The 219,114-nt window shown below is 35.0% G+C and carries 211 protein-coding genes, 7 tRNA genes and 1 pseudogene (1 of these 219 cut by a window edge); 117 read left to right on the plus strand and 102 right to left on the minus strand.

The genetic code is table 11. The features are described from left to right. The 3 genes in view from AC5YGG_RS02095 to AC5YGG_RS02105 are tightly spaced (at most 58 nt apart) and all read left to right on the plus strand, a layout consistent with a single transcriptional unit that may run on beyond the window. A protein-coding gene (locus AC5YGG_RS02095; protein ID WP_496142757.1) for a 3'-5' exonuclease crosses the window boundary here: on the plus strand, positions 1-406 show its 3' portion. The gene continues 296 nt to the left of window position 1, outside the view; 406 of the gene's 702 nt are visible here — the last part of the coding sequence; the start codon falls outside the window, past its left edge; it ends in the stop codon at positions 404-406. Positions 407-409: 3 nt separating this feature from the next. After that, positions 410-736 carry an SUF system Fe-S cluster assembly protein gene (locus AC5YGG_RS02100; RefSeq protein WP_065395614.1) on the plus strand — a complete coding sequence of 109 codons (327 nt, stop codon included), beginning with the start codon at positions 410-412 and terminating at the stop codon, positions 734-736. Between the two features lie 58 nt (positions 737-794). Further along, positions 795-947 (plus strand): hypothetical protein, encoded by a 153-nt coding sequence (locus AC5YGG_RS02105; RefSeq protein ID WP_496142758.1) that lies wholly within the window; start codon positions 795-797, stop codon positions 945-947. A gap of 56 nt (positions 948-1,003) precedes the next feature. Here AC5YGG_RS02105 and AC5YGG_RS02110 read toward each other — a convergent pair whose 3' ends face one another. Both AC5YGG_RS02110 and AC5YGG_RS02115 read right to left on the minus strand, forming a co-directional pair. Further along, positions 1,004-1,840: a sulfurtransferase gene (locus tag AC5YGG_RS02110; RefSeq protein WP_496142759.1), complete on the minus strand. Its 837-nt coding sequence runs from the start codon at positions 1,838-1,840 to the stop codon at positions 1,004-1,006. A 167-nt stretch (positions 1,841-2,007) separates the two neighbouring features. Continuing rightward, on the minus strand, positions 2,008-2,856 hold the full coding sequence (locus AC5YGG_RS02115) for a hydroxymethylglutaryl-CoA lyase (RefSeq protein WP_065395612.1): 849 nt from the start codon (positions 2,854-2,856) through the stop codon (positions 2,008-2,010). Positions 2,857-3,045: 189 nt separating this feature from the next. Between AC5YGG_RS02115 and pepT the strand changes: the two genes are divergently transcribed. The 6 genes from pepT (at position 3,046) to AC5YGG_RS02145 (ending at position 8,470) form a co-directional block, all read left to right on the plus strand. After that, the gene (gene pepT / locus AC5YGG_RS02120) at positions 3,046-4,296 is read left to right on the plus strand and encodes a peptidase T (protein ID WP_496142760.1); all 1,251 of its coding nucleotides are present in this window, start codon (positions 3,046-3,048) and stop codon (positions 4,294-4,296) included. 1 nt (position 4,297) lies between these two features. Further along, a complete protein-coding gene (locus AC5YGG_RS02125) occupies positions 4,298-4,864 on the plus strand; it encodes an energy transducer TonB (RefSeq protein WP_496142761.1) in 567 nt (188 codons plus the stop codon). A gap of 202 nt (positions 4,865-5,066) precedes the next feature. Beyond that, positions 5,067-5,831: a T9SS type A sorting domain-containing protein gene (locus tag AC5YGG_RS02130; RefSeq protein ID WP_496142762.1), complete on the plus strand. Its 765-nt coding sequence runs from the start codon at positions 5,067-5,069 to the stop codon at positions 5,829-5,831. A 185-nt stretch (positions 5,832-6,016) separates the two neighbouring features. Next, entirely contained in the window at positions 6,017-6,613 is a 597-nt protein-coding gene (locus AC5YGG_RS02135) for a porin family protein (RefSeq protein ID WP_496142763.1), read from the plus strand. 80 nt (positions 6,614-6,693) lie between these two features. Then, the gene (locus tag AC5YGG_RS02140) at positions 6,694-7,746 is read left to right on the plus strand and encodes a sensor histidine kinase (protein WP_496142764.1); all 1,053 of its coding nucleotides are present in this window, start codon (positions 6,694-6,696) and stop codon (positions 7,744-7,746) included. Next, positions 7,736-8,470 (plus strand): LytR/AlgR family response regulator transcription factor, encoded by a 735-nt coding sequence (locus AC5YGG_RS02145; RefSeq protein WP_496142765.1) that lies wholly within the window; start codon positions 7,736-7,738, stop codon positions 8,468-8,470. The genes AC5YGG_RS02140 and AC5YGG_RS02145 overlap by 11 nt, the downstream gene beginning before the upstream one ends. 83 nt (positions 8,471-8,553) lie before the next feature. Here the strand turns inward: AC5YGG_RS02145 and AC5YGG_RS02150 are convergent, their stop codons facing one another. The 5 genes from AC5YGG_RS02150 to AC5YGG_RS02170 form a co-directional block, all read right to left on the minus strand. Then, positions 8,554-9,462 (minus strand): DUF6268 family outer membrane beta-barrel protein, encoded by a 909-nt coding sequence (locus AC5YGG_RS02150; protein WP_496142766.1) that lies wholly within the window; start codon positions 9,460-9,462, stop codon positions 8,554-8,556. A 124-nt stretch (positions 9,463-9,586) separates the two neighbouring features. Continuing rightward, the gene (locus AC5YGG_RS02155; RefSeq protein WP_496142767.1) at positions 9,587-10,780 is read right to left on the minus strand and encodes a multidrug effflux MFS transporter; all 1,194 of its coding nucleotides are present in this window, start codon (positions 10,778-10,780) and stop codon (positions 9,587-9,589) included. A gap of 167 nt (positions 10,781-10,947) precedes the next feature. Continuing rightward, positions 10,948-11,769 (minus strand): helix-turn-helix domain-containing protein, encoded by an 822-nt coding sequence (locus AC5YGG_RS02160; RefSeq protein WP_496142768.1) that lies wholly within the window; start codon positions 11,767-11,769, stop codon positions 10,948-10,950. A 97-nt stretch (positions 11,770-11,866) separates the two neighbouring features. Next, on the minus strand, positions 11,867-12,919 hold the full coding sequence (thiL, locus tag AC5YGG_RS02165) for a thiamine-phosphate kinase (protein WP_496142769.1): 1,053 nt from the start codon (positions 12,917-12,919) through the stop codon (positions 11,867-11,869). Between the two features lie 86 nt (positions 12,920-13,005). Next, positions 13,006-13,500 carry an acyl-CoA thioesterase gene (locus tag AC5YGG_RS02170; protein ID WP_066690256.1) on the minus strand — a complete coding sequence of 165 codons (495 nt, stop codon included), beginning with the start codon at positions 13,498-13,500 and terminating at the stop codon, positions 13,006-13,008. A 116-nt stretch (positions 13,501-13,616) separates the two neighbouring features. On the opposite strand from AC5YGG_RS02170, the gene AC5YGG_RS02175 reads away from it, so the two are divergent. Both AC5YGG_RS02175 and AC5YGG_RS02180 read left to right on the plus strand, forming a co-directional pair. Beyond that, a complete protein-coding gene (locus AC5YGG_RS02175; RefSeq protein ID WP_496142770.1) occupies positions 13,617-14,819 on the plus strand; it encodes a BaiN/RdsA family NAD(P)/FAD-dependent oxidoreductase in 1,203 nt (400 codons plus the stop codon). An 11-nt stretch (positions 14,820-14,830) separates the two neighbouring features. Then, positions 14,831-15,262, plus strand: coding sequence for an energy transducer TonB (locus AC5YGG_RS02180; RefSeq protein WP_496142771.1), 432 nt, complete (start codon positions 14,831-14,833; stop codon positions 15,260-15,262). Here the strand turns inward: AC5YGG_RS02180 and AC5YGG_RS02185 are convergent. From AC5YGG_RS02185 to AC5YGG_RS02200, 4 genes are all read right to left on the minus strand, one after another. Then, positions 15,259-15,636, minus strand: a complete 378-nt coding sequence (locus tag AC5YGG_RS02185; protein WP_496142772.1) for a ribosomal maturation YjgA family protein — start codon at positions 15,634-15,636, stop codon at positions 15,259-15,261. The genes AC5YGG_RS02180 and AC5YGG_RS02185 overlap by 4 nt on opposite strands. Positions 15,637-15,711: 75 nt before the next feature. Beyond that, positions 15,712-16,368, minus strand: a complete 657-nt coding sequence (locus AC5YGG_RS02190) for a thioredoxin family protein (RefSeq protein ID WP_496142773.1) — start codon at positions 16,366-16,368, stop codon at positions 15,712-15,714. A 7-nt stretch (positions 16,369-16,375) separates the two neighbouring features. Further along, on the minus strand, positions 16,376-16,864 hold the full coding sequence (locus tag AC5YGG_RS02195; RefSeq protein WP_496142774.1) for a TlpA family protein disulfide reductase: 489 nt from the start codon (positions 16,862-16,864) through the stop codon (positions 16,376-16,378). Between the two features lie 74 nt (positions 16,865-16,938). Continuing rightward, positions 16,939-17,223 (minus strand): hypothetical protein, encoded by a 285-nt coding sequence (locus AC5YGG_RS02200; protein WP_496142775.1) that lies wholly within the window; start codon positions 17,221-17,223, stop codon positions 16,939-16,941. Between the two features lie 266 nt (positions 17,224-17,489). Between AC5YGG_RS02200 and AC5YGG_RS02205 the strand changes: the two genes are divergently transcribed. The 4 genes from AC5YGG_RS02205 (at position 17,490) to AC5YGG_RS02220 (ending at position 18,306) form a co-directional block, all read left to right on the plus strand. Next, positions 17,490-17,645, plus strand: a complete 156-nt coding sequence (locus AC5YGG_RS02205) for a hypothetical protein (protein WP_496142776.1) — start codon at positions 17,490-17,492, stop codon at positions 17,643-17,645. Positions 17,646-17,673: 28 nt separating this feature from the next. Then, positions 17,674-17,829: a hypothetical protein gene (locus AC5YGG_RS02210; RefSeq protein WP_496142777.1), complete on the plus strand. Its 156-nt coding sequence runs from the start codon at positions 17,674-17,676 to the stop codon at positions 17,827-17,829. Between the two features lie 139 nt (positions 17,830-17,968). Continuing rightward, the gene (locus AC5YGG_RS02215; RefSeq protein WP_496142778.1) at positions 17,969-18,133 is read left to right on the plus strand and encodes a bacteriocin; all 165 of its coding nucleotides are present in this window, start codon (positions 17,969-17,971) and stop codon (positions 18,131-18,133) included. A gap of 17 nt (positions 18,134-18,150) precedes the next feature. Continuing rightward, the gene (locus tag AC5YGG_RS02220; RefSeq protein WP_496142779.1) at positions 18,151-18,306 is read left to right on the plus strand and encodes a hypothetical protein; all 156 of its coding nucleotides are present in this window, start codon (positions 18,151-18,153) and stop codon (positions 18,304-18,306) included. Positions 18,307-18,343: 37 nt separating this feature from the next. Here the strand turns inward: AC5YGG_RS02220 and mutS are convergent, their stop codons facing one another. Beyond that, entirely contained in the window at positions 18,344-20,932 is a 2,589-nt protein-coding gene (mutS, locus tag AC5YGG_RS02225; RefSeq protein ID WP_496142780.1) for a DNA mismatch repair protein MutS, read from the minus strand. Between the two features lie 124 nt (positions 20,933-21,056). Here mutS and AC5YGG_RS02230 point away from each other — a divergent pair, with 124 nt between their 5' ends. Then, positions 21,057-21,587, plus strand: coding sequence for a GNAT family N-acetyltransferase (locus AC5YGG_RS02230; protein WP_496142781.1), 531 nt, complete (start codon positions 21,057-21,059; stop codon positions 21,585-21,587). A 231-nt stretch (positions 21,588-21,818) separates the two neighbouring features. Here the strand turns inward: AC5YGG_RS02230 and AC5YGG_RS02235 are convergent, their stop codons facing one another. Further along, positions 21,819-22,697, minus strand: coding sequence for a cupin-like domain-containing protein (locus AC5YGG_RS02235; protein WP_496142782.1), 879 nt, complete (start codon positions 22,695-22,697; stop codon positions 21,819-21,821). A gap of 219 nt (positions 22,698-22,916) precedes the next feature. Between AC5YGG_RS02235 and AC5YGG_RS02240 the strand changes: the two genes are divergently transcribed. The 10 genes from AC5YGG_RS02240 (at position 22,917) to AC5YGG_RS02285 (ending at position 31,452) form a co-directional block, all read left to right on the plus strand. Further along, positions 22,917-23,813 (plus strand): bestrophin family protein, encoded by an 897-nt coding sequence (locus tag AC5YGG_RS02240; RefSeq protein ID WP_496142783.1) that lies wholly within the window; start codon positions 22,917-22,919, stop codon positions 23,811-23,813. Between the two features lie 237 nt (positions 23,814-24,050). Then, positions 24,051-24,581, plus strand: coding sequence for an RNA methyltransferase (locus AC5YGG_RS02245; protein ID WP_496142784.1), 531 nt, complete (start codon positions 24,051-24,053; stop codon positions 24,579-24,581). Positions 24,582-24,768: 187 nt separating this feature from the next. Continuing rightward, the gene (locus AC5YGG_RS02250; RefSeq protein ID WP_496142785.1) at positions 24,769-25,422 is read left to right on the plus strand and encodes a CBS domain-containing protein; all 654 of its coding nucleotides are present in this window, start codon (positions 24,769-24,771) and stop codon (positions 25,420-25,422) included. 1 nt (position 25,423) lies between these two features. Next, on the plus strand, positions 25,424-26,290 hold the full coding sequence (locus AC5YGG_RS02255; RefSeq protein WP_496142786.1) for an NAD kinase: 867 nt from the start codon (positions 25,424-25,426) through the stop codon (positions 26,288-26,290). 69 nt (positions 26,291-26,359) lie between these two features. Beyond that, a complete protein-coding gene (gene fbaA / locus AC5YGG_RS02260; protein WP_496142787.1) occupies positions 26,360-27,430 on the plus strand; it encodes a class II fructose-bisphosphate aldolase in 1,071 nt (356 codons plus the stop codon). Between the two features lie 90 nt (positions 27,431-27,520). After that, positions 27,521-28,375: an acetyl-CoA carboxylase, carboxyltransferase subunit beta gene (accD, locus tag AC5YGG_RS02265; protein WP_123944458.1), complete on the plus strand. Its 855-nt coding sequence runs from the start codon at positions 27,521-27,523 to the stop codon at positions 28,373-28,375. A 55-nt stretch (positions 28,376-28,430) separates the two neighbouring features. After that, a complete protein-coding gene (locus AC5YGG_RS02270; RefSeq protein ID WP_496142788.1) occupies positions 28,431-28,940 on the plus strand; it encodes a DUF6973 domain-containing protein in 510 nt (169 codons plus the stop codon). Between the two features lie 233 nt (positions 28,941-29,173). Beyond that, positions 29,174-30,577 (plus strand): nucleoside recognition domain-containing protein, encoded by a 1,404-nt coding sequence (locus AC5YGG_RS02275; RefSeq protein ID WP_496142789.1) that lies wholly within the window; start codon positions 29,174-29,176, stop codon positions 30,575-30,577. 52 nt (positions 30,578-30,629) lie between these two features. Then, entirely contained in the window at positions 30,630-30,995 is a 366-nt protein-coding gene (locus AC5YGG_RS02280; RefSeq protein ID WP_496142790.1) for a four helix bundle protein, read from the plus strand. 64 nt (positions 30,996-31,059) lie between these two features. Next, positions 31,060-31,452, plus strand: a complete 393-nt coding sequence (locus AC5YGG_RS02285; RefSeq protein ID WP_496142791.1) for a hypothetical protein — start codon at positions 31,060-31,062, stop codon at positions 31,450-31,452. A gap of 14 nt (positions 31,453-31,466) precedes the next feature. On the opposite strand, the gene AC5YGG_RS02290 is transcribed toward AC5YGG_RS02285, so the two are convergent. The 4 genes from AC5YGG_RS02290 to AC5YGG_RS02305 form a co-directional block, all read right to left on the minus strand. Then, positions 31,467-32,357 carry a ferric siderophore ABC transporter substrate-binding protein gene (locus tag AC5YGG_RS02290; protein WP_496142792.1) on the minus strand — a complete coding sequence of 297 codons (891 nt, stop codon included), beginning with the start codon at positions 32,355-32,357 and terminating at the stop codon, positions 31,467-31,469. Positions 32,358-32,380: 23 nt separating this feature from the next. Beyond that, a complete protein-coding gene (locus tag AC5YGG_RS02295; protein WP_065395584.1) occupies positions 32,381-32,779 on the minus strand; it encodes an ExbD/TolR family protein in 399 nt (132 codons plus the stop codon). A gap of 94 nt (positions 32,780-32,873) precedes the next feature. Then, a complete protein-coding gene (locus AC5YGG_RS02300) occupies positions 32,874-33,578 on the minus strand; it encodes a MotA/TolQ/ExbB proton channel family protein (protein ID WP_065395583.1) in 705 nt (234 codons plus the stop codon). Positions 33,579-33,754: 176 nt separating this feature from the next. After that, positions 33,755-34,216: a hypothetical protein gene (locus AC5YGG_RS02305; RefSeq protein WP_496142793.1), complete on the minus strand. Its 462-nt coding sequence runs from the start codon at positions 34,214-34,216 to the stop codon at positions 33,755-33,757. Positions 34,217-34,385: 169 nt separating this feature from the next. On the opposite strand from AC5YGG_RS02305, the gene AC5YGG_RS02310 reads away from it, so the two are divergent. Beyond that, positions 34,386-36,182 carry a DUF885 domain-containing protein gene (locus AC5YGG_RS02310; protein ID WP_496142794.1) on the plus strand — a complete coding sequence of 599 codons (1,797 nt, stop codon included), beginning with the start codon at positions 34,386-34,388 and terminating at the stop codon, positions 36,180-36,182. Between the two features lie 68 nt (positions 36,183-36,250). Beyond that, positions 36,251-36,697 carry a DinB family protein gene (locus AC5YGG_RS02315; protein WP_496142795.1) on the plus strand — a complete coding sequence of 149 codons (447 nt, stop codon included), beginning with the start codon at positions 36,251-36,253 and terminating at the stop codon, positions 36,695-36,697. Between the two features lie 53 nt (positions 36,698-36,750). On the opposite strand, the gene AC5YGG_RS02320 is transcribed toward AC5YGG_RS02315, so the two are convergent. Beyond that, positions 36,751-37,371, minus strand: a complete 621-nt coding sequence (locus AC5YGG_RS02320; RefSeq protein ID WP_496142796.1) for an endonuclease III domain-containing protein — start codon at positions 37,369-37,371, stop codon at positions 36,751-36,753. Between the two features lie 33 nt (positions 37,372-37,404). Here AC5YGG_RS02320 and bcp point away from each other — a divergent pair, with 33 nt between their 5' ends. Next, positions 37,405-37,854 carry a thioredoxin-dependent thiol peroxidase gene (gene bcp / locus AC5YGG_RS02325; protein WP_496142797.1) on the plus strand — a complete coding sequence of 150 codons (450 nt, stop codon included), beginning with the start codon at positions 37,405-37,407 and terminating at the stop codon, positions 37,852-37,854. Positions 37,855-37,910: 56 nt separating this feature from the next. On the opposite strand, the gene AC5YGG_RS02330 is transcribed toward bcp, so the two are convergent. From AC5YGG_RS02330 to AC5YGG_RS02350, 5 genes are all read right to left on the minus strand, one after another. Further along, a complete protein-coding gene (locus tag AC5YGG_RS02330; protein ID WP_496142798.1) occupies positions 37,911-38,444 on the minus strand; it encodes a GNAT family N-acetyltransferase in 534 nt (177 codons plus the stop codon). Continuing rightward, positions 38,413-39,033 (minus strand): hypothetical protein, encoded by a 621-nt coding sequence (locus tag AC5YGG_RS02335; RefSeq protein WP_496142799.1) that lies wholly within the window; start codon positions 39,031-39,033, stop codon positions 38,413-38,415. Before AC5YGG_RS02335 ends, AC5YGG_RS02330 begins: the two co-directional genes overlap by 32 nt. A 77-nt stretch (positions 39,034-39,110) precedes the next feature. Further along, positions 39,111-40,193, minus strand: a complete 1,083-nt coding sequence (locus tag AC5YGG_RS02340; RefSeq protein ID WP_496142800.1) for a mannose-1-phosphate guanylyltransferase — start codon at positions 40,191-40,193, stop codon at positions 39,111-39,113. 2 nt (positions 40,194-40,195) lie between these two features. After that, the gene (locus tag AC5YGG_RS02345; protein WP_496142801.1) at positions 40,196-40,786 is read right to left on the minus strand and encodes a SprT-like domain-containing protein; all 591 of its coding nucleotides are present in this window, start codon (positions 40,784-40,786) and stop codon (positions 40,196-40,198) included. A gap of 1 nt (position 40,787) precedes the next feature. Further along, a complete protein-coding gene (locus AC5YGG_RS02350; protein ID WP_496142802.1) occupies positions 40,788-42,113 on the minus strand; it encodes a TolC family protein in 1,326 nt (441 codons plus the stop codon). Positions 42,114-42,209: 96 nt separating this feature from the next. On the opposite strand from AC5YGG_RS02350, the gene AC5YGG_RS02355 reads away from it, so the two are divergent. The 3 genes from AC5YGG_RS02355 to AC5YGG_RS02365 all read left to right on the plus strand — a co-directional run bounded on the left by AC5YGG_RS02355 (position 42,210) and on the right by AC5YGG_RS02365 (position 43,679). Continuing rightward, positions 42,210-43,454, plus strand: a complete 1,245-nt coding sequence (locus tag AC5YGG_RS02355) for a bifunctional folylpolyglutamate synthase/dihydrofolate synthase (RefSeq protein ID WP_496142803.1) — start codon at positions 42,210-42,212, stop codon at positions 43,452-43,454. Positions 43,455-43,496: 42 nt separating this feature from the next. Continuing rightward, positions 43,497-43,571, plus strand: a tRNA-Val gene (locus tag AC5YGG_RS02360). A gap of 33 nt (positions 43,572-43,604) precedes the next feature. Continuing rightward, positions 43,605-43,679 (plus strand) — tRNA-Val (locus AC5YGG_RS02365). 539 nt (positions 43,680-44,218) lie between these two features. Here AC5YGG_RS02365 and AC5YGG_RS02370 read toward each other — a convergent pair. From AC5YGG_RS02370 to AC5YGG_RS02390, 5 genes are all read right to left on the minus strand, one after another. After that, complete coding sequence (locus AC5YGG_RS02370) at positions 44,219-45,118, minus strand: glycosyltransferase family 2 protein (protein WP_496142804.1); 900 nt, start codon at positions 45,116-45,118, stop codon at positions 44,219-44,221. Positions 45,119-45,122: 4 nt separating this feature from the next. Continuing rightward, positions 45,123-46,088 (minus strand): glycosyltransferase family 9 protein, encoded by a 966-nt coding sequence (locus AC5YGG_RS02375; RefSeq protein WP_496142805.1) that lies wholly within the window; start codon positions 46,086-46,088, stop codon positions 45,123-45,125. Positions 46,089-46,090: 2 nt separating this feature from the next. Beyond that, entirely contained in the window at positions 46,091-46,510 is a 420-nt protein-coding gene (locus tag AC5YGG_RS02380; protein ID WP_065395572.1) for a SufE family protein, read from the minus strand. A 103-nt stretch (positions 46,511-46,613) separates the two neighbouring features. Beyond that, the gene (locus AC5YGG_RS02385) at positions 46,614-47,714 is read right to left on the minus strand and encodes a glycosyltransferase family 4 protein (RefSeq protein WP_496142806.1); all 1,101 of its coding nucleotides are present in this window, start codon (positions 47,712-47,714) and stop codon (positions 46,614-46,616) included. Then, the gene (locus AC5YGG_RS02390; protein ID WP_496142807.1) at positions 47,714-47,938 is read right to left on the minus strand and encodes a uroporphyrinogen decarboxylase; all 225 of its coding nucleotides are present in this window, start codon (positions 47,936-47,938) and stop codon (positions 47,714-47,716) included. Before AC5YGG_RS02390 ends, AC5YGG_RS02385 begins: the two co-directional genes overlap by 1 nt. A 151-nt stretch (positions 47,939-48,089) precedes the next feature. Here AC5YGG_RS02390 and AC5YGG_RS02395 point away from each other — a divergent pair, with 151 nt between their 5' ends. Further along, the gene (locus tag AC5YGG_RS02395) at positions 48,090-50,624 is read left to right on the plus strand and encodes an ATP-dependent Clp protease ATP-binding subunit (RefSeq protein ID WP_496142808.1); all 2,535 of its coding nucleotides are present in this window, start codon (positions 48,090-48,092) and stop codon (positions 50,622-50,624) included. Positions 50,625-50,897: 273 nt separating this feature from the next. Here the strand turns inward: AC5YGG_RS02395 and AC5YGG_RS02400 are convergent, their stop codons facing one another. After that, the gene (locus AC5YGG_RS02400) at positions 50,898-51,425 is read right to left on the minus strand and encodes a hypothetical protein (RefSeq protein WP_496142809.1); all 528 of its coding nucleotides are present in this window, start codon (positions 51,423-51,425) and stop codon (positions 50,898-50,900) included. A 169-nt stretch (positions 51,426-51,594) separates the two neighbouring features. On the opposite strand from AC5YGG_RS02400, the gene mnmA reads away from it, so the two are divergent. From mnmA to AC5YGG_RS02420, 4 genes are all read left to right on the plus strand, one after another. Continuing rightward, positions 51,595-52,782, plus strand: a complete 1,188-nt coding sequence (gene mnmA / locus AC5YGG_RS02405) for a tRNA 2-thiouridine(34) synthase MnmA (protein ID WP_496142810.1) — start codon at positions 51,595-51,597, stop codon at positions 52,780-52,782. 237 nt (positions 52,783-53,019) lie between these two features. Beyond that, positions 53,020-53,232 carry a hypothetical protein gene (locus AC5YGG_RS02410; protein WP_496142811.1) on the plus strand — a complete coding sequence of 71 codons (213 nt, stop codon included), beginning with the start codon at positions 53,020-53,022 and terminating at the stop codon, positions 53,230-53,232. A 184-nt stretch (positions 53,233-53,416) separates the two neighbouring features. Continuing rightward, the gene (locus AC5YGG_RS02415) at positions 53,417-53,617 is read left to right on the plus strand and encodes a hypothetical protein (protein WP_496142812.1); all 201 of its coding nucleotides are present in this window, start codon (positions 53,417-53,419) and stop codon (positions 53,615-53,617) included. Positions 53,618-53,787: 170 nt separating this feature from the next. After that, entirely contained in the window at positions 53,788-55,014 is a 1,227-nt protein-coding gene (locus AC5YGG_RS02420; RefSeq protein WP_496142813.1) for a DUF6051 family protein, read from the plus strand. Between the two features lie 85 nt (positions 55,015-55,099). Here AC5YGG_RS02420 and AC5YGG_RS02425 read toward each other — a convergent pair whose 3' ends face one another. The 7 genes from AC5YGG_RS02425 to AC5YGG_RS02455 all read right to left on the minus strand — a co-directional run bounded on the left by AC5YGG_RS02425 (position 55,100) and on the right by AC5YGG_RS02455 (position 59,326). Further along, a complete protein-coding gene (locus AC5YGG_RS02425) occupies positions 55,100-55,843 on the minus strand; it encodes a LytR/AlgR family response regulator transcription factor (RefSeq protein WP_496142814.1) in 744 nt (247 codons plus the stop codon). A 62-nt stretch (positions 55,844-55,905) separates the two neighbouring features. After that, entirely contained in the window at positions 55,906-56,178 is a 273-nt protein-coding gene (locus AC5YGG_RS02430) for a 2TM domain-containing protein (protein WP_496142815.1), read from the minus strand. A 31-nt stretch (positions 56,179-56,209) separates the two neighbouring features. Continuing rightward, positions 56,210-56,464, minus strand: coding sequence for a 2TM domain-containing protein (locus AC5YGG_RS02435; RefSeq protein ID WP_496142816.1), 255 nt, complete (start codon positions 56,462-56,464; stop codon positions 56,210-56,212). Between the two features lie 28 nt (positions 56,465-56,492). Next, a complete protein-coding gene (locus AC5YGG_RS02440) occupies positions 56,493-56,783 on the minus strand; it encodes a 2TM domain-containing protein (RefSeq protein WP_496142817.1) in 291 nt (96 codons plus the stop codon). Positions 56,784-57,086: 303 nt separating this feature from the next. Next, entirely contained in the window at positions 57,087-57,656 is a 570-nt protein-coding gene (locus AC5YGG_RS02445) for a methyltransferase family protein (protein ID WP_496142818.1), read from the minus strand. A gap of 40 nt (positions 57,657-57,696) precedes the next feature. Next, the gene (locus tag AC5YGG_RS02450) at positions 57,697-58,011 is read right to left on the minus strand and encodes a 2TM domain-containing protein (protein WP_496142819.1); all 315 of its coding nucleotides are present in this window, start codon (positions 58,009-58,011) and stop codon (positions 57,697-57,699) included. Continuing rightward, entirely contained in the window at positions 57,995-59,326 is a 1,332-nt protein-coding gene (locus AC5YGG_RS02455; protein ID WP_496142820.1) for a 2TM domain-containing protein, read from the minus strand. The genes AC5YGG_RS02450 and AC5YGG_RS02455 overlap by 17 nt, the downstream gene beginning before the upstream one ends. A 288-nt stretch (positions 59,327-59,614) precedes the next feature. Here AC5YGG_RS02455 and AC5YGG_RS02460 point away from each other — a divergent pair, with 288 nt between their 5' ends. Beyond that, a complete protein-coding gene (locus AC5YGG_RS02460) occupies positions 59,615-59,788 on the plus strand; it encodes a hypothetical protein (RefSeq protein WP_496142821.1) in 174 nt (57 codons plus the stop codon). A gap of 85 nt (positions 59,789-59,873) precedes the next feature. Here the strand turns inward: AC5YGG_RS02460 and AC5YGG_RS02465 are convergent, their stop codons facing one another. The 3 genes from AC5YGG_RS02465 to AC5YGG_RS02475 all read right to left on the minus strand — a co-directional run bounded on the left by AC5YGG_RS02465 (position 59,874) and on the right by AC5YGG_RS02475 (position 63,829). Further along, a complete protein-coding gene (locus AC5YGG_RS02465; protein ID WP_496142822.1) occupies positions 59,874-60,533 on the minus strand; it encodes a hypothetical protein in 660 nt (219 codons plus the stop codon). 50 nt (positions 60,534-60,583) lie between these two features. After that, positions 60,584-62,833, minus strand: coding sequence for a TonB-dependent receptor (locus AC5YGG_RS02470; protein ID WP_496142823.1), 2,250 nt, complete (start codon positions 62,831-62,833; stop codon positions 60,584-60,586). Positions 62,834-62,926: 93 nt separating this feature from the next. After that, complete coding sequence (locus tag AC5YGG_RS02475; RefSeq protein WP_496142824.1) at positions 62,927-63,829, minus strand: AraC family transcriptional regulator; 903 nt, start codon at positions 63,827-63,829, stop codon at positions 62,927-62,929. A 229-nt stretch (positions 63,830-64,058) separates the two neighbouring features. Between AC5YGG_RS02475 and AC5YGG_RS02480 the strand changes: the two genes are divergently transcribed. Continuing rightward, positions 64,059-64,562: a superoxide dismutase family protein gene (locus AC5YGG_RS02480; protein WP_496142825.1), complete on the plus strand. Its 504-nt coding sequence runs from the start codon at positions 64,059-64,061 to the stop codon at positions 64,560-64,562. 52 nt (positions 64,563-64,614) lie between these two features. On the opposite strand, the pseudogene AC5YGG_RS02485 reads toward AC5YGG_RS02480, so the two are convergent. Next, positions 64,615-66,743 (minus strand): annotated as a pseudogene (locus tag AC5YGG_RS02485) (carboxy terminal-processing peptidase). 331 nt (positions 66,744-67,074) lie between these two features. Here AC5YGG_RS02485 and AC5YGG_RS02490 point away from each other — a divergent pair. Further along, entirely contained in the window at positions 67,075-67,245 is a 171-nt protein-coding gene (locus AC5YGG_RS02490; protein ID WP_496142826.1) for a lmo0937 family membrane protein, read from the plus strand. Between the two features lie 243 nt (positions 67,246-67,488). Beyond that, positions 67,489-68,277, plus strand: a complete 789-nt coding sequence (gene surE / locus AC5YGG_RS02495; protein ID WP_496142827.1) for a 5'/3'-nucleotidase SurE — start codon at positions 67,489-67,491, stop codon at positions 68,275-68,277. Positions 68,278-68,358: 81 nt separating this feature from the next. On the opposite strand, the gene AC5YGG_RS02500 is transcribed toward surE, so the two are convergent. Genes AC5YGG_RS02500 through AC5YGG_RS02510 form a run of 3 tightly spaced genes read right to left on the minus strand, consistent with a single transcriptional unit; the run spans position 68,359 to position 70,750 of the window. After that, positions 68,359-69,762: a radical SAM protein gene (locus tag AC5YGG_RS02500; RefSeq protein ID WP_496142828.1), complete on the minus strand. Its 1,404-nt coding sequence runs from the start codon at positions 69,760-69,762 to the stop codon at positions 68,359-68,361. A gap of 18 nt (positions 69,763-69,780) precedes the next feature. Continuing rightward, on the minus strand, positions 69,781-70,008 hold the full coding sequence (locus tag AC5YGG_RS02505; protein ID WP_496142829.1) for a hypothetical protein: 228 nt from the start codon (positions 70,006-70,008) through the stop codon (positions 69,781-69,783). 1 nt (position 70,009) lies between these two features. Beyond that, positions 70,010-70,750 carry a prolipoprotein diacylglyceryl transferase gene (locus AC5YGG_RS02510; RefSeq protein WP_496142830.1) on the minus strand — a complete coding sequence of 247 codons (741 nt, stop codon included), beginning with the start codon at positions 70,748-70,750 and terminating at the stop codon, positions 70,010-70,012. A gap of 61 nt (positions 70,751-70,811) precedes the next feature. On the opposite strand from AC5YGG_RS02510, the gene AC5YGG_RS02515 reads away from it, so the two are divergent. Further along, the gene (locus tag AC5YGG_RS02515; protein ID WP_496142831.1) at positions 70,812-71,849 is read left to right on the plus strand and encodes a GMP reductase; all 1,038 of its coding nucleotides are present in this window, start codon (positions 70,812-70,814) and stop codon (positions 71,847-71,849) included. Positions 71,850-71,908: 59 nt separating this feature from the next. On the opposite strand, the gene fabG is transcribed toward AC5YGG_RS02515, so the two are convergent. From fabG to AC5YGG_RS02535, 4 genes are all read right to left on the minus strand, one after another. Further along, a complete protein-coding gene (gene fabG / locus AC5YGG_RS02520; RefSeq protein WP_496142832.1) occupies positions 71,909-72,652 on the minus strand; it encodes a 3-oxoacyl-[acyl-carrier-protein] reductase in 744 nt (247 codons plus the stop codon). Between the two features lie 171 nt (positions 72,653-72,823). Next, positions 72,824-74,335 (minus strand): WG repeat-containing protein, encoded by a 1,512-nt coding sequence (locus tag AC5YGG_RS02525; RefSeq protein ID WP_496142833.1) that lies wholly within the window; start codon positions 74,333-74,335, stop codon positions 72,824-72,826. 6 nt (positions 74,336-74,341) lie between these two features. After that, positions 74,342-75,016 carry a 16S rRNA (cytidine(1402)-2'-O)-methyltransferase gene (gene rsmI, locus AC5YGG_RS02530; RefSeq protein WP_496142834.1) on the minus strand — a complete coding sequence of 225 codons (675 nt, stop codon included), beginning with the start codon at positions 75,014-75,016 and terminating at the stop codon, positions 74,342-74,344. Positions 75,017-75,018: 2 nt separating this feature from the next. Beyond that, entirely contained in the window at positions 75,019-76,488 is a 1,470-nt protein-coding gene (locus AC5YGG_RS02535) for a DUF8457 domain-containing protein (protein ID WP_496142835.1), read from the minus strand. A gap of 61 nt (positions 76,489-76,549) precedes the next feature. Between AC5YGG_RS02535 and AC5YGG_RS02540 the strand changes: the two genes are divergently transcribed. The 6 genes from AC5YGG_RS02540 (at position 76,550) to AC5YGG_RS02565 (ending at position 85,305) form a co-directional block, all read left to right on the plus strand. Beyond that, positions 76,550-77,137, plus strand: a complete 588-nt coding sequence (locus tag AC5YGG_RS02540; RefSeq protein ID WP_034734402.1) for a thymidine kinase — start codon at positions 76,550-76,552, stop codon at positions 77,135-77,137. A gap of 190 nt (positions 77,138-77,327) precedes the next feature. Further along, the gene (locus AC5YGG_RS02545; RefSeq protein WP_496142836.1) at positions 77,328-79,772 is read left to right on the plus strand and encodes a bifunctional UDP-N-acetylmuramoyl-tripeptide:D-alanyl-D-alanine ligase/alanine racemase; all 2,445 of its coding nucleotides are present in this window, start codon (positions 77,328-77,330) and stop codon (positions 79,770-79,772) included. Between the two features lie 2 nt (positions 79,773-79,774). Then, positions 79,775-81,931: a patatin-like phospholipase family protein gene (locus tag AC5YGG_RS02550; RefSeq protein WP_496142837.1), complete on the plus strand. Its 2,157-nt coding sequence runs from the start codon at positions 79,775-79,777 to the stop codon at positions 81,929-81,931. A 4-nt stretch (positions 81,932-81,935) separates the two neighbouring features. Beyond that, positions 81,936-82,355 carry an rRNA maturation RNase YbeY gene (gene ybeY, locus AC5YGG_RS02555; protein ID WP_496142838.1) on the plus strand — a complete coding sequence of 140 codons (420 nt, stop codon included), beginning with the start codon at positions 81,936-81,938 and terminating at the stop codon, positions 82,353-82,355. 146 nt (positions 82,356-82,501) lie between these two features. After that, the gene (gene mnmG / locus AC5YGG_RS02560; RefSeq protein ID WP_496142839.1) at positions 82,502-84,364 is read left to right on the plus strand and encodes a tRNA uridine-5-carboxymethylaminomethyl(34) synthesis enzyme MnmG; all 1,863 of its coding nucleotides are present in this window, start codon (positions 82,502-82,504) and stop codon (positions 84,362-84,364) included. A gap of 119 nt (positions 84,365-84,483) precedes the next feature. After that, positions 84,484-85,305, plus strand: a complete 822-nt coding sequence (locus tag AC5YGG_RS02565; protein ID WP_496142840.1) for a class I SAM-dependent methyltransferase — start codon at positions 84,484-84,486, stop codon at positions 85,303-85,305. Positions 85,306-86,891: 1,586 nt separating this feature from the next. On the opposite strand, the gene AC5YGG_RS02570 is transcribed toward AC5YGG_RS02565, so the two are convergent. Both AC5YGG_RS02570 and AC5YGG_RS02575 read right to left on the minus strand, forming a co-directional pair. Next, positions 86,892-87,854 (minus strand): hypothetical protein, encoded by a 963-nt coding sequence (locus AC5YGG_RS02570; RefSeq protein WP_496142841.1) that lies wholly within the window; start codon positions 87,852-87,854, stop codon positions 86,892-86,894. Positions 87,855-88,037: 183 nt separating this feature from the next. Then, positions 88,038-89,228 carry a phosphoglycerate kinase gene (locus AC5YGG_RS02575; RefSeq protein ID WP_496142842.1) on the minus strand — a complete coding sequence of 397 codons (1,191 nt, stop codon included), beginning with the start codon at positions 89,226-89,228 and terminating at the stop codon, positions 88,038-88,040. A 645-nt stretch (positions 89,229-89,873) separates the two neighbouring features. Here AC5YGG_RS02575 and rpiB point away from each other — a divergent pair. From rpiB to tsaB, 7 genes are all read left to right on the plus strand, one after another. After that, the gene (rpiB, locus tag AC5YGG_RS02580) at positions 89,874-90,308 is read left to right on the plus strand and encodes a ribose 5-phosphate isomerase B (protein WP_066695165.1); all 435 of its coding nucleotides are present in this window, start codon (positions 89,874-89,876) and stop codon (positions 90,306-90,308) included. A 681-nt stretch (positions 90,309-90,989) separates the two neighbouring features. Then, positions 90,990-93,143, plus strand: coding sequence for a ribonuclease R (rnr, locus tag AC5YGG_RS02585; RefSeq protein ID WP_496142843.1), 2,154 nt, complete (start codon positions 90,990-90,992; stop codon positions 93,141-93,143). A 272-nt stretch (positions 93,144-93,415) separates the two neighbouring features. After that, positions 93,416-94,102 (plus strand): LysE family translocator, encoded by a 687-nt coding sequence (locus AC5YGG_RS02590; RefSeq protein ID WP_496142845.1) that lies wholly within the window; start codon positions 93,416-93,418, stop codon positions 94,100-94,102. After that, a complete protein-coding gene (locus AC5YGG_RS02595) occupies positions 94,099-95,028 on the plus strand; it encodes a S66 peptidase family protein (protein WP_496142846.1) in 930 nt (309 codons plus the stop codon). Before AC5YGG_RS02590 ends, AC5YGG_RS02595 begins: the two co-directional genes overlap by 4 nt. 41 nt (positions 95,029-95,069) lie before the next feature. Continuing rightward, entirely contained in the window at positions 95,070-95,441 is a 372-nt protein-coding gene (locus tag AC5YGG_RS02600; RefSeq protein ID WP_496142847.1) for a YraN family protein, read from the plus strand. 121 nt (positions 95,442-95,562) lie between these two features. Beyond that, complete coding sequence (locus AC5YGG_RS02605; protein ID WP_496142848.1) at positions 95,563-96,312, plus strand: SDR family NAD(P)-dependent oxidoreductase; 750 nt, start codon at positions 95,563-95,565, stop codon at positions 96,310-96,312. Positions 96,313-96,393: 81 nt separating this feature from the next. Continuing rightward, positions 96,394-97,068, plus strand: a complete 675-nt coding sequence (gene tsaB / locus AC5YGG_RS02610; protein ID WP_496142849.1) for a tRNA (adenosine(37)-N6)-threonylcarbamoyltransferase complex dimerization subunit type 1 TsaB — start codon at positions 96,394-96,396, stop codon at positions 97,066-97,068. A gap of 60 nt (positions 97,069-97,128) precedes the next feature. Here the strand turns inward: tsaB and porW are convergent, their stop codons facing one another. The 4 genes from porW to AC5YGG_RS02630 form a co-directional block, all read right to left on the minus strand. Further along, positions 97,129-99,723 carry a type IX secretion system periplasmic lipoprotein PorW/SprE gene (porW, locus tag AC5YGG_RS02615; protein WP_496142850.1) on the minus strand — a complete coding sequence of 865 codons (2,595 nt, stop codon included), beginning with the start codon at positions 99,721-99,723 and terminating at the stop codon, positions 97,129-97,131. 149 nt (positions 99,724-99,872) lie between these two features. Next, positions 99,873-100,436 (minus strand): Maf family protein, encoded by a 564-nt coding sequence (locus AC5YGG_RS02620; RefSeq protein WP_496142851.1) that lies wholly within the window; start codon positions 100,434-100,436, stop codon positions 99,873-99,875. Between the two features lie 12 nt (positions 100,437-100,448). Next, positions 100,449-100,967, minus strand: coding sequence for a KdsC family phosphatase (locus AC5YGG_RS02625; RefSeq protein ID WP_496142852.1), 519 nt, complete (start codon positions 100,965-100,967; stop codon positions 100,449-100,451). Beyond that, entirely contained in the window at positions 100,957-101,709 is a 753-nt protein-coding gene (locus AC5YGG_RS02630) for a Rossmann-like and DUF2520 domain-containing protein (RefSeq protein WP_496142854.1), read from the minus strand. The genes AC5YGG_RS02625 and AC5YGG_RS02630 overlap by 11 nt, the downstream gene beginning before the upstream one ends. A gap of 181 nt (positions 101,710-101,890) precedes the next feature. Between AC5YGG_RS02630 and AC5YGG_RS02635 the strand changes: the two genes are divergently transcribed. From AC5YGG_RS02635 to AC5YGG_RS02740, 22 genes are all read left to right on the plus strand, one after another. Continuing rightward, complete coding sequence (locus AC5YGG_RS02635) at positions 101,891-102,442, plus strand: RNA polymerase sigma factor (RefSeq protein ID WP_496142855.1); 552 nt, start codon at positions 101,891-101,893, stop codon at positions 102,440-102,442. A 16-nt stretch (positions 102,443-102,458) separates the two neighbouring features. Next, positions 102,459-103,007: a hypothetical protein gene (locus tag AC5YGG_RS02640; RefSeq protein WP_496142856.1), complete on the plus strand. Its 549-nt coding sequence runs from the start codon at positions 102,459-102,461 to the stop codon at positions 103,005-103,007. A gap of 9 nt (positions 103,008-103,016) precedes the next feature. Continuing rightward, complete coding sequence (locus AC5YGG_RS02645) at positions 103,017-103,526, plus strand: hypothetical protein (protein ID WP_496142857.1); 510 nt, start codon at positions 103,017-103,019, stop codon at positions 103,524-103,526. 95 nt (positions 103,527-103,621) lie between these two features. After that, a complete protein-coding gene (locus AC5YGG_RS02650; protein ID WP_496142859.1) occupies positions 103,622-104,647 on the plus strand; it encodes a hypothetical protein in 1,026 nt (341 codons plus the stop codon). Between the two features lie 76 nt (positions 104,648-104,723). Next, entirely contained in the window at positions 104,724-105,746 is a 1,023-nt protein-coding gene (locus AC5YGG_RS02655; protein WP_496142860.1) for a hypothetical protein, read from the plus strand. A gap of 126 nt (positions 105,747-105,872) precedes the next feature. Continuing rightward, on the plus strand, positions 105,873-107,669 hold the full coding sequence (gene lepA / locus AC5YGG_RS02660) for a translation elongation factor 4 (protein ID WP_496142861.1): 1,797 nt from the start codon (positions 105,873-105,875) through the stop codon (positions 107,667-107,669). Positions 107,670-107,814: 145 nt separating this feature from the next. Further along, the gene (locus tag AC5YGG_RS02665) at positions 107,815-108,510 is read left to right on the plus strand and encodes an NUDIX hydrolase (RefSeq protein WP_496142862.1); all 696 of its coding nucleotides are present in this window, start codon (positions 107,815-107,817) and stop codon (positions 108,508-108,510) included. A gap of 331 nt (positions 108,511-108,841) precedes the next feature. Then, the gene (ybiA, locus tag AC5YGG_RS02670) at positions 108,842-109,384 is read left to right on the plus strand and encodes a riboflavin biosynthesis intermediates N-glycosidase (RefSeq protein WP_496142864.1); all 543 of its coding nucleotides are present in this window, start codon (positions 108,842-108,844) and stop codon (positions 109,382-109,384) included. 219 nt (positions 109,385-109,603) lie between these two features. Beyond that, positions 109,604-109,939, plus strand: a complete 336-nt coding sequence (locus tag AC5YGG_RS02675) for a hypothetical protein (RefSeq protein ID WP_496142866.1) — start codon at positions 109,604-109,606, stop codon at positions 109,937-109,939. 2 nt (positions 109,940-109,941) lie between these two features. Beyond that, positions 109,942-110,796, plus strand: a complete 855-nt coding sequence (locus AC5YGG_RS02680; protein WP_496142867.1) for a hypothetical protein — start codon at positions 109,942-109,944, stop codon at positions 110,794-110,796. 5 nt (positions 110,797-110,801) lie between these two features. Then, positions 110,802-111,872 carry an adenylosuccinate synthetase gene (locus AC5YGG_RS02685; RefSeq protein ID WP_496142868.1) on the plus strand — a complete coding sequence of 357 codons (1,071 nt, stop codon included), beginning with the start codon at positions 110,802-110,804 and terminating at the stop codon, positions 111,870-111,872. A gap of 60 nt (positions 111,873-111,932) precedes the next feature. Continuing rightward, the gene (locus AC5YGG_RS02690; protein ID WP_496142869.1) at positions 111,933-112,409 is read left to right on the plus strand and encodes a macro domain-containing protein; all 477 of its coding nucleotides are present in this window, start codon (positions 111,933-111,935) and stop codon (positions 112,407-112,409) included. A 6-nt stretch (positions 112,410-112,415) separates the two neighbouring features. Further along, positions 112,416-113,009 (plus strand): DUF4291 domain-containing protein, encoded by a 594-nt coding sequence (locus AC5YGG_RS02695; protein WP_496142870.1) that lies wholly within the window; start codon positions 112,416-112,418, stop codon positions 113,007-113,009. Between the two features lie 10 nt (positions 113,010-113,019). Beyond that, positions 113,020-113,445 carry an ADP-ribosylation/crystallin J1 gene (locus tag AC5YGG_RS02700; RefSeq protein WP_496142871.1) on the plus strand — a complete coding sequence of 142 codons (426 nt, stop codon included), beginning with the start codon at positions 113,020-113,022 and terminating at the stop codon, positions 113,443-113,445. Positions 113,446-113,572: 127 nt separating this feature from the next. Beyond that, entirely contained in the window at positions 113,573-114,388 is an 816-nt protein-coding gene (locus AC5YGG_RS02705) for a TIGR02452 family protein (protein ID WP_496142872.1), read from the plus strand. 32 nt (positions 114,389-114,420) lie between these two features. Next, entirely contained in the window at positions 114,421-115,461 is a 1,041-nt protein-coding gene (locus tag AC5YGG_RS02710) for a DUF2971 domain-containing protein (protein ID WP_496142873.1), read from the plus strand. Next, on the plus strand, positions 115,458-116,144 hold the full coding sequence (locus tag AC5YGG_RS02715; protein ID WP_496142874.1) for an SIR2 family NAD-dependent protein deacylase: 687 nt from the start codon (positions 115,458-115,460) through the stop codon (positions 116,142-116,144). Before AC5YGG_RS02710 ends, AC5YGG_RS02715 begins: the two co-directional genes overlap by 4 nt. A gap of 24 nt (positions 116,145-116,168) precedes the next feature. Continuing rightward, positions 116,169-116,651, plus strand: coding sequence for a hypothetical protein (locus AC5YGG_RS02720; RefSeq protein WP_496142875.1), 483 nt, complete (start codon positions 116,169-116,171; stop codon positions 116,649-116,651). Positions 116,652-116,664: 13 nt separating this feature from the next. Beyond that, positions 116,665-117,207: an RNA 2'-phosphotransferase gene (locus AC5YGG_RS02725; RefSeq protein WP_496142876.1), complete on the plus strand. Its 543-nt coding sequence runs from the start codon at positions 116,665-116,667 to the stop codon at positions 117,205-117,207. After that, the gene (locus AC5YGG_RS02730; protein WP_496142877.1) at positions 117,204-117,413 is read left to right on the plus strand and encodes a hypothetical protein; all 210 of its coding nucleotides are present in this window, start codon (positions 117,204-117,206) and stop codon (positions 117,411-117,413) included. The genes AC5YGG_RS02725 and AC5YGG_RS02730 overlap by 4 nt, the downstream gene beginning before the upstream one ends. Continuing rightward, positions 117,413-118,144 carry a metallophosphoesterase gene (locus AC5YGG_RS02735; RefSeq protein WP_496142878.1) on the plus strand — a complete coding sequence of 244 codons (732 nt, stop codon included), beginning with the start codon at positions 117,413-117,415 and terminating at the stop codon, positions 118,142-118,144. Before AC5YGG_RS02730 ends, AC5YGG_RS02735 begins: the two co-directional genes overlap by 1 nt. 168 nt (positions 118,145-118,312) lie before the next feature. After that, complete coding sequence (locus AC5YGG_RS02740) at positions 118,313-120,037, plus strand: M14 family metallopeptidase (protein WP_496142880.1); 1,725 nt, start codon at positions 118,313-118,315, stop codon at positions 120,035-120,037. A gap of 60 nt (positions 120,038-120,097) precedes the next feature. Here AC5YGG_RS02740 and AC5YGG_RS02745 read toward each other — a convergent pair whose 3' ends face one another. After that, positions 120,098-120,979: a cupin-like domain-containing protein gene (locus tag AC5YGG_RS02745; protein WP_496142881.1), complete on the minus strand. Its 882-nt coding sequence runs from the start codon at positions 120,977-120,979 to the stop codon at positions 120,098-120,100. A gap of 613 nt (positions 120,980-121,592) precedes the next feature. Here AC5YGG_RS02745 and AC5YGG_RS02750 point away from each other — a divergent pair. Continuing rightward, positions 121,593-124,292, plus strand: coding sequence for a carboxypeptidase regulatory-like domain-containing protein (locus AC5YGG_RS02750; RefSeq protein WP_496142882.1), 2,700 nt, complete (start codon positions 121,593-121,595; stop codon positions 124,290-124,292). 50 nt (positions 124,293-124,342) lie between these two features. Here the strand turns inward: AC5YGG_RS02750 and AC5YGG_RS02755 are convergent, their stop codons facing one another. Beyond that, the gene (locus AC5YGG_RS02755) at positions 124,343-124,840 is read right to left on the minus strand and encodes a DinB family protein (protein ID WP_496142883.1); all 498 of its coding nucleotides are present in this window, start codon (positions 124,838-124,840) and stop codon (positions 124,343-124,345) included. 216 nt (positions 124,841-125,056) lie between these two features. On the opposite strand from AC5YGG_RS02755, the gene AC5YGG_RS02760 reads away from it, so the two are divergent. The 8 genes from AC5YGG_RS02760 (at position 125,057) to AC5YGG_RS02795 (ending at position 134,592) form a co-directional block, all read left to right on the plus strand. After that, positions 125,057-125,959: a GLPGLI family protein gene (locus AC5YGG_RS02760; protein WP_496142884.1), complete on the plus strand. Its 903-nt coding sequence runs from the start codon at positions 125,057-125,059 to the stop codon at positions 125,957-125,959. Positions 125,960-126,096: 137 nt separating this feature from the next. Further along, positions 126,097-126,351, plus strand: a complete 255-nt coding sequence (locus AC5YGG_RS02765; RefSeq protein ID WP_309873468.1) for a FeoA family protein — start codon at positions 126,097-126,099, stop codon at positions 126,349-126,351. Further along, positions 126,351-128,384 (plus strand): ferrous iron transport protein B, encoded by a 2,034-nt coding sequence (feoB, locus tag AC5YGG_RS02770; protein WP_496142886.1) that lies wholly within the window; start codon positions 126,351-126,353, stop codon positions 128,382-128,384. Before AC5YGG_RS02765 ends, feoB begins: the two co-directional genes overlap by 1 nt. A gap of 218 nt (positions 128,385-128,602) precedes the next feature. Further along, the gene (locus AC5YGG_RS02775; protein ID WP_496142887.1) at positions 128,603-129,619 is read left to right on the plus strand and encodes a DUF4421 family protein; all 1,017 of its coding nucleotides are present in this window, start codon (positions 128,603-128,605) and stop codon (positions 129,617-129,619) included. A 67-nt stretch (positions 129,620-129,686) separates the two neighbouring features. Beyond that, positions 129,687-131,069: a phosphoglucosamine mutase gene (gene glmM, locus AC5YGG_RS02780; RefSeq protein WP_496142888.1), complete on the plus strand. Its 1,383-nt coding sequence runs from the start codon at positions 129,687-129,689 to the stop codon at positions 131,067-131,069. Between the two features lie 46 nt (positions 131,070-131,115). After that, on the plus strand, positions 131,116-131,697 hold the full coding sequence (locus AC5YGG_RS02785; RefSeq protein WP_496142890.1) for a Crp/Fnr family transcriptional regulator: 582 nt from the start codon (positions 131,116-131,118) through the stop codon (positions 131,695-131,697). Between the two features lie 332 nt (positions 131,698-132,029). After that, a complete protein-coding gene (locus tag AC5YGG_RS02790; RefSeq protein ID WP_496142892.1) occupies positions 132,030-133,001 on the plus strand; it encodes a quinone oxidoreductase family protein in 972 nt (323 codons plus the stop codon). 208 nt (positions 133,002-133,209) lie between these two features. Next, the gene (locus tag AC5YGG_RS02795; protein ID WP_496142894.1) at positions 133,210-134,592 is read left to right on the plus strand and encodes a tetratricopeptide repeat protein; all 1,383 of its coding nucleotides are present in this window, start codon (positions 133,210-133,212) and stop codon (positions 134,590-134,592) included. A 47-nt stretch (positions 134,593-134,639) separates the two neighbouring features. On the opposite strand, the gene AC5YGG_RS02800 is transcribed toward AC5YGG_RS02795, so the two are convergent. The 4 genes from AC5YGG_RS02800 to AC5YGG_RS02815 form a co-directional block, all read right to left on the minus strand. Continuing rightward, positions 134,640-135,506 (minus strand): hypothetical protein, encoded by an 867-nt coding sequence (locus AC5YGG_RS02800; RefSeq protein WP_496142896.1) that lies wholly within the window; start codon positions 135,504-135,506, stop codon positions 134,640-134,642. 47 nt (positions 135,507-135,553) lie between these two features. Next, entirely contained in the window at positions 135,554-136,432 is an 879-nt protein-coding gene (locus tag AC5YGG_RS02805; protein ID WP_496142897.1) for a DMT family transporter, read from the minus strand. Continuing rightward, positions 136,419-137,072, minus strand: a complete 654-nt coding sequence (aat, locus tag AC5YGG_RS02810; protein WP_496142898.1) for a leucyl/phenylalanyl-tRNA--protein transferase — start codon at positions 137,070-137,072, stop codon at positions 136,419-136,421. Before aat ends, AC5YGG_RS02805 begins: the two co-directional genes overlap by 14 nt. Before the next feature lie 62 nt (positions 137,073-137,134). Then, a complete protein-coding gene (locus AC5YGG_RS02815) occupies positions 137,135-137,512 on the minus strand; it encodes a DUF3127 domain-containing protein (protein WP_065395975.1) in 378 nt (125 codons plus the stop codon). 179 nt (positions 137,513-137,691) lie between these two features. Between AC5YGG_RS02815 and AC5YGG_RS02820 the strand changes: the two genes are divergently transcribed. The 5 genes from AC5YGG_RS02820 (at position 137,692) to AC5YGG_RS02840 (ending at position 138,296) form a co-directional block, all read left to right on the plus strand. Continuing rightward, positions 137,692-137,773, plus strand: a tRNA-Leu gene (locus tag AC5YGG_RS02820). Positions 137,774-137,777: 4 nt separating this feature from the next. Continuing rightward, a tRNA-Gly gene (locus tag AC5YGG_RS02825) sits at positions 137,778-137,853 on the plus strand. A gap of 6 nt (positions 137,854-137,859) precedes the next feature. Next, positions 137,860-137,943: transfer RNA gene (locus tag AC5YGG_RS02830), tRNA-Leu, on the plus strand. A 120-nt stretch (positions 137,944-138,063) separates the two neighbouring features. Beyond that, positions 138,064-138,145, plus strand: a tRNA-Leu gene (locus tag AC5YGG_RS02835). 67 nt (positions 138,146-138,212) lie between these two features. Next, positions 138,213-138,296, plus strand: a tRNA-Leu gene (locus tag AC5YGG_RS02840). Between the two features lie 467 nt (positions 138,297-138,763). Here AC5YGG_RS02840 and AC5YGG_RS02845 read toward each other — a convergent pair. Beyond that, entirely contained in the window at positions 138,764-139,369 is a 606-nt protein-coding gene (locus tag AC5YGG_RS02845) for a helix-turn-helix domain-containing protein (protein ID WP_496142899.1), read from the minus strand. A 126-nt stretch (positions 139,370-139,495) separates the two neighbouring features. On the opposite strand from AC5YGG_RS02845, the gene AC5YGG_RS02850 reads away from it, so the two are divergent. The 5 genes from AC5YGG_RS02850 (at position 139,496) to AC5YGG_RS02870 (ending at position 148,343) form a co-directional block, all read left to right on the plus strand. Beyond that, positions 139,496-139,891 carry a YbjN domain-containing protein gene (locus AC5YGG_RS02850; protein WP_496142900.1) on the plus strand — a complete coding sequence of 132 codons (396 nt, stop codon included), beginning with the start codon at positions 139,496-139,498 and terminating at the stop codon, positions 139,889-139,891. Positions 139,892-139,911: 20 nt separating this feature from the next. Continuing rightward, positions 139,912-140,613 carry a PspA/IM30 family protein gene (locus AC5YGG_RS02855; protein WP_496142902.1) on the plus strand — a complete coding sequence of 234 codons (702 nt, stop codon included), beginning with the start codon at positions 139,912-139,914 and terminating at the stop codon, positions 140,611-140,613. 1 nt (position 140,614) lies between these two features. Continuing rightward, on the plus strand, positions 140,615-141,271 hold the full coding sequence (locus AC5YGG_RS02860) for a hypothetical protein (protein WP_496142903.1): 657 nt from the start codon (positions 140,615-140,617) through the stop codon (positions 141,269-141,271). Positions 141,272-141,386: 115 nt separating this feature from the next. Next, positions 141,387-143,408, plus strand: coding sequence for a flotillin family protein (locus tag AC5YGG_RS02865; protein ID WP_496142904.1), 2,022 nt, complete (start codon positions 141,387-141,389; stop codon positions 143,406-143,408). A 132-nt stretch (positions 143,409-143,540) separates the two neighbouring features. Beyond that, positions 143,541-148,343: a DNA repair ATPase gene (locus AC5YGG_RS02870; protein WP_496142906.1), complete on the plus strand. Its 4,803-nt coding sequence runs from the start codon at positions 143,541-143,543 to the stop codon at positions 148,341-148,343. A gap of 361 nt (positions 148,344-148,704) precedes the next feature. Here the strand turns inward: AC5YGG_RS02870 and AC5YGG_RS02875 are convergent, their stop codons facing one another. Beyond that, positions 148,705-148,836: a hypothetical protein gene (locus tag AC5YGG_RS02875; protein WP_496142907.1), complete on the minus strand. Its 132-nt coding sequence runs from the start codon at positions 148,834-148,836 to the stop codon at positions 148,705-148,707. A gap of 26 nt (positions 148,837-148,862) precedes the next feature. On the opposite strand from AC5YGG_RS02875, the gene AC5YGG_RS02880 reads away from it, so the two are divergent. From AC5YGG_RS02880 to AC5YGG_RS02890, 3 genes are read left to right on the plus strand one after another with little or no spacing between them, the layout of a single operon-like run. Then, positions 148,863-149,228, plus strand: a complete 366-nt coding sequence (locus AC5YGG_RS02880; protein ID WP_496142908.1) for a hypothetical protein — start codon at positions 148,863-148,865, stop codon at positions 149,226-149,228. Between the two features lie 43 nt (positions 149,229-149,271). Beyond that, the gene (locus AC5YGG_RS02885; protein WP_496142910.1) at positions 149,272-150,687 is read left to right on the plus strand and encodes an aminotransferase-like domain-containing protein; all 1,416 of its coding nucleotides are present in this window, start codon (positions 149,272-149,274) and stop codon (positions 150,685-150,687) included. A gap of 10 nt (positions 150,688-150,697) precedes the next feature. Further along, on the plus strand, positions 150,698-151,183 hold the full coding sequence (locus AC5YGG_RS02890) for a GNAT family N-acetyltransferase (protein ID WP_496142911.1): 486 nt from the start codon (positions 150,698-150,700) through the stop codon (positions 151,181-151,183). A gap of 74 nt (positions 151,184-151,257) precedes the next feature. Here the strand turns inward: AC5YGG_RS02890 and AC5YGG_RS02895 are convergent, their stop codons facing one another. From AC5YGG_RS02895 to AC5YGG_RS02920, 6 genes are all read right to left on the minus strand, one after another. Further along, positions 151,258-153,111, minus strand: coding sequence for an alkaline phosphatase family protein (locus tag AC5YGG_RS02895; RefSeq protein ID WP_496142912.1), 1,854 nt, complete (start codon positions 153,109-153,111; stop codon positions 151,258-151,260). Between the two features lie 451 nt (positions 153,112-153,562). Continuing rightward, positions 153,563-154,231 (minus strand): HAD-IA family hydrolase, encoded by a 669-nt coding sequence (locus tag AC5YGG_RS02900; protein ID WP_496142913.1) that lies wholly within the window; start codon positions 154,229-154,231, stop codon positions 153,563-153,565. 6 nt (positions 154,232-154,237) lie between these two features. Beyond that, entirely contained in the window at positions 154,238-155,392 is a 1,155-nt protein-coding gene (locus AC5YGG_RS02905) for a TIGR03364 family FAD-dependent oxidoreductase (RefSeq protein ID WP_496142914.1), read from the minus strand. Between the two features lie 14 nt (positions 155,393-155,406). After that, a complete protein-coding gene (locus AC5YGG_RS02910; protein WP_496142915.1) occupies positions 155,407-156,702 on the minus strand; it encodes a DUF5690 family protein in 1,296 nt (431 codons plus the stop codon). A 9-nt stretch (positions 156,703-156,711) separates the two neighbouring features. After that, entirely contained in the window at positions 156,712-159,537 is a 2,826-nt protein-coding gene (locus tag AC5YGG_RS02915) for a TonB-dependent receptor (protein ID WP_496142917.1), read from the minus strand. 470 nt (positions 159,538-160,007) lie between these two features. Then, positions 160,008-160,577, minus strand: coding sequence for a helix-turn-helix domain-containing protein (locus tag AC5YGG_RS02920; protein ID WP_336964614.1), 570 nt, complete (start codon positions 160,575-160,577; stop codon positions 160,008-160,010). Between the two features lie 369 nt (positions 160,578-160,946). Here AC5YGG_RS02920 and AC5YGG_RS02925 point away from each other — a divergent pair, with 369 nt between their 5' ends. The 10 genes from AC5YGG_RS02925 to AC5YGG_RS02970 all read left to right on the plus strand — a co-directional run bounded on the left by AC5YGG_RS02925 (position 160,947) and on the right by AC5YGG_RS02970 (position 170,638). Continuing rightward, complete coding sequence (locus tag AC5YGG_RS02925; protein WP_496142919.1) at positions 160,947-161,654, plus strand: response regulator transcription factor; 708 nt, start codon at positions 160,947-160,949, stop codon at positions 161,652-161,654. 3 nt (positions 161,655-161,657) lie between these two features. Further along, positions 161,658-163,061 carry a HAMP domain-containing sensor histidine kinase gene (locus tag AC5YGG_RS02930; protein ID WP_496142921.1) on the plus strand — a complete coding sequence of 468 codons (1,404 nt, stop codon included), beginning with the start codon at positions 161,658-161,660 and terminating at the stop codon, positions 163,059-163,061. Between the two features lie 478 nt (positions 163,062-163,539). Continuing rightward, positions 163,540-164,034 (plus strand): hypothetical protein, encoded by a 495-nt coding sequence (locus AC5YGG_RS02935; protein WP_496142922.1) that lies wholly within the window; start codon positions 163,540-163,542, stop codon positions 164,032-164,034. Between the two features lie 29 nt (positions 164,035-164,063). Continuing rightward, entirely contained in the window at positions 164,064-164,891 is an 828-nt protein-coding gene (locus AC5YGG_RS02940) for a YoaK family protein (protein ID WP_496142924.1), read from the plus strand. 328 nt (positions 164,892-165,219) lie between these two features. Then, positions 165,220-167,010, plus strand: coding sequence for a DNA mismatch repair endonuclease MutL (mutL, locus tag AC5YGG_RS02945; protein ID WP_496142926.1), 1,791 nt, complete (start codon positions 165,220-165,222; stop codon positions 167,008-167,010). 5 nt (positions 167,011-167,015) lie between these two features. Beyond that, positions 167,016-167,744, plus strand: coding sequence for a rhomboid family intramembrane serine protease (locus tag AC5YGG_RS02950; protein ID WP_065395472.1), 729 nt, complete (start codon positions 167,016-167,018; stop codon positions 167,742-167,744). Between the two features lie 9 nt (positions 167,745-167,753). Next, a complete protein-coding gene (locus AC5YGG_RS02955) occupies positions 167,754-168,755 on the plus strand; it encodes an endonuclease/exonuclease/phosphatase family protein (RefSeq protein ID WP_496142928.1) in 1,002 nt (333 codons plus the stop codon). Between the two features lie 76 nt (positions 168,756-168,831). After that, entirely contained in the window at positions 168,832-169,803 is a 972-nt protein-coding gene (locus AC5YGG_RS02960) for an endonuclease/exonuclease/phosphatase family protein (RefSeq protein ID WP_496142929.1), read from the plus strand. 4 nt (positions 169,804-169,807) lie between these two features. Continuing rightward, a complete protein-coding gene (locus tag AC5YGG_RS02965) occupies positions 169,808-170,170 on the plus strand; it encodes a hypothetical protein (protein ID WP_496142931.1) in 363 nt (120 codons plus the stop codon). A 27-nt stretch (positions 170,171-170,197) separates the two neighbouring features. Next, positions 170,198-170,638 (plus strand): hypothetical protein, encoded by a 441-nt coding sequence (locus tag AC5YGG_RS02970; RefSeq protein WP_496142933.1) that lies wholly within the window; start codon positions 170,198-170,200, stop codon positions 170,636-170,638. A gap of 61 nt (positions 170,639-170,699) precedes the next feature. Here AC5YGG_RS02970 and AC5YGG_RS02975 read toward each other — a convergent pair whose 3' ends face one another. The 17 genes from AC5YGG_RS02975 to mraZ form a co-directional block, all read right to left on the minus strand. Further along, the gene (locus AC5YGG_RS02975; protein ID WP_496142935.1) at positions 170,700-172,232 is read right to left on the minus strand and encodes a GH3 auxin-responsive promoter family protein; all 1,533 of its coding nucleotides are present in this window, start codon (positions 172,230-172,232) and stop codon (positions 170,700-170,702) included. A gap of 105 nt (positions 172,233-172,337) precedes the next feature. After that, positions 172,338-172,748, minus strand: coding sequence for a BrxA/BrxB family bacilliredoxin (locus tag AC5YGG_RS02980; RefSeq protein ID WP_496142936.1), 411 nt, complete (start codon positions 172,746-172,748; stop codon positions 172,338-172,340). Between the two features lie 458 nt (positions 172,749-173,206). Beyond that, entirely contained in the window at positions 173,207-173,653 is a 447-nt protein-coding gene (locus AC5YGG_RS02985; protein WP_496142937.1) for a GatB/YqeY domain-containing protein, read from the minus strand. Between the two features lie 93 nt (positions 173,654-173,746). Next, the gene (ftsZ, locus tag AC5YGG_RS02990; RefSeq protein ID WP_496142939.1) at positions 173,747-175,639 is read right to left on the minus strand and encodes a cell division protein FtsZ; all 1,893 of its coding nucleotides are present in this window, start codon (positions 175,637-175,639) and stop codon (positions 173,747-173,749) included. 84 nt (positions 175,640-175,723) lie between these two features. Next, entirely contained in the window at positions 175,724-177,106 is a 1,383-nt protein-coding gene (gene ftsA, locus AC5YGG_RS02995) for a cell division protein FtsA (protein WP_496142941.1), read from the minus strand. A gap of 87 nt (positions 177,107-177,193) precedes the next feature. Beyond that, positions 177,194-178,171, minus strand: a complete 978-nt coding sequence (locus AC5YGG_RS03000; protein WP_496142943.1) for a cell division protein FtsQ/DivIB — start codon at positions 178,169-178,171, stop codon at positions 177,194-177,196. 65 nt (positions 178,172-178,236) lie between these two features. After that, on the minus strand, positions 178,237-179,595 hold the full coding sequence (gene murC / locus AC5YGG_RS03005) for a UDP-N-acetylmuramate--L-alanine ligase (RefSeq protein ID WP_496142944.1): 1,359 nt from the start codon (positions 179,593-179,595) through the stop codon (positions 178,237-178,239). 6 nt (positions 179,596-179,601) lie between these two features. Continuing rightward, entirely contained in the window at positions 179,602-180,705 is a 1,104-nt protein-coding gene (gene murG / locus AC5YGG_RS03010; RefSeq protein ID WP_496142945.1) for an undecaprenyldiphospho-muramoylpentapeptide beta-N-acetylglucosaminyltransferase, read from the minus strand. A gap of 59 nt (positions 180,706-180,764) precedes the next feature. Further along, on the minus strand, positions 180,765-182,018 hold the full coding sequence (locus AC5YGG_RS03015) for an FtsW/RodA/SpoVE family cell cycle protein (protein ID WP_496142946.1): 1,254 nt from the start codon (positions 182,016-182,018) through the stop codon (positions 180,765-180,767). A gap of 51 nt (positions 182,019-182,069) precedes the next feature. Further along, complete coding sequence (murD, locus tag AC5YGG_RS03020; protein ID WP_496142947.1) at positions 182,070-183,395, minus strand: UDP-N-acetylmuramoyl-L-alanine--D-glutamate ligase; 1,326 nt, start codon at positions 183,393-183,395, stop codon at positions 182,070-182,072. 84 nt (positions 183,396-183,479) lie between these two features. Next, the gene (gene mraY / locus AC5YGG_RS03025; RefSeq protein WP_065395458.1) at positions 183,480-184,721 is read right to left on the minus strand and encodes a phospho-N-acetylmuramoyl-pentapeptide-transferase; all 1,242 of its coding nucleotides are present in this window, start codon (positions 184,719-184,721) and stop codon (positions 183,480-183,482) included. Positions 184,722-184,813: 92 nt separating this feature from the next. Beyond that, positions 184,814-185,026, minus strand: a complete 213-nt coding sequence (locus AC5YGG_RS03030) for a four helix bundle protein (protein ID WP_496142984.1) — start codon at positions 185,024-185,026, stop codon at positions 184,814-184,816. A gap of 46 nt (positions 185,027-185,072) precedes the next feature. After that, the gene (locus AC5YGG_RS03035) at positions 185,073-186,533 is read right to left on the minus strand and encodes a UDP-N-acetylmuramoyl-L-alanyl-D-glutamate--2,6-diaminopimelate ligase (RefSeq protein WP_496142948.1); all 1,461 of its coding nucleotides are present in this window, start codon (positions 186,531-186,533) and stop codon (positions 185,073-185,075) included. Positions 186,534-186,594: 61 nt separating this feature from the next. Next, positions 186,595-188,586, minus strand: a complete 1,992-nt coding sequence (locus tag AC5YGG_RS03040; RefSeq protein WP_496142949.1) for a penicillin-binding transpeptidase domain-containing protein — start codon at positions 188,584-188,586, stop codon at positions 186,595-186,597. Then, positions 188,570-188,935: an FtsL-like putative cell division protein gene (locus AC5YGG_RS03045; protein WP_027372881.1), complete on the minus strand. Its 366-nt coding sequence runs from the start codon at positions 188,933-188,935 to the stop codon at positions 188,570-188,572. Before AC5YGG_RS03045 ends, AC5YGG_RS03040 begins: the two co-directional genes overlap by 17 nt. 90 nt (positions 188,936-189,025) lie before the next feature. Then, positions 189,026-189,919, minus strand: coding sequence for a 16S rRNA (cytosine(1402)-N(4))-methyltransferase RsmH (rsmH, locus tag AC5YGG_RS03050; protein ID WP_496142951.1), 894 nt, complete (start codon positions 189,917-189,919; stop codon positions 189,026-189,028). Between the two features lie 47 nt (positions 189,920-189,966). Next, the gene (gene mraZ, locus AC5YGG_RS03055) at positions 189,967-190,425 is read right to left on the minus strand and encodes a division/cell wall cluster transcriptional repressor MraZ (RefSeq protein WP_496142952.1); all 459 of its coding nucleotides are present in this window, start codon (positions 190,423-190,425) and stop codon (positions 189,967-189,969) included. A gap of 272 nt (positions 190,426-190,697) precedes the next feature. Between mraZ and AC5YGG_RS03060 the strand changes: the two genes are divergently transcribed. From AC5YGG_RS03060 to AC5YGG_RS03070, 3 genes are all read left to right on the plus strand, one after another. Beyond that, positions 190,698-191,459 carry an alpha/beta fold hydrolase gene (locus AC5YGG_RS03060; RefSeq protein ID WP_496142954.1) on the plus strand — a complete coding sequence of 254 codons (762 nt, stop codon included), beginning with the start codon at positions 190,698-190,700 and terminating at the stop codon, positions 191,457-191,459. Positions 191,460-191,522: 63 nt separating this feature from the next. Then, entirely contained in the window at positions 191,523-192,146 is a 624-nt protein-coding gene (gene yihA / locus AC5YGG_RS03065) for a ribosome biogenesis GTP-binding protein YihA/YsxC (RefSeq protein WP_496142955.1), read from the plus strand. Then, complete coding sequence (locus AC5YGG_RS03070; RefSeq protein ID WP_496142957.1) at positions 192,139-192,588, plus strand: GNAT family N-acetyltransferase; 450 nt, start codon at positions 192,139-192,141, stop codon at positions 192,586-192,588. Before yihA ends, AC5YGG_RS03070 begins: the two co-directional genes overlap by 8 nt. Positions 192,589-192,669: 81 nt before the next feature. On the opposite strand, the gene AC5YGG_RS03075 is transcribed toward AC5YGG_RS03070, so the two are convergent. The 8 genes from AC5YGG_RS03075 to AC5YGG_RS03110 all read right to left on the minus strand — a co-directional run bounded on the left by AC5YGG_RS03075 (position 192,670) and on the right by AC5YGG_RS03110 (position 198,235). Continuing rightward, positions 192,670-192,981, minus strand: a complete 312-nt coding sequence (locus AC5YGG_RS03075; protein ID WP_496142958.1) for a hypothetical protein — start codon at positions 192,979-192,981, stop codon at positions 192,670-192,672. A 37-nt stretch (positions 192,982-193,018) separates the two neighbouring features. Next, positions 193,019-193,309, minus strand: a complete 291-nt coding sequence (gene yidD / locus AC5YGG_RS03080; RefSeq protein ID WP_496142959.1) for a membrane protein insertion efficiency factor YidD — start codon at positions 193,307-193,309, stop codon at positions 193,019-193,021. Continuing rightward, positions 193,281-193,544 (minus strand): hypothetical protein, encoded by a 264-nt coding sequence (locus AC5YGG_RS03085; protein WP_496142960.1) that lies wholly within the window; start codon positions 193,542-193,544, stop codon positions 193,281-193,283. Before AC5YGG_RS03085 ends, yidD begins: the two co-directional genes overlap by 29 nt. 121 nt (positions 193,545-193,665) lie before the next feature. Continuing rightward, positions 193,666-193,797 (minus strand): hypothetical protein, encoded by a 132-nt coding sequence (locus AC5YGG_RS03090; protein ID WP_496142961.1) that lies wholly within the window; start codon positions 193,795-193,797, stop codon positions 193,666-193,668. An 18-nt stretch (positions 193,798-193,815) separates the two neighbouring features. Continuing rightward, a complete protein-coding gene (locus AC5YGG_RS03095; protein ID WP_496142962.1) occupies positions 193,816-195,537 on the minus strand; it encodes a hypothetical protein in 1,722 nt (573 codons plus the stop codon). 69 nt (positions 195,538-195,606) lie between these two features. Then, on the minus strand, positions 195,607-196,272 hold the full coding sequence (locus AC5YGG_RS03100) for a response regulator (RefSeq protein WP_065395447.1): 666 nt from the start codon (positions 196,270-196,272) through the stop codon (positions 195,607-195,609). Between the two features lie 11 nt (positions 196,273-196,283). Then, the gene (locus tag AC5YGG_RS03105) at positions 196,284-197,951 is read right to left on the minus strand and encodes a sensor histidine kinase (protein WP_496142963.1); all 1,668 of its coding nucleotides are present in this window, start codon (positions 197,949-197,951) and stop codon (positions 196,284-196,286) included. An 80-nt stretch (positions 197,952-198,031) separates the two neighbouring features. Further along, positions 198,032-198,235, minus strand: a complete 204-nt coding sequence (locus AC5YGG_RS03110; RefSeq protein WP_496142964.1) for a hypothetical protein — start codon at positions 198,233-198,235, stop codon at positions 198,032-198,034. Positions 198,236-198,615: 380 nt separating this feature from the next. On the opposite strand from AC5YGG_RS03110, the gene AC5YGG_RS03115 reads away from it, so the two are divergent. Then, complete coding sequence (locus tag AC5YGG_RS03115) at positions 198,616-199,473, plus strand: hypothetical protein (protein ID WP_496142965.1); 858 nt, start codon at positions 198,616-198,618, stop codon at positions 199,471-199,473. Between the two features lie 54 nt (positions 199,474-199,527). Here AC5YGG_RS03115 and msrA read toward each other — a convergent pair whose 3' ends face one another. The 9 genes from msrA to AC5YGG_RS03160 form a co-directional block, all read right to left on the minus strand. Next, complete coding sequence (gene msrA / locus AC5YGG_RS03120) at positions 199,528-200,082, minus strand: peptide-methionine (S)-S-oxide reductase MsrA (protein WP_496142966.1); 555 nt, start codon at positions 200,080-200,082, stop codon at positions 199,528-199,530. 516 nt (positions 200,083-200,598) lie between these two features. Beyond that, on the minus strand, positions 200,599-201,567 hold the full coding sequence (locus tag AC5YGG_RS03125) for an ROK family protein (RefSeq protein ID WP_496142968.1): 969 nt from the start codon (positions 201,565-201,567) through the stop codon (positions 200,599-200,601). Between the two features lie 79 nt (positions 201,568-201,646). After that, the gene (locus AC5YGG_RS03130) at positions 201,647-202,858 is read right to left on the minus strand and encodes a PepSY-associated TM helix domain-containing protein (RefSeq protein ID WP_496142969.1); all 1,212 of its coding nucleotides are present in this window, start codon (positions 202,856-202,858) and stop codon (positions 201,647-201,649) included. Positions 202,859-202,880: 22 nt separating this feature from the next. Next, positions 202,881-204,995 carry a TonB-dependent receptor gene (locus tag AC5YGG_RS03135; RefSeq protein ID WP_496142970.1) on the minus strand — a complete coding sequence of 705 codons (2,115 nt, stop codon included), beginning with the start codon at positions 204,993-204,995 and terminating at the stop codon, positions 202,881-202,883. Next, positions 204,995-206,197, minus strand: a complete 1,203-nt coding sequence (locus AC5YGG_RS03140) for a PepSY-associated TM helix domain-containing protein (protein ID WP_496142971.1) — start codon at positions 206,195-206,197, stop codon at positions 204,995-204,997. Before AC5YGG_RS03140 ends, AC5YGG_RS03135 begins: the two co-directional genes overlap by 1 nt. 38 nt (positions 206,198-206,235) lie before the next feature. Further along, positions 206,236-208,440, minus strand: coding sequence for a TonB-dependent siderophore receptor (locus AC5YGG_RS03145; RefSeq protein ID WP_496142972.1), 2,205 nt, complete (start codon positions 208,438-208,440; stop codon positions 206,236-206,238). A 148-nt stretch (positions 208,441-208,588) separates the two neighbouring features. Further along, entirely contained in the window at positions 208,589-211,663 is a 3,075-nt protein-coding gene (gene secA, locus AC5YGG_RS03150; RefSeq protein WP_496142974.1) for a preprotein translocase subunit SecA, read from the minus strand. A gap of 124 nt (positions 211,664-211,787) precedes the next feature. Continuing rightward, positions 211,788-212,009, minus strand: a complete 222-nt coding sequence (locus tag AC5YGG_RS03155) for a DUF2795 domain-containing protein (protein ID WP_002662059.1) — start codon at positions 212,007-212,009, stop codon at positions 211,788-211,790. Between the two features lie 136 nt (positions 212,010-212,145). Further along, the gene (locus AC5YGG_RS03160) at positions 212,146-213,174 is read right to left on the minus strand and encodes a GDP-mannose 4,6-dehydratase (protein ID WP_496142975.1); all 1,029 of its coding nucleotides are present in this window, start codon (positions 213,172-213,174) and stop codon (positions 212,146-212,148) included. A gap of 90 nt (positions 213,175-213,264) precedes the next feature. Between AC5YGG_RS03160 and AC5YGG_RS03165 the strand changes: the two genes are divergently transcribed. Further along, a complete protein-coding gene (locus AC5YGG_RS03165; RefSeq protein WP_496142976.1) occupies positions 213,265-214,062 on the plus strand; it encodes a DUF2797 domain-containing protein in 798 nt (265 codons plus the stop codon). A 22-nt stretch (positions 214,063-214,084) separates the two neighbouring features. Then, on the plus strand, positions 214,085-216,751 hold the full coding sequence (locus tag AC5YGG_RS03170; protein WP_496142985.1) for a DUF748 domain-containing protein: 2,667 nt from the start codon (positions 214,085-214,087) through the stop codon (positions 216,749-216,751). Positions 216,752-216,842: 91 nt separating this feature from the next. Here AC5YGG_RS03170 and AC5YGG_RS03175 read toward each other — a convergent pair whose 3' ends face one another. Beyond that, positions 216,843-217,193 (minus strand): hypothetical protein, encoded by a 351-nt coding sequence (locus tag AC5YGG_RS03175; protein ID WP_496142977.1) that lies wholly within the window; start codon positions 217,191-217,193, stop codon positions 216,843-216,845. A 174-nt stretch (positions 217,194-217,367) separates the two neighbouring features. On the opposite strand from AC5YGG_RS03175, the gene AC5YGG_RS03180 reads away from it, so the two are divergent. Beyond that, on the plus strand, positions 217,368-217,562 hold the full coding sequence (locus AC5YGG_RS03180; protein ID WP_496142978.1) for a hypothetical protein: 195 nt from the start codon (positions 217,368-217,370) through the stop codon (positions 217,560-217,562). A 122-nt stretch (positions 217,563-217,684) separates the two neighbouring features. Continuing rightward, positions 217,685-218,731 carry a PA0069 family radical SAM protein gene (locus AC5YGG_RS03185; RefSeq protein ID WP_496142979.1) on the plus strand — a complete coding sequence of 349 codons (1,047 nt, stop codon included), beginning with the start codon at positions 217,685-217,687 and terminating at the stop codon, positions 218,729-218,731. Positions 218,732-219,114 lie beyond the last annotated feature (383 nt).

The following is a 219,114-nucleotide window of genomic DNA, read 5'->3' on the forward strand; positions in this document are numbered from 1 at the left end:
ATTCAACAGTCCTCGACTTCATAATGTCATTCTCTGTGCTCACAACGGAAAAGAATTTGATTTTCCCTGGATTGCCAGACGATATCTGATCAATGGAATACAACCTCCGGCACCTTTTCAGATGTTCGGAAAAAAGCCTTGGGAAATCCCGCATATCGATACAATGGAACTGTGGAAATTCGGAGATTATAAAAGTTTTGTATCCCTGGAATTATTAGCTCATGTCTTTGGTATTCCCACTCCGAAGGATGATATTGACGGCTCAATGGTTTCATCAATTTACTACATAGAGAAAGACTTGCAGAGAATTGTTGATTATTGTGAAAAAGATGTCTTAACTTTGGCAAATATTTTCCGGCGTATGCGTCAGGAAGATTTGTTGAAAAGGAATATCAATCTAGATTAAAAAATGAAATTTACAGACGATCAAATTGCTGACATTGGTGAGGAAATCATCAGCGTACTAAAAACCGTATATGACCCCGAAATTCCGGTAGATATTTACGAGCTAGGGTTAATTTATGATGTACAGATCTCCGATGATGCTGACGTAAAAATTATAATGACACTTACAACTCCCAACTGTCCGGTTGCTGAAACGCTTCCTCAGGAAGTAAAAGATAAAGTAGGTGAAGTAGAGCATGTAAACAGTGTAGATTTAGAGCTTACCTTTGAACCTAGCTGGAATAAGGATATGATGAGTGAAGAGGCTAAGTTTGAATTAGGAATGCTGTAGAATCAGCCGGTTTTCTAAACCAGATAAATTGCCTATATTGCTCATAAATTTTTAACCCATGATTAAAAAAACCGGAGCAATATTGCTTGCTTTCTTAGGAGTATATATGTTGTATGTGGGAGCGCAGATGAAGGCTCAGCCCCCTTTTATTACAGGATTAGGATTTATCATAATTTCTTTACTTCATTTAAGCAATAAACAATTGAAATAAAAAGGATGTCAGCATGTGACATCCTTTTTCTATTTTAAACTAAAAATCAATTAATTTTAAATCTCTTTAGCAATTTCTTTTCCTTCTCTCCTGCTCCATTCACTCCATGAGCCTACATAGAGATTTGGGGTATCTAATCCTGCATGCGCTAATGCTAAAATCGTATGACAAGCCGTCACTCCTGAACCACAGTGAATGATCAGACGTTCAGGTTTATTTTTCAATAACTGGCTGTATTTTTCTTTTAAAGCCTCCGGACTCAGGAAGAACCCATTTTCATCCAGGTTTTCAGAAAAAGGAATATTAATAGCTCCCGGAATATGCCCGGCAACAAGATCGATAGGCTCAGATTCGCCTCTGTAACGGTAAGCATCTCTTACATCAATTATGGTAGAAGAATTGCTTTTCAACTCGTTTTCAACCTGTTCAAGGCTTGAAATGGGTAAAGACCAATCTGTTCTATTAATCAATGGTGCTTTTTCGAAGGTTTCTTCTCCCGATGAAAATTCTATATTCTCATTCTCAGCAGCCTGAATTCCTCCATCCAGAACCTGTACATTTTCAAACCCAAAAGACCTTAGCATCCACCAAGCCCTAGCAGCTGCATTGGATCCGTTTTTATCATCATAAATTACAATATGAGTACCTTCAGTTATTCCAAGATTGGAAAGTGTTTCAGCAAATATTTCTGGGCTCGGAAGCGGGTGTCTGCCTCCAAAAGCAGCATTTTCTCCTATATCAGCCAAATCCTTATCAAGATCAATGAATCTAGCTCCTTTGATGTGCTTATCAAGATAGTTTTGTTTTACATCTTTTCCTACTCTTGCATCAAGAATGATAAGATGTTCTTTGGAAATGTTTTTTAATTGGGATGATGTTATGATTGGAGACATTTTATGATTGTTTTAGGTTGAATTTAATTAGGTTTTGGCTAAAGCCAATGAATGATTTATATAATAAAGCGGGCTAAAGCCCGCTCCTATTAATTTTTATTTCAGACAAATTTTGAAGACAGAAAAATCTGTAAAATCTGTGAAAGACGTATTATCTTTTCATCAATTTAAAAATGAAAAATATCCTTCGCTTTATTGTAAGAACTTTCAAAGTTCAGCAGATTCAGTTTATGATCAGCTTTTTCAACGCTCATAAAATTGATTACCTGTTCTGTAGGCATATTTCCAACCAGATCATCTTTAGCCATCGGACATCCGCCGATACCTTTAATTGCACTGTCGAATCTTCTGCACCCCTGATCATAAGCCGCTTTCAATTTTGAATAAGATTCTTCATAACGGTTATGAAAATGCCCTCCGAAGTTGATTTCAGGATATTTTGAAGGTATTTTTTCAAATAAAAGGGCAATCGTTTCCGGTGTTGCCACTCCTGTTGTATCCGAAAGAAGAATATCCTTTACGCCAATATCAGAGAACCTTTGCGCCCACTGATCTACATCTTCCCATTTCCACATTTCACCGTAAGGGTTTCCAAATGCCATGGAAAAGTAAATATTCAGTTGTTTTCCTTCGCTTTTTACCAGCTCCAGCATTTTAATGATCTCCTCAAAAGCTTCGTCCTGACTCTTATTGGTATTTCTGTGCTGAAATGTTTCAGAAATAGAGAACGGGAACCCAAGGATATCTACAGATTCATGCTTCAATGCTTTTTCTGCTCCTCTGTAGTTTCCGATAATAGCCGAAACTTTAGTTTTGGAACGGGATTTATCTATATTTTCAGCCACCTCATCAGAGTCAGCCATCTGGGGAATTGCTTTTGGAGAAACAAAGCTCAGGCAATCCAATACATCAAAGCCAACATCCATTAAGGAGTTGATATAATCGATCTTTTTATTGGTGGGGATAAATTCTCCCCATCCCTGCATTGCATCTCTAGGACATTCGGTAAGAAACATTTTTACTTTTTGATTTTCTCAAATATAATAAAACTAAACTATTTAGTATCTACGACATACAAAGCTAACATTATTTTGATTTTCAAAGTTTTAGATGTGATTTAAAATTTCAATAACTGATATTCAGTCGCAAATAATATATTCGGAGCGTCAAATTTGCTAACTTTGTTAAAATTTATGATAAATCTGATGAGTACAATAGAATTCAATCCTTTATGGAAAGAGAAATTACTGAACCGTTTTCTTAGCTATGTAAAAATATATTCAACGAGTGATGCAGAAAGTGAGTCTACTCCTTCTACTGAACGTCAATGGAATATTGCGAATTATATTACGGAAGAGCTGAGAACAATCGGTTTGGAAGATGTTTCAATTGATGAGCACGGTTATATTATGGGCTATGTTCCTTCTAACCTTGAAAATGATGACAGACCTACAATTGGATTCATTTCACACTATGATACATCACCGGATTTCAGTGGGGAAAATGTAAAGCCTCAGGTTTGGGAAAATTATGATGGAAATGATCTGTTACTGAACCAGACTACAGGATTCACCTTGTCTCCTGCGAGATTTGAAAGTTTAAAAAAATATATCGGTCAGACGTTAATTACTACTGACGGAAATACACTTCTTGGAGCTGATGATAAAGCAGGTTGTGCAGAGATTGTAACTGCTGCTGAATACCTTATCGCTCATCCGGAAATTAAGCATGGAAGAATTGCTGTAGGATTTACGCCTGATGAAGAAATCGGAAGAGGAGCTCATAAGTTTGATGTAGCAAAATTTGGTGCAGAATGGGCTTATACGATGGATGGCGGAGAAGTTGGAGAATTGGAATACGAAAACTTCAATGCTGCCGGAGCAGTGGTAAAAATCCACGGGTTAAGTGTACACCCAGGTTATGCTTATGGTAAAATGATCAATGCAGCATTATTGGCTTCTGAATTTGCACAAATGTTACCCGCTAATGAAACTCCTGCAACAACTAAAGGATTTGATGGTTTCTATCATTTAATGGATATTAACGCCGATATTTCTGAAGCAAAACTTCAATATATCATCCGTGATCATGATGCTGATAAATTTGAAGCCAGAAAGAAATTCATGGAAGAAAAAGTTGCTGAATTCAACCAAAAGCATGGTGAAGGAACTGCTGAAGTAGAAATCAAGGAACAATACAGAAACATGAAACAGCAGTTTGAAGGCAAAATGCACATTGTAGATCTTGCTGCAAAAGCAATGACTGAAGCGGGTATTGAGCCGAAGATCAAAGCAATCAGAGGCGGTACAGATGGCGCTCAGCTTTCTTATATGGGTCTTCCTTGTCCTAATATCTTCGCGGGAGGAATCAATTTCCACGGTCCTTATGAATATGTAGCTTTAGAAAGCATGGAAAAAGCAACTGAAGTTATTATTAATATCGTAAAAGCATATTAAGATGAAAAAACTCTTAGCATTAGCATTCATAACTACATTTGCTTTCGCGGGCGCTCAGGTGTCTGCATTCCAGAAAGCGGATTCCAAATATGAAAGAAAGAAAAAGGCTCTGTATAATAAATATCCTAAGCCTAATGATTTAAGAACTAAGCTGGAGTGGCTTCTTACCGAGGACAAAATAACCTCTTATAAAAATGCTCTTGAGAAAATTGCTGAGGACGAAAAAAAAATAATAAACAATGATCCGCCTGTAACAACAAAAGTGACCAGGGAAGCAGAATACGAAACAGGTAAAGCGGCTTTTCAAAAATCATTATCACAGACCGTTGATCTTGCTTTCTTAAATTACTCTTCAGAATCTTATAAAGCGACATTAACTTTTGTAGTGGATTCTAAAGGAAATGCCCTTGATGCTCATGTAAAAGGAAATAATGAAGATGTAAATGCATTCATTGAAGCGGCATTCTACCGCATTAAAGAGAATGGCAAGTGGAAACCTGCCGAAAGTAATGGAAAACCGGTATCATCTTCGGTATCCATTCCTTTAGTACTTACATTTAAAAAATAAGGTACCTACCTACAATAAATACTATAAACCCGCTAATGAAGCGGGTTTATTTTTTTATCCCATTGCAATCTTACTTCCTGGTTCTTATTTTCACCTGAAAACGGATTCTTGTCATAGCATTTTTACCATTCATCAAATAAAATTTCACGTCATCTTTCAGATGTATTGTTTTGTGCCAAATTCATTTAAATAACAATCACTTATGAAAAAAATTCTTTTTTCAATGACCATTCTAGCAGCAAACTGTGCGTTTGGTCAAATAAACCTTGAACATTCTTATACCTCTGACAGCGGTCACTGGGATATTTATTCAGACAACAGTACATCCCATTATTTGATTGGCAGGGGCAATAATACTTTTGATATTTACAATGCCAATCATACATTGTACAAAACCCTGACGCCCACTATTCCTAATAACTATATGCATATTCCTGAATTACTCAGCGAAGGCTATACTATTTCTAAACATATTTTTAATACGGATGATAAATTAGAATTTATACTGACTTTTATCAACAATCAGGGAGGGCAGCGCCTAATGCTCATCATCAATGAAGACGGAAATATTATCAAGCAATTCGGGACAGATTATCATTCCCTATATCAGATTTTTCATGATGCAGTATCTAATCAGAACAAATTTGTTATTTCAAAAAATTCAGGAAGCAATACAATTACAGAAGTATATACATTGCCTACTTCTACCTTAACCACTTTGGAAATTCAGTCACAAAATAAAAATAAGCTTTCTGCTTTTCCTATTCCTGCAAACAAGCTTTTGAACATTATAAATCCCGGAAACGGAGGAAACAATGTTCAGATCTATGATGTCTCTGGGAAAATAGTGCTTCATAAAAGTTTTAATTCGGGAGAAAAGAACATTGCCATTGACGTGGAATCTCTTAAAGCGGGAGTTTACCTCTATAAAATCGGAGATCAAAGTTCCAAGTTCATCAAGAACTAATTTTTATATACTTTTATAAAATCCCACTTCAGCCGGAGTGGGGTTTTTCTTTTAATAAGCCCTATGAAAGATTAAATACCAATATCTACGGCTTGTCACTACCTGATTACCGTTCATCAAATAAACTTTTATACAGCCTTCAGGATTTGTTGTTTTGCATCAAATTTCTAACAATAATTAAAATTATGAAACAACAATTCTTAGCATTCTGCTCATTGTTATTATGCATTACATGTTCTGTAAAAACTCAGGCTCAACAAAGCCCGGCACTTCATATAGGAGTAAAGGGAGGAGCAAATTTTACAAAAACCTCAACGGAATCTTCTTCCTTGGAAGGGAAATACGGTTTCGGCTATCAGGCAGGTGTAATGACAAGAGTAGATATTGGAAGCCTGTATGTACAAGGAGAAGCGCTATTCAACAAAAGAAAAACATCGTACGACGAAAAATCTGGTGGTTCCGCAAAATTGACATGGAACTCCATTGATATTCCTGTAGTGGTAGGTTACAAGATCATTAAAACAGATGATTTCAATCTAAGAGCTTTTGCGGGAGGGGTTTACAGCTATGCCTTCAATAATAAGCTGTCAACGTCTGAATCTATACAGGAAGGTTTTAAGAAGTTTGACAAGTCTAATATCGGGATTACGGGAGGTATAGGAATAGATTATAAAAATTTCACTGTAGACCTTCGATACGAACACGGACTTTCGAATATCAGTAAGGAATTTAAATCCAAACCTCACAGCTTTAGTCTTGGGATAGGTTATTTCTTATTCTAAAAACTTGAATTATCTTTGAACCATTAGAAACTGTGAATCTGCAGTTTCTAATTTTTTGTAAACCCTCTTCAGACCACTCCATGACAAAACCTATTGTTTTCAAAGAATATATTTTTTACCTCAGCTTCTGGTGTATTTTTGCTGTTGTAATATGGATTAATTTTCAGGCAAACACAGATCGGGTTATTGCTGTACTTCAGACGATAGCTATTGTAATAACTTCTTTTATTTTCACCTATCATCTTGCCCAAAAGCTTCTTCCTAAGGCATTAAGGACAAAAAGAATGAAAATTTTCCTGGTACAGGCAACAGTGAATATTTTAATTCTAAGTGTTATTTACTCTATCATTTTCACGTATCTTCAGGTTGCTCCTACAGTGGATCTGCCGCCCAGTTTCTATGATCATTTGCCCATTTTATGGCAGGGATTTTACATGGCTATTCCTGCGGCTTTTATGATAAGTGTGGCTACCTGCGGTATTAAGTTTTACCTTGAGCATGAAAGAATAGAAAGAGATCATATCCTCCTTCAGCAAGCCCATCTGGAAAATCAGCTTAAGCTGCTTCAGGATCAGATGAACCCACACCTGGTATTTAATATTCTGAATCACATTCATATTCTCATAAAAACGGACCCTCAGCTTGCTGATTTTTTATTGATGAAGTTTTCAGATATTTTACGCTACCAGCTTTATCATTGCAATCAAAATCTGGTTCCTCTAGACAAAGAAACTGAATATCTTCAAAATCTGGTAGAGGTAGAAAAACTACGATGGGGGAATGAGCTTAATGTAAATGCTACCCTTAAAATCAGCAATACAAAGGCTTTAATTGCTCCTCTGCTACTGGTTCCTTTTATTGAAAATGCTTTTAAATATGTATGTAGGCTTCCGGGGCAGATCGGTTATGTAAAGATCTTATGTAAGGAAGAAAACAATAATCTCTTCTTTTATGTTGAAAATTCTTATTCAGATATAGCAGTTGATAAAAAGAAAGACGGAGGAATCGGTCTGCAAAATGTAAAAAAGCGTCTGAAGTTACAGTATCCTGATGCTTATGATTTGAAAATTGAGTCTGAAAACCTTGTCTATAAAGTTACTTTAACCTTAAAACTATCGGAAAATGAGCAGTAGTATCCCTAAAATGAAATGTCTGATCATAGATGATGAACCGTTAGCCAGATTCCATCTTAAAGAGCTTGCCGGTCAGATTGATTTTTTATCGGTGGAAGGAACGTGTGCCACGGCGCTGGAAGCTGATGCTATTGTAAAAGAGAAAGAAATAGATCTTCTTTTTCTGGATATCAATATGCCTTATCTCAATGGAATAGATTTTTTTGAACAGCTGGAAAATCCGCCTCTGTGTATTTTTACTACAGCTTATTCAGAGTATGCTTTGGAAGGATTTCGTCTTCAGGTGGTAGATTATCTTTTGAAACCTATTGCCTTCAATCGTTTTTATCAGGCTGTGAATAAAGCGCAGCAACAGTTTATTATCAGTGAGAAACTAAGAAAAAACACACCTTTGGATGATCCTTTTCTGTATGTAAGGCAATCTGATACATTTATTAAGGTTTCCTGGGTTGATATTTTATATATTGAGAGTATGCAGAACTATACCAAGCTGCATTTTAAGGATAAATCTCTGATTATACATCAGACAATGAAAGCCATTGAAGAATCATTGCCTTCTGAACATTTCTTCAGGATTCATAAGTCTTTTCTGATCAATATCACTCATATTGATATGATATCCGGAGGGCGTTTATACATTAATAAAACTGAGCTTCCTATTTCCCGTACCCGAAAAGAAGAACTATTAAATCAGGTAGTATATAAAAAACTGATCAGTAAATAAAAGAGGGAAGCCGGAGAATGGGCGGGGAAATTTCTGAAATTAAAAAATATCTCAAAAACACTCCAGCTTCTTTCCTCATTATATTATGGCAGGTTCCAACGTAAAGAAACTGCTAAGTAGAAAGTACTGGAAAACTTCGGATCTGCCATTTTTTGATCTTTAAAAATGCTTTTGATCTTTCTTTCACTTTCATTAAAGCTCCTGACCAGAGTTGAACCTCCTGTAACTCCTAAGCTCAGTTTATCTGAAAGCTTTATCTCCGGTCTGAGCCCAGCCGTAATCTGCTGATAACCAAACATGGTAGATTTTCCGTCCTTATTTCTCTCTACCACCATTCCACTAAGGTTGACTACCGCTTTTAAAGTAAGAACATCCGAGAATTCATATCCTGCTTCAGCTCCTTCCGGAAAATTAAGTTTAAATTTCACTTTTCCATTTGTTTTCCAGTCAAAATAAATCCAGGGTAAAACCATTGGCGGTCCAAACGCAGTAGTAAGCACCGGTCCTGCCCCTAAAGCAAGATTAGGATTAAAATGCCTGATAAATAAAACTCCTCCCTGTCCCAAAATATCATCAGAGCTTATCTTTTCAAGATCAGTATACAATCCCACAGACGCCATCATCATCATACTCCACTTTTTTCCCAACGGACGTATATGTTGTAAACCGACCTGGGCATTCAGCAATTGATCAGGAAACAACGGTGTTTCGTAGTTTTTGTGAGACATTTTTGCATAAGATCCACTAAGCAGCATAGACCATGCTTTTACCCTTCCGGCACTGTCTTTCTTTAAAGATAACGGGATACTCAAATTCAGCGTTGCTCTTTTAAAATCGCTTTTGGAATCTGTTTTAAGGCTATCTTCAGGACGTATATAATTGGATGAAGGAATATATTCGGTTTTAAGTTCCGCAGAGATTCCTGATTGTGCACTCACCCAGTAGCCCAACGGCAGCAGACAGCAAAAAGCCGTCAAAAGGTTTCTTTTCATATTCTAAATTTTATGCAAAGAGAGTCCTTTGACGGTTTTTCACAAAAATTACTTGATTAAGTGCAGATCTATGATGACCAACAGATAAAGTAAGAGGATAATGTTTTTAAGTATTTCTGAATATCTAAGCAAATGCTCTGATACTTCTCAGTGAACGGTAAGCAAACCATACCGCAAGGACGGCAATTAAAGCTCTTGTTGCTACCATCGGAATGATAGATTGAGCTTCCATTAATCCTACAATTCCGGAAATAATAAAGGTAACCATAAGCTGCATAAAGCCCATCAATGCTGCTGCAGTACCACGTCCTTCTTTAAATGATGATAAAGCGTGAGCAGACGTAATCGGGAACAAAATTCCTATTGCCAGCAATGAAATATGCAGCAGTATAATTTCCAATCCTACTGATAACTGATACATCGATACCAGAATATGCAGACAGCATGCAGAGAACAGGATAACCGTAGCTATAAATTTTAATCTGGTTTCTTCAATTCTTTTAATTAGTCTCGGAGTAATATAAGCCGCCAGAATCAATGCTACAGAATTGAAGGCAAATATAAGCCCGAAAACTTCACTGGAAAAACCGTGTAATTCCATAAAAAGAAATGGAGCATTGGAGATATAAATAATCAACGATGCAAAAGCAACACTTCCTACCATGGTATTGCTTATAAAGTCTTTATTGGCAATAATTACTTTAAGCTGCTCCATCAGGTTTGTTCTTTCTTCCGTGTTTTCATCTTTGGATAGTAATCTTGCATTGGTTTCAGGAACGCATTTATATACGAGAATAAATGTAATGATCCCTAGTATTACCAGAAAGGCAAAAGAACTGTTCCAGCCCCAGTATTTAAGAAACACACTCCCCAATAATGGAGCAATAATGGGTGCCACTCCACTGATCTGAGTCTGCTGAGAAAATATAGCCACTGATTTTTGTTTATCATAAAGATCTATGATAATTGCTCTACCGATAACGATTCCTGCACTTCCTCCGAATGCCTGAAGAAAACGCATTGCCCATAAAACATAAATATTTGAGGTAAAATAAATGGCTGCAGCTCCTACAATAAAAAGGAAAAGCCCGCAGTATAACATGGGTTTACGACCTGTTTTATCAGACAAAGGTCCCCACAATAATTGTCCGAATGCAAACCCGGCAAAGAAAACTGAAATAGATACCTGGATATGCCCTATATCGGTATTAAAAATTTCTGCCATACTTGGGAAAGCGGGGAGATAAAGATCTATACTTAACGATTCTAATGTGTTGAGCAGTGCCAGAATAAACACTACAATACCTAACTTCTTCATAAATTGTAAGCCTCTGCAGGCGATTTTTTTCAGGGTGCAAAATTGCCTTAAAAAGTAAATGCTTACAATAAAACAACTGAAGGAAGTATAGGACAAAGTGAAGATTAATACCTTAAAAAAGATGAAATTTATCAATTTTAAACCTTCAACAATGTAAATATTGAAGATTATCTTTTTTCATTATTCTTAAAATAATCCGGTGTTTGCCCTGTATGTTTTTTGAAAAATCTTGAAAAATATGAAGTATCGTTAAAACCTAGTTTGAAAGCAATTTCCTTCACAGTAAGCGCTCCAAAGCTGAGTTCTCTTTTAGCTTCTAGGATAAGACGTTGCGAAATCATTTTTTTGACCGTGGTTCCTCTTAAAAGGCGTAGAATATCATTAAGATGATGGGTGGTTATTTTTAATTTTTCAGCGTAGAAGCTGGTTTCTTTATGCACAATATAATGCTTCTCAATAAGCCCTACCAGTTCCTGAATACGTTGGCGGTCATTAAATAAAGGCTCTTTGGTCTTAATTTGTTCGCCAATGATGATACAGAATGCTTTCAAATATGCCTTTAAAAGTTCGGTTCTGGCTGCACCTTTATATTCCTGTTCTATTAATGATATGATTGTGCTGCAGGTTTTTTCATTGTCAGGATTTAAAAAAAATGGAAGTTCGCCTCCTGTAAGTACCGATTCTATATCACAGGCTTCTGTGAATATTTCACGGCTTATAGCCATTGCATATCCCTCTTCTCCTTCTATTTTCATATTGAAAGCCTGTCCCGGTGCAATGATGCAGATTTGATTGTTATCAAGCTTATAACTTTCAAAATCCAGTTCCAGATGGCTGTATTCATACACTTCCCTGAACCATATAATTTCAAAAAAATTATGCCTGTGAACGTCATGAAAGTTCTCTGGTCCTGCTGCACTCAGAGTACTCATCTGAAATTCTTCAGAGGTAAGATGGTGAACCGGAATTTCTTTTTCTGGAGTAATCATTACTATTTTATAAAATCGTTGGGCTATAAACAAAAACCACAGCAAAAAAAGTGCTGCGGTTTTCTACAATATTTAAAATTAAATATAATTTTTCGGTTTATTGGTTTAAAAAAGCATCCCAACCCTGAGCTGTAAGAGCCACTAGCTGATTGGATCCTCTTGCGACCATGAAGTTTCCTTCTTCTTTGTCTACCGCATGTCCAATGATGGTAAAATCCGGATGATTTTTAATTTTATCAAAATCATTTGGTGAAATCGTGAATAGCAATTCATAATCTTCACCACCACTTAATGCAGTCACTACAGGGTTTAAGTTCATTTCATCCGCTGTAGAGATGGTAAGACTATCTAATGGTACTTTTTCTTCATACAATCTGAATCCTACTTTCGACTGGTCAGAAAGGTGAAGAATTTCAGAAGCTAAACCATCTGAAATATCAATCATAGAAGTTGGTTTGATATCCAGCTCTTCCAGAATTTTTTTAACATCTGTTCTTGCTTCAGGTTTCAGCTGTCTCTCCAGAATATAATCGTAGCCTTCCATTTCCGGTTGCATATTCGGGTTGGCAAGATATACTGCATGTTCTCTTTCCAGTATCTGAAGTCCCATGTATGCTCCTCCTAAATCTCCTGTAACCACAAGAAGATCATTGGGTTTCGCACCACTTCTCTTCACAATATTTTCTTCAGCTTCAATTCCTACGGCGGTGATGCTCATTACCAATCCGGCATTGGAACTGGTAGTATCGCCTCCGATAAGATCTACTTTATATCTTGTACAAGCTGCCTGAATTCCTGCATAGATTTCTTCTAAAGCTTCCACCGGAAAACGGTTGGAAACGGCAAGAGAAACCAAAATCTGTGTAGGAACAGCATTCATTGCTGCGATATCACTCAGGTTTACCACTACGGCTTTATAGCCTAAATGCTTTAAAGGAACATAACCTAGGTTAAAATGTACCCCTTCTGCCAAAACATCAGTCGTAAGAACCACTTTTTTATTGCCAGGATTAATAACTGCCGCGTCATCTCCTACTCCAAGCACTGAAGAGTCATTGGATAATGGAAAATGTTCCGTCAAGTGTTTTATAAGACCGAATTCTCCTAATTTTGATATGGGCGTAAGCTCCTGCGATTTATCTTCAAACATATTTTTGTTGTATTAATGTACAATGTAAAACGTATTCATGACCTGAAGTCTTTCATAACATTGAACCCTGAACTTTAAACTCTGAATTACTTGGTAAATTCTGCCGGATCAATATTATGTGGGTGGAAAGGAAGTTTTTTAAAATCTTCTTTTGATAATACCACCGTTTCCGGGCTTTTATATTTATTCATTGCTTCCACTACATCATCCGGTGGAGTCGTCATTTTTCTAAGCATCATATCGATCCATACTCCTGTTGCTTCAGAAGTAGCACAATGTACTCCGTCCGGTGTATAGAACTTATGAACAAAACGATAAATAGATGAATCTTCCGAACATCCGTCTATCTCTACACTTACAATTACCGTCTGATCTGCATAGATCTCTTTAAAGAAAGAATACCTTTCGTGAAGAATAACAGGACCGATTCCCCATCTGCTCAACTGGGTAACTCCCATTTTCTCTTTAGTCATAAAAGCCATTCTGGCTTGTGCACAATATTGTACATATGATGAATTGGCTAAGTGCTTGTTAGCATCAAGGTCGCTCCATCGCACTTCAAATTTATGGTAGAAAATCATATGAAAATCGTTTTTGGTAATATTAAAATAATAATCTTCAAAAATACTCAAATAAGATGGTTTATAAAAATTGTACTTTTGAAAAAATAATCTTCAGCATAAGATTACCCCTATACATGAAACAGATCATTATTATCGGAGGTGGTGCTGCAGGCTTTTTCTGCGCATCCAACCTTGACGAAAAGAAATATACAATTACGATTTTAGAACAGAATTCTGATGTTCTTCAGAAAGTGAAAATTTCCGGAGGAGGACGATGCAATGTTACGCACGCCTGCTTCGATCCAAGGGAGCTGGTGCAGTTTTATCCGCGCGGAAACAAGGAGCTGCTAAGTGTTTTCACAAAGTTTCAGCCGGGAGATACCATGGAATGGTTTGATCAGCGAAATGTTCCGTTAAAAATAGAAAACGACAACAGAACTTTTCCGGAAAGCAATTCTTCGCAGACCATCATCAATACTTTTTTGAATGAAACCCAGAAGAAAAACGTAACCGTAAAAACAAAATGTACGGTAAAAGAGATTGAAAAACAGGATGAAAGATATATCGTAAGAACGAATTCCGGTGATTTTGAAGCAGACTATATCGTTTATACGACGGGAAGCTCTCCGAAATCGTTGAAAATCATTGAAAATCTGGGACATAAGATTGTAGATCTTGTTCCTTCTCTTTTTACATTCAATATTAAAGATGATTTGCTAAAAGACATTCCGGGAACAAGCTTTGAAAATGCGGGAATTTCTATTCCTAAGCTGAAAACTGACGAAAGCGGTCCGCTACTGATTACCCATTGGGGACTTTCCGGTCCTGCCGTTCTGAAGATTTCAGCATGGGAAGCTATAAGTCTTGCGAAACTTAAATACAACTTTGAAATAGAGGTTAATTTTATTTCTGTGGCAATGGATGATGCAGAAGAAACTTTTCAGAATTTTAAACAAAGTAATCCTAAAAAGACTATTGGACAGGCAAAAATATTTGAGGTAACAAACAGGTTCTGGCAGAAAATTCTTGAGATTTCAAAAGTGGACCTGAATAAACAGGTTGCCAATATCTCAGGAAAAGAAGCTCAGAAAATTCTTGAAAATCTTTGTAGGAAAAAATTCCAGGTTACAGGGAAATCTACTTTTAAAGATGAATTTGTCACTGCGGGAGGTGTTGATTTAAAAGAAATTAACTTCAAAAACATGTCTTCAAAACTTCTTCCTAATTTTTATATTGCCGGAGAGGTCTTAAATATAGATGCTGTAACCGGAGGTTTCAATTTCCAGGCATGCTGGAGTGAAGGATGGCTGATAGCACAGGATTTGAATAGTTTATAAAAAACCTGTTTATGAAAAAACACACTTCAATTCTATATCAAGGATTTCTTACCATAGTGTTTGCTGTTGCAATGCTCTGTTCTGCTTCTGTTTCAGCTCAAAAAACCACTTCAAATATTCCTGCATCTGATTCTGTAAAAACTTTTAAAAATCCTGAATTCCCTGGTGGACATGCAGCCTTCACGCTAGAGGTTCTCAGGTATTTCCGTACATCTGTTCCTGCCAGCTTAAACATCAAAAGAGCTGAAGCTACCGCTACTTTTATTGTAGATACAGACGGTGTAATGAAACAGTTTGCTATAGAATCCTCCCAAAATGATGTAGTTAAAGAAGAATTTTTGAGAGCATTGAAAAAGATTAATAAAAAATGGATCCCTGGGGAAAAGAATGGAGTTCCGGTAAGAACGGTAATGAGACAGCCTTTGGTTTTTCTGCTTAATTAAAACTTCGGATTAAGTTTTACAAAAAAATAAAGCAGCAGACATCCCGCAGCATAGCACAATATATCAATCCAGGAAAATGAATTTCCAATAACAATATACATCAGGCTTCCCTTTCGGAAGCCTAATTTTTCTGCAATATTAAAGTATTGGGCAAATTCCAAGAGGCAGGAAAAAATTAAAATTCCAAGGATAAGTTTTTCATTATTTGACCTGAAAAAACTTTTAATCAAAGTATAGAGAAGCATTACTACGATCACATCTCCAAGATAGGCACGCACAAAGAAGATATCCTTTAGTTTTGTGGCAATTAAAACCTCGATAAGGAAAATAAAAATCGAGATAAGGAAATATTTCAGGCTAAACTGGAGCTTCATGTTACTGTTTTATTAAAATTCAGGCATAAAAAATCGGCATTTATAAAAACACCGATCATTATGTGAACAAATATATTATTTCTTTACTTTGATTGTACATCCAATGGCAACACTTTTTGTAGTTTTCACCGGCTCTCCTTTTATCAAGGCATTTACAGCATCCTGAGCGTAGTATTCTGATACATCATTCGGATTGTCATAATTATTATCGATAGCCCCGATATATTTTACGATGTTTTTACCATTTTCTTTTTGTAGAATAAATACATGCGGTGTTTTGGTTGCTCCATACTGCGGATAAATTTTCTGTCCTTCATCTACTAAATACGGAAATGTAAACCCTTTCTGCTTAGCTCTTTCAATCATCTGCTTATAGCCGTCTTCTGGTTGTGCATTAGGATCATTAGGATTGATGGCAATTACAGGATAGCCCTGATTTTTATATTTTTTATCCAGCTCAATAATTCTGTCTTCGTATTTCTTGGCATACGGGCAGTGATTGCAGGTAAATATCACGATAAATCCCTTGGCTGTTTTAAAATCGCTCAGCGAAACCATTTTACCATCGATATTTTTAAGCTTAAAATCCGTGGCTTCATCTCCTACTTCGTAACCTTTAGCAACAGAAGTTTTCTCTTTCAGGGGTTTATTTCCATCGTGATTTACTGATGTAAAGCTTAACAAACTCAGCCCGGTAATAATCGCAGTTGCTAAAATTTTCAGATTTTTCATAATATTGTTATTGTAAATTTTCAGTAATTGTTTTTTCAAGCTCTTCCTTGCTCATTTCACCATCATTGAAGTATACTTTTTCTCCCTCTTTATAAAATAATGTGACCGGAATATTTCCATCCCAGTCTTTTTCAAAACGAGGAATCCATGTGTTCATCCTTTTAATATCATCCAGCAAAACAACCTCAGCGGTAAGATTTTTATTTTTAATGAATTTCAATACTCTTTCTTTATCTACAAGCCTGTCCAGAGAAACCAAAATCATTTTAAAATTGGAGTTTCCCATGTATTTATTATTGATTTCCATAAAATGAGGAAGTTCCTTTACACAGGGAGCACAGGTTGTAGCCCAAAAGTTAACCACAAGAACCTTGCCCTTTTCTTCCTGAATGCGTTTTTCCAGATCTTCATATTTCAAAACAGATACATCTGTCTGCTGTGCTTTACAAACCGAACAGAATACAAAAACGAGCAGTATTTTTAATAGATTCTTCATATTCAAATTTAATAAATAATTGTAAACCAGAAATCTGCCCAGTTATTCTCACACTGAAAATTTAGTAAGGATGTTTATTTATTTTTAGTTTTTGATTTAGACACAGGAGCTCTTCCAACATGAACCATTGTTCCATTTACACAATATCTTGATCCTGCTGGTCTGGGATGCTTTTTGTCAAACTCTTCCTGAACTTTTTTAATAGAATCATCCCGCCTTTTAACTATTGATAATGAATCCATATATGCTTGATATACTACTGCTACAGAATCATGAATTCTTTGTTCTGCTCTTTCTTTAGCGGCTTTATTACATGAGGATAGTGAAATTAATAAGAATGCTAAAAATATTTTTTTCATGATTGGTTTTTATGAATTCGAAAGATACAATTTTTGATTTATTCAGTATAAAATCCTATAAACTGAGTTTGGCAATACAAAAAAATAACGATTTGATTTTTTTTTTCAGTGACAAAATATAACCATTTACAAAACAAACACTTACTATAAAAGGAAAAGCGGACTTGTTTTTCACAAGTAAGAGAATAATTAACTGTTAAATTTATCACAGATTGTAGATTTATTAAAAAATTCCTGTATATTCGTGTAAACTAAATATAAAAACCATGAAAAATTCAGAAAACAAAAAAAGAAAATTAACAAACACAGAATTAAAAGAAATTAATGGAGGGGCTGGTATAAGATGCCGTGCAGGATTCTGTATCAGTGATTCAGGATTACTTGAGCCGGGTCTTATAGGGGAAGGTGGACGTTGCTGCTAATCTACATTTAATTTAAAAGAAAATTATCATGAGAACATCAAACATTCAAAAGAAAAAACTGACAAAAAAAGAGTTGAAAGAAGTCAACGGAAGCGGTAGACTTTGCTATGAAGGATTCTGTCGTACAGGCGAATTTGAAGAATGGCAACTTGGTGCCGGAGACAAAAACGGATATTGCTGTTAGTCAATAACGATATTGAAAATGGTTGAAGAGTGATCTTCAATCATTTTTGTTTTTACAGGAGTTCCTCTGACACAAAAAACACCTTAAGACAATAAATTACATTCACTAAACATACCTAATTCACCAAATTAAAATTATTATGAAAAAATCAGACAATCAAAAAAGAAAGCTTAGTAAAAATGAGCTGAAAGAGATCAGTGGCGGATTCAGACCTGTCTGCCCACGAGTAATAAGCTGTACAGACCGTTATACGGGAGAAGAACGTTCAGGGGTTCCTGGTATCCAGGATGGACTTTGCTGTTAATCAAAAATAAAACAAAAATGAAAAACAACATCTTAAAAAGAAAGCTCACAAAGACTGAGTTGAAAGAGATTAACGGTGGCGCCGCCAATTGTGCAGAAGGTTTATGCAAACTCAGAGGAGTAAGTCATTTCCTTATCATCGGACCGAGAGGCAATGATGGTTATTGCTGCTAATTAAATGTTTGATCTTATAAAAAGAAAAATGATTGGATTATCCTCCAATCATTTTTTTTATCGTATTTAGCTTCATTAAAGCTTCAATAGGCGTTAAAGTATTAATATCAATCTTCTTCAACTCTTCACGGATATTTTCTAAAACCGGATCATCCAGCTGAAAGAAAGAAAGCTGCATATTCTCTTCTGTCACTCTTTTGATGTTCTCTGACGTTCCTCCATCCTGCGTTCTGCTTGCTTCAAGGGTTTTCAGGATTTCATTCGCCCTGTTTACTACTTTTGAAGGCATTCCTGCCAGCTTTGCAACATGGATACCAAAACTGTGTTCACTTCCTCCCGGAATCAGTTTTCTCATGAAGATAATATTCCCTTTATTTTCCTGAATAGAAACATGGAAGTTTTTCACACGTTCAAAATTCACGGTCATTTCGTTCAGTTCATGGTAGTGCGTGGCAAATAAGGTTTTTGCCTGTGTTGCGTGCTGGTGAAGATATTCAGCAATAGCCCAGGCTATTGATACTCCGTCATAAGTAGAAGTTCCACGCCCTATTTCATCCAAAAGAATAAGACTTCGTTCTGAAATATTGTTCAAAATATTAGCAGCCTCATTCATTTCCACCATGAAGGTAGATTCTCCGGCTGAAATATTGTCGGTAGCCCCTACTCTTGTAAAAATTTTATCCAGCAGTCCGATCTCAGCGTGCTTTGCAGGTACAAAGCTTCCAATCTGAGCCAAAAGACATACAATTGCCGTCTGACGCAGGATTGCAGACTTACCCGCCATATTCGGTCCTGTAACCATGATGATCTGTTGAGAATCTTTATCCAGGAAGATATCATTCGGAATATACTTTTCTCCCAACGGAAGGGCATTTTCAATGATCGGGTGTCTTGCTTCTTTTAAATCAATCGCATACCCGTCATTCAGAATAGGTCTGGTATAACTTTCAGAAACTGCCAATTCAGACAGTCCGGCGGCTACATCAAGCTGTGCAATGATATTGGAGTTTCCCTGGATCTGATCAATATAGACCATCGTTTCCGAACATACATTTCTGTATAATTCGTTTTCCAGAACTCCGATTTTTTCTTCGGCGCCAAGAATCTGGTTTTCGTATTCTTTTAATTCCTCCGTGATATATCGTTCAGCATTTACAAGGGTTTGTTTTCTTACCCAGTCTGAAGGAACTTTATCTTTATGTGTATTTCGAACTTCAATATAGTATCCGAAAACATTATTAAAATCAATTTTAAGACTTGAAATGCCTGTTCTTTCAATCTCTCTCTGGCACATTTCATCCAGAAATCCGCGTCCTTTGCTCTGAAGGTTTCTCAGTCTGTCCAGTTCTTCCGAAACACCATCTTTGATAACATTTCCTTTAGCAATGCTTACCGGAAGTTCTTCATTAAGACGATTTTGTAATAAATTAATGAGTTCATCAAGATCAAATAACGGTTCAAGCCAAGCCAAAACATCAGCATGAGGATGCAATAATGCCTTGATTTTATGGATATTGATTAAACTTTGTCGTAAATACCCCAATTCTTTTGGTGATATTTTTTCTGCAGCAAGCTTACCCATCAAACGATCAAGATCGGAAATAGACTTCAGGAGTTGTCCTACTTCATATTTCAGATGATCATTTTCATTTAAAAAGTCAATCAGGGAAAGTCTTCTTGAAATTTCATCCACAGACTTTAAAGGAAGAATAATTCTTCTTCTCAATAGCCTTCCTCCCATTGGAGTAGATGTTTTATCGATGATATCTAATAAAGATTTTCCTTGTGGGTTGCTTGGGTAAACAATTTCAAGATTCCTTAGGGTAAAGTTATCCATCATCAGGTAATCTTCCTGAGGAATAACCTGAAGTTTTGTGATGTGAGACAACAGGTTATGATGGGTATCTTCTACCAGATAGGCAAAAATAGCCCCTGCTGCTGTAATCGCAAGAGGAAGATTTTCCACCCCAAAGCCTTTTAAAGAATTCGTTTTAAAATGACCGGTTAGTTTTTCGTAAGCAAAATTATATTGAAAAGCCCAATCTTCAAGCTTGAAGGCATTTTTATTCTTAATCTGTTCAGGAAGCTGTACACTTCTTTGGAAAATGATTTCGCTGGGATCAAAAGTATTTACAATATGCAGTAACTTCTCAATGTTTCCTTCACTTACCAGAAACTCTCCTGTTGAAATATCAACCAAGGCAATTCCGTATTTTTCCTTCTCTTTGTGTAAGGAAAGCAGGAAATTATTCTTCTTGGAATTTAAAACCTGATCATTGAATGTTACTCCCGGTGTTACCAGTTCTGTAACTCCTCTTTTCACAATTCCCTTCACCATTTTCGGGTCTTCGAGCTGATCACAGATTGCTACTCTCATCCCGGCTCTTACCAGTTTCGGAAGATAGGAATCTATGGAATGATGCGGAAAGCCGGCAAGCTCTACACTTCCTTCTCCATTATTTCTTTTGGTAAGAACAATACCCAAAACCTGAGATGTTCTCACTGCATCCTGCCCAAAAGTTTCATAAAAATCTCCTACTCTGAATAGTAAAAGCGCATCAGGATACTTTGCCTTGATGGTGTTGTACTGAGTCATTAACGGAGTTTCCTTCTTCGATTTTGCCATAGTAAAAAATGAGCCCCAAATTTAGAAAAATAAATTCAGGGTTAGAGAATTGTTTCATCGTTTATCCCCGAATAAACTTTTCTTTGTCAGTAATAAATCGTATTTTCACCATAAAATCACATCCATGGAATTTCCTGTTTTAGAAACCGAAAGGCTTATTTTACGACAGCTTACATTGAACGATACTGAAGATTTATTTGAGTATTTTTCTCAAGATCAGGTAATGGAATATTATGATCTTGAAGCTTTTAAAACAACTGATGATGCACAAAAAATCATTCAGCACTTCAACAGTCAGTTTGAAAAAGGAAAGGGATTCCGCTGGGCATTAGAATTAAAATCCAACCAAAAGGTGATTGGTACGTGTGGATATCACAATTGGTATCGGGAACATTTCAAGGCAGAAATAGGATATGAGCTTAATCCGCTTTTCTGGCGACAGTCTTATATGAAAGAAGCGATTCTTCCTATTCTCACATACGGTTTTGAAAGCATGAGATTACATCGTGTAGACGCCTTTATTGACCCTTCCAACATTTCCTCCGAAAAACTTTTAACTTCATTAAGCTTTCTGGAAGAAGGAACTCTCAGAGATTATTTTTTCGAAAAAGGCAAGTTTGTAGATGCCAAGATCTTCGGGTTGATTAATAAATAGAATGCTTTTTAAGGCTGGAAGCTGGAAGAATGAGGCTGGAAGTTTCTATTTGACGGAAAACTTCTACCTATCATATATACATCTGTTAAGTATATAAGAGATTCTTGCATCGCCAGAATGATAAGGATGCAACATTGGATATAAAAGTTAAAGATTTTCAATGAAAGGCTGGTACTTAATTATCGGCAAAAATAACCTCCATCTTCCCGCTTCCATCTTCCATCCTATAGATCACTTCCCTTTCTGTAAATGCTTTTCCAAAGCTTCTGAACTTTTCTTATATGCCCATTTTTGTTTGTAGTCTACCCATTTTGCTTTAAAAAGTTTACGCATAAGCTTATCTGTATATCTCATGATAAAAACATGGTACAGCATATTGGCAAATACATTGGGTTTATTGGGAAGAGCTCTTAATGATAAAGAGAAACCAGGCTCAAGATACCTGTTGAAATGCCAAAACGCCCCGGGAATAAAAAGCGCATCGCCATGTTCCATAAAAATTTCATATCCTTTTGCATATTTGAGTGCAGGAAATTTTTCATAATCCGGGTTTTCATAATCCAGATCGTAGATGGTATGAACGGATAACGGGACTTTATATAAAAACGGTGACTGCTTCTGATCAAATAATAAAATTCTCTTTTTACCCTCAAAATGAATGTGCATAAAATCCCCAAGATCCACATCATAATGCATCAGAACATGCGCCTCACTTCCTCCGAAGAATAAAGTAGGAAGCCTTTTGAAAAACTTCATTCCCAGATCAGGATACGTAAAGTTTTTAAGCAGTTCCGGAAGCCTATCTGTAATAATATAAAAGAAAATACGTAAATCTGAAGGCTTACTTTTGATGGTATCAATATAATCCCTCATCTTCATATTCGCAACGGGAGCATCAGAACTTTTAGCAGCATCAGCAGGTTTATTATCATACAGCGGAACATCCTGATCTCCTGCTTTTTCGCGGATATAAGCAAGATTCCATTGATCAAAAGCATCCCAACGGCTTGCAAAATTCTTAATCAGAAGAGGCTTCTGTTTTCTGAAATAATTTTTCTGAAAATCTTCTTTACTGATATCATTGACTACATCTACGTTTTCGAGGATCATGTAATTTGTATTTAATGCGAAATAAAAATAATATTTTTTTTGAAAATTGGAATAATTAAGATAAAAAAGGTTGGAAGCCGAAAGAAGGAGGCTGGAAGTTACTGTTTGCCTAAAACCTCTATTCATCATCTTAATAAAAGTTTTTCATGAAAACTTAAATCGTTTCTAGAACTTCAATAGCTTCGCACTTCCTTACTTTAATATGAAAAATTTATATTTGTGGTATTAAGTGAATTTATGAGAGTCTACAATACCAAGCATTTCCTTAAAATCCTTTTCAGTCTTCACAAAAGCGATACCCTGAAAATCCTTTTCCCAAGCATGATTCTTGTAGGATTATACTCTTGGGGAATACAATATCTGGAAGTAGAATACTTTCACCTTACTACAAAATCGGGGATCAGTAATGTGGGGATGATTCATTCCTTATTAGGATTTGTCCTTTCTTTATTATTGGTATTCCGCACCAATACTGCATATGACAGGTGGTGGGAAGGAAGAAAGCTTTGGGGCAAACTGGTAAACGACACCCGAAATTTTGCCATAAAAATCAATACAATTCTTGGAGAAAACCGTCAGGATGCAGAACAGATCTCAAGGTATCTGAAATATTTTCCTCATTTTTTAGCTAAGCATCTTTCTAAAGAATCAACCCGTCTGGCATTGGATGAAGACTATTCTGAGATTGAAAAAACATTAAAAAATCACGGTCCGAGTGAAATCATCATTCTTCTGACTCATAAGCTTAATCAATTAAAAAAAGACGGCAAAATCACAGAAATTGAAATGCTGTATCTGGATACCCAGCTTTCCGGCTTTCTTGAAGTCTGTGGAGGATGTGAAAGAATCAAAAATACACCAATTCCCTATTCTTACTCATCATTTATCAAGAAATTTATCATTCTGTATGTCTTTGCTTTACCTATCGCTTATGTAATTACAATTGGTCTTTTCATGATTCCTCTTACCGTTTTTGTTTACTATGTTTTAATGAGTCTTGAACTGATTGCTGAAGAAATAGAGGATCCATTTAATAATGATGAGAATGATATTCCAATGGAAACATTAGCCCAGAATATTGAGAAAAATGTTCATCAGATCATGAGCAAAAAATAAAATGCAATAGATTGAAAGGAATTACTTTTCTTAGAATATTTTAAGCTAAAGTATAAGTATTTTACTATTTTTGATATAACGTAACATAAAATCGACTTGTCATTAAAAAATGGAAGACATTTTATCCATCAGGCAGGTTACAGTGTGAACATAATTTGTCAATGGCAAATGAAATGGCAGCAGAATCCATAGAAAAGTCTTTAAAGGCAGAAAAATTAATCTCAACAAAATAATACATTGGTACAGAAACTAAAATTAGAAGAACTTAACAGAATAGATGTAGAAACATTTAAGAAAGTTGAAAAAATTCCGTTGGTCATCATTTTAGATAATATCAGAAGTATGCACAATGTAGGTGCAGCCTTCAGAACGGCAGATGCCTTTTTAATTGAAAAGATCATCCTATGCGGAATTACGCCACAACCTCCTCATAGAGAAATCCACAAAGCAGCTTTGGGAGCAACTGAAAGTGTAGACTGGTCCCACGAAACAGACACCAATAATGCGATTTCTGACCTGAAAAGTAAAGGATATGAAATTATAGGAATTGAACAGACTACGGACAGCCAGATGATTACCAATTTCGTCATCGACAGATCAAAAAAGTATGCTCTTATTTTAGGGAATGAAGTAGAAGGAATCAGTGATGAAGTACTGCCTAATATCGATGTATTTTTGGAAATTCCACAGCTTGGGACAAAGCATTCTCTTAATGTAAGCGTGTGCGGCGGAATAGTGATGTGGGAATTCGCAAAAGCCCTAAAATAAAAAAACTGCATATGTCCTTAGTAGACAGTGCAGTTTGAAATAAATCTAATAAAAAGTAAAAATGAAAGGCGACAAAGGTACTTTTTTTTTCTTTACAAACAAATTTTGACGGCACTTTTTTCGTTTTAACTTAAAAAAAATCGTGTTTTCAGAAACAGTTTCATTTAATTTTTTATAAATTAGCACAATGTTTATCAAGGACTATATCTCAAAAGATTTCCCATGTTTTAGCCTGTCGGATTCAATAGAGTCGGCAAGAAATACATTGGAGGACTTCGGATATTCTCATATTTTCATCAAAAAATCCCATCACTTTTACGGAGCCCTTGCCAAAGATTTCCTATACGAAGAAGATGGAGGAACTTTGAAGGAACTTGAGCATCAGATTGAGCGGTTTGCCATTCTGGAAGATAATAATATTATGGATAGTATCCGCCTGTTTTATACTTTCAGCTCCAATGTGATCCCTGTGATCAATAAGAATGAAAAATATCTGGGCTATATTACCTGTGAAGACATTTTCCAGGACCTTTCCCGTTATCCTTTATTTTCAGAATCCGGAGCTATTCTTACTGTAGAAACTCCTGCAAGAAAATATTCCATGACGGAAATCGCGAATATTGTTGAAGGTAACAATTCTAAGTTTTATGGCGGTTTTATAAGCTTTATGTCTGATGAAGTTATCCATGTTACCATAAAGATCGGCAATGAAAATCTAGCCTCGATAGACGCAACTTTTGAACGGTATGATTACAGAATTGTAGAAAAATACTATTCTGATGAGAGAACCGATCTGTTCAAGGACCGATTCGGTTTTTTCCAAAAATTCATAGAAATATAACATGAAGGCAGCTATCTATTCTCAGAAAAAAGATCTTGATACTTTTTTATATTTAAGCAAGTTTATCTCTGAACTTGAAACCAGAGGTGTAAAATCTGTTCTGTACGATGAAATGGCTGAAGCACTTCAGTTTTCAAAAATTTTCGAAACATTCAACAATAAACAGGACCTTTTGGACAAGGAAGTAGATCTGTTCTTTACTTTTGGTGGAGACGGAACTATTGTAAATTCTTTAACTTTCATTGAAGATCTTGAGATTCCCGTAGTTGGTGTCAATACCGGAAGACTTGGATTCTTAGCCTTTTTTACGAAAGAAGAAGCTTTTAAAGAACTCGATTCTATTTTAAAAGGTGACGTAAAAACCAGCCGACGTTCGGTAATTGAAGTCGTTTCTCCAAATCTGGAGGGATCCTTTCCTTACGCATTGAATGATATAACGATTTCCAGAAAAGAAACAACATCTATGATTACGGTAGATTCCTATATTAATGATGAGTTTCTGAATGTATTCTGGGGAGACGGGGTTATTATCTCAACGCCAACAGGATCTACAGCCTACTCTTTAAGCTGTGGCGGTCCTATTATTTCTCCAAACAACGAAAACTTCGTCATCACCCCTATTGCACCTCACAATCTGAATGTGAGACCTTTAGTTGTAAATGATAAAGTTGAAATAAAGTTCAGAGTCGAAAGCCGTGTACCACAATACTCTCTTTCTTTAGACTCCAGACTGATCCATATTGAAACCGATAAGGAAATCATCATCCGAAAAGCCGATTTTCAGCTTCTTCTGGTACAGCCCAACAATTTGAGTTTCTACGAAACCATCCGTCAGAAGCTACTTTGGGGACGAGACAAAAGAAATTAATGATTTCTTAAAAATGATTACCTTTACACGAAATTAAACACCTAATAAATTTATAATAAAAAGTAAAACATGAGCAGAATTTTTCCGGCAGGAGTTGCCACAGGTCAGTTAGTTACTGATATTTTTCAGTATGCTAAAGAAAACAAATTTGCATTACCGGCAGTAAACGTAATTGGATCAAGCAACGTAAATGCTACGATGGAAACTGCAGCGAAATTAAACTCACCCGTAATTATTCAGTTTTCAAACGGAGGTGCTGCTTTCAATGCAGGGAAAGGATTAAGCAATGACGGACAAAAGTCTGCAATCTTAGGAGCTATTGCCGGAGCAAAACATATTCATACTCTTGCAGAAGCTTACGGAGCAACAGTAATTCTTCACACAGACCACTGTGCAAAGAAATTACTTCCTTGGATCGATGGATTAATGGATGCTAACGAAGAATTCTTCAAGCAAACAGGAAAATCCCTTTACTCTTCTCACATGCTGGATCTTTCTGAAGAATCTTTAGAAGAAAACCTTGAGATTTCAGCTCAATATTTCGAAAGAATGGCTAAACTTCAGATGACTCTTGAAGTAGAAATCGGAGTTACAGGTGGTGAAGAAGATGGTGTTGACAACTCAGACGTTGATAACTCTAAACTATATACTCAGCCTGAAGATGTAGCTTATACTTATGAAAAATTAAAAGCTATTTCTGACAACTTTACTATTGCTGCGGCATTCGGTAACGTACACGGAGTTTATAAGCCAGGAAATGTGGTTCTTACCCCAAAAATCCTTGACAACTCTCAGAAATATGTTCAGGAAAAATTCGGAACTGCTGATAAGCCAATTAACTTTGTATTCCACGGAGGTTCTGGATCTACTCTGGAAGAAATCAGAGAGGCAATTGACTATGGAGTAATCAAAATGAATATCGATACAGACCTTCAGTTTGCATACACAGAAGGGGTAAGAGATTATATGGTAAACAATATTGATTATTTAAGAGCTCAAATCGGAAACCCTGAAGGAGAAGAAAAACCTAACAAGAAATTCTATGACCCAAGAGTTTGGGTAAGAAAAGGTGAAGATACTTTCTCTACAAGATTGGTACAAGCATTTGAAGATTTAAATAACGTAAATACTTTAAAATAAGAACTGTACATTTGTATCAATGTAAAAAGTATTCCTAAAGAGTGCATTTACATTGATACATTTTACATTTATACATTAATACAATTAAAAATGGCATTCGACTGGTTTAAAAGAAAAGCAAAAAACATTACCACTTCTACTGATGAGAAAAAGGACGTTCCCAAAGGACTTTGGCATCAGACTCCATCCGGAAAAGTTGTGGAACATGATGAATTAAAGAGAAATAACTACGTTTCTCCTGAAGACGGGTTTCATGTGAGAATAGGAAGTGCGGAATTTTTTGACATCCTTTTTGACGGTGGTAAATTTACCGAACTGGATGCCAATGTTGAAAGTATTGATATTTTAAACTTTAAGGATACAAAACCTTATAAAGATCGTTTAAAAGAAGTAAAAGCAAAAACTAAGCTTACAGATTCCATCAGAAATGCTGTAGGAACTGTAAAAGGAACTGAAATGGTAGTTTCTTGTATGGACTTTGCTTTTATTGGCGGATCTTTAGGCTCTGTTATGGGTGAAAAAATCAGAAGAGCAGTAGATTATTGTATCAAGCACAAACTTCCGTACATGATTATCTGTCAGTCCGGAGGAGCAAGAATGCAGGAAGCTACGTATTCTTTGATGCAATTAGCTAAGGTACAGGCTAAATTGGCTCAGCTTTCAGAAGCTGGTCTTTTATATATCGCTTATCTTTGTGACCCTACTTTTGGAGGAATCACAGCTTCTTTCGCGATGACTGCCGATATCATCATGGCTGAACCGAAAGCTCTTATTGGGTTTGCAGGACCAAGAGTAATTCGTGAAACCATTGGTAGAGACTTACCTGAAGGATTCCAGACTTCTGAATTCTTACAGGAAAAAGGATTTGTTGACTTTATTGTAAAGAGAACAGAAATTCAGGATACTGTTGCTAAAACGGTTAATTTATTAGCTGTAAAAGCATAATCCCTGTAATTAAAACGATACAATCTCTCTCTAATTGGGGAGAGATTTTTTATTTATGAGAACTTTTAAGATTTTTTTCAATACCATCAGAAGTATGAGCTTTAAGAAGATCATGCGTCTTATGTCGCTGGTTCTTCCCCACCCCCTTTTTGCTCTACTCAGTTTTCATGCCACCGTGAAAGCATTTACGATTGCACAGACAAAATTTCCTGCTACAGCATCCAATAACGGAATAGGAAATGCCTTCAGACACGCGCTTTGGTGCTGTTTTATTATGATGTACTGCTGCAAAGTTTCTTCGCCGGAAAAAGCATTAGATTTTTGCAAAAGAATGACAGATCTCCACGAAGAACTGTTTCCCAATAAACCGCTGGAAACTAAAATGGATCTTCACAATAATAAGTTGGGAATGGATTATTTCATGGAGCTTTTGCCTGGAATTCATCGCCAATTCTTTGAAAAAAGCTTTTTTGTAGACGGATTGGTCAAAAAAATGGATGATGCTAAAGTGTTAAAAAATCTGGATGATGATTTTGAAGGACACCTTGTTTATCTTGAAGAGTAAGTTCCTCTTTATTTCAACCACAAAGCAACAAAAGAATTAAACACTTAAGCTTTATAAAGTAGATAAAATGCCGTTGAGAAGAGCACTTAAGCTTTTAAAATCTTTGAATTTTATCGTATGTGAACTTTTTATGTTATATTATTTTAAACTTATTTAAGTGGATAAAATAAAATCTTTTGTGACTTTTGCAGTTTAAAGTATTTTTGATAAGTTTAAACAATTAAATCAATCGAATGGTTCTCAGCAGAATTTGGTCGGCTTTCATTATCATTGCCATTGCCATTGCCAGTATAAAATACATTTCTTCAAGCAATTACAAAACAATTTTCAATGACATGGTTGTTGGGAAAGGTGGTGATACGGTGAAAATTGCGTCTCAGCCAATGAACACCCTTACTCCTGTTGTGAAAGACAGCCTGATGAAGAAAAACGACTTTGCAGACAGCAGAATTCATTATAAAACAGATTCTTTAAAACAAAATGTAGCTGTTTACCGTGTTCAGGAAGCAGACGGAGTAATCGGAACCTCAGAAACTGCAGTAAAAATATGCCTTGGATTAATTGGAATCATGACTTTATTCATGGGATTCATGAGTATTGCTGAAAAAGCTGGCGGAATAAACCTTTTGAGTCGCTTGATACAACCTTTTTTCTCAAAGCTATTTCCTGACATTCCTAAAAATCACCCCGCTTTCGGGCATATGCTGATGAACTTCAGTGCTAATCTTTTGGGACTGGACAATGCCGCGACTCCATTCGGGCTAAAAGCAATGGAAAGCCTTCAGACTTTAAACCCTAATAAAGATACTGCCAGCAATTCACAGATCATGTTCCTCTGTCTCCATGCAGGCGGAATGACTCTTATTCCTGTATCCATCATTGCTATCAGAGCATCAATGGGGTCCAAAACGCCTACTGACATTTTCCTGCCTTGTATGATTGCTACTTTTGCAGCAACACTTGCAGCAATGATCATTGTTTCTTTATATCAGAAGATCAACCTGCTTCGCCCTGTTGTTATCGCTTACGTGGGTGGTATTTCAGCTATTATTGCCTTATTGGTTGTTTATCTTGTACAATTAAGTAAAGATGAACTTGATGATTTCAGTAAGGTGCTAAGTAACGGGCTTATTCTCTTTATTTTTCTTGCCATTGTACTTGGAGCGGTATATAAAAAGATAAACGTTTTTGATGCCTTTATTGAAGGAGCTAAGGAAGGTTTCACTACCTGTGTTAAGATTATCCCTTATCTGGTTGGAATGCTGATCGCTATTTCTCTATTGAGAACGTCCGGTGTTTTTGATGTGATTATTGACGGAATGAAATGGGTTGCGAATGTTGCTAGTATGGACCCAAGATTTGTTGATGGTTTACCAACTGCTTTAATCAAGCCTTTATCCGGCTCAGGAGCCAGAGGAATGATGGTAGATACTATGGCAACTTTCGGAGCAGATAGTTTCCAGGGTAAACTTGCTGCGGTCCTTCAAGGAAGTTCAGATACGACGTTTTATGTTATTGCCGTTTATTTTGGAGCTGTAGCTATTAAAAACACGAGATATACGGTAATTGCTATGCTTCTTGCCGATTTGGTAGGTATTATAACTTCTATTGCTTTGGCTTATCTTTTTTTTGCTTAATTTAGTTGTGAGTTGTCTGTTTCTAGTTCTTACCGCTAATAAAAAATGATAGATGAGTTATCATAAACTTGATATTTATAATATTGCTTTTGAATTGTTTATAGAAACACATCAACTGTCAATACAACTACCAAAGTATGAACTTTACGAGCTTGGCAGTCAATTAAGACGTTCAGCAGATTCAGTTGTTACAAATATTGCGGAAGGCTATGGAAGAAATAATTATAAAGGAGATTTTATCAGATTCCTCACGTACTCGCAGGCAAGTTGTGATGAAACTGTATGCCACTTATCAATAATCACAAGACTTTACCCGGAATTAAGCTCAAAATTTAAAGAAAAATCTGAACAATATAACCTATTAGGAGGAAAAATAAATAATTTTATAAAATACGTCCAGTTAAATTGGCGCACATAACCCAACAACTAGCAACTAGCAACTAGCAACTAGCAACTAGCAACTAGCAACAAAATTACCCATTATGATTACCGATAAAGAATTCACCCTAAGACTTATCCGCCAGCTAAGCCAAGCATTAGAGAAACTTATCTTGGATAAACCGGAAGAGAGTTTAATGCAGAAAGAACTTGATTTTGATACCTTAATGAGAGATATTTTCAAAATGAATTTCACGGAAGTATCCTCAATGTCTAAAGAAGATATGATTACTCTGGTAAATGAAAGACAGGAAAGAGACCGTAAAGACTATTATGAAATGCTTGGTAACCTTTTCTACTTTAAAAGCCGAGAAGCTCAGAATAAAGACTTTCAGGATAAGGCAAAAACGTTTTATGAACTGTATCTCCAGACCAGCGGAATATTTGCTCTCCCTGTTATCAACAGAATAAATGAATTAAAAAAAGCACTTGAATAAAGTGCTTTTGTATTTTAGAATGTGATCTTATAAGTTCCGGTGGAAGATACGTTGGCTTTCTCTGCCTTTACATATTTCTTCACCCATGCTACAGAGGTAGATGCTACACAAGGATCTGAAACTCCTCCTGCTCTTCTGGCTGATACTACATTTCCTGCTTTGTCTACGGTATAAGCAACAGTAATAGATCCGCTTGCTGTACAGCTATGAGAAGGTTGTGCTCCCCCTCTGCCCATTGTACCAGGAATATACCCCACCAGCTTTCTGTCGATTCCGACTTTACTGTCACCATTTCCATCTCCTCCTAAAGGATCTCCAGCATTACCAATTCCATCTCCTGTTCCCTGACTTCCGGCTTTGGTTCCTCTTCCTTTAATCAGGTTTCCAATGGCAGCATTTCCTTTGCCATCACCGTTTCCTGTTTTGGAATTAGCTGTAGTTGCACCAGCTTTTTTAGTATTTTTAGAGGCACTTGTACTTGTAGCTTCTTTCTTTTCAGCTTTTTTAGCTTCTTCTTTCTTAGGAACTGTATTTTTGGAGTTATTTCCTGTAATAACCTTTTCCTTCACTTCAACTTTCTTTGGTTCAGGTAGGGGAGCCGGTTCCGGTTTTACAACAGTTTTTGTTTCTGGCGTAGCTACTTCCACAGGTTCAGGTGTTACCTCTTCTGTAGCCGCAGCTAAGCTTCCCGATTGTTCAGCAGGCTCTTCTACACCGTTTCCATTCCTGTTATCTCCGAAGTTCACTAGCATTGTGGTAACAACTTCGGGTTCTTTATCCAGTTCGGGTTTTAATTTATAATAAAAAACAAAAAGCAAAATAGCACACCAGATCAGAATAGAAAGTAAGGCACTCTTTATTCTGTCTTTGTTTTCTTCGTTTTTGTTTGCAGTATAGCTTCTCATCTAAAAATGATTCTTACTATTTATTATTTATCCTTAACGGTTGCTATCGCAATGTTAAACTTATGCTTTTCCGCGATTTCCATTGCGAAAACTACATCTTTGTGCATGGTATTCTCGTCAGCTCTGATCGTGAAAGATTTATTGGTCTGATTGGTCAATTTATCTACAATAATCTGTTCCAATTCTCCTTTATTCACAGGATTATCATCTACAAAGTAAGATCCGTCCGGCTTAATACTTACGATGACAGGATTGGGAATATTATCATCCACAGCTCCGGCTTTCGGCAGATTCACGTCAATAGCACTCTGATTGGCAGCTGAAGATGTGATCATGAAGAAGATCAGCATCAACAGGATAACGTCCGTCATCGCTGCTAAACTGAATTCTGGATTTGCTTTATTTCTTCTTTGAATTTTCATCTGTTTATTCTATTATTTTTAGTGGTCAGATGGAATCGCTCCAATAATAACTCCCTACGAAGAACTTTTCTAAAAGCGATTTCATACCAAAGATTTATAAAGGTTTATTGATAAGATCTAAAAATTCTCCTGACATATTCTGTGCCTTCAATACAAACTTGTCAATTCTTGTTAAAAGAATATTGTAACAGAAATTCGCAGGAATTGCCACTGCAAGACCTACCGCCGTTTGTCCTAATGCAGTATAAATACCTTCAGAAAGTGTTTTTGGAGAGAAAGAGCCTGTAGCATGAGATAGATTAAAGAATGCAATAATCATCCCGATTACGGTTCCTAAAAGTCCTAACATTGGTGCAATACTTGGAACTACCGCCAAAAGGTTCAGGTTTTTCTCCATATTAGCAACTTCTACCTGTGCCTGAGATTCCATAGCGCTTACAATATCAGAAACGGGACGCCCAAGTCGTGAAATTCCTTTTTCCAGGATTCTTCCTTCCGGAGAGTTTTGTGTTTTACAATAGTCAGCCGCAGCTTCTATCTTCCCTTCTTTGATAAAGTCTTCAATATTATTCATGAAGTTTGAATCTGTCTTTGAGGTAAGTCTTTTAATAAAGAAAAACCTTTCAAAAAACAAATACAGTGAAAATACACCAAGTAATAATACGGTCACCATCACTATTTTAGCGAAAGCTCCTCCGTGGAACATGATTTTCCAAAATGAAAATTCTAAATTGTCTGCGGCAACTGCAGGTGTAGTAATTTGTGCAAATAAAATCTGAGAAAGTTCCGTTAACAGCATTAAATGTGAATTTTATTAAAGTTTCAACGACAAATGTAGTGGAATATTATGAATTGCTCTCTTAAAAATTGCTTAAAAACAACTTAAATTTTGTTAGAATTACCAAACAGCAAATATCTTTCCAAAAAGAATTTTGAAAAGATATTCGATTTTATAAAAAAGGTGGGAGACTGTTCTTAGTCTTCGTCTACCTCAATATCATCCTGTCTGAATTCACACTTTAACCTAAAAGGAATCGGCGTATCTGATCCTGTGTAGAAATCGTCAATGGTTCCCTTCCAGATGACCTGAAGCTCGCCTTCTTCGTTTTTCTCAAAAAGGAGCTCATTATCATAGATGTAAGCATCTTCGTCATCGAAAAGGTCTACTTCCGTATAGGTTTCTTCGTCAGAGTCATTGATTTTGATTGTTTTCCCTTCTATTTCCGTAGATTCAATAGGGAAATCGAAAACTTCAAGTGAAAGCTGAGGAAAGTTGTACTGTAATGAATCATCATCCACGTGATCCAAACTGTCATCCGTGATAATTTCAACCTCTAAAAAATGTTGCTGGTTGCTGTAAACTGCTTTACAATAAGTATTTCTAATATTGTATTTTAGCGTTTCGTCCGGATGGTAAATTTTTAAAATCCCTTTCATTTTTCCTTAAAAAAGAACTGTAATAATATGATTGTTAAACGTTTTAGACAAAGATAAAAAATTGATTTAATGTGAAAAGGATTTTGAAAATTATTTTTTAAAATCAATACTTTCAATGGGTATGAATCATTCAATAATACTTACTTTTGTTATCATAAAGATTCTGAAAATGAAAAGTATTATATCGAAAAGTATTCTGGGAATAGGATTAATGATCGGTCTTGCCTCATGCAAAAAATCCGATTCTCCCCTTACCAAGGTTACTCCTACCAACCTGGATTCTATTGCATCTAATTATTATGAGCAGTACCTTAAACTTTATCCTTTAGATGCTACAGCTCAGGGAGATCTAAGATACAATGATCAATTACCCATCAATATTGACAAAGATTTCATATCAGGAGAGATTGCTTTTTATAATTCTGTACAAAAGCAATTGGAAAATGTAGACTATAAAACTCTTTCTGATGAAGATAAAGTGGTATATGACGTGCTTGATTATACTTTAAAAGATAAAATTGAAGCTTATGCCTATCATCCGGAATACATTCCTTTCACGCAGTTCGGAGGTCTGCCTTTAAATTTCCCATTATATGGAAGCGGACAGGGAAGCCAGCCTTTCAAAACTGAAAAAGACTACAATGATTGGCTGAAAAGAATGGAGAAGTTTCCGGAATGGATGGATGCGGCTATAGAAAATTTCCGTGAAGGAATTAACAATAAAATAGTTCTTCCTAAGAAACTGGTTGTGAAAATGATTCCTCAAATGAAAGCTGAGGAGATCACAACTTCGGATATGGAAAAAAATATTTTCTACGGACCTATTAAGAGCTTTCCAAAAAGTTTTACCCAGGCTCAAAAGGATAAATTTTCAGCGCTTTACAAAGACGCTATCACGAAAAAAATCATTCCGGCATATACTAAAATGGGTGCTTTCCTGGAAAAAGAATATTTACCAAAAGGGCGCGATACCGATGGATACAACAGCCTTCCCAATGGAAATGAAATCTACAGCTATTATGTAAAAAGCTGGACATCTACAAAGAAATCTCCTGACGAAATCAATAAAATTGGATTGCAGCAAGTAGCAATGCTTCGTGCAGAGATGGAAAAAGTAAAGCAGCAGGTAGGTTTCAAAGGAACGCTGGAAGAGTTTATCACATTTGTAAAAACTGATCCAAAGGCGATGACTTATAAGTCTTCTCAGGAAGTTTTAGCTGGATTCAACAGGATTCTTACCAAGATCACGCCGAAGTTGAAAACGATGTTTAATGTTACTCCAAAAACAAAATTCGAGATCAGACAGACAGAGAAATTCAGAGAAGCGAGTGCTAGTGCGGAATATATTCCCGGAACACCTGATGGGAAAAGAGCCGGAATTTTCTATGTTCCTCTTCCTGACCCTACTAAATTTAATGTAACTTCAGGAATGGAGTCGCTTTTCTTACATGAAGCAATTCCTGGGCATCATTATCAGGTTTCTTTACAACAGGAAAATACAAAGCTTCCAAAGTTCATGAGATTCGGATGGTTTGGCGCTTATGGTGAAGGATGGGCGCATTATTGTGAGACTTTAGGACCTGAATTTGGATTATATACCGATCCTTATCAAAACATGGGGTATTTGAGTGATCAGATGCTGAGAGCGGTAAGATTGGTTGTAGATACAGGTCTACATACCGGAAAAATGACAAGAGAGGAAGCCATCAAGTATTTCCTAAGCAATATTTCTTATGATGAAGGAGCTGCTGTAGCTGAAGTAGAACGATATATGGCAATGCCGGGACAGGCTTTAGGATATAAAATAGGTTCTCTAAGAATCCGGGAACTAAGAGAAAAGTATCAGAAAGAACTTGGAAATAAATTCAACCTGGCAAGCTTCCATGATGAAGTATTAAGCCAAGGATGTCTGCCATTGGATGTTTTGAACAGAAAGATGGAGCTTTGGGCAAAAAAACAAAAATAGTATATAATTAAAATGGGGCATTTTGTCCCATTTTTTATTGAATAAACCTACCACAAAAAACAAACCACATGATAATAGACTCATTGAAAGCTCTTTATAGCAGAGATTTAAATAAATTAAAAATGGAAATCGAAGCTTACCAGAACGAAGAACATCTTTGGAAGACCGATAAAAATATATCCAATTCCGCAGGAAATCTATGCCTACATCTGGTTGGGAATCTCAATCATTTCATAGGGGCACAGCTGGGAAATACCGGTTATATTAGAGATCGTGAGCTGGAATTCTCATTAAAAAATGTTTCAAGAGCTGAACTGATTACAAAAGTGGAAGCTACCGCAGCCATGATTGATTCTGTTCTTTCTCAATTATCTGAACAAGATCTGAAAAACGAATATCCTCTCGTGGTTTTTGAAAGCAAAATGACCACAGATTATTTCCTGATTCACCTGATTGCGCATCTAGATTATCATCTGGGGCAGATTAATTATCACAGAAGGTTATTGGATTGCTAAATAAGAAAAGCACCATGTCAAGGTTTAAAATTTTGACATGGTGCTTTTTTTTATCATTTCTCAAACATCATTTTGGTAATAAAGTCTTTCTCTCCCTTTCCTCTCGCCGGAGAATACTCTCTTCCATAGAAAATAATCTGAAGGTGAAGCTTGTTCCAAACATCTTCCGGAAATAATTTCTTTGCATCCTTTTCTGTTTCCACTACATTTTTTCCTGAAGTAAGCTTCCACTGTGTCATCAGACGATGAATATGGGTATCTACAGGAAAAGCAGGAAACCCGAATCCCTGGCTCATCACTACCGAAGCTGTCTTATGCCCCACACCCGGAAGCGCCTCTAATTCTTCATAAGTCTGAGGAACGATGCCATTATGCCTTTCCAATAACAGTTCAGCCATTCTCTTTAGGTTTTTGGCTTTCGTATTGGACAATCCTATTTCTTTAATCAGTTCTTTAATCTGAAATTCCTCAAGCTTTGCCATTCTCTGCGGCGTTCCTGCTACTTCGAAAAGATTTGGGGTAACTTCATTTACTTTTTTATCCGTGGTTTGTGCGGAAAGCGCTACAGCAACCATTAATGTATATGGATCAGTATGATCCAACGGAATAGGTGTAGTGGGATACAATTTATCCAATTCTCTCTGAACGAGTTCGGCTCTTTGCTTTTTTGTCATTTTACCCTTAAATTTGAACAAAAATAAATCATTATGCTGAAAGTTGGAGATAAATTACCTGAATTTGAAGGTCACAATCAAGACGGAGAAACAGTAACCTCATCACAATTAATCGGGAAAAAGCTGGTTGTTTTCTTTTATCCGCAAGCCAGTACTCCGACATGTACGGTGGAAGCATGCAATTTGAGTGATAACTATTCAATGCTTGAAAAAGAAGGATTTCAACTATTGGGAGTGAGTGGAGATTCTATAAAAAAACAGAAAAATTTCCACAGTAAATTTGCTTTTCCTTATGACCTTATCGCTGATGAAAGCAAGGATATTATTGAAAAATTCGGTGTTTGGAAAGAGAAAAAAACATTCGGTAAAACCTATATGGGAATTGTAAGAACTACTTTTATCTTTGATGAAAACGGTATCTGTACTAGAGTTATTGAAAAAGTGACTTCTAAAACAGCTGCTGAACAGATTCTTGAAGGATAGTTTTAAGGATAAAGAAAAATCCACAAATAGTCTTTGTGGATTTTTTTATTGTAATATTATTCTGTTTCGTAATAATTAAGCTCTTCATCTTCACCAGGAAGAGTTACATGCTTTTTAAACTTTAAGCCTAACTTTTCAATCAATTTTTGCGAACCAATATTATCTTTTGAAATAATAGCTGAAATTTTAGACAATCCAAACTCGTCCATACCAATAGATTTCACTTTTTGAGCAGCTTCAAAGGCATAGCCTTTTCCTTCAAACTCCTCCAATAAAGAGTACCCGATATCTACGACATCAAGACCTTCTCTTTCAAAGATTCCCACAGCTCCTATTTTTTCGTTGCCTTCCTTCGTTATCAAAAGATAGTTTCCGTATCCAATTCTTTCAATCTGTGGAGCAAATCTGTTCAGAATATATTTTTCTGCATCTTCAATGCTATTCACATTTCTGTTACCAATATGTTGAATAAATTTCGGTCTGTTATAGAGATCAAAAAGAAATTCTCGGTCTTCAGCAGACATGGGACGAAGTATTAAGCGTTCAGTTTCATATGTATTATCTGCGTTTTGGTGTTTTTTTAGGCTCATCTTTTTTAGGTTCTTCTTTTTTCTCGACTTTTAGAAGTCTTGGGTTATTAGCACATTTTTTATTATAAAGCTCAATATATGTTCCATTATCCTTTACATTAGTTACAAGCCCTACCGATTTATTTACCGTCAGCGTGTAATGTGTTTTTTGATAAGGGCATTCTTTTGAAGTTACTTTTCCAAGATCCAGATAGTAATTCGACTGATCTTCGTGGTAATTTCCGGCAAGATCCTTGAATTCTTCATCCACCATATATCCGTCTGCTGCTAATATTATCGCTGCTTCCTGAGGATTATCAATCTTTCCTACGAATTTCTTAAGCGCTTCTACATCTATAATATAATTGATTTTTCCACCTAAAGAATAAGCGATATAATAAAAGCTATCCTCGCTTGGAAACAAATTGAATCCAGAGAACTGCGGGGTATAATTTAATTTACTGCCTGAAGTTTTTATCTCCTCTCCTTTTCCGTAATTATTGTATACTAAAACCCATGAATCTACTCTGTCATCAGGGTTTATTTTTTGTAAAATATTCGGAATACTTGAAAATTTCTTTTTCTCCTGAGCATTGCCCAGAGTTGACAAAAATAAAAGTATAAGAGTTGTTATTCGGAGTGTAGTTTTAACCATAGCCTAAAAATAAGCATAAAAGATACCAAATATTACATAAACTTATCTCCTTTCTTAAAATTCTTTAGATCAAGAACATAGTCTTTGATAAGTTGATCATTATCTCTAGGACAGATCAAAAGAGCCTTATCCGTATCTACTACAATAAAGTTTTCAAGACCGTCAATGATAACAGCCTTATTGTTGTTTTTTAGACGAATAATATTACCTTTTGAGTGATAAGCAAGCAGATGTTTCAGCTTTACAGCATTTCCATCTTTATCTTTTTCTGTATTCTCATAAACAGATGTCCATGTTCCTAAATCGCTCCATCCAAGATCTGCTGGGATGACATAAACATTTTTAGCTTTTTCTAAAATTCCGTTATCAATAGAAATTTTCTGAACTTTAGGGTAAATAAGTTCAATACAGTTATTTTCTTTTTCGGAATTATATTCACATGCCATGAAGTGCTGCATCATTTCAGGCAGATACATTTCAAATGCATGGTGAATACTTTTTACGCTCCATATAAAAATACCTGCATTCCAAAGAAAATCACCACTTTCTAAAAAGCTTTGAGCAATTTCAAGAATCGGTTTTTCTGTAAAAGTTTTTACTTTGAAGTATTCTGAATTCTTCTTTTCTACAAACTGGATATATCCATACCCTGTATCAGGTCTTGTAGGAGTAATTCCCAGAGTTACTAAATATTCATGTTTTGAGGCTAGGTCAAAAGCGACCTCTACTTTTTCTAAGAATACATCTTCTTTTAGAATCAAATGATCTGCAGGAAGAACAATCATTGTAGCGTTCGGATCAATTTCAGCAATTTTATTTGCCATATACAGGTTACATGCAGCTGTATTTTTCATCAGAGGTTCACCAACAATATTTTCTTCAGGAATTTCCGGAAGCTGCTGATGAGACAGCGCTACGTATTCTTTATTCGTAATTACAAATATCTGTTCTTTAGGAATAACTTTACTGATTCTGTCATAGGTTTGCTGAATCATAGTACGTCCGGTTCCTAAAATATCCTGAAACTGCTTTGGAAATTTCTGTGTACTCATTGGCCAGAACCGGCTTCCGATTCCTCCCGCCATTATAACGCAGTATCTATCTGATTTTAACATTCTTAGCTACATTTTTCTACCCTTGCTAAAGGCTTGAAAGAATACTTCCTTCCAGTAGCCAGGTTCTTACAAAGATAGTTTTTTTTAATCAGACCCTCCAATAAATACTTTTCGTTGCAATATATAAAAAATTCTCCCTTCTGAAGCTCTTCAATAAACCGAAGCCTATCATCTTGTTTTTCAGTATGAAAATATCTTACGAGATCAGGGCTAGCCATAAAATTTGCCTTGGGTGATTTTGAGAATTTTACAATGATCGGTTTTAAATCTTCATCGTAAATTTCAAGGCTTTCAATGAGCATATTTCTAAAGGTTTCCTTCCACTCATTGCCATGAGGAGAGATTTTCCTTCCATATTTTTCAAAAGCAATCAAATGTGCCAGCTCATGAGTAAGCACAAAGAAAAAAAGTTGTGGGGTAAGCGTAGAGTTTACCGTAATTTCATGCGAGTTATCCGGAAGTTTCCTGTAATCTCCCAGCTTAGAATTTCTGTTTCTTGTGACTTTTATATGAATATAGTAGTCTGAAAACCAAATTCTTAAATATTTAAGTGTATTTTGAGGTAAATATTTTTCTAATGATTGAATAGACATCTTACAAACTTAGTGGAATTCCTGCATAGAAATTCAATAGTTTAAGACTAAAAAGATAATTATATTTTGCCTGTGCTACTGATCCCTGTGCATTTGCATAATTATTTCTTGCAACATTTACGTCATAAATAGTTGTTTTTCCTGCAGCATAGCTTTTATCTGCAAAATCAAGTGCCAGTTTTGAGCTTTTTTCTGCCTCTACTGCTGCCAGATATGACTCATAATTAGCATCAGCATCAAACTGTGCTTTCTGAATATTTTGTCTTACGGATTGCTTCTGCTGTTCAAGGGTAATTTTACTTACACTTTCATTCAGCCTGGATTGCTCTACCTGTAATTTTGTTTTTCCTTTATTGAAAATAGGAATATTAAGAGATAGTCCTACATTTTGTCCAAACTGATCTTTATATTGTTTAAAAAATCCATCCTGATTACTACTTATAGGACCTCCATTTAATATATTATTATAGAATGTGGAGAGACCTGCACTTGCCGATAATGTAGGCCAGAATGCTGTTTTGCTTACCTCTGTTTGTGCTTCAGCAGATCTTATTCTGCTTTCTGCTGCTTTTATCTGAGGCTGTAAATCATAAGCTTTTGTAAGAACTTCGTCTGTGGTTACCAACTGTGAATCCAGTTGTTCGGGAACATCCACATTTTCTACATCAAAATCTTTGTAGTCCGGAAGTTGTAAAAGCTGAACAATAGCAAATAATGCTCTTCCTACATTAACTTCTGCTGTTTTAAGATTCTGTTTTTCTCTGGCTAACGCTGCTTCAGCTTCTGCCAAAACAGTCTGGGCAGTTGTTCCAACCTGTGTAGTGATCTTTGCTCTGTCATATTGCTTTTTAGCATTTTCCACAGCACTTTGCGAAATCTTAACAATTTCTTTGTTCAATAAAGCAGTAAGATATTGCTGGGCAATCTGTACAGAAATATCATTTTTAATTGCTTCAATGTCATATTGGCTAGCTTCTACATCAAACTGGAGTTTTCGTACATTTTTTTCCAGTCTTCCGTTATTATAAATTAAAATATCTGCGCCTACCCCTACACTGTTATTAAATCTATCATTTCTAAAACTTCCGGCTCCCAATGATGCCTGCCCAAAGCTTACTCCGTTTGAAACACTTCCTGATACAGAAGGAAGATATTCTTTTCTGGCAGCTTTAAGGTTATAGTCTTGATTCTGCTTGGTATATTGATTTTGGATAACCTGGAGATTATGCTCCACCGCATAGCTTACACATTCTTTTAAGGACCATTTCTTTTGAGCATGTATGCTCAAGCAAGTTAATCCGAAAACGATAATCCAAGTTTTTTTCATGTTAAGATTTTTCCCTATTAGACGAAGTAAATATAAAAAAGTTACAGATTGAAAAAAATTGTTTTTTTTTCATAAAACTTTTGAGAATTTTGTATCATGACAAATGAACAATATCAGGAAGCTATCGACTGGCTTTTCGTACAGATGCCCAACTATCAGATAGATGGACAAAAAGCCTACAAACCGGGGCTGGACAATATTACTAAGCTTTGTGCATATTTTGGAAATCCTCAGGAAAAAATAAAATGTATTCATATCGGAGGGACAAACGGAAAGGGGTCTTCAAGTAATATGCTGGCTTCTGTGCTTCAGGAAGCAGGTTATAAGGTCGGATTATACAATTCGCCCCATCTTATAGACTTTACAGAACGAATTAAAGTCAATGGTAAAAATTGTAATCAAGAATTTGTCTTTGATTTTATTCAGAAACTTAAAGAGATCCCTGAAGATATTCGTCCGTCATTCTTTGAGTTTACCACAATTATGGCATTTGAATATTTTTATCAGCAGCAGGTGGATTTTGCTATTATTGAAGTCGGTTTGGGAGGAAGACTGGATTCAACCAATATTATAAAACCTTTAGTTTCGGCAATTACAAACGTCCAACTTGACCATCAGAATATTTTAGGTGACACCATTGAAGAAATAGCACGGGAAAAAGCCGGAATCATTAAAAAGAATGTTCCTATTATTTCCGGAGATGAAAATGAAAGAGTAAAAAACATTATCCGAGAAAAAGCCGCTACCGAAAATGCTCCTTTTATTGATGCTACTCTTCTTCACACAGATTTGTCTTCCGATTTAAAAGGAAATTACCAAAAGAAAAATATCCGAGTGGTTCTTGCCATTGCTGAAGAATTGAAGAAACTTCAGATCAATATAACAAATAAGCATCTTGAGCAGGGATTATTAAATGTACATCAAAATACAGGATTTATCGGGCGTTGGTTCGAGTTTTCAAAAGATCCGCTTACGATTTGTGATACGGGGCATAATCAGGCAGGTCTTGAGTATGTTTTTTCTCAATTAAATTCAATTGATAAGCACAAGCACATTGTTTTGGGGTTTGTAAATGATAAAAAAATAGATGAAGTGATGGAATTGCTTCCAGAAAATTCTGAGTTTTATTTTGCCAAACCATCCATCAACAGGGGAAGGCACCCCGAAGATTACGAAAATCTACTTAAGGAGACGAAAATTTTTTATAAAATTTTTAATTCAGTACAGGAAGCGTATCTATCTGCAAAAGAGCACTGTACAAGCGATGAAATGATTTTTATTGGCGGAAGTAATTTTGTTGTTGGAGATTTTTTAGAAAAAAATTTAGAGTTTAAAGAATAAGTTGTATATTTGCACCACTCTAAACGAGAAAACAAGTCTAGAGGGTTCTTAGCTCAGTTGGTTCAGAGCATCTGGTTTACACCCAGAGGGTCGGGGGTTCGAATCCCTCAGGACCCACAGAAAAGGAAACGAAACCTTTCAAAAAAATTCGGGTTCTTAGCTCAGTTGGTTCAGAGCATCTGGTTTACACCCAGAGGGTCGGGGGTTCGAATCCCTCAGGACCCACAGAAATCTCTCTTTTTTAAGGGAGATTTTTTTTGTTATATACTATTAGGATCAGTTTAAAAGTAGGATCAGGTGCAAAAGTTGGGGACTAAGCAAAAAGTTTGATTAATCTGAAGAGAAAAATAAATTATCTTTTTACTCCTCTAAGCTTTATACTTAAATTTTATTTAAACGCAAAGACATGATGGAATTGATTATTGATAAGGGAGCTAAGAAAGCGACAAAAGTCGCTGATGAAGCGATGTAGATACGCGTATGCTTAGAAAGAATCAATACAATTCAACCTTTGCTTCCTAAAATACAACACCAGATAATAGAAATCCTTTGCGTTAAATTTTAAAATTAAACTGATCTAAATATTCTAAGCCCCACAAATTTTGCGCTTGATCCAGAGCTAAAGAAAGAAACTTCTTTATATTGAGATAAACTCACTTTTTGATTATCCTCCACTTTCATGTCTGGACCCACTAATCATTCTTAGGTCTTTCCTCTAATAATTTATTTTAAAAATATATTCTCAAGATTAAGATAACTCTGATTTACCTCATCCTTCTGAACAGAAGTCCAAGTTTATATATATCCAGATAACGAAGGCTCACATTTCCTCTGGAAAGCTTTCTTTTTATACTTCCCTCTACCATAGTAAAGGAAATATTTAAAATGAATTTCAGAGGAGAATTTGTGAGTTTATTGTATAACTTCACCAATCTTACTTCTGATAACTTTGACCTCAACATTTCATCTTTAAGCATATGGGATAAACTTTCCACCGACTCTTCTACTTTTCCAAGGTATGTTATATTACTCTCCAGATCATTATTAAAAATCGGGTTATCGATATGATCAATCTTTATATGATCAGACTTTAAATCCATGGCAAAAAGAAGGTCTTCATATCCATATTTTTGAAAATCAGGATTAAAACCAATCTTTTCCAATATAGCTTTACGGATCACAAAATTATTGGTCTGAAAACTTAAGTAAGGTCTTATTATACGTGACTCAATGAGAAGATTCTCTCTTTCTACAGCAAATTTCCATCTTAAATAATGATCAGCATCGGGAACGTAACCGGAAACTGTTCTGCCGCCGTAAATAACATCTGTTTGAGGATTATTATGTATAAATTGAATATATTTTTTCAGGAAGTTTTCACTGATAACCTTTCCGTCACAATCTAAGAATAATAGATATTCTCCAGTTGAAAAATTTAGAAAAAGGTTACGGATACGGGAACGTCCCACATTTTTTTCAAGAAAAATAAAATGGTCAACCTGGTCTTCCAGACTTTGATTCGTCTTTTTAAAACTTTCTTTTGAAGCATCATCAATCAAAATAATTTCTGAATCCATCTCTTCAGTTTCAATTTCTTTTTTTAAATCAAAAACCAATTCACGAACATCAAAATTATAGACAGGAATGCAAATGGAAAGCTTCATATCATCAGATTTTATCTATGACTTTCTGGATGGTAAACTCTTCCAGACATGCCCAGTCTCCTCTATAGCATTCCTTATCACCAAATACAGAACACGGTCTGCAGGAAAGATCCTTTACCTGAACTACATCTTCTTCTTTTTGTCCGAATCCTAAAAATCCGGCATAAGGATGTGTAGCACACCATATAGAAACACATCTGGTCCCGACAATACTGGCAAGATGCATATTGGCGGAATCCATAGAGATCATTACCTCCAGTTCTGCAATCTTATGAAGTTCTTCCGTAAGGCTTAGTTTCCCTGAAAGGCTTTTAGTATTGGGAATCATACTTTCCCATTTTTCAAGAGTTTCCGTTTCTTTTTTTCCGCCTCCAAAGAAATATATTGTATGTTTTTGAGCTAAGATACGAGCTAATTCAAAAGATTTTTCCAGGGGAAGCATTTTTCCTTTATGCTGGGCAAAGGGAGCAAAACCAATACCTGATTTATGGTTTGAGATTGGTCTAAGCTGATGAGATAATTCCACCTTAAAACCCATTTCTCTGAAAACATCCGCATAACGCTCAACTGTTTTTTTCAATTGAACCTTATCCAGATTCCATATATCGGTAAGATGTTCTTTCTCTTCTTTTCCTTTATTTATTTTAAAAACTTTTAACCCTTTTCTTCGATATATCCTATCCAAAATTTTGGTTCTGATCACATCATGAAGATTAGCAATATAATCCGGATTAAACTCCTTCATCAGTTCATTGCTCAATCTTCTCAGCCCAAAGACCCCTTTATAATCATCAAGATTAATTCCTTTAAATATAACATTGGGAATTCCTGCAAATAAAGCCTCAAAATTTTTTCTGGATACCATGACAATCTCCACATCTGGATTTTGCTCAAGAAATTCCTTAAAAACAGGAACTGTCATTGCAACATCTCCAAATGCAGAAAAACGATATGCTAAAATTCTGGTCACAGTTATGATTTCAGTTGATATGCTACTGCGTAAAATTTGATTTGTTTAGTCATTGCCATCAGACCATTTGCTCTGGATGGCGAAAGGAACTCCTGTAATCCGATCTCTGAGATAAATTCAAAGTCAGAATCAAGAATTTCCTGAGTAGAATGCCCACTGTAAATGCTTACCAAAAGAGAAACAATACCTTTAGGTAAAATTCCGTCAGAGTCAGCATTAAAGAAAAGTTTACCGTCCTTAAATTCAGCATCGATCCACACTTTACTTTGGCAGCCTTTAATCAAATTATCATCTGTTTTCTTATCTTCAGAAAGTCCTTTCAGTTCTTTTCCGAGATCAATGATGTATTCATATTTCTGCTCCCAGTCGTCAAGAAACGCAAATTCGTCGATTATTTCCTGCTGTTTTTCTTTAATGGTCATTTTAAATCAAATTTCTTTCTGCAAAGATAATAAATTATGCTTTAGGCGTTCAGCGATAAGCCATAAGTCTACTTGAGCAACATCATTATTCTGTAGAGTACAGCTATAAGGCTTCTGAGGCTTTTTGAAAAATCCGGATTAATTTTATTTCTTCATTTTCCCAACAAAGAAACTGAGAGGCTTTTTCCAGCTCAGGCTTATAATTAATTCTTCCCTTCACTAAAACCTGCTTTACTGCCGCCGCAATATTTTCCGGTTCATGATTCTTAATGATCTCCCCTACATCAAATTGTCTTTTAATATTCTGCATTTCAGGAAGGTTCGACAAGATTAAAGGAACACGAGCCTGAATACAGTCCAGAACCTTATTGGGTAATGAATAGAGGTAACTATCTCCCCCATTCTCTTCAATGCTCATTCCACAATCTGCCATTAGGGTAATCTTTCTAAGATCTTCAGGCATTAGCTTTCCAAGAAACTGAACTTTATGCTGAAGATTTTCTTTGATAACAAGATTTTCGTATTCCTGTTTTCTGGGACCATCACCCGCTATCCTTAAAATAACACCCTCCAGATGATGCATAGCCATAATCACTTTATCAATCCCTCTAAAAGGATTGATCGCACCTTGATACAAAAGTATTTTAGGGTTATTTTCAGGTATATCAATAGAAATATCTAGTCTTCTTGGTGCATTTTGAACAACTACAGGATTGATACCATATTTTTTCTGAAACCATTTTGCATAGCTTCCACTCGCTGTCATCATCCATTTCAGCTCCGGAATGACAGTCTTTTCAACATAGCGCCACAGTTTTTGTGACATTTTGCCCTGAACTGCAGGCATTTCCGAAAAAATTTCATGACTATCAAAAACTAATGGAATATTTAGCTTTTTGGCTATAAGATAGTTTGGGTATAAAGCATCGATATCATTTGCATGAAGAATAGTATTACGATCTGCTTTTTTGATCAGCTCATGGTACAGTTTCCAGTTAAATTCAAAGTAAGCTGTTTTTAAACTTTTTGAAACTAAGCGGATGCGTGAGAATGGATAAGGACGTTGCATTTCTTTTGCTCCCCCCCAGTCATTACCAATAAGTTCTATATCATATCCATTTTCATGCAGAGTACGACAAACTTTTTCAATACGCTGGTCTGTATATAAATTACTGAAGGCAGATGTAATTATTTTTTTCTTCATTAAGCCTTTTTGCCAAACAGTAAATGATAGATTTGGATAAAGCAGATAAGTCCGTTCGGAATGATCACAGGCCAAAGCATCCCATTGAAGATACCATAAATGACAAAACAGATACAACCGATCATATTAACGACTCTGATTTTTCTTACATCTTTCAATATGAAACTCAATACGATAAAAACCGAGGCTGAGTATCCGACATAAGTAGTAATTTCAGGATTCATGAGAAAATTTTATGAATAACAAACTTAATCATTTTCAATAAGATAATAAAATTTTTTGTGACATAAAGTCATTAATTGGTTTTTGGTAAAATATTTGTAATTTAGATAATGAATAAATGGTAATGTTGCCTTTATTCTAATGAGATATATTATGGATTATAAGTTTTCACAAGGTTTGAGCCAGGTGTTCAAACAAAGCAAAAGCGAAGCTAAAAGGCTGAAAAGTGAATTTCTCAATACAGAACATCTACTTTTAGGTATTATAAAAACGGAAAACTCTGCAAAAGAAATCCTTCAAAACCTTAATGCGGATTTAACACAAATCAGAAGAAAAATTGAAACTTTAAATACAGCAAGTCTTAATCCTATTTCTGAAGAGGTTACCAATATTTCTTTCACTAAGATGGCAGATCATGCCATTAAACGTGCAGAGCTGGAATGTCGTCAATATAAAAGCAATGAAATTAATACCGTTCACCTGCTTTTAGGTATTCTATATAAATATGAAGATCCTACTTCTAATATTCTGGGAGCTTATGACATCGATTATGAAGGAGTTTCAAGAGAATATCAGACTATGCTTAAAAATTCCGGGCAATCTCCACAGATGAGTGCCTACGATGATGATGATGAAAGAGAGGATTTTGAGCAAATGAGAAAGCCTACAGGAAATTTAGGCTCTGCAAAAAGTAAAACTCCGACATTGGATAACTTTGGTAGAGACTTAACTTCTTTGGCTAGAGACGGAAAATTAGACCCTGTAATCGGACGTGAAAAAGAAATTGAGAGAGTTTCTCAGATCTTATCCCGTAGAAAGAAAAACAATCCGCTTCTTATTGGAGAACCGGGAGTGGGTAAATCTGCGATTGCGGAAGGTCTTGCTTTAAGAATTCAACAGAAAAAGGTATCGAGAGTTCTTTATGGAAAACGTGTAATCACTTTAGATCTGGCAAGTTTAGTAGCCGGAACCAAATATCGTGGTCAGTTTGAAGAAAGAATGAAAGCGATCATGACCGAGCTGGAAAAAAACAGAGATGTCATCTTATTCATTGATGAGCTTCACACTATTGTAGGTGCAGGAAGTTCTACAGGAAGTTTAGATGCATCCAATATGTTTAAACCGGCTTTGGCAAGAGGTGAAATTCAATGCATCGGGGCTACAACTCTGGATGAATACCGCCAGTATATTGAGAAAGACGGAGCTTTAGAAAGAAGATTCCAGAAAGTAATGGTGGAACCTACTTCTATTGATGAAACCATTCAGATTTTGAACCAGATTAAGGATAAGTATGAAGAGCACCACAATGTAATTTATACTCCTGAAGCGATTGCAGCGTGTGTCAATTTGACATCAAGATATATTACAGACCGTTTCTTACCGGACAAGGCGATTGATGCAATGGATGAAGCGGGATCAAGAGTTTATATCAAAAACATGAAAGTTCCTACTGAAATCATTGATTTTGAAAAGAAAATTGAGGAAATCAAAGAACTGAAACAAAAAGCGGTAAAAGCACAGGATTATCTTGAGGCAAGAAAGCTAAAAGATGAAGAAGAACGTCTTCAGATGGAACTGAATGCTGCTCAGGAAAAGTGGGATAAAGATGTAAAAGAGAAAAAAGAAACCGTAACTGAGGAAAATGTAGCGGAAGTGGTTTCTATGATGAGCGGAGTTCCTGTAACCAAAGTAGGCAAAAATGAGCTTGATAAACTAGCTCAGATGGATGAGAAACTGAATGGAAAAGTAATCGGACAGGAAGATGCTGTGAAAAAAGTTGTTAAGGCAATTCAAAGAAACAGAGCTGGTCTTAAAGATCCTAACCGTCCAATTGGTACATTTATCTTCCTTGGAACAACAGGGGTTGGTAAAACTGAACTTGCCAAAGTAATGGCGAGAGAGCTTTTTGAATCCGATGAGTCTCTTATCCGAATTGACATGAGTGAATACATGGAGAAATTCGCTGTTTCAAGATTGGTAGGAGCGCCTCCGGGATATGTAGGATACGAAGAAGGTGGTCAGTTGACTGAAGCGGTAAGAAGAAAACCTTATGCTGTGGTTCTTTTAGATGAGATTGAAAAAGCTCACCCTGATGTATTCAATATTCTGTTACAGATTCTTGATGAAGGGCACGTTACGGATAGTTTAGGCAGAAAGATTGATTTTAGAAATACTATCATAATCCTTACTTCCAATATCGGAACTAGAGATCTTAAAGATTTCGGAGATGGTGTAGGATTTGGCACTTCAGCGAAGAAAACGACTTCAGACTCAAGAGCAAGAAGCACCATTGAAAATGCTCTTAAAAAAGCATTTGCTCCTGAATTCCTAAACAGAATTGATGATATTGTGATCTTCAACTCTCTTGTACAGGATGATATCAAGAAAATCATTGATATTGAACTGAACAAGCTTTATGGCAGACTTGAAAAATTAGGATATAAAGTAGAGTTAACAGAAGATGCTAAAAACTTTATTTCTGAAAAAGGATGGGATAAAGATTTCGGTGCAAGACCATTGAAGAGAGCAATTCAGAAGTATATTGAAGATTTATTAGCAGAAATGCTTGTCAATAAGCAACTGAACGAAGGAGAAACTGTAGTTCTTGATCTTAATGAAGCAAAAGACGCATTGGTTGGAAAAACTTCAAAACCTAAAAAGTCTTCAGCTGCAGAAAAGTCTTCTTAATTGTAAATAAATAATTTAATTTCAATAGAAAAGCACCGGGAATTTTCCTGGTGCTTTTTGCTTTTTATAAGTTTTTGCTAACGTCTAGTCCTATTTTATGTTGTTAAATGATCTGCTTAGTCTTTATAATCTGTAAGATTATGTTTAAATACAACAATTTTTGTTGGAAAACGCTAAGGCGCAAAATATTTTATATGCGATGTATTTTTAAGGCGCAAGGATTTTATCTTCGATAAAATTTAATGCTGGTGAGTTATTCAATAAATATAACGATTAAAGTCCTACCACAAATCCTATATTTGGAACCAGCCCGTTTGCGAATACACTTGAATTTTCTTTCCAGAGTACATTATACATCAGACCAATCTGCATAAAAGAATTGTTTCCAATCCTTTGCATATATCCTCCACCCAGATACAAAGCATTTTCTTCTCTGTTATATTTATAATCGTAGTATTTATCTTTGTAATCAATAAAATAATGTTGAAAATTTCCGCTTAGATAAAAGGAACGCGCAATATAGTAATTGACAAAAGGTCCTATTCCAAACATGGTGGATCTGTAATAATCGGATGTCTGCCATGAAACACTTCCTACTACTCCACCTTCAAGATCTTCGGTAATTCTGTATCCTACTCTTGGTGAAGCCTGTAAATAAAAGGAACTGTTACTTCCAAATCCTAATCCGATCCCACCACCGAAAGTCCATTTATTGTTTTCCTGTACGGGAGCACCTATTGAAACTTGGGAAAAAACTGATCCTGAGATCATCAGCATCATGGAAATAATAAACTTTTTCATATGTAAATACTTTATTTTGGTAATAATTTATGTTGTCGATAAGATGATAATAATTAATATCGTTTTTATCGATGTTTAAAATTATGGTTTTTTTACGAATATTTTTAGTTGTATTTTTGCCGGGTCAAACTAAGAACTCCCGTTAAGAGTTTCGTAAAATTGAAATATAATGAAAATAGTAGTAGGTCTTTCTGGAGGCGTAGATTCCAGTGTTACAGCATATTTGCTACAACAGCAAGGTCATGAAGTAGTGGCTTTGTTTATGAGAAACTGGAACGATGCTTCCGTAACATTAGAAGATGAGTGTCCTTGGATTGAGGATAGTAATGATGCCCTGATGGTGGCACAGAAGCTAGGAATTCCTTTCCAGGTCATCGATATGAGTGAACTTTATAAGGAACGTATTGTAGATTATATGTTTGCTGAATATGAAAAAGGAAGAACACCAAATCCGGATGTTTTATGTAACAGAGAAGTAAAATTCGATGTTTTTATGAAAACAGCCATGTCTTTAGGTGCTGATAAAGTAGCTACAGGACATTATGCAAGGGTAAATTCAACTTTTGATGAGAATGGTAAGGAAATATTCCATTTGATTGCCGGAAAAGACAACAATAAAGATCAATCTTACTTTCTTTGCCAATTGAGCCAGGATCAGCTGTCAAAAGCGTTGTTTCCTATCGGAGAATTAACAAAGCCTCAGGTAAGAGAAATTGCAAAAGAAATCGGATTAGTAACGGCTGATAAAAAAGATTCTCAGGGATTATGTTTTATCGGAAAAGTAAGTCTTCCGCAATTCTTACAGCAGCAATTAAAGCCAAATGAAGGAGAAATTGTAGAAATTTTTAAAGATTCACCATTATTTGCTGAAGAAAAGCATTCTTTCTCATCTAAAGAAGAAGAACTTGAATTTCTTTCGAGAAAAATTAATTATAAAAAAGCCGATGGAAAAGTAATCGGAAAGCACCAAGGAGCTCAGTTTTTCACTATCGGACAAAGTAAAGGCTTAGGAATAGGGGGACACAAAGAAAGCTGTTTTATTGTCTCCAGAGATATGGAAAACAATATTCTTTTTGTAGGGGAAGGAAATCATTTCCCGGGACTCTACAAGAAAGCTTTAAAGATTGATAATTCTGAACTTCATTGGGTTCGTGAGGATCTTAAACTTCAGAATGGAGAATTTATGGAGGTAATGGCAAGATTCAGATACAGACAGCCTTTACAAAAAGCAACACTTTATCAGTTTGAAAATGCCTTTTATGTTGAATTTGAAGAAGCTCAGTCGGCTATTGCTGAAGGACAGTTTGCTTCATGGTATCTTGATGAGGAGCTTATCGGAAGTGGTGTGATTTCGTAGGAAACTCGAGATATGGGTTATAGGATTCCGTGTTTCCAGATACGGGATGTTACTCTTAAACGGGATTTAGAAATATTTTTCGTTAAACTAATTAAAAGTCATATTTAATGATATTATAAAGCCCGAAGCAACTTTTGTTTCGGGTTTATTTTTTAAAAGAAAATATTTTTGAAGTTTTTGTGTAACGTATTTCAAATTGTCATACTTACTTGATAAATAATAATTAAAAATACCATTATGAAAGCTTCATCATCCAACAATCAGTATGCATTTGCCAACAATATTCTGATCGCTTTAGTATCTGCCGTTTTTGGTTACAATTTCTATCAGGCAATTGTACATCCCGAAAAATCCAATATTGCTATAAGCCTTATTTTAGTGGTTTTGACCTCCGTTATGATCCGAAAATATGGTTATAATAAACCAAAAGACCAATCAAAGAATAATTAAGTATAATAATATATTTATATAAGCCCGAAGCATTTTGTTTCGGATTAGTTTTTGTTGATTCTCTAACTCATTTCTTTAAGTTCAAGACTATAAATAATTGTCTTCAGGAACTAAAAAAATAAAATTTTCCTGTAACGTATTCTCAATTATCATACTCACTGTATAAACAACAAAAAATATCAATATGAAAACTTCAACTTCAAACAATCAGGATGCATCAGGCAATAATGTATTGATCTTCTTAGTTTCGGTGCTTTTAGGCTATAATATTTATCAGGAAATTTATCATCCTGATAAATCAGATTTCCTTTTATGTGTCGTTTTACTGGCTCTCATTTCTGTCACTGCTAAGAAATACGGAACTAAAACTGATCAAAAAAAGTGAAAAATAAACATCAACATCTAATTATCATATGAACCCGAGACGAATTTGTTTTGGGTTTTTGCTTTAATAATTCTTATGCCTGGAATATATTTAGACACTTTAAATCAATACTTTACAGCAATATTTGCATAAATTGATTGTTCTAAATATGAACCCTCAATTATCTTGTTATGGAATATTATGAATTGTATGAAGTTTTGAAAAGTCATTTTGATTCCGGAAAAAGTGTTGTAGAGATCGAAGCACTGAATTTAACTATTGAATCTGTTTCTTTTGAATCTAAGGTTTCTGATCTTCTTCATGGTTCCAACAACCTTGATTGCCAAAAGCATCACCAGCAATTGGAAATTAATGAAAATTCATATTTAGTATATCATCAGCCTTCCGTAGATATTAAGGATGCTGATATCGAGTGCAATAAGAATTTTGAATATCATATTCTTAAAAGAGCTGATATAGAAACAGCAAAGGGCTGTATTATCTTTTTTCACGGGCTGAATGAAAAGAAATGGGACAAATATCTTCCCTGGGCTTATGAATTGGCTCAGAAAACGCATAAAGCGGTCATTCTCTTTCCTATTGCATTTCATATGGATCGGGCGAAGGCAATGTGGAGTGATCGTCATCATATGATGGAAATTGTAAAATTCAGGAAAGGAAAATATCCTGAAAACACCCATCTTTCTTATGTAAATGCAGCAATAAGCTCAAGACTGGAGGCTCACCCCCAAAGAATATTTTGGTCCGGATTACAGACCTATTCCGACATTATTGAAGTCGTAAAGGAAATCAGAGAGGATAAGATCAAAAGTATTTCTTCTGATGCACGTCTGGATCTGTTTGGATATTCCATAGGTTCATTTTTGTCTATGATCATTAAAATGGCAGATCCACATGGCTATTTCACCCAATCCAGGGTTTTTTGTTTCTGTGGAGGAATGACTATTGATCGTATGTTTCCTATTTCCAAATATATTATGGATTCTCAGGCTACCATTAAAATGCAGTCGGTTTTCACAGAGTTATTAAGCTCAGACTTTAAATTTGATAAAAGATTAAAGCATTATCAGGATGATGATCTGCATCCACAGGAAAGCTGGTTCAAAAAAATGCTTCGTTACAATTATTTTCAGCATGAAAGAGAAAAAAGAATTAAAGAGATCGAATCTCAGATAAAAGCTTATGTTTTGGAAAAAGATGCTGTTGCGCCTCCCATGGAAGCCTTGAATACTCTTCAGGGAGGGTACAGAAACATCAATGTGGAAATTGAAATAAGGGATTTTCCATACGATTATTCACATATGGTTCCCTTTCCTCTCACTCATAAATATAAATCAGAAGTTTCGGAGGCTTTTCGACATTTCACGAAGTCTGCCAGTGATTTTTATACCCGATAATGCTCAGGAAAAGATGGAGAGGAAGATCTTAAAAAGAAATAATAAAAGGTCCATGGTTGTGATTTTTAGTTTTAAATAGTTTAATTTAACTTACCAGCCAGTCTTTAAAATCTTTGACGCGGTCTCTGCTAACTGTAATTTCTTCTTCCGGCTGAAAGTTAAGTTCTACTTTATAATAAGGTGAAGTGTGGATGTTTTTAATATAACCCGAATTGATGATAAACTGTCTGTTCACCCGGAAAAACTTTTTTTCATCCAGCGTCTCCACCAATTCATCCAATGTAAAATCTGACGGATAAGTTCGATCTTCAGTTTGAAGATAAACGATCTTATTTTCACTGAAAAAACAACTTATTTCGTGGGTCTGGACGATCTTCAGATTATATCCGATTTTTACCAATACCCTCGACAAAATAGATTTTTCTTTTCTGATCAGCTGCTTGATATCCTGTGATCCTCTCATATCACCGGAAGGAAGGAATGATTTAAATTTTTCTACAGCTCCGGAAAGATCTTCTTCAAGTATTGGTTTCAGAAGATAATCAATACTATTTAATTTAAAGGCTTTTAAAGTATACTGATCAAATGCAGTTGTGTAAATGATAAAGCCCTTCGTAGGTACTTTCTCAAAAATATCGAATGAAAGCCCATCCCCGAGAACAATATCGGAAAAAATAAGCTGAGGATGTTCATTTTCAGAAAACCAGGCAATTCCCTCTTCTACGGATTCTATTTTCCCAACCAATTCAATATCAGGAAAGTTACTTAGCATTCTCTCTAGTTTTCTTGAAGCAGGTTTTTCGTCTTCGATAATGACTGTCTTAATCATTTTTGGCTGTGGTTTATAGTTTTTATATTCAGAAAATAAAATTAGATAAAAACAGGCAGATTTTATAAATCAATCATTTTTTTATTTTTACCCTCTTCTTTTTCTATCGTTTTTCTTTCCCATTCGTCATTAAAAATAAACAGAGATATTGCTTTTACAACAAGAATCAATGCCCAGACTGTCAATATGAAATGTCCGCTCAGTACGTTATAGTGAAATCCATCTCTTATCAAATCATTTCCAATAACGATTCCTGCAATGATTCCAAACCACATAAGGTTTTTATAAAATTTCTTTAATTGTTGAGTTCTGTTGTGTGCGTTGTTGTAATTCATGATATTTTGTTTTTAAGTTGTTATGCTGTTTTTAGTTTTTGTTTCCTTTTTTTTCTATCATTGTATGTTCAGATTCTTCATTAAAGGTGAATAATGAAATAGCCTTGATTCCCAGATATACGGTCCAAATTGCCAATATCAGGTGTCCTCCAAACATTTTATCCTGTAATTCATCTTTAAGCCAGTCATTTCCAAGGATAATTACTGTAATGATCCCAAACCACATCAGGTTTTTATAGAATTTTCTCAATTGTGTTGCTCTGTTATAAGTTGTGTAGTTATTCATGATATTTTGTTTTTGTAGTTTATGATTATTAAAGTGTTTTTATTTTTCTTTTTTCCTCCTCCATCAGTTCTTTGATCTTATTTTCTTCCCATCTTTTTCCTATTCCGAAAATATTCACTGCATGAAAAGCGATTCCTATTCCCCATCCAAGCATTGGCCATAAAAACCATAAATATCCAGGAGCAGTCATCAGGTTTAATATTGCTAAAAAAGGGATGACAATACAAAAAGAAGTAAGGTTTCCATAAAATTCTTTCAGTTCTTTTACTCTTTTTGATGCTTTTTCGTAAGCTGTAGTTTCTTTAGTATAAGTTTCCATAATTTTTATTTTAAGAGTTATTTTGTTTTTCTTGAGTCAAAGGTATGGCAGCAACATTCCTCAAATCAATTTTATATGACTGAACCGTATATAATGATGACCGAATGGTAAAAAATACAGCTTAATGAATTTTATGGAAATAAATTCTCGTTGTTAGAAGAAGTAAAGGTTTGTAATAAACACTATTTTGAGGCGTAATAAATCCAAAATTTTCAGTTAATTAATGGTGTTTGCCACGAATGCACAAATAAAATAATTCGTGCATTCATGGCAATTTAAAACAGATTTTATAAATAAGGAAATCTAGTAAATAAACGGAATAAGCTTTTTCGTTGTTTTTCTATACTGGATGTATTCTTCACCAAATTGTTCTATAAGCGCCTGTTCTTCGATTTTAATTCTGTAAGCAAAGGCTAAAAATGGTGGTACAAAAGCAAAAATCAGTGACAGCCAATTGTTTGAATACAGCCCAAGACCTAGTGACGTTAATAGTGAAAATGCATAAGAAGGATGTCTCAGATACTTGTAAAATCCTTCTTTTTTGATCTTATGATCCTGCTTAATGGTAACATCCACTGTGAAGTATTTTCCAAGTGATCTGATAATAATAAATCTGAAAATAATACCGATAAGAATAAATGCTTCTCCTACATAATAAATCCAGATATGATTAACGATCAGCAGTGAAGATATATTGGAAATCGTAACTGCAGCTGCAATTGAGAAAGGAATTGCCAGCCAAAGAATATTCAATGTAGATTTATCTTTGTCTTTTTTATCTTCTTTGCCTGATTTCAGCATATTTTTATAAAGAAATTCACTGACGAACCATGCCACCATAGAGATTAAAAACAGCGTATGTAAAGCATTCATTGGATTGATATTTAGTGTTAGATTTATTGGTGAAAATCTTTTACAATTTTTCAGATTTTTCTTTTTCCATCAGTTCACGGATTTTTTTCTCTTCCCATCTCTGCAAATAACCGTTTTTGGATAGAAAAACTACTGCTGCGTGCGCAAGAAGACCAATTCCCCAAAATGTTGCCGTGAAAAAATTTTTGAACTGAAAATAGCTTTCCCCAGGTTTCAGATGGGTATAATTATAATAAACAATCATCAGGTTTACTGCCACATAAACAAATAAGTGGGCATAGAAACTTCTCAATCTTTCTACCTGTTTTTTTGCTTTCTGATATTCAATATCGTTTTCATCAAATGTTTCCATCATTTCTATTTTTTTGTTTGTTCATAATTTCACGAATCTTCTTTTCCTGCCATGATTCTCCGACTCCAAAAACCTGAAAAGCATGTGAAGCTAATCCTATTCCCCAGCCAAATACCGGAAACCAAAACCAATGAAAAGAACTTCTCGTAAAAAGGTTAATAAAGATCAGAAACGGAATTACTATGCAATAAGAAATCAGATTGATATAGAAATCTTTTAATTCTTTCACCCGCTTTTGTGCTTTTTTATAGCTCTTATGATTTTCATCTGTTTCAGAACTGACAATATTAGGCTTAGCAATAAGCATCGGAAGTTTTACTTTAAAATAATCCTCAGATTTTTCAATAAATACATTTCTCTTTGTAAGTAAAGAATAACGTTGTACGATGTTGGAAAGCCCTATTCCAGAGCTTTCTTTAATCTGTTCTCTTATCTGCAGATTATTTTCAATACAGAGAATATCATTCTCAGAAAATATTCTGATCGTTAAAGGCTTCGAGGAAGTAGCAAAATTATGCTTGATACAATTTTCCAGGAGAAGCTGTAATGACAATGGAACTACATATTTCCTATAGTCTTCTTTATTAACATCAAAAATAAAATCCACACTGTCTTCAAATCTTGTTTTTAAAAGATCGCAATAGGTTTTGGCAAATTCCATTTCATCTTCTACGGTTACCAGCTCTTTATCTTTCTGTTCAAGTACATAACGATAAATCTTTGACATTGAAGCGGTAAACTTTTGTGCCTGGTTTGGATTTTCATCAATCAATGAACTTAAAACGTTCAGAGAATTAAAAAGAAAATGCGGGTCCAGCTGATTTTTTAAACTTTCAAATTGAGCATTCGCAGATTTGGCAATAAGCTTCTGTTCTACTACTTCTTTTTTGGATGCCTTTTTCAGTTCCTGCATAAATCCTTTCGCATGTAGAAAAGCTGAAATGAGCAATGCGATATTGATGGTAAACCAATTTGTAATATTATATTTTCCTGCCAGAAACTCTTCTGTAGTACTAGCTTTCTGAATCAGTACAAAATTGATATAATTACAGAAATACACCAGTATAATATTTGCGATAACAATAGAAATGATACTGATAACAGCTCTTTTAGAGGTTTCCTCAGCCCAGGGAAATCTCTTATTGAGAAAGCTGTTTATACTCCAGTTTCCTCCTCCCAATACAATGGTATAGACGAGAGAAATTAGTATTGTATATATAAAATTTTCAAGGCTCTTTTCTGATGTAAATGCAAAAAAGAAAAACATAGAGACTATGAATGAGATGACTAACAGCGTTATAATATCCTTACGTTTCATGATTCGTTTTCTTGAGTCAAAATTAGTTTTTATTAAAGGTATCAAAAATTATTTCTTACTGAAGGGTTGCTTTTCTTCCCCGAATGGTATTAATCTTTTTAATTACCAGATGACGATTTCAAATTATCATATTTAATAATAATTCAAATTTTATGTGAAAAAATAATCTAAAAAATAATCAATTAATTAAAAATAATTTGATTAATTTCAAGATTATCAGTAGATTAGTAAAACAAATAGCGCGATCCGAAAAGCTTAAAGAGTAGGAACAACCAAAAACTAACTAAAATGAAAACATCTAAAAAAATGACGGGCTTAAAAAGCTTATCCAGAGAAGAGCAAAAGAAAATCGGGGGTGGTAAATTACCGGTAAAAGATCCTTGGAATGATGATGGATGTGGATGGACCATGTGCAGAAACCAGTTTGGAAGATGTACAGCATTCATTGAACAATGTGTATAAGCCATCTTTATAAAATTAAAAAAAGTACCATTACTGGTACTTTTTTTTAATCATATAAAACCTTCATTTTCTGAAGGTTTTACTATTATTTTGATGTTTCCGTTGCCAGACTCAGAAAGTATTCTGCTTCTCCTTTACCCCAGTTCGGATCTAATGTTGTTTTAGGTTTGTAGGCATTAAATTTAGCTAATGCGTCTTTGAACATTTCTAATCCTTTTGCTTTACTTCCTCCAAACTGTTCAGGAGTAAAGTATATATCTTCCGCTTTGATTAAAGCAATTCTCGGATTTGCTGGGTCTAGTTTCTGTGCAACATTCAATTCCTCATTGGCTCTCATCCCGTCTGTCATGTATCTCTGTTGAGGATTTACCATCATTCTTAGAGAATAAGCCATTTTTCTCAACAGATGAATTTCAGCATTATCAGCACCAGCAAGATTCTGAGCCATTGCTAAATGTTTTTCTGCCTGCGATGCCACTCCATCCAAATCCTGCATTTTCCCGTCTCTCATCATTACTCTTCCCTTCTGAATATAAGAGAAAGCAGCATAATATGCCGGAAGCCATTGTGAACTTTCCTTACTTCCTATTCTCTGAAAATCATTTGCTAAAGTCTGAAAATCTTCTGCTGTTTTACAGGTTTCAATTTTAGCAATCTTTTCAGACATAATTTTTTCATAATCTGACTGAGCAAAAGAAGTTAAGCTCATCAGAACTAAAGCAAAGCTTAAAAGGTATTTTTTCATAATAATTGATTTTAAAAATTAGTTTTTATCGTTTCCCGAAGGTAAGTTTTTTATAAATTGTTATTAATGGCATCATCCGTTTTGTCTACTCCAAAACTTATAAATGCTCCTATGAAGACAAAAGTATTGACTGGTGGGACAATTGCTGAACTTCTGGAACCATCCGCAGAGAAATTATATCCATATATATTCTTTGATCCCAAAATATTACTGATGCTCAATACAAACACCGGAAAGGCTTTAGCGTCTTTCTTACCGATATTCGGAAGATAATTGATACTGAAATTCAATGCATTGTAATCTTTTAATTTTCCTTCATTTCGGGTATAATTAATTGCCTTTCCATTCTCAAATGTAGAAGCAATATCATAATAAGGACGTCCTTTTATATAACTATAAGATAAGTTTACTCCAAGTTTCCATTCGGGAATAAATCTTTTTGCGACTGCTGAAATAGTATGTTCAGCAGCAAAACCCGGTTGCAGACTCACAGGATAATTCAGGAAATCTCTCTTTGAATCCAGATATGAGTAACTGATCCAATAGTCAATATTTTTAAATGTTTTTTTATTATCTCTCCAGAAAAGCTCCGCTCCTTTTGCATAACCATATCCTTCATTGTCTAAAGCTGTCTGGGTCTGCTGATTTTGTTCTTTATTCGGCGTTATATTAAATGTTTTAATCAAATGGTCATATTTCTTGTAAAACGCCTCAAAACGTAAAGTTCTACCTTCTGAAGCCCTCTGAACCTGAAAAATATAATGCTGTGATTTCTGGAAGCCAAGTTGTGCAGGACCATTGATATATTTACTTTCCGGATTCTGGTAAAAAAGTCCGTATGCTAGTGAAGTTGTCCAGTCTTTTGCAAGTCGGTAGGCAATAGCAAAACGAGGAGCAATATTGTTTTTTTCTAAAAAAGAAGAATGTTCTGCTCTCACTCCTATTTTAGCAGACAAAGCATTACTGAAGCCGAGATCAGTTTCCATAAAAGCAGAAGAGATTAAGTCTTTATAATGTTTCTGCACTGATTCAAAATTAAGGTTTTCATCGGTATTATTTAATTCAATTCCTCCTCTAACAGCACTTATTTTGTTTATTTTTCTTTCAATTACTGCTTTGAAATTCAGATAATTTCCATCTGTCAGAAGCTTACTTTGGCTAGATTCAATATCATTGGTTTCTGTAGAAAAATGAAGATCTGATCTGTTGTAAGAATAAGAACATCCTACATTCAGAAGATATTTCCCAAATTTCTGCTTAAAAGAAAGGTTATGAAAAGTAGTTTTACCATTAAGTTTTACCAGACTGAAATCATATCCGGGCTCAAGACTTTCTGATTTTACTCCCATTTTATTGGAATTGAACATACCATAATATTTGAAAAAGCCTCCAGACTTTGTTTTGAATCTGAAATTCATATCTCCGTTCAATCCTTGTGGAGCTTCGGTAAAATCTGTGTTAAAATTAAATACTTTTTGCATCAGACTTAAAAGAGAATACCCTGCTGTAGCGCCATACGAGTAATTCTTATTATCTCCTAACTTTTGAAATCCAGCGCTCAGAAAAATTGGTGAAATTCCAAAATTATAAGATGTTTCATCCGGAAGATCAACACTTTCCAACATCAATGCCCCGGAAAGAGCCTGCCCGTACAATGCAGAATAACCACCACTCGAAAATATATTTCCTTTAAAAAGAGAAGTATTGAATTGATCTCTTCCCGCAATCCCAGGAACAGAATTGGAAAAATAATTGTTGATAAGACTTCCGTCCATAAAGATCTTAGATTCCGTACCGCTACCTCCACGGATAAACAATCCTTCCGTTCCTCCTACTTTCTGTACTCCAGGGAGATATGTTAATGCTGAAGAAATCTGTCCATCCGCACCCGCCGTTGTATAAATATCAATGGGAGTAAGCAAAGCTGTTGCTCTTTTTTTATCGCTTGCCTCAATAGATCCTGCAGAAACCACAATTGCATCAATCTCACTGATCTGTTCTTTCAAATCTATATTCCCTAATGAAACATCCTGATTTTCAACGACAATTGATTTTTGAATCTCTTCGTATTTTTGATGTGTAAAAATTATAATACGGTTTCCTTTTTCTGAAGTTTCAAAAAAGAAATTACCTTGTGAATCCGTAGTTGCTCCGTCATAAGAATCCTTTAAAGTGATATTTACTTCACTTATCCCTTTATTCTTAAAGACTACCCTTCCTGAAACTTTTATTTGAGCATTTCCTATCACAAAGACTGTCAATGCAATAAGAAAGAATATTTTATGGACCTGAGTTTTCATGGATGTTATTTTATGATTCAAAAGTAATACGTCTAATACCCTTCTGTAAAAAAATAATTACTGAAGGGTATAGTTTTGATACTGAATGGGAAATTAATGGACCGGTATGCAGAAATCTACCATCATTTTGCCTTCCGGATGTTCCTTAAAGTTGGAATGATAGATCTCAAACGGAAATGTTCTCCTTACGGAATAATTATGTTCATTCATCCATAGAAATAATGATACCCAGCATTGCTCAAAATCCTGAAGGGTAACCTCACCACTTCCGACAATAAACTTTCCGGCATCTATGGTCTCGGAGAAAACTTCTCCTTGGGGTTCTTTCAGTTTTTCATCCAATAGCATACACGCATGGATTCTGACCTTATCCGCGGGTGTTACCTTGAAACTGTCATGATATACGGAGATCATTTTTACATTTTCCCGGGGAAACAAGTGTTTCTTTTTCGCCCAATCGATCAACAGGTTATAAGATGGCTCTACCTGAGCAATCCCAAGGCTCATTACTGCAGCCAGATTCATTTCCGGCATTTCTTTTACTTCGATTTTTAAATTCATTGCAGTCCAATTTAATAGGTTTTCAATACTGCAAATGTATTGGCTGAAAACCGGATCAATTTGTCCTTTCTTGCTTTGTATTTGTAAAATCTTGTGAAAAGTTTCAGGTGCGGTTTTGCGAAAATCTGAAGGTGGTAATCCGTAATATTTCTTAAAAGTTTTACTGAAAACAGAATGGTTTGAAAACCCAAGATCAAGATAAATTTCTTTAATCTCGACATGCTTGTGAACAGCCAGAAAAAGAGCACTTTTTTCTATTTTCTTTCGGATAATGTAATTCTGAAGCGTTTCACCGGTAATCAGTTTGAATATTCTGTGAAAATGAAATGGAGAATAAGCACTGATCTCTGCAATTTTTTCCAGAGAAAGATCAGCATCAAGGTTTGCGTTGATATATTGAATTGTTTTTACAATCCTTTTTTTATATTCTGCCAATTCGGACATTTTTACTGACAAAAGTATTGATTGATTTTAAATTTTTGTTGTTCTTTCTTGCTGTTTTTCAGTTCGGAACCTTTCTATCATATGCTAAAATCCGTAAGATAAAATATAACAAATGATCGTTTCTCTCTGATTACGCTTATTAAAAAAAGACTGGAATCATAAAGCGCTTTGGAAAAACTTTTTTAAATTTATCCTAAATATCACTATAAATCATTTAAAAATGAAAGTACAAACTCTAGCATTATTGGCAGGATGTGCATTTTTAGCTGCTTCATGCGGAACAACAAAAACGTACGCTGTAAATGCCAAAAGCGACACGCAGACAGGTGGAACGGCACAGTTTACCCAAAAGGGGAATGATGTCATCATGAAACTGAATGTTACCAACCTTACACCTGGGATCCATGCAGTACACATTCATGAAAAAGGAGACTGCTCTGCGGCAGACGGAACCTCTACAGGAGGACACTGGAACCCATCCAAGAACGACCATGGTAAATGGGGCGCTGAGCACTTCCATATGGGAGATATAGGAAATTTAGTGGCAGATCAGAGCGGAACAGCAACCCTTACATTCAAGACGGATAAATGGTGCCTTGGATGCACAGATGAATCCAAAAATATTATCGGCAAAGGACTTATTGTACATGCTGCTGCCGATGACTTCCATACTCAGCCTACAGGAAACGCAGGCGGAAGAGTGGGATGTGTAGAAATTAAGTAATCTATTTATTGCATAAAAAAACCGATAATTTTCATTATCGGTTTTTTTATGTTTATGATTTTACTCCCATGTCTGATACAATATTCATTGCTTCCTGTAGGTAAAGATCTTTTTTCAGATTCTTGATCCACATTTCAGATTTCTTTTTGAAAGCTTCATCTTTTTTCTCTCTTTCTACTTCCTCCGGATACATCATAAACTGAAGTCCGTTTTCAAATTTCGTCAGTACTTTGAATTTTTCGATCTGAGATTTTCTGTGTTTCATCAGCTCATTAAACTTATTAATATTCAAAGTAATGTTTTCTTCTTTATCCAGTTTCTCTCTCCATTGTGCGGATTCCAGTAAAAGCTGATAATTGCTGTTCTTCGCCATTCTGTCTGCACTTGCTTTTTCAAGAGCCTGAATATTGAAGTAATTCAGTTTTTCAAACTTTGTAGCAGGTATTTTATCCCATGCTAATGCATAATCATCATATCTCTCTCCTACTTCAGCATATGTAAAGAAGTCTTTCATCTGAATATCTGAAACAATTCCTTTTCTTTGAGTAGATTCTCCTGTGATTCTATAGAACTTCTGAATCGTTAGTTTTAAAGATCCAAAGTCATCTTCAGTATTCAGAAATCTGTTCAGATCAACGAAAGTCTGTACAGTTCCTTTTCCGAATGATTGCGGAGATCCGATGATCATTGCTCTTCCATAATCCTGCATTACTCCGGCAAGGATCTCTGAAGCTGAAGCAGAAAGTTCATTCTGCATAATTACTAACGGACCTGTCCAGATAGGAGCTTCATATTTGTTCTTTAGAGTCTGAATTTTTCCATTTCCGTCTTTTACCTGTACATAAGGTCCTGCATCCATGAAAAGCCCCATAATATCCCCAACTTCCGTTAGAGAACCTCCTCCGTTATTTCTTAGGTCAAGAACGATTCCCTCAATATTCTGAGATTTAAGCTTAACGATTTCATTTTTAATATCATCAGAAGCATTTCTTCCTTTTGAATTTTCAAAATCTGCGTTAAAGCTTGGAAGGTTGATAAATCCGTATTTTTTTCCGTTCGGTGCGTTTACAACAATACTTCTTGCAAAAGTATCTTCAATTGCTACCTCTTCACGAACCATTGTTACATCTTTGATACTACCGTCTTTTTTCTGAACAGTTAATGTAACAGGTGTCCCTTTTTCTCCTCTGATCAATCTTACAGCTTCATCAGAAAGCATTCCTACCACATTTACGGCATCATCTTTCGGTTTTGATCTTACTTTTAAGATCTTATCTCCTTCTGAAAGCTGCTTAGATTTCCATGCCGGCGCTCCGATAGTTAATGCTCCAAGGTAAAGATTTCCTTTTTTCTCCTGAATGATTGCTCCGATACCGATTACTTTTCCTGTAAACTGAGTGTCAAAATCTTCTTTATCTTTAGGAGAATAATAGTTGGTATGCGGATCAAATACTTCTGTATATGCATTCATATAGACTGTAAACCAATCCATTTTCTTTCTCTTCTTGAATCTGGTAAAGGTATCTTTACAAGATCTTTTACTTCATCGGTAGCTTTTTTGATCTTCTCATCTTGAGTAAGAACTTTCAGCTTAATGGTATCTTTAAGTTTGTATTTCTGAACAGAATCTTTCTTCTCTTTTTGAAATTCTTCTTTGCTGTTCATCGATTCAATTTCCTGAAGGATATTGTACTTGATGAATTTTTTCCATTCGTTATACTGCTCCTGCTTATTGGCAGGCACTTTCTTTAATTTTGGCTCCAGGGTAAGGGTCTCATCCTCCTGAAGGTTGATTGGCTTGCTGAAAATATCCTGAGTAATCTTGTCAATCTCATCTACTCTTTGGTAAAGTCTGTCGATTGTTAACTTATAAAATGTAAGATCTCCCTGATTGATATAATCATCAAGTTTTGTTTCATGCTTACTGAATTCATCCATATCAGTTTGCAGAAAATATCTTTTAGCAGGATCTACCAACTCGAAATAATGCTTATAAACGTCCTTAGAATAAGCATCATTGATAGACTTCGGACTATAATGCAGGTAAGAAAGTGTGTTTTTTACACTCACCATTATCGTCTGCATTTTTTCATCATCGTTCTTTGGCGAGTTGAAGCAAAACATTAGACTGGTTAATGGAATAAGAAGTAAAAATTTATTCAGTTTGAAATTTTTCCACATAAACTGTCTTTATTTATTAATTTTTTGAAAATAAGTATTGTAATAAGTAGCAATAATTTGCAGACTGTTACAAACGATCAAATTTAATACCTTATTTACAAATATCGCATAGTTTTAATGATTTTTATTAAAACTAATGATGGACATTAATTTTTGGAATTGTTTTAAACCATAGGATATCAAGATTGCAGGCAATTTTTATCTTTTTTACACCTTATTATTAATTGTAAAATTTTCATAAAAACTCATAAAAAGTACCACAAAAATACATTTTAACTATCGAAGGCATAAAATATGCTAATATTTAATCAAATCACTAAAATTTATTATTATGAAAAGCTTATTATGGTTAGTTGCAGCCATTTGCATTGTTGTATGGCTACTAGGAATGTTAGGAATTGTACCAGGAATCAGTACAGGTTACTTAATTCACGTATTGCTTGTTATAGCAATTGTTGTTATTCTTTATAATATCATTACAGGAAGAAAACCTCTGGAATAATAGAATTTAGGAAGAGGTTGAATTTATACTGATATTTAATTTGAATAGATCTTCCTCTTCCATCATATCGTTTCTTTCTTATTAAATTCCAGATTGTTTACTACCGAATTAAATCATTGAATGATCAACCTGTTGTTTTATTGCGTCTTATTTTTGAGTACATTTGATGTGTTGAAAAATCATTTTGTTATATTCTCAAAGAACAGATTGTACTGCATTTGTATAAAAAAATTAAGATAATATATGGAAAGACCGCTTATTCTGGTTACTAATGATGATGGAATTACAGCTCCTGGAATCAGAAACCTTATCAGTTTTATGAATGAAATCGGAGATGTAGTTGTTGTAGCACCAAACTCTCCTCAAAGTGGTAAAGGTCACGCTATCACAATTAACTCTACGCTAAGCTATGAAGAAGTAAATCTTGATGGTCCACAAAAAGATTTTTCTTGTAGCGGAACTCCGGTAGACTGTGTGAAAATGGCATTGGATAAAATCCTTACAAGAAGACCTGATATTGTAGTTTCAGGGATCAATCATGGGGCAAATTCTTCTATTAATGTAATTTATTCTGGAACAATGTCTGCGGCTGTAGAAGCTGGCGTAGAAGGTATTCCTGCTATTGGATTCTCATTATTGGATTTCAGTTGGGAAGCAGATTTTACTCAGGCAAAAGAATACATTCAGAATATTGTAAGAAGAACTCTTGAAAACCCGATGCCGAAAGGAATCGTTTTGAATGTAAACATCCCGAAATTACCTGCTGAAGAAATAAAAGGGGTAAAAGTTTGTAAGCAGGCTCATGCTAAATGGGAAGAAAGCTTCGACGAAAGAATTAACCCTCACGGTAAAAAATATTACTGGCTAACGGGTTACTTCAACAATATGGATGATTCTGAAGATGCTGATGAAACTGCATTGGCAAACGGATATATTTCGATTGTTCCTGTGAAGTTTGATCTTACAGCGTATGAATACATGAAAACATTAGAAGAAGTAATGGTTTTTGATGCCGTAAAAGAAACTAAATAACAGCATTATTTAAGATAAAAAAGCGTGAAATGATTTATTTCACGCTTTTATTTTTTAAAGGTTACAAATCTTATTCTATCTCTAAAAAAGGACTTTATCATCTTTTCTCAATTCTTCAAGATAGCTTTTCTTGTCATCTCGATAGAAAAGATTCATTGTTTCAAAAGGAATTAACTTCAGGTCTTTATTGACAATGTGAACACAGGATTTTTTTACGGCTCTGACATCAAAATCATGAGCATCCATAAAGTTCATAATAATGATTCTGAACAGATTATCATAATCCAGATCCGGAGCACACACTTCCGGAAGGCAGCAAAGTAACTGATTAACCTTAGGCTTTACTTTATCTACAGAAATTCCGGTACTGAAAATATCCAGCAGCTGCATATGAAGTCCCTGATCCTGTTCGTAAACAATGGTATTTCTTGATTCATTGTTCAGAAGATCGGCAGGATTGATATAACGGGTTAAAGGAATAGTTTCTCCTTCAAGTTTTAAAATATACCCCATTGCCAAAGCATCAGGATTACACGGAACCGGAATAATATCATCAGAATTTAATAAGGGAAATTGATTAATAATTTCCTGTCTTACCTCTGTTAAAGTAATCTTTTCATGAGCAGAATCTTCTCTGTTTCTTCCTGCAATTTCTACAGGCTGGAAAGTAATTCCTCTTACACACTTCTGCTTTAGAGCAAACTCAATTATTTTTCCTATTTCATCTATATTTTTGCCCTTTTGGAGCACGATCACTAAAGTAGTGGAAAGATTAAGCTCATTCAGTTTCTCCAGGGCTTTCATCCTTACCGCAGTAAGATCTTTTCCTCTGAAATCTTCCAACACTTCCGGCTTAAAAGAATCGAACTGTAAATAGACTTCAAACTCAGGAGCATAAGTAGCGAGCTTTTCTGCAAAACCTGGATCATTGGCAATTCTTATTCCATTGGTATTCAACATTAAATGTTTAATAGGCTTTGACTTGGCAATATCCATAATCTTAAAAAACTCAGGATGAATGGTAGGTTCTCCTCCACTGATTTGCACCACATCCGGTTCACCTTCATTTTTAACAATGACATCAAACATGGCTTCAATTTCTTCGAGGCTTCTATGGCTTCCATAATGGGGTGATGACATGGCATAGCAGGTAGGACACGTCAGATTACAACGATCCGTCACTTCCACAATGGAAAGACAGCTATGCTGCTCATGATCTACACAAAGCCCACAATCATACGGACATCCATATTCTACATCAGTCCCGAAGTGAAGGGGCATTTCAGAAGCTTTGTTATAGTTTCTAATGTTTTTATAATAATGAACATCTGAAGCAATTTTCGTTTTAAAAAAACCATGATCAGGACATCTTTTGGTCATGAAAACAGCTTCATCCTCTATAATAATCTTTGCGCCTACTCTTTTCAGGCATTCCGGACAAAGGCTGATCGTATAGTCGTAATAGGTATAATTTCTTATTGGCATAATTGATTTTTAAAATGCTTATCCACAGATGTATCCGCTAATCAGACCAAAGACAAGCAAGCAAATAACAAAAGTCTGGATAAATTGTTTTCTACTGAATTTTCTGTTGTCCTTACTTTCATAGATCAGTTTTACAATAAAAGTAATCACCATAGAAAAGAACAACGCTCCCAAAATCATAATACCAACGATCATGATTACCAATCCGGTAAGATCACCCACTTCTAAAATTGTTAAAGGTTTCATTTTAAATATTTGATTTGGTGTTTTTAATAATATAAATGTAGTAAATAATTACACAAATGCATACAATTTGAATTGTGCCCAGATTTCCTATTACTTCCATTCTCGGTTTGATAAAATCTAGGAAAAATCTAAATGTAAAATAACTCAGCATAAAGATTTGAAAAAGAAAACCTGACGGATATTTATGAAGCTTCCGGATATATTTCAAAACAATCCAAAGGATAATGAGAAAGCCTATTTCATACAAAGCAACCGGATGTCTAAGGTGCTGATCTCCCAAATACATTCCAAAAACTGAGTTAGTGGGAATACCATATGTTTCTTCATAAATTCCAGTGAGAAAACAGCCTATTCTTCCAATAATGATAGCTAACATTAAAGGAAAAACAATGAGATCTCCTGTACTTTCTTTGTGATTCACTACCTTTTTAGCCAATTCTACTCCCAATAAACCCAGTGCCAGCCCTCCAACAATCGTATTGCTGGACCAGAATTTCTGAAAGCTAGGATTTTCAAAGATTGTAAAAGGGTTTTCAAGATTTCCTATCAATTTGGAACCCAGCAATGCTCCGGCAGTTGCTCCGATGAGAACAGCAGCAGAAGTATTGAATGAAAGTTTTTCTTTTGATTTTCTTTTAAGATAGAAATAGTATCTCATACCCAGGAACATTCCTACGGCTTCGAAAAGTGGATGTGCAAGAATTGTTTTGCCAAAAATGTGAAAGGTTACGGGAAAATCCATTGCTTCAAAAGTAAGCCATTTAAGATTATTTACTACCTTTATTCTGACAAATAATTACAAAATGCGTATAGAATATGACATAAAACTGGGGTTTAAGGATGTAATGTTCCGCCCTAAGCGTTCTACATTGAAATCCCGTTCAGAAGTAGATCTGGAAAGGGAATTTATTTTTAAACATACTCAGAAAAAATGGAGTGGCGTTCCCGTAATTGCAGCCAATATGGATACGGTGGGAACTTTTGAAATGGCAGTAGAGCTAGCTAAAGAAAAGATTATCACAGCTGTTCATAAACATTATACTCCTGAGGAATGGGATCAGTTTCTGCAAAGTCAGCCGGAAAGTATTCATCAATATATTGCTTTAAGTACCGGAACGGGAAAATCTGATGAGGAGAAAATCAGACTGATCTTAGAAAAGCACCCAAAAATTGAGTTTCTGTGTATTGATGTTGCCAATGGTTATTCCGAGCATTTCGTGGAATTTGTGAAGACGGCAAGGACTAATTTCCCTGATAAAATTATTATTGCAGGGAATGTAGTTACCGGAGAAATGGTAGAAGAGCTTCTTTTGGTAGGTGCTGATATCATAAAGGTAGGAATAGGTCCTGGTTCTGTATGCACTACCCGTGTGAAAACCGGTGTTGGATACCCACAATTATCTGCTATTATTGAGTGTGCTGATGCTGCTCACGGGCTGGGTGGTCATATTATTGCTGATGGCGGCTGTAAAGTTTCGGGAGATGTGGCTAAGGCTTTTGGTGGGGGTGCCGATTTCGTTATGCTCGGCGGAATGTTTGCCGGACATGATGAAAGTGGCGGTGAAATGATAGAGGAAAACGGCAAAAAATATCGTTTATTCTACGGAATGAGTTCAAAAACGGCTATGGATAAACATTCTGGCGGTGTTGCTGAATATCGTGCCTCAGAAGGAAAAACAGTGAAAGTAGCTTATAAAGGTCCCGTTGCCGAAACAGTGAAAGACATTTTAGGAGGTGTACGTTCTACCTGTACTTATGTAGGGGCTTCCAAGCTGAAGGAACTTTCAAAAAGAACTACTTTTATCAGAGTTCAGGAACAGGAAAATCAGGTTTTTAACTGATAACCTTAAAAGTTTATAAAAAAAGAGGCTACACGTTTTGTATAGCCTCTTTGTATTTTTTACATTAACATTCCACCATCTACATTTAGCGTCTGTCCTGTAATGTATGATGACATATCACTTCCGAAGAATACACAAGCATTAGCGATATCTTCCGGCTGTCCTCCTCTTTTCAAAGGAACTCCGTCTCTCCATCCCTGAACTGTTTTTTCATCCAGTACAGCAGTCATTTCAGTTTCAATGAAACCTGGAGCAATAGCATTACATCTGATGTTTCTTGAACCTAATTCAGCAGCAACAGATTTTGTAAATCCGATTACACCAGCTTTAGAAGCAGCATAGTTTGCCTGTCCTGCGTTACCTTTTACTCCAACTACTGAAGTCATATTAATGATAGATCCTGATTTTGCCTTCATCATTGGCTTAATCACCGCTTTTGTAAGGTTGAATACTGAATCTAAATTTACTTTGATTACTTTATCCCAATCTTCTTTGGACATTCTCAACAACAGGTTATCTTTTGTAATTCCTGCGTTGTTTACCAAAATATCAATCTGCCCAAATTCCGCCATTACATCTTCTACTAATTTTTGAGCTGCATCATAATCTGATGCGTCAGACTGATATCCCTTAATTTGGGTTACAGAACTTAAAGCTGCCTCTAATTCTTTAGCTTTGTCTACAGAGCCGGCGTAGGTAAATGCTACTTTTGCCCCTTGCTGAGCAAACATTTCAGCAATTCCCTTACCGATCCCTCTTGTAGCTCCGGTAATTAGTGCTACTTTTCCTTCTAATACTTTCATATATATGACAATTATTTTCTTTATAACTCATTCAGCTTGTGTTCGCTGACTCATTCAATCTTTATAATTCCCTTCCGGAATTAAACGGTTTGCAAAGATATTATAAATTGTTATTCAACACATTGAAATCGTTAAAATACTTAGTCTTTTTGTTGATTTTCCGCTGTTTCTTTATATTCCCGGCATATCATTTCTAAATCTGGTGAAATAAATAAAGTCTGTTTTTTTATCTTTAGTTATTTTCAAAACTTCTTTCATCCAGAAAAATTTATCGTAAATAATATCTGTCAAAGGCTCATGTTGGAAATTCGAAACACCATATTTTCCATCCTTCTTTACAACAATTTCATTTTCAAAATTGTCAAAAGCAATAATATCTTCGTACACGAACGGTACAATTTCCGTACCTTTCGCACTAAGAATACCATAAAGATTATCAGTATTCATACATACAAGAGGTTTGGAATACTCATTAAGAATATTAAAGTATCCAACAGACTGGTTTTTAACAAGCTTTATCCCTTTAAGCTCGTTAACTGATTGATTACCAACAGAAAACACATAATATTTATCTTTTCTTTTAATCAAAATATTATCAGGATAAAAACCTACAATCTGGTCTTCTTCATTCAGAATATTTTTAAAAGTCTTGTCAAAAAGCTTTTCTTCGTTTTCTTTTTTAAGGTAAATAAAATCTTTTCCTGCTATCGTAAAGTTTTTGATATAATCATAATCTTGAGGGATAATTAAGTTTCCTTGTAAATCTACAATACCAGCTCTATCGTTCTTATCATTATAAACACTGAAAAGATCATTCAGTAAAGGGGTTAAATATTTAAAAGGATTAGGATAAAGTTTCTGGTCTTTTTTATTAAAAACAGTGGTTTTTCCATTTTTTCTGAGATAAACGTATTCCTTTTTACCGAAGTATTCGGGAGTAATATCACTGTAGATTTCATCGGCAAGTATATTTTCATTGGTATCAATCAACCCGTACTTTCCGGTGGCTTTATTTTGAGTAATTAAATATGGATAAGCATTGATGTCTGTTACATTTTTTGAAAATTTATGTAATGTCTGCCCATTTTTTCCAATAATCTCAGACTGATTTTCTTCATTCAGGATAAGCGCCCTGTCATTTTCGAAGTTGTAATCGTTCTTGAATTCTCTGTCATTAATTTGCTTTCCATTAAAGTCATATAGAAACCATTTTTTATCTCTCAGAACAAAAAAAGTTTCTTTTCCTGCAAATCTTATTCTGTCCGAATCCGAAATGATCAGTTTACCATTATAATCATATAAGGCTTCTTTGTCCTTTTTAGATGCGATGATGCGTTCTTTGCTCCACCAGGACGTATTAAAATCCTGATCTTCCAGAGGAATCAATTCATTTCCTTTTTCATTGATAATAGCAGCCTTTCTTTTGTTCCCTTCTGTAGAATAAAGGATAAATCTGTCTTTGAAAATATGAGAAATTCCGCCTTTATATTGAGATTCAAAAGTAATATTTCCTTTCGCATCTACAATACCTTCTTTTTTAGAAACGGGATCATAAGCGATTCCAAAACCATCAGAGTAAGAGCTTACCTCTCTCCCTGTTTTTTTGGAAAGAAGAACCTTAGTGTATTGATTAGTTTGCGCCATACAAACTGTAGAACACAATACAAAAACTAATTTTTTCAATTAAAATTAAATAGAATTGTTGACAATAAGGACTATTTCTCCTTTTAAAGTTTTACTCTTGGAAAATTCAATTAACTCTGTGATTGTTCCGCGTTTAGTTTCTTCAAATTTTTTGGAAATTTCACGACTTAAACTTGCTTTGGTATGCTCTCCAAAAAATTCTTTGATCTGTTCTAATGTAGTATTGATCTTATGCGGACTTTCGTAAAGAACAATGGTTTTTTTCTCTTCAGCAAGCTGCTTTAGTTTCGTTTGTCTTCCTTTTTTCTGTGGTAAAAATCCTGCAAACAGAAATTCATTATTGGGCAGTCCGGAAACTACTAATGCCGGAATCAAGGCTGTTGCTCCCGGAAGGCATATCATTTCTATATTGTTATCCGCTCCTGCTTTTGCCAATAAATATCCAGGGTCTGAAATTCCAGGAGTTCCCGCATCAGTAATGATTGCTATATTCTGACCGTTTTTAAGGTCTGTAATAACTTTCTCCGTAGCCTGATGTTCATTGTGTAAATGATAGGATTTCAAAGGTTTGGAAATTTCAAAATGTTTTAAAAGTATTCCAGAAGTTCTGGTGTCTTCACATAAAATATAATCAACTTCCTTAAGAACATTTACTGCTCTGAAGGTCATATCTTCAAGGTTCCCAACGGGTGTAGGAACAAAATATAAGATTCCGCTCAAAATTATAAGAATTTATTTTCCACCAATATCCAAAGTCGCTGTGCATATTCATCCACATTACTCCATTTTCTTTCATAATAAAGGTCGCTCAGATATTCTTTGGCTTCCTCCAGTGTTTTGAAATGATTCAGCTGGGCTACTGTATCATTCAGATCTGCCTGACTTCCTTCAAACAACATTTTTGAAAAGGCAATTCTGTCATTCAAATCCAGCCTAAATTCAGGTTTTGACTTCTCCACCTCCATTAAATTGGTAGGAATGTTAGATTTAAGAATACTTCCTGTATCTTCCTTTATTATAGGTGCCGATTGATTTTCTTTTGGAAATTCTCTTTCCAGCGGATCATCATCAAAAAGTGTTTGAACAGCTTTTAATCCTTTGATATTGGCTAATTTTATTTTTTTCTCCTGATTGTATTCATCCAAGTTTTCAAAACTTTCATCAGAAGGATGTTTTTCTGTTTCTTCGGGAACAGGTTTGTCTATCTCAACAATTTTTCTTCGGTCATAAACTTCTTCAAGAACTTGCTCTTCTTGTTTTTCTTCTTCGGAATGGTCATTTTTAATCTCATTCAGAATATTATCAACATTGGAAGTTTCCGATACAAATTCTCCCTGTTCTAAAGAGATATTGGAATTGACAAACTCTTCTTCCATTAATATTTCATCATCAAGCATTTCCGTATCAAAAATACTTGGAATAATTTCAGTAACTTTATTTTCCCTTGTATCACTTACCGCAGCATAGTCTATCTCATGCTTTTCAGATTCTTCATTATCATCTATTTCATTCAGCTGATTGTTAAAGATAGCCTCTTCTTCCGTCTCTTCGTAAGTAAACATTTCTTCCTGGATATCTTCATCCGAATCTGGTTGAGCATCAGCAAGAATTTTCTCTTCATCTACAAAGTTCAAAACTTCTTCATCAGCAATAGATTGCTCATTTTCATCAATTTCATTCAGCTGATTATTAAAGATAGCCTCTTCTTCTGTAACCTCATAGGGAGAAAGCTCATTCTTTTCTGCTGTTTGGTCATCTTTATTTTCCTCTACGAAACTGACAATATTTTCATGGAATTCATTTTCAACAATATCATGTAACTGATTATTGAAAACCGCTTCTTCTTCGTCAGAACCCAAGATAAAACTATCATTTTCATGCTCATCAATTTCATTGAGTTCATTATTAAAAATAGCTTCCTCCTCAGTCACTTCATTCCCGGAATCATGATGTTCCTGATCTCCTGAAATAAAAGAGGCAGTATGCATTTCGGAATGATGAACAGGCGATTCTGTGACAAAGTATTCAATATTTTTTTCCAGTAGTTTCAAAAAAGAAATCCTGTTAGCAAGCTCATCTACAAGATCTTGCTTGGAAAGTAATTCATCTACGTTATTTATTTTGTCCAGATTATCGATGATATTCATGGATTCAAAAAAAATCTTTTCCTTTAAATCTTGGATATTCTGCATAATAAGATTCTTATTAAAATTGCTTACTTTTGATGTTGAAAATATACGGCTAATTTAACAAATGTTTTTAGAAAATACAATTAATCATTCCAAACAAAGTGGTTGGATGGAAGTGATTTGTGGCTCTATGTTTTCGGGTAAAACCGAGGAGTTGATCCGAAGATTGCGTAGAGCAGAAATGGCAGGACAGAATGTGGAAATTTTTAAACCGAAACTGGATATCCGGTATTCTGAAGAGGATGTTGTTTCTCATAATCAGAATAAAATTCGTAGTACTGCAGTAGAAAATCCGAACGAGATTCTTCTGCTTGCTTCCAATTGTGATGTAGTGGCAATAGATGAAGCACAGTTCTTTGACGAAAGCATTGTAGATGTTGCCAACCAATTAGCCAATAGCGGAATAAGAGTAGTGATTGCAGGGTTAGACATGGATTTTCTGGGACGCCCTTTCGGACCGATGCCCAATTTGATGGCTACCGCAGAATACGTTACAAAAGTGCATGCTATTTGCAAGAGAACAGGTAATCTTGCCAACTACTCGATGAGAACTTCCCAGGGAGATAATCTGGTAGAACTGGGAGAAACTGAAAGCTATGAAGCCGTAAGCCGACGCGTATTTATTGATGAAGTGCTTTCAAAAAGAAGATAATTAATAAATAGAACGCACAGCAAATGCTGCAGCAAACATAAAATATATTCACTTACTATAAATGAAAAACGTGAAAGCAATATTCTAAAATTTCAAGATGAAAAAATTAGCTGAACAATAAGAGCTATTATTCTTTTGGCAATTTTACCCTATTGCTTTTTCGCCTTAAAATAAAGCAGAAAGGGCACCAATGAACTATACAGTACAACAAATTGCAGAAATCACCAATGCACAGGTTATTGGAGACAAAAATCTAGTGGTTAAAAACATAGCTTATGACAGCAGGATAATTTATTCAATCAAAAACACTGCTTTTATAGCTATTAATACGCATAAAAATTCTGGTGAAAAGTTCATTGAATCTGCCATTGACAGGGGAATCAATATTATTATTTCTGAACATGAATATCCGCAGTTTGAAAATATAACGTGGATCATTGTTCAAAACTCTGTAGATTTTCTGCAACAATTAGCAAAATACCATTTCGAAAATTCTCATTTACGATCCATCGGAATTACAGGAAGTAACGGAAAAACCATTTTAAAGGAATGGCTGTATCAATGTCTGTGGAATGAATTTCCAACGGTAAAAAGCCCTAAGAGCTTTAATTCTCAGATAGGACTTCCTCTTTCTCTTCTTCAAATCAACGATTCTCATGAACTGGGGATTTTTGAAGTTGGAATTTCCCATCCAAATGAAATGGAAAAGCTTGAAAATATTTTCCACCCACAAATTGGGCTGTTAACACATATCGGAACGGCTCATGCTGCCAACTTCTCTTCTGAAGAAGAATTGATTGATGAAAAAATTAAACTTTTCAAAGATTCTGAAATAATCATTTATAATGGTGACCATTCTTTGGTAGACGAAAAAATAAAAAAATTATATTCTGATAAAAAACTGATCTCTTACGGGCTTAAAAATAAAAATCAGGTCTTCATTAAAAAAAATATCAAAGATGAAAATATCATTGTTGATTATTTTGGAGAAGAAATCAGTTTTCCGGCTCATCAGAGAGACGAATCGACATTAACCAATGCTACGGCGCTTATCACCGTGCTTAATGTGTTACAGGTCGAAAATAAAAAGATCGTCGAAAAAATCAACCTTTTAAAAGCCGTCGAAATGAGACTTGAAGCAATCGAAGGAATTAAAGGCAATATTATCATCAACGATTCTTTCAATCTTGATCTCGATTCTTTGAAAACTGCACTTCAATTTTTGAATGAGTACAATAAGCCTAAAAAATCGTTAGTCTTAACAGACATCGTAGGAGTGAGTACCAATTCTCAGGAATTATATGAAGAAGTATCAGAGCTTGTGAATGAACAACATTTCGATTCTGTATTTCTGATTGGCGATGAAATTTCAAAATATAGTGAATTATTTAAATCTAAAACATATACTTTCATAGATACCAAAGAACTTATTGAAAGTAAACATTTGTCTGAAATAGAAAATCAGATCATTCTTTTAAAAGGTGCCAGAAAATTTGAAATTGAAAAACTGAAAGACATTCTGGAACTCAGAAAGCATGATACGGTTTTGGAAATTAACCTGAATGCTATTCTTCATAATATCAATTACCATAAATCTCTTTTAAAGCCACAGACAAAAATGATGGCTATGGTAAAAGCCAATGCTTATGGTTTGGGCAGCTATGAAATTTCAGAGTTTTTACAGCATCACCATATCGACTATCTTGGAGTGGCGTTTGCAGATGAAGGTGTTGAACTTCGTAAAAAAGGAATCACTACTCCTATTGTAGTAATGAATCCTGAGCAGCACAGTTATCAGACTATTATAGAATACAATCTTGAGCCAGAAATTTATAGTTTCAGGGTTCTGGAATTATTCTATGAAGCAGTTCAGAAGTCAGGATATGATAAAAAATTTCCTATTCATATTAAATTAGAGACTGGAATGCACCGTCTTGGATTTAAAGGTTTTGAATTGGATCAGCTAAGTGAAACTTTAAGTAATAAAAATCTTAAAGTCCAAAGTTTGTTCAGCCATTTATCATCATCCGATGTTCCGGAAGAAAGGCAATTTACACTGGATCAATTAAAGACATTTGATAAAAACTCAAGCGATCTGATTGAAAAATTAGGCTATGCTCCTATCCGACATATTTTAAATTCCTCAGGCATTACAAGCTATACAGATCATCAATATGACATGGTAAGAATAGGTATCGGAATGCTTGGAGAGTCACCAAATTCTCAAATACAGAAACAATTACAGTCTGTGGTAAGTTTTAAAACCGTAATTTCACAGATATCAATGGTTGAAGGCGGAGAATCTGTAGGATACAGCAGAAGGTTTAAAACAGACCACCTGACAAAGATTGCTACCATCCCTGTAGGATATGCGGATGGAATCCCAAGACTGATCGGAAATCAGGTAGGAAGCCTCGGAGTGAATAAAACCCTGGCTCCGATTGTTGGAAATATCTGTATGGATATGATGATGATCAACGTAGAAAATATTCCGAATGTAAAGGAAGGTGATATGGTAACCGTCTTTAATGCAAAACCAAGTTTAAAAGAATTCGCAGATTACTGCAAAACTATAACCTATGAAGTATTAACCTCCATTTCACCTCGGGTGAAACGGATCTATATAAAAGATTAACTATGAGAAAACTCCTGATTCTTCTTTTCGTATTCCAGTTACTGTGGTTTCAATCACAGGTAAAAAAAGATTTAGTGATTCCCAAAAACCCTAAAATAGGACTATCGCTCGCCGGTGGTGGTGCTAAAGGTTTTTCACATGTCGGAGTACTTAAAGTATTAGATTCTTTGGGGGTAAAAGTGGATTATATTGCCGGAACCAGTATGGGAGCCATTGTTGGCGGTCTGTATGCTTCCGGATATTCCGGTAAAGAAATAGAAAAGATTGTGATGGATACGGATTTCTATTCTTTAATTATGGATCCAAAATCCAGACAGGAGGCAAGCTTTTTCAACAAATCTGTTGACAAATATCTTTTATCTATTCCCTTAAAAAACGGAAAAATTACACTTCCCTCTTCCATCAGTACAGGACAGAGAAATGTTTATCTTCTTAAGGAATTATTTAAAAACGTTTCGAATATTGATGACTTTTCTAAGATGCCTATACCCTTTTTGTGTGTTGCCACCAACCTTGAAAGTGGAAATATGCAGATTTTCGAAAAAGGTGATCTTGTACAATCTATCATGGCAAGTTCAGCATTTCCTTCTTTAATGGATCCGGTTAAAATTGGAGACAGTATTTATATTGACGGAGCTATGACAGTAAATTACCCTTCAAAACCTTTAAAAGATAAAGGAATTGATATTGTCATCGGTGTAGACCTTAACCAGGACCTTTCGAAAAGAGAAGATTTAAATAATATTATTTCTATTCTTAATCAGGTTATTGATTTTGGAATTAAGAGAGATACCAGAAAGCAATATAAATACACAGATATTAATATTAAGCCTAATCTTAAAGGAATGTCTGCTACCAGCTATGATGACAAGAAAAAAATTCTAGACAGCGGCTATGTAGAAGGATTAAAATATTCTCAGGTTCTCGATCAGTTACCTAAACGTCCTTTTGACCGTCTCCGACAACGTGTAAACCCCATATATTCCAATGTATATAAGATTGACAGTATTTCCATTGAAGGAAGCAAAATTTATGGTAAAAACTATACTTTAGGTAAAATGGGGCTCCGTCTGCCCTCTTTACAGACGTATGGAAGCATTAATAAAATGATTGATAAACTTGTTGCTACCAACAACTATAAATTTATCAATTATGATATCGTTCAGGAGAATGATGCTAATTATTTAAAGCTTTATGTAACTGAAGATGATGCCCGACATTTCTTAAAATTCGGATTACATTATGATGAAATTTTCAAAACGGGACTACTTTTAAATTATTCGGCGAAGAGACTTTTATTTAAAAATTCCAACCTTTCTGTAGATGTAATCGTAGGTGATAAGCTTCGGTATTATTTAAACTATTTTATTGATAACGGATACATTCCTGGGTTTGGTATTTATTCTTCAGGAATGAGTTTTGATCTCAAAAATGCAGATAATAACATTATTGATAAATGGGAATGGCTCAGAAATGAAGCTTATATACAGTCCGTATGGAAGGATAAATACGCAATCGGTGGTGGTATAAGCCATGATTACTTTAAAGCGGAAATTAATGGTGATAACAGACGTTACAGCCGGTTTTTAAATCCATATGTATTTCTGAAAACAGATACTCAGGACGATAAGGAATTCCCGACTAAAGGCGTTTATTTTGCAGCTGAAGGAAAGGTTGTAGATCTTTTAAAATCCGAAGTTGAAAAACGAATTGTTCAGATCAAAGCAGATTTAAAGATCAATATTCCTCTTGGCAAACAATTTACTTACCGCTTAAACTTATTTGGCGGAGTAACTCTTGGAGAGAACCTTCCACCCTATTATCAATTCAGATTAGGTGGAGTATTTGAACAGAATATTATTAATTTTAAAAGTTTTGCAGGATTTTATTTTGCACAACTTCATACTAATAATGTGATTTTGGCATCCAATGATCTTCAATTTAGGTTTAATAAAAACTATTTTATCAGCGGAAACTTTAGCTTTGCAAACCTTTCGAATGATATTAAATTTGAAGATGCAGTTAAAGTTAATTTTAGCTCGCTTGGACTTACGGCTGGTTACAAATCTCCTTTCGGGCAGATAAAAGTAAACTTCAGCCACTCACTAAAAAACAATCAAAAAGGCATATTCAGTGTTATTTTAGGACACTGGTTTTAATACAATGATACAATTCTTTTACGAAAATTTACCGGAATCGGTAGATACAGATTACAAACAATGGCTGGAAGATCTTATACTTTCAGAAGGAAAAAAACTAGGAGAAATCAACTACATTTTCTGTGATGATGAATATCTTTTAAAGATCAATCAGGATTATTTACAGCATGATTATTATACTGATATTATCACTTTTGATTATGTAAAAGGGAAGACAATAAGCGCCGAGATTTTTGTATCTTTGCAGCGCATTTCTGATAACGCCTCCACCCTTTCCCGAGAATATGAAGATGAATTAAGAAGAGTTTTAGCCCATGGAATTTTACATCTTATAGGCTATAAAGATAAGACGGAAGAAGAGGAAAAAGAGATGCGAAGAATGGAAGATTTGTACTTAGCGAAGTATAAGGATTTAAAGAATTAAAATTAAATAATCACTTAAAGTCCGATATGTAAAGTACTCTATTCTAGCAACAATACAAAGTTACCTAGAGTGCATTCTTCAAAAATGTTTCACGTGAAACATCAAGGTTAAAGTTAAGGTTTAAGGCTTAAATAAGCGAGATAAAAATGATTTCAGAAATATATGACGTGATCGTAGTAGGTGCAGGACACGCAGGATGTGAAGCAGCAGCAGCAGCAGCCAACCTGGGTTCAAAAACGCTATTGGTTACAATGAATATGCAGACCATCGGACAGATGAGTTGCAACCCCGCAATGGGTGGAATCGCAAAAGGACAAATCGTAAGAGAGATTGACGCGATGGGTGGATACTCCGGAATCGTAGCAGACAAATCTGCCATCCAATTCAAAATGCTGAATCTTTCAAAAGGTCCTGCAATGTGGTCCCCAAGAACCCAAAATGACAGAATGCTTTTTGCCGAAGAATGGCGACTTGCATTAGAGAACACTCCCAATCTTGATTTCTTTCAGGATATGGTAAAACAACTGGTTATTGAAAATAATAAAGTAACCGGAGTTATTACATCTTTAGGAATTGAGATTAAAGCAAAATCTGTAGTTCTTACCAACGGAACTTTTTTGAACGGATTAATTCACGTTGGAGATAAACAACTAGGTGGTGGAAGAATGGGTGAACCAAGAGCATTTGGTATCACAGAACAATTGGTAACTTTAGGCTTCGAAGCCGGAAGAATGAAAACAGGTACTCCACCAAGAGTTGACGGAAGAAGTTTGGATTATTCAAAAATGGAAGAACAAAAAGGTGATGAAAATCCTCAGAAGTTCAGCTATCTTGATACTCCAAAACTAACAAAACAATTAAGCTGTCATATTGTATATACTAACGAGACAGTTCACGATATTCTTCGTGAAGGTTTCGATAGAAGTCCAATGTTCAATGGAACAATTCAAAGTTTAGGTCCAAGATACTGTCCAAGTATTGAAGATAAAATTAATCGTTTCGCAGAAAGAAACAGACACCAGCTTTTCGTAGAACCGGAAGGATGGAAAACTGTTGAAATCTATGTAAACGGATTCAGTTCTTCTCTTCCCGAGGATGTACAGATCAAAGCGATGAAACATATTCCAGGATTTGAGAACGTAAAAGTCTTCCGTCCGGGGTACGCTATTGAATATGATTACTTCCCTCCTACCCAATTAAAGCATACCCTGGAAACAAAATTGATTGACAATTTATATTTCGCAGGACAAATCAATGGAACAACTGGATATGAAGAAGCAGCAGGTCAAGGTTTAATCGCCGGAATTAATGCTCACAATAAAGTTCACGAAAAAGGTGATTTCATCCTAAACAGAGATGAAGCTTATATCGGAGTATTAATTGACGATCTTATCACAAAGGGAACCGAAGAACCCTACAGAATGTTTACTTCACGTGCTGAGTACAGACTTTTACTAAGACAAGATAATGCCGACATCAGATTAACTGAGAGAGCATACCATCTTGGACTGGCAAAAGAGGAAAGATTAAGAAAAGTAGAAGCTAAAGTAACTGAAAGCCAGAAACTTGAAGACTTTTTACGTGAAACTTCTTTAAAACCTAAAGTGATTAATCCAATTCTGGAGTCTATAGAAAGCAGTCCGGTAGATCAGGCTTACAGAGCTGCTCAGATTCTTACCAGACCAAATATGACTTTAGAAAAACTAGATGAAATTGATTTTATTAAAGAAGCTTCCTCTCAATATAACGATGAAGTAAGAGAGCAAGCTGAAATCAATATTAAATATAAAGGATATATTGAAAAAGAAAAGGAGAATGTAGCGAAGCTAAACCGTCTTGAAAACATTAAAATCCCTGAAGATTTTGATTACACAAAGCTTTCAAGTCTATCCGCAGAAGCAAAACAGAAGATGTCTAACGTACGCCCTAAGACTATTGCACAGGCAGGTAGGATAAGCGGTGTATCTCCGGCTGATATTAACGTTCTGTTGGTGTATTTAGGACGTTAAAAGAAAAATGTTTCACGTGAAACATTTTTAACAATAAAAAACGAAAATTAAGGTATTTACTAAGCTTATAAAAGTTTATGAATATCTTAATTTTTTTAATATAACAGATATTAACTTCAATGAAAATAAAAGATCATTTTCTTTCACAGGAAATATTTGAAATTAAAGAAACAGCAACAAAAGGAGTATATAAAACAACCCCTATTCCATCTAATATTTCTAAATATTACGAAAGCGAAGATTACATTTCCCATCACCAGGATTCTGGAAGTATTAAAGAAAAATTATATAAATTTCTTCAATCATTTAATCTGCAGTACAAAAAGAATATCCTCGTTGATAGAATTCAAAAAGGATCTAAAGTATTGGATTATGGATGTGGTGCCGGAGAATTTGTAAAGTTTATAGAAAATGATTTTGAAACTTTCGGTTTCGAACCGGATGCAGATGCCAGAAAAGCAGCACAAGGAAAAATTATAAAAGCAAAAATCCTGGATGATATTCAAAAAATTGAAGATAAGAGTTTAGATGCAATTACCTTATGGCATGTATTTGAACATATCGAAAACCAGGATGAGATGTTAAATATTTTTAATTCAAAATTAAAAGATAAAGGGCTTCTTATCATCGCTGTTCCCAACCCTACTTCTTATGATGCAAAACATTATAAAGAATATTGGGCGGCATATGATGTACCAAGACACATCTATCATTTTTCAAAAAATGGAATGGAAAATTTGATTTCAAGAAAATCAGATTGGAAAATGAGAAAAATCAAACCTTTGGTCCTTGACTCCTACTACATCTCCATGTTGAGCGAAAAATATAAGAAATCACCACTATTTTGGCTAAAAGCAACAATCTTTGGAACGATTTCGAACATAAAAGCCCTTTTTTCGAACGAATTTTCAAGTTTGATATATATTATCGAAAAAAGATAGAGAATCGATTTTTGACCTATTTCTGAAGGTCAATTTTCAGCATTTTCAACTAAAAAGTTTAAAAACTCAGGGAATTTCACTCTGAGTTTTTTATTTGTATACAAAACCAATATTTGAAATTTGAATTTCCTAAAAAAACAAGAAAATAAAATTTCATAAAATCCTGGATTTAGATTACTGAAGAAAATTGATTGGATTGGATTAAATTCAATAAAATATAAAAACAACATTTATTATAAATTCCTAATTGACCTAAAAATGAATCGATTTTTTATCGATAAAGAAAAAGCAAATAATCAACAATGATTTCGTACTACAGAAATTATGATACTGCTCTACAATTTCTAGTATCAAAAAATAAATTTCTTTCTCCCCTACCCCATCTGATTTAAAATCACAAAAAATGGAAAACGACAGCGAAAGTTGAAGAAATAAAATAAAAATTATCTCATAAACATAGCATTTAAAGCCTTAATTTCATTTTACATACAAATACATACTATTTTAAAGTTTTTCGATTTTTAATATATTTCTGCGTTCCAATTTTCAGAAGATTTAAAAAAATTAATTCAAGATAATTAACATGAAAAAAAAGGAAGCCGAAAAGTAAAACGTGTCCAGTCAAGATCCACACTGGCTCTATAAATTGAAAAATTCATTTCTATCAAAATTCTAAAGTATGTTATTGATAAGTATAAATTAGAATAATCAACTTTTATTATAGGAAAATAAAACTTTTTCAGATAATCTTCTTCAGCTAGTCAAAATATTGAAACCATTCTTTTTCTTTAAAATCAAAATTCCAAGAAGATATCACATATAAAACATACTTAGTTTACTGAAAATCAATAAGTAATTTAACCAAAACAGACCTTAGCACAATTTTTAAATAAAAAAATAAATCAATAAGGTTAAAGCAATAAAATTAAATAAATAAAAATTAGTTTAAATACTAATATACAAGTAATTACAAAGCCTAAATAACAACATGAAATAAACAAAATATACTTTTATAACAATGAAATATTAGTTTCCAAAATTATATGATCTATTGTAAAGAATATCATTCGGATAAAATGTAAAACAAAAATTATAAAATATTAGAAAGATATCCATTTGTTATTTTTAAAATCTTAATTAGTATTGATAGAGATTTTTCTAAATTTCAAAAAGATTAAGTAAAAAATTGTCTGGACACATTTAATCCTACTGAACTCCATTAGTACTTTCTAACTAATGCAAGAAACTATAAAATTTTATGAGTTCTTTGTTTTAATACACACCATACAGCAACTACCATATCCAAAAATAACAACCATTTTTTACTCTAATTTCTTACCCTAAAGACAGGCATCAAATGTGAAAATTTAACTAAAATTGAATACTAAAATTGATGTCAGAGGAGACTAACCAGAGTCTAATTAAGTCTAAAAAAAGCAAGAAATATTTTATAAAATAAGTACACAATTTATATAACAAAATTTAAAATATTGTAAGTAATTGGAAAAGAACAGATATAACCATAAGTTATATCTAAAAATTATAAAACCTTTGATAAATTTCAATCTCAGGACTTGTACCTAAAATTAGTTTTTCTTGAAAACGTATAGATTTTTTAATCCATCAATTGCAACAATATAGTCACCAATTACTTTAGGGCTGCTAAAAAAATAATTATTTTCAATATCTTTTTCCAACTTATACTTCCAATTAAACGATCGTGATTTTAAATCAAAACTTCCAATAAGATTTGAAGCATTATCTCCAAATTTACCGAAGAAATAAATGCTATTATTTCCTTTTGAAAAGAAGCATTTCTTAATAAAGATATGCTCTTCGGAAAAGTCTATTCTATACAAGATTGTAAAATCGGTTGAAGAAATTTCCATATAAGAACCGTTACCAAGAAACAGAATAATACCTTCATCATTGATAAAATAATTATTATAAAAATCTCCCATTTCTTCATTTTGAAATGATCTTAAGATTTTCCCGGAATTTTTGTCAATCTTTATAACTTTACCCTCGTTAGCAATAATAAAAATATAATCCTGATAATCAAAACAATCTGTAACTTCTTGAATGTATAATTTATCAAAAGATAAATCCCATATTTTATTGAATTTAAAATCTAAAAATTCTATTGTATTTCTCTTTAGAAATATGATTTGATCTTTTGAAGCCCAGATAATTCTGCCATTATCATACTGCTCCTTAAGAATAATAAATTCGTCTTCTGAGGGTGAAAAATAGCCTATATCCATACAAAAATCATCACCTTTAAAGTTTGTATTTATATATCCAAAAATATAATCCTTCTCAATATGAGAATCAAACTGAACTTCATAAGCCTGGAACTCTTCTATAGCAAGAATTTCACCATTTATGTCGTCTATAAATAAGGTACGATCATCTTCAATGCTTAAAATACAGTTATTTCCATTCGAAATAATATTCCCTTTAATAGAAGGATTCTCCCAAATAATATTTTCGAAATCTACAGTTTTAAAAGTAGCATTATTTTTCAAAATTATAAATATAAGCTCCATTGAAAAATATATCCTTAACTGCTACATTCTCAATAATTTTATCTAATACTAAATCCATTATTCTACTTTTATTATTTATAAATAAAATGAATGATTAAAATAATTAATAATTTTGATCTGACCTAAATTAAAAAACCTGCTAATAATATTAGCAGGCTTAAAAATATTGAATTCTTTTCTTTATTAATTATTGATAGCAGCTACTCCAGGAAGCTCAAGTCCCTCAAGACTTTCAAGCATTGCTCCACCTCCTGTAGAAACATAACTTACTTTGTCAGCATATCCGAATTGCTTAACGAACGCCACACTGTCTCCTCCACCTACTAAAGAAAATGCTCCAAGTCTGGTTGCTTCAGCAATGCTCTCACCTAACGCTACAGTACCTCCTGCAAAATGTGACATTTCAAAAACTCCGATAGGACCGTTCCAAAGAATTGTTCTTGAATTTAATAAAACATCATTAAACTGATCTCTTGATTTGTGACCAGCATCAAGCCCCATCCATCCTTCCGGAATTTCGTAGATATCTGCTTCTTTTCTTTCAACATCATTACTGAAACTCTCAGCAATAATTGCGTCTGAAGGAAGATAAACTTTTACTTTATGTTCTTTAGCCTTAGCTAGAATCTCAAGAGCTAATGGAATCTTATCCTCTTCTACTAATGAATTTCCAATTTTTCCTCCAAGTGCCTTGATAAATGTAAATGCCATACCGCCACCAATGATCAAATTATCTACAGCTGGAAGAATGTTTTCTATAATAGTTATTTTCGTTGAAACTTTAGATCCACCTAAGATTGCAGTAATAGGTTTCTCACCACTTTTCAAAACTTTATCGATTGCCTGAAGCTCTTTAGCCATTAGTAAACCGAAGAATTTAGTTGAATTAAAAAATTTAGCAATTACAGCAGTAGATGCATGAGCTCTGTGCGCTGTACCGAATGCATCATTTACGTAAGCATCTCCTAATTTAGATAATTGCTCTGCAAAAGCTTCGTCTCCTTTCTCCTCTTCGTTGTGAAAACGTACATTTTCCAGTAATAAAATTTCTCCTGGCTGTAATTCTGCAGCAGCTTTTTCAGCTTTCTCTCCAATACATTCATCAACGAATTTCACTTCTTGCCCTAAAACATTGGAAACCTCTCCAAGGATATGCTTCAGAGAAAATTCATCCTTAACTTCTCCTTTTGGTCTTCCTAGATGCGTCATTAAAATAACTGAACCGCCATCCTTAAGGATTTTTTCAACGGTAGGTTTCACTGCAACAATTCTCGTATTGTCTGTCACCTTTAATTGATCATCCTGTGGAACATTGAAGTCAACTCTTACAAGAGCTTTCTTATCTTTAAAATTGAAGTCGTTGATTGTTTTCATTTTGATATTTAGATTTACTTTTTGACATTTTTAAGAAATCCTCAGACCGCCAGGTTTGGTTTTCATCAAATTCCGGCAGAGGCAATTCCCTAAATTTCTTTGATTTTTCGTTTCACAAATGTAAGGTTTTAAACTTTTTCAACAGATTGAATAAAATAAAAGTTTTCAAAAACTTTCCCCGAACCCAATCACCCATTAATCAACAATTCTTCTCTCTTTAAAAAAAAGAATAATGTAGTTGTTGTTATGTATTGTTAGTAACGGGGATAAGTTTTTAGCTTAAAGTTTATAATACTCAACTGGTACTCAATTCATATTTAACTCACAATATAAACCTCTGTAAACCTGCATATTCACATACTTATTCACAATTGTTGATAACTTTGAGAATAAGCCATTATTAGTTATTTTATTATGGAAAAGCCTGGGGATAGCTGAAGAAAACATCTGGAAAGTTGTGGGATAAACTTTCGGAAAGATTTTCTATTACGAAATAAATTCAGGTTGAAAAATAGAAAGTTGAAAAAAGTTTTCCACAGTTATTAACATACCTTTTCACAATTAACTCACGGTTTACTAACACGAATTGTTATTATTCTTACCTTTGTAAGGAAATAAAATCTAAAAAAGCTTAATAAGAGTATTATGAAAAGAAAAATTGCTATCGCAGCGGACCATGCAGGCTATGAATATAAGGAGATTGTTAAGAACTATCTTTCTGAAAAGTTTGAAGTTCAGGATTTTGGAACGTTTTCCACAAACAGTGTGGATTATCCAGACTTTGTTCACCCTGCTGCAACATCTGTGGAAAACGGAGAAAATGAGCTGGGAATTTTGATCTGTGGAAGCGGAAATGGGGTTCAGATTACTGCGAACAAACATCAGAAGATCAGATGTGCACTTTGCTGGATGCCGGAGATTGCAACACTGGCAAGACAACATAATGATGCGAATATGATTTCAATGCCGGCAAGATTTATATCAAAAGAACTGGCGATTGAAATTGTTGACAAATTTCTTTCAACAGAATTCGAAGGTGGAAGACATCAGAACAGAGTTGATAAAATTGCTGTTTGCTAAATATATTAAGGTCTGTAATTTCAATTGCAGACCTTATTTATTTTTTATTCGTACATTTGCAGTGTCCAATAGAAATTACCACTCTCTTTTACTCAAGAGCCTTTAGATATTATTCGTAATATTAGCAAAAGGTATCCTTCTTTTCTTCTCCATATTTTTATTAAATAAGTTAAACTAAAATTTACGTTTCATTGATTTAAACTAATTATATAGTTTAATGTGATGCCAAATTTTAATAATAATAAGAACTGTTGGTTTTATTAAATACTTGTTTTATTTTTATTTCAATGTTAAGGAAGATGCCTAGGAATAATACATGAAAAATTCCAATAAAAACTTATTTGTCCGATAAGGATTTGGATAGGATTTTGTTGTATTGAAATCGTCACTTTCATATCATTAAGTCTGATAAAAAATTGAGAATAATAAATAAGCTAAATTGAATAGAATAAAATTTCAGTTTCAAAATATAAATAAGTAATAACTATGGAATGTTAATGCGTAGATTTACCAATTAATAGAAGTATTTTTAATATAGAAACTGAAAGCTATATATAATATAAGGATGGGATCCGGAAAAAAGATAAATATTATCTATTAATATTTAGATAATATTTGATTAAAAAAACTAGTACTGTAATCTTCAAAAGAAAGATTATTTTTAATTAAAAGAACATTAAAATGCCAAAAAAAAGAAAATATATAAGTCATAAAAATGATTTAAAGCTGATGGAAATCGGAAGATTGATCCTTCGCTTTATGAATGCAAATGCATCAAAAATTTATAATTATAAGCAGATTGCTGATGGTATAGATTACAAAAATCCGAGACAAAGAGAACTTGTAATACAGGCGCTGCATAAACTTCAGGGATCTGAAAAGATCAAAGAAGTAGAAAGAGGAAAGTATATCGTAAACCTGAAAATTGCAGGAACTCTTACCGGAATTATTGATTTCAACCAAAGCGGAAATGCTTATGTAAGTGTGGAAGGAATGGAAGATGATATCTTCATTCATGCTAAAAATGTAAAGGATGCTTTACAGGGAGATAAGGTTCTTATTATAACTTATCATTATAAAGGAAAGAAGCTGGAAGGATCAGTTTTAGAGGTTTTGGAAAGAACAAGAACGGAGTTTGTAGGAACATTTCAGAAGGTTGCTCATAAGGATTTCGGGTTTGTGGTTTGTGATAAAAAATCAATCAATACAGATATTTTTATACCTAAGGCAAAATTCAATAATGCAGAGGATGGCGATAAGGTAATTGTAAAAATGACGGAATGGAAACCTGGGGATAAAAATCCTGAAGGAGAGATCACACAAGTATTGGGTGCTCCGGGCGAACATGAAACTGAGATCCACTCTATTCTTGCCGAATATGGGTTACCTTACGAGTTTCCGCAGGAAGTAGAATTAGATGCTGATAAAATAGATAGAAGAATCACAGATGAAGAAGTAGCAAAACGCTGGGATATGCGTAAAATTTGTACGTTTACCATTGACCCTAAAGATGCGAAAGATTTTGATGATGCTTTATCCATGAGAAAATTGGAGAACGGAAATTGGGAAATAGGTGTTCACATTGCGGATGTATCTCATTATGTAGTTCCGGAAACAATCCTTGATGATGAAGCTTATCAGAGAGCAACTTCAGTGTATTTGGTAGACAGAGTTGTGCCTATGCTTCCGGAAGTATTGAGTAATGATGTTTGTTCACTTCGTCCTCATGAAGATAAATATACTTTCTCTGCTGTTTTTGAACTGAATGATCAGGCAGAAATTCAGAAACAATGGTTTGGAAGAACAGTGATTCATTCAGACAGAAGGTTTACCTACGAAGAAGCTCAGGAACGTATTGAAACTGGTGAAGGAGATTTGGCTGAGGAAATCAATGTTCTCGACAGGTTAGCTAAGATTATGCGTAATGATCGTATCAGAAAAGGTGCAATTACCTTTGACAGAAGTGAAGTAAGATTCAATTTGGATGAAAATAATGAGCCAATCGGGGTTTATTTTAAAATCAGTAAAGATTCCAACCATCTGATCGAAGAATTTATGCTTTTAGCGAATAAAAAAGTATCAGAATTTGTATCATTGACAAGAAAAGGAGAAATTACTAATAATACATTTATTTACAGGGTTCACGATGATCCGGATCCTGCAAAATTAGAATCATTAAGAGATTTTGTCTCTACTTTTGGATACAAAATGGATCTTGCGAATACCAAAAAGGTTGCAGAATCTCTGAACAAGCTTCTTCATGATGTAAAAGGAAAAGGAGAAGAAAATATGATTGAAACTCTTGCGATGAGAAGTATGAGTAAGGCGGTATATTCTACAGAACCAATAGGTCACTACGGACTTGGATTCGATTATTACAGTCACTTTACCTCTCCTATCCGTCGTTATCCGGATTTACTTGCGCACCGCCTTCTTCAGCATTATCTGGATGGAGGAAAATCTCCAAGCAGACCAGAACTTGAAGAGAAAGCAAAACATTGCAGTGCCATGGAAAGACTGGCAGCGGATGCAGAAAGAGATTCCATCAAGTATATGCAGGTGAAATTTATGGAGAAACATCTTGGAGAAACTTTCACAGGAGTTATTTCAGGAGTTGCAGAATTTGGTTTCTGGGTTGAAATTCCTGAAAACGGAGCTGAAGGTCTTATCAAATTAAGAGATCTTGTGGATGATTCCTATATGTATGATGCCAAAACTCACGCAGTATATGGAGTGAGACATGGTAATAAATACCAATTGGGAGATCAGGTTCAAATTAAAGTAGTGAAAGCTAATTTAATTCAAAAGCAATTAGATTTCAAGATTGTTGATTAATAGAGACAAAATAGCATCGTGATAAACAGAGGTTGTTCCCAAGTTGGAATAACCTCTTTGTTTTTATAAATTTTAAACCTGATAAAAAACATCTTTATCATTTCTGTTACTTTCTATACATCGATTCCCTTACTAAGCTTCCTCAAAAAAACCTCACCTTAAAGTCTTATTAAAATATAGTTGATATATCACATCTTTATTGAATAATTAAATCATAAAGTATAACTTTGTATAAAACGGAATGAATTTTATTTCATTTTAAAACTTATTAAATGCTTGAACTTGTACTATCTGCTGTCATATTAGGATTCATGTTGAGTCTGGTTTTTATAGGACCTATATTTTTCCTGTTAATTGAGACAAGTTTCTCCAGAGGTCCAAAACATGCTTTGTCATTGGATCTTGGAGTAATCACTGCAGATTTACTGTGTATTGTAGCAGCTTACTATGCCAGTGCAGATATCGTTACTTTAATTGATAAACACCCGGGTTTTTACAGAATCACTTCTATCCTGATTTTTATTTATGGGATTGTAATGATGGTCACAAAGACTAAGATGCATTTGCCTGGAGAAGAAAAGATCATTAGTCAAAATTATATCAAGACTTTTTTTAATGGTTTTTTCTTTAATCTTTTAAATGTTGGAGTTATTCTTTTCTGGTTGGTAACAGTGATTTCCGTAAGAAATCAATACCCGGATACCAGCAGCTTTATTTTATACATAGGCATTGTGATAGCCACCTACCTTTGTATTGATCTTGCTAAGATTTTTCTTGCCAAACAGTTTCATGATAAACTTACTCAAAAATTAGCCAACCAGATCAGAAGAGTTGTTGGTGTAATTCTTATTATATTCAGTTTCTTTATTTTCCTACAAAGCTTTAAAAAGTTCAATCAGTTTGAAAGACAGCTGGAGGAAGCCGAGAAAAAAGAAGTAAAATACCAAAAAACAAAATGAAAAAAATTATCTTTCCAAAACCCCTGAAGAAAGGGGCTAAAATTGCCGTTATTTCCCCAGCTGGAGCTGTAGATTCAACTCAGCTTGAGAAGGGAATAAAACTAATAAAAAGTAAAGGATTTGAGCCTGTTTTAGGAGAACATCTTTACACCAAATTTTCAAACGGGTACAATTATGCCGGAACAGAAAAGGAAAGAATAAAAGATATCAATTGGGCTTTAAATGATAAGGAAATTGGAGCAATCTGGGCTTCAAGGGGCGGTTACGGCTGCCAACACCTGATCCAGCATCTGAACCTTAAAAAGTTTATAGAAAATCCGAAATGGTACATAGGATATTCTGATAATACAGTTATACAAAGCTATCTGTTGAAAAAAGGATTTGCTTCCATTCATGGGCAGACGATTAAAACTTCCAGTTTCGGAGTTACAGAAGAAAGCTATGATCTTATCTTTGATATTTTAAAAGGAAAAACGCCTAAATATAGCTTACAATCTCACAAATTAAATAAAAGAGGGAATATTGAAGGAGAACTGGTTGGAGGTAATTTAGCCCTTATTTATGCCCTACTCGGAACCAAATATTCTTTCGATTTTAAAGATAAAATTTTATTCATTGAAGATATCGGAGAAAACTTCTATGCTCTTGACCGAATGATTATGAGCCTGGAGCTTGCCGGCGTTTTCAATAAAATCAAAGGTCTGATTGTTGGTGGAATGACGAATATGGGTGATGAAAAAGACAATAAAGATTACGAATCAAGCTTTGACGGATTTGCTTATAAATTGATTGCTGAAAGAATTTCAAAATATAAATTCCCGGTAGTATTCGGCTTTCCTAATGGGCATATCAAAGATAATAGACCTCTTTTAATTGGTGGTACAGCTAAGGTAAAGATTGGAGATAAAGTAAAGATCGACTTTTAAGTAATACTATACTTCGGTTATCCTATACTCAAGCGAATAATATGGCGAATCATAACGACTTTGGAAAAATAGCAGAAGACCTCGCAGCCGATTATCTTCAGAAAAACGGATACAAAATATTGTCCAGAAACTTCCGGTTTCAAAAGGCTGAAGTAGACATCATCGCTGAAAAAGATGACTATATAATTATTGTAGAGGTAAAAGCCAGATCTACCGATGCATTTATGCTGCCACAGGAAGCTGTAACCAAAACAAAGATTAAGTCTATTGTTTCTGCAGCTAATCATTATTTGGAAGAATTTAACCGTCATAATGAGGTGAGATTTGATATTATATCAGTTCTTCCAGACGAAAAAAAGAATTTAATAATTGATCACATTATCGATGCTTTCGAAGCATTGGATGCAAATTAACCACATAAAAATAATACCAAATAATGTATCAGTCTAATGGAATCTCAATGTAACAATAAATATCACACATTGGTATACTGCTAGACTGATACATTGTTATCTTAAAATAATATTCAATTTTATGAAGACAATATTAATCACAGGAGCTACTTCCGGAATTGGTAAATCTACAGCAGAGCTTTTAGCAAAACAAGGTAACAGAATCATTATTTGCGGAAGAAGAAGTGAAATACTGGAAACTTTAAAGACTGAATTATCTCGGTATACCGATGTTTTTAGTTTAATATTTGATGTGAGGAATCTGGAAGAAGTAGAAACAGCAATAAATTCACTCCCTGAGCAATGGAAAGATATTGATATTCTGATTAATAATGCCGGTAATGCCCATGGGCTTGATCCTCTTTCATCGGGTAAGACAGACGACTGGGATTCTATGATAGACGGAAATGTAAAAGGACTTTTGTATGTTTCCAAAATGATCATTCCAACGATGAAAACTAAAACTTCAGGTCATATTGTAAATATCAGTTCCGTTGCTGCAAGACAAACCTATGTAAACGGCGTGGTATATTGTGCCACCAAAAAAGCTGTAGATGTGATTTCTGAAGGAATGAGGCTGGAGCTTACTGAATTCGGGATCAAAGTTACAAACATCCAGCCGGGAGCCGTTGAAACAGATTTCTCTTTGATAAGATTCAAAGGAGACAGCGATAAGGCTGCCACTGTATATGCAGGTTATGAGGCTTTGAAAGCGGAAGATATCGCAGATGCCATTGCATATTGTATCAATGCCCCAAAACATGTTACTATTGCGGATATGTGCATCTACCCGAGCGCCCAGGCTGAGCCAAGAACGATTTATAGAAAATAGTCCAAAATAATGGAGTAAATTTGCAGAATATTAAAGTGATTTTGCCTTTAGCAATTTTGACGTTTAGCTTAAAATAAGAAAATGAAAATCCTATATCTTGAAACATCTTCTAAAAACTGTTCAGTAGCCGTATCAGACAATGAAAAATTATTGTGTCTGTGTGAAGAAGTTTCCGAAAACTATAAGCAGTCTGAAAGCCTTCATACCTATGTTGAATGGGCGTTGGAAGGTGCTGGAATTTTACTTAGCGACATTGAAGCGGTTTCTTTAGGAAAAGGACCAGGTTCTTATACCGGTTTAAGAATTGGTGCCGCCTCTGCAAAAGGGTTCTGTTATGGTTTGAAAGTTCCGTTCATTGCCGTAAATTCTCTTGAAAGCATGATAGAGCCTTTTTTAGGCGCTAACTATGATTTGATAGTTCCATTGATCGATGCAAGAAGAATGGAGGTTTATACAGCCGTTTATGACGGTTCTACGGGAAGAGAGCTATCACCGACTGAAGCCAAAATTCTTGATGAAACTTCTTTTGAAGATTTTAAAGATAAAAAAGTAATTTTTGTAGGTGACGGCGCGAAGAAAGCAAAAGATATATTAAACCTTCCCAATGCGGAGTTTAGAGATGATATCTACCCTTCTGCACAATATCTGATTACAAAGACTCTTGAAAAAATAGAAAATAAAGACTTTGAGGATATGGCTTATTTTGAACCTTTTTATCTGAAGGATTTCCATGGTGTAAAGAAAAAGAGTTCATAAGATTCTGACTGAAAAATAATTACATAAAAAAAGCGAAGATTTATTCTTCGCTTTTTTATTTTATTTAGAATCGCCCGGACCACCCTCCGGAACATTTGATTTTGGTTTTTGTCCTATTCCTGTTCCCATTTGTTGTCCCGCATTGTTAATAGGACTCTGGGGCTTGTTCATTTCCAAAGTTTGATTATTATTTAAACTGCCGGTTTTTTTAGGAATACCATTATTATTCATCACTGGTTGATTATTATTTTGATTTGCAGACTGAATTGGAGAAGCCGGTTGAGGCATAACAGGATTTCCTTTATTATCCGTTGCCTGGAAGCTCAGATCACTTTTCAGGTAATTCAGCATTTCTTTTGCCCGTATACCTTCAGGTGTTTTAGCATAGTTTAAGGCGATCTGCTCAAGCTGAAGGATCATTACCTCTTTCCCACTCGATTTTCCGGTATTAAAGGCATTTAAAAGGTTTAATTTAGGAACTAATGCATCCTTTGGATATTTTTGAAGTGCCTGGTCAATAACAGCTTTACTTTCAGCAAATTTTTCCGATTCATATAGTGCATAGGCTCTTTTGTATTCGCTTTCTACATCTTCTGAGGATTTTACAAATGAAGTGTTTTTAGGATTTCTTGCAAATTCAGCATATGAAGTATAAGGATAATCCGTAATAAGAATCTGTTTTGCTCTTTCTGATGCCTGAGGATTTTTTTCATAATTCATTGCAAAGATCTCATACAGAGCCTGTAGCATTACTTTTTCTTCAGGTTTTACATCTACCAGGTCATAAAGAGTTTTCGTAGCCAAAGGAGTATTGGTAAAGTAGTTCTGATACATAATACCCAAACCAAGAGAAGCTGTATCTCTGTCTTTTTTAAGCTGTGACAGTTTTCCTTGATCTGTAGGGATCTGCTCAATATAGAAGGCAGGTTCAAAACGTCTTGGGTTAGGTGCCGAAGTTACTCCCAAAGCCTCATTTTTCATATCATCAAGCGACGCCATTTTCTTGGAAAAACGCCAGTTATCTGAAAGTGCTCTGTCACCCCAGATCTGCTTAAATGATGCTGTTCCTTTGCTTACGGTACCCGTATTACTGAAGTAAAACCCTTTTGTAGTCACTCCAAAGTCTTCGAATGCATTACCGCTTTTTGCAAAAATTGAATTGGCATTATAATCACCGGTATCAAAACCTTTGCTCCTTTCTGCCCTTCTTCTCTCCTGCTCTTCTTTTTCCTCCTTGATCTTTAGCTTAGCAATATATTTTGAAAAGAAATCCTGTCTCTGTCCGTCATTCATCTTTGCTAGTGAAAGAATACTATCGTTCTTTTTGATCAGATAATAATTTTTAGAGATCTTCTTAATGTATGCAGACTGATCCTGTAATAAGATTTTTGAAGGCTGATATGTCATTACGGCTAGTGCAGAATCATAATAACTTCCTGCCCCGATGTAATCATTTTTTTCAAGATAGCTCTTCCCTATTTCATAGTAAGCTAACCCACGAATTTGAGGATCAGATACTTTCTCAAATAAAGACCTTTTGAAAAATTGCTGTGCTTCATCTTTCTTTCCTGCCTTATTCGCCATTAAACCTAAAGCATAGTAGAACTCATTCTTTCTGGAGCCATAAGTTCCTTTTTTACTGATACCTTCCAGATAGTTTTTTGCCCCGTTGTAATCACCTTTTCCGTTAAAGGTTTTTGCAATGGCAATCTGTGATTTTACTTCAAATTCGAAATCATTAGAGTACTTATAAGCTGATGCATAACTTTCTCTCGCTCTATCATTTTGTCCTAAATTTTCATACACCTGACCTCTCAGATAAGCAATTCTACTCTTTAATTTCCTGTTGGAATTCAACTCAAAAGCCAGATCAAGTTCCTTTGCTGCATCTTCAGTTTTTCCCGCATCTAAAAGAGATTCAGCATAATAAATGCTTAAAAGCTTAGCATAGGTCTTATTGATTTTTTCACCTCTCAGTTTAGCAAAAGTTTCATGCGCTCTGTGGTAATCCTTGATCTTATCATAAGCAACACCCTGATATATCCTTGCCAGCGGAACTCTTTTGTCATCCTTCATGTATGTAAAAACATAATTAAGCGCATCTAAAGCTTCCAAAGATTTATTCTGATAAATTCTTGATTGCACAAGAATGATATAAGCGTCAAAAATCTGTTTGTTTTTCTCCTCACCTTTTCTGGTTACAGAATATTTATTAATTGCTTTTAGAGCCTTAGCTTCAGCTATTTCCAGTGTTGTAGCTCCCTTACCTGATGAATTGCCATCAGAATTAGCCTCACTATTTCCTGAAGGTCCCTGCATATTCGGAATTCCGGAGTTACTTCTGGAAGACGGTCTATTCACTACTTCAGCCATTTTCATAGAATTTTCAGCAAAAGCAGCAGATTGTCCCAAATCACTTCCTAAAGGCTGATCTTCAAAAGTAAGAATAGAAATATAAGGAGCATAAAAATTATCCTTATGTCCTTTATCTCTTGCTGTAAACTCACTGTTTAACGCATCTTTTGCATTAAAAAGAGTGTTGTAATATGTGGAAAACCCTTTCAGAAGCTTTGATCGCTGTTCCGGCTTTTTTGTTTTGGTAGCACAGGAAGCAATCAGACAGATCACTAAAAGGAATAAAATATTCTTTTTCATTATTCAATATAACTCTCTAATCTGCTTTTTATTATCAGCAGTTTGATGATTTTGTAAAAATAATAAAATTTTATAATGAATAATATTTATATTTCCTGAAGAAATATTTTATTTCTATTTAAATTGGCATAAGGAAATTTCATAATTCCTTAAATTAAAGAAGTTTCTTTCAGAATTTTATAAACAATATGAGTAGGAAGCCCCATTATGGTATAAAAACTTCCTGTCAGCTTAGTGATTTTCGCCATTCCGAGCCATTCCTGAATACCGTAGCTTCCAGCTTTATCGAAAGGCTTATAATTTTGAATATAATACTGGATTTCTTCATCACTGATCTCATCCAGTGTTACATCTGCAACATCTGTTTCTGTAATAATTTTATCAGCAGTTTTAATAGTAATTCCTGTATACACCTGATGCGTTCTCCCGGAAAGATTACGAAGCATATTTTGAGCGTCAGTTTCATCCTTAGGTTTTCCCAGAATCTGATCATCAATCGCAACCACTGTATCAGCGGTCAGTAACACTTCATCAGCCGATAAATCTTTAAACGCATCTGCTTTTAATTCAGATAAATAAGCAGCAGCCTCTTCTATTTTAATATTTTCAGGAAGAATTTCTTCGCAGTCAATTTTTACAACGTCAAATTCAAAACCAAGGCTTGAAAGAAGTTCTTTTCTCCTTGGTGATTGTGAAGCTAAAAGTAATTTCATGATTTTTACAGATTATATAGATTGAGTGTTATCATCATGCCAGTTTCCCTGTACTTTCATTACTTGCTCAATAACATCACGAACAGCTCCGCTTCCACCCTTTTTCGGTGAAATATAATCTGAGATTCCTTTCACTTCTGGTACTGCATTCTCTGGACATGTAGCAATTGCTGAATTTTCCAAAATATGAATATCAGGAAGATCATCACCCATCGTCAGAATTTCTTCATTCTTAAGATTATACTTCTTTTTAAAATCTTCAAAATCCTCAATTTTATTGTGAGATTTCGGATAATAATCCTGGATTCCAAGATAATTGATCCTATGTTTTACCATTTCATCATTCCCACCGGTAATAACACCGATCAGATAATTGTTTTTTAATGCTTTAACGACTGCATAGCCGTCCAGAACATTCATTACCCTGGACATATTTCCTCCCGGCATCAGATAAACACTTCCGTCTGTGAAAACTCCGTCTACATCAAATACAAATGCTTTAATATCTTTTAATTTCTCTTTATAGCTCATACATTTTTTGAATTGAATGATTCATTGTCTTATAAATTTCAAGACTTTCTTTGTCTTTTAACAGCTGCTCATGTAATTGTAAAACCCTAAGGTCATTTCTTACTGCCGGTCCGGTCTGTGCCAGCTTAGGCTCTATCTCATGAATTTTCTGAACCGTTTCATCAATCAGAGGTAAAAAATAATCAAAAGGAATTTCCTGCGAATCAGATATCTCCTTTGCCTTTGAGAAAAGATGGTTTACAAAATTACAAGCAAAAACTGCCGTCACATGAATATACTTTCTTTTTTCATGAGTGCTTTCCATCACATTCGTAGAAACATTGGAAGCGAGATCAAAGAGTATCTTTTTGTCCTTTTCATTTTCTGTTTCAATAAAAAAAGGAATTTTTTCATAGTTCAGTTCCTTTGATTTCGAAAATGTCTGTAATGGATAAAAACTTGCCTTTCTGTATTCTCCACTAAGAATTTCTTTGGGAAGAGAACCCGAAGTATGGGCTACCAGACAATCTTTTTTAGTGATTATCTTAGACACTTCCTCTACAGAATTATCACTCACACAGATGATATATAAATCTGCGTCTTCCAGATGATCTGTGGAGTAAGGAATGCTGAGTTCTTCAGAAATTTTACTTAATTCTTTTTCGTTCCTGCCAAAAATCTGGGCTAGGGAAGTGCCTTTCAATGTGAAAGCTTTTGCGATGTGATACGCAACATTTCCGGAACCGATAATTACAATTTGCATATAACAAATATAAGATTTTACGCCGAGTAAGGAAAGGAAGCTAAATACAGAAACCCAAAACTTCAGTATAGGCACGTTTATTGCGTAAGTGTCTCATATTATTTAAAATATTTACGCTGAAAGTGAAGAATTAATTTAACTTTCAGTTATTTTTGTAATCCAAAACAATGAAAGGCATCTTATGAAGATTAAGGACGCGGAAATTATTTCGTTGATGCAGAATCCACGGACACAGGATAAAGGTGTTCGTGCCTTGATGGATGCCTATCAAAGCAGATTGTACTGGCATATACGACGAATTATTGTAGACGGAGATCTTGCTCAGGATACTTTGCAGGAAACTTTTATTAAAGCTTATCAGAATTTTCATCAGTTCAAAAATGATAGCCAGTTGTATACCTGGCTGTACAGAATCGCTACCAACGAAGCACTACAGCAGGTCAACAAATTGAAGAAAATGCAAAAAACGGATGAAGATCCGGAGTATCACCTGCAAAACCTTGTTGCTGATAATGTGGAAGGAGATGCCGAGGAAGTACAGATTTTATTACAGAACGCTATACAAAGCCTGCCGGAAAAGCAGAAACTTGTATTTATGATGCGGTATTATGATGATTTGCCTTATGAAGAAATATCTAAAATTGTAGATATGTCGGTAGGGACCTTAAAAACAAATTATCATTATGCCAAGCAGAAAATAGAAGATTATATTAAGGAAAATTACGAAAGATAATTTTGACCAAACAAAGATGAAAGAGTTCGATATTGAAAAACTAGAACGTAAAAACATTTACACAGTCCCTGATAATTTGTTTGAAAATATTCAGGAGAGGGTTATGAATGATATAAAGACAGAGGTGAAAGCACCTGCGCCTGTCTTTAAATTAAACTGGATGTATGCCGTGGCTGCATCGGTAGCTCTGATCTTTGGAGTAATTTTTGTGTTCAATTCCAATAATGATTCTGTTCAAAACGGATTGAATTCCAAAGAAACATATGCAATCAATAAAGGTGTACCTAAGACAGAAGGAGAGCTTGCATACGAAACATTGAAGGCTGATTTAACTTCTGTTGAAAATAATAATCAAACATTTGTAAATCAGAAAAATAACACTAAAAATACTTTCGTAGATAATAACGACGGTGAAAAGGAAATAGTTCCTCAAAGTGTTGTAAAACCTGTAAAGAAAAAAGAAGAAAACCGGATGAATGAATATCTGGATTCGTTTTCTAATTCTGAAATTGCAGAATTGGCAAGCAACTCAACTCAGGATGTTTATTTGGATTTATATAATTAATAAAGAAAGATGAAAAAGATAATATTGACGTTTTTTATTATTTATGGCTTTGGCTTAAATGCACAGAGAACGGATTATGACTGGAAAAAGATGGATCCTAAACAAAGAAAGGAAGTCATCAATAATCTTTCTCCTGAAGAAAGAAAAGAACTGCTTAAGAAATTCAGGAATAATATGATTATGGATAATCTGAATGTAGATCCAGGAGATAAAGCTGAATTTACACAGCTTTATAATGAATATCTTGACAGCCAGAAGCAGATAAAAAGTCAATTTGATCCAGGCTTTAATCCTGAAACGTTATCAGACGATGAAGCGAAGGCTAAATTGCAGCAAAGCTTCGAAATAGGGCAGAAGCTTCTGGATAATAGAAAAAAATACGCAGAAAAAATGCAGCAGGTAATTCCCTGCCAGAAAGTTCTGAAGCTGTTTCAGTCTGAGGGTATGATGAGAGATAAAATGAATGAAAGAAAACCTCACGGAAACAATAATGCTACGGGACCTAAACAAAACCCATAATAGTTTATTTTTTTAATGTTGGACGGCTCTTACAAATCTTTTTGTGAGAGCCGTTTAATTATTTATAAGATTTTTTAATTTTGTAAAAAACAACTATGAAAATAAAACTGTTATTTCTTTTATTCCCCCTATTTATTTCTGCCCAAAAATATCAATTTATCGAACTCAGAAAAAGTATAAAGGATAAAAATCATTATGCTAAATCTCTTACTTTACTTGACAGAAGAGAAGATAAGTTTATAGGAATTGTATCTCACAGAAAAGACCCTTATGAAGTAAAATTTGAAAAAGATGACCTTGAAAAGTTATTTTCAGACTGGTTTATAGAATATAATAAAGAGGGTGGACATAATCAATATTTCTTTATGCTAGAGTATCTAAAAGTTGAAGATCTACCAACCGAAAGATCCGTTAAAGGGCATTTGGAGATGCGGGCATCAACTTTTCTTAAAAAAAATAATCAATACTATTTTCTTAAAAAGAGTAGAATTTCAAAAGATTATTATCTGAAAGATCACGCTTATATTACAAGGGCAATAGCCGCCAATATATCATCAGAAATATCTAGTATTATAAAGGATTCTTACGATATAAAAGAATTTAATATTCCAATTTCTGAGATGCAAATGGAAAATTATGAAAAGGTAATATCTGAACAGTTGCCCATTTTTAGTTTAGCGTCTTTTAAAGATGGTGTTTATAGAGATTATAAATCATTTGCAGAACAAAATCCCGATAAGGAGCTTATCATAAAAAAGAATAAAGATGGGGTAATTAAAGGGGTGAAAAGAGTTGATGAATATGATAATTTAAACAAAGAAGTTTTTGCAGTTGTTGATAATGGAGTTGCCTATAAAAAAATCCCAACAAGTATTATTGAAATTGAAAAAGATAATAATGGTTTCTTTATAATGACATCTGAAGAGGAGTTATTTCCACAGAATAATACAATGGCGATTACGGGAGCGGTATCTTTTGGTATAATAGGCGGTTTAATAGGTGCTGTAATAGATGTTGCTTCCTCAAATGCCCGTAAGCAGAATGCAAAGTACTATAGAGTAGGAATTGATGCACTCACTGGGGAGTATATTTTACCGGAAAGTTTTGGTAAATTAAAGTAATAATCATTCTGTTTAAGTCCATAGCATTGTTTTTTAATAATAGCTTTAAATGTATATTTTTGCGAAAAAATAATCAATGAAAAAAATATTTTTCTTTCTGATGATGAGTATTTCATTATCAGCTCAAAGAGCAGAGTTAGTAGAACTTAAGCAAAACATTAAAGACAAAAAAGGAACTACAAAATCATTAATATTCATAGATAACAGACCGGATAAAGAAATAGGAAATATAATTTATAATAAGGAAACGGTTGATATCAAGTTTGCCAATGACGACCTTAAAAACCATATTGAAAACTGGTTCCTGGATGATAATAAAACAAAAGGGAATAATGATATTGTAATATTATTGGAAGAACTTAAGGTTAAAAATATAGAACAGGAAGGAAAAAATTCCATTGGAAAAACCCAAATCAAGCTTTCAAGTTTTATTAAAAGAAATGATAAATATTATTTTCTAAACCGAATTAACAATACTTTTACTTCTGAGCCAAAATTTACACCCAATGTGCCCAAAAATATAACCAATAATATTTCAGGTGCAATTTCAGGTCTTATCAAAGAATCCTATACAAGTTTACCGATAGGAGAGGCAATTCCTGAAAGCGACTTAATGAATTATGAGAATTATCTTAATAAAAATTTTCAAGCTTATAATACTACAGAATTAAAAGAAGGAGTATATAAAGATTTTAAATCGTTTTATGCCCAGAAACCGGAATTTGGATATTATACAGAAAAGAATAAAAAAGGATTTGTTTTAAGAGTTAAATACAGAGATGAAATTGTTTCAAATGAAAATGTATTTGGGTATGTAGAAGGAGGGAAGGCTTACAAGCTAACTCCTGTAGGATATTTAGAAATGACAAAAGATGATAAAGGATTTTTTGTAGTGGCAACAAAAGGAGAGCTTTACGGAGCAAATGCGTCTGCCGGAAACGGTGTAATGATTGGAGCTATGGCAGGAGGACTTGTAGGTGCGCTTATCGGAGCTGCTATTGATTCCGGTTCCCCAGCCAGAAGACCTGGTAATACGGATACTTCAGAGATGCCGAATGTATATCTGGATTCTTTGACAGGGAAGTATATTTTTGATTAAAAAATAAAATCGATACTTAATGTATCCTAAATTATAAGAGGTATTTTAAATAAATTCATACATTAAGATTATGAAAGACAATAATCTCTCGCTTTTTTTTATCTTTGCAAATTACAAGATTCTTAAATGAAAAACATACGAAATTTTTGCATAATCGCTCATATCGACCACGGTAAAAGTACCCTGGCAGACCGTCTTTTGGAGTATACAAATACCGTTACCCAAAGAGAACTACAGTCTCAGACGCTTGATGATATGGATTTGGAGAAAGAACGTGGGATTACTATTAAATCTCACGCGATCCAAATGGATTATGAGTATAAAGGAGAAAAATATATTCTAAACCTGATTGATACACCGGGACACGTAGACTTCTCTTATGAAGTATCACGTTCCATTGCAGCTTGTGAAGGAGCGCTTCTTATTGTAGACGCGGCTCAAAGTATTCAGGCACAAACGATCAGTAATTTATATTTAGCTCTTGAAAATGACTTAACGATCATCCCGATTCTGAATAAAATTGACCTTCCGTCTGCAAACCCTGAAGAGGTAACTGATGAGATAATGAATCTAATCGGCTGTGAATATGAAGATGTACTAAGAGTTTCAGGAAAAACCGGGGAAGGTGTTCACCACCTATTGGAGCAGATCGTAGAAAGAATTCCTGCGCCTGTAGGAGATCCTGACGGTCCGCTTCAAGCGTTGATCTTTGACTCTGTATACAACCCGTTCAGAGGAATTGAGGCTTATTTCAAAGTGGTAAACGGAAGCATCACAAAAAATGAAAAGATTAAATTCTTTGCAACAGGAAAAGAATATGGAGCAGATGAGGTTGGTACATTGAAATTGAAACAGGTTCCAAAGAAAACCATTCAGTGTGGAGATGTAGGTTACCTTGTTTCGGGGATTAAAGATGCCCGTGAAGTAAAAGTGGGAGATACAATCACTTCTTTTGACAAACCTGCCGACAGTCCGATTGATGGATTTGAAGAGGTAAAACCAATGGTATTTGCAGGTATTTATCCTATTGATTCTGAAGATTTTGAAGAGTTGAGATTCTCTCTTGAAAAATTAAGGCTGAATGATGCATCTTTGGTTTTCGAACCGGAAAGTTCAGCAGCTCTTGGATTCGGTTTCCGTTGCGGATTCTTAGGAATGCTTCACATGGAAATCGTTCAGGAACGTCTTGATAGAGAGTTTAATATGAACGTTATCACAACGGTGCCGAACGTTTCTTATTTTGGATATACTAAAAAAGAACCTGAAGTTCCGATTTTGATCAACAACCCATCTGAAATGATGGATCCTTCCACGATGGATAGAGTAGAGGAACCTTTCATTAAAGCTTCTATCATTACAAAATCTGACTTCGTTGGTGCAGTAATGACTCTATGTATTGAGAAAAGAGGAGAGATCGTAAATCAAAGTTATTTGACATCAGAAAGAGTAGAATTGATTTTCAATATGCCTTTGGCTGAGGTTGTTTTCGACTTCTATGATAGGCTGAAATCAATCTCTAAAGGATATGCATCGTTCGATTATCACCCAATCGGATTCAGAGCTTCTAAGCTTGTAAAAATGGATATCCTGATCAACGGTGATATGGTAGATGCTCTTTCATCATTGATTCATGACAGTAACGCTTACTATATTGGTAAAAGAATGTGTGAAAAACTTCGTGAGCTGATCCCTAGACAACAGTTTGATATTGCTGTTCAGGCAGCATTAGGAACGAAGGTTATTGCCAGAGAAACCATCAAAGCCTTAAGAAAAGACGTTACCGCAAAATGTTACGGTGGGGATATTTCCAGAAAGCGTAAGCTATTGGAAAAACAGAAAGAAGGTAAGAAGAAAATGAAGCAGATCGGTAGAGTAGAAGTACCACAATCTGCGTTCATGGCTGTATTAAAGCTGAATGACTAATTCATTATAAAAGGAACCGCTTCAATTAGGAGCGGTTTTTTATTTAAATTTAATAGATTGGAAAATTGGTAAACAAAAAACATAAGTTTATAGACTTATAAAATTTTTATTCCTAATTTTGTGTATTCATAACGCAAACTAATTTATGGAGTCTCCAAAAAAATTACAGGATATCAAAGTAGCGGTAGATGCCGTTATTTTTGGATATTTCGATAAAAAAGATCTTCAAATCCTTTTGATTAAGAGAAATATTGAACCTTTTAAAGGGGGCTGGGCTCTTCCCGGTGGTTTAGTTCTTGATGATGAAAACCTTGATGATGCCGTAAAAAGAGAACTTCACGAAGAAGCAGGCATAAAACCTGATTTTTTAGAGCAGCTCTATACATTTGGTAACGTAGGTCGCGATCCAAGAAACAGGGTGGTTTCCGTAGCTTATTTGGGGCTTGTAAACCCTTCTTATCATGAACTCTTTGCAGACTCTGATGCTGATGATGCGCAATGGTTCAGTATTAATAAGCTTCCCACCTTAGCTTTTGATCATAAGAAGATTATTGATATTGCCTTAAAAAGACTTCGCACTAAGATTCAATATCAGCCAATTGGTTTCAACCTTCTGAATGAAGAGTTTCCTTTCTCAGACCTTGAGAATCTTTATAAAACTATTGTAGGACAAGAAATTGACCGAAGAAATTTCCGAAAAAAAATCATGAGCTACGGATTGCTAAATGAAACCAATAACGTTAAAAAAGAAGGAAGCGGAAGACCTGGTAAACTATTTACCTTCAATCAGGAAAAATATAAAGAACTGGAAGAACAGGGATTTTATTTCGAAATCAAATAATTTTTTAAAGATAAATTACATAATTACTTAACACTCACGATTACAATATTATATCTACAGTGTGATTGTGTACAGATCCAAATAGATTAAAGAAAAGTTATCCAGAAAATAATTCAATAGAAACGGGCTTAGCCCGTTTTTTTATGAAAAAAATTCCATTGGCTTTAGCCAAAACCAAATAAGTTCGTATAAGCTGTACAAAACATTTGTCTTCAATAATTAAATTTTAGTTCTGAAAATCAGATATTTATAATTATTAGTGTAAAAATAACACAAATAAATTTGGAGGATGAAATGATATTGCATTACATTTGCGTATAAATAACACAATATGAAATACACCTTACAAAATACTAAAGACAGATTTCAGAAGAAGCAAAGAGTAAAATTTTTGTTTTTCTGGGGACATACTGTAAAAGATGAAATTACCAAATCATGTTTTAGTCAGTGGTTTTCAGGAAGTTTTGAAGAGAATGGCATTGTGTATAAAACAGCAGAACATTACATGATGGCTGGGAAAGCAAGATTATTTAATGATCCCGAAACACTGGAAAAGATATTACAGTCAGCCAGTCCGAACCAGGCAAAAACTCTTGGAAGAAAAGTGAAAAACTTTGATGCGAAAGTTTGGGATACCCATAAATATCAGATTGTAAAACAGGGTAATCTTTTAAAATTTTCTCAGAATAAAAAGTTTAAAGACTTTCTTTTATCTACAAATGATAAGATTCTGGTAGAGGCAAGCCCTTACGATACAATCTGGGGAATTGGTATGCTGGAATCAGATTCAAGGGCAGAAAATCCTTTATTATGGAATGGAGAAAACCTTTTAGGATTTGCATTGATGGAAGTAAGAGATGAATTAAGAGGGTAAAAACACACAAGCCAACCACAAAATATTAATTATGAAAACAAAACCTTACCCACAGATTTTTTTGATTGAGGATTCCTTTTTAAAGACTGAGTGCTAAGCATAGATCGTTTTATTACAAATTGAAGAATGTAAAGAACAAATAAATTTCCTGTTAAATATAGGATTAGTGTATCTATGCCTGTTTTAATTAGCGTAATAATAACACAAAAAAAGATCAAAATGGAAGATGAATTAAAACCAAGATTTATAGAATCATTACAGAGAAATAATGATCAGATCAGAGAGGATCGTGCACGAACGATTGGAGAAGATTCAGAATTGATCTACAGGCGTAAAGTAGAAGACATTGAACTTAAGATAAAAAGACTTGAGCGTGAGCAGGAAGGACTTATTGATATAAGCCCTTTGGATAGAAATAGTTTGACTTTTGTGGATTTTAACCCCGAGTCATTCGTTCAGAAAGACATGGAATTATCATTAACAATCAGAAATCTGAATATTCAGCTCGAAGTTACCCAAAAGAGATATGAATATTTATTTGGAAAAACATTTTAATTATGGGAAGCACAAGATACGATATAGATGCTCGCTATAACAGAGCAAACAGAGCAGGTTACGGAACAAAATCCGCAAGTGAAATTTTCACTCAGAATGTCGAAAGAAAAGCGCACCAATCAATGATGCCTTACGGGATTTCTTTCAGAGAATCCAGAGATTCTGAAGTACATCCAAACACGGTCCCTATTATCTTAGGGCTTGATGTGACAGGAAGTATGGGACATATTCCTCATGAGCTAATCAGAGAAGGATTGCCTAAACTAATGGGAGGTATCATCCAAGGTGGAGTACCAGATCCGGCATTACTTTTCCTTGGAATCGGAGATCATGAATATGACAGCTATCCATTACAGATAGGGCAGTTTGAATCAGGTGATGAAGAACTCGATATGTGGCTTACGCGGACCTATATTGAATCCGGAGGTGGAGGAAATGGTGGAGAAAGTTATTTGTTGGCTTGGTATTTTGCAGCTTTTCATACCAGAATTGATGCCTTTGAAAAAAGAAATCAGAAAGGAATTCTGTTCACCGTAGGAGATGAACCTTGCTTAAAAGTACTTCCGGCATCTGCAATCAGGGAAATTATGGGTTCAGGACAACAAACCTATACACATTATGATCTTCTGGAAGAAGCAAAGAAACGATATGAAATATACCATATCAATGTTCTTCACTCAGATCAGGCAATAAGAGCAAACAGGGATTGGAAAGAACTATTGGGAGAAAATTGCATATCTATAGAAGATCATAGGGAAATACCAGATGTTATTAAGAAAATTATCTGTGAAAAGTTTAAAAACAAAACATACACAAATAAAGATTCAGAAGGGTTAGATAAGGTACAAATGCTTTAAAGATTATGAAAAAGGCGCAAATAGTTATAGGATTAGGTTTTGGTGATGAGGGAAAAGGAATTACAACAGATTTTCTTGCCCGTCAGAATCCAGAATCTGTGGTTATAAGATTTTCAGGAGGACAGCAGGCAGCTCATACGGTAATGATTGATAGTAGAAAACACGTTCATTCCAGCTTTGCAAGCGGTGCGCTGCGTGGCTTACCATCTTATTTTACCGAGCATTGTACTATTCATCCGGAATTTTTACTAAATGAAAGAGAAGAATTAAAGTCTCAGAATGGTAATATTGAACTTCATATCCATCCATTTGCAAAGGTAACAACTCCATTTGATGTCCGGGAAAACAGAACAAATTCAAAAAATCTGGAACATGGAACCTGTGGAAAAGGAGTAGGAGCTACGATGAAGCGAAATGAAAGTCCCTATAAACTATTTGCAATTGACCTTATTGCCCCTAAAGAAATGTTGCTGGAAAAACTGAAGGGAATTGCTTATTACTACGGTTTCTTGGATGAATATCAGGTTAAAGAACAATTGAAATCTTTTTTAGACGCAATTGATCAGATAGATTGGAAAATAGACGATTATGAGTACCTGAAATCATTTAATAACCTCATTTTTGAAGGAAGTCAGGGAATTTTGCTGGATATGGATCACGGAGTTTTTCCTAATGTAACTTATGCGCATACCACTTCCAGAAATGCATCTGAAATCTGTAAACTGCTTAATATTGAAGATATAGAAATGTATTATGTGACAAGAAGCTATGCAACCCGTCACGGAAATGGCTGGATGAGTAATGAAAAGGAAATTATTTTAGAAAACAATGAAGAAGAAACTTGTATCTTTAATGAGTATCAGAAAGAGCTGAGATTAGGAGATTTGGATGATAAACTGTTGAATTATGCCTTAAAACTGGATGCGGCTTATACCCATTCAGCAAAGAAGAATCTTGTAGTCACTTGTCTGGATCAGATTGATAAAGAAATCAACGTAAATAAACTGGATATAGCATTTGAGAATATGTACGGATCATTTTCTCCCTACTCAGAAGATTTTAAAAAGCTCTTTTAAACCTGCCTTTATTGTGGATGGAAAACGCTGATATTGAACATGATTAAGAATAAAAAAATAATGAAAACGATACAATATATAAAAGGAGATGCTACCGTTCCACAGGCAAAAGGAATAACGATTATTGCTCATATCTGTAATGATATCGGTGGCTGGGGAAAAGGCTTTGTACTGGCTGTTTCCAAGAGATGGGAAGCACCAGAAAAAGAATACCGCAACTGGCATCGTTCCAGAAGTAAAAATAATTTTGCTTTAGGAGAAACTCAGATCGTACAGGTAGAAAAATACATTTACGTAGCCAATATGATCGGTCAAAAAGGAATAAAAACAGGCAGTAACGATATTCCCGTTCGATATGAAGCGATTGAAAAATGTCTGAAAACTTTAGCAAATGAAGCTTTAACACTCAATGCAAGCGTTCATATGCCGAGAATCGGATGTGGATTAGCAGGCGGAAAATGGACAGAGATAGAACCTATCATCGAAAGAACATTACTGAACAACAATGTTGAAGTTTTTATATATGATTTTGAATAATAAGTAATGAAACAGTTTGAAATAAGAGCAGATTATACCCAAAATACAATTGTTGTATATCAGTCTTACAACAAAATAATTGCAAAATCTGCGGTAGAAAATCAGAAGTTTAGTACTCCTTTTTCATTCAACAGAATGACCTGGATCAAACCTTCTTTTCTTTGGATGATGGAACGAAGCAATTACGGGCAAAAATCTAATCAGGAATGTACACTTGCCATTCATATTAAAAGAGAAGCGTGGGAAAAAGCTTTAAGGTTGGCTGTTTTAACCTCTCCTGAAAAAAGAGTATACCCTAATTCTCAAAACTGGGAAGAGCAATTTGAAAAAGCACATATTTATGTACAATGGGATCCGGAAAGGAATATAAAAGGTAACAAATTAGAATACCGCTCCATTCAGGTAGGAATCAGCCGCCATTTGATTGAAGAATTTAATGAAGAATGGATTGTAAAAATAGAAGACTATTCGCCTTTAGTAAAAAAGATTTTATCGCTTACTAAACAAGGAGAATATAATAAAGCAAAGAAGCTCCTACCCATAGAAAAAATATATCCTTTACCTCATGAAATAGCCCATAAGATAGGATCAGAAATTTAAAATTAAAAGCATGAAAACAATAAAATTATACAGACCAATAGGAGAAAAAGAATTGGTTCTGATCATTGAGAGTGGATATCAAAAATTTCCTCCCAGATTAGAATGGCAACCCATATTTTATCCTGTTTTGGATGAAGCTTATGCATCAGAAATTGCAGAAAAGTGGAATACAAGAGATGAATTTGGAAATTATCTAGGTTTTGTAACTCAGTTTGATGTTTTGAAAGAAATAGCAGATCAATATCCCGCTCAGAATGTAGGTGCCAGAAATCATAACGAACTATGGGTGCCTTCAGAAGAACTTGAAACATTTAATCAGGCAATTGTAGGAAAAATAGAAGTTATAAAAGTATTTATAGGCAACGATTTTAAAAAGGCTGTAAACGAAGAGATTGAAAGCCTTATAAATACTTTAAACACCACCATGAATCCATAAGATTGAAAAAACATTCGTGCATCCGTGGTAAAACAAATATGCATAAATAAAATACAACCATTACGCATTTGAATTAATAAATAAACCTCATAAAATTCGCGCATTGGTGGGCTAAAAAACAAAAATTATGACAAATAAAGAAATGGCAAAAGATACACTAGACATCCTCGCCAAAAAATATTATATAAATACAGAAAACGAAAGAATAGATATAGAAAAAGAGCTGGAAACCAGTAAACAAGGAACAGTTCTTTTCACTCCGGAACAACTTTCTGAGCTCATGGCTGCTCCAATGCCGGAAACTCATTTTGAAACTCAATTTGAAACCTGGCGTTGCAGCTCTCTAAAAGCTATTTTACAATTAGCAGAACAAGAAGAACAGGAAAAAATAATGTGTTTGAACTTTGCCTCTGCAAAAAACCCGGGAGGAGGATTTATCAATGGAGCAGAAGCACAGGAGGAAAGCCTTGCCAGAACTTCAGGATTATATGAAAGCCTCTTAATGGGAGATGATTATTACACATTACACCGTAGTATGACCTCTTGTTTTTACACAGATACTATGATTTACAGTCCGAAAGTTCCCGTTTTCAGGAAGGATAAAGGAGAATTACTGTCAAAACCGGTATTATGTAACTTTATTACTTCTCCGGCAGTAAATGCAGGCGTAGTAAAAAGACAGGAACCTCAAAGAGAAAAAGAAATCCTGGGCGCGATGGATATTCGGACAGATAAAATGCTCTCACTAGCCTTACATCAGGGAAATGAAACCTTAATTTTAGGAGCATGGGGCTGTGGCGTATTCAAAAACGACCCGAAAGAAATTGCTGGTCTTTTCAAAAAATATCTTCTAGGGAAATATAAGAATAAATTTAAAAGAGTGGTTTTTGCCGTACTTACAAAGAAAGAAGAGATGCTGAAACCGTTTGAAGAAATAATATAAAACTGATTAATAGTAAATAAAAAAATAGATTTATGAAAGTATATAAATATCGATCAATAGAAAAGGGCATTCTTGATAGAGATACTAAAACTCTTAAAGAGAATTCCTTTTATTCATCAAATTATAGTGCTTTGAACGATCCTTTTGATATTTACTTTAATGAAAAAATATCTCAATCAGTAGATCTTTTAAAGGTATTATTTCCTTTTACGGAATTGAATAATTTTAAAAAATGTCTTAGGGAAGTTTTAGATTTTAAAGAGAAAATTGGAATCTATTGTTTGAGTACGGATTTTTTAAATGAACAATTATGGGCTTATTATGCGAGTTCTTATTCAGGATATTGTATAGAGTATGATTTAGACATATTAATTGATAAAGGACAAAATTTTGATTTTCAATATAAATTTAAAGTTGATTACAAAGAAAGTGTACCTACATTGGGTATTGAAGATATGTCAAATCTAAGCAGTAGCTTTATTCAAAAAATGTTTGCAACAAAGAAATCTGCGTGGAAGCATGAGAAGGAAGTTCGATTGATTTTTGATAAGTATGGGATGAAAAAATTTCACCCATCAGCAATTATTGGAATCTATTTTGGAATAAAGACACCAGAAATAGTCAAAGAGACATTTTATAGGCTATTTGAAAATAATGATGTAAAATTTTATGAGGTTTTTCCATCAAATTTTGAACTAGATTTTGAATTAATTTATGAGACAAAAAGGAAATTGAAGAATGATATCAATAAATTTGATTTTGAAATTCTGAAACATCGATTAGATTTAGCTCATGAATCATATTATGTTTTTTATAAAAGTAAAAAAACAGAGTCTGAAATAAAAGAATTTATTTCAGCATTTAGAGAAGCTTATTTTATTAAAGAGAATAATAGTCTTTATATTTTTGATAATCGAGAAGTAAAGCAACTAATAGATATTTATCCTAAAAAAGATAAGGAGTACATTGATTATGCTAATTCAATAATTACAGTTTGTGATAATTGGCAAGAAGCAGGAATTTATAATCCCTGTAAGGATACAGAATACTATGAAATATTAAATAACCAATGAAAAAACTAACCATATTAAGCGGTGCAGGAATCAGTGCAGAAAGCGGAATACAAACCTTCAGAGACGGAGACGGACTTTGGGAAAATCATAACGTAGCAGATGTGGCAAGCCCTGAAGGCTGGAGAAAAGACAGAGCCTTGGTATTAGAATTCTATAATCAGAGAAGGCGCCAGCTTCACGAAGTACAACCTAATGAAGCACATCAGTTATTAGCAAAACTTGAAAAACATTTTGATGTTCAGATTATTACCCAAAATATTGATGATCTTCACGAAAGAGCAGGTTCTACCAATATTCTTCACATTCATGGAGAATTGTTCAAATCCTGCTCATGTAACAATAAAAAACTTATTTACGAACAAAAAGAAGACATCAATATTGGTGACAAAGCAGAAGATGGGGCTCAATTAAGACCTTTTATCGTTTGGTTTGGAGAAGATGTTCCATTACTACACGACGCAAGAAAAATGGTACAGGAAGCAGATATATTATTGGTAATCGGAACTTCCTTACAGGTTTATCCGGCGGCAGGTTTGATTCACGATATTAAAGATGATTGCCTTTTAATAGTTATTAATCCTAATGAAACAGGCTTTGGTTACGGACAGAGGGCTGTAGTTATGAAAGAGACAGCAACGCAGGGAATGAAACTTTTATTTGATAAGCTGGTAAATCTTGCCTGATAGAAAATCAATTATCTGCTGAAGATGAAAAGTTTGATTAAAATAATTACAACCCTTTTCTCTCCAAAAGAAAAGAAGAAACAAGAGAAGGTTCCTGAAGAAAAATTACCCATATACAATGGCAAAATTGAAGTCGATAAGTATATGGAATTTAAATATATTGGAGTAGAAAAATCAGAATATTTTCAATTTAAAACTCCGGATGAAATATTGAAAATTTTAAACAAAAGGAACCTATTTTGGATAGATAAAAAAAATGATTTGCTTGGCTACTCAAATGAACAAAGAAGCAAATTATTTATCCTAAGTGAAGTCACAGGATTTGAAATACAAAATATGTTACCGGCAAAAGGAGGCGGAGGTTCCTGGATTTTAGTATGCCTTGCCAATGGAAAGTTTTGTGAAATAGCAGAAGCAGGCGAATATAGCTTTGATGAATATGCAGATGAAATCTCAAAAATGACAGGCTTACCTGTTACCTTCCTTCCGGAATATTATAATTGTTAATACAACACACATCATGAACGAAATAGAAACAAAAAGAATAAGTAAATTTTTGAGCCTTATTTTAAGGCATCAACCCGAAATTATTGGGCTCAAACTGGATGAAAACGGTTGGGCAGATGTAGAAGAGCTGATTGCAAAATCTGCCAGAAAAAGAACGCACTTCACCATGAAAGAGCTGGATGAAGTGGTAGAAACCAATAATAAAAAAAGATTTGCCTTTAACGAAGATAAAACCAGGATCAGAGCAAGCCAGGGACATTCTATTGATATAAATTTAGCTTTGGAAGCATTGCAGCCCCCTGATTTTCTTTATCATGGAACCGCAGAAGCCAATATCCATTCTATTTTAGAGAAGGGAATCGAAAAGAGAACACGTCAGCATGTACACTTAAGTTCTGATAAAGAGACCGCTACAAAGGTGGGAATGAGACACGGCAAGCCTATAATTCTGACGATAAGAACAGGAAAAATGTATGAGGATGGAATTGCTTTCTTCCAGTCTGCCAATGGCGTATGGCTGACAGAATTTGTAGATCCGAAATACATTTCAAAATGACATTTCAAGAATTTCAAAAAGAAGTAATAACTTTTGCTCCTGAAAAAGACAACTTAAAAGATAAAGTAAATGACTTATTTGCAAAAGGAGCCAGTCTTGTTCACATATTGTATTTTATAATTGAAGATAAACGCTGCGGGCTGACAGAAGCAAAAGAAATTGTGGATGCCTCCCCAAATTACTATAAAAGATTTGAAAGAAATTAATGAGCAGAACATTAGCAATAGGAGACATTCACGGTGGGTTTAAAGCATTACAGCAAGCCTTTGAACGTGCTGAGGTTACCAAGAACGACAGATTGATTTTCCTGGGAGATTACGTAGACGGATGGAGCGAGTCTTCACAGATCATCGAGTTTTTAATAGAAATTTCCGGAAAACAGGAATGTATTTTTATTAAAGGAAATCATGATGTCTGGTGTGAAGATTGGTTGTCTTTTGAGCAGGGACCTGATATCTGGCTTTCCAATGGCGGGAGAAGTACTGTAGAAAGCTATAAAGATTACTCTTCGGAAGATCTGGAAACTCATCTTGTATTTTTTCAAAGGATGAAACCTTATCATATTGATGATCAGAACCGTCTGTTTATTCATGCAGGATATTCGTCTATGCATGGTCCTGAAAAAGAAGTTTATTCCAGCAATTACCGTTGGGACAGAACCCTTTGGGAAACTGCAGTAGCAATGGACCGTAAATTGCAAAAAAACTCAGAATTGTATCCTAAGAGACTGCTGCTGTATAATGAAATATTTATCGGGCATACTCCAACCCTGGATATAGGAATCACTACGCCCGTAAATAAAGCCAATATCTGGAATCTGGATACCGGAGCAGCCTTTACAGGAGCTTTATCCGTGATGGATATCGATACCAAAGAATTCTGGCAAAGCGACCCTCTTCCCTCTCTGTATCCTGATGAAAAAGGAAGAAACAAATAAATATTAATAATAATTGATAAATAATGATGAGCAAATATTTGCTGTCAGGCACACAACCTCATAGGTTTTCAAAACCTATGAGGTTTTATTTTATACACTAAAGATTAAAATTTCGTTTTTCTGCCCCAATCATATTAGCTAATTTTAAACCCGAAAAATATGACCTCCATGAAACTGAAATATCTGTTCCTTACCTTATGCTCGTCTTTAATTTCGGCGCAAAAAACATTTCAGACCCCTTTTGAAAAAGGTAATGGTAACCAAACCGTTACTTATGATGAAATGAATGCCTATTATCAGGATCTTGCAAAGAATTTTAATACCATTCAATACCTTAAAAAAGGAGAAGATGATAACGGCAAACCTATTTACGTCGTTGTATACAACCCCTTTCCTGAAAAAAACATTGAAAAACTAAGAAAAGATAAAGCAATCCTCTTTGTCAATAACGGAATTCATCCGGGAGAACCAGACGGAATTGACGCCACCATGATGCTGATGAGAGATTTGGCAGCCAAAAAAATTAAAACCCCGCAAAACTTTATCATAGCAGCCATTTCTGCTTACAATATCAGTGGAATGCTGAACAGAGGTTCTCATTCAAGAGCCAATCAAAATGGTCCTGAGCAATATGGTTTCAGAGGAAATGCAAGAAACTACGACTTAAACAGAGACTTCATTAAAGCAGATTCTAAAAACGCCCGAAGCTTTCAGGAAATCTATCAATGGCTGAAGCCCGATGTTTTTATTGATAACCATGTCAGCAACGGAGCAGATTATCAATATACATTTACTTATATCTCAACTTTTAAAGAACGCCTGGGAAATGTCTTAGGATCATATTTCTATAATGATTATCAGGCTAAAAATCTTGATGATATGAAAAAACTAGGTTATGAAAGCACTCCTTATGTAAACATTCATGGAGATATTCCGGAAGTAGGATTTGCCTCTTTTGAAGACTCTCCAAGATATTCAACCGGATATACGACATTGTTCAATTCGCTGGGAACAGTTCCGGAAACCCATATGCTGAAACCCTATGATAAAAGAGTAGATGCTACCTATAAATATATGCTGGTGAACCTTCAGAACCTTGATAAAGATTACCAGAAAATAAAGCAGCTCCGCATTGAAAATTTAAAACAATATCAGGCAGGAAAACAATACGGAATCCGATGGAAAATAGATTCCACAAAGTATACAACCATGGATTTCAAAGGTTACGAAGGTCAATACAAACCAAGTGAAATTTCCGGAAAGCCAAGACTGTATTATGACAGAAATAAGCCATTTACAAAAAACATAAAACTATTTACTACAGCCGTTCCTACAGGATATATCACGATTCCGAAATATTATGTAATTCCACAGGCACAATGTAAAGTGATTGAAGAATTCAAAAGAAACGGTATTCAGATGAAACCGATTCAAAAGGATAGCACAATAGCAGTTGAATCTTATAAGATTAAAGACTTTAAAACTGTAAAAAATCCTTACGAAGGACATTATGTACATTACGAAACAACCGTAGAGAGTACAAATAAAAACCAAACGTTTGCCGCTGGAGATTATGTTGTGTCTACCAGTCAGCAAGGCGTAAAATATATTATTGAAACCCTTGAACCTGAGGCATTAGACTCTTTCTTCAACTGGAACTTTTTTGATGGAATTCTGGCGCAAAAAGAATATTATTCAGCTTATATTTTTGAAGATACCGCTGCAGAACTTTTGAAAACAGATAAGAAACTTAAAGAAGCTTTTGAGACAGCAAAAAAATCAGACAAAAAACTTTCAGAAGACGGTGAAGCACAATTGGATTGGGTTTATAATCATTCTCCTTATTTTGAAGAGAAAACATTCAGACAGTATCCGGTGTACAGGGTGTTGTAAGTAATTGAAAAACAAAAATTAAACTAAAAAAAGACGTTTCAAGTGAAACGTCTTTTTTATTTATCTTGGTAAGCCTCTTTTTAATGCGACTTCAGCTCTTTTAATAGCCATTTTTTCTTTCCAGTCCATATATTTCTTCTTGAAATTAGACTTCATGATATCGTCAAATTTACGCTGTACGGTAAGATTCCAAAGAGAATGAGCCTTTACCGCCCATGATTTATCCCAAGCTCTTAATGAAATAGAAAACGAACCGTCAAGGTACTTCATCCAGTGCCACCATCCGGTAGGCATAAACAAAGTGTCACCATGCTCAAGATAACACTCAATTCCTTCTACACCATCCAGCGCAGGGAATTTTGTAAAATCCGGATTTTCAATGTCATAATCCTCCAAAGCATACGTTGCATAAGGAATCTGATATAATCTCTCTCTCCATTTATAGTCAAAAAGAAGAATGTGCTTTCTTCCGTTAAAATGAGTATGGAAAATATGAGCCATATCAATATCAAAGTGAAGGAATGTTACCGATCCTTTTCCACCAAAGAACATATTAGGATACTTATCAAGGAATCCACCCATCAATTCCTTTGGAGAAATATAATCTTCAAGAAGTTTCGGAGCATATTTTATAGGATCAAAGAGGAAAATTCTAAGATCAGTAGGCTCTTTTTGAATAAGATCAATATAATCACCGAATTTCATTTTGGCTGCAGAAGCATTGATGGGAGCCGAAGGATCTGCCTTTGAACTGTCATATAGCGGAACTTCCACATCTCCTACGACCTCCTTCATATATTCCATCGTCCATTTTTGGTAAGCAGGCCATTTTTTTGCCATATTTTTGATGACAACGGGCCTTCTTGGCTTTAGATATTTTTCGTAGAATTCTTCTTTAGAAATGTCATCTACAACATCTATAGGCTTTAAAATAATTCCCATTTTATAAATTTTATGTTACAAAATTATTAAATAAATAGTTATGTGCCGGGTTTTAATTTTTTTTTAATCCATAATTTAAATCATTTTTTTCTATTTAGACTAATTAAATAATTAACTGTTTATTGTTATTAATAAAGCTTTTCCGTTTTTTATTATAAAATGAAAATAAAATCAGTTATTACTTTGTTTCAGGGCAAAGGCGCAATAAAAGAAAAGGAAAATCGATTTTATCATTAGTAATTATTTTATTTTAGAAAGAAAATACTTTACGAGGTTGTAGAATAAAGATACAAAAATACTTATGTTAATTTAATTCAAATTGAAGAGAGATATTTTTTATATTTTAAACAAAAATTAATAATTGAAAAACTTTTTAAATTCAGAAATAAAAAACCAGATTTATTATCTATATTATAAGAATGTTCTGATGCGATCTTCATAATTATTTTCCTGATGTAATCATTTTATCATTGTTAGTAATAAATTTAGGAGAAAGCTGTATTTATTCTTATAACGGTTTTTATAGTGATAAATTTAACTTTTAAGTTTAAATCATATCTTTAAAAATGTAACGAAAGAATAGAATGATGAACTAATTAATCAAATAATAAACATGAAAAAAAATATTTCCTTATTTCTGATGCTTTTTTTTACGGTTCTTACCTTTGCTCAGAAAACAGTATCAGGAAAAATCACGGATACTGATGGGATAGCGATACCAAGTGCCAGCGTGACGATTGAGGAACCTGGTAAAGATGCTATTCTTGCATATGGGATCACCAATTCAAAAGGAGAATATAAAGTAACTTTTACCTCTCCCGAATCTAATGTTGACCTTAAAGTAAAGGCATTCAATCAGAAACCCCTTACGAAACAGATCAGCAATAGTGATCAGACCCAAAACTTTACCATGCAGTCTGAAGCTACAGAAATTAAGGAAGTACAGCTGAAAACGAAAATGATCACCGCAAGAGGAGACACCATTTCGTATGATCTGAAAGCTTTCAACAGTAAAAATGACAGAACCCTAGCCGATGTAATGAAAAAAATTCCCGGAATTGAAGTCAGTACAGACGGAACTATAAAATATCAGGGAAATGCAATCAATAAATTCTACGTTAATGGAAAAGACCTAATGGAAGGAGGTTATGGAACAATCAATAACTCACTTCCCAAAGATGCTGTTCAGAAAGTAGAAGTACTTGAAAATCACCAGCCGGTAAAGATTCTTCAGGATAAAGTTCCTTCAGATCAGGCAGCGATTAATATTAAACTTAAGAACGCTGTAACCATGACAGGTCGTGGTGAAGTAGGATCAGGTTTTGGCGATCCTTGGCTTTGGAATGTAAAATTAACACCCATGTTTTTCGGACAGAAAAGTCAGTGGGTCGTTAATTACAAAACCAATAATATGGGTGAACAGGTAGAAAGCGAGGGAAATATTTTGGCATTTGGAAGCTCATGGGAAGGAAGAAGAGGAAATGTTTCCCAAAATAACTGGCTGAGTGTTGAAAATGCAGAAGTTCCTAATCTTCCTGTAAAACGATATTTGCTGAATAATGTTCACTATTTATCCGCCAATTATCTGACAAATATTGATAAGAAAAAGGAATGGGAACTGAAAGCCAACGCCAATTATACCAATAATGCTGTTGAAAGAGAATCTAATACAGTTACCAGAGATATCCAGCAGGGAACACAGTATAATACAAGATTCCTGAATAATTTTTATACGGATAAACTAAAAGGAGAATTGATTTTTACTAAAAATGCTAAAAAAGGATTTTTCAAAAATACAACCACATTCTCTCAATTCTGGAATGCAGACAGAGCATTTGCGGAAAGAGCAGGATCAATCGGGAATGAAGCTTTGGAATCACCTACTTCATCGTTTCAGAACTCTTTAAGTACCATTATTCCGTGGAAAGAAAAAATGGTTAATTTTAAATCATATATAAGCTACCAAAATGATAAGCAGGTCTTGGAAATTTCTCCGGCAAATTATTTAAAGTTTCCTTATAAGAACCCGAATGATACTGTTTTTACAACTATTAAATTTACACCCGGCACTACCGCTTTACAGAGTTTAAGAATTAAAAGCTTAGAAACTTCACATTCTGCAAATATCAGCTTCTCTACAAAAGGCTGGACCTTCACCCCGCAAGTTGGAATCGATTTTTCAACTGATAGATTAATAACTAATTTTGACGGAATTACGGATGACAACAAGCCTGATTTCAGTAGTTCAGCATATGAAAATGATTTGAAATTCACGAAAGTGAATCCATCAGCTTCTGTAGGAATTAATTATAAATCAGAAGCGTGGAGCATATTTTCAAGCTTTCCAGTGAATTTTAACAGCATGAAAGCTGAAGATGCATTCAGGAACGTTTCAAAATCTCTAAACAAAGTTACATTTACCCCTAATATTTTTGCACAATATTCTTTTGCTTCTTTCTTTAAAGCAAGTGTAAGCGGAGGAATCAGCAATAATTTCGGTGATATACAGACTGCCTATGCAGGATCTATTTTAACAAGCCCAGGAGGATTCAGTGTAATGGACCCGAAAAACCCAATTCCTGAAACCACTACAAAAAACGGAGGCGTAAGGTTGGAATACAGAAACCCATTGAACAACCTTTTCTTCAATGTAGGATATAGATTAAGCGATGCTAAAAATAATCTGTTGGCTTCAAGTTTAGTCAATTCTTCGGGTTTCAGTGTTATTCAATACATTGAGCTTGAAAATAAAAGAACTAATAACAGCTATTATGCAGAAATCGGAAAATATTTTCCAACGTTTAAAACGAATGCATCATTTTCTTACAATAATACAGTATCAAAATCTCAAATGAAGAGAAACAATGATTTATTTGATACCAAGACAGATGGAAATACATTAGGATTTAAATTTAATAACACTTATTTCTCATGGATGAGTGTAGATTTCAATGTGACAAAATCCTGGAATAAACAGTCTAATATTTATACAACAGGAAATCTAGGGAAGAGCGAAAGCTATAATCATAATCTGAATGTATTCTTCTATCCATTGGAAAACCATACTATTGGTTTTTACTGGGATCAAATCAATTCCAAACTGGGAGACACAAAATTTAATAATGGATTCTTTGATGTGTCTTATCAATTCAGTTGGACCAAGAAAAAAGTAGACTTTGAATTAAAATGGATGAATATTTCCAACAGAAAAGTATTCGAAAGGATTAACGTAAAAGATGCAACGATTGAACAAACTACAATGCAGCTCCGTCCCAGTCAGGTCATGTTAACAGTAAAATTCAACTTTAAATAAAAGCAAAACCAATCCCTCGGGATTGGTTTTTTGTTGAGATATATAGTGATTTAAAAGCTTTGTTGATCGGCAGAAGGACCATAACTTCCCGGGAGAGGAATATCATTGATCCTGTAATATACTCCCAATTGTGCCCTGTGATGAGTGATCTGATTCAGTGCATGGCGTATAGATTCATATTTGGACCATTTTGCCAATTCCTGACCCTGATTTTTCAATGCCCAAGTTGCAGTAAGGTCATTTTCCTGTGCATTTTCAAGCGCTTCTTTACCGGATTTGAAATTTTGATCAAGTGTCTGAAGAAGATCTTCGCGGGTTGATATCTGCTTAGGAAGGTGATCTCCGCTTGCAAAATCCAATTCAGAAGTTGTAAGCATCGTATTCGGCCATTCAAAGATTTCAGCAATGTGAGTGGCAAGTGGTAACATTTTCATGCTTTTTTCGTGCGGAGCATAATCATTTTTTCCTTCAGGATAAGCTTCAAAAAACTTTCTGGTGGTTTGATACTCGGCTTCCAGCTCATTTTTAAATTGGGATAAGGTGTCCATAATATTTTGTTTTTAAGAAGATTAAAATTAAGAAAATCATACATGAAAATGTTTTAAGAAAATCATAATTTTTTATATGTCGTGTAGTGAAGTAAGTGTTTGAATAATAGCCTGTTTTAGCTTTGTTAATGAAACGTGCATCATCTATTAAAAAATAAATTGAAAAAAGCTGTAACAAATCTGTTCATATGATTACTAATTAATAAAACTTGAGAAATGAAAAAGCTATTTTCTATATTTCTTATTACGCTTTTTGCCTTTGCTAATGCACAGGATACAAAGGAAACGGCAAACCGCTTCTTTTATGAACTGACTTTTAAGCCTAAAAAAGATTCTGTAAGGCTGGATAAGCTTATCACTATTTTGGATATTACTCCAAAAAAATCAATTTATCAGGATTTTACAATTCCGGCTCAGGATTCCATCATAAAAGTGGCTGTTGAGGAAATGGAAAAGAAAAAAGTTTGGAGAGATGTATCTAAAATGATTAAAATGCCTAAGTTTTCTTATAAGATTGTAAAAGCTTATCCGGAAATGAAAGAGCAGTACATCGACAGAGTAAGCATGAATTTATTTGGTTATGATGATGCAGTTAAATTTAACTGGAATATTCTGCCGGAAAAACAAAAAATAGGAGCATATAATACTCAAAAAGCGACAACTGAATTTGGAGGAAGAAAGTGGACAGCATGGTTTAGTTCAGATATTCCTTTTCAGGACGGACCTTATAAATTCTATGGGCTTCCGGGTTTGATCGTCAAAATTGAAGATGATGAGAAAAACTATTCATGGATGTTGAGTGGAAACAAAAAAATAGAGAACTATGATGAATTGTCGTATTCAGATAAAATTAATGCTAAATACGGGATTTCAAATACGGTAACTCCTACTACAAAAGAAAAGTTTGAAAAAGCATATGCGAGCTTTAAACAAGATCCAATGGCTGAAATTCGCCAACGAGTTACTCCCGAAATGATGAACATGAAAATGCCTGGATCAGATGTAACCATTGGAGAAGCTCTTAAAACACAGGAGAAAGTAACGAAGGATTTCTTTAATGCAACGGATAATTCTATCGAGAAAGAACAAGCATCATCTTCAGGTAAAAAGAAAAAATAATAAGCATTCATATCAACTAAATTATATTCCGAATCACCCCAGATACAGCAATGTATTTGGGGTGGTTTCTTTTATGCCGGAAGTGTTATTTAGATTAAATTTAAATAGCGTATATTTGCATCACAAAAATTTAGGCTTTGAAAGAGAAAGAATTACATAAATTAAGTGGATTTCCTAAAAACAAAATGGGAAAGATATTGGGATATGATAATGATCATCTGAAAATGCCCAATAAAATCATTGAAATGGGACTCCTTCCAGAGACCGCTTTCAGGATTTTGTACCAGGCTCCGTTCAATGGACCTATGTACGTGGAATTTGGAGCAGAGAAAAGCCGAATTGCTCTTCGTGAAGAAGAAGGAGATTATATCATTGTTGAAGAATTGAATTAATGCAGGCAAACAAGAAAAAACAGATACTTTTAGTAGGGAATCCTAATGTAGGGAAGTCAACGGTTTTTAATGCACTTTGCAACAAAAAGCAGAAAACAGGAAACTATGCTGGTGTTACCGTTGCAAGCCATTCGGGGAACTATGAATACAAAAATGAGGACGTTGAAGTAATTGATCTTCCTGGATCATACAGCGTTTACCCAAGTTCAGAGGATGAAGCTATTTTCTCAAAATACCTTATCGATGAACAAAAAAACTACGCAGGCGTTGTTTATATTCTTGAAGCATTAAGTTTAAAAAGAGGACTTCTTCTGTTTCAGCAGATTCAGGATCTTGGTATTCCCATGATTTTGATTGTCAATCAGATTGACCAGGCGGAAAGAAGAGGGATTACAATAGATATTCAAAAATTCTCAGAAGCACTGGGAATTAAAATTATTCAGACCAATGCCAAAGAGCAGATCGGTATCAATGAAGTGAGGGAAGCTGTCTTCAATAATGAATTTGTAAAAACAGATACAGCCTCATTCGAAACTCCAGCAGAACATAAAGATTTCATTCAAAAGCTGATCTCTCAAAAAGGGTTCGACAATGAATACAAAGCTTGGATGAGCCTTTCTATGGGAACGGATCTGGGCAAGTTGGAATCTGTAATGGATCAGATTAATGATTCACAAGCTAAAAGTATAGTACCGAAGAGATTACAGGTTCAGGAAACCGTTAGAAGATATCAGAATGTAGATAAAATATTGGAGAATGTGATCTCCAAGAAACCTCAGTTCAAAGAATTGTTAACAGAAAAACTAGATAAAGTTTTAGTTCATAAATTCTGGGGATATGTGGTTTTTATGTTGATCTTATTAGTGATCTTCCAAAGTGTTTTCTTCCTGGCAGAATATCCTATGAACTGGATAGAAGAATTCTTTTCATGGCTGTCTGCCTTTACCAATGAGCATCTTCCTGAAGGTCCTATCAACTCACTAGTTTCAAACGGTATTGTTCCTGGGATCGGAGGAATTGTAGTTTTTGCCCCACAGATCGGAATTCTTTTATACTTCCTGTATCTTTTGGAAGATTCAGGATATATGGCAAGAGTTGTTTTTCTGATGGACAGACTTCTTCGTCCATTCGGGCTTAATGGGAAAAGTATTGTTCCGCTTGTTTCAGGAACCGCATGTGCTATTCCGGCAGTGATCTCCACAAGAAATATTGAAAACGTTAAAGAAAGATTACTTACGATATTGGTAACTCCGTTTATGACCTGCTCAGCAAGGCTTCCGGTATACAGTATCATCATCGGGCTGATCATTTCAGAAGGATCATTTTTAGGAATAAAATATAAGGCTCTTGTATTAATGGGAATGTACCTGCTAGGATTTTTAGTGGCACTATTTTCAGCAGCTATTCTTAAGAGATTTATTAAAGATAAAGGAAAAACATATTTGGTAATGGATCTTCCAGCCTATAAAAAACCACTTTTCGGATATGATTTCAAAATGGTTTTAGGTAAAGTATGGGATTTCATTACCGGAGCAGGAAAAATTATTTTCATCGTAAGTATCATCATTTGGGTTTTAAGCTATTTCGGTCCGAAACAACAGCCGAATGAATTGGTAGCTTCCAATGTAGAACTTGATCATTCTTATCTGGCTAAAATGGGTAAAGGAATAGAACCCGTAATTGCTCCTTTAGGCTATGATTGGAAAATGGGAGTGGGAATTCTTACCAGCTTCGTAGCGAGAGAGGTGTTCGTTGGAACAATGTCTACACTTTACAGCCTTGAAGATGATGCTCCTGAAGTAAAAGTGATTGATAAAATGAGAAGAGATGTAAAACCGAACGGAGAAAAAGTCTTCAGTTTTGCAACAGGAATCTCAGTGCTTTTATTCTATGCATTTGCAATGCAGTGTGTTTCTACACTTGCAGTAGTCTACAGAGAAACCAAAAGCTGGAAATGGACTGGCTTTCAGGTGGCAATGATGACAGGTTTGGCATATTTTGTGTCGATGATAGTATATCAAATTTTAAAGTAATGGATTCTTCATTAATTTTCCAGTATGTACTTGTTGTGTTAATTGTAGCATTTGCCTGCTATTCTTTATTCAAAGTACTTAAAAAGAATTTTGCACCTAATAAGTTCAGTTCAAAAAGATCAAGCTGCGATAAGGATTGTGGCTGTTCTTAATATGATTTACGGAGGGTAATTGAAAAAAATGTAGTATTTTCATTTTTTTAATTTAAATTATTCGTTTTGAACTTCTTTAAAGCAGGATCAGTTCTTTTATTCTCTTTAATTGCTACTTGTGGCAAGGCTCAGTCTGATACGCTCAATACCAAATCTTATGCAGATCAGGTAATGATCCGTGTGAATCTGGATACCAATATCGAGAGCTATGTCTTTACACAAGGCGAAGAAGAAAATGCAGAACAGACTATCCTTTCCATCAATAACAAAACGAAAACCTCGGTTTCCATCGATTATAAAATCATAAGTGCTACATTATCATTTGCACCTAAGTTTTTTAATGGTAATAATGATGATGCATTGAAAGGAAGCAGTTCTTATACTGATTTTAGTTTTAGATTTTTCCCCAAAAGATTCATTCAGAATGTTTATTACAAGAATGTAAGAGGCTTTTATATTGAAAATATGAAAGACCTTTTTCCAAACTGGAAGGAAGGTATAGATCCTCATGTCCAGTTTCCCGATCTTCGGGTACAAAGTTTTGGAGGAACAACTTCTTATATTCTTAATAAAAATTTCTCCGCAAGAACCATTTATACCCAGGGAGAATGGCAGAGAAAAAGCAGCGGAAGCTGGGTCCCATTTCTGGATTATGACCTTACCATTTTCAGAAATAGGATTAATGATATAAAAACCAAGGAGTTTCAATATAAGATCGGCGGGAATATAGGCTATTTCTACAATTGGGTTATTGGGAAAAATGTAAATATTTCACCTTACCTGGCTTTAGGGGTCGGAGGAAAATTTTCAAGCTATCGCAATATCCAGAACGGGAACTCCAGAGAAATAGCTCAATATCTTACAATCCGAATGGAAGGCGGGCTGCATGTGGGATATAATACAGATCGTTTTCTGTTTGGCGGAAGATTGAATTTTAATGCTTACGGCTATGAACAGACAAAGAATCAAACGGTAGAAAATAATAATCTCTATGGCTTATTATACATAGGTTATCGTTTTGCTCCCCCAAAAGTGGTAAAAGAGACCTATGATAAAGTTCAAAAAAAGATCCCTGTTTTATAACGTAAAGTCTTTTTAAGTATCTTTGTTTCGACAATTTATTATACTAACAAAGAAATATAAAAACATAATGTCGTTAATAAAATCTATTTCAGGAATTCGCGGAACCATTGGCGGAAAGGTAAATGATAATTTAACACCGCTGGATGTTGTAAAATTTGCTTCCGCATTCGGAACCTGGCTTCAGAACAATAAAAATAAAAAAGATTTAACTCTGATCATCGGAAGAGATGCAAGAATCTCCGGACAAATGGTTTCTTCCCTTGTTACCGCAACACTACAGGGATTAGGTATAAATGTGGTAGATTTAGGGCTTTCTACAACCCCTACCGTAGAAATCATGGTACCTGAACTGAACGCAGACGGAGGAATCATTCTTACCGCATCTCATAACCCAAAACAATGGAACGCTCTTAAGCTTTTAAATGATAAAGGAGAGTTTATCAGCGGTGAAAACGGAGCAGAAGTTCTTGCTTTAGCAGAAAATGAAGATTTCAACTATGCCGAAGTAGATGATCTTGGAAAGTATGAAACAAGAGATGACGCTTTTGACATTCATATCCAGCAGATCCTTGATTTACCAATGGTAGATGCAGAAGCTATTAAAGCTAAAAATTTCAAAGTAGTATTAGACGCTGTAAACTCAACGGGAGGAATCGCTATTCCAATGCTGTTAGATAAATTAGGCTGTGAAACCATCAAATTATATTGCGAACCGACAGGTCATTTCCCTCACAATCCTGAACCGTTGAAAGAACATTTAGGAGATATTTGTGAACTGGTAAAAAAAGAAAATGCAGACTTCGGTATTGTAGTAGATCCGGATGTAGACAGATTAGCCTTAATTGATGAAAAAGGAGAAATGTTCGGAGAAGAATATACGTTGGTAGCAGTTGCAGATTACCTGTTGAAGAATAAAAATGGTGTGGCAATTTCTAACCTTTCTTCAAGCCGTGCATTGAGAGATGTAGCAGAAACTCACAATTCAGAATACTTTGCAAGTGCTGTAGGAGAAGTGAACGTAGTGACCTTAATGAAAGAGAAAAATGCTGTAATCGGCGGAGAAGGAAATGGAGGAATCATTTATCCTGATCTTCACTACGGAAGAGATTCTTTGGTGGGAGTTGCATTATTCCTAACCCATCTGGCAAAAGAAAATAAAACAGTTTCCGAAATGAGAGCAGGATATCCAAGCTATTTCATGGGGAAAAAGAAAATAGAACTGACACCAGAAATAGACGTAGATGCTATCTTAAGCAAAATGGAGAAAGAGTATGAAAACGAAGAAGTTTCTACTGTAGATGGTGTTAAAATCGACTTTGAAAACAATTGGGTTCACCTTAGAAAATCCAATACAGAACCTATCATCAGAATTTATACAGAAGCTAAATCTCAGGAAGAAGCTGATAAATTAGGAGATGATATCATTGCCAAAATTAAAAGTTTAATTTAAAATAAATATAAGAACGGACCAAGCTCCGTTCTTTTTTTATATCAATATGTTTGAACACATAAAAGACAGATTCCCCTTTCCAAAAGAAAAGTGGCGAAAGTTTGTAAGCAGCTTTGAAAAAATGGAAGTGCCGGCAAAAACATTGCTTTTAAAAGAAGGCGACATATCAAATAATGCGTTCTATTTAGAAAAAGGACTTGTCAGAGCCTGGTATAATAATGACGGAAAAGATGCTACATTTCAGTTTTTCCTGGAAAATACCATGTTTTCTTCACTGGAAAGCTTCAAAAAAGGATTACCAAGTATGGTTTCATTTGAAACCGTAGAACCTTGTGTTTTATACAAAATTAAAAAAAACGATGCAGAAATATTTCTGGAAGAAGTATATGAAAATCCGGAACTTAGAACTCTGTTTATGGATGCTCTTTTTGAAAGAATGTTTGACTATATGAAACATTTCTTTTCATTTATAAAAGATACACCACAACAACGATATATCAATCTTTCAAAAGCCAATCCGGAAATAATAAAAAGAGTTCCACAACATTATATTGCATCCTATTTAGGAATTACAACTGTACATCTCAGTAGAATCAAAAGCAAAATACTGAAAGAAAATCTTTCTTGAGCTGGAAGCTGGAAGTTTCTGGCAGTCGAGATACGGCTGCTGCCCAAACTAATTATATTTATCGTACAGACGCAAGGAATTTTCAAAATAATGCTTTAAAAAAACATTTGCAAAGACGTTTCACCCAGCAATGAACCTATTCTTAGCTGAACGAATTACCCTTGCGCCTGAAAAATAAGACGACATGGAACCTTGTGTTTTTAATTCTTTCATTAGTATTAACGGCTTTCAATAACTTCCATCCTCCCGCTTCCATCTTCCTTCCTAATTGATAACAAATGTTATCGCTCCGCTATTTTCCACCTCATAATTTTGTATAAAAATATAAAACAATGAAAGCAGCAGTCGTTTTTGAAAAAGGAAATGTTCCTCAATATGCAGATTTCAAGGAATCGGAAGTAACGAATGAAAATGAAATCTTAGTCTCTGTAAAAGCAGCATCTATTAAAAACCTTGACAAAGTAAGAGCAAGCGGAAAACACTATTCTACCGAAAATGAAGTTCATCAGCCTACAATTGTCGGTTCAGACGGAGTAGGGTTTTTAGAAGACGGAACGAAAGTCTATTTCTTCAGTAAAAAAGGAACAGTTGCGGAAAAGGCAGTTGCAGATAAAAAAATGATGGTTAAGGTTCCTGATCAACTTGATTTTACCACAGCATCAGCATTACCCAACGCAGTTATGGGATCTGCAATGGCATTAAAATTCAAAGCTGGGATACAGCAGGGAAATGTTGTATTGGTGAATGGAGCAACAGGAATTACCGGAAGAATAGCTGTTCAGATTGCGAAAGTGTATGGAGCAAAGAAAATCATTGTCACAGGAAGAAACGAAGAATCTTTACAGGAGCTTCTTAAATTGGGTGCTGATGAGGTTATTTCCCTGCATCTGAATGATGAGGATTTTAAAAAGAAAATAAAAGAAATTCATAATGAAACTCCTATTGATATTATCCTGGATTATATTTGGGGGCATTCTGTGGAAATGATTTTGTCAGCATTTAAAGGAGACGGAACATTCTCTCACAAAACAAAGCTGATTACCATAGGCGCAATGAGCGGAGATACCATTCAGTTGTCTTCACAGATCCTCAGGGCAACAGATATACAAATTTCAGGGTCTGGATTAGGAAGCTGGACAAAAGAAGAATCTGCACTTTTATTCTCAGAAATTATTCCTGAAATGTTTCAGGCTGCTGTTGAAGGAAAGATTAAAATTGAGACACAAGAGGTTGATATTAAAAATATCGAATCCGTATGGAATGCAGAGATACAAACCGGGAAAAGGCTTGTAGTAAGAATTTAACCCCAATTTCCGTTTTTTTATCCACAATCCTTTTATCGGTTTTCTTTTTTTACTATTTTTATAATAGAAATTTATGAAATGGATATTTCAAAAAAAAGTTGCAACTTTGCATAAATATTTGAATATCAGTTTCAGATATATTAATTAATTAGATGTTTGCCGAGGTCTGTAAGCAAATTCAGACATCAGGTTGACAAAGAGGAGACTATTGGAAGAGTATTTTGGAAATGAACTTGTAAAAAAGTTCGAGGAAATGATGGAAAACAATGACGAATTCTACTTCGATACAGAAGAATTAGAAGATATCATTGTTTATTATTTGGAGCTTGGTGATTTTAATTATGCCGATATGGCTGTTAATTATGCACTGAAGCTTCATCCTAATTCATTAGATATCAAGATTAAAAAACTTGAAATTCTTTTGGAATGGGAAGAATATAATACGGCGAAGGATCTTATCAATGAGCTGAAAGGTTCCTCTATGGAAAATACAGACTTTTTGGTTTGTTACGCCAAGTATTATTCGAACCTGGGAAATCCTAGAAAATCAATTGAAATTTGTAAAAAAGCCCTTACTCTGGAGGAAGAAGAAAATTTCCTTCACAACTTTATTGCAGATGAATATGTGAATCTCGGAGATCCTTTTAACGCTCTTAAACATTACAAAAAAGCACTTAAAGAAGATCCTAGTGACGAATATTCATTAGAAAATGCGATGGTGTGCTTTAGTGATTTGAATAAGAGTGAGGAGGCTATTGCCTTTCTTAATGAATATTTAGATGAATTCCCTTATTCTGAGATCGCTTGGTCGGAATACGGACAATTCTACTTCAACAGAAAGAACTATGAAGAAGCAATAAAAGGATATGATTATTTATTGGCAATCAATTCAAATTCTGTAGGAGTATATGCCAATAAAGCAGCTTGTTATGAAGCTTTAGGACAATACCAAAAAGCAATCAATACCTATGAAGAAATGCTTGAGTTGGAATACACCAAAGCATTTACCTTCTATAAAATCGGATTGTGTAATAAAGCATTGAAACAGCCTATCTTAGCATTAAATTCTTTTCAGAAATCACTGAGAGAAGATCCTCAGTTTTACCTTGCTATGATGGAGCAGTCATACCTATATGAAGAAATGGGTGGAATGTCTGAAGCATTATACTTTGCTAAAGAAGCGACTCAGTTGAACGAGAATAATCTTGATTATCAGAAAAGATTAGCATTCTTATTCATTGATTCCGGGAAATTTGAAGAAAGTCTTTCCTGTTTGAAAAAGCTGGTAGATGCCGAACCTTCAAGGTTTTACAATTGGTATGCCTATTCAGAAGTATTGATGCTTGTAGGAGAATATGAAGAAGCGATAACTGTTTTGAATGCAGCTGTTAAGAAACATCACAGAGCAGAGCTGTTTTATCAGTTAAGCAATTGTTTCTTCAATCTTAAAGATCAGGACAAAGGAATAGATTCGCTTCAGAAAGCTTTAGAATTGGATCCGTCTTTAGTGAAGGATATGCAGAAAAAATATCCGTTCATTAAGGATGAAGTAAAAAAGGTAAAAGCGAGTAAAGTAAAGAAAAAGAACTAGAATAGTACTTAAAATAATAAAAAGCCTGCATTTTGCAGGCTTTTTTATTATTGATAATTGTATTCGTAGATGAATTGGTCCGGTTGGGTAGTTGTAGGGTTTCCACTGGCATCCAGCTCCTGTCTGGTTTCTACAGAAGGATATCCACTAGAATTAAATGTAGTGTTATACTTATAATTTAAAAACACATTACCCGTTCCTCCGGCAGTGGTAGAAACAAGTGAGCTTTTAAAAGTTCCTAAACTGTTTTTGATGTTTGAAAATAATATGGATACATTATCATCAGTATCTCCGTTGAAGATGATTTTATCAAGACCCTTTACATTTTTAAAGGCATAATTTTGATTCGTATGAACATAGGTTCCGGTTTGGGTATAATTTACTGAATTTCCATTGGTAATTCCGGTTCCGGTTCCCGTAGAACTTACCATATTCCCATTACTGTTGTACGTATATACATTGTTCATGGTATAGTTTGTATTAGGGCCTAAAATTGCCTGTTTCTTTACATTGATCTGTGTTGTGCTTACATGAGTATAGGTATATGTCATCGTAGCCTGGATCGCGCCTGAATCAGAATACTCTTTGTTTACCGCCGTTGCCAGACGTCCATTAGAATAGGTATAGTCAATGGATGTATCAAGAATATTATAATAATAGTTTTTTATATTAGTGATATAATCACCTGTATAAGTGAATTCAATCCTGAATCCTGGACTGGTAGTATTGGTTAAACTAATGATTTTTGTGCCGTTATAATTCACTTTCATGGTAACCCCATCATTCGTTACCTTCACAGGAAGTATTACATTTTGAGTGGTTGGGTCACTATTATCTACAGGGTTTTCATCATTAGATGACGAGCAGGAAAGAGAAAGTAAAGAAATTGCTCCGAATAGTAAAATTTTGTTCATGATTATAAATTAATTTCATCAAATATAAATTAATTTATAATGCAAATTTATTTTTTTTGATTTGTTCGTAAAAATATTAATCCGCCAATAATAATTCCGGCACCAATGAATTGAATATATGTAAGCTTCTCACCATCAATGATTCCCCAGACAATAGCTACAATAGGCATCACTAAAGTAACTGTTGACGCAAAAAGAGGAGAAGATACTTTCAATAACCGGTAATTCATCATCATTGCAAGCCCGGTTCCGAAAATAGATAAAATGCTCACAAACATCAGCCCCAGAAGGTTATCTTTAGAAAAACTGAATTCAGAGAAAAAGCCAGTACTCGTTAACGCAATTAGAGAAGGAAAAAATAAAACAAAAGAGAAGATAAATGCAGATAAAACAGTAGATGAAACCTCCATAAGCTTCGATTTTACTGTTGTGGTACTCAGGGCATAACATAAAGTGGCAAGTAGAAGCAATAAAATGGGAATCAACTTAAATGCCCCACTGTCTCTACCTCCAAAAGCAAGAATACAAACGCCGGAAAAACTTACTAATGTTCCTATGATCTGCTTCTTTGTGGTTTCAAACTTCCAGACCAATGCTCCTACAATAATAACAAAAATCGGCATCATTGAATTGATAATTCCCGCAATACTACTGCTTACCTCCGTTTCTGCAATAGGAAACAGAAACATCGGAATAAAATTTCCTGTAAAAGCTGCTAAAATAAGCCACTTTAAATGTTTTTTAGGGAAAAGTTTATAGTTTGAAATAGCAATAGGCATTAGAATAATCCCTGCAATAAGTACTCTTAAAGAACCTACCTGAAATGGATTGAAATGTTCCAGTGATTTTTTGATCAAAATAAAAGAAGATCCCCAAATAATGCTCAGGATAATCAGAAGAAGCCATTTTTCTTTATCTGCGTTCATTGTTTTCGTGTAGTATTTTTAAAAATTCTTTTTTAGGAATCATCTTCGCTCCCAGACTTTCCAAATGTTCCGTATGAGACTGGCAGTCAATTAATTTAAGTTGATCTTTATTGCTTTCTACAAAATGAATAAATCCTGCCTTTGAAGCATTGCTTACTTTAGCAAACATACTTTCACCACAAAAAACATTTCCGATCTGCAAACCGTAAAAACCACCCACCAGTTCTTCTCCCTGCCATACTTCAATACTTTTTGCTAAACCATATTCATGAAGCTGGATGAAAGAATCCATGAGTTCATCAGAAAGCCACGTTCCAGATTGTCCTTTTCGCTCAGATTGTTGACAGTTTTTGATCACTCCCCTGAAATCTTTGTTCACGGAAAAAGTAAAAACATTCCTGTTTAAAATCTTTCTCATAGATTTTGAAACCTTTATTTCGTCAGGAAGTAACACAAATCTTGGGTCCGGACACCACCATAATATTTCTTCTCCCGGATTGTACCAGGGGAAAATCCCCAATTGATAAGCAAACCAGATCCGTTCTACAGACAGATCTCCACCAAAGGCGATAAGCCCATCGTGTCCGTCATATACTTCAGGATCGGGAAATGATATCTCGTTTTCGTCTAATCGGACCATTTTTTAGAAAAAAAATCCCACTTTTAAGAAAGCAGGATTTATATTTGATCTTAATTCTTTAATTAGAAAGGTAAATCATCATCGTCGTCTCCGGCAAACGGATTCTCGTTGGAAACTGGAGAAGCTGACTGCTGAGGCATAGCCTGAGTAGGTTCTGAACCATTGTCGAAAACTTTTTCCACTCTCCATCCTGTAATAGAGTTGAAATATTTAGTTTCACCTTGTGGAGAAACCCATTCTCTACCTCTGATGTTGATTCCTATCTTTACGTTTTCTCCTTCTTTAAGATTATCCAATAAACTAATTTTATCAGACAAAAACTCTATGTTTATCGGCTGTGGATACTGTTCCTGGGTTAAAATAACCAATTCTCTTTTTTGAAATCCACTTGCAAATGTTTGAGTTTCAAAAAGTTTCTTTACCGTTCCTTGTAATTCCATATCGTAATTATTAACGTTGTAAAAGTAAGAAAATGAAATGTAATAATAGGTGCCACAGAAAAAAAAACTGGAAATTTTAATTTTTTTCGAGAAAAAGTTTGGAGGTAACGGAAATTGTCCTATATTTGCACTCACAAAAACGAAGCAAGCTCTTTAAAACTTACAATACAAAAAAACCAGCGGATGTGGTGTAATTGGTAGCCACGCCAGACTTAGGATCTGGTGCCGTGAGGCGTGGGGGTTCGAGTCCCTTCATCCGCACTATGCGAAAATAGCTCAGCTGGTAGAGCACAACCTTGCCAAGGTTGGGGTCGCGGGTTCGAATCCCGTTTTTCGCTCCACACCATGCCCTGGTGGTGGAACTGGTAGACACGCAGGACTTAAAATCCTGTGTCCGCAAGGACGTACGGGTTCAAGTCCCGTCTGGGGTACAAAGCCCTCTGTATTTCGTTACGGAGGGTTTTTTGTTTTTATAGAGAGTGTTCTTTAAATAAAGATTCTTATATTTGTAGGAATTATCGACAAAATCTGCGAAAGCAGAATATATATCAGCGGATGTGGTGTAATTGGTAGCCACGCCAGACTTAGGATCTGGTGCCGCGAGGCGTGGGGGTTCGAGTCCCTTCATCCGCACAATACGAAAATAGCTCAGCTGATAGAGCTTAAGATTGATTTAAATCTATTTTCGTATCCACACCATGCCCTGGTGGTGGAACTGGTAGACACGCAGGACTTAAAATCCTGTGTCCGCAAGGACGTACGGGTTCAAGTCCCGTCTGGGGTACAAGACCCTCTGTAATTTATTACGGAGGGTTTTTTGTTTTAATTAATGAAATTTACCCATTCTTGGGATCAGGAGCAAAAGTGGATCAGGCACAAAAGTTGAGTGCTACGCAAAAAGTTTCGTTAATCTGAAGAAAAAATAAATTATCTTTTTACTCCTTTAAGCTTTATACTTAAATTTTATTTAAGCGCAAAGATATGATGGAATTGATTATTGATAAGGGAGCTAAGAAAGCGACAAAAGTCGCTGATGAAGCGATATAGATATGCGTACGCTTAGAAAGAATCAATACAATTGATTCAAGCTTTGCTTCCTAAAATACAACACCAGATAATAGAAATCCTTTGCGTTAAATTTTAAAATTAAACAGATCTAAATATTCTAAGCTCCACAGCTTTTGCGCTTGATCCATCTTTAACAGAGATATTTCCCGAAATGATATAATAAAAGTAATGTATTGCTGTTGATTATATTTTGTTTTCCAATCTTTCCAGTCTTTCAAAAATATCCGTAAAAATGTTTTTATCTGAAGTGGAAACATTTCCTACAATTTTATAAAGATTTTGATTATCTGAGGCTGCTGCGTACCTTAAAACGCCATCTGTAAGTACTAATAAATGTTGATGAGAATCTTTTCTAAGATCAGCTTTATTTAAAAATAAAATATCATCATAATGATAAGGAGAAAGCAACGGTTTTTCCGGGGTGAATTCATAGACAAAATCAACGGATGCTAATATTTTTTGCAGTATCGGGCTGTTTTGTAGTTCATGCTCCTTTAAAGTTGATTTTTCATTTTTTTCACTGATTGCCAGTTCCGGGAACAGCATCAGTTGGTCTATATCTGAGACACTTACCAATTGATTTACCTGCAAGGTTTCAGTTAATAATTTATCAATAGTAAGGTTAAAATGGTTAGCAACCTTCAATATAGTCTCAATCTTCGGCTCTGCACGCCCTTCTTCATAAGAGCTGATAACTCCTCTGTTTAAGTCAAATAAATCAGCAAAAGCCTTTTGGCTCAATCCTTTAACCTGTCTTATTTTCTTAATATTAGTTCCAAAGAAGCTCATTGTTTGTCTAATCTTTTTTGCAAATATAGAGAATCTTAAATAATTAAATGCTAATAATATTTGCAATCTGGAAAAATTATGCTATATTTGTGTAATAACGAAATAGAAAACACTAAACCAGGAATCATGAAAAATCAAATTTTTAGAACAGTCAAAGAGTGGTTGTTAGATTATGAGTTTAATATTATCCTGGAAGATGAAGCGCAAAGAATCTTAATCATAGAAAAAGAATCTAACGGGATAAAAAATATGATCCTTATTATATCAGATTCTATTCTGATCATGGAACAGTTTCTTTTTGAAATCAAAAATCCTTCTGAACAAACCTTTAGAAAACTTCTCCAGAAAAACAGAGATATTGTACATGGAGCTTTTGTTTTAGACAGTACAGGAAAACGCGTCATCTTCAGGGATACTCTTCCCACAGATCATATGGCACAGAATGAAGTAATGGCTTCTATCAATTCTTTGGGGATTTTGGTAGGCGAATTTACCAGCGAGATGCTTGAAATGAGTAAGTAATTCAACAAAAGATATTTAAAATGAACATTTTTAAAAGACTATTAACAATAGGAAAAGCAGAGATCCATTCTGTGATTGAAAGTTTTGAAGACCCTATAAATATGACAGAAGAGGGAATTCGTGATATGAAAGAACAGCTTGGAAAAAGCATAGAAGCACTTGCTCAGTTAAAGGCTTTGGCAATCCGTAAAAAGAACGAAGCTGAAAAAGAAGAGCAAACTGCCAATGATTATTACAATAAAGCCATTGTCATTATTCAGAAAGCTGAAAAAGGTGAAGTGGAACATTCAGAAGCAGACCGTCTTGCCAAGGAAGCTTTGAAAAGACAGGCATCTTATCAGGAAAATGCAGAAAAATTGCAGCAGGAGCATCAAAAGCTTCATTCCGATTGTGAAAAAATGAAAACCACAATCAATCATCTGAAATCAAGTATTGCCAAGTGGGAAAATGAGCTGAAAACCCTGAAAGCAAGAGTTCAGGTAAGTGAAGCCACAAAAGATATCAATCAGAAAATGACTCAGATGGATACCGGAAGTGCAGTAAGCATGCTGGAAAAGCTGAAAGATAGAGTTGTACAGCAGGAAACCATTGCTGAAGCATATTCCGATATTTCAAAATCAGGAAAAACAATTGATGAGGAAATAGACGCCATTGTAAACAACAATGATATGGAAGCTGAGGAAGCATTAAACAGATTGAAAGAAACACTTAAAAAAGGCTAATATGACCTTTCAGGAATTTTTAAACATAGCATTTTCGCCGGTAAACACTGTTTTAAGTGTATTGCTTGGATTATCGGTGATTTATTGGTTATTCACCATCATTACCGGGCTGGATATCGATGTGGGAATACATTCCGATGTCGATGTTGGCGTAGACACTCACGTTCCGGACGGTCATATTCATGCTCCCGATCATGATGCTTCTGCGTGGATGCATTTCCTGAAGTTTCTCAATCTCGATATTGTCCCGATAACGTACTTTCTTACTTTATCGTTGTTGATCACATGGCTGGGTTCATTTTATCTGGGCTATTTTATTCCGATGCCCACATGGCTGGGGATAGTGATGATATTTCCGCTGATGATTGTGGGAATGCTGCTTACTAAATTCATATTGAAGCCTTTAAATCCTTTTTTCAAGGAAATTAATCATAAAGGTGAAGCGTCATATGCTTTTCTTGGAAGAGAAGGAAGATTAAAGTCAAGTATTCAGGATGATAAAATAGGAATGATGGAAGTATTCATCGGGAGTGATCCTATGACCCTGATGGTGAGAAGTCAGGACGGAAAAAAACTGGAACACGGAACTTACGTAATGATTGTAGACGAAGACCTCGAAAAACGTCTTTATTATGTTCAGAAATCAATGAGATATTAAAATCAACAATTATGTTCAAACTATTTTTAATCATGTTGAATTATATTTTAGAGATTTTTTCTCAATATTTTTAAAATAAACACAATTTATATATAAACTATAAACTTATAAAACTATGAACTTACCTTTAATTGCTGGAATTATTATTGTTGCGGTAGCATCAATCGGATTGATTTTCTGGATTTTATCGATGTATAAAAAAACCGTGCAGGGAATCGTTATTTTGAGAACTGGTTATGGAGGTACAAAAGTCTTCTTTAATGCAGGCATTGTTATTCCAATTATCCATCGTATGGAATCTATGGACATCTCAGTAAAAAAACTGGAAATATCAAGAGAAGGAAAAGCCGGATTGATCTGTAAAGACAATATGAGAGCAGATATTCAGGTGGCATTCTTTATCCGTGTCAATAAATCAGTAGATGATATTGTGAATGTAGGACAAACGATTGGATGTCAGAGAGCTTCCGATGCTCAGACTTTAAGAGAACTTTTTGAAGCAAAATTTTCAGAAGCATTAAAGACTGTCGGAAAGAAATTTGATTTTACAGAACTGTATGAAGCCAGAAGTGAATTCCGTCAGGAAATCCTTGATATTATTGGTACAGATTTAAATGGCTATGTTTTGGATGACTGTGCGATTGATTATCTTGAACAAACTTCCATCGATAAGCTGGATAAAGATAATATCCTTGATTCTGAAGGGATTAAAAAGATCACAGAACTTACGGCTACTCAAAATATTAAGGCAAACCAGGTGCGCCGTGATGAAGAAAAAACAATTACCAAGCAAAATGTAGAAGCCAGAGAAGCTATTCTTGAACTTGAAAAACAGCTGGCAGAGAAAGAAGAATCTCAGAAAAGAGAAGTGGCAAACATTAAGGCACGCGAAAATGCTGAAATCTTAAAAGTAGAAGAAGAAGAACGTCTAAGATATGAAACTGTACGCATTGCTACAGAAGAAAAACTACAGATTGCAGAAGAAAATAAACTTCGCCAGGTAGTTATTGCCGCTAAAAATAAAGAACGTGCAGATCTTGTAGAAACCGAAAGAGTACTGAAAGACAAAGCTTTAGAAGCTACCGAAAGAGAAAGAATTGTTTCCCTTGCACAGATCGAAAAAGATAAAGCAATAGAACTTGAGAAGAAAAGTATTCAGGATGCGATCCGTGAACGATTGACAATGGAGAAAACCGTTGTAGAAGAGCAGCAGGGAATCAAAGATCTGGAAGCATTCAAAACGGCAGAAAGAAACAAGCAGGTAGAAATTACTGTAGCAACTCAGGAAGCAGAGAAAAAATTGATTGAAGAAACCAGAGCAGCGGAAGCACGTAAGCTGGCAGCTGAAAAAGATGCTCAGAAATACGTAATCGAAGCACAAGCGAAGAGAGACGCAGCAGAAAAAGAAGCAGAAGCACGTAAGATTATTGCTGACGCTAAAGCTAAAGAAGAAGCAACGGTAGGATTATCTGAAGCTCAGGTAATGCATGCAAAAGCAGATGCCGCAGAAAGACAGGGTATTGTAGAAGCTGTAGTTATCGAGAAAAAAGCAGATGCCGTGAAGAAAGAAGGAATTGCACAGGCAGAAGTAATCAAAGAAAAAGCATTGGCAGAAGCTGCAGGTATTACTGAAAAAGCAGAAGCAATGAAAAAACTGAACGATGCAGGAAAAGATCACGAAGAATTCCGTCTGAAACTGAATAAAGAGAAAGAAGTAGAGCTAGCTGAAATTGCCATCCAGAAAGACATTGCAGATGCACAATCGTTAGTATTGGCAGAAGCATTCAAAACTGCGAAAATAGACATTGTCGGAGGTGATAACACATTCTTTGATAACGTAATCCGTCAGGTTTCTGCAGGAAAAGGACTGGATAAATTTGTCAGCCACAGTGAAAATGCCCAGATGGTAAGGGAAAATTTATTAGGAGATGGTGAAAATATCATTGCTAAAGTGATGGGAATGGTAGACAAATACAATATTTCTTCAGACGACATCAAAAATATGAGCATTGCTTCCCTGATCTTTAAACTGAACGGAGTAGCAAACCAGCAGGAAAGAGGAATTCTGGAAAGAGCTCTTGACATGGCAAAACATATGGGAGTAGACAATAAACCGGTGAACGGTAATCATATATAATATTTGATATTATCAACCTTTACCAACCTTATAGGTTTCAAAAATCTATAAGGTTTAGATGAAAATAAAGTATCATAAGTTCTACACAAAGACCTGCCGTAAAAAGCAGTCAGGACAACTTAACCCAATACTATGTCAGAACAACTTAATTCCGGAACCTACGAAATTATCCAGAACCGTCTGAACGAGCAGAAGAATGATCTCATCCAGAGGCTTCATCAGCTTAATGATGATCGTAAAAATATCTTTGGCGGAATAGATTTCTCACTCATTGCCAATGAAAGAATTTCCACGGAGCATAGCTGTATTGCCAAGGATATTTATTCTTTGGGTAATCAATTGATATTCGGTTCCAATGCTCATTTAGGATTACAGACTGAGATTAATATTTCGGATGTTTTCTCAATATATACCATCAATAATAACAGATTTGAACCCCAGGATTATACCCTGATCAATGATGAGATTTTTATTGATGAATTTAAAAATTTATACAAATATTACAGGAATACATTTTTCGCCAGATTTACCTTTACGGAGAATTATCTCTATATGGTTTTCCAGCTTTCGGAAAGTACCACGGATATTAAGGCATTCAAATGGCTGATTAAAGAAAACCAGCTTATTTATGTAGACTCAAGAAGCGCTTCAGAAACAGCTTATCCGCAGCAGCACGGCTTTGCATGGACCAAGGCAACAAGAGATATGCAGCGATCTGGAAAACATCCGCATATTTCCCTTGCAGATAAGGTTTTCGTGGAAAGTATCGGTGGAGATATTACCATTAAAGTTGAAGATAATACCGATACAGGAAAAGGTATTTATTCCGAAGATGTTATTCATAAAGATCAGAATCTTGATGATGCTGAAATTCATTTCTGTGATCTGGATAATCTTGTATTGTTCAAAATAAAGCCCTACCAGGAAACAGAACGTTATTTTATTTATAATCATAAAGAAAAGACGGTTTCAAGGGCGGACGCTCTTAAATATTCAGCGCTTTTGCTTCCCGAAAATCAAGGAGTATTATTCTCTAATGGATATGCGCTGCAAACCGGAGGGTTGAAAGTAATTTCTCAGGATCAAAACAGACTCTATTATCTGAAAACAGTTCTGGAGCCTAATGGAGAAAACTTTCTATATGTTTTTTATGATGATAAAACGAACAACTACCAGTTGATTTCCTATAATATCATCACCCAAACCATTGAAACACCGATTCGTTGTAGTGGATTTACATTCTTAAGCGATGGCAGGCTGATCTATCTGAGAGAAAGCATTGAAACCACAAAAAATCACCTTGCTCAGATCTGGCAGACCCCATTTTCTAAAGAATTGCTTCCGAATGCTGAAAAAGCAGACAGCTTATTGTACAAGATCGGGAATAAAGACATCGTAAGAGTAATGGCGGAAAGCCAAGAATTAATTACCCTCTTAAATAAAAAAGACTCTTACAGCGGACTTTATAACGACATTGTAAAGCTTTCTACCTTTATTCTGGATACCTATTACTTTTTGGGAGAAGAAGAAGTTCAGAAGCTTGACCAGCCATTGAGAGAGATTAGAGGGATTGCCCATTCTGCCATAAATGAATATGAAAAAGTAGTTGAGCAAAGGAAAAATACAGAAGAAGCTTTAGAAAAAATACAGCAATCCTGCAATAAGATCCTTGATGATACTAAAAGACTTCACTATTCACAACTTACAGAATATATTGATGCACTATCTCAGATCAGGGCGCTACGAGGAGAAGTAACAGGAGCAAGAGAGCTGAAATATGCAGACCCCAACCTTTTGGATGCTCTTGAAAAAGCTCTTTCAGACCGGTATACAGAATTGTCTAATGCCTGTGTAGAATTTTTACTGCAGGAAGGAGCATTATTGCCTTATGAAGACAAAGCGCAGAAGATTTCAGAGGATATTGTGTCATTACAAAAAGCGATTGATGCTAAAACCATTGATGAGAATATCAATACATTATCCGGGCAGTTGGAGCTTCTGGTAGATATTGTCAATAACCTGAAGATTGAAGATACTTCCCAGTCTACCCAGATCATTGAAAATATATCATTGATCTTTGCCCGTCTGAATCAGGAAAGGCTTGAGCTCAGCAAAAGGAAAAGAGAAATTTCAGGAAAAGAACTCGCTTCAGATTTTCAGGCACAGATTACTTTGTTTGACCAGTCTGTGATCAATTTTCTGGAACTTTCCCAAACCCCTGAAAAATGTGATGAATATCTTACCAAACTTTCTATCCAATTGGAAGAAATGGAAACAAAATTCATTGATTTTGATGAATTTATCCAACAGATAGGAACCAAAAGAGAAGAAGTCTACGGACATTTCCAAAACAAAAGAGTACAGCTTACAGAATCAAGAAACAAAAGGACCCAAAGCCTTTTTGATGCAGCACAAAGAATTCTGAAATCGGTTCAGACCAAAGCCGAATCTTTTGATGCTGAAAATGAAATCAATGGATACTTTGCTTCCGATCTGATGGTGGAAAAGGTGAGAGATTTTGCCAGACAACTTGCAGAGCTGGAAGATTCTGCAAAATCCGAAGAAATTCAAACCCTTTTAAAAACCTGTCAGCAGGAATCAGTAAGAAAGCTTAAAGATAAAAAAGAAATTTATGTAGACGGAGAAAGCGTTATAGCACTTGGTAATTATAAATTTGCTGTCAATCAGCAGAAACTTGATCTTACACTGGTTCTGAAAAATGCGCAATATTACTATCACCTTACCGGAACAAGCTTTTATGAACCTTTACATTTCAATACCGCAGATGAGTTCAAAGAAGTTTGGAATCAGGAATTTATTTCAGAAAATACAAAGGTTAAAAGATTTGAGTACTTAGCCTGGAATGTATTTTCAAACCATAAAGAAATTGCGACGGAGGAACAGAATGAGCAGGCTGTTCAGCAGTTTACAGCAGATCATTTCGGAGATGGATTGGTAAAAGGAATTCACGATAAGGATGCACAGATTATCGTATCTAAACTTCAGCAAATGTACAATGAATTGGGGCTGATGAGGTTTACAACTCAGGAAAGAGCATTGGCACAACTTTTCTGGTTCTTGTTAGCTCCCGGAAGAAAAGAATATTATACAAAACAGTTTGAGGCTACTGCTATTATTTCCCAGTCTTTTGCTGTACAACAAGGATTTGAATACTTAAGTAGGGAACTTGCCGAAGAGATGAGATCTTTTGCATCAGCAAATAATATCTTTACAGAAACAGATTGTATCAATGCTGCCATATACCTGAAACAAGAGGATAAAGAAAACTTTCTGATCTCTGAAAAAGGAGGTGCTTTATACAGTTTGTTTTTAAAAGAGCTTAAAGAAAAAGGCAAAGATCTTGAGTTTATTACTCAGTTACAAGCTATGTATCAGTATCCTTCGGCATGTTATTATATTGCGGAAGGAGCCCTAAAAGCTTTTGATGCAAACGCTGAGAATGATATTATCCAGGAAGTGATTGCATTTATCATTACTCAAAAATTTGATCCGAAAAATATCAGACATGTTTCTTATGAAATCGCCATAAAAGAACTGAAATCACTTGAGAAAGATACAGAATACGCTCTTAATTACTTTGAATTTGTATCCAGATTGAATCATTTCAATACTGTTACCGTTCCAAAGTACAAGAAACTTCAGGAATTGAAATACACTTGGGTGGATGAGAAGAAAAAAGCGTTGAAACTAGAGACTTTCCAACCGCAGATATTGAGTTCATTCGTAAGAAACAAGCTGATCAATGACGTTTATTTCCCTTTAATCGGTGCCAATCTTGCGAAACAACTGGGAACAGCAGGCTCAGATAAAAGAACAGACAGAATGGGGATGTTACTTCTGGTATCACCTCCGGGATATGGAAAAACAACGCTGATGGAATATATGGCGGAACGTATGGGGCTCGTTTTTATGAAGATCAACGGACCTTCCCTGGGATATGATATTGTTTCTACAGATCCGAATGAAGCTAAAAACGCAGGGGCAAGACAGGAGCTTGAGAAACTGAATCTTGCCTTGGAAATGGGAGATAACGTGATGCTTTACCTTGATGATATCCAGCATTGTAATCCGGAATTCTTACAGAAATTTATTTCCCTTGCCGATGGACAAAGAAAGATTGAAGGAATTTACAATGGAGAAAGTAAAACCTATGACCTTCGTTCAAAAAGATTTTGTCTGGTAATGGCAGGAAATCCATACACGGAAAGTGGTGAGAAATTCAAAATTCCTGATATGCTTGCCAACCGTTCGGATACCTATAACCTTGGAGAAATATCAGGATCAAAAACAGACCTGTTTGATCTGAGTCTTATTGAAAATGCTCTGATGTCCAACGAATATCTGACCAGACTGACTCAGCCAGGAATGGAAAATCTTTACGAATTGTATAATTGTGTAGTAACTGATAACCCTGCAGATAACCTGAAAGGAAACTTCAGTTCTAATGAGATATCCGACTTCAGATCAGTCCTGAAAAATACGATTATGGTTAGAAATATGATTTTAAAGGTCAATAAAGAATATATTGCCTCCGCTGCAATGTCTGATGATTACAGAAATGAACCATCATTCAAACTTCAGGGATCTTATCGTAATATGAATAAGCTTATTACACAGATTCAGCCTATTTTAAAGAAAAATGAAGTCATTCAGATTGTATTGGAGCATTATCAGAATGAATCCCAAACATTAACAACAGGTGCTGAAGCAAATATGCTGAAACTAAAAGAACTGATTGGAACAATTTCCAAAGAAGAAACCGAACGCTGGGATGAAATCAAGAAAACTTTTGTTAAAAATAAAACACTCAAAGGATTAGGTGAAAATGATAGAATGTCTCAGATTGTAGCATTACTTTCCCAGTTCGGAGATGGATTAGAAGGTATTAAAGAAGCTTTGAAAAAAGTAGAATAGTTCTTTATATTTTCTGTTTCTAAAGATAAAAACGGTTATTTCTTTGAAGTTACCGTTTTTTTATTCTCGCTGATTATGAAGATAATTCTGATTTTTGCCTTAATCGGTGATGGGAAAATTAATATTTCTGTTGGAAAAACGCTAAGGCGCAAAGCTTTTAAATAATATGCTGCTTTTAAGACGCAAAAAGATCGAAGATCTTTAGCAAGGGCATATTTTAGTTGCAATATTTATTTATGTGGTAAAAAATAAAAAAATATAAGCTTGTGTGCTAGTATAAAATTATTTTGATAGTGAATGGGTTACCTGTAAACATAGCTTTAGCAGTATTCCATTTTATCGTAGATAAAATCTTTGCGCCTTAAAAGCAGTATGGGAGATAAATCTTTTGCGCCTTCGCGATATCCAACAAAATCCCTTCATTCCAAAGTATTAAATCTGTACCCATAATATTCAATACTTCTGTATCTGTATCCAGGGTTAAAGACTCCATAATTTTGTTTTGTAAAGCAGAATACTATGGAAACCAACATTCAATATCAGGAACAGCTTCAGTATGCAGAAGTCTATATTTCAGATATGTCAGTGCTCAAAAATTTATTTCTACAGACACAGAATATCAAAAAGATCAATCCAGAGTTTGGTATTCCTTTTCTTTTAGCAAAAAAGAAAAATGAAGTGTCTGGATTTGCAAGTCTCATTATAAAAGAAAAAGATAGAATTGCTTTTAAAATTTATGAAAAACCCGGAATGTCCGAATCCGAAAAGAAAAATTTTGTGTCCCGAGCAGACAGTTATTTCAAAAAAAGTACAGCATCCAATTTCCGAAATTCTGAGCAGTTGAAAAGCAGTATTCAGAAGATGATTCATTGGCTGAATCAATAATCAAACAGGGATAAAATCGTACTTTTACTTAAAACAGTGATCCATGTCGAAAGATGTACTTTACCTTAAAATAGCCAATGCAGTTACAGAGCAGATCAAAAGTGAAACATTGCAATTCGGAGACAGACTGCCTTCGCTGAGGAGTGCACAAAAGCTATATAATGTAAGCTTAAATACTGTTAAGCAGGCGTATATGGAGCTTGAGAGCCGTTCTCTTGTAGAATCGCGTCCTAAATACGGATACTATGTAAGTCAGACCTCTCAGCGAAAGCTTGCCTTACCTTCCGTTGCAAAAATGAAGGTTTCGGAAGGAGAAAATACCCCTGAAGATCTTATTGGGAAAGTATTTGGAACCATTGCAGGGACAGATATGACTCAATTTGCCCTGGGGATCCCTGGAAAAAGCCTTCTTCCTGTTGCTCAGATGAAGAAATGCATGATTAATGTAATGAAAGGGAAGCATGATAGTGGAACCAATTATGAACCTGTACAGGGAAGCGAAAAACTCCGTCGTGAAATAGCCAAGTGGTCTATAGTGATGGAAGGAAAAATTGCAGAAGATGATCTGGTAATTACTTCCGGGGCGATGAACGGAGTTTATAACTGTCTGATGGCTGTTACTAAGCCTGGCGACAGTGTAGCAGTAGAAAGCCCGGTTTACTTTGGAATTCTTCAGGCTATTCAGTTATTAGGATTAAAAGCGGTGGAAATTCCGACACATCCTATTACCGGAGTAGATCTGGATGCTTTGAAAAAAGTACTTCCCAAGCTTTCAGCATGTTGCTTTGTTGTGAATTATAACAATCCATTGGGTTTTCAGATGCCGGATGAGAATAAGAAGGAGCTCGTAAAAATGCTTACTGAGCATAATGTTCCGTTAGTAGAAGATGATGTTTATGGAAATATTTATTTCGGAGCAGGAAGACCAAAACCTTGCAAATTTTATGATGAAGCTGGAATTGTAATGTGGGTAGGTTCGGTATCAAAAACTTTAGCTCCGGGGTATCGTGTAGGTTGGGTGGCTCCGGGAAAATTTAAAGAGAAAATTATCAGACAAAAATTGGTGCAAACTGTTTCCAGTCCGTCTTTATTTTCAGATGTGATTGCAGACTTCCTGGAACATGGGCGTTATGATCACCATTTGAGAATGTTCAGAAAGAAGCTTTATGCCAATTATCTTCAGATTCAAAAATCGGTGACGCAATATTTCCCTGATAATACTAAAATTTCAGAACCCAAAGGAGGATTTATGCTATGGCTGGAACTTGATAAAAAAATATGCACCGAAGATCTGTATGATGAAGCTGTCAGTCAGAAAGTGAATTTTGCTCCCGGAAGAATGTTTTCACAATACAATCAGTATCAAAACTGTATGCGATTAAACTATGCCTTAGAATGGACAGACCGTGTAGAAAGCGACCTGGAGAAACTAGGGAAAATGATAAAAAACAGAATATAAATCTAAAGTGATGAATGATATCAATAATGAAGTCAAAATAATAGCCTATGAGCCTCAATATAAAGAAGCCTTCAAAATCTTAAACGAAGAATGGATTAAAACGTTCTTTGTGATGGAATCCAGCGATTATAAACTCTTGGATAATCCCGAAGAACATATTCTGAATAATGGTGGGCATATTGTCTTTGCATTACTGAATGGCGAACCGGTAGGAACATGTGCTTTAGTAAAAGCCCATGAAGAACCTCTTGCTTTTGAACTGTCAAAAATGGCGGTAAGTCCTAAAGCACAGGGAAAGAAAATAGGATATTTGCTTGGTAATGCTCTTATTGAAAAAGCCAGAGCATTGAAAGCAGAGAAAGTGTTTCTGGAAACCAATTCCATATTGGTTCCTGCCATAAAATTATATGAAAAACTAGGATTTAAGCACACTCCGATTACCAATCCGGGATATGATCGCGTAGACGTACAAATGGAACTGGATCTTATCTCTTAGTATAAAAAAATATTGGAACTCGGATGATCATATCCTTGTTCCAATATCAAATTAAATCTAATTGTTTTACTGTTTTATTTCTTGATAAAAGCCTTCGTTTGAGACTTTTTAATTCCGTTCAGTTTAATAAAGTACATACCTGCCGGAAGACTTTCAATATTGATTTTCTCGTCATATTGACCATTGGATGATCTTAAGTTTTTTGAAAATACAAGTGATCCTTTAGCGTCTATAATTTCAGCTTTTACCTCTCTGTCTCCTGATTGAAAACTGATATCAATCTGTGTGGAAGCCGGATTCGGATATATTTTAAAATCTTTATCATTTGTTCTTGTTTCTTTCGTTGCCAGAACACCATTTGAGCATACCGGAATTCTGTTAACACCATCAATTCCCCATGAAGATTGTACCGGAATGCAAAGCCAGTTCAATACCGTTGGAAAATGATCTGTTTCTCTTGTTGTGGAAGTATAATCATAAATTTTGAAGATATTCGTAGTATTTGCGGTATAAGTTGGAGTTCCTGTAATATTCATATTATTCGCATTAGGGCTTGAATCAGATAAAGTATTTCCAGCAGTTTCATTGCATTTCCAATTTGCCAATAACTGAGAATAATAAGGATGTGATGGCGTAATATCCTGGTTTGCCCAGTTGACAATAACATCATTTGGAAGTGCAGATTTCCAGATTCTGATATCTTTGTAAGAAGCAGCAAGTGTAACGTTATAAATATTCGTTCCATCCTGATTCAATGTTAAAGGCAGTAAAGAATCAATATTTCCGATGGTATTCATTTTCGCAAAAGTAACCGGAGCGCCGTCCTCGTATAAGGTAACAAGACCATCTCTGTCAAAGCTTGCCGCAATATGTTTCCACTTGTTTGTTTCCAGCTTTCCGCCTACAAGATCAATTCGGTTGGTACCATCCCCAATATTCATTTTAAAGGTTTGTCCTGAATATCCGGAGAATATAATTCCTTTGTTTTTTCCGTTCGCCCAGTTTTTATTTCCGATAAATACAGGATCGCCTGAATATGCAGCATTCGGTTTTACCCAAAATTCAATCGTAAAATCCTGATTTGCTCCAAAATTGAAAGAGCTTTGGTTCGCAGGTTTTGCAAAAGTTGTTGCAGGAAGGGTTAATTGATTAAATGTTGTATTGGATTCAAGGACTGTCTTACTGATCTGCTGAGGTGTAAACCCCGGATTGGAATAGATCGTAAAAATATTTCGCTCAGAAAGATTTCCGCCACCATGCGAGCTGTCTACAGCCCCATGATCTGTTGTTAAAACCACCAGCCAATCCTCATTATTGTAATTAGCTCTGTTTTTCATGGCATTCACAATTTCGCCAATATAAGTATCCGTGGTTTGAATAGAAGAAATATATTGAGGTACCGCTGCCGAAAATCCATACGAATGTCCTGCGTGATCCACATCATCAAAATCTACAAACAGAATATCCGGATTATCATTCTGTAAAGCATTTACAGCTGCATTTTTCACCGCAAGATCGGTAGCAAGATTAGTTTTTACATCGGCATTCTGTACGATTTTATCATTCACCGGAGCCCAGTGAGCAAGGGAAATCGTTCTCAGATTAGGATTGTAGCTTTCAGCTCTGGTTAAAAAATCAGGATAATTAATATAATTCGGATTGGTAAAATTATTGTCCTGCACATTGTGTTTGGTATGCCATACACCGGTAAGCATGGTGCTCCAGCCGTTTCCGCTCCAGGTCGTAGCTGCGCATAATCCATCAAGAGAATAAATGGACTGGGAGATGAGGTTTTGAATATTAGGCGTATTTGTAGTCATCATCACATCTGCACGACAACCGTCGATACCGATAAAAAGGACTTTTTTGGTCTGAGCTCCAAGGAAACAGCTCATTACAACAGCCATTGAGAATAGTTTTGTTTTCATGGGATAAAGGGTTTGAAAGTAAAAGTTTACAAATAGTAATTTATTTTTAATAATTGTAAAATTAATTTACTATTTGTAAACAAGTGTGAACTGAAAATTAATTAATTGATAATTAAAAAGATGTCTTGAGATTGAAATGCGAATAACCTAATATTATTTATAACTATAAGTTTATTAATTGTTTAACATTTTAATTGTATTAAATGAGATACTTTGCATATAGAAATATACTTAAGAAGTAAGAGATTTTTAAAATTGACAAATAGTAAAAAAGATTATAGTTCAAAATGAAAGTATCTAAACTATGCAAAGGCAAATATTTCAATCGAGAGAGTGATAATTCCCCTCCTCCGGAGGGGGGCAAATCGTAGATTTGACGGGATGGTTAGAGTAGTAAAAAAGACACAAATGCCTGATAAAAACATTTGTGCCATAAGTATAAAGCAAGTATTTAAAGAATATTTTCCGCTTCGGAAATAGTATTAAAAATATAATCTGGTTCAGCTTTTTCCAGTTCTGCTCTGCTCTGAGCACCTGACAACACAGCGATAGTCAATCCGCAGCCAGCATTCTTTCCCTCTTCAATATCAATCACGGAATCTCCGGCTTTCAATACTTTTTCAGGCTCAGTAATATTGAACTTTTTCATTGCCAGATTGATCATTTCCGGGCTTGGTCTGCTTTCTGAAACATCATCCGCGGTGATCAACGCATCAAAATGTATACTTTCCTTCCATTGTAGCTTATCCAAAAGCTGTTGGGCGATTTCAGAAGTATAACCAGTGTTAAGCACCACTTTTTTATGCTGAGCTTTCATTGTAAGGAGAAAGTTTTCAGTTCCGTTAATCGGTTTTACATCAAGATTCCGGTAAGCATCTTTTAATTTGATAGAAAATTTTTTAAAAATAACTACAGCATCTTCTTCATTTCCATTGATTTCCTTTAATAAACTGGCGATTGCCTCCAGCTTTTCCATTCCGGCACAAGTGATAAGGACCTGTTCAAGATTCACCTGATAGCCATGTTCATTCACTGCTTCGGTTAATGTTTTATAAACCACATTATCTTCATTCACCGTAGTTCCAGCCATATCCAGAACCAATAATTCTATATTTTTCATTGAAATTTATGCGTAAATTTTTTCTATATTAAACTTTGAGAAGCCCCCGCTTCCTGTCATTCCTTTTCCACCGATTCCCGTTACAATATGAATATTCAGTGATGGGTTATGTTCAAAAATATCTTTCGTTTTACATTGAGAATATATTCCAAACCACCTTCTCTGGATCTCATAGGTTGGAAGATCGATGATTTTCTTCGCTTCATGAATCATGAATTCATCAATTTCCATATTTAAATCAAAACCCAGATCATCAGCATTTTTAGCATCGGCATATTCGTGGGAATCTCCAAGAATGATGGAACCATCCAGTGCCTGTTTGAACAATATATGAACTCCAAACTTTTTCTCAAAAGAATTCGGATCTTCTAATGATTTGATTTTCTGGAAAGAAGGACATTCACTGAATGATTCATATCTTCTGATAGAAAGTCCTGTAAGAATATTTCCCTGAAGAGAATAAATTCCCTGAGGTTTGGTTTGAAGCATCTGAAGTTTGCTCACTTCAAGGTCGCTTTTATTGAACACATTAGGGTATAATGTTTTGAATTCATGCCCGCCACAGATAATGATTTTTGAAGCTGTAAATTCCTCTCCATTTGCAGTGACCGCTGTACATTTCTGATCATCTTCATGAGTTTCCACAACAGTTGTATTATAAATGATCTGTAAGCCCATTTTTTCCTGCAAAAGCTTATGAAGCTTTACAATCATATCTGCTGAATCTACAGAAAGTTCCTGAGGAAAGAATAATCCACCTTTGCAATAATCAGAACGGAGACCGTCATACTTCTTGATACAGTCGTTTTTGGATAATAGTACAGATTCGTAATCATTATTCCTGTTGATTTCATACAGCTCTTCAATCAGCTGAAGTTCCTCATCATTGGAAGCGATGTAAACAGATCCGTTTTGTCTGATGGTAAGATCTGCCTGAGTATGAAGTTCATTATATATTGCAAGACTTTCTCTTCCGAAATTTTGCCATTTAAGATCCATTCCGGAAGGAACTACCTGTCCGAAATTTCGTACGGTGGCGCCCTGAGGTAAAGAATTTCTTTCCAGTAAAGCTACTTTAAGATTTCTCTTCAGTGCATGATAAGCGTGGAATGTTCCTAGAATTCCGCCGCCTACAACGAGTAAATCAAATTTTGTTGTCATTGTACTATAATTTATTAGATTTTCGAAGTATCGAAATTGATATATTGATTAGAATTTGAATTAGGTTTTGCCTTCTTCCTGAAAGCTAAAAATGCAGTGATAGAAAGGATTAAAACACTAATTGTGATAATATAATTCAGGCTGATGTAGAAATTTAGCCACGAAGTCTGAGCCGAGCCGAAGTTTTTATAAAGCAGAATCAACACACTTCCCAGATATCCGAATGAATCTACAATATAGATCAGAAAACCTACATTTCCTTTAATATCAAAGGCGGCGATCATCCTGTCAAAATAAATTCCATTGAACGGAATATAACAGATGTACATCCCAAATCCGGAAATGGTCATCCATAAAAAGGGAGATAATGCATTCTGCTGAAATAAATAGGTAGAAAGTCCTACGGTTAGAATCCCTGCAAAAAGAATATAATGATAGTAAGTAAAAGCCTTTTTATTATTTTTTACTTTAACCATAAAGCTAAGGATCAGAAGAACCATGATGGCAATCGGAATTTCAGTAAGGGTAAAAATAGAACTGTCAAAATTAAAATGAAGCCCATCCCAGATTTCACGATTGAAATTATCCCTGAAATCCCTTAAAACAGTTAGACAGATATATAAGAAGATAATGCAGACAATCGGGACAAAGAACTGCTGAACAAGTGCTTTTCTTTCTTTACCATTTAGAGGCTGTCTTTTACTTTTAAGCATCACATCTTCTTCACTAGGCTTGGGAATTCTCTCCAAAAGAAGTCCGAATAAAAGTAACGGAATAATAAAAATTAATCCCGCGGAAAAAGGCATCCAAAATTCTGAAACAGCAAAAGTATCCATCAAAAACTTTCCTACAGATTTGGTAAATCCTGAAGAAACCACAAAGCTTGAGCAAAGAAAAAGACCGATGATTTCCGTAGTTTTTCGCCCTTCAATATATGAGAATACGATGCCCCAGATCATTCCCAACGGAATTCCGTTCAGAAACATAAAAAGAATGTTGTAAGGAGCAGGAACTATTGCAAATCCTAGTAATGAAAGCTCTGCAATGGCTATAAAACAGAATAAATAGGTCAGTCTTTTTGCTGGTTTTAATTCAGAAATAAATTTAATTCCTATAAACTTTGAAATAAAATAGCCTACAGCCTGTGCAATGATGATGAGTATCTTATAATCAACCCCAAAATAAGAAAGTCCTTCAAAAGAAGCAACGGTAAAAGGTTTTCTGAAGCCGTACATGCAGAAGTAGACCCCAAAGGCGGCAAAGGCAGCCTTTAGTGTTACTAATGTTTTTTTATTGATAGTTCTGTCCATGATGATGGGTTAGAAATTCAGTTTTATTCCAAGGTTACATCTTACTCCGTAATATTCTACCTGCTCAGGGCGGTCTTCGCTTTTTCCGAAGTGGTAGATAAGAGGTTTGTTCAGAATGTTATTGATATCCATATACAATCCCAAATTTTTGGTAAACTGATAAGAACCTCCAAAGTCTAAGCTGCTGTATTTTCCGTAATAAGAATCATTAATATCGGTTTCTGCATATTCCACCGCATATTTTCCTTTATAGTTGTAGGCAATTCTTGCATTGAATCCTTTTTTCTCAAAGAACAGCTGTACATTGTACAATTCTTTAGCCTGATAGGGAAGGGCTACCTTTCTTCCGCTTGGTTTTTCCATTTCGGAAGTCATAAAAGTTGCATTCACCTGAGCACCGAAATATTGTAAGAAACCTGGTAAGAAGTCAAATCTTTTATTGATTCCTAATTCAATACCTCCTAGCCATGCCGCATTTCCGTTGTTAGGAGCTGAAAACTGTACCCCGTCCATTCCGTTATAATTCCCGATAAAAGAATCCTGAAAGATCGGATCTGTAATGGATTTATAGAAAACGCCGCCACTCAGAATCCCTACATTTGAGAAATAGTATTCTCCCATCAGGTCAAAATTCAATGAATAGGTTGGATTAAGATCAGGATTTCCACCTTTGAATTCATTATCCGCTTCAATATAAGTTCCTCCTGGTGTTAAATCTCCAAAATTAGGTCTTGAAAAAGTTCTTGTTGCAGCAAAACGAAGATTGGTTTTATCATTTAAAGTATATTTTACATGAAGCATTGGAAGAACAGCAAGGTAATTTTTGGTATGTTCAACAGGTGTCAAAACATCATCAATTACATTATATCCTTTTACTTTTGTATGGGTATTAGACAACCTGATTCCTCCTAAAATAGTGATCTTATCATTTAATTTATAAGTTCCCATTCCATAAGCATCCGCATGCTTTTCAAAAACATCAAAATTCCTTCCTAATGCCTTATTATATTCTAATGCTTCAGAATCAGCAGTGTTGATTTTTAAATTTCCGTTATTGTCGTACCAGAATTGGTTCATCCCTCCGGTAGAAAGCACGGGACCAAAAGTATTCCCGATATGAGCGTTCATTTCGCTTAAATACTTCCTTCCGTTTGGCTGAGTAGCAATAAATTGAGAATAATCTGAAAGAAGAGGTGCTGTTCCGTTACTCCAATTGTAGAAAATATCAGAGAACTTTGCATTACGTTCTTTATCTCTGTATTTGAAACCGTATTTTAAGATCAGCTTATCAGATGCATTGATCTCATGATTGAAACCTGCTACAATTTTATCCTTTTCCTGTACAAAAACCTTGTAAAATTCAAGATCGGTAAACCTCATTTGTGCAGCATCCATTTTAAAATCCGGATTGCTGTAGAAACCAAATAAAGCTTCAGGATTTTTATAATCTAACTTTCCACCATCTGCCTTCCAGTAAGCTCTCGGACCATTTCCACGATCAGACATATAATCCGGATTGATGCCTACTCCCGATTGAGTATATTTAATCACATAATAAGAATTGTTCTGCTTGTCCGGAATATTTCCATATTTAAACTGATTATCATAATAAGATAAATCCCAGTCGATTTTACCTTTATTTAGATTGTGAATTCCACCTAATGAAACTGAAGTAAGCTGTGTAATCAATAAATTATGAATATTCTGAAGCTCTACTCTCGCTGTATTATTAGCAGAACTGAATTTATCAAATCTTACTCTGTGCTTATAATGCGTTTCATCATCGGATAACGTTCCATACATTCCTTTTAAATACAATGTATTTTTAGGAGAAAGTACATATTCAAATGCTGCATTGATTCCGGTTGTTTTTCTTACTCCGTTATAATCACGAAGTTCCATTCTGAAAACCCCTTCATCGCCGCTTCTTCTTGCCTCAAAATTATCCGTAGACCAGTTTCTGATGAAATGTGCAAAATTGAATAAATATCCAAATCTTTTATCCTTTGTTCTGCCACCATACAATAACCCCAAGTTATATACACCTTTATCAGCTTTAGCATTGTAACCGCTTCCTAATGTGGCTTTAAACTCCGTTTTCATAGGAGGTGTTTTGGTAATAAAATTCACCCCGCCACCAATTCCATCAGCTTCAAGATCAGGGGTAAAAGATTTGTTGACATGAACATAGGAAATTAATTCCGTAGGGAAAAAGTCGAAGGCTGTAGCTCTGGAGGTGGTTTCTTCTTCCGCGGTTGGCAGCCTATTTCCATTGATGGTTGTAGATGCCCAGAACGGTGGAAGTCCTCGTAAAGAAACGAATCTTCCTTCTCCCTGATCTCTTTCGATAGAGACACCCTGTACACGCTGTACGGTTTCTGCTGCATTTCGGTCCGGTAGTTTTCCAATTCCGTCAGAAGCAATGACATTAGTAATATTGATAGCATTTTTCTGGATATTTAAAGCTCTTGCCTCAGTATTCTTTAAAGTTCCGGTAACTACAATTTCATCGATATTCTTTCTCGGTTGAGATAATTTTATCGTTCCAAGATCTACCGTTTCATCAGATTTTAAAATGACATTAATATCAGTGGTTTCGTACCCGATATAGCTGATTTGTAGATTGTATTCTCCCTCTTTAATATCATTGACAGTAAATTTTCCGTCAATATCAGTGGTTATATTCCTGGATAAGCCTTTTATTTTGACTGTTGCGCCGGGAAGTGGCTGGCTGTCGTCAAGAACAGTTCCTATAATTAACTGCTTTTGCGCTGAAACAAAAACGATGAAACAGACAAAAACAAGGGTAAGTAATTTCTCTAATTTTGTTTTCATTTTTACATATATTAAATTTTTTATGCAAATCACGCTAATAATTTTAATATATATAAATATTTGGTGTTAAGTATTGTTTAACAAATCAAGGCTGTTTATTACCCAAATTTTACTTTCTGAATTTTAACTGATGTGAAAAATAAGTAGAATGATTTTTAAATAAAAAGCTTATTTATAGGATGTTGTAAATTGATTGGATCTTGGTTTTCTGACTTGGAATTTTCCGTTTGATTATGATTTCTGATTAACATATCGTTCATTTTAACCAAAAATGAAAAAACTAAAAGTTTACAAATAGTAAACTTTTGGGAGAAAAGAATGTTGTTGCTACAGATAAAAATAAATTTTTTGCCAAGGATTCACGAATATAATAAGCCAACATTTTAAAAATTAAGTATAGCTACATAAGCACATAGAAATCATTCTCGCATTAGTGGCTAAAAAACAATAAACTTTGTATCTGATAAAATCTAAGCAGTATAAAAATAAAGAACAAGCATCACACAGCTTTCATTACTGATGCTTACCGGAACGTGTGGAAACTTTCCATTAAAATATAAAGAATCACCTTCTTTCATAATGACTTCCTCATTATCAATGATGTATTTTACTTCGCCTTTCAGAATATATTTGAATTCCCAGGCATCTGTAATTACTTTTTCCCTTTTGGAATTGGGCTCAAGAGTAAGCAAAACGGCTTCAAAACCTAAAGAATGCAGACTCTTGCTGAAGATATGCATATATTTAAAGCCTTCAGCTTCAACTTCTTTCTCGATAATCTGCTGGCTCTCCTTAGGAACATAAATAAATTTTGCATTGGATTTTTTCTCTACACCTTCAAAGAAGTAGCTGGCATCAATATCCAGAGACTGGATCAGGTCCAATAAAACAGGAAGAGAAGGAATTGTTCTTCCATTTTCAATACGGGAAACAAGACCATTGCTCACATTGGCTCTGAAAGCCAGTTCGTTAATGGTAAGATTGTTCTTTTTTCTGATATCCTTTAATCTCTTTCCGATGCCTATTAAAAAATCATTCATGTGTATTCAATGAAAGGCAAAGGTAATATTATTCTATATAGGTTGTATGGCAAAACGAGGAATTCACGAAAAGGTAAAATGATGAAAAGAAAATATAAACGCAAGGATCGCAAGCCGATTAATGATGGTGTATTATTTTTTGATCTGTGGCACTTCGTTCAGCTAAGGATGCTGCCGTCGTAAAGTGAAACGCCTTTGCGCACGTTTATGAGTATTGTTTTTAAATTCTTTGCGTACATGGCGTTAAAAATACCCGTCAGTTCTGCATAGTCTTCAAAAAACATTCCGCTTCCAACTTAAAAAGCTTTTTCCCTAACACTTCCATCCCAATAAAAATTCCTTATTTTTGTAAAACTCCTTATTTCATTTATGAAAAAAATTATTCTTATTGAAGACGAAACAAGCGTTGTATCTTTTATTAAAAAGGGACTTCAGGAAAACGGATACGAAATTTCCGTAGCTTTTGATGGGCGAACTGGTGTACAACTTGTGCAAGCCAACGACTTTGATTTGGTGATTTTAGATATTATGCTTCCGGAAATGAACGGATTAGATGTCTGTAAGGAGATAAGAAAAACTAACCAAAGTGTTCCGATTTTGTTCTTAACAGCATTGGGAACTTCTGAAAATATAGTGCTCGGTCTGGAAAGCGGGGGAGACGATTATCTGGTGAAACCTTTCAAATTTATTGAGCTGGTAGCCCGCGTAAAATCTCTTTTACGAAGAAGCAACAACAGCGGACCTCAGGAAACAGCAGAGCCGGAACCGGATAATGAACATGTCTTTCAGTTTTCTGATCTTATCGTAAATGATTATACCAAAAAGGTTACCCGTGGAGGTGAAGAAATAACACTTACTTCAACAGAATACAAATTGCTGCTTTATTTCCTCAATAACCCAGAAAAGGTCATCTCCAGAGCAGAAATACTGGATGCTGTCTGGGGAGTAAATTATGAACTCGGAACCAATGTGGTAGATGTTTATGTAAATTATTTAAGGAAAAAATTAGATAATCAGGATGATAATAAATTGATTCATACGGTGATAGGTATGGGGTACGTTTTGAAAAAAAATTAATGGATGTTTAATAAAGTGATTACAAATCAGACCAAAACAATGGTGCTTTTAATGTTGGTTTTTACCGCCATTATTCTGTTGTTCAGTGGTTTGGTTTACTTTTCTATCGTTAATTTTTCACACCAAAGATTTTATGAGCTTCTGAAGATCCGTACAGCAACTATTGTTCAGATTGAAAAAAGTAAAGATCATTTGGATCTGCCGGAAAATTATATTCTCAGCAGTCTGAATGATGAAGAGCTTCCGATGGAAAAAGACTATGTTTTTGCTGTTCCTGCAGACTCTAATTTCAAAAAAATTTCCAAAGAAGTTCATATCCCGGATTACTTTTTTAAAAATATACTTAAAAAAGGAGAAGATAACTTTAATGATAAGGAGTTCTACTATATAGGTCAGAGCTTTAAATATGATGACAAAGATTATATTGCCATTGCTTCTGCCAAAAACCATTATGTAATCTATTACCTTGGATTTCTGAAAAGAACATTGCTTACCTGTATCGTATTGTCGTTGTTCTTCAGTATGATATTTTCCTTTTACCTCTCTAAAACACTTTTTAGACCCATTCTTAAAATTACAGGAAAAGTAAAAGAAATAAGTTCAGAGAACCTTCATCTCCGGCTGGAATCTCAACCTGATAATAAAGAACTAAACGAGCTGGTAGATACCTTCAATGATATGCTCAACAGGATTGAAACCTCTTTTGAAACCCAAAATCATCTGATCGGAAATGTTTCTCATGAGCTGAGAACACCTTTGACGTCCATCATGGGAGAGGCGGATGTTGCACTTTCTATAAGCAGAACCCCTGAAGAATATAAAGAAACATTAGAAATCATTTTGGATGAAGCTGAGAAACTTGATAAAAAGATTAAGGCATTGCTCATGATTGCCCAAACCGGATTCGATGGGAAAATCCAGAAAATGGATAAAGTAAGAATTGATCAGCTGCTTTGGGATGTAATCGAGACACTTAGAAGAATTGATACCAGAAATAATATCTACCTGGATATCAATATGCTTCCTGATAATCCCAAAAAACTGAAAGTACAAGGGAATGAACAGTTACTTCATCTTGCAGTTGCCAATATTATCAGTAATGGCTGTAAATATTCTAATTTTCAGCAGGTAAAAGTTTCTCTTGGAGCTACAGATACAGATGTTTACATCATTATAAAAGATAACGGTATCGGAATACCTCAGGAAGAAATGAATAAAATCTATGATCCGTTTTTCAGAGCTTCCAATACCAATAATTACGAAGGCTACGGAATAGGGCTTCCTTTAGCACGAAACATCGTAAGAATGCATCATGGTGAATTGATTGTCACTTCTAATGAAAATCATGGGACAACCGTACAAATGCGTTTTCCAAACTTTTACAGTACACAAAAAGAAACCGTGTAAATCTGAACATAAATCCTTTTCTTAAATAACCATTTTTGAAATTCTTTAATTTTCTTGCGCCTTTGTGATCTCCAAACAACAATCGGAAAACACACATATCAGCCAAACAATTTCTGTTTTGAAATGAAAGCGTATTTCGTTGGAAAATTGAAGAGGTGCAAGAATATATTATAGTATATTTTCTGAGGCGAAGATTTTATCGAAGATAGAATTATATACCGTTTTTAGATTAGCCACTAATACACGAATAAATCATTCGTGTATAGTAGCTTAAAATCTTAATATAATACTTGACAACCTACGATTTTATATGATTTTGCTTACTGCTGTTTTCTCCATATTAATACCTGTTAACAATTTTCTAATCTCATTTTAATCTCTTTAATGACATTTTAATTCCGTTCCAAAGATCTTCTAATCTGACCGTTCTATTTTTGTATCATCAAAAAAGATCAACACAAAACAAAATAATAAGAACATGGCTAAAACAATTTTAATTGCTACAGATTATTCTCTCGAGTCATTAAACATATTGAAAAAAGTTTTAAAAGAGAAGGACGCCTCAGAAGATCAGAACCAATATAATATCATTCTAACTTCTGGATATGATTCCGGAGATTCTATCAGAGATCTTTTGTTCAATACAAAAACTACGGTTTTCAACAAAATCAGACCTGAAGAATTTTGTGATGGTTATGGAATTATTAAGAATAAATATCCTCATTTGGTTAATAAGATCATCTGTGATGTATTTACCGGAAGCTTTCAAAGAACTTTTAATCAGTATATAAAAGCAGAAAATATTGAAGAAGCCTATTATTCTTCATCCATTAAAAGCAAGGGCAAAGGTAAGTTTGATATTACTCCTTACATTAAAAAATGCAAAGAACTGACATCTCAGGATATAGCCATTGAGATCAGAGAAAAGCTTCCGGAAAGAGGAAGGCTTGCAGAGATCTTTGTGGAAGCTTAAAAATAAAACACAATTTAAAAATATAGAAAATGTTAAGAAATTATAGTAACAGCAGGACACTGGGAGACAATATCAGATTGGGGACGCTGACTGCCTTCACGGCAGGTACTATAAATATAGCATCCCTACTTATCTTTCTCTCTTTTACATCCAATGTAACAGGACATTACGCTATCCTGGCAGCAGAAATCAGTAAAGGTAACTGGTCTCAGGTTGCAGTAATGGCAAGCTGGATCTTTCTATTCTTCTTCGGAAGTTTTTTATCCAACTTTATTGTAATTAACTTCAATAAAAAAAGTAAATATTTTGCTCACGCAATGCCTCTTGTATTGGAAATAATATGTTTATTGGGTGTAGGAGTATACGGACAGCTCTATTACCGGAAAACATTAGAAGAAACAGAAGTGTTGGTAGCGATAATGCTTTTTGCAACAGGATTACAGAATGGTTTAACGGCAAGTATTTCCAACTTCTCTGTGAAAACTACTCACCTTACAGGAACTACTACCGATTTAGGGATTTTAGTTTCCATGTTTACCCAAAAGAAATATAGGAAAAACGGGGAATTAATTGGAAGAGCTAAACTGCTGTCAAGTATTATGCTTGCGTATGTATTGGGAGCCGTTTTTTCAGGATTAACGTATTATTATTTAGAATTTAGAGTATTTTATATCATCAGCATATGTCTTCTTGCTGTCATCGGATATGATGCTTATAAAATTCATGTAAGACACTTTAATACCAAATACAGATACAACAGGATCTATAAGAAACCTAATCTTTTAGCTTATCTGTATGAAAAGATCCATGGTATCCCTAAAAACAAGAAGGAAAGAAAACTTGTTTTTGAAGATTGAAATATTAGGTGAAAGTAAATATCACTATTAATTTTTTGTATAAACTAGCTGTGAATGCCCTCTTTTTCTCTATGGAAAGGGGGCGTTTTTTAAATCCTGAATACTATTAATTGTCTGTATGCAAAAACAACGATCATGTTTATGATGTCATAAAATCGAATGTTACCAAATTAAATCCGGATCTCTGCTAATGCCTGTGGTTAAAATCATTAAAAAAGAGAGTGGGGATAAATGTGGTAAAAATGTTGATAATTAAATATTAATTCACCGTTTTAATATTTTTATTCCCGTTTTCATTGACTATTTTTGTAAGTTGATTTACGTTTTTATGTCAGATATTATTCAGCTTTTACCGGATCATGTAGCGAACCAAATTGCAGCGGGAGAGGTGGTGCAGAGACCTGCATCCATCGTGAAGGAACTTTTGGAAAATGCTATAGATGCAGATGCAACGAAAATTGAACTGATCATCAGAGATGCCGGAAAAAATCTTATCCAAGTGGTAGACGACGGAAAAGGAATGTCCGAAACAGATGCTAGAATGGCGTTTGAAAGACATGCCACTTCCAAAATCAAAGGAACGGAAGATATATTTAAGATTGCTACTAAAGGTTTCCGTGGAGAAGCTTTAGCGTCTATTGCTGCCGTTTCACAAGTGGAGCTGAGAACAAAACAGAAAGGAACTGCTATCGGAACCAATATTTATATCGAAGGTGGTGTTTTTCAATTTCAGGATCCTGTACAAACAGCTGAAGGATCGAACTTTCTGGTAAAGAATTTATTTTATAATGTTCCGGCACGCAGAAAGTTTCTGAAGAACAATAATATTGAATTCAGACACGTAATCGATGAATTTCAACGTGTTGCACTAGCACATGAAGGACTTGAGTTTTCTCTGTTCCATGACGACGAAGCCGTATTCAGATTAAGAAAAGGAAGTCAAATGCAGCGTATTGTAGATGTTTTCGGAAGAAAGCTGCAACCTCTTTTGATTCCCATTAAAGAAGATATTATCTGGTGTAAACTTCATGGATTCGTAGCGAAACCCGAAGGCGCAAAAAAAGCAAGAGGGGAGCAATTCCTTTTTGTAAATGGCAGATATTTTAAAAGCCCATACTTCAATAAAGCGGTTCAGGAAGCCTTTGAAGGTCTTCTTCAGCCAGGATATGTTCCGTCATTTTTCCTTTATCTGGAGCTTGATCCTGAGAAAATTGATGTGAATATTCATCCACAAAAAACAGAAGTAAAATTTGAAGATGAACATCTTATTTTCGCTTTACTTCGTTCTACAATTAAGAGATCTCTTGGAATTTATAATGTTTCCCCAAGTCTCGATTTTGACAGAGATCCGGAGTTGGATGAAATGATGAATAAACCTATTCCAAGCAAAGGAAACGGAGGCGGAAGCAGTGTTATAAAGATGCCAGAAATTATTGTAGACAGAGATTACAACCCGTTTTTGGAAGAAAAAAATGTAGTACATCCCGAAGAAATTCAGAATCTTACAGAAATGTATCATCAGAATATCACCGCAGAACCTTCAAAAATTAATTTATTTGAAGATGAAGATTTTGATGAAGACCTGATGAGACTTCCCAACGGCTACTGGCTGTTCAATAAAGGAGATGTAACCCTGATGCTGGATCTTGGAAGAATGCACAGATTATTGGTATCTGAAAACAATAAATCTACCAGAAAATCAAGTACAAACAGTCATGCTCTTTTGTTCTCCTTAGAATATCATATGAATGAGATTGAGAAAAGTAAGTATGAATCTTTCAAAAAATATCTTCCGGAACTAGGGTTTGACATGAAAATTGCTCATGAAAGTGTATTGAGAATAGATTCACTTCCTGAAGGCTTAAAAGAAACGCAGGCAATGCAGTTCCTTGAAAACCTTTTTGAGATCCTGGATTATAAGACCGAAGACGAATTCTTGCATTACTACCATAACCAATGGAATAAAATGCAATCCAAGTCAAGGTTTGATTTTATTTATAAAAAAGATGCAGAACAGGTGATCAAAGATTTTACAGCTTTAGGATTCCCTGAATTTTTGCCAGATGGAAAAAGATGCTTCTATGAAGTACCGTTTAATGATTTTAAAAACAAATTCTAGAAAATATGTTTAACAATATACCGCCAATTACAAGGAATATTATCATTATTAATGTTATCGTATTTATTGTTACATCTTTAATGGGGAATCAGGTGATTGGATACCTTGCCGGTTTCTACCCATTCTCACCATTTTTTCATTCCTGGCAGATTATTACCCATATGTTTATGCATGGAAGTATTATGCATATTTTGTTTAATATGATGACGCTCTTTAGCTTCGGTCCTATTTTGGAACAGGTTTTAGGAGAAAAGAAATATTTAATTCTTTATTTCTTAAGTGGTTTAGGTGCTTTCTTTTTATTCAATTTGTGGAATTTCGTTGAAGCTCAGCAACTTTCAAGTGAATTACAACAATTAGGATTTAATGTTGGAGCTTATCTTTCCGGTGCCAGTGTTGAATTTGCAGGAAATGCAGATGCTGTTCTTAAGCAGAAAGAATTATTAGAAAGCTTGAAAGGTATTGTTGCAACACCTATGGTAGGTGCTTCCGGAGCAATTTTCGGTGTAGTTGCTGCCTTTGCAACATTATATCCGGATTCAAAAATTGGAATTATGTTTATTCCTGTTCCTATTAAAGTAAAGTACCTATTACCTATCGTTATCGTTGTTTCTGTTTATCTTGGGATTTCTGGTAACGGAGGAGGAATTGCTCACCTTGCGCACGTTGGAGGAGCTTTAGTAGGATGGATATTGGCACGAATTTGGAAAAAACATTTGTATAGATTCAATTAATAAATTTTTGTGAAAATTTTCCGACTCATCATCCTGGTCCTGCATTTAGGAATTCTGTTTCTATTGCTGGGATCATTGCTAAATGCTTATATCCCGCCTAAGATATTTCCGTGGTTTAACCTGATTTCACTAGGTTTTCCTATTCTAATGTCTCTTTATATTGTTCTTATTTTTTTCTGGATATTCAGCTGGAAAAAACGGGCATTTGTATTTATGTTTGCTGCATTAATATTTATTAATCCGGTAAAAAGGTGGATTAATTTTTCTTCAGAAAAAAAACAAGATCTTACTTCTGTAAAAATTTTATCATTTAATATTAAAGCAGGAGCAATGGGAAAAGAAGCGGTCTTTAATTATTTAAAGGCTCAGAATGCTGATGTCATTCTTATTCAGGAAGATCATGGTATGGAATATCCTACATTAAAAAACTATAACAGAACAACTTCAAACGGACTTTTAACAATATTATCAAAACATAAATTGTCTAATGAAAAAATAATTTATTCTGAAGATGAAAGTGTTGATTTACCTGCAGGGGTACAGGCAGATATTGAGATAAAAGGAAAAACTTATAGATTTATTGATGTATATCTTTACCCGTTTCAGTTTGAAAAAAAGATGATAAAGCTCAATGGGAATACTGATGAAGATGAACAAAAATTAAAAGGTATTGTAAAAAAATTAATTCCAACTTTTAAGAAACATCAGGGGCAGGTAAAACAAATTCGTCATGCTATTGATACTTCACCATATCCCGTTATTGTTGCCGGAGATTTCAATTCTGTTCCGAATTCTTATGAATATTACCATGTTTCTGAAAATTTGAACGATGCATTTTTACTTACAGGAAAAGGAAGCGCAACAAGTTTTCATGATTATAAATTTCCAATTAGGATCGATTATGTTTTTTTATCAAAATCTTTAATGCCTATTTCCTACGTTGTTGACCGTTCTGTCAGTATTTCAGATCATTATCCTGTAATTTCTGAGGTGTCATTAAGTGAAAAATAATCATAAAAATAGTTAAAATTTCGTTGCTTGGTCAGATTTTTGCTTGCAAAACTGAGTACCAAGACCGTTTTTTTACATGAAGTCGAATCAGATATTACTATTTATACATATTGCCGTTGTCGTTTTGCTGTTATGCACGCTGGGAAATGCATGGGTTCCGCCTAATCTTTTAGGAAACCTTAATCTTCTTTCTCTAGGTTTTCCATATATGATATTGGCACACCTTCTTCTTACAATGGTTTGGGCTTTCAAAAAACAAAAAATTGCCATTGCTTTTGCTTTTGGAACTTTACTTTTTTTCAATCCCATAAGAAGATGGGTTAATTACTCACCTAAAGTAGATAATTTAAAAACAGTACGTGATATCAAAGTCTTAACCTTCAATGTTAAATACGGTGAATATGGATGGGATAAAGTGAAAGACTATATCAAATCACAGGATCCGGATATCATTTTAGTTCAGGAAAAAGATACCAACCGCGCTGTAAGACAAGATCTAGTAAAGTACCCTTCAGTAATCCTTAAAACAAAACATAAGATCATTAGACAAGCTGAGATCATTGAAGATAACTCTAGAGGAAATTCTTTCTATGCAGATGTTAATATTAATGGTAAAATCATCAGAATTGTAAATGTTTATCTTGAACCTTTCAGGCTTCATAAAACAATGTTTACAAAGTTGGATGCTTTTGGATTTGGAAATGTTTCAACACTTCTTTCTCATATGATTCCTACGTTTCAGGCTCATGAAGATCAGATTAAAAAAATCAGAAGAACGATTGACTCTTCACCATATCCCGTAATTGTTGCCGGAGATTTTAATTCTGTTCCGAATTCGTATGAATACTACAACCTTGGAAAAGACCTTCAGGACGCTTTTGTGAAGACAGGAAAGGGAAGTGCCAGCAGTTTTCATGATTATAAAATACCTTTAAGACTTGATTATATTTTCAGTTCAAAATCAATTATTCCACTAAGCTATAAAGTAGATCAGTCTGTGAAATTATCAGATCATTATCCTGTAATTGCAGAATTTCTACTAAATTAGTTCCATGAAAAATTTACTGTCTGCGATTTTTATTGTTACCATTTTATTTACAGCCTGTTCCAAGAAAGAAACTCCCGGATTTGGTGCTGAACAGGAAGTAAAGGTACAATATGATACAACTGCTATTGATTCTTTTTCAACAGGAGCTGTTACCGTGGATATTGCCCGTAAAATAAGAATGTCTTCTCCTCAGTATCGTGACTCTATAAAACAGGTTCAAAAGGCTTTGGAAGAAGAGAAAAAATTAAAGGCAGAGCTTGAAAAAGAAAATAAACTTAAAGCCGACGAAGAAAAGAAAAAAGCAGATGCTGAAAAAAAGTCTAAAGCTTCACTATCTTCATCTGCCACTGAAGTGAAAGCAGAATAAGAAATCATCATTTTAAAAATATACAATATGAAAAAGCAAATTCTTACAGCATTAGTGATTTCAGTATTCACTGTTGCCTGTACAAAATCTACAACAAAGTCAGAACAGGTAGAAAATCCGGACGGATCAGTTACAACCACTACAACCACTGTTACAGAAACACCAGGAGTTGACACCGCAAAGGTGAATCAGGCAAAAGAAAATGTTGACAAAAAGCTAGATCAAGCCGGAGAAAAGATTGATAATGCCGCTCAAAAAGCTAAAGATAAGATTGATGCCACTGCAGATAAGACAAAACAAGATCTTAATAAAGCAGGGAAGGATATTAAAACTGAGGCAGACAAAGTAGGAAAAGATATTAAAACCGGAGCTCAGGAGGCTGGAAAGGATGCCAAAGAAGCAGCAAGAAAAGGAGCAGCAAAAGTAGAAGACGCTGCTAAGAAACTAAAAGAAGATTTAAGTAAATAATAAAGAAAACCGCAATTGAGATTGCGGTTTTTATTTTTAATGATGAGCTCAAAAACATAGATTAAGTTTTCTCCATCATAACTTTGTTCATTTCCAATAACGGGTCTATATATTCCCTGTCATTACTTAATCTGGGAACCTTATTCTGACCACCAAGCTTACCTTTGGATTCTAACCAGTGATAGAAAAGATTGTCTTTTGCAATATGGACAATTGGTCTTCTCAGGGTCATATTATTATATCTTTTTGCTTCGTAATCTGAATTTATTTTTTTCAGGTGTTGATCAAATGCATCAATAAAATGATCAAGATTATCGGGATACTGGCTGAATTCAAAAATCCACTCATGGGCACCGCCTTCATTTTCTTTCATAAAGACCGGAGCTCCTGTAAAATCTGTAATTTGTGCTCCCGTTACCTCACAAGCTTTTGAAAGAGCAGATTCTACATTGGTGATCATTAATTCTTCCCCAAAAGCATTGATATAGTGCTTTGTTCTGCCTGTTATCTTTATTCTGAAAGGGTTGGTTGATGTAAATACAACTGTATCTCCAATAAGATATCTCCAAAGTCCTCCATTGGTTGTAATTACCATTGCGTAGTTCTTACCTATTTCGACATCTTCAAGGCTTACTACTTTCGGATTTGAAAAATGGAACTGATCCATTGGAATGAATTCATAGAAAATACCATAATCAAGCATGAGAAGCATTTCATCACTGTTCGATCTGTCCTGAATTCCGAAAAAACCTTCAGATGCGTTGTAAATTTCGTAGTAATTGATGTTTTTTCCGATGATCTGCTTGTATTGCTCTCTATAGGGCTTAAAACTGATTCCACCGTGAAAAAAGACCTCTAAATTAGGCCATAGCTCGGAAATACTGCCTATATTGGTTTCCTTTAAGACTCTTTGAAGTAAAACCATCATCCAGCTAGGTACCCCAAGGATACTTCCTACATCTTCATTTTTTACTTCAGAAGTAATAGCTCTAAGTTTACTTTCCCATTCGCCCATCAAAGAAACTTTCTTGCTCGGAGTTGTTGTTATTTCAACCCAAAACGGAAGATTATCGATGAGAATAGCTGATAAATCACCAAATTTTGTGTTAAAATCAGCATAGAGTTCGGAACTTCCGCCTAAACGTAGATTTTTGTAATTAAAAAGTTGGTTTTCCGGATGATTATTGGCGTAAATAGACACCATATCTTTTCCAGCCTTCATATGACAATATTCAAGACTTTCTGTTGAAATCGGGATGAATTTGCTCTTGGCATTCGTTGTTCCGGAGGACTTTGCAAAATGCTTAATAAGCCCGGGCCAGCTTACATCCTTATGCCCCTGTCTTGCTTTTTCAATAAAAGGTTCAAAATCCTCATACGTTACAATAGGAACCTTATTTTTAAAGTCCTGGTAACTGGAAATAGAATTGAAGCCATGAAGTTTACCATATTCCGTATCTTCTGCATGAAACAGTTGAGAAAACAATATACCTTTCTGTGTTTCAATGGGATGATCCATGAAATTTTGAATCTGATCTATCCTCTGACGGATGAACCAGTTGACCACAGTATTGAAAAGTGCTTTTGTTGCCATTCCAACAAATATAATGATATTTGAATGTTTAGGAAATTTTTTATCGGGATAAATAAAAAAACCGTTACAAAATTTGTAACGGTTTATGATTGAGTGTATTATTTGTTAGCAATACTCGTCATAAGCAGCCTGAAGATTTGCCGCAATAGCTCCTGCAGGATTTCCTTCAATGTGATGTCTTTCCAGCATGTGAACTAATTCTCCATCTTTGAAAAGTGCCACACATGGTGAGCTTGGAGGGAATGGAGCAAGGTGTTTTCTTGCTTCTACTACAGCTTCCGTATCAAAACCTGCAAATACAGTTGTTAAATGATCAGGTTTTTTATCTCCTGTTAAAGAGTATACTACTCCGGGTCTTGCAGCACCAGCAGCACATCCACACACGGAGTTGATTACTAATAATGTAGTTCCTGACTGCTTTAAAGCATCTTCTACCTGAGATGGAGTTGTTAAATCCTGAAAACCTTTATCTGTAAGTTCAGCCTTCATAGGCATTACTAAATCTGTTGGATACATATATTTTGTTTTTTTATCAGTACAAAGTTAAACATTTCTTTACGTTTGTTCAATACATAATAACTATCAATACGTTAGTCAATATAAAATTAATTGAATATTAATAATATAACAATATTCATAAAAAAGTGAATTAAGATTAGGAATAATAAAATATAATTATTAAATTTGAAATGATTCTGAAAAACAGACGACCATGAAAAAAACATTTACGGCTTTCCCTCAAGCAATCAACCACTTAAATACTGTCTGAAATATGGTAGTAGTTAGACTCTTTCTTTAGTTTTTAATTCAAAATCTGAATCAAAAACTTAAACCCAACGAAAAAATGAAGCCCGAGACTCAAAGTCCCGGGCTTCTTTAATCAAATCGATATGCAAAGGTTGTATATCCTTAGTTATGGAATGAGATACGCATTCGAGATCAGTAATCCACCTGAACTCTACATCCGTATCACATTATGAAAGGAGTTTTTTAGCCATCTCGGAAATACTTTTTCCGTCAGATTTTCCGGCTAATGCTTTTGAAGCAGCTCCCATTACCTTTCCTAAATCCTTAATAGATTCAGCTCCAGTTTCTGAAATAATATTTTTAATTTCGGTTTCCAATTCGTCAGCAGAAAGCTGCTTAGGTAAAAACTGCTCAATGACTTTCATCTGAGCTTCTTCTACATCTGCAAGGTCTTGTCTTCCCTGAGCTGCAAACTGCTCAAAAGAATCTTTACGTTGCTTGATCATTCTTTGAAGAATAGCAATCTCCTGTTCTTCGGAAACTTCTGCTCCTCTAGCTTCTGTTTTTAAAAGAAGAATCTGAGATTTTACAGCACGTAGAGAATCCAAGGCAACTCTGTCCTTTTCTCTCATAGCTGTTTTTATAGCTTCACTTATTGTATTTTCTAAACTCATAGTTTTAAATTTAACAATGTATCAATGTAACAGTTTACCAATGATTATTAGTACATGTTGTTACATTGGTACATTTTTACATTGTTATATTAATTAGTCTACGTCTTTATTCAAAAATCTGTTTTCTCTGATCTGCATAGAGCCATTGTTGTCAGACAGATAGGTGTTAATATTCTGATCTGATGCATTGGTTCCGTCAATCGAGATATTTTTTCTTTTGAAAGCAGGAATAGATTCAAATTCGCTTGTGCTGTCAAAGCTTTGATAGCGTGAGTTGAATTCTTTTAATTTGTTTCTTCTTTCAATTACTCTTTCCTGATCGATGGTTTTATTCACAAAGGTAAAACCGGATTCTTCAGTTTTTGGAGTTTCAATTTCAGTTCTGCTTTCATAAGCAGGCTTTACTTCTTCCTGTTTTTGGTAGAAAGTTTCAATTTTTTGTTCAGGTTCTGCTACAGCACTTGTTGGAGCATTAAATTCTGCTTTAGGCTGTCCGTAATCTGTTTTAGGTTCGTTTCTGATAGGTTCATTAACGAAGAAGTTGAATTCAACCGGTTTCTCCTGTGAAGAATTGTTGTTGAATACATTTCCAGACTGAGGATCTTCTTTTTTATTGTCGAAATCAAATGAAAAAGACTGAATTTCCAAATCGTTTGGATCTTCGTCCTCTCCTTCAATAGAAAGGCTGTATTCTTCCTGCTCATCCTGATTTCTCCACCCTTGTTCAGGAGTATTAACTGTATTTTGTTCTTTATCAAAGAATTTTATCTCGGTCTTGATTTCTTCTTCCTCAATAATCATCTTTTTTTCAGTAGAAGCTACATTGAACGGAGTGTCGTGGTCTTCGTCATCCAGTCTGAAAAGGCTTTTTCCACCGAAATCATGAGTTATTTCAGGAGCAGACTCTCTCTCTTCTCTTGTTTTAAAAGGAGAGGATTTTGGGGTCTCTAAATTGTCATTAAGACTGATTCTGATTTTCTCTGTAGGACCTGCAAATTTCTTATTGTCATTAGAGAATCCTGTAGCAATAACAAGTACGCTTACTGCATCTCCTAATTCTTCATCAGCACCCACCCCAAAAATGATATCAGCTGTATTTCCGGCTTCTTTCTGGATGTGGTCCATAATGATACCGATTTCATCCATGGTAACTTCTTCCGCACCACTTCTGATCAACAATAGTACATTTTTAGCACCTGTAATTTTGTTGTCATTCAATAGCGGGGAGTCTAATGCTTTTCTTACGGCTTCTTCAGCTTTATTTTCGCCAGAAGCAGTACCTGTAGACATTAGGGCAGTACCGGAATTCTGAAGTACAGATTTAGCATCTCTAAAGTCAATGTTTACATCAAAGTAACCTGTAATTACTTCTGCCATTCCTTTAGCAGCATTCGCTAATACTTCATCTGCTTTAGAGAATCCCTGTTTGAATCCAAGGTTCCCGAATTGCTGTCTCAGTTTGTCATTATTAATAACAATTAATGAGTCAACATTATTTTTTAATTTATCAAGTCCGTTTTCGGCTTGTTCTAATCTTCTTTTTCCTTCAAAGCTGAAAGGTACGGTAACGATACCTACTGTTAAGATTCCCATGTCTTTTGCTACTTTAGCAATAACGGGAGCTGCTCCGGTACCTGTACCACCACCCATTCCGGCAGTGATGAACACCATTTTCGTGTTCTGTCCCATAGCGGCTTTGATATCTTCAATACTTTCAATTGCGGATTTTTCTCCTACTTCAGGATCAGCTCCAGCACCAAGCCCTTCCGTAATGGAAGTTCCCAACTGAACTTTATTGGCAACAGGGTTATTATCCAGAGTCTGAGCATCCGTATTACAGATAACGAAGTCAACCCCGTGGATCCCTTTTTCGTACATGTGTTTTAGCGCGTTGTTTCCTCCGCCTCCTACACCGATTACTTTTATGATGGATGAATTTCCTTTTGGTAGGTCAAATGAAAATCCTTGTGTACCTATATTTTCCATAACTATACTTTTAATAATGATAATTGATTACTGATAATTGATAAGGAAAAGATCGTTTATCGCTTATCATTCATCATTTATAATTTACTCTACTTCTTCAAAGAATTTTTTTACTTTTTCCATAAGCGACTGTCCAAAGGTCAATTTCGCTTTTCTAATTTGCTGCTTTTCATCTGCAGCAGGTTGTTCCTGAACGGGAACTGTCTGCTGAACCGGCTGAATAGTTTCTGCCTGTACAGGAGCTGCTTCGGGCTTAGTTTGCTCTTTTACAACTTCTTCGATGTCATCTACAGTCTGTTTTTTGTCTCTGATCTTTAAACTTTCCATCAGCAACCCAATAGATGTAGCAAATTCAGGACCTTTCAGATACTGATTTTTATCGTTGGCAATGTATTCGTTTGCAAAACCGATTCTACTATCAAAACCTGTTGTATAATTGGCAAGCTGACGAAGGTGCTTTAAGTTTGAACCACCACCGGTCAAAACAATTCCGGCAATAAGTTTTTTCTTTTGTTCAAAAGCTCCGTATGCCTTCAGTTCTGTGTTTACCATTTCCAAGATTTCTTCTACTCTTGCATTAATGATCTGAGCAAGGGTTTTTAAGGAGATTTCTTTATCTGGTCGCCCATGCAGCCCAGGAATTGTTACAAAAGTACTGTCTTTTTCCAATTCTGGAACAGCCGAACCGAATTTTACTTTCAATTGTTCTGCATGTTTTTCTATAATAGAGCATCCTTCTTTAATATCTTCGGTAATAATTCCGCCTCCGTAAGGGATTACGCAGGTATGACGGATGATATTATCTTTAAATATAGCAATATCTGTGGTTCCCCCACCAATATCAACGATTGCTACTCCGGCTTCTTTTTCTTCTTTGGTAAGTACGGCTTCTGAAGAGGCTAATGGTTCCAATGTAAGGGCTTCCATTTCTAATCCGGCTTCACGTACACATCTTGCGATGTTTCGGATGCTTCCCATCTGCCCCACTACCACGTGGAAATTAGCTTCTAAACGCTTACCGTGCATTCCTACGGGTTCTTGAATTTCCCCTTCGGAATCTACTTTATATTCTTGTGGAAGTACATGGATAATTTCTTCTCCAGGAAGCATAACAAGCTTCTTGACCTGATCTTTTAATGCTTCAATGTCATCATCTGTGATGAATTTATCCGGATGTTCACGCATAATATAATCGGAGTGCTGCAGAGAACGGATGTGTTTTCCTGCAATACCTACCGTTACTTTACGGATAGGAACCCCAGCACTGGATTGTGCTTCGGATACTGCAGCCTTGATTGAATTAATTGTTTGTGAAATATTATTCACAATACCTTTATGAACACCAAGACTTTTAGCTTTTCCTACACCGAGAACTTCTATTTTCCCGTGTGCATTCCTTCTTCCGACAATCGCGACTATCTTTGTTGTCCCGATGTCCAGACCTACTGAATACTCTTGATTTTCCATTTTTATATCGATTTGATTTTTTTCTACTTTTTCTACAATCAGGATAATCTCCTGGTTTTGTGTTAATTTGTCCTTTTTTCTTGTCTTTTACTCTATTTTTACCTTGGGTTTCGGCTTAGGTTTAGACTGTGCCGGGACCGTTGATTTTTTTTCCGGTTTTTTAGCTTCCTTTTGTTGTGTTTTTGGTTTTGTACTCTCTTTCGGTTTTACGGATGCTGAGTTTGTTTTTTTTACTTCTGTTGTTTTTGGTTTTACTTCTGCTTTTTTTGCAGTAGCTGCTAATGCAGGAGCTTTTGCCAATTCTAACTTACCAGCTTTCAGGATACTGTCATTCTCTTTAAAATAAGGATTTAAGGTTGTTACAATCTGATTCTGATATTTAACAGATACCATGCTGTATTTTTCCGGGTCCTGATAAACTAGGTATTTTTCCACAAAAGTTTTAAATCCCTTTACCTTAAAGTCAATATTATCCAGATCTCCTATTTCTACTCTGTAATTTCCTTCACTTGTCAGAAGATTATAGCTGTCTTTGTTTTTTGAAATTCCGATGAAGAATTTTTTGCTAAAATCATCTTTGTCGATTTTACCCACTAATTCTGCCAGTTTTTCATATTCATCCGGTTTTACATTTCCTGTTACCAGCATACAGGGATGAGAATAGGTTCTTGAGATCGGGAATTCAACACCTTTTTCATCTACATAAAAGTCTTTTCCATCTTTATTAAGCCTAAAAATCGGGACTCTCTGTTTGATATCCAGATTTAATTTCCCGTTTAGATTTAAATAGACATTGGCACTGTCTACGGCAGGAAGTAAATTGATCTTCTTTTCTAAGGCAGGGATATTAAGATCTCCTACAGTTCCTGATGGATTTTCATTTTTTACAATATTTCTGATGTCTTTCTCATCAACAAAGTAAACCGGAGTTTTTTCATTCATCTTTACAGAAATATTATTATCTGTAATCTTCTGGCTGCTGAATCTCTTCAACGAGAAACTCAGTAACAATCCCAAGATGATTACGGTGACAACAATTTTTAATATTCTGTACTTATTTTTCATACATTTTTTGTATTCATGTATTTATGTAAAATGTATTCATGAATACGTAAATACATTATTACTGTTTACAATTTATTTATCCATTCGCAGATCGGGTCATACAGGGTATCTATATTTCCGGCTCCTACGGTGAGGAGGATATCAAAATCTTTTTCTTTTATTTTTTCAAAAGCATCGGATAAATCGGACACTTGTTTTTTATCTAATGTTACTTTTTCCAATAGCCATTTTGAGGTAACTCCTTCAAAGTTCTCCTGGAGTTCTCTTGCAGGATAGATGTCTAATAAGATAAGTTCATCAGCATTACTTAAACTTTCAGCAAACCCATCGGCAAAATCTCTTGTTCTGCTGAAAAGGTGTGGCTGGAAAACAACCAATAACTTTTTATCCGGGTAAAATGTTTTAATAGAGCTCATTACCGCATTGATTTCTGTTGGGTGATGAGCATAGTCGTCTATATAAATCTTACCGTTTTCATAAATATGTTTGGTATATCTTCTTTTAATTCCTTTAAAATTGGCAATTGCTTTTTTCAGCGTATCAAAATCTGCGCCCAAATTGTGTAAAATAGCCAGTGCTACCGTAGCATTTTCTACATTATGTATTCCCGGAATCTCCCAGACGAAATCTTTTATGGTTTCTGTAGGAGTATGGAAGTCAAAATAAATTTTATCATGATCCATTCTCAGGTTGTCTGAGTAATAATCTGCTTTTTCATTTACAGCATACGTGATATGTCCTCTTCCGATTTCTACTCCTTTCCTTACAAATAGTTGTTTGTCTTCCGGCACCAGCGCTGCAAATTGTCTGAAACCTTCTTCAATATGGCTTTTATCACCGTAAATATCCAGGTGGTCTGCGTCTGTTGATGTTACTACTGCCCAATCTGGAGAAAGGTTCAGGAAGCTTCTGTCATATTCATCTGCTTCTACCACCGAGTAAGTAGAGCCATTGTACAGAAAGTTAGACTTAAAATTTTCAGAAATACCTCCTAAAAAACAAGAAAATGGTAGATCTGCTTCTTTGCAAAGATGTGAAACCAGAGTAGACGTTGTAGTTTTTCCATGGGTTCCTGCTACAGCGATACAATCTGTATTTTCTGTAATTAATCCTAAAACTTTTGCACGTTTTAAAACCTCAAACTGATTTTGATTGAAGTAATCTAAGATGCCGAGCGTTTTAATTGCCGGGGTATAAATTACTAATGTGTTTTCTTTTTGAAGGGAGGTGATCCTTTCATCAATAAGATCTTCGAAAACAATATCGATTCCTTCTTTCATCAGATTTTGAGTAAGCTTGGTATTGGTTTTATCGTAACCCAATACTTTTTTTCCGGACGCATTGAAATAGCGTGCCAATGCACTCATTCCTATACCTCCGATTCCAACGAAGTAAAAGTTCTGATATGTTTCTAAATTATTCATTTTTCTTTATCTATTAATCACTTTAAATATCTCATCTACAATCTCTTTTGCTGCATCTGGTTTTGCGAAATATTTCAGATTGTCGGACATTTCTTTTCTTACATTTTTGTTTTCGCAGATTTCCGAAAGTGTATTCCAGAATTTTTCCTGCATTTCAGAGTCTTTTACCATTCTTGCAGCATTCTTTTCAACTAAATTCATGGCATTTTTAGTTTGGTGATCTTCCGCTGCAAAAGGGAAGGGAACCAATAATACAGGCTTTTGTGCTACTGCCAGCTCTGAAATGGCAATGGCTCCGGCTCTAGAAACGATGATATCTGCTGCGGAATATGCAAGTTCCATGTCTTTGATAAATTCAAGGATCTGAATATTTCTTGAGTCAATATCTTTTGTTTCTTCTATGATATCTTTATAATCAAGTTTTCCTGTTTGCCAGATCAGCTGATAATCTTTGTTTACAATTTCTTTTAAATGCGTTTTCCATGCATTATTTAATGTTCTGGAACCTAAAGATCCTCCTACTGATAGAATGGTAAGCTTGTCTTTATTAAGCCCCATTTTTTGTTTTGCCTGAGCGGTTTCCAGCATTCCTGAAATAATCGTCGAACGAATAGGGTTCCCCAGAAATTTGATCTTTTCAGCGGGAAAGCCTGCTACTTTCGGATATGCTGTAAATATAGCTTTAGCTGCTTTACTCAGAATTTTATTGGTAACTCCTGCGTGGGCATTCTGTTCCTGAATAAAAACCGGAACTCCCTGCTTAGTCGCTTCATATAAAGCGGGACCGCTTGCAAAACCTCCTGTTCCAATAGCAACGTCTGGCTTAAATTCTTTGATAATGGCTTTTGATCTGCTTAAACTTTTGATAATCTTGAAAGGAAGTCCTAAATTGGATAATAGGTTTCCTCTGTCGATTCCTGCGATATCAATTCCTTCTATTTTATAGCCTGCTTGTGGAACTTTTTCCATTTCCATTTTTCCATTGGCTCCGATGAACAAAAATTCTGTATCAGGAAATCTTTTTTTGATTTCGTCTGCGATGGCGATTGCAGGAAAGATATGTCCTCCTGTTCCTCCGCCTGATAGTATTACTCTTAATTTTTTGTTCATTTTAATTAATAGGACTGCGTCCGATTTTTTGTTAAATCGTCCCTTCGGGACTCTTTGGTTTATGCGATATCGTTTATTTCTGCTATGCTTTGCTTTTTGCCCATTCCTTCTTCATCGTAAATCTGAATTCTTGAGCTTATATTCAGGATAATTCCTAGCTGTAAATAGGTTACCAGCATGGAGGTCCCCCCGTAACTGATCAATGGCAGAGGTTGCCCTGTTACCGGGATCAGATTGACTGCAACGGCTATATTTACCGAAAGCTGTATAAAGATCATTACCCCGAGACTGAGCACGAGCAACGATCCGAAGAAAGCTGGCATTTTACTGGCTATCATTACAATCCGTATCATCATAATGAGATAGAGACTGACCAGAAAAGCGGCTCCTATTACTCCGTATTCTTCTACGATAACTGCGAAGATAAAGTCGGAGGCAGACTGAGGAAGCATTTGCTTTAATGCACTTTTTCCAGGTCCCATTCCGGTAATTCCGCCGTGTACGATAGCTGCTTTTGCCTGCATTACCTGATAATTTTTGGCTTTTACGCTTTCATCATCAGTGTCTGCTGATTTTGCTTTACTTGATGTAAAGGTTTCGATACGGCTCATCCATGTATGAACACGGTTTCCACCGATCATGTTTGTATTCAATGCAATCAACAAGAAGAATACAATGGCTACAAATGATGCGGAAATGAATCCTGCGATATATTTCCAGTGAAGCTGTCCTATCACCAGAACAATCACGGAAACCATCAGAATCATTAATGCTGTAGAACCGTTATCTTTTGCTACTAATACAAAAACAAGAAGGATAGGACCGAAAATATACATGATATTCTCAATGGGAAGCCTTTCTCGAGTTATTTTTTTTGTTAAATATCTACACAGGTAGATAATTAGCATCAGGAATGCAAATGATGAAGGCTGGAACGAGATGGGTGTTCCCGGAATTTTCAGCCATCGGGAAGCACTGGCTCCGTCAATGGTTTGTCCGGTAAACATGGTAACGATCAATAGAACAATCATCAGACCGAGCAGAATGCTGCTGAGTTTTCCGATGTATTCATATTTTATAGTTCCAACGAGTCTCATAATTACTAAACCTAAGACTACAAAGAACATATGTTTGATAACGTGACCTGTAGTGGTTCCGTTATTAACAATATATTCCAGGTTTGAACTAGCAGAGTAAACAGGGAAAATAGAGAAAATGGAGATCACAAGAATGACCATCCAAAGTACTTTATCGCCCTTTAGAAATTCAAATCTGCTTTCTGTATTCTGCTCGTCCATAATATTTGTGTTCATGTATTGATGTAAATGTATTGTTGATGATACTTACTACATTAATACTTACCTTTATTTTAATACTTGTTCTTTAAACTGACGTCCTCTGTCTTCATAGCTTTTGAATAAATCAAAGCTTGCACAACATGGTGACAGAAGAACGGTGTCTCCGTTTTTAGCCAGTGATTTTGATATTTTCACGGCTTCTTCCATGCTTGAAGTATCATAGATGAACTCTTTTTTATCCTTAAAGAAATCAATGATCTTCTTGTTATCAATTCCAAGGCAAACAATTGCCTTTACTTTCTTTTTGACTAAATCTTCAATTTCGGTATAGTCATTTCCTTTGTCTAGTCCTCCAACAATCCATACAGTTGGCGTCTTCATACTTTCCAATGCGTAGTAAGTGGCATTTACATTGGTTGCTTTACTGTCATTGATGTATTTTACTCCTTCAATTTCAGATACAAATTCCAATCTGTGTTCTACTGCCTGGAAGGTCATTAATGAATGTCTTATGCTTTCATTGTTGATCTTTAATATTTTACCGGCAATGGAAGCGGCTAAGCTATTGGCTACGTTGTGATTTCCTAACAGAGACAATTCTTCAACTTTCATTGTGAAATCGTCTTTCAATTTAACCACAATCTGATCATCATTTACAAAACCTCCTTCTTCCAGTTTCTCTTTTGTAGAAAATGGGATCATCTTAGCTTTTATTTCAAGCTTTTCAAGAAGGTTCTTACTCATTTCGTCATCTTTATTGTAGATGAAGAAATTATCATTTTCCTGATTTTCAGTGATCCTGAATTTTGCCAAAGCATATTCTTCATAGTTGTAGTTGTACTGATCCAGGTGATCCTGAGACAGATTCAACAATAAAGAAATATATGGTCTGAAATTCTGAATATCATCCAGTTGGAAAGAGCTTACTTCCAATACATAATATTCATGATTTTCATCTGCAACCTGCTTTGCAAAGCTATATCCTATGTTTCCACCCAGCCCTACATTTAATCCGTCATTTTTTAGGATATAGTAGATCAGGGAAGTTGTGGTTGTTTTTCCGTTGCTTCCTGTAATGGCGATGATCTTTGCATCTGTAAATTCAGAAGCGAATTCAATTTCAGAAGAAAGTCTTATTTCTTTTTCATGAATTTTGTGGATAATCTCTGCCTTTTTCGGAATTCCAGGGCTTTTTACGATCCAATCGGCATTTAAAATCCTTTCTTCATCGTGGTTTCCTTCTTCAAATTCAATTTGATTTTCGGTAAGAAACTGCTTATAGTTATCTTTAATGGCTCCTTTATCTGAAAGAAATACTTCCAGACCTTTCTTTTTAGCCAAATAAGCAGCTCCACATCCGCTTTCTCCTCCTCCTAAAACAACTATTTTCATATTTATTTTTAATTTAATGATTGAAAGATTTTAAGATTTAAAAATTTTTAAATGCTTACATCGTTCAATGTTTTAAATGACTGGTTATCTCATTTTTAGTGTGATCAGACATACAATTGCCAGTATTACTCCGATGATAATCATTCTGTTTACGATTTTACTTTCGTGAAATCCATCTTTCTGATAATGGTGGTGTAATGGTGACATTTTGAAGAGTCTATTGTTTTGGGCATATTCTAACCCATATTTTTTCTTTCTGTATTTGAAAACGATTACCTGAAGCATTACAGAAAGGTTTTCGATCAGGAAAATTCCGCATAAAACAGGAATCAATAATTCTTTTCTTAAAATAATAGCTAGAACGGCGATTACTCCTCCCAGCATCAAACTTCCTGTGTCTCCCATGAAAACCTGAGCAGGATAGGTATTGTACCAGAAAAATCCGATAACTGCTCCTACCATCGCGACGGCAAAAATGGTGGTTTCACCCATATTCGGGAGGAACATGATATTCAGATAATCTGCAAAAATGATGTTCCCGGAAAGGTAGGCGAAGAGGGCAAGAGTAAGTAATATAATGGCACTTGTTCCTGCTGCGAGACCATCAATTCCGTCAGTAATATTGGCTCCGTTTGAGACAGCTGTTACAATGAAGATCACAATAGGTATAAAGACAATCCATGCCCATTCGTGGGCATCTTTTTCATTCATCCAAAACAGGATTCCGCTGTAATCGAACTCATTGTTCTTTGCGAATGGTACTGTAGAAACGGTGATTTTTTCGGTAGGCATAAAGTTCTGCTCTACGTTGTTTCTATTTACCACCTTTGCATCGGCATATTTTCTTTTAACGGTAATGTCTGGGTGGAAATACATTGTAACTCCTACAATTAATCCTAATCCAACTTGTCCTACAATTTTGAATTTCCCGCTTAAGCCGTCTTTGTTTTTCTTGATTTTCTTTAAATAATCATCCAGAAACCCTATAGCTCCCATCCAAAACATTGAAACGAGCAGCAACACAATGTATACATTGGTAATTCTTGTAAAAAGTAATACCGGAATAATGGTTGCCAAAATAATAATAAGCCCTCCCATAGTAGGAGTTCCTTCTTTTTGTTTCTGTCCGTCTAACCCTAAATCACGTACCAATTCACCCATTTGTTTTGTTCTCAGGTAATTGATTACTCTTTTTCCGTAGACAAGAGCAATAATCAGGGAGAACAGCACAGCCATTCCGGCACGGAAGGAGATGTATTTCAACATTCCTAATCCGGGGATGTGGATTCCATGGTCGGTTAGATATTCGTATAGGTAGTATAGCATGTTTCTGTTTTTTTATTATTTAAAAATTTAATTTATTTAAAGATTTAAAGATTGGGTTTCTCAATATTTTCACTTAAATACTTAATAAAGCTTTATATGTTTAAAGAAATTTTTCTTGAGAGAGTAATGATTTCTTCTGCTTTATTTTCGTCACCTAATTTTAATCTTTTACTTACAATCAGCATGCTTCTTACTTCAGCACAGCTGCCTTTTGCAATTTTTAAATATCTAATAAATTGTCTGTTATTGTTATATTCTGAGCCTTCTGCAATATTGTTACTAATTGAAAAACTCGCTCTTTTTATCTGGTTATTAAATTCAAATTTCTTTTAATGAATTTAATCGTTCAATTTACTTGCTCATTAATTTCCAAAGCTCATTAATTACTTCTTTGTCATCAAAATGATGTTTCACACCATTAATCTCCTGATATGTTTCGTGTCCTTTTCCGGCTACGAGAACGATATCCTTAGGTTCTGCAAATTTTATTGCCATTTTTATGGCTTCTTTTCTATCAGGAATTGAAGTGTATTTGCTGAAGTTTTGTGGTTCAACGCCTGCTTCAATTTCTTTGATAATCTGTCCTGGTTCTTCTGTTCTCGGGTTATCTGAAGTGATAATTGCCAATGTTGATTTTTTGGTGGCAATATTTCCCATTTCAGGTCTTTTTGAGTGATCTCTGTCGCCTCCGCAGCCGAAAACGGTGATTAATCTTTCGTTTTTCGTTCTGATATCGTTAATGCTGTCCAGAATGTTTTCTAAAGCATCCGGAGTGTGTGCATAATCTACTATAAAGAAGATTCCGCCATCTGACTTGAAGGTTTCAAATCTGCCGGAAACTCTTTTTAATTTACTAATTGCCTGAAGAATTTCATCCTGCTCAAAACCAAGCTCTTCTGCAATCCCGAAAACCAACAGTAAGTTGTAAACATTGAATTTTCCTGTTAGTGTTGTCCAGAATTCCTTTCCATTAAAGTTCAGCAACATTCCATTGAAATCAACTTCTAAAAGTTTCCCGTGGTAGTCTGCCATTGTTTTCAGAGCATAAGACTTCTTTTTTGCCTTAGTATTCTGAAGCATTACATTACCATTTTTGTCATCTACATTGGTGATGGCAATGGCTGTATCTTCTAGTTCATCAAAGAATCTTTTTTTCGTTTTTAAGTATTCTTCGAATGTTTTGTGATAATCTAAATGATCATGGGTAAGATTGGTAAATCCTGCTACTTTGAAATGTAATCCTTCAATTCTGTTTTGAGCAATTCCGTGGGAGCTTACTTCCATAAAAGCGAATTCGCATCCTTTCTCCACGGCTTCAGCTAAGATTTTATTGATGGTAATTACATCCGGAGTGGTATGAGTAGCTGGAATAATTTCTTCCCCAATTCTAATTTCAACTGTTGATAATAATGCAGAATCATATCCTAAGTTCCTGAAAACATCAAAAAGTAGGGTAGAAACAGATGTTTTTCCGTTAGTTCCGGTAACGCCGATCAGTTTTAGTTTCTGAGAAGGGTTTCCATAGAAATTGGAAGCAAGGTGTCCTAAGGCTTTAGCAGAATCTTTTACTTTTACATAAGTTACATTTTCTGCCAGTGTTTCAGGAAGCTCTTCGCAAACAATTGCTTTTGCTCCTTTTTCAATAGAAGATTCAATGAATGAATGTCCATCCACCACTGTTCCTCTCATTGCGATGTAAAGAGAGTTTTCTGTAACTTTTCTGCTGTCGAAAACCAGTTCTGATACTTCACGGTTGTTATCTCCGTGGATTTCTATTACTGGGATTCTGTTTACTAATTCTGTTATTATCATTTTTTATCAATAGGACTTTATCCTATCTGGGCTTAAATCGTCCTTTTGGGACTCTGTTTTTTTAATTTTGTAGAGATAAATATATTCTCTGATTCTTACTGATTGTGGTACCTTCTAAAGGAAATTGTTCTTTAATTCTTCCAACTCCTTTATAATCTACACGGTATCCTAAGTTTTCCAATTGTGGGATGACGTTTTTACCAATCAATCCAACTACATTTGGCATTTGCTTATCTGTGACTGCTACTTTTACATTAGGTTCCACCATTTTGCTCAGGTTTACCTTTTTGTCTACCAGCATTTCTTTTTCAATATTTTGTGGTGTTTTCAGGAATGTTTTTCCTGCGATTTCTTTAAACACCGGCGCGGCTACGGGTCCACCATAAAATCCGATAGAAGTATTAGGCTCACTTACCATTACATAACACGTATATTTTGGTGCATCTGCGGGGTAAAATCCGGCAAATGAAGCTCTATATTTCATCGGTCCGGGCAGCCAGTACTCAAATCTTGCTGTTCCTGTTTTCCCAGCCATTTTAAGGTTCGGGGTAAAGATGCTTCGTCCTGTTCCTTTTTCTACAGCTTTAGTTAAAGCGCTGGTCATCATTCTAATGGCTTTTTCTGATGCCATTTTATTAACCATTACTTCGGGTTTTGAGCTATACATTACTTTTCCATCTTTCATGATTTTATCAATGAATAATGGCTTAAGCATTTTTCCGCCGTTAGCAACTCCGTTGTAGAAGGTGGCAAGCTGCAACAGGTTAATGTTTGAAGAGTATCCGTAAGAGATAGAAGCGAGTGTTGCTGCGTTCCATCTTTTATTTTCAGGAGTTACGATCTTCGGTTTTGTGATTCCCGGAAGTTCGATGTCCATTTTGTCGAATAATTTCCAACGTTTCAAATGGTCAAGGAAGATCTGTGGCTTTTCAGCGTAATATTTTGTGATAAGTTTAGCTGTTCCTACGTTACTGGATTTTGCTAATACATCACTGATATCATAAGTTCCTCCACCGTGACCGTCAGAAATTCTCTGCTTGGCATAGGTCCAGACTCCGTTTCCGACATTTACGGTTGTATTTTCATCGATGAACCCATCATCCATTGCTGCTAAAAGAGATATGGTTTTGAAGGTGGATCCCGGTTCGATGTTATCTTTTAATGCATAGTTGTAAGAGTCTTCATAATCTCCTGATTCTGTTCTTCTTAAATTAACCAGAGCACGTACTTTTCCTGTTTCCACTTCCATTACGATTACGGTTCCGTGTTTCGCTTCGTAATGTGTAAGCTGTTTTTCCAGTGCAGAGTGTGCAATGTCCTGAATTCTAAGGTCCAGGGTTGTGTAAACATCTTCTCCGTCTACAGGTTCCTGAACTTTCCAGAAGTCAATAGGCTTCCATTGTGAAGAATTGATTCTTTGCTCTAATCTTTTTCCGTCTGTACCTGTTAAGTACTTTGAAAATGCTCCTTCAAGCCCGGATCTAAGCTCTCCGTTGTCTATACCGATGGTTCCGGCTCCAATTTCTGAGGTAGCAAGTTCTCTTTTGTAATTTCTGTCTACAATGAAACCTCCTTTGTTTTTACCTCTTTTGAAGATCGGGAACTTTCTGATTCTGTCGTATTGGTCAAAATCAAGTCCTTTTACTAAAGTATAGTATTGGTTTTTCTTTTTCTTTTGCTCGTCGAATTTTTGTCTGAACTCTCCTCTTGATTTTCCGAACATTTTGCTCAGAGAATCGGTTAGTGCTCCGATATTGTTGCTGTAGATTGTATCTTTCATCGTTTTGAAGTCAAGATAGATATCATAGCGCATTACCGTTGTAGCGAGAATAGATCCATCGGAGGCAAATAAGTTACCGCGGGCAGCTTTTAAAGTGGCTTCACGATAGTTTTTATTAATGTAATCATCTTTAATTTCCTGAACATTGGTATTCTGAAGAATTATAATTCTTGCCAAGAACATTACAAACACGCACAAAGCTACCACTGCAAAGAGGTAGCCCCATCGTAACGTTTTTTTACGTTTGTTATCGTATTCATTTTGCTTTTGCATCTGTACTGTCCAGTTTTATTAGCAATTTATGAGGATGGTTTTCGAGGGTCATTAAAGAGTCCCGCGCAACCTCTTTCCCCAGCTCTGATTCCATTTTTACCTTGATCAGCTTACTCTGGGCGTAAGCATTTCTCGATTTGTATTCTTCCGTTTCTTCTTTTAAGGCATTTACAATTTTAATTTTCTTGTTGACGAGATGATTACTGTAAATCATTGCCATCATCAAGATAAACAACAGGAGGAAATACTTATAATGTATTTTGATCTCATCACGATTCAGAAAGTTTCCTTTTATAATATCTATAAAAGTGAGTCTTTTCTGTGGGCGATTTGTTGTTCTTTTTGCCAATGTATTATGTCAATTTGCTTCGCAGTGAATTTACTTCGTGTCAATAGTCAATTTTATTTTGCTAAATGATTCACTATTGACGATTCACTATTAAACTTTTATTCCTGTTCTCATTTTTGCACTTCTTGCTCTTGAGTTTTCTTCAATCTCCTTATCATCTGGGATGATGGCTTTACTCTTTAGCAATTCGAATGCCTTTTTATAATTTCCGTAGATATCTCTTTCCGGTTCTCCTTCGAACATTCCGTTTTTCAGGAACCTTTTTACCAATCGGTCTTCTAAAGAATGATAAGAGATCACTACTAATCTTCCTTCCGGTTTTAAAATACTGTAAGCCTGAACAAGCATTTCTTTTAATACTTCAAGTTCCTGGTTTACTTCTATTCTTACTGCCTGAAATAGCTGTGCATAGAATTTATTAACTTTATGAGGAGGAAGATAGCTGAATAGCTTTTTCAGATCCTCAGTAGTTTCTATGCTTTTTGTTTTTCTGTGATGAACAATATCTCTAGCCAGCTTTCTTGCTTCTCTTAGCTCACCATAGTGATAAAAGATATCAGCCAGTTCTTCTTCTCCATATTCATTGATCACTCTTTTGGCATCAAGATTTTGCATTACATTCATTCTCATGTCCAACGGAGCATTGCTTCTTGTGGAGAAACCTCTCTCTGCTTCATCGAACTGGTGTGATGAAACACCTAAATCAGCCAGAACACCGTCTACCTGAGAAATTCCGTACATCAGTAATGAGTTTTCAAGGAATCTGAAATTCTGATTAACCAATGTAAATCGGGGATCATCAATTGTATTTTTAAGCGCATCCAGATCCTGATCGAAGCTAAACAGTTTTCCTTTTTCGGAAAGTCTGCTCAAAATCTCCCTTGAGTGTCCGCCACCTCCAAAGGTGCAGTCTACATATATTCCGTCAGGATTCGTCACCAAATCATCTACACTCTGCTTCAACAAAACGGGGTTATGATACATGCTTAATTGTGTTTTTTATTTAATATAATCCTTAATAACCTCTACAGCTATTCTTCATCGAAAGAGCCCATCACATCTTCGGCAAGGCTGGCAAAATCTGTTTCATTGGTGGAAATTACTTTTTCGTAGGCGTCTTTGTCCCAAATTTCAAAAAGTTCTCCTGCACTTGTAATGACGACATCTTTCTGAAGATTTGAAAAAGTCATCAAGTCTTTGGAAATCTGTAATCTTCCTGCGTTATCCAATTCTACTGTTTTTACTCCTGCCGTAAACATTCGTATGAAATCAGCATTCTTTTTTATGAACCTGTTCAGTTTATTAATTTTGCCCATCAGTTTATCCCATGCATTCATCGGGTAAACTTCCAGACAAGGTTGGAACACAGATCTTTTGACTACAAACGCCTTATCGTCGAAGTTCTCCATCTGTTTGATCAGAGAGGAAGGAACTTTTAAGCGGCCTTTGTCGTCAATTTTACACTCATATGTTCCAATGAAATTTTTCATTTGGGACAAATTTATATAATAATTTCCAAAATTTCCCACTTTTCCCCACTTTTTGACTCAATGTTAATAAGTTTTATTAAAGATTGAGTTCTAAGAATGTAATTGGTTGATATGTAAGTGTTTGTTAAAACTGTTATTTAAGCCATAATAAAGGGATTTTGAAAAAAAAAGTTAAAAAGGAGAATATTGTATTATTTTTATCTTAAATTAGGATAATCAAAATATTTTTGAGGTTTAATTTGTATTTTTGCAGGGCTTTATTAGAGCGACTTATGATATTTAGTACAAAAAAAGAAAAGAAATATTCCTATATAGAGGCTGGGGAAGGTCATCCATTAGTGCTGTTGCACGGGTTAATGGGTGGATTGAGTAATTTCGATAAAATGGTAGATTTTTTTTCGGACAGAGGATATAAAGTATATGTTCCTCAGTTACCAATCTATGATTTACCGGTACTCAATACGAATCTTACCACATTAGCAAAATATATTATCAAGTTTATAGAGAGTCATATTTCAGAACCTGTAACGATTGTAGGAAACTCAATGGGAGGTCATGTGGGGCTTATTTTAACCTTGGCAAGACCGGATTTGGTAAAGAATCTTGTTTTAACGGGAAGTTCAGGATTGTATGAAAGAACTTTTGGGGACAGTTTCCCACGAAAAAACGACAGATCTTATATCAGAAAGAAGACTGAAGAGGTTTTCTATGATCCTAAAGTTGCAACGGAAGATCTTGTAGATGAGGTTTTCGGGGTGGTAAATGATAGAATGAAAGGAATTAAAACAGTAATGCTGGCAAGAAGTGCCATCAAACACAATATGCTGAACGATCTTCCTAAGATTACGACACCAACCTGTCTGATCTGGGGAAAACAGGATAATGTAACTCCTCCGGAAGTGGCAGAAGATATGCATAAGTTTATTCCTAATTCGGATTTATTCTGGATAGATCACTGCGGTCATGCTGCTATGATGGAAAAACCGGATGAATTCAATGAAATCCTGTACAACTGGATAAAAGATAAAGTTTAAAAACATAATAAATAACCATTAAGAGCTTTTCTTAGTGGTTTATTTTTCTAAAATATATTCAAAATGATTATTAAGACAGCAGAGTTTGTAAAGAGTAGTGGAAAATGGCAGGAATGTCCCGAGCCTAATATACCCGAATATGCTTTTATCGGAAGATCTAATGTAGGTAAGTCATCATTAATCAATGCGATGATGAATCATAAGGATTTGGCTAAAACCTCTCAAACTCCGGGAAAAACTCAGCTGATCAATCATTTCCTGGTGAATGAAAACTGGTATCTTACCGATTTGCCTGGATATGGATATGCAAAAGTATCGAAGGTACAGCGTAAAGATTTTGAAAAACTGATCACGAATTATATTCTGAACAGAAGAAACCTTGTGAATCTTTTTGTATTGGTAGATGTAAGACATAAACCTCAGCCAATAGATCTTGATTTTATGCAATGGTGTGGTGAAAGTGGTGTTCCGTTTTCTATTGTATTTACGAAAGCAGATAAATTAAAGCCTAATGCTGTTATTAAAAATGTAGAAGACTATAAGATAGAAATGCATAAAACCTGGGAGGATCTTCCGGAATTATATGTGACTTCAGCTGAGAAAAAGGAAGGTGGAGATCTTATTTTAGATTTTATTGAAAAGACGAATGACTTTTTAACTCTAAACAATGTAAACTTCGATGAGTAATATTGTCTGGAAAATTAAAACTTTTGATGAGTTTACTGTTCCTGAATTATATGCTGTGTTAAAGGCACGTATAGATGTTTTCGTTATTGAGCAAAACTGTCCTTATCCTGATCTTGATAATTATGATCAAAAAGCGGTTCATATCTGGGCAGAAGAAAGCGGAGAGGTTCTTGCATACTGTCGTGTTTTTGATAAGGGAATAAAATATGATGAGACTTCCATTGGCAGAGTTTTGACTACCGAGAAGGCGAGAGGAAAGAGTTTAGGAAAATTACTTATTCAATATGCTGTTGAGACTATAGAAAACCGTTTTCATACTTCTGAAATCAGGATTTCAGCGCAGGATTATCTGTTGAAATTCTACGGAAATTTTGGTTTTGTGGATACAGGGAAAAAATATCTTGAAGATGATATTCCGCATACGGAAATGATTAGAAAATAAAGAGAAGAGGCTGTCTTAAAAGGACAGCCTCTTTTGAATGTTGATTATATGTTGAGTGTTTTTTAGTTTTTTTCTTTTTGATTAGTTACAACCTGAGCAATACGATCTGTCTACATACTGTTTACTACTTCCTGCATAGTAATAACAGCCTCCTCTTGAGCCTACATACAATTGGTTTCCATTATAAGTACATCCTCTACTTCTGGAATAAGATCCGGAAGATGAATAATTTGATCTTGTAGATTTACTTTTTCTGCTTGTTTTTGATTTTCCTTTTTTTGGTTTTTTAGTGAGTACTTCTTTTGTGGAAGAAGTGTTGTTTGTGGACGCGGAAAAGTTTACCGGTAATAAAAGTCCAAGTCCTAAAAGGCTGGTAAAAAATAGTTTTTTCATAGTTTTGTTTTTAATTATAAAAAGGTTTTCATGGTTTTTAATGTCTTTTAGTTTTAATAAATCTTTCCGAAATTTCTGTTTCGTTAAGAATTTGTCTATTAGGTAAAATGATTTGGGTTTCTCCTGAAGGGCTTTCCACAATATAGGCACCAGATCTACAGTTTTTAAAACGGTACATAAAAGCTTTTAATCCTGAAATGAAACCTTCATTTGTTGTTTTTTCATGAACATGCTTTGAGCAACTGGTTCTGAAAATACATTGTCTTCTTTTTGCAGGTGGAATTACGAACCAATAAATTTTAATAAGAAGAATTAATAGATTTTTCATTTTCTTTTTTACTGAAAACAACCATTTGATAAGAAGTCATATAACCCGGCTTTTGAATATTTCCAAAACAGCCTTCAACAGGTTGTATATAAGTGGATACACTTTCCAGTCTTATATATTCCCAGCCATCATGGGTATGTACTTTTATTAAATTGTCTAATTGCTCTGCAATGTTTTTTGAACTCATATTTTGTTGATTGGCAGTGGCAACAAATGGTATTACTTTGTATTCCATAATTGTATTTTTAACACTTCAAAAATATAACACTTTAAAAATCAATCCTTACGGGAACCCGTAAAACGAAAAAACCTTTCAAAACTGAAAGGTTTGTATAGTGATCGTAAAAAAGTATACTCTATCTTGGCTTTATAGGTTGGTTGGGAGGGATAATATCCCAGTCCGGAAACTTTGCATTTTCTTTTTTAGGAGGGTTTTCAGGTTGTTTATCTTCCTGCTTTATTTCTGGTTTGTCTTCCTGATTGTTCATCTTCTGGTGTTTATAGTATTATAATATAGTTTTTGAATCTCTGGAATTGGCTAAAAACTCTTCAGCACGCACAGATTGAAGCATTGTTTTTACTTCCTCAGCTTTTGCATCTTCCATATCGTATTCGGCTTTGAAATCTTCAAGCTCTGCCAGAGATCCTGCTAATGCTTCAGTTGAGTTTAGACGTAATCCGCTAACTTGTTTTTTGGCGTTATCTTTCTTAGATGAATATCCTGATAATCCTAATGCAAGGAAACCAAAAGATACTCCTAAAATGATATAACTGAGAATATGAGCACCGGCTAGATAGGAGACAAAACCAAGTGCAATGAATGGTATTGTAAACGCAATGAGGCAGCCTTTACCTGAAGAAGCCTTTTTTACCTCATCTGTAAAAGTCTTGTCCCAATGTTCACCATGGGCTTTCAGTTGTTCCTCCTGATCAGAACCATTTGAAGAAATCTTATAATTATCGATGGCTAAGTTTGCAATGATAATGTTATTGGCTCTATATTCTTTTGTATAAGTTTCGTGAGCATCTATAATCCATGGGCTGCTTATTGCCACAGCTAAAGGTTGTGTAACATGGGTTGCTCCTGTTAATTCAGGGATAAAAGCAACATTAGTCAGCATTTGAAGAAAATTTGTTTTCTCGGCGAATGCTTTTTCCTGAGAATATTCAGATGTTCCGGATCTTTGATTTCTTTTTTGATCGATAAGCTGCTGATTGAGCTTTATTTTCTTTTGTAGCTCAAATTCTTCATCATCAAAATTAGTGATCAGTAAGGAAAGGATTTCATCTAACTGGTTTTTGGATGTTTTTGAATAGTCAACAGGTGCTTCAAGAATATTCTTGATATAGGAAGATAGAAATTTATGTAATTTTACTTTCTTCATAGAAGATTTAAGTTCTGCCCAGTTGGTACAATACTTTTCGAGAAAAGGATATTCTTTGTTATCCAGGCGACCTTTATACTGAAAGAATTTTATCCATTCGTTTTTTTGTTCATTAATATATTGATCGGTCTGCGTCAACAGATTAAGCCACTCATCTACTGTAGAAATAATAAGCTCTCGGGAAGATTGTGGGAATGATCCGGTTGCAGCAGCCTCTAATACCATTACAAATTCACGGTCAAGATTGTAAGGATCCTGATGCATCAGATATCTTTGTACCCATTGATGGCATGCTTCATCTCTTCCCAGTCTTCTCATGAGAAGCATAAAAAATAGAGTGGTTTTATAGTCATCTCTTCTTAATGCTTCGTTCAGTGCTCTTTCTGTATCCTCACGGTCATTACGTACCCATGCAACAATTGCTACCATTGCGGGAGCCAGCCAATAATTAGGCGTTTTGATCATTAAGCCTTCCGCTGCATCCTGCATGATCTCATGTCTTACAATTCCACTGTCTACAGCTTGGAGAATTCCTAAAACAGTTCTTCGGATCTCTTCATAATAACCAAATTTATTTTTTAAATCCTGCTTTAGGCTTTCTTGCATGTTTTCGACAAACTGAAGATCCCTTTTCTCTTTATCTGCTTTTATAAAATCGTCAATAATACCGGACATAGCGTCCATTCTGCCATCCAAAGCCTGCTGCTTGTCGGTAATGTTACCCATTTCAGAGTTGATGTTTCCTAATTGGGAATTAAAAGAATTAAGATTATTATTAAGGTGATTGATATTGTTATTAATTCCCTTAAGATTATTGTTGAGTAAAGAATCTTCACGTGACATTTCCTTGTGTTTTAAAAAGATATTAGTTTTTTGAACTTAACAAAAATATATAAATATCTTCTTAATAGGTTAAATTAATCCTAAATCTTTACAAAAAGCAATAAGCTGCTCATTGCTGGAAATCTGAAGTTCTTCTTTCAGGTTATTTAGTTTTTTCTCTACACTGCTTAAGCTGTTGGGCTTTATATTATTATTTTGAAGATACACAGGAATATTTTTCTGTAGAACACCTTGTGAGAGAAGAGAAACGAGAATAATATCGTAGTCTGTGAATTCATAGCTGTTTAGTTTTTTTACTTCCTGTTTCATATCAAGAGACAGATAGTTTTTATTTTCATATACTGAAGCTATTGCCTTTTTCAGATCTTTAGAGTCATTTCTTGCCTTACGAACAAATCCATTGATTTCATATTCTTTAAAAAGTGAATCTATGACGCCAGACTTATGTTCTGCGGAAAAGACAATTGCCTTCAACGAAGGTTGTAGTTCTCTAACGGCTTTAATTAATTCTTTGCCGTCTTTGATCTTTTGCTCATGGTGATCTTCCTCAAAAGACAGATCCGTGATCAATAAATCATAAAGGTCATTTTCTCTTATGGATTTTTGAACCTTGGCAAAGGCATCATCGCAATAATAAACATAGTCTGTATTAGTAATATTGAGGTCTTCTAATGTTTTTTGTACAGAAATACTACTGCTTTCGTGGTCTTCGGCTATTAAAATTTTTTTGAACATTCTTTTGTTTTTTAAGATATAGGAAATGAGATATAAACCTTCAATCCTTTTTTGATTGTATTGTCAAAAATAATGGTCCCTTTAATTTTTTCAATACGGGAAACCGTATTTATTAACCCATTTCCATGAATAATTTCTCCGGGAATCCCTATTCCGTTGTCTGTATATTGAATATGTATAAGGTTATTATTTCTTTCAAATTTAAAAGCAACAAGATTTGCCTGGCTATGCTTCTTCATGTTCACTAAAAGCTCACGCATGACCTGATAAACCTCGTCCTGTAATGAATGGCTAAGATCGATCCAAATATTGGCTCCGTTTCCGGCAAGAAAAGTATTTACTTTTTCATTTTTAAATGATGCGATGAGGTTTGAAATTTTCTTATAAAACTCAAGAGTATCATTGGATTCAATCTTTTCATAGGAAATATCTCTCGACTTTTCATATACAAACTCAAGTTCATCAAGTGCCATATCTTTATCAAAATGTTCCTGATTTTCAATTTTGGTCATTACCTGGTAAATACCATTGGCTACTACATCGTGAACTTTTTTGGATATTTTAAGCTGAGTGTTTTTTATTTCCAGTTCTTTCTCTTGTTCCAAGAGTTTTTTTCTTCTTCTAATCCAGAAAAAGCCTGCGACTAATGTTAAGATTAAGGCGCTTATCCCAATATTCCGATATAATAACTGAATTTCTTTTTCAGCTTTTTGAATTTTTAAAGATTGATTTTCAGCTTTTTCTTTTTCAATTCCATATCTGACATATGCAAACTGATTTTTAGCTCTGCTTCTTGCAATTATAAGACTGTCATTGAGATGTTTAAAACTTTTGAAGTATTTCGAAGTGTTTTGAGGATCAACTACCATCAGCTTTTGTAAAGCCTGCATTTTGTCTTCAGGATTGTTAACTTTTGTTGCCGTTTCAAGCATTTTATTGGCAAAAAAGAAAGCCCTGTTTGGATCTCTTTGCTTGAAATAATCTGATAAAGCGGAATAGCTGGAATTTAAACCTTCTAAGTCGTTATTATTTTGCCTTATTTCCAGAGCTTTATAGTATTCCGGTAAAGGATTATAATTTGCATCTTCAATAAGGTTTGCTTTTGCTAAATTATTTAAAGCTTTAGAATAAGTCTTTATATCTTTTGCAAGTATAGCTTGTTGTAAATATTTTTTTGCCTCCTTTGCTTCTCTTTTTGCTAATAAAGACACTGCAATATTATTATAGTAGGTAAGGCGGTTCTCATTATTAGCTGAATATTTTATTGCATTTTTATAGAAATGAATGGCATCATCATAATTATACATAAAAGAAGAAGCTATTCCCATATTATTATAGCTTGAAGCTAAATCTCTTCTTACAATTGAGTCTTTAATATTTTTAAGAAAATCGTTTGCTTCTAAAGATGTTTCTATACTGCCATAAAAATCTCCTTTTCCCGTTTCTAAAATTGCCATATTAACAAGTGCCTGACCAGCTCTTAGAGAATCATTTATTCTTGCATATTCGTCTTTGGCAATAGTATAATAATAAAATGCTGAATCAGTAATTGATGCATTTCTAAACGCTCTTGCCTTTTTATGATAAGAATTTTCTTCATTATTATCTGTGACAGCTACTTTTTTCTCAGAGCAAGAGATAATACTGATTAATATAAGTAGGAAGAGGAGCTTTTTCATGGTTTTGTTTTTCAATTGCAAAATAGCAAAAAGAGCAGATTTATGCAATCTGCTCTACATGATTAGTGCCTTGTATTTTGTTAAGGTTGAGAATAAGGAGGAGGAGTTTGCCCCGTGTCTCCGGTTGTTGCTCCTCCATCACTGTTGGTCCCCGTTCCTGAACCCGGTTTTGTCGGACCATTTTGAACCTGTACTGCTGTTGGGTTATTATCTGATGTTGTTGACGTGTTTGCGTTATTATTTGGGAATGCTAAACCTAATAGCATTAAAATAAATTGGATCATTTTCAAAAAATTTATTGTTAAAGCATTCGTGTTCTTCCCTGCGAAACAGATCGCAGATAGTTTTACACGGTTAAAAAAATTGAAGCGCTTCTAAATTTTTTGGGAAGTGAACCTTCAAAAACGGAGGAGAAACATCTGCTTCCCAACCCGGAGTTTTACCTCCGTTTTATCTGGTGATTTTGAAATCAGTTTTGTAAATTTGTTTTTAATGTTTTGTTTTTCACTGATTTCCTGAAGCAAAGATGCGACAAAGGGTGACGCATGTGTTAGTCACGTTTTAGACATCAATGGACACGAATTGGACAATGTGGGCTTTATGGGAATCCGTAATGTGGTATGATTGATTATCATCTATTTTGTAAAGACTGAAAAAACGATATATGTCCAAGAAAAAACTACTAATTCATGAAGTGTTCAGAAAAGCAGGAGAGGAATCTGGAAAAGATACCAAAAATGGACTTGCAGCCTATTTATGGGTTTATTTTAAAGAAGATTTAGGTTTTGAAATTAATGATAAGACCTTTAGTAGATATTATGACACTTATATAAGCAATAAAGGAGAAGAGAAAGGAATTCATATTGATAGATTGAATAGAATGAGTCAATATGTTGGATATAAGGACTTTTTAGATTTTTCCAACACATTTGTTAAAAAAGATGAAGAAGCCAATAAGACAACGGTTAAAATAACGGTTGATGAGGATGAACAATCTATTTCGGAAAAGTTTTCCAAATTAAATATCAATATTACCAATGAGCAGCATTTTAAAATGCCTGATTTTATAAAGCAAAATGGCTTAGGTATTTTAGAAATTACTTTTATTCTGTGTTTAGTAACGGGAAATGTTCTTTTTTCTAATAGTAAAAAAATAAGTAATACACCTGCATATTCTTTCGGTTTTATGTCTGGAGTAATTCCGATGACAGAAAAAAAATATATGTATTGGAATGGAGAAAGGTATATTGGAACAGACAGCAGTTATATTAATCCGGGAATAGATATTGTGGCGATGAATGCCCATAAATTACTGCATTTCCGAAAGATAATGAGAAAAGATACACTTACGGATGTAAATGCTTTGGGGAAAACCTGGTATTCAAAGTATAACAATGAAGTAGAATTTTTTACAGATGATGGAATAGATCCCGATAACGGACGGGAATTAAGAAGAACCTCATCCTTCATTATCTATAAATATGCAGGGAAACAGAAGGATTCTGTAGAATTTGAAGAATAAAAAAAGCGAAATACAATATATTCCGCTTATTATGATAAAGACTTCTTGAGTATCTTAGTCTGCATTCAGCATTCCAAGTTCTCCAAAATGCTTTTTAAATTTTTGAATTTTAGGACCTACAACTGCGCTACAATAAGGCTGTGTAGGGTTTTCATTATAGTATCCCTGATGATATTGCTCAGCTGCCCAGAACTTCTCGAATGGTGCCAATTCAGTAACGTATTCTCCTGCCCATCTTCCAGATTCTTCAGAGGTTTTTAATGCCTGTTCAGCTTTCTGTTTCTCTGCTTCATCTTTATAGTAAATTACAGAACGATATTGAGTTCCGATATCATTGCCTTGTCTGTTCAGTTGGGTAGGATCGTGTAAGAAGAAGAAAACATCCATAAGTTGCTCATAAGAAATGACAGCAGGATCATAAGTGATTTCCACCACTTCTGCATGACCTGTTTCTCCTGTACATACTTCCTGATACGTCGGATTATCCTTATGTCCGCCAGAGTATCCTGAAATTGCAGATTTTACCCCTTTCAACATATTAAAACAGCTTTCTACACACCAAAAGCATCCGCCACCGAAAACGATCTTTTCTAAATTATTGTTATCCATTTTTTGGTAATTATATTGTTTTATCACATTTCTCCTGATTCACAAAGGTTATGGAAAATGCTAATCAAAAGTAAGAAAAAGTTCAGGGATTTTGATATGGTTCTGGTGAATTGTTTTCATAGATATTGCTAATGATACTGTTTTGTATAGACGTTTTTTTATGCCACGAATGCACTAATAATTTCATCTGTGAATTCGAGGCAAAACTTAAAAGAGATTTCATGATACTGTTTTGTATAGACGTTTTTTATGCTCAAATGCATTAATAATCTCATTTGTGAATTCGTGGCAAATAAATAGCGATCTCATGATCTGTTTTGTATAGACGTTTTTTTATGCCACGAATGCACGAATAATTTCATTTGTGAATTCGTGGCAAATAAATAGCGATCTCATGATACTGTTTTGTATAGATGTTTTTTATGCTCAAATGCACTAATAATTTCATTTGTGAATTCGTGGCAAATAAAAAAGCGATCTCACTAGAGATCGCTTTATATATGATAAGTGTATCAGTTATTTTTCCCAAACCAGAGCACTTGCACCAAGAATGGCTGCATCTGCCTCGTCCAGCTCACTGAATACCAGTTTTACTTTATTTCTGAAGATTGGAAGAAGGTTTCTTTCCATATGAAGTTTAGCCGGCTTTAAGATAAAATCACCCGCCTTGATCACTCCTCCGAATAAAAGAATTGCCTGTGGTGAAGAAAACATTACAAAATTGGCTAATGCCTCACCCAATTTCTGTCCTGTATACCTGAAAACCTCAATTGCAATTGGGTCTTCTTTCATTGCACATTCGTATACTGTTTTAGAATTGATTTCATCCTCAGGATATTGGTTCAGTATGGATTCAGGGAATTCTGCTCTCATCTTTTTTGCAGTGATCGTGATTCCTGTTGCTGATGCATAGGCTTCAAGACTTCCTTCAGAACCAGTGCTCCAGTGTTTTCTTCCACCTGGTTTTACAATAGTATGTCCCAATTCTCCGGCAAAACCATCATGCCCGTAGATTAGGTTTCCATTAGCAATGATTCCACTTCCTACTCCTGTTCCAAGGGTAATCATAATAAAATCTTTCATCCCGCGTGCTGCTCCGAAAAGCATTTCTCCCAAGGCGGCTGCATTAGCATCATTGGTTACAGTACATGGAAGACCAAACTTTGCCGTCATCAATTCCGCGAAAGGGATTACACCTTTCCAGGGTAAATTAGGGGCAAGTTCTATGGTTCCTTTATAGTAGTTTGCATTAGGAGCTCCTACTCCGATTCCGTCAAAGTGCTTTTCTGTACCATGTTTTTCCATTAAAGGATATACTTGTTCATATAAAGCATCTATGAAATCTTCTACCTTTTCATAGGCATCAGTTCTCAGGTTTCCCTTGTCCAGAACCTCTCCACGATGGTTTACAATTCCGAACTTGGTATTGGTACCACCGATGTCAACTCCCAGGGCAACTTGTTTTGATAAATCTATTAATGACATTTCTATTCTTAAATTCTTAGGGCTAAAATTATAAAAAAGATTGTATTAATGGATTATTAACTCAGTATTATTTACAAGTTTACGCAGTTTTAACAGGTTTTTTCTTTTTTCTTCCCCACCAGATCATAAATCCTGTTACCGGAAGAGAAGCACAGATAAGGCTTACAATGAAAGCAATAATCTTCGTAGGAAGTCCAAGAATAGCTCCTACGTGAATGTCATAATTGGCTCCCACTACCTTTTCGCCGAAGTTTTTGTCCTTCGGATCATGGGTATGAAGCAATTCCCCGGAGTTTTCATCGAAAATAAGACTGCTGCTCTTGTGGTAAGAATAAGTAAGGTGTTTTACATATACTTCAAAGTTGGGATGTTCGTGATCATCCATATGCTCGTGTCCCAGGTCTATTGCAAATCCGTAAGAATCCGGATACTTATTTTTGACAGTATTGATAATTTTATCAAGCGTATTTTCCGTTCTCAATTCTATCGGTGCTTTAGTTTTGATATGAGAAAAATCCGGATATTTTGTTTCTCCTCCTGAGAATATTACATAGATCATCGCCTGAACTACGAAAAATGCGTAGAATAAGCCTGTAATAGAAAAAATAAGAGCAAAAATTGATGCATAAAAACCTAAGACGTTGTGTAGATCATAGTTCTTTCTTTTCCAGCTTTTGATATTTTTCCATTTAAAAGCAAAACGTTGTTTTCTGGCTGCCTTATTCTTTGGCCACCATAGAATGATTCCGGAGATCAGCATGATGATAAAGATAATTACCGGGATTCCCACTACATAGGTTCCCCAGTCCTGTTTCAGAAGGTAGCTCCAGTGGATCATTTTTACGATATTGAAGAATCCGTTTTTCTCATCATAAACTCTCAGTACTTTTCCGGTATAAGGGTTTACATAAGCCTGTTTGTAAATAGGAAATTCATCAAAATAGTTCCAGGCATCCGTATTATGTTCATACCAGAAGAACATGTATGACATTTTCTTATCCATAGGAATGTTAACCCAATGGATAGGATACTTTTCTTTTACCTGTTCTGCAACGGCTTTTTCCATCACCCTGATCGGTAGGATCTGCTTTTGCTCTATATTCTGTTCATTATGGTAAATAACTTCTTTGCGGGTAAAGTTCTCTACCTCATCCTTAAATACATATAATGCTCCGGTAATGGAGATAATAAAGATTAAAAACCCAATGCCAAGTCCAAACCATAAGTGAAGTTTGGCGGAGCATTTTTTAAAGAATCCCGGCTTTTTTTTATGGTGATGATTTTTCTTCATATAACAAGGTAGATTAGTTTAATTAAAATTTATATTCAAGAACCAGAGTTCCTCTTTTCCCTAAAGAATTCACGAACTCGCTGTCTCTTGCAGACCACCACGCAATAGATGGCTGATACAATCTGTTGAAGAGGTTTTCAACTCCCAGTGATACCTTCCAGTTTTTGTAAACTTCACAGCTCACCTTAAGATTGAATACTGTATAATCCGGAACAAAGCCTTCTCCGTAAGCATAGAACCCGGTTTTTGCATTCGGTTCAAATCTGTTTTGTCTGAAAGAATGAAGCATGTCAACGCCAATGAAAAGTTCAGGTATTGGTTTTACCTGTAAATAGGCAATAACTTTCGGTGCTGAAATTCGGCTGTTGTTGATCTTTGAAGAATAGTTTCCGTTATCTTCAGGAGAGGTGATGCCTTCCATCCAGCTATAGCTTCCACCGAACTGAAGCCATTTAACAGGAGTGAAATGTAAGAATCCTTCCACGCCATATACAATTTCCGGAGCTCTCTTGATCATTAATGCTCTGTCTGCACTCTGAACAAATGTTGCTCCTAATTTTGAGGTGCTTACATACGAGGTTAATTCGTAGTTTAGCCAGTTGGAAATCTGTCCGGTAGCCCCTAATTCGTAATTGTTGACAATAATTGGTTTGGTTTCAAGACTTTTAATCGTTTCCGAAGTTGAGGTTCTCAGGATTCTTCCTAATTCATTGATAGAATATGCCTGCGAAAAGCTCCCGAAAAGATTAATATAAGGTTCGATATTATAACGAAGACCAATATTTCCTACTAATGCATTATAACTTAATTTTCCTCCGTCTACAAAAATACTTTTGGTAAAAGTTCCATCGTTTTTAATCACAGAAAGAGTGTTGAAATCATCAACATCTACTTTAATATTTTCATAACGAAGTCCTCCTTTAATCGTTAGTTTTTTGAAAAGATCTATTTTTGCCAATACAAAAGGAGCTATATTGGTCATGCTCATATTGGGAGTCCAGAAACGTCCGTCTTCCAGTTTTTGTACAGTCTGGTCATTCAGGATGTCGGCGCCGTACATGATTTCCCCCTGTGAATTTTGAGACTTCCAAAGTTGAGTGTCAAAATTGAATCTGGCACCAGCTTTTTGTGAAAGAACATTAGACTGTCCTCCGTTAAAAAAAGTATCACTATATCCATATACTGTTTTAAAATCCTGATAATAAAGATTTACATTTAATGAAGTTCCGGCAAACAAGTTTTTATTATCGTAGCTTACGCGGATATTGTGGTTTCTTGGAGTTCCCTGGGGTGTTGTTTCAAGACTTTTTCCTTCTCCTTCACCAATGGTTGGAGAAATGCCGTAGATGCCGGTTCTTAATCCTAAATTCAGGTTGGACTTTGATGAATAACCGATATATGATGCTTCAATTCTTTGATTATCATTGATGTCATAACCTAATTTCAGCATTCCGTTATAGTTATCCATCTTTGCTGTACTGTAAGTAGGGCTTAAATAAACTTTATCTGCATCTTTCATATAGCCCGTTCTCTCATAGGCTAAGGAAAGAGTATAGTCAAATCGTTTGATTTTTCCAGATAAAAGCTGGCTTGCTCTTACTCCGAGGGTTCCACCAGATTGTTGTCCTGTAAACCCTATTTGAGAAATTCCGGAAATCTTCTGATCTGTTTTGTTTCTTTTTGTAATATAATTGATGATTCCGCCATCTGCACCGTTTCCGTAGATGGAAGACGCTCCTTTGATAACTTCCACTCTTTCAATGGCAGAAGGATCAATGACTCTTAAATCTCTTGCTCCGTTTCTTAGTGGAGTAGACTGTGGAATACCGTCAATTAAAACCAATACCTGGCGACCTCTTAAAGTTTGTCCGGTATTAGACGTTTGTCCCGAATTAGTCCCCAAACTCGGAACGGTATATTGCAAAATGCTTGTAATATCTGAATTAACAGTAAGTTGGGACTGAATTTGTTTTTCGCCAACAATGGTAATGGAACTTGGAACTTCTTTGATATTTTCCTTCTTTCTAGAAGCGGTCATAACGATTTCCTCAACATTTTTGGTATTTAATGTATCCTTACTCTGGGCAAAAGCCATAGTAGTTCCCAGACAGGCAGCTGATAAAAGCACTTTTTTCATTATATTTTCTTTCCTTGTTTCTTTCTTTTTCCCCACCAGATCAGAAATCCGGTAACGGGAAGTGATGTGCATATAAGACCGGCAATAAACCAGATGATCTTTCCAAATAACCCAAAGTATGATCCTGTATGTATATCATAATTGGCATTGGCATATTTTTCGGCGTAATTCAGTTTGTGATGAGGTTTGTTGGCTAGTAGTTTTCCTGTATATTTATCAAATGTAAGCGTGTTTCTCTCGCTGAATCTTCCTTCTTGTCCATAAATGGTAATCGGAAGATTTTTGAGCTCTTTTCCTTTTTTATTTTTTCCACTCAATGAGATCCTGTAGCTGGAAGCCCCGGAGTATAATTTTTCTGTTTGCTGTGCTGCAAAATCAAAAATATTAGGGTTCTTTGCCATTAATGAATCAGGAGATTTGATTTCCTTTTCTTTTGGAAGCTCCATAGAACCGGATAATGCAAGGTTAAAGGTGTTTTTTACATACGGATAGGCAAAATAAATTCCGGTAACACTCATTAGTAAAGCAATGAATGAGGCATAAAATCCAAGAACATTATGAAGATCATAGTTTTTACGCTTCCAGGTTTTTACATTTTCCCAGTTGAACGAGAAGCGCCCTTTTCTGGTATTTTTGTTTTTTGGCCACCATAATATAATCCCTGTTATGAGCATGATGATAAAAAGAACAGTAGGAATACCCACTACATATTTTCCCCAATCAGAATTTAAAAGAAGCCCCCAGTGTATGTATTTTAAAATATTGAAGAAATCATACTTTTCATTGTAAACTGCCAGAATTTCTCCTGTATACTGGTTTACATAAACCTGTTTGTTGATAAGAACTTCCTGAAAGTAATTCCACCCCTTTTTGTTTTTTTCATAATATAAAAAGCGGTAAGACTTTCCTTTATCAATCGGAATTTCAACAGAATTGATCTGGTATTTTTCATTTAGTTCCAGACTTACTTTTTCGCGTAGAAGATTAATTGCCAATGGTTGTTTTGAAAAATCCTCCTGTTTTACATAAATAGCCTCTTTACGCAGGATATTCTGTACCTCATCCTTAAAAACATATAAAGTCCCTGTAAGAGAGACAATAAATACAATGATACCAACGGATAAACCAAACCACAGATGTAGTTTGGCAGACCATTTCTTTGTTGGTGAAACTTTCTTTTTATGGTGATGTTTCTTTTTCATAGAAAAAAGTTAACCCTGTAAGGGCTAACCTTTGTTTTTTAAAATTTATATCCGATTGATATTCTGAAATTTCTTGGAGCATCTGCCTGGTAATAGTAATACCCTAGATATGGTGTTCCTGAATAAAGATATCTGTTAAAGATATTGAAGACGTTCAAATTCACTCTGAATTTTGAATTTTCCCAAGAAGCTCCGGCATCGAATTTTACATAATCTGCCATCTGTAGAGTATTGGTGCTTCCCCAGTCCCAGCTGCTTCTGTCCGCCATATAAGTTCCCCCAAAGCTTAATCCAAATCCCTGAAGAATATTATTACTGAAAGTATAATTCAGCCATCCGTTTGCAGTATGTTTTGCATATCCCGGAACTCTGTCGCCTTTTTGTGCTTTAGCAGTAGTTTCTGTATATTTATTTTCTGTGAATGCGTAATTAAAAATAGCATTGAAACCTTTTACGATCTCACCTTTAAGGTCAAACTCCACTCCTTGTACTCGTGTTTTTCCTAATAGAATAGAATATTTTCCACTTAGATTATCAAATGGATCCGAAGTAATTTCGTTATCCTTTGTGATGTTGTAAAGAGATAGAGTAGTGTTCCATTTTCCTGCAAACCAGTCCTTTTTGAAACCTAGTTCCACATTTGTTCCTGTCAATGGTTTTGCTGTAGTTCCATCTCGGAATAAACCAACCTGAGGATTAAATGACTGATCATATAACGCATAAGCAGACATATTTTCATCGATTGAATAGCTCAGTCCCACACGGGGTGTAATTCTGTTGGCTTCAGATTTAGTTCCATAATTATTTTCCTTTACCGTTGTATAACGAGCCGCAACGGTAAGTCTTAATGCATCATCCAGAAAACCTAGCTCATCCTGTAAATATAATCCTGTATAATTTTGATCAATTGTACCTCCTGTTCCTGCTCTTTCGGATAAAGATCTGCTTCTGTCAAAAGGTTTGTATCCTGCAGTATTATTAGGTCCTGAATAGGGGTTATTGTTACTTGTATTAATATCATAGTTAAGCGTATTGGTATTAAACCAATATCTATAATCTTTGACATTATTAAGAGCAGTCTCATCACCGAATTCATTAAACATATCCAGATTATACCTTTGATTCCAGTCTGCAATATATTTTTTGCTTCCTAAATCCAGCCCTGCAAGTATTTTATGTGAAACAGCTCCCGTTTTTACATATCCGTTTAAGAATAACTGACCAAACTTCATTTCATTACTAGCTTCCCAATAGTTTAATCCTCGAAGCATGTACTGACCTTCAAATTTTGTGGGCCAGATATCACTTCCCAATGTATATTCATTTACATAAGTAAGTTGAGAAGTTAATTTCCAGTTTTCGTTAAATTTATGCTGTAAGTTTAAATTAACGGTGTTATTCGTAACCTTTGTAGGATCAAGATTTGGATCTGTAATGGTATAGCTTACAGGCTTAGTTTTGTAGCCGTCAGCACTGAAGACATAAGCAGAACCTACTTCAGACATTCTTGCTTTTTGGTAGATATATTCCGCTGTTAAGGTTGTTTTATCACTTAAATCTACTTTTAATGACGGATTGATGATATATCGGTCATTGAATTCATAATCTCTGAAACTGTTTTTGTTCTGAGCCATTAAATTCAATCTGAATGCTACCTTATCAGTGATTTTAGAATCAATATCCGCTTCACCTCTGTACATATTGAAGCTGCCAAGCGTTACTCTTGCAGTTCCGTTTAAAGCATTTCCTGTAGGCTTTTTCGTTACAATATTATAAATTCCGCTTGGTTCACCGTTAGACATCAGGAATCCTGATGGACCTTTAATAAATTCAATATGATCTACGTAGCTCATATCCTCACTTAAAGGACCCCAGTTTGACGTAACGTTTACTCCATTCATGAAAGCTGCGGCTCTGGCTCCTCTCATATTTACCCTTGTATACATATCTCCCCAATGTTCAAGTCTTTGAGCTCCGGCAACGTTTCTTAGTACTCCGTCACTTAAAGTGGTAACCTGTTGGTCTTCTAAAGCTTTATTGGTAATGATTGAAATGTTCTGAGGAATTTTAATAAGGGCTTCATCGAGGCGAAGAGAAGAAGATCCTTGTTTTTCTACATATTTCTTATAATATTTTCCGTTGACAATTACTTCTTCAATATCATTAGATTTAATAGAATCTTTCTCCTGCGCTGTTACCATAATGGTACCCAATAGGAAAGCACAGATCAGTACATTTTTCATGAAAGTCAAATTTTATGCAAATATATTGTTTTTAACTATTCTAAATAAAGAATAATATTGATATTTGTCATAAAAAAGTATACAATCAATAACAAAAAACCGCTCAGGTCAATGCCAGAGCGGTTTTTATATTATTATTTAATTATTCTTACGATGGGATTTCTCCTTTGTATAAGAAAGAAATAATTTCTTTGTTTAATTTGTCGATCATTTCACTGAATAAGTGGAAAGATTCCTGTTTGTAGATTACAAGCGGATCTTTCTGCTCATAAACAGCACCCTGAGAAGATCTTCTTAAATCATCCATTTCACGAAGGTGAAGCTTCCAGTTTTCATCGATAATTGATAAAGTAATATTCTTTTCAAAATCATTGACTAAACTTTCACACTTAGTGTCGTAAGCTTCCTTCAGATCAGCAACAATAGTCATTGTTTTGTGCCCGTCTGTGAAAGGAACCTGGATCATTTTAAACATTGAACCCTGATTTTGGTAAACATTCTCAATGATTGGGAATGATTTTTCTTTCAATAGGTTCAGTTTCATCTGGTAATCTTCCTGAGCTGCTTTGAATAGGATATTGGTAAGATCCTGAATGTTCTTGTTATTAAAATCACTCTGAGAAACCGGAGATTCCATCGTGAATGTTTTAATGATGTCATATTCAAAATCCTTATAATTTCCTGTAGCTTTTCCTTTCGCAACGATAGAATTAGCCACATCAAAAATCATATTGGTGATATCATATTTCAGGTGATCTCCGAATAAAGCGTTCTTTCTTCTCTTATAGATAACGTCACGTTGTTTGTTCATTACGTCATCATATTCAAGGAGTCTCTTTCTTGTTCCGAAGTTATTCTCTTCTACTTTTTTCTGAGCTCTTTCAATAGACTTACTGATCATGGAGTGCTGAATAACTTCACCTTCCTTATGACCCATTCTGTCCATCATCTTAGCTATTCTTTCAGAACCGAATAGACGCATCAGGTTATCTTCAAGAGAGACATAGAACTGAGAACTTCCCGGATCTCCCTGACGTCCAGCTCTACCTCTTAACTGTCTGTCAACACGTCTTGAATCGTGTCTTTCAGTACCGATAATTGCTAAACCACCAGCTTCTTTTACTTCTTTAGATAATTTAATATCCGTTCCACGACCTGCCATGTTGGTTGCAATTGTTACAACTCCCGGCTGTCCTGCTCCAGCTACAATCTCTGCTTCTTTCTTGTGAAGCTTCGCGTTCAATACCTGGTGTGGAATCTTTCTTAGCTGTAATGCTTTTGAAAGCAACTGAGAAATTTCTACTGAAGTAGTACCTACAAGTACAGGTCTTTTTGCAGCAGTTAATTTTTCTATTTCTTCAATTACAGCATTATATTTTTCTCTATTGGTTTTGAAAACCAAATCCTGTCTGTCATGTCTTAAAATCGGACGGTTGGTAGGGATTACTACTACATCTAATTTGTAGATTTCCCAAAGCTCACCAGCTTCTGTTTCAGCAGTACCCGTCATCCCCGCAAGCTTGTTGTACATACGGAAATAGTTCTGAAGGGTAACTGTTGCAAAAGTTTGGGTTGCCGCTTCAATTTTTACGTTTTCTTTAGCTTCAATCGCCTGGTGAAGACCGTCTGAATAACGACGTCCCTCCATGATACGACCTGTCTGCTCATCAACGATTTTTACTTCACCATCAATTACCACGTACTCATCATCTTTTTCAAATAATGTATACGCTTTCAATAGCTGGCTCATCGTGTGAACTCTTTCAGATTTTTCAGCAAAATCACTGAAAAGTCTTTCTTTAGCTTCGAATTCCTCTTCCTTAGATAAATTTTTAGCCTCTACTTCAGCAATTTCAGTCCCGATATCAGGAAGCACGAAGAAGTTTGGATCAGAGTTCCCCTGAGACATGTATTCTACACCTTTGTCTGTAAGGTCTACCTGATTGTTCTTTTCTTCAATTACAAAGTAAAGATCTTTATCTACAATCGGCATATCACGGTTGTTATCCTGCATGTATTGTGCCTCAACTTTCTGAAGCAATGCTCTGTTTCCGCTTTCCGATAAGAATTTGATTAATTGTCTGTTTTTAGGAAGACCTCTGTATGCCTGAAGCAATTTGAATCCTCCTTCCTTAGTTTTTCCTGCTGCGATTAGTTTTTTCGCTTCATTGAAAATTACAGAAACTGTTTTCTTCTGAACTTCAACAATTCTGTCGATAGAAGGCTTCAGAACATCGAACTCCTGTCTGTCTCCCTGAGGAACCGGACCGGAAATAATCAATGGCGTTCTTGCATCATCTACCAATACAGAATCCACCTCATCCACGATAGCAAAGTTTAATTCTCTTTGTACCAATTCTGAAGGCGAAGTTACCATGTTATCTCTCAGATAATCGAAACCAAATTCGTTGTTTGTTCCGTAAGTAATATCTGAGTTGTATGCTTTTCTTCTTCCGTCTGAGTTCGGCTGGTGGTTATCGATACAATCGATAGACATTCCGTGAAACTGATAAAGAGGACCCATCCAAGCGGAGTCTCTTTTTGCAAGATAGTCATTCACTGTTACAACGTGAACCCCTCTTTCCGGAAGTGAATTTAAATAAATAGGTAATGTTCCTACCAAAGTTTTACCTTCACCGGTTGCCATCTCAGCAATTTTACCGCTGTGAAGAATAATACCTCCGATAAACTGAACATCATAGTGGACCATATCCCAAACTACAGGAGTTCCGGCAGCGTCCCATGAGTTTTTCCAAACAGCTTGGTCTCCCTGAATTTCCACGAAATCTTTCCCTGCAGCCACAAGTTCTCTGTCCCAGTCACTCGCAGTTACACGGATCTCTTTATTCTGAGCCCATCTTCTGGAAGTTTCTTTGATCAATGCAAAAGCTTCCGGAAGAATCTGAACCAAAACTTTTTCTTCAATTTCGTATGATTCTTTCTTTAAAGACTCAATCTTTGAGAAAAGAGCTTCTTTCTCGTCAACGTTTGTTGAATTTTTTATCTGCTCTTTAATCTGTTCTATTTGAGCTGTGATATTGCTGGTTGCAGATTTTATTGTCTCTTTAAACTCAGCAGTTTTTTGTCTCAAACCATCATCCGACAATTGTTGGATGTTAGGTTCTACAGCCTTGATTTTTGTTACAACTTTTTTTACTTCTTTTAGGTCCTGCGCTTTTTTGTCTCCCAAAAACCCTTTAAGAACTTTGTTTAAAAAACTCATAAATTTTTTGCTTTATGCTTAATGCAGATGCTTTAAGCGTTGTAAATGACACGCTTATCGTGTAAGTTAATATATAAAAAGGGCAAAAAAGCTCTAAGCACGCAGCCTAAAGCTTATCGCTTTATTAATATTCGTCCTCGTTCCAAAGGAAATCCTCGTCCGTTGGATAGTCGCTCCAAACCTCCTCAATAGATTCATAAATCTCTCCTTCATCCTCAATCGCTTGAAGGTTTTCCACTACTTCCATCGGTGCACCAGTTCTGATCGCGTAGTCAATAAGCTCTGCTTTTGTCATTGGCCAAGGTGCGTCACTTAAATATGAAGCTAATTCTAATGTCCAGTACATAATTTTCTAATTTTTTGCAAAAGTATAAAAATAGGTTGTATAATAAACTTTTTTATACTTGATTTTCAATTCTTTTTATAATTTTTTCTTATAAATGTCTGTCACCAACTGCATGGCAGCCATGTCAGAAATTTACTTAATGTCGTTTTCTCAAAAACCATTCCACAAATTTTTTTATGCCATTTTGGAAGTCTGTGTCAGGTTTATAGCCTAATAAATCCTTTGCTTTTGTAATATCGGCATTCGTTTTTGTGACATCTCCGGGTTGCATTGGCAGATTTTTTTTAACAGCTGTCATTTTTAGGGCATCTTCTATAGTGGCTACCATCTCCGTTAAAGTGACAACCTGATTTTCTCCTAAATTAATAATTTCATAGACGCCGGAATTATTTTCCAGATAAATTATAGACTTAACAATTCCGTCAATAATATCTTCTATATAAGTATAATCTCTTGCTGTATTGCCGTCACCATAGAAAGGAATCTCAGAACCTTCAGAAATAAGCTTTGTGAATTTATGTATGGCAAGATCCGGGCGTTGTCTGGGACCATATACCGTAAAAAATCTTAGTTGGATCATATCTATATTATATAAGGTATGATAAACATGTCCCAAAATTTCTCCGCTCTTTTTGGTTGCGGCATAAGGTGAAATAGGATTGTCTACATTATCTGTTTCAGAAAAAGGAATTTTTTCATTATTTCCATAAACACTTGAAGAAGATGCGCAAATAAATTTTTTGATATTAAACTCTTTACATAATTCCCAAAGATTCATGCTTCCGCGAACATTTACTTCTTCATATTCTAAAGGTCTTTCAATAGAAGGACGAACACCAGCTAATGCCGCTAGGTGAATAACTATATCAATAGAATGATTTCTAAAAATATTTTCAAGACCTTTCCTGTCTCTGATATCTTGGTAGTAAAGAATGTATTTGTCTGACTGGGAGAGGGAAATCAGTCGCTTAATATCATCTTCTTTATTGGTGAACTCAAAATCCGAAATTTCGTCAATAGACTCTAAAGTATTTTTAATTTTGATCTGATAGCTGTAGAAATCATCAAAATTGTCAATGTTTATGACAGAATGTCCATTTCTTAATAATCGTTCAATTAAATGGGAACCGATGAACCCGCTGCCTCCTGTTACAAGATAAATCATCTGTGGTTTTTTATTGACACAAAAATATAAATTTTACTTTTTGAAAAATATAATCATTAAATTTACGTAAAAAAGTAATATAAATATAATATGCAGTTTCAAGGGCAAATATTAAAAATGACAAGCTACGATGCTAAACCCATCCAATACTATCTCAATCTTTCAGGAGATCTGATCCATATGAATGAGTTATTTGGAAAAGAGTTAAGCATAAAACATATCGGATTTCAATGTGTAAACTGCGGAGAAGATAAGCCTATCTACAGAATGGGTTTCTGTAAAAACTGTTTTTTTGAAAGTCCATATGCCAGTGATACTATTATCCGCCCAGAGCTCTCTACTGCGCATTTAGGGGTAGCAGAACGTGATCTGGAAGTAGAAAAACAAATTCAACTTCAGCCTCACACAGTTTATCTTGCCTATACCGGAGATGTAAAAGTAGGAGTAACAAGAAATACACAAATTCCTACAAGATGGATTGATCAGGGAGCAACTTTTGCTTTGCCGATTGCCAGAACGGAAAACCGCTATGAAGCAGGAATGATAGAAGTTGCTTTAAAGGATCATTTACCTGATAAAACCAATTGGAGAAAAATGCTTCAGGATGATTTTGAAGGAGAAATAGATCTTGCCGATTTCAGACAGAAAATAAAAGAATACTTCCCTGAGGACTTTCAGAAATTCTACAGTGACGGGGAAGAGCTGTGGATGTTTGATTATCCTTTTGAAAAACCGGAGAAAGTAACCTCATTTACATTAGATAAAAAACCGGAATTTACAGGTAAGCTAACTGGAATTAAAGGACAATATCTTGGATTTGAAGGCGGAAATTTTATGAATGTAAGAGGGCATGAAGGATATGTCATTGAATTCAATGTAAAAAACTGATCTTAACAAAAAAACAAACCAAATCACAAATATGAAAAAATGGGTAAAAAGACTATTAATAAGTTTTGGAATTCTGGCAGTATTTCTTCTGGTTGCGAATTTCGGATTGAATTTTTGGCTTAAAACCCAGCTTCCGGAGTATATAAAAAATAATACAGATTATAAAGTTTCTTATAAACATTTGGATGTAGATTTAAGTACAGGAAATATATTAGCTACTGGAATTTCCGTCAACAGTAAAGATCCGCAAAATACCAATGTCATAGGGCTTCAGGGAACAATTGATACTTTAAAGATCAGTCGTTTTGGGATTTATGATGCGATTTTCAATAAAATAATAAGCTCATCAGATTTATTATTGGCAAAACCGAACCTTAATATTATTCTTGCAAAACCTATAGATCAGAAAACAGGCAAAAAAAGAAATCCGTTCTTGTTTGAAAATATAAGGATCAATGATGGCAAAATTGCTGTTTTTAGGCACACCAAACAAAAATTTGTATCCGTACAAAAACTTGATCTGTTTGTAGAAAATCTACAGATGACAGAAGAGTCCGTAGAGAATAAATTACCTGTAGTATTTGATAGATATAGTATTAAAGGGCAGAAATTCTTTTTCAGACCCGATAATATATATGCCATTACAATTAATACAATTAATACAGCTAATGGTCAAATGTCTGTTGAAAATTTTAAACTGATTCCGCTTCTTTCTTTTGATCAGTTTAAAAAATATTATCCTAAAAAAACACAGCTATTTGAGTTTTCAATCCCGAAGATGGACTTTAAAGATGTAGTTTTAAAAAAGAATAATGTTGCTCTGGCAGATGCAGAATTTCAAAACCCTCTTTTAACTGTTTATAATACCGGAGTAAAAAAAGAAAAGAAAACAGAGAAAAAATCAAATCTTGAAGTTAATCTGGAAAATATAAAGCTTAAAAATGCTATTGTTAAGATCAATAAACCAGACGGAAACAAACTTTTATCTGCCGGAAATCTAAATTTGAATATCCATAAACTGATTTTTAATAAAGATACATCAGAACAAATTATCCCGGTGGGGTATAATGATTTTACATTCTCAGGTAAAGATATTACCTATTTCGATCACCAAAATATCAATATCGGAAGTATTGCCTTGAAACCTACGAATGGGGAAATCAATAATGTATCTTTTACACCAGGTTCTCCTGAAAGCAGAACTACGGCAATGGATTTAACATCTAACCATATTGCTTTCAATATCAATAAGCTGGAATTCGTTGATAAAAAACTTAATCTGGATATTAAAGATATTATCATTGAAAATCTACATGGAACCATTAAGGCTGGCGAAAATAAACCAAAGAAAAATGCTGGTCCTGGAATTATACAATCTGTTATTGTAAGAAAAGCTTCCTTAAAAAATTCAAATATTATTTATGATAAAGGAAATGAACCATTGGCTTTTCACGATTTGAATGCCACTGTAAACGATATTGAGCTGGGACCTAAACCCAACAATCAGGGACTTTCATTTAAAATAAAAAACTACTTTTTAACTACGCGAAACTTTGCTTACAAAACCCAGTTCTATAATATCAATGTAGGACTTTTAAAGCTAAACAAAAATAAAATTCAGATCAATAATTTTGGTATGAAACCTCTTGTTTCGAGAGCGCAGTTTATCAAAATGATACCGGTAGAACGTGATCTTTATGATTTAAAAGCGGGGCAAATATCAGCAGAAGGAGAGTGGGATCTTTTTTCTCAAAATAAATTTATCAACGCTTCTCATGTAACGATCCAATCTGCGGATGCTAATATCTTTAGAAGTAAAATCCCAAAAGATGATCCTAAAATAAAAGCTCTTTATTCAAAAATGCTGCGTTCCATTAAAATTCCGATGAATATTAATAATCTGGATCTTAAAAATTCCATTTTAGTGTATGAAGAAGATACCCCGGAAAGCATGGGACCAGGAAAACTGACTTTCAGTAATTTTAATATGAATGTTAAAAATCTGAACTCGGCAAAAGCAAAAGGAAAACCTACTAAAGTCGATATTAATATCAATTGTTCATTCATGAATCTGTCTCCGCTTTCCGTAAACTGGAGTTTTGATGTGGCAGACCAGAATGATGCCTTTGCAATTTCAGGAAAAACCTCGAATCTTCCTGCAAGCGGAATTAACCCTTTTATAAGACCTTATCTTCATGTGACAGCTACAGCCGGAACTATTCAGGAAATGCTGTTCAATTTTAAAGGAAATCCTGTTGGTTTACACGGAGCATTTAATTTAAAACATAAAGATCTGAAAATTGCTGTTCTCAACAAGCATAATCATGAAAAGAAAGGCTTACTAACAGCAGTGGCAAACATCTTTATTAAATCAGATTCAGGAAAATTCCCTGAATCCGTGATGGTAGAAAATGTAGAAAGAGATCCTACGAAATCCTTTTTTAACCTCTTTTGGAAAGGTATTGAACAAGGGTTAAAGAAAACTTTGATTGGAAAAAATGTAGAAAAAACAGAAGCGAAGGTGAAAAATGCAGTTTCCACTGTAAAAGATATGAAGGAATCTGTAAAAGAAATTAAACAGGAAATAAAAAATAAAAAATCAACACCAACGACGGAAGAAGAACGTAAGGAAAAGAAAGGGTTCTTCAAAAAAATCTTTAAAAAGAAGGAAGATTCTGAACAAAAATAACTTTTAAACCATCAGGAAGAAGATGTTGCTCCTTTGATTATATGAATAGAATTCCTGATGGTTTAAAAGATTACTATTGATAGGTATCGATTTAAAAATTGAATTCATCACTTTCCAAAACAGGAATGTTTCTTAGGAATTCATCAAATTTTTCACCAGGATAGTTGCTGTCTGCTCCGTAAGAATCAATAATCATTCCTCGGTTTCCAGCATCATCTTTTAATACATACAAAACAGCATTGTCGTCAGGGTTGCTGTCTCCCTCAAAACGATATGTTTTTAAAATAATCAATTCATTAGGCTGGTACACCTTTTCTGAATTCTCAAACTTCATCTCGCAATTCTCATTCATCCTGAATTCCCTTTGGATACCTCTTTCCGAGAGCTTTTGCATGACTTGACTTAATGTGGTCATTCTATCGATGTTTTCTGGATTTTCCATAATAATATTTTTGTTTACAAGTACAATAATTAAACCATTGCTTTCTTAAATATAAGAAAAATAAGCAATTATACTTTCCTTAAAAATAAAGTTTAATGTTAACAAAATTTATAATTTGAAAAAATAAAATAGGTACACTTTTTGCAATGGTTAGACTAATAAATCAGAGAAAATATGAAAAAAGAAGTTGGAGTTTTACTGGCAGGGGGAGTTGGACTTTTGGCAGTATTAAGTTTAATAAGCATAAAGAAAATTTTGACTAAAAAAGATAAAAAATATAGTGATGCCTATTCGGATTATCACAGACACTTTGATGAAAAGAACCACGACGATGAAACACACGGAGTGGAATTTTACGCGCTGAAGTAGTAAAAAAATATATTTAATTATGTTTATCCAACACTTATCTTAGGTGTTGGATTTTTTTTGTGGAAAACTTTAATGTTAAAGTTCATTATTTTATAAAAATTCCATTCTAATTTTACATCCGGATGCAAAACGAAAAATTCATAAAAGGTCAAGGAGCTCAGCGGAACGTTATCAATCGTTTCGACAGATATACTTATGAGCCTGATGATGAAGATTTCGAAATGATGAAGACTACTTTTACAGAAGTCTTTCCGAAAACTATTGTTAATCAGGTTAAAAGCGAAGATCTTCCGATGGAATATTCCATGAATCCTTATCAGGGATGTGAGCATGGATGTTCCTATTGTTTTGCAAGACCTACTCATGAATATTGGGGCTACAGTGCCGGAATCGATTTTGAAAGAAAAATCATGGTAAAGAAAAATGCCCCTGAACTTCTGGAGAAATTTTTTCAGAAAAGAGGATACAAAGCCGCACCTATTTTGCTCTCTGGAAACACAGATTGCTACCAACCGGCAGAAAGACAGTTTGAGATTACCAGAAAACTATTGCAGGTTTGTCTCGATTATAGACATCCGGTCAATATTCTCACAAAAAATGCTTTAGTATTGAGGGATTTGGATATTTTAAAGCCTATGGCGGAGCAGAATCTTGTTTCTGTTTCGTTAAGTATCCCCACAATTAATGAAGATTTGAGGAGAAAGATGGAACCGAGAACAAGCTCAGCAATGAATAAACTGAAGGCAATTGAAGTGCTGTCCGAAAATAAAATTCCCGTACACGTAATGGTAGCACCTATTATTCCGGGATTGAATAGTGACGAACCTCTAAATATTCTAAAATCAATCTCTGATGCCGGAGCTTTAGGCTTTGGATATACATTAGTAAGACTCAATGATACCGTTGAACCTGTTTTTGTCAATTGGATTGAAACCCATTTTCCGGACAGAGCACAAAAAGTACTCAATTTGATTCGTTCTATGCGAGGCGGAAAGCTTGGAGATAAAAGATATTTCGAAAGACAAAAAGGAGAAGGAAACATTGCAGAGATGATTCATACGACTTTTAAAATAGGCAGAAAAAAGTTTTTCGAAGGAAAAGACTTTCCTAAACTATCTGCAAAAGCATTTACAGGAAGCAAAGATCAGCAATTAAGATTATTTGATTAATTATTTTCATTACAGAATTATTCCTCGTGTTTCAGTATGATACTTTTTACTCATCATATATAATCATATATATAGGAAGCTTTATCCCGCTATCCACTCATACTCCTCGCACCTTTACTCTCCAACGCTCAATCCCTCGAACTTTCCCAGTACATGCTGTGGGGTAACGTTTCTATCGGGGCTAGGGAAGAGGTTGCTATAGGTAATAGTTTGCGCCACTTTTTGAACTTGTCTTCATTATTACAATCTTTGTCATCCCGTAGGGATCTCAACAAAGCTTTCCACTTGTTATCTTTATATATTATATAAGAATAGCTATTCTGTTTTATAGTATAATCCAATTTCTCCTTAAACTTTCTAAATTTTCATACTCCCATGTTCTC

It is taken from the genome of Chryseobacterium sp. CS2K3 (genome assembly GCF_059515185.1).

Excerpts from the sequence above, each read along its gene's own strand:
- AC5YGG_RS02655 (WP_496142860.1), top strand. The coding sequence starts at position 104,724 with ATGAAAAAAATATTTTTCTTTCTGATGATGAGTATTTCATTATCAGCT.
- AC5YGG_RS02105 (WP_496142758.1), top strand. The coding sequence starts at position 795 with ATGATTAAAAAAACCGGAGCAATATTGCTTGCTTTCTTAGGAGTATAT.
- AC5YGG_RS02535 (WP_496142835.1), bottom strand. The coding sequence starts at position 76,488 with ATGCAGAATATCCAAGATTTAAAGGAAAAGATTTTTTTTGAATCCATG.
- AC5YGG_RS03140 (WP_496142971.1), bottom strand. The coding sequence starts at position 206,197 with ATGAAAAAGAAACATCACCATAAAAAGAAAGTTTCACCAACAAAGAAA.
- AC5YGG_RS02500 (WP_496142828.1), bottom strand. The coding sequence starts at position 69,762 with ATGCCAATAAGAAATTATACCTATTACGACTATACGATCAGCCTTTGT.
- thiL (WP_496142769.1), bottom strand. The coding sequence starts at position 12,919 with ATGTTTGAAGATAAATCGCAGGAGCTTACGCCCATATCAAAATTAGGA.
- AC5YGG_RS02900 (WP_496142913.1), bottom strand. The coding sequence starts at position 154,231 with ATGAAAAATATAGAATTATTGGTTCTGGATATGGCTGGAACTACGGTG.
- AC5YGG_RS02675 (WP_496142866.1), top strand. The coding sequence starts at position 109,604 with ATGGAAGATGAATTAAAACCAAGATTTATAGAATCATTACAGAGAAAT.
- AC5YGG_RS02395 (WP_496142808.1), top strand. The coding sequence starts at position 48,090 with ATGGATTATAAGTTTTCACAAGGTTTGAGCCAGGTGTTCAAACAAAGC.
- AC5YGG_RS02505 (WP_496142829.1), bottom strand. The coding sequence starts at position 70,008 with ATGAAACCTTTAACAATTTTAGAAGTGGGTGATCTTACCGGATTGGTA.
- AC5YGG_RS02270 (WP_496142788.1), top strand. The coding sequence starts at position 28,431 with ATGAGAACTTTTAAGATTTTTTTCAATACCATCAGAAGTATGAGCTTT.
- AC5YGG_RS02345 (WP_496142801.1), bottom strand. The coding sequence starts at position 40,786 with ATGTCTATTCAATCATTAGAAAAATATTTACCTCAAAATACACTTAAA.
- AC5YGG_RS02935 (WP_496142922.1), top strand. The coding sequence starts at position 163,540 with ATGGCTAAAACAATTTTAATTGCTACAGATTATTCTCTCGAGTCATTA.
- aat (WP_496142898.1), bottom strand. The coding sequence starts at position 137,072 with ATGGTCCGATTAGACGAAAACGAGATATCATTTCCCGATCCTGAAGTA.
- AC5YGG_RS02905 (WP_496142914.1), bottom strand. The coding sequence starts at position 155,392 with ATGACAACAAAATTTGATTTACTCGTTGTAGGCGGCGGAATTCTAGGA.
- murC (WP_496142944.1), bottom strand. The coding sequence starts at position 179,595 with ATGAATAATTTAGAAACATATCAGAACTTTTACTTCGTTGGAATCGGA.
- AC5YGG_RS02565 (WP_496142840.1), top strand. The coding sequence starts at position 84,484 with ATGAAAATAAAAGATCATTTTCTTTCACAGGAAATATTTGAAATTAAA.
- AC5YGG_RS02600 (WP_496142847.1), top strand. The coding sequence starts at position 95,070 with ATGGCGAATCATAACGACTTTGGAAAAATAGCAGAAGACCTCGCAGCC.
- AC5YGG_RS02925 (WP_496142919.1), top strand. The coding sequence starts at position 160,947 with ATGAAAAAAATTATTCTTATTGAAGACGAAACAAGCGTTGTATCTTTT.
- AC5YGG_RS03145 (WP_496142972.1), bottom strand. The coding sequence starts at position 208,440 with ATGAAAAATGTACTGATCTGTGCTTTCCTATTGGGTACCATTATGGTA.
- AC5YGG_RS02545 (WP_496142836.1), top strand. The coding sequence starts at position 77,328 with ATGAACTATACAGTACAACAAATTGCAGAAATCACCAATGCACAGGTT.
- AC5YGG_RS02510 (WP_496142830.1), bottom strand. The coding sequence starts at position 70,750 with ATGGATTTTCCCGTAACCTTTCACATTTTTGGCAAAACAATTCTTGCA.
- ftsZ (WP_496142939.1), bottom strand. The coding sequence starts at position 175,639 with ATGGAAAATATAGGTACACAAGGATTTTCATTTGACCTACCAAAAGGA.
- AC5YGG_RS02815 (WP_065395975.1), bottom strand. The coding sequence starts at position 137,512 with ATGGAATTACAAGGAACGGTAAAGAAACTTTTTGAAACTCAAACATTT.
- AC5YGG_RS02350 (WP_496142802.1), bottom strand. The coding sequence starts at position 42,113 with ATGAAAAAAACTTGGATTATCGTTTTCGGATTAACTTGCTTGAGCATA.
- AC5YGG_RS02635 (WP_496142855.1), top strand. The coding sequence starts at position 101,891 with ATGAAGATTAAGGACGCGGAAATTATTTCGTTGATGCAGAATCCACGG.
- AC5YGG_RS02410 (WP_496142811.1), top strand. The coding sequence starts at position 53,020 with ATGAAAGCTTCATCATCCAACAATCAGTATGCATTTGCCAACAATATT.
- AC5YGG_RS02515 (WP_496142831.1), top strand. The coding sequence starts at position 70,812 with ATGCGTATAGAATATGACATAAAACTGGGGTTTAAGGATGTAATGTTC.
- AC5YGG_RS03060 (WP_496142954.1), top strand. The coding sequence starts at position 190,698 with ATGATATTTAGTACAAAAAAAGAAAAGAAATATTCCTATATAGAGGCT.
- AC5YGG_RS02750 (WP_496142882.1), top strand. The coding sequence starts at position 121,593 with ATGAAAAAAAATATTTCCTTATTTCTGATGCTTTTTTTTACGGTTCTT.
- AC5YGG_RS03000 (WP_496142943.1), bottom strand. The coding sequence starts at position 178,171 with ATGAAAAATAAGTACAGAATATTAAAAATTGTTGTCACCGTAATCATC.
- mraY (WP_065395458.1), bottom strand. The coding sequence starts at position 184,721 with ATGCTATACTACCTATACGAATATCTAACCGACCATGGAATCCACATC.
- AC5YGG_RS02460 (WP_496142821.1), top strand. The coding sequence starts at position 59,615 with ATGAAAACATCTAAAAAAATGACGGGCTTAAAAAGCTTATCCAGAGAA.
- AC5YGG_RS02915 (WP_496142917.1), bottom strand. The coding sequence starts at position 159,537 with ATGAAAACAAAATTAGAGAAATTACTTACCCTTGTTTTTGTCTGTTTC.
- AC5YGG_RS02100 (WP_065395614.1), top strand. The coding sequence starts at position 410 with ATGAAATTTACAGACGATCAAATTGCTGACATTGGTGAGGAAATCATC.
- AC5YGG_RS02860 (WP_496142903.1), top strand. The coding sequence starts at position 140,615 with ATGACCTTTCAGGAATTTTTAAACATAGCATTTTCGCCGGTAAACACT.
- rnr (WP_496142843.1), top strand. The coding sequence starts at position 90,990 with ATGCCAAAAAAAAGAAAATATATAAGTCATAAAAATGATTTAAAGCTG.
- AC5YGG_RS03115 (WP_496142965.1), top strand. The coding sequence starts at position 198,616 with ATGTCCAAGAAAAAACTACTAATTCATGAAGTGTTCAGAAAAGCAGGA.
- AC5YGG_RS02445 (WP_496142818.1), bottom strand. The coding sequence starts at position 57,656 with ATGAATGCTTTACATACGCTGTTTTTAATCTCTATGGTGGCATGGTTC.
- AC5YGG_RS02170 (WP_066690256.1), bottom strand. The coding sequence starts at position 13,500 with ATGATTTTCTACCATAAATTTGAAGTGCGATGGAGCGACCTTGATGCT.
- AC5YGG_RS02745 (WP_496142881.1), bottom strand. The coding sequence starts at position 120,979 with ATGGGAATTATTTTAAAGCCTATAGATGTTGTAGATGACATTTCTAAA.
- AC5YGG_RS02190 (WP_496142773.1), bottom strand. The coding sequence starts at position 16,368 with ATGAAAAATCTGAAAATTTTAGCAACTGCGATTATTACCGGGCTGAGT.
- AC5YGG_RS02570 (WP_496142841.1), bottom strand. The coding sequence starts at position 87,854 with ATGGAGCTTATATTTATAATTTTGAAAAATAATGCTACTTTTAAAACT.
- AC5YGG_RS02940 (WP_496142924.1), top strand. The coding sequence starts at position 164,064 with ATGTTAAGAAATTATAGTAACAGCAGGACACTGGGAGACAATATCAGA.
- yihA (WP_496142955.1), top strand. The coding sequence starts at position 191,523 with ATGATTATTAAGACAGCAGAGTTTGTAAAGAGTAGTGGAAAATGGCAG.
- AC5YGG_RS02385 (WP_496142806.1), bottom strand. The coding sequence starts at position 47,714 with ATGAAGAAAAAAATAATTACATCTGCCTTCAGTAATTTATATACAGAC.
- AC5YGG_RS03015 (WP_496142946.1), bottom strand. The coding sequence starts at position 182,018 with ATGAACACAAATATTATGGACGAGCAGAATACAGAAAGCAGATTTGAA.
- AC5YGG_RS02155 (WP_496142767.1), bottom strand. The coding sequence starts at position 10,780 with ATGAAGAAGTTAGGTATTGTAGTGTTTATTCTGGCACTGCTCAACACA.
- AC5YGG_RS03185 (WP_496142979.1), top strand. The coding sequence starts at position 217,685 with ATGCAAAACGAAAAATTCATAAAAGGTCAAGGAGCTCAGCGGAACGTT.
- AC5YGG_RS02290 (WP_496142792.1), bottom strand. The coding sequence starts at position 32,357 with ATGAGAAGCTATACTGCAAACAAAAACGAAGAAAACAAAGACAGAATA.
- AC5YGG_RS02110 (WP_496142759.1), bottom strand. The coding sequence starts at position 1,840 with ATGTCTCCAATCATAACATCATCCCAATTAAAAAACATTTCCAAAGAA.
- rpiB (WP_066695165.1), top strand. The coding sequence starts at position 89,874 with ATGAAAAGAAAAATTGCTATCGCAGCGGACCATGCAGGCTATGAATAT.
- AC5YGG_RS02845 (WP_496142899.1), bottom strand. The coding sequence starts at position 139,369 with ATGAGCTTCTTTGGAACTAATATTAAGAAAATAAGACAGGTTAAAGGA.
- tsaB (WP_496142849.1), top strand. The coding sequence starts at position 96,394 with ATGAAAATCCTATATCTTGAAACATCTTCTAAAAACTGTTCAGTAGCC.
- AC5YGG_RS02540 (WP_034734402.1), top strand. The coding sequence starts at position 76,550 with ATGTTTTTAGAAAATACAATTAATCATTCCAAACAAAGTGGTTGGATG.
- AC5YGG_RS03035 (WP_496142948.1), bottom strand. The coding sequence starts at position 186,533 with ATGATAATAACAGAATTAGTAAACAGAATCCCAGTAATAGAAATCCAC.
- AC5YGG_RS03155 (WP_002662059.1), bottom strand. The coding sequence starts at position 212,009 with ATGTACTGGACATTAGAATTAGCTTCATATTTAAGTGACGCACCTTGG.
- AC5YGG_RS02300 (WP_065395583.1), bottom strand. The coding sequence starts at position 33,578 with ATGCTGTTAACGGAACTTTCTCAGATTTTATTTGCACAAATTACTACA.
- AC5YGG_RS02420 (WP_496142813.1), top strand. The coding sequence starts at position 53,788 with ATGGAATATTATGAATTGTATGAAGTTTTGAAAAGTCATTTTGATTCC.
- AC5YGG_RS02880 (WP_496142908.1), top strand. The coding sequence starts at position 148,863 with ATGGAAACCAACATTCAATATCAGGAACAGCTTCAGTATGCAGAAGTC.
- ybiA (WP_496142864.1), top strand. The coding sequence starts at position 108,842 with ATGAAATACACCTTACAAAATACTAAAGACAGATTTCAGAAGAAGCAA.
- AC5YGG_RS03135 (WP_496142970.1), bottom strand. The coding sequence starts at position 204,995 with ATGAAAAAAGTGCTTTTATCAGCTGCCTGTCTGGGAACTACTATGGCT.
- AC5YGG_RS02895 (WP_496142912.1), bottom strand. The coding sequence starts at position 153,111 with ATGAAAACAAAACTATTCTCAATGGCTGTTGTAATGAGCTGTTTCCTT.
- AC5YGG_RS02295 (WP_065395584.1), bottom strand. The coding sequence starts at position 32,779 with ATGAAAATTCAAAGAAGAAATAAAGCAAATCCAGAATTCAGTTTAGCA.
- AC5YGG_RS03090 (WP_496142961.1), bottom strand. The coding sequence starts at position 193,797 with ATGAACAATCAGGAAGACAAACCAGAAATAAAGCAGGAAGATAAACAA.
- AC5YGG_RS02310 (WP_496142794.1), top strand. The coding sequence starts at position 34,386 with ATGAAAAGTATTATATCGAAAAGTATTCTGGGAATAGGATTAATGATC.
- AC5YGG_RS02480 (WP_496142825.1), top strand. The coding sequence starts at position 64,059 with ATGAAAGTACAAACTCTAGCATTATTGGCAGGATGTGCATTTTTAGCT.
- murG (WP_496142945.1), bottom strand. The coding sequence starts at position 180,705 with ATGAACAAAAAATTAAGAGTAATACTATCAGGCGGAGGAACAGGAGGA.
- secA (WP_496142974.1), bottom strand. The coding sequence starts at position 211,663 with ATGAGTTTTTTAAACAAAGTTCTTAAAGGGTTTTTGGGAGACAAAAAA.
- porW (WP_496142850.1), bottom strand. The coding sequence starts at position 99,723 with ATGAAAAAGAATATTTTATTCCTTTTAGTGATCTGTCTGATTGCTTCC.
- AC5YGG_RS03180 (WP_496142978.1), top strand. The coding sequence starts at position 217,368 with ATGAAAAAAGAAGTTGGAGTTTTACTGGCAGGGGGAGTTGGACTTTTG.
- ybeY (WP_496142838.1), top strand. The coding sequence starts at position 81,936 with ATGATACAATTCTTTTACGAAAATTTACCGGAATCGGTAGATACAGAT.
- AC5YGG_RS02285 (WP_496142791.1), top strand. The coding sequence starts at position 31,060 with ATGATTACCGATAAAGAATTCACCCTAAGACTTATCCGCCAGCTAAGC.
- AC5YGG_RS02630 (WP_496142854.1), bottom strand. The coding sequence starts at position 101,709 with ATGCAAATTGTAATTATCGGTTCCGGAAATGTTGCGTATCACATCGCA.
- AC5YGG_RS02150 (WP_496142766.1), bottom strand. The coding sequence starts at position 9,462 with ATGAAAAGAAACCTTTTGACGGCTTTTTGCTGTCTGCTGCCGTTGGGC.
- AC5YGG_RS02665 (WP_496142862.1), top strand. The coding sequence starts at position 107,815 with ATGGAGTCTCCAAAAAAATTACAGGATATCAAAGTAGCGGTAGATGCC.
- AC5YGG_RS02950 (WP_065395472.1), top strand. The coding sequence starts at position 167,016 with ATGTTTAACAATATACCGCCAATTACAAGGAATATTATCATTATTAAT.
- AC5YGG_RS02960 (WP_496142929.1), top strand. The coding sequence starts at position 168,832 with ATGAAGTCGAATCAGATATTACTATTTATACATATTGCCGTTGTCGTT.
- AC5YGG_RS02985 (WP_496142937.1), bottom strand. The coding sequence starts at position 173,653 with ATGAGTTTAGAAAATACAATAAGTGAAGCTATAAAAACAGCTATGAGA.
- AC5YGG_RS02910 (WP_496142915.1), bottom strand. The coding sequence starts at position 156,702 with ATGGACAGAACTATCAATAAAAAAACATTAGTAACACTAAAGGCTGCC.
- AC5YGG_RS02705 (WP_496142872.1), top strand. The coding sequence starts at position 113,573 with ATGACAAATAAAGAAATGGCAAAAGATACACTAGACATCCTCGCCAAA.
- AC5YGG_RS02760 (WP_496142884.1), top strand. The coding sequence starts at position 125,057 with ATGAAAAAGCTATTTTCTATATTTCTTATTACGCTTTTTGCCTTTGCT.
- AC5YGG_RS02690 (WP_496142869.1), top strand. The coding sequence starts at position 111,933 with ATGAAAACGATACAATATATAAAAGGAGATGCTACCGTTCCACAGGCA.
- AC5YGG_RS02875 (WP_496142907.1), bottom strand. The coding sequence starts at position 148,836 with ATGGAGTCTTTAACCCTGGATACAGATACAGAAGTATTGAATATTATG.
- AC5YGG_RS02550 (WP_496142837.1), top strand. The coding sequence starts at position 79,775 with ATGAGAAAACTCCTGATTCTTCTTTTCGTATTCCAGTTACTGTGGTTT.
- AC5YGG_RS02455 (WP_496142820.1), bottom strand. The coding sequence starts at position 59,326 with ATGAAACGTAAGGATATTATAACGCTGTTAGTCATCTCATTCATAGTC.
- AC5YGG_RS02390 (WP_496142807.1), bottom strand. The coding sequence starts at position 47,938 with ATGAATCCTGAAATTACTACTTATGTCGGATACTCAGCCTCGGTTTTT.
- AC5YGG_RS02175 (WP_496142770.1), top strand. The coding sequence starts at position 13,617 with ATGAAACAGATCATTATTATCGGAGGTGGTGCTGCAGGCTTTTTCTGC.
- mutL (WP_496142926.1), top strand. The coding sequence starts at position 165,220 with ATGTCAGATATTATTCAGCTTTTACCGGATCATGTAGCGAACCAAATT.
- AC5YGG_RS02730 (WP_496142877.1), top strand. The coding sequence starts at position 117,204 with ATGACATTTCAAGAATTTCAAAAAGAAGTAATAACTTTTGCTCCTGAA.
- ftsA (WP_496142941.1), bottom strand. The coding sequence starts at position 177,106 with ATGGAAAATCAAGAGTATTCAGTAGGTCTGGACATCGGGACAACAAAG.
- AC5YGG_RS02595 (WP_496142846.1), top strand. The coding sequence starts at position 94,099 with ATGAAAAAAATTATCTTTCCAAAACCCCTGAAGAAAGGGGCTAAAATT.
- AC5YGG_RS02625 (WP_496142852.1), bottom strand. The coding sequence starts at position 100,967 with ATGAGCTATAAAGAGAAATTAAAAGATATTAAAGCATTTGTATTTGAT.
- msrA (WP_496142966.1), bottom strand. The coding sequence starts at position 200,082 with ATGGATAACAATAATTTAGAAAAGATCGTTTTCGGTGGCGGATGCTTT.
- AC5YGG_RS02870 (WP_496142906.1), top strand. The coding sequence starts at position 143,541 with ATGTCAGAACAACTTAATTCCGGAACCTACGAAATTATCCAGAACCGT.
- AC5YGG_RS02210 (WP_496142777.1), top strand. The coding sequence starts at position 17,674 with ATGAGAACATCAAACATTCAAAAGAAAAAACTGACAAAAAAAGAGTTG.
- AC5YGG_RS02700 (WP_496142871.1), top strand. The coding sequence starts at position 113,020 with ATGAAAACAATAAAATTATACAGACCAATAGGAGAAAAAGAATTGGTT.
- AC5YGG_RS02450 (WP_496142819.1), bottom strand. The coding sequence starts at position 58,011 with ATGATGGAAACATTTGATGAAAACGATATTGAATATCAGAAAGCAAAA.
- AC5YGG_RS02195 (WP_496142774.1), bottom strand. The coding sequence starts at position 16,864 with ATGAAGAATCTATTAAAAATACTGCTCGTTTTTGTATTCTGTTCGGTT.
- AC5YGG_RS02590 (WP_496142845.1), top strand. The coding sequence starts at position 93,416 with ATGCTTGAACTTGTACTATCTGCTGTCATATTAGGATTCATGTTGAGT.
- AC5YGG_RS02415 (WP_496142812.1), top strand. The coding sequence starts at position 53,417 with ATGAAAACTTCAACTTCAAACAATCAGGATGCATCAGGCAATAATGTA.
- AC5YGG_RS02575 (WP_496142842.1), bottom strand. The coding sequence starts at position 89,228 with ATGAAAACAATCAACGACTTCAATTTTAAAGATAAGAAAGCTCTTGTA.
- AC5YGG_RS02205 (WP_496142776.1), top strand. The coding sequence starts at position 17,490 with ATGAAAAATTCAGAAAACAAAAAAAGAAAATTAACAAACACAGAATTA.
- AC5YGG_RS02250 (WP_496142785.1), top strand. The coding sequence starts at position 24,769 with ATGTTTATCAAGGACTATATCTCAAAAGATTTCCCATGTTTTAGCCTG.
- mutS (WP_496142780.1), bottom strand. The coding sequence starts at position 20,932 with ATGGCAAAATCGAAGAAGGAAACTCCGTTAATGACTCAGTACAACACC.
- AC5YGG_RS02470 (WP_496142823.1), bottom strand. The coding sequence starts at position 62,833 with ATGAAAACTCAGGTCCATAAAATATTCTTTCTTATTGCATTGACAGTC.
- AC5YGG_RS02440 (WP_496142817.1), bottom strand. The coding sequence starts at position 56,783 with ATGGAAACTTATACTAAAGAAACTACAGCTTACGAAAAAGCATCAAAA.
- AC5YGG_RS02425 (WP_496142814.1), bottom strand. The coding sequence starts at position 55,843 with ATGATTAAGACAGTCATTATCGAAGACGAAAAACCTGCTTCAAGAAAA.
- AC5YGG_RS02255 (WP_496142786.1), top strand. The coding sequence starts at position 25,424 with ATGAAGGCAGCTATCTATTCTCAGAAAAAAGATCTTGATACTTTTTTA.
- AC5YGG_RS02800 (WP_496142896.1), bottom strand. The coding sequence starts at position 135,506 with ATGAACAAAATTTTACTATTCGGAGCAATTTCTTTACTTTCTCTTTCC.
- AC5YGG_RS02490 (WP_496142826.1), top strand. The coding sequence starts at position 67,075 with ATGAAAAGCTTATTATGGTTAGTTGCAGCCATTTGCATTGTTGTATGG.
- AC5YGG_RS02685 (WP_496142868.1), top strand. The coding sequence starts at position 110,802 with ATGAAAAAGGCGCAAATAGTTATAGGATTAGGTTTTGGTGATGAGGGA.
- AC5YGG_RS02380 (WP_065395572.1), bottom strand. The coding sequence starts at position 46,510 with ATGACCATTAAAGAAAAACAGCAGGAAATAATCGACGAATTTGCGTTT.
- AC5YGG_RS02315 (WP_496142795.1), top strand. The coding sequence starts at position 36,251 with ATGATAATAGACTCATTGAAAGCTCTTTATAGCAGAGATTTAAATAAA.
- AC5YGG_RS03040 (WP_496142949.1), bottom strand. The coding sequence starts at position 188,586 with ATGCAAAAGCAAAATGAATACGATAACAAACGTAAAAAAACGTTACGA.
- AC5YGG_RS02160 (WP_496142768.1), bottom strand. The coding sequence starts at position 11,769 with ATGATTACTCCAGAAAAAGAAATTCCGGTTCACCATCTTACCTCTGAA.
- yidD (WP_496142959.1), bottom strand. The coding sequence starts at position 193,309 with ATGAAAAATCTATTAATTCTTCTTATTAAAATTTATTGGTTCGTAATT.
- AC5YGG_RS02115 (WP_065395612.1), bottom strand. The coding sequence starts at position 2,856 with ATGTTTCTTACCGAATGTCCTAGAGATGCAATGCAGGGATGGGGAGAA.
- murD (WP_496142947.1), bottom strand. The coding sequence starts at position 183,395 with ATGAAAATAGTTGTTTTAGGAGGAGGAGAAAGCGGATGTGGAGCTGCT.
- AC5YGG_RS02605 (WP_496142848.1), top strand. The coding sequence starts at position 95,563 with ATGAAGACAATATTAATCACAGGAGCTACTTCCGGAATTGGTAAATCT.
- AC5YGG_RS03160 (WP_496142975.1), bottom strand. The coding sequence starts at position 213,174 with ATGATTTATCTTGTAACAGGAGGCAGCGGGTTCATCGGTTCCCATTTA.
- AC5YGG_RS02435 (WP_496142816.1), bottom strand. The coding sequence starts at position 56,464 with ATGAATAACTACACAACTTATAACAGAGCAACACAATTGAGAAAATTC.
- AC5YGG_RS02720 (WP_496142875.1), top strand. The coding sequence starts at position 116,169 with ATGAAAAGTTTGATTAAAATAATTACAACCCTTTTCTCTCCAAAAGAA.
- AC5YGG_RS02320 (WP_496142796.1), bottom strand. The coding sequence starts at position 37,371 with ATGACAAAAAAGCAAAGAGCCGAACTCGTTCAGAGAGAATTGGATAAA.
- mnmA (WP_496142810.1), top strand. The coding sequence starts at position 51,595 with ATGAAAATAGTAGTAGGTCTTTCTGGAGGCGTAGATTCCAGTGTTACA.
- AC5YGG_RS02980 (WP_496142936.1), bottom strand. The coding sequence starts at position 172,748 with ATGTATCCAACAGATTTAGTAATGCCTATGAAGGCTGAACTTACAGAT.
- AC5YGG_RS02965 (WP_496142931.1), top strand. The coding sequence starts at position 169,808 with ATGAAAAATTTACTGTCTGCGATTTTTATTGTTACCATTTTATTTACA.
- bcp (WP_496142797.1), top strand. The coding sequence starts at position 37,405 with ATGCTGAAAGTTGGAGATAAATTACCTGAATTTGAAGGTCACAATCAA.
- AC5YGG_RS02975 (WP_496142935.1), bottom strand. The coding sequence starts at position 172,232 with ATGGCAACAAAAGCACTTTTCAATACTGTGGTCAACTGGTTCATCCGT.
- glmM (WP_496142888.1), top strand. The coding sequence starts at position 129,687 with ATGTCGTTAATAAAATCTATTTCAGGAATTCGCGGAACCATTGGCGGA.
- AC5YGG_RS02645 (WP_496142857.1), top strand. The coding sequence starts at position 103,017 with ATGAAAAAGATAATATTGACGTTTTTTATTATTTATGGCTTTGGCTTA.
- AC5YGG_RS03095 (WP_496142962.1), bottom strand. The coding sequence starts at position 195,537 with ATGTCACGTGAAGATTCTTTACTCAACAATAATCTTAAGGGAATTAAT.
- AC5YGG_RS03110 (WP_496142964.1), bottom strand. The coding sequence starts at position 198,235 with ATGATCCAATTTATTTTAATGCTATTAGGTTTAGCATTCCCAAATAAT.
- feoB (WP_496142886.1), top strand. The coding sequence starts at position 126,351 with ATGCAGGCAAACAAGAAAAAACAGATACTTTTAGTAGGGAATCCTAAT.
- AC5YGG_RS02850 (WP_496142900.1), top strand. The coding sequence starts at position 139,496 with ATGAAAAATCAAATTTTTAGAACAGTCAAAGAGTGGTTGTTAGATTAT.
- AC5YGG_RS03125 (WP_496142968.1), bottom strand. The coding sequence starts at position 201,567 with ATGTCATTAATAGATTTATCAAAACAAGTTGCCCTGGGAGTTGACATC.
- AC5YGG_RS02715 (WP_496142874.1), top strand. The coding sequence starts at position 115,458 with ATGAAAAAACTAACCATATTAAGCGGTGCAGGAATCAGTGCAGAAAGC.
- AC5YGG_RS02640 (WP_496142856.1), top strand. The coding sequence starts at position 102,459 with ATGAAAGAGTTCGATATTGAAAAACTAGAACGTAAAAACATTTACACA.
- AC5YGG_RS02465 (WP_496142822.1), bottom strand. The coding sequence starts at position 60,533 with ATGAAAAAATACCTTTTAAGCTTTGCTTTAGTTCTGATGAGCTTAACT.
- AC5YGG_RS02805 (WP_496142897.1), bottom strand. The coding sequence starts at position 136,432 with ATGAACGCAGATAAAGAAAAATGGCTTCTTCTGATTATCCTGAGCATT.
- AC5YGG_RS02400 (WP_496142809.1), bottom strand. The coding sequence starts at position 51,425 with ATGAAAAAGTTTATTATTTCCATGATGCTGATGATCTCAGGATCAGTT.
- fabG (WP_496142832.1), bottom strand. The coding sequence starts at position 72,652 with ATGAAAGTATTAGAAGGAAAAGTAGCACTAATTACCGGAGCTACAAGA.
- AC5YGG_RS02430 (WP_496142815.1), bottom strand. The coding sequence starts at position 56,178 with ATGAATTACAACAACGCACACAACAGAACTCAACAATTAAAGAAATTT.
- AC5YGG_RS02275 (WP_496142789.1), top strand. The coding sequence starts at position 29,174 with ATGGTTCTCAGCAGAATTTGGTCGGCTTTCATTATCATTGCCATTGCC.
- rsmH (WP_496142951.1), bottom strand. The coding sequence starts at position 189,919 with ATGTATCATAACCCCGTTTTGTTGAAGCAGAGTGTAGATGATTTGGTG.
- AC5YGG_RS03130 (WP_496142969.1), bottom strand. The coding sequence starts at position 202,858 with ATGAAGAAAAATCATCACCATAAAAAAAAGCCGGGATTCTTTAAAAAA.
- AC5YGG_RS02140 (WP_496142764.1), top strand. The coding sequence starts at position 6,694 with ATGACAAAACCTATTGTTTTCAAAGAATATATTTTTTACCTCAGCTTC.
- AC5YGG_RS02680 (WP_496142867.1), top strand. The coding sequence starts at position 109,942 with ATGGGAAGCACAAGATACGATATAGATGCTCGCTATAACAGAGCAAAC.
- AC5YGG_RS02125 (WP_496142761.1), top strand. The coding sequence starts at position 4,298 with ATGAAAAAACTCTTAGCATTAGCATTCATAACTACATTTGCTTTCGCG.
- AC5YGG_RS02755 (WP_496142883.1), bottom strand. The coding sequence starts at position 124,840 with ATGGACACCTTATCCCAATTTAAAAATGAGCTGGAAGCCGAGTATCAA.
- AC5YGG_RS03105 (WP_496142963.1), bottom strand. The coding sequence starts at position 197,951 with ATGAAAAAGCTCCTCTTCCTACTTATATTAATCAGTATTATCTCTTGC.
- AC5YGG_RS02230 (WP_496142781.1), top strand. The coding sequence starts at position 21,057 with ATGGAATTTCCTGTTTTAGAAACCGAAAGGCTTATTTTACGACAGCTT.
- AC5YGG_RS02710 (WP_496142873.1), top strand. The coding sequence starts at position 114,421 with ATGAAAGTATATAAATATCGATCAATAGAAAAGGGCATTCTTGATAGA.
- AC5YGG_RS02370 (WP_496142804.1), bottom strand. The coding sequence starts at position 45,118 with ATGAAGCTTTCCATTTGCATTCCTGTCTATAATTTTGATGTTCGTGAA.
- AC5YGG_RS02735 (WP_496142878.1), top strand. The coding sequence starts at position 117,413 with ATGAGCAGAACATTAGCAATAGGAGACATTCACGGTGGGTTTAAAGCA.
- AC5YGG_RS02885 (WP_496142910.1), top strand. The coding sequence starts at position 149,272 with ATGTCGAAAGATGTACTTTACCTTAAAATAGCCAATGCAGTTACAGAG.
- AC5YGG_RS02650 (WP_496142859.1), top strand. The coding sequence starts at position 103,622 with ATGAAAATAAAACTGTTATTTCTTTTATTCCCCCTATTTATTTCTGCC.
- AC5YGG_RS02185 (WP_496142772.1), bottom strand. The coding sequence starts at position 15,636 with ATGAAGCTCCAGTTTAGCCTGAAATATTTCCTTATCTCGATTTTTATT.
- lepA (WP_496142861.1), top strand. The coding sequence starts at position 105,873 with ATGAAAAACATACGAAATTTTTGCATAATCGCTCATATCGACCACGGT.
- AC5YGG_RS02790 (WP_496142892.1), top strand. The coding sequence starts at position 132,030 with ATGAAAGCAGCAGTCGTTTTTGAAAAAGGAAATGTTCCTCAATATGCA.
- AC5YGG_RS03070 (WP_496142957.1), top strand. The coding sequence starts at position 192,139 with ATGAGTAATATTGTCTGGAAAATTAAAACTTTTGATGAGTTTACTGTT.
- AC5YGG_RS02785 (WP_496142890.1), top strand. The coding sequence starts at position 131,116 with ATGTTTGAACACATAAAAGACAGATTCCCCTTTCCAAAAGAAAAGTGG.
- AC5YGG_RS02695 (WP_496142870.1), top strand. The coding sequence starts at position 112,416 with ATGAAACAGTTTGAAATAAGAGCAGATTATACCCAAAATACAATTGTT.
- AC5YGG_RS02340 (WP_496142800.1), bottom strand. The coding sequence starts at position 40,193 with ATGTTAAAATCAGATAGATACTGCGTTATAATGGCGGGAGGAATCGGA.
- AC5YGG_RS02330 (WP_496142798.1), bottom strand. The coding sequence starts at position 38,444 with ATGAGCCTAAAAAAACACCAAAACGCAGATAATACATATGAAACTGAA.
- AC5YGG_RS02145 (WP_496142765.1), top strand. The coding sequence starts at position 7,736 with ATGAGCAGTAGTATCCCTAAAATGAAATGTCTGATCATAGATGATGAA.
- accD (WP_123944458.1), top strand. The coding sequence starts at position 27,521 with ATGGCATTCGACTGGTTTAAAAGAAAAGCAAAAAACATTACCACTTCT.
- AC5YGG_RS02355 (WP_496142803.1), top strand. The coding sequence starts at position 42,210 with ATGACAAATGAACAATATCAGGAAGCTATCGACTGGCTTTTCGTACAG.
- AC5YGG_RS02180 (WP_496142771.1), top strand. The coding sequence starts at position 14,831 with ATGAAAAAACACACTTCAATTCTATATCAAGGATTTCTTACCATAGTG.
- AC5YGG_RS02235 (WP_496142782.1), bottom strand. The coding sequence starts at position 22,697 with ATGATCCTCGAAAACGTAGATGTAGTCAATGATATCAGTAAAGAAGAT.
- AC5YGG_RS02890 (WP_496142911.1), top strand. The coding sequence starts at position 150,698 with ATGAATGATATCAATAATGAAGTCAAAATAATAGCCTATGAGCCTCAA.
- AC5YGG_RS03075 (WP_496142958.1), bottom strand. The coding sequence starts at position 192,981 with ATGAAAAAACTATTTTTTACCAGCCTTTTAGGACTTGGACTTTTATTA.
- AC5YGG_RS02220 (WP_496142779.1), top strand. The coding sequence starts at position 18,151 with ATGAAAAACAACATCTTAAAAAGAAAGCTCACAAAGACTGAGTTGAAA.
- AC5YGG_RS02620 (WP_496142851.1), bottom strand. The coding sequence starts at position 100,436 with ATGAAATTACTTTTAGCTTCACAATCACCAAGGAGAAAAGAACTTCTT.
- AC5YGG_RS02725 (WP_496142876.1), top strand. The coding sequence starts at position 116,665 with ATGAACGAAATAGAAACAAAAAGAATAAGTAAATTTTTGAGCCTTATT.
- AC5YGG_RS02215 (WP_496142778.1), top strand. The coding sequence starts at position 17,969 with ATGAAAAAATCAGACAATCAAAAAAGAAAGCTTAGTAAAAATGAGCTG.
- fbaA (WP_496142787.1), top strand. The coding sequence starts at position 26,360 with ATGAGCAGAATTTTTCCGGCAGGAGTTGCCACAGGTCAGTTAGTTACT.
- AC5YGG_RS03100 (WP_065395447.1), bottom strand. The coding sequence starts at position 196,272 with ATGTTCAAAAAAATTTTAATAGCCGAAGACCACGAAAGCAGTAGTATT.
- AC5YGG_RS02930 (WP_496142921.1), top strand. The coding sequence starts at position 161,658 with ATGTTTAATAAAGTGATTACAAATCAGACCAAAACAATGGTGCTTTTA.
- pepT (WP_496142760.1), top strand. The coding sequence starts at position 3,046 with ATGAGTACAATAGAATTCAATCCTTTATGGAAAGAGAAATTACTGAAC.
- AC5YGG_RS02740 (WP_496142880.1), top strand. The coding sequence starts at position 118,313 with ATGAAACTGAAATATCTGTTCCTTACCTTATGCTCGTCTTTAATTTCG.
- mraZ (WP_496142952.1), bottom strand. The coding sequence starts at position 190,425 with ATGAAAAATTTCATTGGAACATATGAGTGTAAAATTGACGACAAAGGC.
- AC5YGG_RS02865 (WP_496142904.1), top strand. The coding sequence starts at position 141,387 with ATGAACTTACCTTTAATTGCTGGAATTATTATTGTTGCGGTAGCATCA.
- AC5YGG_RS02305 (WP_496142793.1), bottom strand. The coding sequence starts at position 34,216 with ATGAAAGGGATTTTAAAAATTTACCATCCGGACGAAACGCTAAAATAC.
- surE (WP_496142827.1), top strand. The coding sequence starts at position 67,489 with ATGGAAAGACCGCTTATTCTGGTTACTAATGATGATGGAATTACAGCT.
- AC5YGG_RS02970 (WP_496142933.1), top strand. The coding sequence starts at position 170,198 with ATGAAAAAGCAAATTCTTACAGCATTAGTGATTTCAGTATTCACTGTT.
- AC5YGG_RS03165 (WP_496142976.1), top strand. The coding sequence starts at position 213,265 with ATGCAGTTTCAAGGGCAAATATTAAAAATGACAAGCTACGATGCTAAA.
- AC5YGG_RS02135 (WP_496142763.1), top strand. The coding sequence starts at position 6,017 with ATGAAACAACAATTCTTAGCATTCTGCTCATTGTTATTATGCATTACA.
- AC5YGG_RS02280 (WP_496142790.1), top strand. The coding sequence starts at position 30,630 with ATGAGTTATCATAAACTTGATATTTATAATATTGCTTTTGAATTGTTT.
- AC5YGG_RS02200 (WP_496142775.1), bottom strand. The coding sequence starts at position 17,223 with ATGAAAAAAATATTTTTAGCATTCTTATTAATTTCACTATCCTCATGT.
- AC5YGG_RS03175 (WP_496142977.1), bottom strand. The coding sequence starts at position 217,193 with ATGGAAAATCCAGAAAACATCGATAGAATGACCACATTAAGTCAAGTC.
- AC5YGG_RS02855 (WP_496142902.1), top strand. The coding sequence starts at position 139,912 with ATGAACATTTTTAAAAGACTATTAACAATAGGAAAAGCAGAGATCCAT.
- mnmG (WP_496142839.1), top strand. The coding sequence starts at position 82,502 with ATGATTTCAGAAATATATGACGTGATCGTAGTAGGTGCAGGACACGCA.
- AC5YGG_RS02130 (WP_496142762.1), top strand. The coding sequence starts at position 5,067 with ATGAAAAAAATTCTTTTTTCAATGACCATTCTAGCAGCAAACTGTGCG.
- AC5YGG_RS03085 (WP_496142960.1), bottom strand. The coding sequence starts at position 193,544 with ATGGAATACAAAGTAATACCATTTGTTGCCACTGCCAATCAACAAAAT.
- AC5YGG_RS02920 (WP_336964614.1), bottom strand. The coding sequence starts at position 160,577 with ATGAATGATTTTTTAATAGGCATCGGAAAGAGATTAAAGGATATCAGA.